This window comes from Hymenobacter sp. HDW8, from assembly GCF_011305775.1.
GTDB classification, from domain to species: Bacteria; Bacteroidota; Bacteroidia; order Cytophagales; family Hymenobacteraceae; genus Hymenobacter; species Hymenobacter radiodurans.
This window is the reverse complement of the sequence record NZ_CP049907.1, coordinates 519,043-749,728: the sequence shown is the minus strand read 5'-3', so window position 1 is coordinate 749,728 and position 230,686 is coordinate 519,043. Positions and strand designations below refer to the sequence as shown.

The 230,686-nt window shown below is 56.0% G+C and carries 193 protein-coding genes, 1 tRNA gene and 5 pseudogenes (1 of these 199 cut by a window edge); 82 read left to right on the top strand and 117 right to left on the bottom strand.

From position 1 onward, the window contains the following. Positions 1-1,331 carry the 3' portion of a hypothetical protein gene (locus tag G7064_RS03215; protein WP_166072428.1) on the top strand. The gene continues 55 nt to the left of window position 1, outside the view, so 1,331 of the gene's 1,386 nt are visible here — the last part of the coding sequence; its start codon lies off the left edge, out of view; it ends in the stop codon at positions 1,329-1,331. Positions 1,332-1,525: 194 nt separating this feature from the next. Continuing rightward, entirely contained in the window at positions 1,526-2,680 is a 1,155-nt protein-coding gene (locus tag G7064_RS03210; RefSeq protein WP_205711167.1) for a PKD domain-containing protein, read from the top strand. A gap of 43 nt (positions 2,681-2,723) precedes the next feature. On the opposite strand, the gene G7064_RS03205 is transcribed toward G7064_RS03210, so the two are convergent. Next, on the bottom strand, positions 2,724-3,146 hold the full coding sequence (locus tag G7064_RS03205; RefSeq protein ID WP_166072426.1) for a hypothetical protein: 423 nt from the start codon (positions 3,144-3,146) through the stop codon (positions 2,724-2,726). A gap of 71 nt (positions 3,147-3,217) precedes the next feature. Then, the gene (locus tag G7064_RS03200; protein ID WP_166072425.1) at positions 3,218-4,579 is read right to left on the bottom strand and encodes a glycoside hydrolase family 105 protein; all 1,362 of its coding nucleotides are present in this window, start codon (positions 4,577-4,579) and stop codon (positions 3,218-3,220) included. Between the two features lie 339 nt (positions 4,580-4,918). Between G7064_RS03200 and G7064_RS03195 the strand changes: the two genes are divergently transcribed. Beyond that, entirely contained in the window at positions 4,919-5,443 is a 525-nt protein-coding gene (locus G7064_RS03195; protein ID WP_166072424.1) for a GAF domain-containing protein, read from the top strand. Positions 5,444-5,450: 7 nt separating this feature from the next. Here G7064_RS03195 and G7064_RS03190 read toward each other — a convergent pair whose 3' ends face one another. Continuing rightward, positions 5,451-8,081 (bottom strand): MGH1-like glycoside hydrolase domain-containing protein, encoded by a 2,631-nt coding sequence (locus G7064_RS03190; protein ID WP_166072423.1) that lies wholly within the window; start codon positions 8,079-8,081, stop codon positions 5,451-5,453. A gap of 260 nt (positions 8,082-8,341) precedes the next feature. Between G7064_RS03190 and G7064_RS03185 the strand changes: the two genes are divergently transcribed. Further along, complete coding sequence (locus tag G7064_RS03185; RefSeq protein ID WP_166072422.1) at positions 8,342-9,016, top strand: MCP four helix bundle domain-containing protein; 675 nt, start codon at positions 8,342-8,344, stop codon at positions 9,014-9,016. Positions 9,017-9,048: 32 nt separating this feature from the next. Here G7064_RS03185 and phoU read toward each other — a convergent pair whose 3' ends face one another. Both phoU and pstB read right to left on the bottom strand, forming a co-directional pair. Further along, positions 9,049-9,735, bottom strand: coding sequence for a phosphate signaling complex protein PhoU (gene phoU, locus G7064_RS03180; RefSeq protein WP_166072421.1), 687 nt, complete (start codon positions 9,733-9,735; stop codon positions 9,049-9,051). A gap of 57 nt (positions 9,736-9,792) precedes the next feature. Then, positions 9,793-10,544: pseudogene (gene pstB, locus G7064_RS03175) on the bottom strand (phosphate ABC transporter ATP-binding protein PstB). A 31-nt stretch (positions 10,545-10,575) separates the two neighbouring features. Between pstB and G7064_RS22145 the strand changes: the two are divergent. Then, positions 10,576-10,737, top strand: coding sequence for a hypothetical protein (locus G7064_RS22145; RefSeq protein WP_240935700.1), 162 nt, complete (start codon positions 10,576-10,578; stop codon positions 10,735-10,737). Here G7064_RS22145 and pstA read toward each other — a convergent pair. Genes pstA through G7064_RS03160 form a run of 3 tightly spaced genes read right to left on the bottom strand, consistent with a single transcriptional unit; the run spans position 10,734 to position 13,290 of the window. Further along, entirely contained in the window at positions 10,734-11,420 is a 687-nt protein-coding gene (gene pstA, locus G7064_RS03170; protein WP_240935699.1) for a phosphate ABC transporter permease PstA, read from the bottom strand. The genes G7064_RS22145 and pstA overlap by 4 nt on opposite strands. Further along, the gene (gene pstC / locus G7064_RS03165) at positions 11,413-12,288 is read right to left on the bottom strand and encodes a phosphate ABC transporter permease subunit PstC (RefSeq protein WP_166072420.1); all 876 of its coding nucleotides are present in this window, start codon (positions 12,286-12,288) and stop codon (positions 11,413-11,415) included. The genes pstA and pstC overlap by 8 nt, the downstream gene beginning before the upstream one ends. A 33-nt stretch (positions 12,289-12,321) precedes the next feature. Next, entirely contained in the window at positions 12,322-13,290 is a 969-nt protein-coding gene (locus G7064_RS03160) for a PstS family phosphate ABC transporter substrate-binding protein (protein ID WP_166072419.1), read from the bottom strand. A gap of 302 nt (positions 13,291-13,592) precedes the next feature. On the opposite strand from G7064_RS03160, the gene G7064_RS21870 reads away from it, so the two are divergent. Together G7064_RS21870 and G7064_RS03155 are read left to right on the top strand one after the other, a co-directional pair. After that, positions 13,593-13,979 carry a hypothetical protein gene (locus G7064_RS21870; protein WP_205711166.1) on the top strand — a complete coding sequence of 129 codons (387 nt, stop codon included), beginning with the start codon at positions 13,593-13,595 and terminating at the stop codon, positions 13,977-13,979. Between the two features lie 17 nt (positions 13,980-13,996). Next, a complete protein-coding gene (locus tag G7064_RS03155; protein ID WP_205711165.1) occupies positions 13,997-15,481 on the top strand; it encodes a pyruvate kinase in 1,485 nt (494 codons plus the stop codon). Positions 15,482-15,578: 97 nt separating this feature from the next. Here G7064_RS03155 and G7064_RS03150 read toward each other — a convergent pair whose 3' ends face one another. Then, positions 15,579-16,145, bottom strand: a complete 567-nt coding sequence (locus G7064_RS03150; RefSeq protein ID WP_166072418.1) for an NADPH-dependent FMN reductase — start codon at positions 16,143-16,145, stop codon at positions 15,579-15,581. A gap of 131 nt (positions 16,146-16,276) precedes the next feature. After that, positions 16,277-17,194 carry a DUF5996 family protein gene (locus G7064_RS03145; protein WP_166072417.1) on the bottom strand — a complete coding sequence of 306 codons (918 nt, stop codon included), beginning with the start codon at positions 17,192-17,194 and terminating at the stop codon, positions 16,277-16,279. A gap of 165 nt (positions 17,195-17,359) precedes the next feature. On the opposite strand from G7064_RS03145, the gene G7064_RS03140 reads away from it, so the two are divergent. Then, positions 17,360-18,427, top strand: a complete 1,068-nt coding sequence (locus G7064_RS03140) for an SDR family oxidoreductase (RefSeq protein WP_166072416.1) — start codon at positions 17,360-17,362, stop codon at positions 18,425-18,427. A gap of 193 nt (positions 18,428-18,620) precedes the next feature. Here the strand turns inward: G7064_RS03140 and G7064_RS03135 are convergent, their stop codons facing one another. From G7064_RS03135 to G7064_RS03125, 3 genes are all read right to left on the bottom strand, one after another. Continuing rightward, positions 18,621-19,055 (bottom strand): STAS/SEC14 domain-containing protein, encoded by a 435-nt coding sequence (locus G7064_RS03135; RefSeq protein ID WP_166072415.1) that lies wholly within the window; start codon positions 19,053-19,055, stop codon positions 18,621-18,623. 188 nt (positions 19,056-19,243) lie between these two features. Further along, positions 19,244-19,786, bottom strand: a complete 543-nt coding sequence (locus tag G7064_RS03130; protein WP_133272633.1) for a hypothetical protein — start codon at positions 19,784-19,786, stop codon at positions 19,244-19,246. Between the two features lie 289 nt (positions 19,787-20,075). After that, the gene (locus G7064_RS03125) at positions 20,076-20,582 is read right to left on the bottom strand and encodes a hypothetical protein (RefSeq protein WP_166072414.1); all 507 of its coding nucleotides are present in this window, start codon (positions 20,580-20,582) and stop codon (positions 20,076-20,078) included. 199 nt (positions 20,583-20,781) lie between these two features. On the opposite strand from G7064_RS03125, the gene G7064_RS03120 reads away from it, so the two are divergent. Next, positions 20,782-21,774: an NAD(P)H-quinone oxidoreductase gene (locus tag G7064_RS03120; RefSeq protein WP_166075023.1), complete on the top strand. Its 993-nt coding sequence runs from the start codon at positions 20,782-20,784 to the stop codon at positions 21,772-21,774. Between the two features lie 8 nt (positions 21,775-21,782). Here G7064_RS03120 and G7064_RS03115 read toward each other — a convergent pair whose 3' ends face one another. Continuing rightward, positions 21,783-22,997 carry a lactonase family protein gene (locus G7064_RS03115; protein ID WP_166072412.1) on the bottom strand — a complete coding sequence of 405 codons (1,215 nt, stop codon included), beginning with the start codon at positions 22,995-22,997 and terminating at the stop codon, positions 21,783-21,785. A 244-nt stretch (positions 22,998-23,241) separates the two neighbouring features. Here G7064_RS03115 and ispG point away from each other — a divergent pair, with 244 nt between their 5' ends. The 6 genes from ispG (at position 23,242) to G7064_RS03085 (ending at position 28,203) form a co-directional block, all read left to right on the top strand. Then, on the top strand, positions 23,242-25,230 hold the full coding sequence (gene ispG, locus G7064_RS03110; protein WP_205711164.1) for a (E)-4-hydroxy-3-methylbut-2-enyl-diphosphate synthase: 1,989 nt from the start codon (positions 23,242-23,244) through the stop codon (positions 25,228-25,230). Between the two features lie 23 nt (positions 25,231-25,253). Beyond that, the gene (locus G7064_RS03105) at positions 25,254-25,628 is read left to right on the top strand and encodes a hypothetical protein (protein WP_166072411.1); all 375 of its coding nucleotides are present in this window, start codon (positions 25,254-25,256) and stop codon (positions 25,626-25,628) included. 204 nt (positions 25,629-25,832) lie between these two features. Further along, on the top strand, positions 25,833-26,258 hold the full coding sequence (locus tag G7064_RS03100; RefSeq protein ID WP_133272636.1) for a hypothetical protein: 426 nt from the start codon (positions 25,833-25,835) through the stop codon (positions 26,256-26,258). A gap of 169 nt (positions 26,259-26,427) precedes the next feature. Further along, a complete protein-coding gene (locus G7064_RS03095) occupies positions 26,428-27,102 on the top strand; it encodes an NAD-dependent epimerase/dehydratase family protein (protein ID WP_133272637.1) in 675 nt (224 codons plus the stop codon). 64 nt (positions 27,103-27,166) lie between these two features. Then, entirely contained in the window at positions 27,167-27,850 is a 684-nt protein-coding gene (locus G7064_RS03090; RefSeq protein WP_166072410.1) for an HAD family hydrolase, read from the top strand. 32 nt (positions 27,851-27,882) lie between these two features. Next, complete coding sequence (locus tag G7064_RS03085) at positions 27,883-28,203, top strand: DUF6984 family protein (protein WP_133272638.1); 321 nt, start codon at positions 27,883-27,885, stop codon at positions 28,201-28,203. Positions 28,204-28,329: 126 nt separating this feature from the next. Here the strand turns inward: G7064_RS03085 and G7064_RS03080 are convergent, their stop codons facing one another. After that, a complete protein-coding gene (locus G7064_RS03080; protein WP_166072409.1) occupies positions 28,330-28,788 on the bottom strand; it encodes a nuclear transport factor 2 family protein in 459 nt (152 codons plus the stop codon). Between the two features lie 189 nt (positions 28,789-28,977). Then, complete coding sequence (locus tag G7064_RS03075) at positions 28,978-30,330, bottom strand: hypothetical protein (RefSeq protein WP_166072408.1); 1,353 nt, start codon at positions 30,328-30,330, stop codon at positions 28,978-28,980. 450 nt (positions 30,331-30,780) lie between these two features. On the opposite strand from G7064_RS03075, the gene G7064_RS03070 reads away from it, so the two are divergent. The 4 genes from G7064_RS03070 (at position 30,781) to G7064_RS03055 (ending at position 33,460) form a co-directional block, all read left to right on the top strand. Next, positions 30,781-30,954: a DUF6728 family protein gene (locus tag G7064_RS03070; RefSeq protein ID WP_165963537.1), complete on the top strand. Its 174-nt coding sequence runs from the start codon at positions 30,781-30,783 to the stop codon at positions 30,952-30,954. 7 nt (positions 30,955-30,961) lie between these two features. Further along, a complete protein-coding gene (locus tag G7064_RS03065) occupies positions 30,962-31,318 on the top strand; it encodes an MmcQ/YjbR family DNA-binding protein (protein ID WP_166072407.1) in 357 nt (118 codons plus the stop codon). 208 nt (positions 31,319-31,526) lie between these two features. Continuing rightward, positions 31,527-31,850, top strand: coding sequence for a hypothetical protein (locus G7064_RS03060; protein WP_166072406.1), 324 nt, complete (start codon positions 31,527-31,529; stop codon positions 31,848-31,850). Next, on the top strand, positions 31,847-33,460 hold the full coding sequence (locus G7064_RS03055) for an FAD-binding protein (protein WP_166072405.1): 1,614 nt from the start codon (positions 31,847-31,849) through the stop codon (positions 33,458-33,460). The genes G7064_RS03060 and G7064_RS03055 overlap by 4 nt, the downstream gene beginning before the upstream one ends. A 261-nt stretch (positions 33,461-33,721) precedes the next feature. Here the strand turns inward: G7064_RS03055 and leuS are convergent, their stop codons facing one another. The 4 genes from leuS to G7064_RS03035 all read right to left on the bottom strand — a co-directional run bounded on the left by leuS (position 33,722) and on the right by G7064_RS03035 (position 39,452). Next, positions 33,722-36,505, bottom strand: coding sequence for a leucine--tRNA ligase (gene leuS, locus G7064_RS03050; RefSeq protein ID WP_166072404.1), 2,784 nt, complete (start codon positions 36,503-36,505; stop codon positions 33,722-33,724). Between the two features lie 131 nt (positions 36,506-36,636). Next, on the bottom strand, positions 36,637-37,842 hold the full coding sequence (locus tag G7064_RS03045; RefSeq protein ID WP_205711163.1) for a porin: 1,206 nt from the start codon (positions 37,840-37,842) through the stop codon (positions 36,637-36,639). Positions 37,843-37,899: 57 nt separating this feature from the next. Continuing rightward, the gene (locus G7064_RS03040) at positions 37,900-38,613 is read right to left on the bottom strand and encodes a spheroidene monooxygenase (protein ID WP_240935698.1); all 714 of its coding nucleotides are present in this window, start codon (positions 38,611-38,613) and stop codon (positions 37,900-37,902) included. Between the two features lie 239 nt (positions 38,614-38,852). Next, positions 38,853-39,452, bottom strand: coding sequence for a pyridoxamine 5'-phosphate oxidase family protein (locus tag G7064_RS03035; protein WP_240935696.1), 600 nt, complete (start codon positions 39,450-39,452; stop codon positions 38,853-38,855). 18 nt (positions 39,453-39,470) lie between these two features. Between G7064_RS03035 and G7064_RS03030 the strand changes: the two genes are divergently transcribed. Then, the gene (locus tag G7064_RS03030) at positions 39,471-40,091 is read left to right on the top strand and encodes an ACP phosphodiesterase (protein WP_166072403.1); all 621 of its coding nucleotides are present in this window, start codon (positions 39,471-39,473) and stop codon (positions 40,089-40,091) included. Between the two features lie 193 nt (positions 40,092-40,284). Here G7064_RS03030 and G7064_RS03025 read toward each other — a convergent pair whose 3' ends face one another. From G7064_RS03025 to G7064_RS22690, 3 genes are read right to left on the bottom strand one after another with little or no spacing between them, the layout of a single operon-like run. Further along, entirely contained in the window at positions 40,285-41,805 is a 1,521-nt protein-coding gene (locus G7064_RS03025; RefSeq protein ID WP_166072402.1) for a SusD/RagB family nutrient-binding outer membrane lipoprotein, read from the bottom strand. Between the two features lie 30 nt (positions 41,806-41,835). Continuing rightward, positions 41,836-44,430: a SusC/RagA family TonB-linked outer membrane protein gene (locus G7064_RS03020; protein ID WP_262888649.1), complete on the bottom strand. Its 2,595-nt coding sequence runs from the start codon at positions 44,428-44,430 to the stop codon at positions 41,836-41,838. Then, positions 44,400-44,939: a carboxypeptidase-like regulatory domain-containing protein gene (locus G7064_RS22690; protein ID WP_166072400.1), complete on the bottom strand. Its 540-nt coding sequence runs from the start codon at positions 44,937-44,939 to the stop codon at positions 44,400-44,402. The genes G7064_RS03020 and G7064_RS22690 overlap by 31 nt, the downstream gene beginning before the upstream one ends. A gap of 617 nt (positions 44,940-45,556) precedes the next feature. Here G7064_RS22690 and G7064_RS03010 point away from each other — a divergent pair. Further along, on the top strand, positions 45,557-46,342 hold the full coding sequence (locus G7064_RS03010) for an MBL fold metallo-hydrolase (protein WP_166072399.1): 786 nt from the start codon (positions 45,557-45,559) through the stop codon (positions 46,340-46,342). A gap of 1,020 nt (positions 46,343-47,362) precedes the next feature. On the opposite strand, the gene G7064_RS03005 is transcribed toward G7064_RS03010, so the two are convergent. Next, positions 47,363-47,878, bottom strand: coding sequence for a peptidylprolyl isomerase (locus G7064_RS03005; RefSeq protein WP_133272653.1), 516 nt, complete (start codon positions 47,876-47,878; stop codon positions 47,363-47,365). A 227-nt stretch (positions 47,879-48,105) separates the two neighbouring features. Here G7064_RS03005 and G7064_RS03000 point away from each other — a divergent pair, with 227 nt between their 5' ends. After that, the gene (locus G7064_RS03000) at positions 48,106-49,215 is read left to right on the top strand and encodes a hypothetical protein (RefSeq protein ID WP_166072398.1); all 1,110 of its coding nucleotides are present in this window, start codon (positions 48,106-48,108) and stop codon (positions 49,213-49,215) included. A gap of 288 nt (positions 49,216-49,503) precedes the next feature. Here G7064_RS03000 and G7064_RS02995 read toward each other — a convergent pair whose 3' ends face one another. The 9 genes from G7064_RS02995 to G7064_RS22135 form a co-directional block, all read right to left on the bottom strand. Continuing rightward, the gene (locus G7064_RS02995; protein ID WP_166072397.1) at positions 49,504-51,486 is read right to left on the bottom strand and encodes an AAA domain-containing protein; all 1,983 of its coding nucleotides are present in this window, start codon (positions 51,484-51,486) and stop codon (positions 49,504-49,506) included. Between the two features lie 267 nt (positions 51,487-51,753). After that, positions 51,754-51,957: a hypothetical protein gene (locus G7064_RS02990; protein ID WP_166072396.1), complete on the bottom strand. Its 204-nt coding sequence runs from the start codon at positions 51,955-51,957 to the stop codon at positions 51,754-51,756. Between the two features lie 149 nt (positions 51,958-52,106). Next, positions 52,107-54,518, bottom strand: coding sequence for a glycoside hydrolase family 2 TIM barrel-domain containing protein (locus tag G7064_RS02985; RefSeq protein WP_166072395.1), 2,412 nt, complete (start codon positions 54,516-54,518; stop codon positions 52,107-52,109). Between the two features lie 68 nt (positions 54,519-54,586). Beyond that, positions 54,587-54,937 (bottom strand): hypothetical protein, encoded by a 351-nt coding sequence (locus G7064_RS02980; protein ID WP_166072394.1) that lies wholly within the window; start codon positions 54,935-54,937, stop codon positions 54,587-54,589. Positions 54,938-54,958: 21 nt separating this feature from the next. Next, on the bottom strand, positions 54,959-55,543 hold the full coding sequence (locus tag G7064_RS02975; protein WP_166072393.1) for a hypothetical protein: 585 nt from the start codon (positions 55,541-55,543) through the stop codon (positions 54,959-54,961). Between the two features lie 25 nt (positions 55,544-55,568). Beyond that, positions 55,569-56,153 carry a hypothetical protein gene (locus G7064_RS02970; protein ID WP_166072392.1) on the bottom strand — a complete coding sequence of 195 codons (585 nt, stop codon included), beginning with the start codon at positions 56,151-56,153 and terminating at the stop codon, positions 55,569-55,571. Positions 56,154-56,175: 22 nt separating this feature from the next. Continuing rightward, positions 56,176-56,388, bottom strand: coding sequence for a hypothetical protein (locus G7064_RS22140; RefSeq protein ID WP_240935694.1), 213 nt, complete (start codon positions 56,386-56,388; stop codon positions 56,176-56,178). 29 nt (positions 56,389-56,417) lie between these two features. Next, a complete protein-coding gene (locus G7064_RS02965) occupies positions 56,418-58,037 on the bottom strand; it encodes an efflux RND transporter permease subunit (RefSeq protein WP_240935692.1) in 1,620 nt (539 codons plus the stop codon). Then, the gene (locus tag G7064_RS22135; protein ID WP_240935690.1) at positions 58,037-58,552 is read right to left on the bottom strand and encodes a hypothetical protein; all 516 of its coding nucleotides are present in this window, start codon (positions 58,550-58,552) and stop codon (positions 58,037-58,039) included. The genes G7064_RS02965 and G7064_RS22135 overlap by 1 nt, the downstream gene beginning before the upstream one ends. A gap of 153 nt (positions 58,553-58,705) precedes the next feature. On the opposite strand from G7064_RS22135, the gene G7064_RS02960 reads away from it, so the two are divergent. From G7064_RS02960 to G7064_RS02935, 6 genes are all read left to right on the top strand, one after another. Beyond that, a complete protein-coding gene (locus G7064_RS02960; RefSeq protein WP_166072391.1) occupies positions 58,706-58,924 on the top strand; it encodes a hypothetical protein in 219 nt (72 codons plus the stop codon). A gap of 96 nt (positions 58,925-59,020) precedes the next feature. Next, positions 59,021-59,317: a TIGR03643 family protein gene (locus tag G7064_RS02955; RefSeq protein WP_166072390.1), complete on the top strand. Its 297-nt coding sequence runs from the start codon at positions 59,021-59,023 to the stop codon at positions 59,315-59,317. Positions 59,318-59,425: 108 nt separating this feature from the next. Further along, complete coding sequence (locus G7064_RS02950) at positions 59,426-60,541, top strand: type I restriction endonuclease (protein WP_166072389.1); 1,116 nt, start codon at positions 59,426-59,428, stop codon at positions 60,539-60,541. Between the two features lie 123 nt (positions 60,542-60,664). Then, a complete protein-coding gene (locus G7064_RS02945; RefSeq protein WP_166075019.1) occupies positions 60,665-61,459 on the top strand; it encodes a thymidylate synthase in 795 nt (264 codons plus the stop codon). 263 nt (positions 61,460-61,722) lie between these two features. Next, positions 61,723-62,316, top strand: coding sequence for a hypothetical protein (locus G7064_RS02940; protein WP_166072388.1), 594 nt, complete (start codon positions 61,723-61,725; stop codon positions 62,314-62,316). A gap of 159 nt (positions 62,317-62,475) precedes the next feature. After that, positions 62,476-62,697, top strand: coding sequence for a hypothetical protein (locus tag G7064_RS02935; protein ID WP_166072387.1), 222 nt, complete (start codon positions 62,476-62,478; stop codon positions 62,695-62,697). Here the strand turns inward: G7064_RS02935 and G7064_RS02930 are convergent. The 3 genes from G7064_RS02930 to G7064_RS02920 all read right to left on the bottom strand — a co-directional run bounded on the left by G7064_RS02930 (position 62,682) and on the right by G7064_RS02920 (position 65,281). Further along, on the bottom strand, positions 62,682-63,518 hold the full coding sequence (locus G7064_RS02930; protein ID WP_166072386.1) for an aminotransferase class IV: 837 nt from the start codon (positions 63,516-63,518) through the stop codon (positions 62,682-62,684). The two genes, G7064_RS02935 and G7064_RS02930, sit on opposite strands and share 16 nt — an antisense overlap. Positions 63,519-63,578: 60 nt before the next feature. Next, positions 63,579-64,700, bottom strand: coding sequence for a DNA-processing protein DprA (gene dprA, locus G7064_RS02925; protein ID WP_166072385.1), 1,122 nt, complete (start codon positions 64,698-64,700; stop codon positions 63,579-63,581). Positions 64,701-64,924: 224 nt separating this feature from the next. Next, complete coding sequence (locus tag G7064_RS02920) at positions 64,925-65,281, bottom strand: MerR family transcriptional regulator (protein WP_133272670.1); 357 nt, start codon at positions 65,279-65,281, stop codon at positions 64,925-64,927. Between the two features lie 260 nt (positions 65,282-65,541). Here G7064_RS02920 and alaS point away from each other — a divergent pair, with 260 nt between their 5' ends. The 4 genes from alaS (at position 65,542) to G7064_RS02900 (ending at position 72,150) form a co-directional block, all read left to right on the top strand. Next, complete coding sequence (gene alaS, locus G7064_RS02915; protein ID WP_166072384.1) at positions 65,542-68,229, top strand: alanine--tRNA ligase; 2,688 nt, start codon at positions 65,542-65,544, stop codon at positions 68,227-68,229. 15 nt (positions 68,230-68,244) lie between these two features. Continuing rightward, positions 68,245-68,994 (top strand): energy transducer TonB, encoded by a 750-nt coding sequence (locus G7064_RS02910; protein ID WP_166072383.1) that lies wholly within the window; start codon positions 68,245-68,247, stop codon positions 68,992-68,994. Positions 68,995-69,315: 321 nt separating this feature from the next. Continuing rightward, the gene (gatB, locus tag G7064_RS02905; protein ID WP_166072382.1) at positions 69,316-70,779 is read left to right on the top strand and encodes an Asp-tRNA(Asn)/Glu-tRNA(Gln) amidotransferase subunit GatB; all 1,464 of its coding nucleotides are present in this window, start codon (positions 69,316-69,318) and stop codon (positions 70,777-70,779) included. 207 nt (positions 70,780-70,986) lie between these two features. Further along, positions 70,987-72,150 (top strand): TlpA disulfide reductase family protein, encoded by a 1,164-nt coding sequence (locus tag G7064_RS02900; RefSeq protein ID WP_166072381.1) that lies wholly within the window; start codon positions 70,987-70,989, stop codon positions 72,148-72,150. 207 nt (positions 72,151-72,357) lie between these two features. Here G7064_RS02900 and G7064_RS02895 read toward each other — a convergent pair whose 3' ends face one another. The 3 genes from G7064_RS02895 to G7064_RS02885 all read right to left on the bottom strand — a co-directional run bounded on the left by G7064_RS02895 (position 72,358) and on the right by G7064_RS02885 (position 74,940). Next, the gene (locus tag G7064_RS02895; RefSeq protein WP_166072380.1) at positions 72,358-73,131 is read right to left on the bottom strand and encodes a hypothetical protein; all 774 of its coding nucleotides are present in this window, start codon (positions 73,129-73,131) and stop codon (positions 72,358-72,360) included. Between the two features lie 107 nt (positions 73,132-73,238). Further along, positions 73,239-73,757 carry an acyl-CoA thioesterase gene (locus G7064_RS02890; RefSeq protein WP_133272676.1) on the bottom strand — a complete coding sequence of 173 codons (519 nt, stop codon included), beginning with the start codon at positions 73,755-73,757 and terminating at the stop codon, positions 73,239-73,241. 526 nt (positions 73,758-74,283) lie between these two features. Beyond that, a complete protein-coding gene (locus tag G7064_RS02885; RefSeq protein ID WP_166072379.1) occupies positions 74,284-74,940 on the bottom strand; it encodes a protein-L-isoaspartate(D-aspartate) O-methyltransferase in 657 nt (218 codons plus the stop codon). A gap of 61 nt (positions 74,941-75,001) precedes the next feature. Here G7064_RS02885 and G7064_RS02880 point away from each other — a divergent pair, with 61 nt between their 5' ends. Continuing rightward, a complete protein-coding gene (locus G7064_RS02880; RefSeq protein WP_240935688.1) occupies positions 75,002-76,549 on the top strand; it encodes a sugar transferase in 1,548 nt (515 codons plus the stop codon). Positions 76,550-76,551: 2 nt separating this feature from the next. Here the strand turns inward: G7064_RS02880 and G7064_RS02875 are convergent, their stop codons facing one another. From G7064_RS02875 to G7064_RS02850, 6 genes are all read right to left on the bottom strand, one after another. Continuing rightward, on the bottom strand, positions 76,552-77,853 hold the full coding sequence (locus G7064_RS02875) for a cation:dicarboxylate symporter family transporter (RefSeq protein WP_166072378.1): 1,302 nt from the start codon (positions 77,851-77,853) through the stop codon (positions 76,552-76,554). Between the two features lie 93 nt (positions 77,854-77,946). After that, positions 77,947-78,498, bottom strand: coding sequence for an AEC family transporter (locus G7064_RS02870; protein WP_410505526.1), 552 nt, complete (start codon positions 78,496-78,498; stop codon positions 77,947-77,949). After that, on the bottom strand, positions 78,486-78,854 hold the full coding sequence (locus G7064_RS02865; RefSeq protein ID WP_166072375.1) for a hypothetical protein: 369 nt from the start codon (positions 78,852-78,854) through the stop codon (positions 78,486-78,488). Before G7064_RS02865 ends, G7064_RS02870 begins: the two co-directional genes overlap by 13 nt. A gap of 80 nt (positions 78,855-78,934) precedes the next feature. Next, positions 78,935-82,009, bottom strand: coding sequence for a TonB-dependent receptor domain-containing protein (locus G7064_RS02860; protein WP_166072374.1), 3,075 nt, complete (start codon positions 82,007-82,009; stop codon positions 78,935-78,937). A 107-nt stretch (positions 82,010-82,116) separates the two neighbouring features. After that, entirely contained in the window at positions 82,117-83,196 is a 1,080-nt protein-coding gene (locus tag G7064_RS02855; protein ID WP_166072373.1) for a FecR family protein, read from the bottom strand. 173 nt (positions 83,197-83,369) lie between these two features. Continuing rightward, positions 83,370-83,981, bottom strand: a complete 612-nt coding sequence (locus G7064_RS02850) for an RNA polymerase sigma factor (RefSeq protein WP_166072372.1) — start codon at positions 83,979-83,981, stop codon at positions 83,370-83,372. A 253-nt stretch (positions 83,982-84,234) separates the two neighbouring features. Between G7064_RS02850 and G7064_RS02845 the strand changes: the two genes are divergently transcribed. Both G7064_RS02845 and G7064_RS02840 read left to right on the top strand, forming a co-directional pair. Then, on the top strand, positions 84,235-84,825 hold the full coding sequence (locus G7064_RS02845) for a riboflavin synthase (RefSeq protein ID WP_166072371.1): 591 nt from the start codon (positions 84,235-84,237) through the stop codon (positions 84,823-84,825). Between the two features lie 193 nt (positions 84,826-85,018). Further along, a complete protein-coding gene (locus G7064_RS02840; protein WP_166072370.1) occupies positions 85,019-85,423 on the top strand; it encodes a hypothetical protein in 405 nt (134 codons plus the stop codon). A gap of 106 nt (positions 85,424-85,529) precedes the next feature. On the opposite strand, the gene G7064_RS02835 is transcribed toward G7064_RS02840, so the two are convergent. Further along, positions 85,530-88,202: a cation-translocating P-type ATPase gene (locus G7064_RS02835; RefSeq protein WP_166072369.1), complete on the bottom strand. Its 2,673-nt coding sequence runs from the start codon at positions 88,200-88,202 to the stop codon at positions 85,530-85,532. A gap of 164 nt (positions 88,203-88,366) precedes the next feature. Here G7064_RS02835 and G7064_RS02830 point away from each other — a divergent pair, with 164 nt between their 5' ends. Continuing rightward, on the top strand, positions 88,367-88,642 hold the full coding sequence (locus tag G7064_RS02830; RefSeq protein WP_166072368.1) for a hypothetical protein: 276 nt from the start codon (positions 88,367-88,369) through the stop codon (positions 88,640-88,642). A 137-nt stretch (positions 88,643-88,779) separates the two neighbouring features. On the opposite strand, the gene G7064_RS02825 is transcribed toward G7064_RS02830, so the two are convergent. Beyond that, entirely contained in the window at positions 88,780-89,361 is a 582-nt protein-coding gene (locus G7064_RS02825) for a phosphatase PAP2 family protein (RefSeq protein ID WP_166072367.1), read from the bottom strand. A gap of 25 nt (positions 89,362-89,386) precedes the next feature. Further along, entirely contained in the window at positions 89,387-90,268 is an 882-nt protein-coding gene (gene hemF, locus G7064_RS02820; RefSeq protein WP_240935854.1) for an oxygen-dependent coproporphyrinogen oxidase, read from the bottom strand. A 309-nt stretch (positions 90,269-90,577) separates the two neighbouring features. Between hemF and G7064_RS02815 the strand changes: the two genes are divergently transcribed. Next, positions 90,578-92,725 (top strand): thiamine pyrophosphate-dependent enzyme, encoded by a 2,148-nt coding sequence (locus G7064_RS02815; RefSeq protein WP_166072365.1) that lies wholly within the window; start codon positions 90,578-90,580, stop codon positions 92,723-92,725. 88 nt (positions 92,726-92,813) lie between these two features. On the opposite strand, the gene G7064_RS02810 is transcribed toward G7064_RS02815, so the two are convergent. Then, a complete protein-coding gene (locus G7064_RS02810) occupies positions 92,814-96,083 on the bottom strand; it encodes a T9SS type A sorting domain-containing protein (RefSeq protein ID WP_166072364.1) in 3,270 nt (1,089 codons plus the stop codon). Positions 96,084-96,418: 335 nt separating this feature from the next. After that, positions 96,419-98,908 carry a BamA/TamA family outer membrane protein gene (locus tag G7064_RS02805; protein WP_166072363.1) on the bottom strand — a complete coding sequence of 830 codons (2,490 nt, stop codon included), beginning with the start codon at positions 98,906-98,908 and terminating at the stop codon, positions 96,419-96,421. 416 nt (positions 98,909-99,324) lie between these two features. Here G7064_RS02805 and G7064_RS02800 point away from each other — a divergent pair, with 416 nt between their 5' ends. Further along, on the top strand, positions 99,325-99,834 hold the full coding sequence (locus G7064_RS02800; protein ID WP_166072362.1) for a gluconokinase: 510 nt from the start codon (positions 99,325-99,327) through the stop codon (positions 99,832-99,834). 41 nt (positions 99,835-99,875) lie between these two features. Here G7064_RS02800 and G7064_RS02795 read toward each other — a convergent pair whose 3' ends face one another. The 3 genes from G7064_RS02795 to G7064_RS02785 form a co-directional block, all read right to left on the bottom strand. Then, positions 99,876-100,976, bottom strand: a complete 1,101-nt coding sequence (locus G7064_RS02795) for a pepsin/retropepsin-like aspartic protease family protein (protein ID WP_133272696.1) — start codon at positions 100,974-100,976, stop codon at positions 99,876-99,878. Between the two features lie 501 nt (positions 100,977-101,477). Continuing rightward, positions 101,478-101,891 (bottom strand): LytR/AlgR family response regulator transcription factor, encoded by a 414-nt coding sequence (locus tag G7064_RS02790; protein ID WP_166072361.1) that lies wholly within the window; start codon positions 101,889-101,891, stop codon positions 101,478-101,480. Positions 101,892-102,686: 795 nt separating this feature from the next. After that, entirely contained in the window at positions 102,687-103,181 is a 495-nt protein-coding gene (locus G7064_RS02785) for a hypothetical protein (protein WP_166072360.1), read from the bottom strand. 243 nt (positions 103,182-103,424) lie between these two features. Here G7064_RS02785 and G7064_RS02780 point away from each other — a divergent pair, with 243 nt between their 5' ends. Beyond that, on the top strand, positions 103,425-103,847 hold the full coding sequence (locus G7064_RS02780; protein WP_166072359.1) for a hypothetical protein: 423 nt from the start codon (positions 103,425-103,427) through the stop codon (positions 103,845-103,847). A gap of 11 nt (positions 103,848-103,858) precedes the next feature. Here the strand turns inward: G7064_RS02780 and G7064_RS02775 are convergent, their stop codons facing one another. Together G7064_RS02775 and G7064_RS02770 are read right to left on the bottom strand one after the other, a co-directional pair. Continuing rightward, positions 103,859-106,000, bottom strand: a complete 2,142-nt coding sequence (locus tag G7064_RS02775) for an ATP-binding protein (protein ID WP_166072358.1) — start codon at positions 105,998-106,000, stop codon at positions 103,859-103,861. Between the two features lie 172 nt (positions 106,001-106,172). Then, the gene (locus G7064_RS02770) at positions 106,173-107,000 is read right to left on the bottom strand and encodes a hypothetical protein (protein ID WP_166072357.1); all 828 of its coding nucleotides are present in this window, start codon (positions 106,998-107,000) and stop codon (positions 106,173-106,175) included. A 66-nt stretch (positions 107,001-107,066) separates the two neighbouring features. Here G7064_RS02770 and G7064_RS02765 point away from each other — a divergent pair, with 66 nt between their 5' ends. From G7064_RS02765 to G7064_RS02755, 3 genes are all read left to right on the top strand, one after another. Next, on the top strand, positions 107,067-107,573 hold the full coding sequence (locus G7064_RS02765) for a BLUF domain-containing protein (RefSeq protein WP_166072355.1): 507 nt from the start codon (positions 107,067-107,069) through the stop codon (positions 107,571-107,573). 85 nt (positions 107,574-107,658) lie between these two features. After that, positions 107,659-108,801, top strand: coding sequence for an alpha/beta hydrolase (locus G7064_RS02760; protein WP_166072354.1), 1,143 nt, complete (start codon positions 107,659-107,661; stop codon positions 108,799-108,801). Positions 108,802-109,096: 295 nt separating this feature from the next. Beyond that, a complete protein-coding gene (locus G7064_RS02755; protein WP_166072353.1) occupies positions 109,097-109,840 on the top strand; it encodes an RNA methyltransferase in 744 nt (247 codons plus the stop codon). 131 nt (positions 109,841-109,971) lie between these two features. Here G7064_RS02755 and G7064_RS02750 read toward each other — a convergent pair whose 3' ends face one another. The 10 genes from G7064_RS02750 to G7064_RS02705 all read right to left on the bottom strand — a co-directional run bounded on the left by G7064_RS02750 (position 109,972) and on the right by G7064_RS02705 (position 121,914). Next, the gene (locus tag G7064_RS02750; protein ID WP_166072352.1) at positions 109,972-111,597 is read right to left on the bottom strand and encodes a DUF4394 domain-containing protein; all 1,626 of its coding nucleotides are present in this window, start codon (positions 111,595-111,597) and stop codon (positions 109,972-109,974) included. A 92-nt stretch (positions 111,598-111,689) separates the two neighbouring features. After that, the gene (locus G7064_RS22685; protein ID WP_262888648.1) at positions 111,690-112,094 is read right to left on the bottom strand and encodes a DUF4394 domain-containing protein; all 405 of its coding nucleotides are present in this window, start codon (positions 112,092-112,094) and stop codon (positions 111,690-111,692) included. Further along, a complete protein-coding gene (locus G7064_RS02740) occupies positions 112,091-113,335 on the bottom strand; it encodes a DUF4394 domain-containing protein (RefSeq protein WP_166072350.1) in 1,245 nt (414 codons plus the stop codon). The genes G7064_RS22685 and G7064_RS02740 overlap by 4 nt, the downstream gene beginning before the upstream one ends. A gap of 125 nt (positions 113,336-113,460) precedes the next feature. Continuing rightward, the gene (locus tag G7064_RS02735) at positions 113,461-115,071 is read right to left on the bottom strand and encodes a DUF4394 domain-containing protein (RefSeq protein WP_166072349.1); all 1,611 of its coding nucleotides are present in this window, start codon (positions 115,069-115,071) and stop codon (positions 113,461-113,463) included. A gap of 395 nt (positions 115,072-115,466) precedes the next feature. Then, a complete protein-coding gene (locus G7064_RS02730; protein WP_166072348.1) occupies positions 115,467-116,285 on the bottom strand; it encodes a universal stress protein in 819 nt (272 codons plus the stop codon). 39 nt (positions 116,286-116,324) lie between these two features. Continuing rightward, positions 116,325-117,149 (bottom strand): universal stress protein, encoded by an 825-nt coding sequence (locus G7064_RS02725; protein WP_166072347.1) that lies wholly within the window; start codon positions 117,147-117,149, stop codon positions 116,325-116,327. A gap of 89 nt (positions 117,150-117,238) precedes the next feature. Beyond that, positions 117,239-117,658 carry a hypothetical protein gene (locus G7064_RS02720; RefSeq protein ID WP_166072346.1) on the bottom strand — a complete coding sequence of 140 codons (420 nt, stop codon included), beginning with the start codon at positions 117,656-117,658 and terminating at the stop codon, positions 117,239-117,241. A 308-nt stretch (positions 117,659-117,966) separates the two neighbouring features. After that, positions 117,967-119,571: an MBL fold metallo-hydrolase RNA specificity domain-containing protein gene (locus tag G7064_RS02715; protein ID WP_240935686.1), complete on the bottom strand. Its 1,605-nt coding sequence runs from the start codon at positions 119,569-119,571 to the stop codon at positions 117,967-117,969. Between the two features lie 251 nt (positions 119,572-119,822). Further along, positions 119,823-120,677, bottom strand: coding sequence for a universal stress protein (locus tag G7064_RS02710; RefSeq protein WP_166072345.1), 855 nt, complete (start codon positions 120,675-120,677; stop codon positions 119,823-119,825). A 397-nt stretch (positions 120,678-121,074) separates the two neighbouring features. Further along, positions 121,075-121,914 carry a DUF6544 family protein gene (locus G7064_RS02705; protein WP_166072344.1) on the bottom strand — a complete coding sequence of 280 codons (840 nt, stop codon included), beginning with the start codon at positions 121,912-121,914 and terminating at the stop codon, positions 121,075-121,077. A gap of 96 nt (positions 121,915-122,010) precedes the next feature. On the opposite strand from G7064_RS02705, the gene G7064_RS02700 reads away from it, so the two are divergent. Continuing rightward, positions 122,011-122,949, top strand: coding sequence for a universal stress protein (locus tag G7064_RS02700; protein ID WP_166072343.1), 939 nt, complete (start codon positions 122,011-122,013; stop codon positions 122,947-122,949). Positions 122,950-123,239: 290 nt separating this feature from the next. Continuing rightward, positions 123,240-125,647, top strand: a pseudogene (ppsA, locus tag G7064_RS02695) (phosphoenolpyruvate synthase). A gap of 116 nt (positions 125,648-125,763) precedes the next feature. Here the strand turns inward: ppsA and G7064_RS02690 are convergent. Next, the gene (locus G7064_RS02690; RefSeq protein ID WP_166072342.1) at positions 125,764-126,588 is read right to left on the bottom strand and encodes a universal stress protein; all 825 of its coding nucleotides are present in this window, start codon (positions 126,586-126,588) and stop codon (positions 125,764-125,766) included. A 107-nt stretch (positions 126,589-126,695) separates the two neighbouring features. After that, the gene (locus tag G7064_RS02685) at positions 126,696-126,905 is read right to left on the bottom strand and encodes a DUF2892 domain-containing protein (protein ID WP_166072341.1); all 210 of its coding nucleotides are present in this window, start codon (positions 126,903-126,905) and stop codon (positions 126,696-126,698) included. Between the two features lie 571 nt (positions 126,906-127,476). Between G7064_RS02685 and G7064_RS22915 the strand changes: the two genes are divergently transcribed. From G7064_RS22915 to G7064_RS22905, 3 genes are read left to right on the top strand one after another with little or no spacing between them, the layout of a single operon-like run. Next, the gene (locus tag G7064_RS22915) at positions 127,477-127,887 is read left to right on the top strand and encodes a hypothetical protein (protein WP_317172808.1); all 411 of its coding nucleotides are present in this window, start codon (positions 127,477-127,479) and stop codon (positions 127,885-127,887) included. Continuing rightward, positions 127,854-128,594, top strand: a complete 741-nt coding sequence (locus tag G7064_RS22910) for a Gfo/Idh/MocA family oxidoreductase (RefSeq protein ID WP_317172807.1) — start codon at positions 127,854-127,856, stop codon at positions 128,592-128,594. The genes G7064_RS22915 and G7064_RS22910 overlap by 34 nt, the downstream gene beginning before the upstream one ends. Next, positions 128,540-128,917 (top strand): Gfo/Idh/MocA family oxidoreductase, encoded by a 378-nt coding sequence (locus tag G7064_RS22905; RefSeq protein ID WP_317172806.1) that lies wholly within the window; start codon positions 128,540-128,542, stop codon positions 128,915-128,917. Before G7064_RS22910 ends, G7064_RS22905 begins: the two co-directional genes overlap by 55 nt. A 127-nt stretch (positions 128,918-129,044) precedes the next feature. Here the strand turns inward: G7064_RS22905 and G7064_RS02675 are convergent, their stop codons facing one another. The 7 genes from G7064_RS02675 to G7064_RS02645 form a co-directional block, all read right to left on the bottom strand. After that, positions 129,045-130,670 carry a DUF4394 domain-containing protein gene (locus G7064_RS02675; protein ID WP_166072340.1) on the bottom strand — a complete coding sequence of 542 codons (1,626 nt, stop codon included), beginning with the start codon at positions 130,668-130,670 and terminating at the stop codon, positions 129,045-129,047. Positions 130,671-130,977: 307 nt separating this feature from the next. Further along, positions 130,978-131,340 carry a DUF4394 domain-containing protein gene (locus G7064_RS22680; RefSeq protein WP_166072339.1) on the bottom strand — a complete coding sequence of 121 codons (363 nt, stop codon included), beginning with the start codon at positions 131,338-131,340 and terminating at the stop codon, positions 130,978-130,980. Continuing rightward, a complete protein-coding gene (locus G7064_RS22675; RefSeq protein ID WP_166072338.1) occupies positions 131,328-131,906 on the bottom strand; it encodes a DUF4394 domain-containing protein in 579 nt (192 codons plus the stop codon). Before G7064_RS22675 ends, G7064_RS22680 begins: the two co-directional genes overlap by 13 nt. Before the next feature lie 349 nt (positions 131,907-132,255). Continuing rightward, positions 132,256-133,890, bottom strand: a complete 1,635-nt coding sequence (locus G7064_RS02660) for a DUF4394 domain-containing protein (RefSeq protein WP_166072337.1) — start codon at positions 133,888-133,890, stop codon at positions 132,256-132,258. A 311-nt stretch (positions 133,891-134,201) separates the two neighbouring features. After that, positions 134,202-135,335 carry an outer membrane beta-barrel protein gene (locus G7064_RS02655; RefSeq protein ID WP_166072336.1) on the bottom strand — a complete coding sequence of 378 codons (1,134 nt, stop codon included), beginning with the start codon at positions 135,333-135,335 and terminating at the stop codon, positions 134,202-134,204. 13 nt (positions 135,336-135,348) lie between these two features. Next, complete coding sequence (locus G7064_RS02650; RefSeq protein WP_166072335.1) at positions 135,349-136,182, bottom strand: hypothetical protein; 834 nt, start codon at positions 136,180-136,182, stop codon at positions 135,349-135,351. Further along, a complete protein-coding gene (locus tag G7064_RS02645; protein WP_166072334.1) occupies positions 136,163-136,741 on the bottom strand; it encodes an RNA polymerase sigma factor in 579 nt (192 codons plus the stop codon). Before G7064_RS02645 ends, G7064_RS02650 begins: the two co-directional genes overlap by 20 nt. Positions 136,742-136,790: 49 nt before the next feature. On the opposite strand from G7064_RS02645, the gene G7064_RS02640 reads away from it, so the two are divergent. Beyond that, positions 136,791-137,447, top strand: a complete 657-nt coding sequence (locus tag G7064_RS02640; protein ID WP_166072333.1) for a hypothetical protein — start codon at positions 136,791-136,793, stop codon at positions 137,445-137,447. Between the two features lie 148 nt (positions 137,448-137,595). Here G7064_RS02640 and G7064_RS02635 read toward each other — a convergent pair whose 3' ends face one another. The 6 genes and pseudogenes from G7064_RS02635 to mgrA form a co-directional block, all read right to left on the bottom strand. Then, positions 137,596-140,889: an alpha/beta fold hydrolase gene (locus G7064_RS02635; RefSeq protein ID WP_166072332.1), complete on the bottom strand. Its 3,294-nt coding sequence runs from the start codon at positions 140,887-140,889 to the stop codon at positions 137,596-137,598. Positions 140,890-141,177: 288 nt separating this feature from the next. Next, the gene (locus G7064_RS02630) at positions 141,178-143,997 is read right to left on the bottom strand and encodes a caspase family protein (protein ID WP_166072331.1); all 2,820 of its coding nucleotides are present in this window, start codon (positions 143,995-143,997) and stop codon (positions 141,178-141,180) included. 188 nt (positions 143,998-144,185) lie between these two features. Further along, complete coding sequence (locus tag G7064_RS02625) at positions 144,186-144,545, bottom strand: CoA-binding protein (protein ID WP_166072330.1); 360 nt, start codon at positions 144,543-144,545, stop codon at positions 144,186-144,188. 102 nt (positions 144,546-144,647) lie between these two features. Beyond that, positions 144,648-145,948: pseudogene (locus G7064_RS02620) on the bottom strand (NAD(P)/FAD-dependent oxidoreductase). 420 nt (positions 145,949-146,368) lie between these two features. After that, positions 146,369-147,367, bottom strand: coding sequence for an NADH:flavin oxidoreductase/NADH oxidase (locus tag G7064_RS02615; RefSeq protein WP_240935853.1), 999 nt, complete (start codon positions 147,365-147,367; stop codon positions 146,369-146,371). 178 nt (positions 147,368-147,545) lie between these two features. Next, positions 147,546-148,538: an L-glyceraldehyde 3-phosphate reductase gene (gene mgrA, locus G7064_RS02610; RefSeq protein ID WP_166072328.1), complete on the bottom strand. Its 993-nt coding sequence runs from the start codon at positions 148,536-148,538 to the stop codon at positions 147,546-147,548. Between the two features lie 307 nt (positions 148,539-148,845). On the opposite strand from mgrA, the gene G7064_RS02605 reads away from it, so the two are divergent. After that, a complete protein-coding gene (locus G7064_RS02605) occupies positions 148,846-149,400 on the top strand; it encodes a DUF2911 domain-containing protein (RefSeq protein WP_166072327.1) in 555 nt (184 codons plus the stop codon). Positions 149,401-149,538: 138 nt separating this feature from the next. Here G7064_RS02605 and G7064_RS02600 read toward each other — a convergent pair whose 3' ends face one another. Then, entirely contained in the window at positions 149,539-150,000 is a 462-nt protein-coding gene (locus G7064_RS02600; protein ID WP_166072326.1) for a hypothetical protein, read from the bottom strand. A 28-nt stretch (positions 150,001-150,028) separates the two neighbouring features. Next, the gene (locus tag G7064_RS02595) at positions 150,029-151,006 is read right to left on the bottom strand and encodes a tryptophan 2,3-dioxygenase family protein (RefSeq protein WP_166072325.1); all 978 of its coding nucleotides are present in this window, start codon (positions 151,004-151,006) and stop codon (positions 150,029-150,031) included. 194 nt (positions 151,007-151,200) lie between these two features. Between G7064_RS02595 and sdaAB the strand changes: the two genes are divergently transcribed. The 8 genes from sdaAB to G7064_RS02560 all read left to right on the top strand — a co-directional run bounded on the left by sdaAB (position 151,201) and on the right by G7064_RS02560 (position 157,782). Then, positions 151,201-151,881, top strand: a complete 681-nt coding sequence (sdaAB, locus tag G7064_RS02590; RefSeq protein WP_133272739.1) for an L-serine ammonia-lyase, iron-sulfur-dependent subunit beta — start codon at positions 151,201-151,203, stop codon at positions 151,879-151,881. A 188-nt stretch (positions 151,882-152,069) separates the two neighbouring features. After that, positions 152,070-153,614 carry a TolC family protein gene (locus G7064_RS02585; protein WP_166072324.1) on the top strand — a complete coding sequence of 515 codons (1,545 nt, stop codon included), beginning with the start codon at positions 152,070-152,072 and terminating at the stop codon, positions 153,612-153,614. Between the two features lie 217 nt (positions 153,615-153,831). Then, a complete protein-coding gene (locus G7064_RS02580) occupies positions 153,832-154,947 on the top strand; it encodes an efflux RND transporter periplasmic adaptor subunit (protein WP_317172805.1) in 1,116 nt (371 codons plus the stop codon). After that, positions 154,938-155,240 carry a hypothetical protein gene (locus G7064_RS22900; protein ID WP_317172804.1) on the top strand — a complete coding sequence of 101 codons (303 nt, stop codon included), beginning with the start codon at positions 154,938-154,940 and terminating at the stop codon, positions 155,238-155,240. The genes G7064_RS02580 and G7064_RS22900 overlap by 10 nt, the downstream gene beginning before the upstream one ends. A 192-nt stretch (positions 155,241-155,432) precedes the next feature. Beyond that, positions 155,433-156,422: an NAD(P)H-dependent glycerol-3-phosphate dehydrogenase gene (locus G7064_RS02575; RefSeq protein ID WP_240731707.1), complete on the top strand. Its 990-nt coding sequence runs from the start codon at positions 155,433-155,435 to the stop codon at positions 156,420-156,422. Positions 156,423-156,431: 9 nt separating this feature from the next. Further along, positions 156,432-156,866 carry a hypothetical protein gene (locus G7064_RS02570; protein WP_166072323.1) on the top strand — a complete coding sequence of 145 codons (435 nt, stop codon included), beginning with the start codon at positions 156,432-156,434 and terminating at the stop codon, positions 156,864-156,866. Positions 156,867-156,947: 81 nt separating this feature from the next. Beyond that, a complete protein-coding gene (locus G7064_RS02565; RefSeq protein WP_166072322.1) occupies positions 156,948-157,343 on the top strand; it encodes a DUF4259 domain-containing protein in 396 nt (131 codons plus the stop codon). Positions 157,344-157,353: 10 nt separating this feature from the next. Next, a complete protein-coding gene (locus tag G7064_RS02560; RefSeq protein WP_166072321.1) occupies positions 157,354-157,782 on the top strand; it encodes an EamA family transporter in 429 nt (142 codons plus the stop codon). Positions 157,783-158,014: 232 nt separating this feature from the next. Here G7064_RS02560 and G7064_RS02555 read toward each other — a convergent pair whose 3' ends face one another. From G7064_RS02555 to G7064_RS02525, 7 genes are all read right to left on the bottom strand, one after another. Then, complete coding sequence (locus G7064_RS02555; RefSeq protein WP_240935681.1) at positions 158,015-159,055, bottom strand: pectinesterase family protein; 1,041 nt, start codon at positions 159,053-159,055, stop codon at positions 158,015-158,017. 91 nt (positions 159,056-159,146) lie between these two features. Then, on the bottom strand, positions 159,147-160,151 hold the full coding sequence (locus tag G7064_RS02550; protein WP_240935679.1) for an alpha/beta hydrolase: 1,005 nt from the start codon (positions 160,149-160,151) through the stop codon (positions 159,147-159,149). 194 nt (positions 160,152-160,345) lie between these two features. Beyond that, positions 160,346-161,320, bottom strand: coding sequence for a type IX secretion system membrane protein PorP/SprF (locus tag G7064_RS02545; protein ID WP_166072320.1), 975 nt, complete (start codon positions 161,318-161,320; stop codon positions 160,346-160,348). Between the two features lie 72 nt (positions 161,321-161,392). After that, complete coding sequence (locus tag G7064_RS02540) at positions 161,393-165,976, bottom strand: gliding motility-associated C-terminal domain-containing protein (RefSeq protein WP_166072318.1); 4,584 nt, start codon at positions 165,974-165,976, stop codon at positions 161,393-161,395. Positions 165,977-166,428: 452 nt separating this feature from the next. Further along, positions 166,429-170,037: an ABC transporter permease/M1 family aminopeptidase gene (locus G7064_RS02535; protein ID WP_166072317.1), complete on the bottom strand. Its 3,609-nt coding sequence runs from the start codon at positions 170,035-170,037 to the stop codon at positions 166,429-166,431. Further along, complete coding sequence (locus G7064_RS02530; protein ID WP_166072316.1) at positions 170,034-170,945, bottom strand: ABC transporter ATP-binding protein; 912 nt, start codon at positions 170,943-170,945, stop codon at positions 170,034-170,036. Before G7064_RS02530 ends, G7064_RS02535 begins: the two co-directional genes overlap by 4 nt. Before the next feature lie 188 nt (positions 170,946-171,133). Next, the gene (locus tag G7064_RS02525; protein ID WP_166072315.1) at positions 171,134-171,991 is read right to left on the bottom strand and encodes an AraC family transcriptional regulator; all 858 of its coding nucleotides are present in this window, start codon (positions 171,989-171,991) and stop codon (positions 171,134-171,136) included. A gap of 528 nt (positions 171,992-172,519) precedes the next feature. On the opposite strand from G7064_RS02525, the gene G7064_RS02520 reads away from it, so the two are divergent. Next, on the top strand, positions 172,520-172,705 hold the full coding sequence (locus G7064_RS02520; RefSeq protein ID WP_166072314.1) for a hypothetical protein: 186 nt from the start codon (positions 172,520-172,522) through the stop codon (positions 172,703-172,705). 86 nt (positions 172,706-172,791) lie between these two features. On the opposite strand, the gene G7064_RS02515 is transcribed toward G7064_RS02520, so the two are convergent. Further along, positions 172,792-173,919, bottom strand: coding sequence for a glycoside hydrolase family 105 protein (locus G7064_RS02515; protein ID WP_166072313.1), 1,128 nt, complete (start codon positions 173,917-173,919; stop codon positions 172,792-172,794). Positions 173,920-174,297: 378 nt separating this feature from the next. On the opposite strand from G7064_RS02515, the gene G7064_RS02510 reads away from it, so the two are divergent. After that, positions 174,298-175,917, top strand: a complete 1,620-nt coding sequence (locus G7064_RS02510; RefSeq protein ID WP_166072312.1) for a glycerol-3-phosphate dehydrogenase/oxidase — start codon at positions 174,298-174,300, stop codon at positions 175,915-175,917. 179 nt (positions 175,918-176,096) lie between these two features. Further along, a complete protein-coding gene (locus tag G7064_RS02505; RefSeq protein WP_133272757.1) occupies positions 176,097-176,711 on the top strand; it encodes a trimeric intracellular cation channel family protein in 615 nt (204 codons plus the stop codon). A gap of 177 nt (positions 176,712-176,888) precedes the next feature. Here G7064_RS02505 and G7064_RS02500 read toward each other — a convergent pair whose 3' ends face one another. The 3 genes from G7064_RS02500 to G7064_RS02490 form a co-directional block, all read right to left on the bottom strand. Then, on the bottom strand, positions 176,889-177,674 hold the full coding sequence (locus tag G7064_RS02500; RefSeq protein ID WP_166072311.1) for an SDR family oxidoreductase: 786 nt from the start codon (positions 177,672-177,674) through the stop codon (positions 176,889-176,891). Between the two features lie 175 nt (positions 177,675-177,849). Continuing rightward, positions 177,850-178,854 (bottom strand): LLM class flavin-dependent oxidoreductase, encoded by a 1,005-nt coding sequence (locus G7064_RS02495; protein WP_317172803.1) that lies wholly within the window; start codon positions 178,852-178,854, stop codon positions 177,850-177,852. 118 nt (positions 178,855-178,972) lie between these two features. Then, positions 178,973-179,422 (bottom strand): YceI family protein, encoded by a 450-nt coding sequence (locus tag G7064_RS02490; RefSeq protein WP_166072310.1) that lies wholly within the window; start codon positions 179,420-179,422, stop codon positions 178,973-178,975. 132 nt (positions 179,423-179,554) lie between these two features. On the opposite strand from G7064_RS02490, the gene G7064_RS02485 reads away from it, so the two are divergent. After that, positions 179,555-180,187, top strand: a complete 633-nt coding sequence (locus G7064_RS02485; protein ID WP_166072309.1) for a flavin reductase family protein — start codon at positions 179,555-179,557, stop codon at positions 180,185-180,187. 18 nt (positions 180,188-180,205) lie between these two features. Here G7064_RS02485 and G7064_RS02480 read toward each other — a convergent pair whose 3' ends face one another. From G7064_RS02480 to G7064_RS02465, 5 genes and pseudogenes are all read right to left on the bottom strand, one after another. Next, the gene (locus tag G7064_RS02480) at positions 180,206-180,793 is read right to left on the bottom strand and encodes a Maf family nucleotide pyrophosphatase (protein WP_166072308.1); all 588 of its coding nucleotides are present in this window, start codon (positions 180,791-180,793) and stop codon (positions 180,206-180,208) included. Beyond that, positions 180,790-182,094 carry a DUF1015 domain-containing protein gene (locus G7064_RS02475; RefSeq protein WP_166072307.1) on the bottom strand — a complete coding sequence of 435 codons (1,305 nt, stop codon included), beginning with the start codon at positions 182,092-182,094 and terminating at the stop codon, positions 180,790-180,792. The genes G7064_RS02480 and G7064_RS02475 overlap by 4 nt, the downstream gene beginning before the upstream one ends. 73 nt (positions 182,095-182,167) lie before the next feature. Next, on the bottom strand, positions 182,168-182,263 hold the full coding sequence (locus G7064_RS23180) for a pyridoxine 5'-phosphate oxidase C-terminal domain-containing protein (protein WP_410505524.1): 96 nt from the start codon (positions 182,261-182,263) through the stop codon (positions 182,168-182,170). A 77-nt stretch (positions 182,264-182,340) separates the two neighbouring features. Further along, a pseudogene (gene pdxH / locus G7064_RS02470) lies at positions 182,341-182,817 on the bottom strand (pyridoxamine 5'-phosphate oxidase); the annotation flags it as partial. 21 nt (positions 182,818-182,838) lie between these two features. After that, entirely contained in the window at positions 182,839-184,722 is a 1,884-nt protein-coding gene (locus tag G7064_RS02465) for a hypothetical protein (RefSeq protein ID WP_166072306.1), read from the bottom strand. Between the two features lie 283 nt (positions 184,723-185,005). Here G7064_RS02465 and G7064_RS02460 point away from each other — a divergent pair, with 283 nt between their 5' ends. From G7064_RS02460 to G7064_RS02420, 9 genes are all read left to right on the top strand, one after another. Further along, positions 185,006-185,563, top strand: a complete 558-nt coding sequence (locus tag G7064_RS02460; protein ID WP_166072305.1) for a YqgE/AlgH family protein — start codon at positions 185,006-185,008, stop codon at positions 185,561-185,563. A 52-nt stretch (positions 185,564-185,615) separates the two neighbouring features. Beyond that, a complete protein-coding gene (locus G7064_RS02455) occupies positions 185,616-187,355 on the top strand; it encodes a DUF349 domain-containing protein (RefSeq protein WP_166072304.1) in 1,740 nt (579 codons plus the stop codon). Further along, entirely contained in the window at positions 187,277-188,053 is a 777-nt protein-coding gene (locus tag G7064_RS02450) for a DUF349 domain-containing protein (RefSeq protein WP_166072303.1), read from the top strand. Before G7064_RS02455 ends, G7064_RS02450 begins: the two co-directional genes overlap by 79 nt. Before the next feature lie 43 nt (positions 188,054-188,096). Further along, positions 188,097-188,169 (top strand) — tRNA-Thr (locus G7064_RS02445). 785 nt (positions 188,170-188,954) lie between these two features. Beyond that, positions 188,955-189,461, top strand: coding sequence for a hypothetical protein (locus G7064_RS02440; protein ID WP_166072302.1), 507 nt, complete (start codon positions 188,955-188,957; stop codon positions 189,459-189,461). A 457-nt stretch (positions 189,462-189,918) separates the two neighbouring features. Continuing rightward, a complete protein-coding gene (kaiC, locus tag G7064_RS02435) occupies positions 189,919-191,664 on the top strand; it encodes a circadian clock protein KaiC (RefSeq protein ID WP_133272774.1) in 1,746 nt (581 codons plus the stop codon). A gap of 15 nt (positions 191,665-191,679) precedes the next feature. Next, positions 191,680-192,012 carry a circadian clock KaiB family protein gene (locus tag G7064_RS02430; RefSeq protein WP_133272775.1) on the top strand — a complete coding sequence of 111 codons (333 nt, stop codon included), beginning with the start codon at positions 191,680-191,682 and terminating at the stop codon, positions 192,010-192,012. Position 192,013: 1 nt separating this feature from the next. After that, positions 192,014-192,349 (top strand): circadian clock KaiB family protein, encoded by a 336-nt coding sequence (locus G7064_RS02425; protein ID WP_166072301.1) that lies wholly within the window; start codon positions 192,014-192,016, stop codon positions 192,347-192,349. Next, complete coding sequence (locus G7064_RS02420; RefSeq protein ID WP_166072300.1) at positions 192,342-194,066, top strand: sensor histidine kinase; 1,725 nt, start codon at positions 192,342-192,344, stop codon at positions 194,064-194,066. The genes G7064_RS02425 and G7064_RS02420 overlap by 8 nt, the downstream gene beginning before the upstream one ends. A gap of 115 nt (positions 194,067-194,181) precedes the next feature. On the opposite strand, the gene G7064_RS02415 is transcribed toward G7064_RS02420, so the two are convergent. Further along, the gene (locus G7064_RS02415; RefSeq protein ID WP_166072299.1) at positions 194,182-194,757 is read right to left on the bottom strand and encodes a fasciclin domain-containing protein; all 576 of its coding nucleotides are present in this window, start codon (positions 194,755-194,757) and stop codon (positions 194,182-194,184) included. A gap of 198 nt (positions 194,758-194,955) precedes the next feature. Further along, a complete protein-coding gene (locus G7064_RS02410) occupies positions 194,956-196,068 on the bottom strand; it encodes a porin (protein WP_166072298.1) in 1,113 nt (370 codons plus the stop codon). A gap of 208 nt (positions 196,069-196,276) precedes the next feature. On the opposite strand from G7064_RS02410, the gene G7064_RS02405 reads away from it, so the two are divergent. Next, positions 196,277-197,458, top strand: coding sequence for a hypothetical protein (locus tag G7064_RS02405; protein WP_166072297.1), 1,182 nt, complete (start codon positions 196,277-196,279; stop codon positions 197,456-197,458). 81 nt (positions 197,459-197,539) lie between these two features. Here the strand turns inward: G7064_RS02405 and G7064_RS02400 are convergent, their stop codons facing one another. Further along, the gene (locus tag G7064_RS02400; protein ID WP_166072296.1) at positions 197,540-200,488 is read right to left on the bottom strand and encodes a TonB-dependent receptor; all 2,949 of its coding nucleotides are present in this window, start codon (positions 200,486-200,488) and stop codon (positions 197,540-197,542) included. Positions 200,489-200,822: 334 nt separating this feature from the next. Between G7064_RS02400 and G7064_RS02395 the strand changes: the two genes are divergently transcribed. Both G7064_RS02395 and G7064_RS02390 read left to right on the top strand, forming a co-directional pair. Then, positions 200,823-201,623, top strand: coding sequence for a DUF547 domain-containing protein (locus tag G7064_RS02395; RefSeq protein WP_166072294.1), 801 nt, complete (start codon positions 200,823-200,825; stop codon positions 201,621-201,623). Between the two features lie 223 nt (positions 201,624-201,846). Beyond that, entirely contained in the window at positions 201,847-204,261 is a 2,415-nt protein-coding gene (locus G7064_RS02390) for an endonuclease MutS2 (protein WP_166072293.1), read from the top strand. Between the two features lie 238 nt (positions 204,262-204,499). Here the strand turns inward: G7064_RS02390 and murB are convergent, their stop codons facing one another. Then, positions 204,500-205,534 (bottom strand): UDP-N-acetylmuramate dehydrogenase, encoded by a 1,035-nt coding sequence (gene murB, locus G7064_RS02385; protein WP_166072292.1) that lies wholly within the window; start codon positions 205,532-205,534, stop codon positions 204,500-204,502. Between the two features lie 86 nt (positions 205,535-205,620). Further along, the gene (locus tag G7064_RS02380; protein WP_166072291.1) at positions 205,621-207,027 is read right to left on the bottom strand and encodes a sugar MFS transporter; all 1,407 of its coding nucleotides are present in this window, start codon (positions 207,025-207,027) and stop codon (positions 205,621-205,623) included. A 132-nt stretch (positions 207,028-207,159) separates the two neighbouring features. Here G7064_RS02380 and G7064_RS02375 point away from each other — a divergent pair, with 132 nt between their 5' ends. Beyond that, positions 207,160-208,344: a class I SAM-dependent RNA methyltransferase gene (locus G7064_RS02375; RefSeq protein WP_133272788.1), complete on the top strand. Its 1,185-nt coding sequence runs from the start codon at positions 207,160-207,162 to the stop codon at positions 208,342-208,344. Positions 208,345-208,551: 207 nt separating this feature from the next. Continuing rightward, a complete protein-coding gene (locus G7064_RS02370; RefSeq protein WP_166072290.1) occupies positions 208,552-210,420 on the top strand; it encodes an alpha-amylase family glycosyl hydrolase in 1,869 nt (622 codons plus the stop codon). Positions 210,421-210,529: 109 nt separating this feature from the next. Here G7064_RS02370 and G7064_RS02365 read toward each other — a convergent pair whose 3' ends face one another. Continuing rightward, positions 210,530-210,883, bottom strand: coding sequence for a four-helix bundle copper-binding protein (locus tag G7064_RS02365; RefSeq protein WP_166072289.1), 354 nt, complete (start codon positions 210,881-210,883; stop codon positions 210,530-210,532). A 486-nt stretch (positions 210,884-211,369) separates the two neighbouring features. Between G7064_RS02365 and recQ the strand changes: the two genes are divergently transcribed. Together recQ and G7064_RS02355 are read left to right on the top strand one after the other, a co-directional pair. Next, entirely contained in the window at positions 211,370-213,160 is a 1,791-nt protein-coding gene (gene recQ / locus G7064_RS02360) for a DNA helicase RecQ (protein ID WP_240935677.1), read from the top strand. A gap of 2 nt (positions 213,161-213,162) precedes the next feature. Further along, entirely contained in the window at positions 213,163-213,423 is a 261-nt protein-coding gene (locus tag G7064_RS02355) for a helix-turn-helix domain-containing protein (RefSeq protein WP_240935676.1), read from the top strand. A gap of 72 nt (positions 213,424-213,495) precedes the next feature. Here the strand turns inward: G7064_RS02355 and G7064_RS02350 are convergent, their stop codons facing one another. Further along, a complete protein-coding gene (locus G7064_RS02350) occupies positions 213,496-214,590 on the bottom strand; it encodes a PA14 domain-containing protein (RefSeq protein WP_166072287.1) in 1,095 nt (364 codons plus the stop codon). A 372-nt stretch (positions 214,591-214,962) separates the two neighbouring features. Here G7064_RS02350 and G7064_RS02345 point away from each other — a divergent pair, with 372 nt between their 5' ends. Then, positions 214,963-215,766 carry a LexA family transcriptional regulator gene (locus tag G7064_RS02345; protein WP_166072286.1) on the top strand — a complete coding sequence of 268 codons (804 nt, stop codon included), beginning with the start codon at positions 214,963-214,965 and terminating at the stop codon, positions 215,764-215,766. Between the two features lie 89 nt (positions 215,767-215,855). On the opposite strand, the gene G7064_RS02340 is transcribed toward G7064_RS02345, so the two are convergent. After that, positions 215,856-216,380, bottom strand: coding sequence for a peptide deformylase (locus G7064_RS02340; protein WP_166072285.1), 525 nt, complete (start codon positions 216,378-216,380; stop codon positions 215,856-215,858). Positions 216,381-216,547: 167 nt separating this feature from the next. On the opposite strand from G7064_RS02340, the gene G7064_RS02335 reads away from it, so the two are divergent. Then, the gene (locus tag G7064_RS02335) at positions 216,548-217,267 is read left to right on the top strand and encodes a pirin family protein (protein ID WP_133272795.1); all 720 of its coding nucleotides are present in this window, start codon (positions 216,548-216,550) and stop codon (positions 217,265-217,267) included. Between the two features lie 150 nt (positions 217,268-217,417). On the opposite strand, the pseudogene G7064_RS02330 reads toward G7064_RS02335, so the two are convergent. From G7064_RS02330 to G7064_RS02310, 5 genes and pseudogenes are all read right to left on the bottom strand, one after another. Then, positions 217,418-219,255: pseudogene (locus tag G7064_RS02330) on the bottom strand (M2 family metallopeptidase). A gap of 136 nt (positions 219,256-219,391) precedes the next feature. Continuing rightward, positions 219,392-220,339 (bottom strand): zinc-dependent peptidase, encoded by a 948-nt coding sequence (locus G7064_RS02325; protein WP_166072284.1) that lies wholly within the window; start codon positions 220,337-220,339, stop codon positions 219,392-219,394. Positions 220,340-220,474: 135 nt separating this feature from the next. Further along, the gene (locus tag G7064_RS02320) at positions 220,475-221,110 is read right to left on the bottom strand and encodes an NUDIX hydrolase (protein ID WP_166072283.1); all 636 of its coding nucleotides are present in this window, start codon (positions 221,108-221,110) and stop codon (positions 220,475-220,477) included. A 54-nt stretch (positions 221,111-221,164) separates the two neighbouring features. After that, a complete protein-coding gene (locus G7064_RS02315) occupies positions 221,165-221,497 on the bottom strand; it encodes a low molecular weight protein tyrosine phosphatase family protein (RefSeq protein WP_166072282.1) in 333 nt (110 codons plus the stop codon). Between the two features lie 29 nt (positions 221,498-221,526). Continuing rightward, the gene (locus G7064_RS02310; protein ID WP_166072281.1) at positions 221,527-222,909 is read right to left on the bottom strand and encodes a DEAD/DEAH box helicase; all 1,383 of its coding nucleotides are present in this window, start codon (positions 222,907-222,909) and stop codon (positions 221,527-221,529) included. A 189-nt stretch (positions 222,910-223,098) separates the two neighbouring features. On the opposite strand from G7064_RS02310, the gene G7064_RS02305 reads away from it, so the two are divergent. Continuing rightward, positions 223,099-224,328: an MFS transporter gene (locus G7064_RS02305; RefSeq protein ID WP_240935674.1), complete on the top strand. Its 1,230-nt coding sequence runs from the start codon at positions 223,099-223,101 to the stop codon at positions 224,326-224,328. Between the two features lie 9 nt (positions 224,329-224,337). On the opposite strand, the gene G7064_RS02300 is transcribed toward G7064_RS02305, so the two are convergent. Continuing rightward, positions 224,338-225,297 (bottom strand): YihY/virulence factor BrkB family protein, encoded by a 960-nt coding sequence (locus G7064_RS02300; protein ID WP_166072280.1) that lies wholly within the window; start codon positions 225,295-225,297, stop codon positions 224,338-224,340. A 216-nt stretch (positions 225,298-225,513) separates the two neighbouring features. Between G7064_RS02300 and G7064_RS02295 the strand changes: the two genes are divergently transcribed. Then, on the top strand, positions 225,514-226,038 hold the full coding sequence (locus G7064_RS02295; protein ID WP_166072279.1) for a DUF2062 domain-containing protein: 525 nt from the start codon (positions 225,514-225,516) through the stop codon (positions 226,036-226,038). A 10-nt stretch (positions 226,039-226,048) separates the two neighbouring features. Here the strand turns inward: G7064_RS02295 and G7064_RS02290 are convergent, their stop codons facing one another. The 5 genes from G7064_RS02290 to G7064_RS02270 all read right to left on the bottom strand — a co-directional run bounded on the left by G7064_RS02290 (position 226,049) and on the right by G7064_RS02270 (position 229,295). Next, a complete protein-coding gene (locus tag G7064_RS02290) occupies positions 226,049-226,981 on the bottom strand; it encodes an enhanced serine sensitivity protein SseB C-terminal domain-containing protein (RefSeq protein WP_166072278.1) in 933 nt (310 codons plus the stop codon). A 171-nt stretch (positions 226,982-227,152) separates the two neighbouring features. Next, complete coding sequence (locus G7064_RS02285) at positions 227,153-227,578, bottom strand: c-type cytochrome (RefSeq protein ID WP_240935673.1); 426 nt, start codon at positions 227,576-227,578, stop codon at positions 227,153-227,155. Further along, positions 227,575-228,273: an SCO family protein gene (locus G7064_RS02280; RefSeq protein ID WP_166072277.1), complete on the bottom strand. Its 699-nt coding sequence runs from the start codon at positions 228,271-228,273 to the stop codon at positions 227,575-227,577. The genes G7064_RS02285 and G7064_RS02280 overlap by 4 nt, the downstream gene beginning before the upstream one ends. Next, positions 228,270-228,707 (bottom strand): hypothetical protein, encoded by a 438-nt coding sequence (locus G7064_RS02275; protein ID WP_166072276.1) that lies wholly within the window; start codon positions 228,705-228,707, stop codon positions 228,270-228,272. Before G7064_RS02275 ends, G7064_RS02280 begins: the two co-directional genes overlap by 4 nt. Positions 228,708-228,785: 78 nt before the next feature. After that, positions 228,786-229,295: a DUF4112 domain-containing protein gene (locus G7064_RS02270; protein WP_240935672.1), complete on the bottom strand. Its 510-nt coding sequence runs from the start codon at positions 229,293-229,295 to the stop codon at positions 228,786-228,788. Between the two features lie 190 nt (positions 229,296-229,485). On the opposite strand from G7064_RS02270, the gene G7064_RS02265 reads away from it, so the two are divergent. Next, a complete protein-coding gene (locus tag G7064_RS02265) occupies positions 229,486-230,475 on the top strand; it encodes an aldo/keto reductase (protein WP_166072275.1) in 990 nt (329 codons plus the stop codon). The last annotated feature ends 211 nt before the right edge of the window (positions 230,476-230,686 follow it).

Here is a 230,686-nt window from a genome sequence, read left to right as displayed (position 1 = left end):
CCGCCCAAGCCCAGATTGGCCGGCGCTTTCCCTCGGAGCGAAAAGTGGTGAAAGACCCGGTCACGGGCACCATGCTCACCTTCCTGACCAGCACCCCGGCCGGCGACTCCAAGATTTACCCCACTCACAACCAATGGACTTCAGATGGGCAGTGGCTGATTTTTCGCTCGGGTAGGGTAGAAGGGGAAGCCATGGCGGTGAACGAGAAAACCGGCGACATGGTGCAAGTCACGGAGGGCGGCTATACGGGCATGCTCAACGTGGCCCGCAACACCATGAAGCTCTACTTTATGCGTCGCCCGCCCGGCAAGTCGGCTCCCGCCAAAGAGGCCGCAACGGGCCCGCCCGCGCCCACCTCCCTGCAAATTGTGGAGGTCGACCTAGCCAAGCTCTTTGCTGATAGCCAAGCGGGCAAAGTAAAGTCGGCCAAAACCTACCAGCGGGTGTGCGGCACCACGCCGGCCGCCATTCAGGCCGGTGGCGACATGGCCCTCGACGGTGACGAAGCCTGGGCCTACTTTCGCGTGGGCAAGGAGGAAGCCGCCCGACATTTGCCCCCCGACACCAAGCTGGAGCCCAACTTTGGCCCCCGCAACATGGGTGCCGGCCCCTCGGGCATTGCCGGCATGAATATCAAAACCGGCGCCATCAAGCATGTGGTGTCGGTACCGTTCCAAATTGGGCATATACAGACTAATCCGTGGGTGCCCGGTGAGCTGGTTTTCTGCTGGGAAACCGGCGGCAAGTCGCCCCAGCGCACCTGGACGGTGCTGGCCGACGGCACCGGGCTGCGGCCCCTGTACCCGGAGGCGGAATACGAATGGGTGACGCACGAGGCCATCATCTCCAAAGATGAGACGGCCATGGCCATTATGGGTCACCGCAAAATACCAGCTGCCGCCACCGAAGCCGCCGCGGGCACGCCCGTGAGCGGGGCCAACCCCGGTCAGGAAGCCGCCTGGGGTCCGTCGGGCACCCGCGAAAAACCCACGGGGCTGGCCATCGTCAACTTTCGCACCCGCGAGGTAATGATTGCCGGTCAAACGCCCAGCGGCAGTGGCCTTTGGCACGTGAGCGGCTCCCCCGACGGCCGCTGGGCCGTGGGCGACGACTTCGCCCGTAACGTCTACCTCATCGACCGCCACACCCGCGAAATGCTGCTGCTCTCCGCCGGCCACAAGCAAACCGCCGCCGACCACCCGCACCCCACCATGAGCCCCGACGGCACCAAGATCCAAATACAATCCGCCATGCTTTCGGAAGATAATCGCAGCATGAACATCTGCATCATCCCCGTACCAGAGGAATGGCTGAAACGGCGATACAAATAAGCCTGGGGGGCTTTTTCCAAGTAAGAACGTCATGCAGAGCGACGCGAAGCATCTCGCTCGCTTCGTTGGATTAGTAATCCTGCTAAACACGCGAGATGCTTCGCTCCCGCTCTGCATAACGGTTAATCAAAGTGCGCTTTATGTTGGATCTCAGCTTTCGGAAAAGTGTCTTAGAAACGATATTTGGCACTCTAGTGCTTCTCCTACTAACTATTGTCTCGGCTCTGGTACGAGCCAAAAAGCCCTTGTTTCCAAGAAACGAGCTAGGTCACAGTTCCTCGGCTAAAAAAGTAGGTCTGGTGCTATTGCTCTGCGGGTTGAGTACCACAGCCTTTGCGCAGGAAGACCGCGGCTACAACATCTATCAGTTTCCGGCCAACATGATTCCTCGCATTGATGGCAAAACCGATGACTGGGACAGCTTTCCTAGCGAGTATATCGTGGGTACCGACCAGCTGTGGGACGACTCCAAGCGCTACCCCAAACCCGACGCCACCAACCTCGACGTGAGGGTGCGCGTGGCCTGGGTAAAGGGCCTGAATCGCCTCTACTTCTTGTACGAAGCCTACGATGACTACTGGGATTTCACCCAGCCCGGTCTGCACAACGACACGTTTGAGATTGTGGTCGATGGCGACTTATCGGGCGGGCCGCTCATTGCCGAACAGCACCCCAATCAGGATTTGCCGCTGATGGAGCGCTACTTCGCCTTCCACGGCGTGCACGCCCAGAACTACCACATTTTCACGCCCGCCGTGGGCAAAGACTGGGCCCTGGCCTGGGGCAGCCAGCCCTGGATTAAAGAGCTACCCTACGCCAACATCGCCTACTCCTACGATTTTAAGCCCGGCCAACCCGGCAAGTTGGTTGCCGAGTTCTGGATTACGCCCTTCGATTACGCCGGGGCCGAAGGCCCCGCGCGGGCCGTCGAGTCGGTGCTCACCGATAACAAGAAAATTGGTCTCACCTGGGCCGTGATTGACTACGACGTAAACGACGAGCGCAAGAAAGGCTTCTGGAACCTGTCGAAAAACCATAAAATGTACGGTAATTCCAGCCTGGGGACCATTTTTACGCTCCTGCCGCTGGCTGAAAAATACCAGCCGAAGCTAGAAGCCCAGTGGTCGTTCAGCATAACCGATATGGCCCAGCGGCAGGTAACCTTCACGGACGAAAGCCGCGGCAGCATCAAGCGCTGGCACTGGGATTTTGGCGACGGCACTACGTCCAAGGAGCGAAGCCCGGTACACCGCTATAAGGAAGCCGGCAAGTACATCGTCGTGCTGAACGTGGAAGGGCCCGATGGTAAATCCCGCATGGCGAAGGTGTGGGATGTGGCGGTGAAGTGAGTACGCTTATATGAGTGAGTCAAAGCATAGATCCATTCAGCCGCTAATTATAGTTGATGGTAATGCCGCTGCTTGCGCTTTTTAGGTCATAATCTGCCGTGACCTTTCCCCAGGGAAAGCGTCCTTCGCTCCCTACCTCTTCCTGGATCCACTGCTTTAGCTCAACTAAGCGGCTCATTTCGGCTTGTTCAGACCAGTTATCCCAAGTAGCTAGTAAATCAAACCGCTCCTGCGATACGCCCATAATAACCGTCTTCAAACTATTATTGAAAAAGCCAAAGCGCAAAATATAGTAGCGCATTTCTACATAGACGTTTCGAGCGAATAACCATTTCCACCCAGTCTGCACATCGTGCATCTCATTCGACTCTCCTAAGGCTAGTGCGGCTACCGTTTCTAAGGAATCGCCGGCTTGGACACGCACTGTCGGTGCTAAAATTAAATTGCCGGTTTGTTGGTCAATCATGTGCACACATCATAAACTCAAATAAAGGTTAATCTTACTGAGTATTTTATTGATTAAATAGATTCCCCTATCTACTTCAACGTCTGCACCGAGCTGTCGTTGATGCCATACGGGTGCTGCTTGAGTAGCTGAATAGTTTCGGCACCGGCAAGCAGTACGGGGCCGTAGCCGTGGGCGGCGTACAGATTCACGGGGCGGTAGTAGTAGAAAGCCGGATCGAAGCCCATGCCGGTGCCGACGCAGGTGCCTTCCACCTGACCCTGAGCATTTACTTTAGTGCTGACCGCGTTCCAGGCCAGCAGGGCCATGGGACCGTAGGCTTTGGCATCGAGCCAGCCCTGGTTGATGGCGTGGGCAATGGCGTAGGCGTAGATGGCAGTAGCGGAGGTTTCGAGATAGGAATCGGGGCGGTCAAGGAGCTGGTGCCAGAAGCCGCTGCCGGCCTGCTGAGCGGCAAGGCCGCGGGCGTGGGCGCGCAACAGCTCTAGCACCGCCGGGCGGCCGGGGTGGTCGTCGGGCAATACGTCGAGCAATTCTACTTTAGTCAGCAAAGCCCAGCCATTAGCGCGGGCCCAGTGAAACTCGGGGTGCACCGTCATCTCCTGCACCCAGCCGTGCATGTACAAGCCCTTCGACTTGTTGAACATGCGGGGGGCAAATTGGGTCACCTGCTTCACGGCTTCGTCGTAGTAGCGCCGCTCGCTAGTGAGCTTGCCCATCTGGGCCAGAGCCGGCACGCTCATGTATAAGTCGTCGAGCCACAGCGTATTCGGCTGGGGTCGATTACGGGCCAAGGTGCCATCGGCCAAGCGGAACTCCTTGGTGATGATGAAGTCTATTAAGTTGTTGATCATGGGGCGTAGGTCGGCTGAGGCGTTGGCGCGCTGGGTTTTAATCATAGCCGCACACAGCGAGCCGGCGTCGTCCAGAGCCTTGGGGTACAGCACCGAGCGCATGGGGGTGGCCGCCTCCGGGTTGGCTTTTTGGTAGGCGCTAAAGTAGGGCCCTAACTCGCTCAAAAACTTCAGGCGACTTACGGTATAGGCAGCGTATTTGGGGTCGCCGGTGGTTTCACTGGCCCGCAGCATGCCCGCGTACGTGACGCCCCACTCGTAGCTGGTGAGGCGGAAGTCGCCGGGCCGGATGATGGCGTCGGGCGAGAACTTGCGCCGGTCGGTAATGGGCGCGTTCGTCTTTTTATCGACTAGCTCGGCGGGCGTAGCGGTGTTCAAATAGGTGTACACGCGGTCCAGCACCTGCTTTACTTCCTCGGCTTTCACTTGGCCATAGGGAATTGGATAATCCGGCTTGAGCAGGTGCAGGGGCGTAGTGGTGTCGTTGGTCTTGGGCGGCGCGGTTTGCGCCACTACCAGGCTAGGGGTCACCACGATGGCCAGTAAGGGTAATTTTTTTGCTATGGAAAGTAGGTGCATAGACAGCGGAAAAGAAGATGACATAGTCACACGATTGAGGCACTGTTAGGCAACTTCTTGCCAGCTCAAATCTCGTCGCGGTATACCTGGATATAGCAGATAACACGCTGTTTTGAAGTAGCAGAAAGAAGCAACTACTGCAGGATAGACAAGAAATTCCGGCCAACATACCTGCACCGTACTGTCGATACAGATTGCATCTATCCAGCGAGCACATAGTAAGTGTGCTTTAGAAAAAGTAGAGGAAAAAAAGGCCTCCTTATATTGAGACGCAATCTTCAAATAGACCTACTATTCCACCCTTTCAAGCTTCCCGCCAGCTGTCTTACTCCCATGACTATGCTTCCCCTGAATGAACTAGCGGTGGTGCTAGCCGCCAAGAATCTGCCGGCTGAGTGCCTACAGTGTGCTCTCGATATAATAGGCCCGCACCTGGGCGTAGACCGCTGCTTTCTATATGTGCGCGACCCTGTGCAGGGACGAGGCCGTATTGCGTTTGTCTGGCGCAAGAGGACAACTGTGCCCGATCCGCGCCACGACTGGCAAGACGACACGGGCGACTTGCCCCAAGAAGATCCGCTGTTTCGGGCGGCGCTGGCAACCCAGCCGTCGGTATATGTCGAGGACGTAACACAGGCAGGCCCGGAGGTACTCAACCAGGATTTTGAGCGGCGCACCTTCGGCCACCGGGCACTGGTGCATGCGCATATCACGGCTGGGGGCCAGCTGTGGGGCATTCTACAACCCTGCGTATTTGACGCCCCGCGACCCTGGACGCCGGCTGATCGGGAATATATTGAAGGCGTCATTCTCCTGATTCTGCCTAGCATTCAGGCATATATGCATACGCTGGGAAAGGTGTAGTAATAATTTAGGTACGTGGTTGTAAGAGTTTCGCGATGAGACCCGTCCAGCCGGTTTGGTGGCTGGCGCCTAAGCCCTGACCGGTGTCGCCGTGGAAGTACTCATGGAAGAGAAGGTAGTCGCGGAAGTGTGGGTCCTGCTGCAGGTGGGCATTCGAGCCCAGGGCGGGACGAATGCCCGCTTCGTTGCGCAAAAAGAGCTGGGTAAGTCGTGCACTCAGCGCATCGGCAATCTGGAGTAGCGTACAATACTTGCCCGACCCGGTGGGATATTCTACCTGAAAATCGTCGCCGTAATAGTGGTGGAAACGTTGCAACGACTCAATGATCAGGAAGTTGGTCGGCATCCAAATTGGCCCCCGCCAGTTAGAGTTGCCCCCGTACATATCCTCCGTCGACTCACCCGCCTCATAGCGTACGGTTAGGTCCTGACCGGCGCAGTGAAACTGGTAGGGATGATCCAGATGGTAGCGCGACAGCGAGCGAATGCCGTAGTCTGACAGAAACTCCGCCTCATCCAAGGCCCGAGCCAGCAGGCGCTTCATTCGGTGGCCACGCAGCAGGGAAAGCAAGTGCGTGGCCTGCTGCCCCGGCTCCTGCCAGCGCGAGACCAGACTGGCCAATTGAGGACGGTTTTCTAAGAACCAGCGGAGCCGGGCCCCAAACTGGGGTACTGATTGCAGCAGCTCGTCGTCCAGCACTTCTACCGCAAACAACGGAATCAGGCCGACCAGGGAGCGGGTTTTTAGCAGCTGCAGGCCATTGCCAGGGGTGTGAAGGGCATCGTAGTAAAACTCGTCCTCATCGTCCCAGAGGTCCTGGTGGGCCTGGTCCATGTTGGTCATGGCCCCGGCGATGTAAAGGAAGTGCTCGAAAAACTTGCTGGCCAGATCCTGGTAAATTGGGTTGGTGCGGGCTAGCTCCAAGGCCATGCGCATCATGTTCAGGGCGTACATGGCCATCCAGCTGGTAGCATCGGCCTGCTCGAGGCTGCTGCCCGCCGCCAGCGGAGCCGAGCGGTCGAACAAGCCGATGTTATCCAGCCCCAAAAAGCCCCCCTCAAAGATGTTGCGGCCGCTCCGGTCCTTGCGGTTCACCCACCAGGTAAAGTTGAGCAGGAGGCGGTGAAACACCGTCGCCAGAAAGTCGGTGTCGCCGGGGCCACCGCTGTGCTTCTGACACATCTTGTACACGCGCCAGGTGGCCCAGGCGTGCACGGGTGGGTTCACGTCGCTCAGGTTCCACTCGTAGGCCGGCAGCTGACCATTGGGGTGCATGTACCAGTCTTGGCAAAGCAAGCGCAGCTGATGCTTGGCAAACTCGGGGTCCAGCTGGGCCAGGGGCAGGCAGTGAAAAGCGAGGTCCCAGGCCGCGTACCACGGGTACTCCCACTTGTCGGGCATCGAGATAATGTCGGCATTGTTGAGGTGTGGCCATCCCGCGTTACGGCCGTGTTGGCGCTGGGCTGGAGGGGGCGGGGTGGCCGGGTCGCCGGAAAGCCACTGCGGCACGTCGTAGTAGTAGAACTGCTTGCTCCAGAGCATGCCAGCAAAAGCCTGCCGCTGCACACGGCGGGCATCGGCATTCGATAGCGCGGCCTGCACGGCGGCGTAGTATTGGTCGGCCTCCTGGTGTCGCTGCTTCAGGAGCTGATCGAAGTCGGCGAAGGGATGCGTTTGACCAGCGGGCCCCAACCGTACGCGCACCGACTTTGAGGCGCCGGCCGGAATGGATAGCAGGTAGTGAGCGGCGGCCTTGGTACCTGCCTGGGCTGGGTTAATGGTGGCCGCTCCGTGTACCAGGTAATCGTTGATACCATCCTTAAAATAGGCTGTTGGCGCGGTGGGGGGCGTTTTGTATAAGCGCTGGGTGTTCGTTTCGTTGTCGCAGAACAGCAGCGTCGGGTCCTGGTCGCAGTACAGGCACAGCTCGCCCAACTTTTGGTGATGCACCGCAATGGTGCCACCCGCCGGGTCGGCAGCTAGCTGGGGGCGGTAGTCATCGAGGCCCCAGGCCCAGGTATTCCGAAACCAAAGCTGCGGCAGCACATGCACGGTTGCCGCCACCGGACCCCGGTTGTGCACTGTTATCTGAAGCAGAATGTCGTCGGGGGCAGCCTTGGCGTACTCAATAGATACGTCGAAGTAACGATCATCGTGAAAGGCACCTGTGTCGAGTAGCTCAAACTCGGGCTGTTGGCGGCCCCGGCGGGCGTTTTCCTGCACCAGCCACTCGTAGGGAAAGGCGTGCTGCGGATACTTGTACAGCTGGTGCATGTAAGAGTGCGTGGGCACGTTGTCGAGGTAGTAATACACCTCCTTCACGTCCTCGCCGTGGTTGCCCTCCGGACCGCTCAGCCCAAACAGGCGCTCTTTCAGGATGGGGTCGTGCCCGTTCCAGAGGCCCACCGCGAGGCAGAGCAGTTGCTGGTCATCGGAAATGCCCCCCAGCCCGTCTTCGCCCCAGCGGTAGGCGTAGGAGCGGGCCATATCGTGGGTGCAGTGCTGCCAGGCTTGGCCGTCGGCCGAATAATCCTCGCGCACGGTGCCCCACTGGCGCTCCGAGAGATAAGGTCCCCACCGGCGCCAGGGAGCGCGAGGCGCCTGGGCCGCTGCTAATCGTTCGTGTTCGGCCGTCATGCTGATAAAAGAAGCGTGCTGAAGGAAAGAAAAACGGACCGGATGGGCACTCCGGGCTGGGGTGAATGTAGGGAAAAGGCCTTATTTCCGCGCCAGCCATTAGGCAACTCCTGACTTTCGGACTGAGCGCACTCCTGTTTAGGAGCATCTTTAGTGGGCCGCGCTCGGCGGACGGGTTGGGCAGGCTTGTACTGCTGATTTGCCTTATTTTTCGTATTTTAAGCTGATTTTAATTTCCTCGGTTTCTCAATCCCTGTCTCATGAATCTACTTTCAGGAATTCACCATAAAGTCAAGCTGGCGTTTCTGTTTTTGGGTATCGTATTGACCATGCTGGGCAGTAGTTTATGGGAAACCCGCCAGCTGCACGATATGAACACTGCTGTTGCCTCCCTCTACCAAGACCGGCTTCAGCCCGCCGCGGGCCTTTTTGCCCTCAACGACCATATGTACGCCAAGCGGCGACTGCTGGAAAGCTATCTGGCCGCGCCGACCCAGATACATTTCCACAATACCCAGGTTCAGCTAGTAGCCCAAAACAAGGCCATAGATTCCCTGCTCAAGAGCTATCAGGCGACGTATATGGTGGCCGAGGAAAACAAAGTGTTCCAGTCGGTTATGGCCCACCTCACTCGCTATAACTACTTGGAAGCGGAACTGCTGTACGTTGGCGCGCCGACTTCCGGCGCGTCTGCCCAGGAACTTGCTCAGCAGTTTGACCGCATTCATGCGGATGTGAGCCGCCTCACCCAGATTCAACTCCAGGTGGGCCAGCAACTGTCGCGCGGCTCGGAGGTGGCCGATGGACACGCTACGCTGCTGAGCCAAGTGAAAATAGCCCTGCTGGTGGTTCTGACCGTGGCCATTCTGCAAGCGTTAGCGGTGGATAAACACCCCCTGCTACCCAAAAACCTGAAAAACTTCCGTCTTAACTAAGGCCGCTCGCGCGTTGGATGGGCGCTGAACAGCTACTGGCCCCGGTGCTTGCCCGACTGGTGGCGCAACACCTGTGCTTCCAAGTAGAAGATGATTTCCTCCGCAATGTTCTTGGCCTCATCGCCGATGCGGTCGAGCTTACGCACGAGCAGCAAAATTTGCAGGGCTTGCTGCACCCGCCCCGGATGGTCCTGGATATAGGCCGCCAGGGCCGCGTGCGCCTGTACATTGTTGTCGGCCAAGGCTTTCACTTCCTTGAACATGCGACGGGCCAGCGTGCTGTCTTCCTGCTCAAAGGCGCCCCGGACCATTTCCAGCAGGGTAATTGCCTCCCGGCACATCTCATCCAGGCGGCTGATGGCCAGCAAATGAGGATCAAATTTTTCCTCGCCCTTCAGCACAAAGCGCCGGACAAATTGGGCCATAGCCTTGGCCGCATCGCCTACGCGCTCCAGACTGGTATTAATTTTTAGCACGGCCAACACGAAACGCAGATCAATGGCGACCGGCGTGTGCAGCGCGATGATGCTTTCGCAGTGCCGCTCAATTTTCAGCTCCCGGGTATTGATGCGCTTTTCCTGCCGCGACACCTCTTTTACCAGCGCTGAATCAGGGGTGTGCAGTGCCCGCTGGCTGCGCTGTAATTGCTCCAGCACCAGCCCCCACATGGCGTACACCTCCTGCTTAAGCTGTTGGATTTCAAGTACTAAATGAGCCATGTCTGTAGTGAAAAATGGAAGCCGTGCTGACTGCGGCAGCTGGTGCCTGCTGAGAAATCAACCGAAGCGGCCCGTGATGTAGTTCTGCGTTTGCTCGTGGCGGGGCTGGGTGAAGAGGCGGCCCGTATCGTCATACTCTATCAGGTGGCCATAGTTGAAGAAGGCCGTTTTATCGCTTACACGGCCCGCCTGCTGCATATTGTGCGTCACAATCAGAATAGTGTATTGCTGTTTTAGGTCATAAATAAGCTCCTCAATCTTGGCCGTGGAAATCGGGTCTAGTGCCGAGGCCGGCTCGTCCATGAGCAGAATGCGGGGCTCGACGGCCAACACCCGCGCAATACAGAGGCGCTGCTGCTGCCCCCCCGACAAGGCCAGGGCCGACTTGCGTAGATCGTTTTTCACTTCTTCCCAGAGCGCGGCCTGGCGCAGCGATTTTTCGACTACCTCATCGAGCACGGCCTTACTGCGGACACCTTGCAGTACCAGCCCATAGGTGACGTTGTCGTAGATACTTTTCGGGAACGGATTCGGCCGCTGAAACACCATGCCCACACGCTTGCGCAACTCCTCTACGGGCTGGTGGGGGCATATATATCCTGTCCCTGAATCCGGATGCTGCCCTCGTGGCGAAAGTCGCTGATGAAATCATTCATGCGGTTAAACAGCCGCAGAAACGTGGATTTGCCGCAGCCCGAGGGGCCAATCAAGGCCGTCACCGTGTGGGCCTCAATGGTCATGGAGATATCCTGCAGCATGTGGTTCGTGCCGTAGTATACATTCACATGCTCAACCTCCAGTTCGGGCATCGGGCAAGGCAGATTAGGAGAGCTACGGCAGGTGCCGTCGCCAACGGGTACGCAGAAAGATGGCGAGGCCGTTCAACCCGAAAGTGATGAGCAGCAGCACAATAATAGCGGCGGCGGCGTTGAGGCTGAAGGCCTGCTGCGGGCGCGAAATCCAGTTGAATATTTGGACGGGCAGCGCCGAGAACTCGTCTAGGGGCTTTTTGGGGCAAACGGCACGTAGGCCAGCACCCCTAGCACGAGCAGCGGAGCCGTTTCGCCTACGGCCCGCGACAAGGCCAGGATAATACCCGTCAGAATGCCGCCCATGGAGGCGGGCAGTACCTGGTACCAGATAGTTTGCCAGCGCGTAGCGCCCAACGCATACGAGGCTTCCCGCAAGGTTTTGGGCACGGCCCGAATGGCCTCGCGGGTGGCCACAATGAGAATGGGCAAGATGAGCAGGGCCAGCGTGCAGCTGGCGGCCAGCACGCTGCTGCCCATGCGCAGCAGACGGACAAAAATATGGAGCCCTAGCAAGCCATAAATCACGGACGGGACCCCCGCCAGGTTGGTGATATTGATTTCGAGCAGCGCCGACCAGCGGCTTTTGCGGCCGTATTCCTCCAGGTAGACGCCCGCCGCTAGGCCCACCGGCACAGCAATAAAAGCAGTCAGTACCATAATCCAGACGGTGCCTAGCAGGGCCGTGTAAATGCCGGCCCGAGCGGGGAAACGCGAAGGAAGCGCACTCAAAAACTGCCAGTTCAGGCGGCCCAGGCCCGTGCGCAGAATATCGAGCAGAAACAGGGCCAGCAGCAGCAGACCGAGTAGCGTAGCCAACAGGCCCACCAGGCGGAAGGCGCGGTCGAGCAGGCGGTTGCGGGTCATGTTACTCATACTGCTCCCGGAATTTCTGGCGGAACCAATACCCCAAGTTGTTCAACACCAGGGTCAGGACGAAAAGGGTGATGCCGGCGGCAAAGATGGTGTCGTACTCCAAGGTGCCGTAGGCCACGTCGCCGGAGCTGACCTGCACGATATAGGTGGTGATGGTTTCGACCGGCACCAGCGGATTGGCCGTCAGGCGGGGCTCCTGCCCGGCGGCAATGGCTACAATCATGGTTTCGCCTACGGCCCGCGAAATGGCCAGGATGACCGATACGGTGATGCCCGACGAAGCGGCCGGAACCACCACCCGCAGGGCGGTTTGCAGACGCGTAGCGCCCAGCGCGTAGGAAGCTTCGCGCAAGGAGCGGGGCACGGCCGTCAGCGCGTCTTCGCTCAGCGACGAAACCAGGGGCAAGATCATGATGCCCATTACGCTCCCGGCCGACAAAGCATTAAACCCCGCCATGCCGGGTAGCAGTCGTTGCAAAAAAGGTGTGACTACGGTTAAAGCAAAAAAGCCATAAACCACGGTGGGCACCGCCGCCAGAATTTCGAGCAGGGGCTTCAGGGCGTTGCGAAAGCCCACCGTTGCGTACTCATTGAGGTAGATGGCAATGATGAGGCCCAGCGGTAGGGCCACGGCGATGGCCACGCCCGTGGTAAGAAAAGTGCCCGCCACCAAGGGTAGGATACCGAAATGCTTGTCAGCAAAAAGCGGCGTCCACTGCGTATCGGTCAAAAAATCGCCCAGCGGCACCTCCCGAAAAAAATGAGCGGCCTCCACGGCCAGCATCACAATAATGCCCCCCGTGGTGAGTACGCTGATGCCCGCGCTCAGTGCCAGCAGGGCTTCAATGAGGCGTTCGGGTTGTTTCATGGCCAGTCAGCAGAAGCTAATGGGGTGATACGGTTACCGCAGTTGGGCCACAAACTCGTCGAAGCGGGTCTGCTGGCGGTGGTATTCGGTGGCGGGCAGCGGAATGTAGCCCACCTCGCGCGCTAAGTGCGGGGCCTGAGCCAGGTAAAAGCGAATGAAGGCCTGCACCTCGGGGCGGCGCGCGGCCACGCTGCTCACGTACAGCAGCAAGGGGCGAGAAAGGGGCGCATACGTATTATTTTTGACGGTTTCGACGGTGGGCGTTACCGGCCCGGCCCCGTTGCTGGGCTGCTCGTCGTCGATGGGCACGAGCCGGAGAGCAGCACGGTTGGCCTCATAATAAGCGAAGCCAAAAAAGCCCAGGGCCAACGGGTCGGTGGAAACGCCCTGTACCAGCACGTTGTCGTCTTCGCTGGCCGTATAATCGCCCCGACTGGCGTGGCGCCGCCCCACAATGGCCTGGGTGAAATAGTCATAGGTACCGGAGGCGGTGCCAGCTCCAAACAGGTGAATTTCGGCCGCTGGCCAATCCGGCCGAATCTGGTTCCAGCGCAGGATGCGGTGCTGGGCCGCCGGCTCCCATAATTTCTTCAGCTCACTTACTTTCAGGCTGTTGACCCACGTGTTGCTGGGGTGCACCACCACGACCAGTCCATCAAAGGCCACCGTCAGGGGCAAATAAGCAATGTGCTGCGTTTCGCAATCCTGGCCTTCGCGGTCGGTGATAGGTCGCGAGGCGTTGGTCAGGTCAATCTCCCGTCGACAGAACTTTTGAAAGCCGCCTCCAGTGCCCGATATGCCCACGGTGATACGCGCCGCGGGCTGTTGCCGTGCGTATTCCTCCACTACCGCCTCGGTAATCGGAAATACGGTGCTGGAGCCGTCAATGCTGATTTTTTGGTTGGTCGCTACCTCGCCGCACGCTCCAGTCAGCAGTGCAAGCAGGAGAGATGCTCCCCGAAGGAAACCAGACCTGAGCGAATGGGTTGCAGCGGATCCCATGGTCAACGAAGCAGCAGCTAACAGATTTGCCCCCCAAGCCGCTTCGCCGGCCTTCCCAGGGGTAACGTGGAGAAAGCGAATCAAATACAGCGGCTGTAACTCGCGCTCTTTCAGCCAAATGCGTAAGAGATAGAGAAGGCAGAAAGGATACCAGCGCTGAAAGCTAAGCTAGTCACAAAATTAAACTAATAAAATAATAACTTGTGTTTTAAGGCTATTGGTGCTGGCTTCATCTCTTCGCCTGGTTGCTCGCCGCGACGTAATTGTGCGTCTGAGGTTGGGGGGCTTTTTTGCTACTGGCTATGACCGACCAATCCGCATCTTCGCTTTTTGCCGACCGCAATGGCGCCGAAATAGCCCAGCTGCTGGCTGAACTGACCACCTTGCGTCAGGATATGGTAAGCGGAATCGGGCTGGCCGGGAGCAGGCTGACGCGGGTACATCCCAATTTTGTGGTTAGCGCCCACAACCTATTGCATTATCTGGCGCTGCGACGCCCCGATTTGCGGCCCCTGCAACAGCGGCTGGCGGTGCTGGGCCTATCATCTTTAGGGCGTGCCGAGGCCCATGCTCTGGCCAGCGTAGACGCCGTACTGGCCGTATTGCACGAGCTGGCCCAACCTGGTATACCTCATCCGCCGCCACCCGGCGCTATTGCGCCCGACTTTACGAGTGGGGGCTTTTATTAGCAGAGCACAGTGAGGCCGTGCTGGGGCCAGTACCTGCCGCCCGCGACGTGCGCATTATGGTCACCTTGCCCACCGAAGCAGCCACTGATTATCCACTCGTGCGGGATCTGTTGCGTCAGGGTATGGACTGCGCGCGCATCAACTGCGCGCACGATAATCGGGCTGCCTGGCAGCAAATGATTGACCACCTGCGCCAAGCGGAGCAGGAGGTGGGCAGAACCTGCAAGATTAGTATGGACTTAGGCGGCGCAAAGCTGCGCACAACCGGCTTGCCACCCGCACCGGCCGTGCTGCGGGTCAGCCCCATGCGCGACGATTTTGGCCGCGTGCTGACGCCGGTCCGCCTCTGGCTTACCAGTCGGGATTTGCCGCAAACGGCGCAGGCAACTGGAACGGTGCGCCTGTTCTTCCCCAGCAAGTGGCTACAGCAGTTAAGCCCCGGCGACGTCATTCGGTTTCGCGATTCTCGGGGCACCAAGCGCAAGCTGCGCGTGCGCAGCAGAAGTGCGGAAGGTTGCTGGGCGGAGTTGCGCAAAACGGCGTATCTGGTGCCGAGTACCCGCTTTCGGGGGCCGAAGGCGAAAGCTATGCTCCAGGAGATGCCCCGCTCAGAGTCTTTCTTACTGCTTCGCCCCGGCGACCAGCTGCAGCTTACCCGCCGCCCGTTGCCCACTGCCGTGGCTGACGGGATGCCAGGCGCCGATCTGCCACCGGCCGTAATTGGCTGCGCGCTGCCAGAAGTGCTCGACTATGTGAATCCGGGCGAGCGAATTTGGTTTGACGATGGCAAAATTGGGGGCGTGGTGGACCGCGTGGAGCCCGACACCGTGCACGTGCGCATCACCCAGGCCCGGGCCAAAGGCGAAAAGCTGCGCAATGATAAAGGCATCAATCTGCCCGACAGCAACTTGCCTCTTCCTTCCCTAACGGCGAAAGACCTGGAAGATTTGGCTTTTGTTGCTCAGCACGCTGATATGGTCGGCCTCTCGTTTGTGAGCAAGGCCGCCGAAGTGGAGCAGCTACAGCAGCACCTGGCCCGCCTGAGTGAGCGCGCGGTCGCGATTATTCTCAAAATCGAAACCCAGCGCGGCTTCGAGCAGCTACCCGCTTTGCTGCTCAGCGCCATGCAGGCTGGCAGCTGTGGCGTGATGATAGCGCGCGGCGACCTGGCCGTAGAGTGTGGTTTTGAGCGGCTGGCCGAGGTGCAGGAAGAAATACTGTGGCTTTGCGAAGCAGCACATGTGCCTGTTATCTGGGCGACGCAGGTGCTAGAAAGTCTAGCCAGTGGCGGACTGCCTTCGCGGGCCGAAGTGACGGACGCTGCCATGAGCGACCGGGCTGAGTGCGTAATGCTCAACAAAGGACCCCGCGTAATGCAGGCAGTACAAACCCTCGACAGCATTTTGCGACGCATGCAGGCGCACCAGCGTAAGAAAAGCTCCATGCTGCGCAGCCTCCACGTGGCCCATACCACCTGGCATCTGGAGCCCGCTAGCCCATAAATGGGCGAGCGGCCGCCTACCCTGATGCGTGACGTTCAGAAGCTACATCAACCAGGAAGTCCCGCAAAAAAGCCCCCTAAAGCAGCCGGGAGGCGGGTTAGTTGTTCTCCCGAATGCTTTTCAGCCCTTTTGTCCAGCGAGTTAATTCGCGGAGCATCGCGTCAAGTGCTTTTTCCGAAATGTCGTTTGGCAACAAATGGTCATTCTGAATGAATTCGGTGAAAAAGGGAATGTTTACGGCCTCTACCAGCGGCACGATGCGGTAGGACGAGAGGTCATTTTTGAGCGCATTCCAAGCCCGCGTACCCGCCGATACTCCGCCGTAGCTCACGATGCCAGCCGCCTTGTAGCCCCATTCCTTAACCAGATATTCCAGCGCATTCTGCAAGGGTGCGGGGTAGCTGAAGTTGTATTCGGCTGTCACAAAGATAAAGGCATCGGCGGCCGCAATCTGGGCGCTCCATTGCTTCGTGTGCTCGTGCTCATACTTCTGCTGGGCCGGGTGGTGAGGCTCGTTCATCAGGGGCAGGTTAATGGCTTGCAGATCCAAGACCTCCACATTGAACTCACCGTGCTGCCGCGCCTTCTGCGCAACCCATTCGGTAACGATAGGCCCTTTGCGGCTTGGGCGGACGGTGGCGGTAATGATTTTCAGGTTGTACATAGTGGGGTGTTTGGTTGGTAAGGCCCGTGAGAATAGAAATTATTTGCCTAAGCACAAGCGTGGGGGGCAAATTTGCCCAATAAGCTGCAGGCTGCCGTGGCTGGAAGTACTGCATCAGCAAAATGTGTAGGCTACGTTCTGTCCAGCACGGCGCGGTCCCAATGGGCGAGGGTTGCGGCCGCTTCGTAGGTGCTTTGTAAAAAGCTGAGTACCGCTTGCTGCGGATCGTGCGCCGTGCGCGCGACTTCGTAAGGCAGCAAAAACTCTCCCATCTCTCGACTAAAAAAGCCCCCCGCAGGCTGTATCGTCGCGTTGGCCAGTTCTGGCAGGCTAGGATAGGCATAGCTATAAAATGCCGCTTCCTGCCCATTGCCACCGGGCCACCAGCCGGCGGCAATCTGCTCCTGAGAATATGACTCGCGGGTCACCCAGTCGGCTAAGTTGGGGATGCCGCCCGGATGAGGAGGTGCGGGCCGGCCCGAAAAGCGCGTGACGGCCAAATCGAAGCTTCCCCAGAAAAAGTGCACCGGGCTACATTTGCCCTGGAAGCGGCTGCGAAACTCCTGCAATACCTGATCGGCGCGCAGCAGGATATCCCAGAATGTTTCCACGGCAGGGGCGTCGTAGGCGCGATGGGCCTGATCTTGGGTAAATGGGGTGGTGTCTTCTATCTCCACCGGCACCGGCCACATCTTCACCCCAATACCAGCTTCGCTCAGCATGCTGCGATAGGCTTGGTAGAAATCGGCAACAGATTGTGGCTCCAGCGCCAGTTCGCGGGCACGGCCGTCGGAAGTATGGATTCGCAGCTGATGCACCCGAAAATCGAACACGACCTCACAGCTGCCTGCCGGGTAAGGCATGGGTCCGGTTGAGAGGCCCCGGGGCGTGACGTAGAGCGGCACCTGCCACCAATGATTAAGCATCGGACTTAGCGCCAGGCGAGTTTTGCCCACAATTTGCGTCCACCGATGCAGCGTTGCGTGCGTGTCAGACCAGCTGTCGGCCGGCAAGGCGGGCCAGCGGGTGGCGAAGGTGTTGTCTGTCATGAAGAAAAGATAAGCGGAACCAACAACAAATCCTTCCGGCCTCGGCGCAGTAGCTTAGCCTGAAAACACCGAAGTCGTGTGGAGTTCAACACGCGCAAACTGCTTCTTTCTCTGGTCCCTGCCGGTTGTTACGTACCCTAAGTCATCTTTCCCGTACGTACCCCTATGACTAAAATAGCCTTAATTGTTGGTGCCAGCGGCATTATCGGCAGCAACCTGGCCCGCGAGCTGCTCGCGCAGGGCTGGACTACCTATGGCCTGGCTCGTACTCCCAAAGATGATGTGACCGGGCTGCGGCCCGTAGCCGCCGACTTGCTGCGGCCCGAAAGCCTGGATATCGCCCTGGCCGACATAGCCCCTACGCACGTTTTTCTTACCAGCTGGATGCGTCAGGACACCGAAGCCGAAAACATTCGTGTGAACGGAGCTATGGTGCGCAATCTGCTGAATGCCCTCAGCCCGAAGCACTCAGTGCAGCATGTAGCGCTGGTCACTGGCCTCAAGCATTACCTCGGCCCCTTCGATTCCTACGCCCGGGCTGGCTCGCTGCCACCTACTCCCTTGCGGGAAGAGCAGCCCCGGCTGCCCATCGAGAATTTCTATTATGCTCAGGAAGATGAGGTGTACGCTGCCGCCGCGCGCGACGGCTTTAGCTGGAGCATTCACCGCCCGCACACTATCATTGGTCAGGCCGTGGGCAACCTGATGAACATGGGTACCACGCTGGCTGTGTACGCCAGTATTTGCAAGGAAACGGGGCGGCCATTCCGCTGGCCCGGCTCAGAAGCCCAATGGAACGGCCTCTCCGACGTAACCGATGCCCGCGTAATTGCCAAGCAGCTGGTGTGGGCTGCCACGACGGAGGCCGCAAAGAATCAGGCTTTTAACATTACCAATGGCGACTACTTTCGCTGGAGCTGGCTCTGGCCTCGGCTGGCTGCCTGGTTTGGCGTTGAAGCGGCTGGCTTTGACGGCACGGTGCACCCTTTGGAAGCGGAAATGGCCAATGATGCGTCGCTGTGGCGCGATATGGCGGCCCGACACCAGCTCAAAGTGTCTGAACTCAGCCAACTGGCTTCGCCCTGGCACACCGACCTGGACCTTGGCCGGCCGATTGAAGTAATGACCGATATGTCGAAAAGTCGGCAGTTGGGCTTCACGGTGTATCAGCGCTCCGACGAATCGTTCTTTGACCTGTTTGCGCAGCTTCGCACCGACCGACTCATTCCGTAGGCGGGCTTTTGGATGATAAACACAGGTGGGGGCAGCCTGTCGCCATTGTTACCAAAGCTACATGGGTAGCCGGAGAAAGTAAGTATTACTAAAACAGCCGTTTTCTTATGAGAACGGCTGTTTTAGTGGTATTCGCTGGCTTACAGTTGGGTACTAAGGCTTTTTCTCCGCACTGAAAACGGAACCTAACTGGCTACGCTTGCTTCATTCTGGCCTCCTGCTCTTGCACTTGCCTTAGCCAGGCTCGTGCTTCCTGAATATCACCGAACATGCGCATTTGCAGACGCTCACCAATGCCGATGTGCATCGCCTCCGCCGAAAGGGCCGCCATCGACTCGGGGCTCACAACTTGGGCGAAATGGGTGAGGCCTTGCGCAATGGCACGAGGTGCCCAGTTAGTGACGATCCACTCCACGGCGTGGTCCCAGGGGCCGATTACCTGCCGGTTGTCATTGAGCAAATAAGCACAGGCATGGGCCCGAAGAGGGTGCAGGCAGGCATCGGCACCGGCCATTACGTCGATGTACGTCTGGTAGCCGATCCAATTATTGTAGACCCAGCGGTTGACGGCATCGTACTCAATGGTGAGATAAACTTTACCGAATCCGTTAACTATTTCTGTGGGCATAGGACGATACGTAAAAGGCCAGTCTTGGTGGAAAGGCTAAGTAGTCAGTAAAAGCCCAGCTATCGGCAAGCTGATTGGAATAACGCGATTTAAAGAGTGCCACAACTCTCGGCCCGGCAAGGCAGAGAAATTTGCCCCCCACGAGGCAAGTGGAAGTGTTACGGCAAGTACACTAAAGTGAAGCTAACTTAAACGGCTGGCGAAGCAACAGCTTTGCGCTGAGCCAGGCGCTGACCTGCGAGTTGGTTACTGCCTAACACGATGGTTGCGTAGCCCACGGGGGCTTCGGTGTAGCGCAGTGTTACCTGTTGGCCGAGCCACCAGGAGGTTTGTGCCTGGCCAGGACTATTGGAAGGGCCATATTGCGAGCTGAGCAGCTCCCGAATGCCACGGCAGTTGGCTTCACCCATCATACGCAGCTCGATATAATAGAGCTTGTCTTTGTAAAAGCCGTAAGTGATGCCGGTGAGCCGGTGAGGACCAACTTTGAGATTGTCGGTGAGGTAGTTGTAAAACTGGGTCTGGGTGGCGGGGTCGGTCCTGACCAGCTCCAGGTCGCGGAACTTGCTGATATCGTCTCCGAAAGTGGCTTTGCCGAACCCATTCTGACTATCGAGGGCGCGCAACGAAGGTGAGGCAACGCGCGTCGCTTTCTTGGCTCTAACGCTTTGAGCTTGGCTACTTTGTCCAGACCAAGCTAGCAATCCCAGGAAAATAACCAGCTTTTTCATAGACAGCCCAGTGTGCGAAATGGCAAAAGATCCACGGAGCGGTAAATCTACTATATTCTAGCAGTAGATATATGTTTTGGGAGGCTTTTTTCAAGCCTAATTTTGTTTTTTTAACAGGCTTTCGGGTGTTGGTTTGGGTTTTTACCGGAGGATATAAATTCCCTTAAATGCTATCTTGTGTTTTTATAAATAACTGATATATAAACCTATAAGAATATATTCTAGCGTGTTTCCGATACATGCCGTTGTTAAAGCAGTGAAGCATTTCGCTTCTCAGCTGTCACGCTTGCTATGGCTTGGGTGTCGGCAAAGCAGGAGGCATAGGGGCATCGTCGGGGAGAAGCTCGGCGCTGCTGCCGGCATCGGGCGCAATAATTTTCCAGACGGCACGCTTGAGCTCGTCTAGGCGATGCAGAGCATCCGTAACGGTATCGTGGTTTTTTACTTTCTCAAAAAAGCCGGTTTTGACGCCTACTTGAATCATTTTTTCCAGCACAAACGGCAGAATCCAGCCTACGACGCTGCTGGCCAGGGCGCCGCGCAAGCCAATGCGCATGAGCAAACGAGTTGTCATGCGCTTGAGCAGGAGAGCTTTGGCGGCAGGCAGGGCTTTATCGGCCAGAAAGTCGGCGACCAGCTGCGCGTTTCCTTTTTTTATTTCTGCTCGCAGTACATCCTGAATGGTATCGAGGGCTGTGCGAGCTACTTTTTGGAAGAGCAAACCAGTTTGCCAGGCGCGAAGACCGGTGGCGCGGGCGGCGCTGAAGATGGTCGGAAACAGGTTTATTTTTTTCATAACAAAGCAAAAAAAGCCCCCAGATGAGGCGTAGGCGCAAGGCAGCCAAAAGATACGGTGGTTTTGGGTCGGGCAGGAAAAGTTTGAGCAGCGTTTGGTAATTAAAGTGCGTTTATGTGGTAGAAACGCGACCTGACGTCTTTATAACGCACTTACTGAGTCTTGACGAACACCGAAAACGCACATGGAATCAGAACACATGAAAGCCATCATCGTCGCGCAGGCGGGTGGGCCGGAAGTATTGCATAGTGGGCAGCGACTGCGGCCTCTGCCCGCCGACCACGAGGTGCTAGTGCGCGTGCACGCGGCGGGCGTAAATCGGCCGGATGTGTTGCTGCGCCAGGGTAAATACGCGGGTAGCGGCAGTGTGGAAGGCCTGATTCCGGGGTTGGAAGTGGCCGGCACGGTGGCAGCCTGCGGCACGGCCGTAACGCGCTGGCACGAAGGCGACGCGGTGTGTGCGTTGGTGGCGGTGGGTGGCTATGCCGAGTATGTAGCAGTAGATGCCCGCCACTGCCTGCCCGTACCGGCGGGTTGGAGCTTTGTGGAGGCAGCGTCATTGCCCGAAACCGTATTTACCGTGTGGCACAACGTATTTCAGCGTGGTCAGCTGCAGCCTGGCGAAACCCTGCTGGTGCACGGCGGCAGTAGTGGCATCGGCATCACGGCCATTCAACTGGCGCACGCGCTGGGCTCCCGCGTAGTTGCGACGGCCGGCTCCGATGAAAAGTGCGAGGCTTGCCACGCTCTGGGCGCCGAGCGCTGCATTAACTACAAAACCGCCGATTTTGAAGCCGATTTACAAGCCGAAGGCGGCGTTGATGTGATTCTGGATATGGTGGGCGGCGACTATATTCCCAAAAACCTGCGCCTGCTCCGCGACGATGGCCGCCTTGTATTCATCAACGCTATGCAGGGCGCTAAAGCCGAGTTCAACGCTCTGGAAATCATGCGTCGCCGCCTCACTATTACTGGCAGCACCCTGCGGCCCCGCAGCGCCGATTTCAAGGCTGCGCTGGCGGCTGCGGTGGAAGAAAATGTGTGGCCACTACTCGCTGGGGGGCTTTTTAAGCCAGTTATCTACAAAGTGTTTGAGCTTGAGGAAGCCGCGGCCGCGCACCAGTTGATGGAGAGCAGCGCACATATCGGCAAGATTATGCTGCGGGTAAGCGAAACTGATAAGCAAGTCTAGATGCTGCCTTACGCGTTGCCGCGGGTAAAATCTTCTACCACTTGCAGGCACACAGGCGCGGGCACCTGCACCGACTTACCAGTGGGCGTAAGCTTACCAGTCTCTCTGTCAACGCGAAAGGTAACGATGTTGTTGGTGGCCTGATTGGCCACTAACACGAGCTGGCCCGTCGGATCGATGGTGAAGTTGCGAGGCTTCTGACCCTGTGTGGGCACGTGCTGCACCAGTGTGAGGCGTCCGCTCGGAATGTCAATGGCATACACAACTAGGCTGTCGTGGCCACGGTTGGAGCCGTACAGAAATTCGCCGTTGGGCGATACGTGAATGTCGGCGCAGGAATTTTCTCCCTTAAAGTCGGCAGGAAGCGTAGTGAGCGTCTGAATTTCCTGGAATGTTCCGGCGCCTTCATCGTAGCGCAGGGCTGTTATGGTCGAGTTTAGTTCGTTGATGAGGTACGCCAACTGGCCGCCGGGATGAAATGTGAGGTGGCGCGGGCCCGCGCCCGGCGCGGCCGTAAAGGCCGGCGTTGCGCTCGGTTCCAAGGCGTCTTCTTTCGCATCGAGCCGGTAGCCGTATACTTTATCGGTGCCTAAGTCTACCGCAAAAACGAAGCGGTTGGCCGGGTCGGGCAGGATGCAGTGGGCGTGGGGGGCTTTTTGGTTTTTGTGAACGCTGGAGCCCGTGTGCTGCCTCGTGTCGGCGATTGGGGCCAGCTCGCCGTTGGGCTCAATAGGCAGCATGCCCACATTGCCCCCCAGGTAGCTGGCCACCAAGGCGTAGCGGTTCATTTTGTCGAGGCTGATGTAGCATGGTGCCGACCCCAGCGCCGACTGCTGATTCAGAAATGCGAGACGTCCACTTTTTTGATCAATTGCAAAGGCACTGACGGCCCCGCTGGCTTTACCCTGAAAATCAGTGGTTTCGTTGACGGCATACAGATGCTCATGCCGCGAATCAAGAGTCAGGTAGGAGGGATTGGCGCCACCTTTAGTAGCGCCCAAACGGGTAAGGGTGCCCGTGCTCACGTTAAGCTTATACAGAAAAATGCTGTCCTCCTCCGGTTTGGCATACGTCCCAACGTACACTAAGTACTCCTCTTGGCTCTGGGGGCCTTTTTCGGCCGTTATAACCGACGCACAACCGGACAGTACCAAGGGTAATCCGGCCAGCCCTAAACCAGCAACTTGTAGAAAATGACGACGGGAGTAAGGGGTGGAGGCCATAGGAGCAGTAGGTGGGAGTAAGGGAGAGCAAGGTAAGCGGTAGTTGACGATAGCTTATAAGTTGAAGCACACTATTTTGCGGCAGTACGATTGCGTGAAGTGCTACAGAAGGATAGCGCAATAATTGCTTACACCTTCTTTCAGACTGCAAACCCTCCCGGAAGCCGCCCACAGCTTGTACCTTTGTGGCGCCGCAACTTTCCCTTCGCTCTGCTGGTTTTCTACCCAGAAAATTGCCCTCCAAATGATAAATAAGACGTATTGCCCCAGCCTCACTGAGTACCAGCGCCGCCTTTCGCGGGAAGTCAAGATTGGCGATGTGCCGCTGGGGGGCAAAAACCCGATCCGCGTGCAGAGCATGACCACCGTGGATACCATGGACACGCTCGGCTCGGTGGAGCAAACCTTGCGCATGGTAGAGGCGGGTTGCGAGTATGTGCGCATCACGGCGCCCAGCATGAAGGAGGCCCAGAACTTGCTGGAAATCAAGAAGGAACTACGTAAGCGCGGCTGCACCGTGCCGCTTATAGCAGACATTCACTTCACGCCAAACGCCGCCGAGCTGGCCGCCCGCATCGTGGAGAAAGTGCGCGTAAACCCCGGTAACTACGCCGACAAGAAGAAATTCGACTTCATTGAGTACACCGACGCTACCTACCAAGACGAGGTAAACCGCATCCGCGAGCGGTTCCGCCCACTCGTGCAGATCTGCAAGCAGTACGGCACTGCTATGCGCATCGGGACTAACCACGGCTCTTTATCCGACCGTATTTTGTCGCGTTACGGCGATACGCCGCTGGGTATGGTAGAGTCGGCGCTGGAGTTTCTGCGGCTGTGCGAGGAGGAGAATTACTACGATGTGGTGCTCAGCATGAAGGCCTCCAACACCCAGGTGATGGTGCAAGCCTACCGCTTGCTGGTGCAAAAGTTGGACGAGGAAGGACTGCAACCGTACCCGCTGCACCTAGGCGTAACCGAAGCCGGCGAAGCCGAAGACGGACGCATCAAGTCAGCCGTGGGTATCGGGACGTTGCTGGAAGACGGCATTGGCGACACCGTGCGCGTGTCGCTCACCGAAGCGCCCGAAGCCGAAGCGCCGGTTGCCAAAGCCCTGATTGACCGCTACACCACCCGCGCCGCCGACGCCAAGCCCATTGCGCCCGTGACGGAAGTACCCATCGACCCGTTCCAGTACCACCGCCGCACCACGCGCGAAGTGCTGAACGTTGGGGGGCAAAATGTGCCGCGGGTCATGGCCGATATCTCGCGGCTGTCGTCGGTGGAGTATGCCGATTTGCGCGCCGTGGGGCAGATGTATTCCGTGTTTCTGGACAAGTTTCAAATGAATGACTTGGGCGCCGACTACATCTACAGCGGCCAGCGCCCGGTGCCGTTCATGCTGCCCAATGGCCTGAAGGAAGTAGTTGACTATCAAGCCTGGCTCGACGCTGGCCGCCGCACCGACCATTTCCCGGTGCTCACCCAAGCTGAATATGCCACCGCTGGCCCGGCTCACCCGGAGCTGAATTTCGTGTTCCAGAACCTGGAGTCGCTCACGCCGCCAACGCTTGATCAGCTCCGCGCCGACGCCACAGCTGTCATCATCCTCTACACCGATAACGCCCATGCTATGCCGGAGCTGCGGCGGGCGTTTTTCCGGCTGATCAATCAGGGCGTGACCAACCCGGTGATTATCAATCGCCAGTATCCGGTGCTCACGCCCGAGCAAACCCAACTCTACGCCGCCACCGACGTTGGCGGCTTGCTCTTGGACGGCCTTGGCGACGGCGTGGTGCTCAGCACCGAATTACTGCCTGAGCGCGCCAAAGAGAAGTGGCTGCCCACCATCGACCAGCTCAACCAGCTTTCCTTCGGCATCCTGCAAGCGGCACGGACCCGCATGTCCAAGACGGAGTACATCAGCTGCCCCAGCTGCGGCCGCACCCTGTTCGACCTCCAGGAAACCACCGCCATGATCCGCAAGCGCACCGACCACCTCAAGGGCGTCAAAATCGGCATCATGGGCTGCATCGTGAACGGCCCCGGCGAAATGGCCGACGCCGACTATGGCTACGTGGGCGTAGGTAAAGGCAAAATTGCCCTCTACCGCGGCCAGGATGTCATTAAGAAAGCCGTGCCCGAAGAGCTAGCCGTGGATGAGCTAATTGAGCTCATGCGCGAAGACGGCCGCTGGATTGAGCCCGTGCGGTTGGAAGCGCCGGTAGGGGTGTAAGTATTTTAAAATAATAAGAGCATATGCTTAAAGATTTAATTAAGACTTATAAGTACGTTGATAGATTAACGCTCCGAATAATGATAGTAGGTATTATTATTTTACTCACTGTTGTTTCGATAATTTTACTCAAAGCTTATTCTGAAATTCCCGATTTTATGTTCGCTATTAAAAATGAGATGATTGAAAACAAATCATTTATAGATAGTATAGGAGTTAATAATGGGTACGCGATTTGGTTTGATAAAGACAAATTAGAAAGAAAAGATACAATTCCTTTTTCAGTTTCTATAATAAATAATGATAGTGTGTACGTTAAAGTAATTGGTCAATATTACTGGCAGAATGGTGGGAATATAATTTATATTAAACAAGATACATTATATAAGTCGATTTAATTGGGAGTAACCAAAAGTTGGAGCGGAATATTGTCATGCTGAGCTTGTCGAAGCATCTCTACCGCTTCGTTGAGAATACTAACCGGTAGAGATGCTTCGACAAGCTCAGCATGACAGTTTTATTGACTCAAATGGATGCTGAGAGAATCAACGCTTTTACAAAAGGTCCGTTATTTGCTTTCTGGTTCGGCTCGACTAGAAACCATGAAGAACCTATTTGCATTGATCCTGGTGTGCCTCATGTGCGCTACCGCTGCGCAGGCCCAGGATATTCAGTCCATCGGCAAGGATAGAAAGGCCATCAAGAAGGACGTGCGCAAGCGCGACAGGAAATACAAAAAGCTGCGCGTGGACATGGCCGCCGATGGCAGTGACATAGAATGGTATCAGGCCGGCGATAAGAACCCGGAGAATGCCACGATTGGCTTTGGGTATCGCAATGATGTTTGTGTGACTACGCTGACGGCCTTGGCAGACTCGGTTAGCCTCTTGAAAATGCAAACCAAACTGAATGCCCGCAACGAGCAAACCGATGAAGCCGTCTGGGATTCAAAAGATGGGAAGTACCGCACAAACATCACCACGAGCCCCGGTCAGTACTACGTGATTACACGGCGGCGTAAAGAGTAACAATGCTGGTCTTCTGAGCAGAACAGACGACCTACTCTACGTACAAGTTAGAAGAAGGACCCGGAAGGCAGTAGTTGTCATTCGGGTCCTTTTGGTTTCGGTGGGGGGCATTTTTAGTTAACCGCCTTGTTGCTTAAAACATCTTGCGTGGCTGAACGTCTACCGCTGCATGAAGATCAGAGCAATACTAACTGGGGCGACGGGCATGGTGGGGGAAGGTGTGTTACACGAGTGCCTCAACGACCCCGACGTGGAGCAGGTGCTGTCCATCAGCCGCAAGCCCTACGGCCTAAACCACCCTAAGCTGCGCGAAATCTTGCACCGCGACTTCCACGACTTATCGGCCATACAAGACCAGCTGACGGGCTACAATGCTTGCTTTTTCTGTTTGGGCGTGTCGTCGGTGGGCATGAAGGAACCGGAGTATCGTCGCATCACCTTCGATTTGACCATGCACTTCGCGCAAACGGTGTTGCAGCGCAATCCGGACCTCACGTTCTGCTTTGTGTCGGGCACGGGGACGGATGGCACCGGCAAAGGAAAGCTGATGTGGGCGCGGGTAAAAGGCCAGACCGAAAACGCCCTGTTGCAGTTGCCTTTCAAGCAAGCGTACATGTTTCGCCCCGGCTTTATGCAGCCTACGAAAGGTCTGAAAAACACACTCTCTGCTTACGCTTACTTATCCTGGCTGTATCCGGTGTTTCGGCCTTTGTTCCCCAAGTACGTTTCCACCTTGCAGGAAATGGGCCAGGCAATGATCAATGCCGTGCGCCACGGATATCCCAAACGCGTGCTGGAAGTGCTGGATATTGTGGCGCTGGCGAAGGCCAATGGTTCGGCGTAGGCTGGCTGTGGGGGGCAAATTCTCGTAGAAAGCGTACTACATCTGTCCGATAATTACCTTCTACATGATTCAAACCGTCATTTTCGACATGGACGGCGTGCTGGTTGACACCGAGCCGCTGCACCGCGATGCCTTTTTTCAGCACTTCGCCGAGCTGGGCGTAACGCTAACGGACGAGAAATACGCCACCTTTCTGGGCTCCTCTACCCGCAATATGTACCAGCAGTTCAAGCAGGAATTTGGGCTGAGGCAGGATGTAGAAACGCTCATGAGCCGCAAGCGCGAGTTCTTCGGCAAAGCCTTTGACGAGTCGACCGACTTGGAATTGCTGCCCGGCGCCCGCGAACTAGTGGAGGATTTGCACCACGCGGGCGTCCCGCTACAGCTGGCCTCGTCGGCTTCCAAAGAGACGATTCATCGGGTATTTGAGCGCTTTGGGCTGTATCCATACTTCGATAACATAGTCAGCGGGGAAGATTTCCCCCAGTCGAAGCCCAACCCGGCGCTTTTCCTGCACGCCGCCAAACTGTCCGGTAAGCCCCCGCATGAGTGCTTGGTAATTGAGGATTCGGCCAACGGCGTGACGGCGGCCAAAGCCGCCGGTATGTACTGTATCGGCTACAGCAGCCCACATTCGGGCGGACAGGACTTAAGCCACGCCGACCAAGTTGTGTCGGATTTGCGACAACTTAATGCGGAAATGATTCTGCGCCTTTCAACGCCCATAAGTTCGCCCGCAACCACATAAGCCTCTGCTAACCTTCGTAGTAGCTCGAAGAAATGGAGAAGCGTCTGTTAACTCTGCCCGAACTAGGCTTGCTGATCTATATGCTGCGCGGCAAAGCGCAGGTGGAGCGGATTCTGGCTCTGTTGCCTACCGCCGAAGTAGAAGAGCTAAACGATGGCGGCATGGGTAGTTTGCGTTTCGTCAGCAATAAGCAGAACCGACGTTTGGGGAAAGTACTAGCCGAGCTTTGGTATAAAGATGTGGATGAGGTGCCCGTACTGGCCTCACTTTATCTGGACACCGAAGGCGACTTGTATGAGCTGGACAGTTGGAAAGCCGATTCTACACCATTGAAGCGCATTCCCGCTTTTTAGAGGTGTGTAAGGGTATTGTCATGCTGAGCTTGCCGAAGCATCTCTACTGCGATGGTAACTCGATTGATGCTGAACGAAGCGGTAGAGATGCTTCGGCAAGCTCAGCATGACAGTTCCCAAGCCAGCCTACTTGCACTTCTCCTTGCGGCGCGTGTCGATGATATGCACGATTTTCCAGCCTTCGGCCAGCTTCACCAGCTGAAACGAATTGTAGCCGCAGTGGCTGAAAGTGGTGCCCACATAAAACTGATACGGCGTCCAGACGCTGGCTAAGTTGGCGTCGATAAGCACTTGCTCGAAGGTGATGCGCTCATCGTACACTTCCTTGTGCGGCGTGCCCACGCTTTTCAGAAAACCCGCCACTTTCTCCACCTGCACCTGCGTTTTGCCCTCGCGGTTGGCAATGACCTGAAACACGGCGCCCGGCGCCAACGTGCTTCGCACCATCGTGCTGTCGCCGCGCCGCATGCCATCGAAGAACGTGTTAATGGTTTGCTTGACGGCGGCGGTTTCAGCGGCGCTCGTTTGGGCGAAGGCAGCAAAATTGCCCCCCAGAAGGCAGGCAGCGAGGAGAAGTCTTTTCATGAAATAGGGGTGGAGAGTTATCAACTGAATTACAACAGCAAGGACGTTACAAATTACCAGAAAGCTGCGCTGTAGAATTTCCGTGCTGAAAAAGCCCCCAAGCCAATTTTTGTACGCCCATAAAAAAAGGTGCTTGCCCTTGTGTGAAGAGCAAACACCTTGTTCTGCTAAGCGTACGCTTCTGATTTGTTAATTGGGCGTCAGGTTCAGATCAGCAATTCTATTGCCTAGTTCTATGCCCATTTGCATGGAAGCCAACTGCGTAAATCGGTAGTGAATGCCAGCATAAATTCTGGAGAATGCAGCCTCTTCCCTAAGGGCCGAAATAGAAGGATACTGCCGGGCTGGCAAACCTCGCCACGCATAGGCGTTATCGGTTACCGGAATGTCGCCGAATTCTCTGATTAAAACCTGCATAATGGGAGCATTCAGCCCAACCAATCCGGAGGGATAGTCGGGGTAGGGGGGCGAGGGCAAGAGCGATTGCCAATTCGGATCAATATGCCGGTGGATATACGTAATCGGCCGCAGCAGATTATACTGGTATTTGCCTCTGAAAGTGTTGATTGGCCCATCTTTCATCGCAATACCCGTTTTGGCGTACACTTCTGCGGCCCGCCCCAGCCTGGCATTATGACTTTTCAATAGCCCGTTTATGATAGAAAGAGCATGGTAGGGTGCCGGCACTCCTACGCCTACGCCGCCCGCATCAGCCCACCAGTTCACGGTTGCTCTTTGCTCTGGGGTCAACGCTCTTCCCAGATCATACACTTCTTTTGCCTCTCTGTAAAAGGCAGAGGCTGGATCTTCGGAATAAGCAACGGGTAGTGGAGGCGCAGTAGCCGTTAGGCTGTATGCCAGAAAAGGCCTCGAATTCTGTAAAAAAGGTCCTTGCGGGGCAGGGAAATTCGGTGGGGTAAGGACGTAGGAACCTGGGAAAACGGGTAGCATGTAGCCCTGACTCCCCAGATTAAAGTTGTCGGTGGTCGACCAAGTGTAGATAGCACTCGCAACGGCCCGCCCATACGCTTGCGAACGACTGATAACGGCATCGGCGGTGCTTAAGCGGTAACGATTGTTGTAGGCATTTTCCAACGAATCAATTCGGGCTCTGTCGGCGTCGGTTAACCCAACCAACAACTGCTTGTACAAGCTGGCTAAGGCAGCATTGGCACTTGCGCCCCACAAATACTCACGGCCCGGCTCCGGGGTCGGCATAGGGGGCATTTGGTACAGTTTGGTGGATAAACTTACGGCTCCTTTTATACCCGGCCGAACGGCTTCGTACAGGCCTACACCTATGTACCCAAAGTTTCGGTTGTTTAAGATCGTAACTGGTTGTGGGGTTCTACGCAGTTCGGTTTTCCCTGCCAAATCATACCAATCGTACACGACGTTAGCACTTTCCTCTTGGGCGGTTTTTGACGGCCGGCGTACTATTTCCTCATATAGCTCATCGCAGCTGTAGAAGAGCATAGCGGACATAAGAAGCACGAACAGTTGAGCCACTTTTAGGTGGCTGTTTAATAAAGGCAGTTTCATAGCGAAATTGGTTTGGTGGGAGAAGGCCGGTGGGGGAATCGCAGGAGACTCAGGCTCGGATTGTCCACCGAGTGGATATCCTAGTTTCTAAGTGAGACAAGCGAGGGAACGGCTTCTATTGCCTTATATGCGCATAGAATAGCTCAAAGCCGTTGGCGCGGGGCTGCAAGTCCGAAGGGTTCTTGTTCGGACGTATCCAGATTGACTGAGTAGATGCCATCTACTTAGTCAATTTAAACAAATAACAATATAAGTCAAAATATTATTTGATTAATTATAATAAAAGTAATTGTTTATAATGCGCGTTATGGGTGTAAAAATACGCGTTTGAGCGCCTTTAGGCCAGTTTTGGACCCCTGCAAGGAGCAATCAATTTGTGTATTTATTTTAACTTGCAGCAAATCATTCTTGCCAGTCAGGTGTTATGATAGCGAACCAAAAACCACTGTAATGAAAGGTCGCAACCTGTTTAATTTCGGTCCTGCCCTCGGTTATTTCTTCCGCAAGAATGACCCGAACCGGCATACCAATTTCAACCTGCGTACCATGCATTTTATCAATAAGCTATCCATGGCCATGTTCTTGGTCTGCTTGCTGGTGATGCTGTTCCGCTACGTGCTTTAGTCTCAAAATGAATATCGAAGATTATCGCGACTACTGCCTCTTGAAGCCCGGCGTAACGGAGGAAACTCCCTTCGGCGACGATACGCTGGTATTTAAAGTGGGGGGCAAAATTTTCGCCCTCACTAGCATCAGCCAGTACGGCAGCGTTAATCTGAAGTGTGACCCTGAGCGTGCCGTGCAGCTCCGCGAGGAGTTCGACTATGTGCTGCCGGGGTACCATATGAATAAGAAACACTGGAACACCGTGGTTATTGGCAGCGGTGTTTCTAACGCTCAGCTTCGCGAATGGACTGATCATTCGTACGATTTAGTACGAGCGTCGTTGCCACGCGGAGTACGCGAAGAACTCGCTAAGGACTGTTAGAGCTTCTGTGTAAAGCTGCTGCATCAGCTAGCCGTGCTGCTTGAACCACTTTAGGTTTGGGCGACACGGCTTCTTTTATTTTGAATGCTTGTGTTTAGAATATTTTATATATAAATTATGAATATACATACTATTCGAGCCTGCTATGAGTCGATATTTACCTGCTATAGTGGTATTGGGAATAGTGAGCGGGGGCCTATCAGGGTGCATGACGACCCGCGTTGCCACCATATACGATTGTGACACCGTCGTAAATGACCCAAATAGTACCAAAGTAGTTACCTCCTATTTCTGGGGGCTACGGCAGCCGGCCGATATCAAACCGCCCTGCGATTCGCGCTCCAATCATCTGAACAGCGTTACGGTAAACACCAATTTCGGCTACTTTCTGCTGTCCCTCGTCACGGTAGGCGTAGTAACGAAGCAGCGTGTAACCTGGTGCTGTGCGCCTTACACGCCTGCCGTCGATACCCTAGGACTTGGGCCTACCACTAGGCCCGAAAGCAAACTCAGCTTATCCGCCCGCCCATGAGCCTGCCCAACGGAATTGAGGCGCTCCCCATGGCGGAGTGGACCAACCGCCATGAGAACTTTACGCAGCGCCTGCAAGCCAGCGCCTGCTTCAAGCTGCGCATTCCCAACCTGCCCACCAGTCAGCAGCAGTACCAGCAGACGACGTCCAACTTTCAGTGGCTGATCCGCTACGGGATAGAGCACAACGTGCGCATGCGGGCCGTTGGCAAGGGCTGGTCGTTTTCGGAAGTGCCTGTGACCGATGGCGGTTTGGTTGATACCATGGCGTTGCGGCAGTCCTTTGCCCTCCAGCCGAGCATGGTCGCGCCCGCGTATCAAACTGCGGGGCGCCGGGCCGACAACCTGTTTTTTACGGAATGCGGCATGAGCATAATCGGTCTGGAACAGCAACTGGAGTCCCGGCAAAAGTCGGTGCGAGCCTCGGGGGCCAGCAATGGGCAGAGCATAGCAGGTGCTTTCTCGACGGGGACGCACGGGGGGGCTTTTCGCTTCGGCTCCGTTCAGGAAACGGTGGTAGGCTTGCACATCGTCACGGGCTCCGACCGGCACGTGTGGCTGGAACGAGCATCATACCCGGTGGCGGCACCCAAATTCACGGACTGGCTGGGCGTCACGGACGTGTTTCGCGACGACGACCTGTTTAATGCGGCCTTGGTGAGCTTTGGTAGTTTCGGCTTTATCCATGGGGTGCTGCTGGAAACGGAGCCCTTATTTTTGCTGGAAGAATCCAGCTCGCCGCGCGTGCCCTACCGCGAGGGCGTAAAACGGCTCATGACCCACCTCGACCTAACGGGCCTAAAACCGTGGCTCCAACTCCCGCTCAACGACCCCACGCGCCAGCCCTACCACCTCACCATCATCATCAATCCTCACCAGTTCGACCCCACGGGCGCTGACCCGAACCGGGGCGTGTTTGTGCAACTGCTGTTTAAGGCGCCGTATCGGGCGGTGTATCCGCGGCGGCCGGCCCCGGCTTCGGGCTTTATCTACGGAGATAGTTCGCTGGGCCTGATTTCGACGGTGCTCGACCATTTGGGTAATGCAGGCGTGGCCTTGGTGCCTACGCTCGTGAATCGGCTGTACCCGCTGGCCTTGGAGCGCAACAATGGCACGGCTGGCACCATGAGCGAGACCTTCGACAACACCAACATCCGAGGCAAAGCGGCCAGCGCCGCCATCGGCATCGACAACGGCGACGTGCTCCGTGTGCTGGCCGAAGTTCACGCTCTCAACCAACAAACGCCCTTTCCCGGTGTACTGGGCTTGCGGTTTGTAAAAGGCACCAAAGCTACCCTAGGTTTCACGCGCTTCCCGGTTACGGCCGTGCTGGAATTCGACGGCGTAGAGGCCCGCATTACGCGCCGGTTTCTGGAGATGATCTGGGCCCGGTTGGAAATCCTGAACATCGCGTACACGCTGCATTGGGGCAAAATCAACTTTAACCTGACCGAGCCACGTCTCCGCAAAATGTACGGAGACACCGCCGTAAACCAGTGGCTTGCCAGCCGCCACCGTCTGCTTGACGCCCCCACACGCCGGGTATTTACAAACCCCTTCATGGAGCGTTGCGGCTTGGATAAAGCGCCTGCACAGGTGCCAGTAGTGTAGGCCTCACCCCCGGCCCCCTCTCCCAAAAAGAGGTGGAGCCTGACGCTAAGTGTTCTTCGTCGCACCTTCGGCGCTCGCCTCAGGCACGACTACCGAGGCTTATCGATAAAAAAGCCCCCCAGAACTACTTCTGGGGGGCTTTTTTACTCTGCCACTGTGAATGTCAAGCTGGTAGCGGTTGCGGAGGCGTGAGCCGACGCAGCCGCGTCGGCCGGGCGTCAGGCTCCCCCTCTTTTTGGGAGAGGGGGCCGGGGGTGAGGCCTACACTACCACATTCACCATCCGGCCGGGCACCACGATTACCTTTTTAGCTGCTTTGCCTTCGCTGAACTTCTCGAAAATCTCGGAGGCCAATACTTCCCGCTCAATATCAGCGGCAACGGCGGCGGCGGCGAAGGTCATTTTGCCGCGCATTTTGCCGTTGAAGGAAATGGGGTAATCGATGCTGGCTTCTTCGAGGTATTTCTCCTCGAACACCGGGAATTGGGCGTTGGTAATGCTGCCGGGCTCGTGGCCCAGCTCAGCCCACAGCTCCTCGGCCAAGTGCGGCGCGTAGGGAGAAATAATCACCGTAAGCGGCTCCAGAATGGCGCGTTTGTGGCAATTCAAGGCCGTTAGCTCGTTCACGGCAATCATAAAGGTGCTGACGGAAGTGTTGAACGAGAACCGCTCAATGTCTTCCTGCGCCTTTTTGATGGCTTTGTGCAGCGCCTTCAACTCGGCGGGCGTCGCGGCCTCGTCGGTGACGGCCAGCTGGCCATCTTCGGGGTGGAAGAGACGCCAGAGTTTCTTGAGGAAGCTGCTCACGCCGCTCATGCCGCTCGTATTCCACGGCTTAAACTGCTCTAGCGGCCCCAGGAACATTTCGTAGAGGCGCAAAGTATCGGCGCCGTAACGACTAATTAACTCATCGGGATTAGCTACGTTGAAGCGGTTTTTCGACATCTTCTCAACTTCCCAACCGCAGAGGTAGCGTCCATCATCTTCGGTGATAAATTCTGCATCAGCGAAGTCAGGACGCCACCGACGGAATGCTTCCATGTTCATGAAATCATTCTCCACAATGCTAATATCCACGTGCAAAGCAGTGGTTTCGTACTGATCTTTTTTGCCAAGCGAGACGAATTTATTGGTGCCATTGATGCGGTACACAAAATTCGACCGCCCCAAAATCATCCCCTGATTAATCAGTTTCTGGAAAGGCTCGTTGCCGCTGACGAGGCCCAGATCCTTTAGAAACAGATACCAGAAGCGGGAGTACAACAAGTGGCCGGTGGCGTGCTCGGCCCCGCCCATGTAGAGGTCCACGGTTTGCCAGTACTGCTCGGCCTCCTCGCTCACAAACCGCTCGTCGTTGTGCGGGTCCATGTAGCGCAGGTAGTACCAGCTAGAGCCAGCCCAACCAGGCATGGTGCTTAGCTCGAAGTCGAACTTGCCACGATACTTCCAATCCTGCGCACGGCCCAGGGGCGGCTCGCCGGTTTCGGTGGGCTTATACTCATCGATTTCGGGCAGCACAATGGGCAGATCGGCTTCGGCAACACCATAGGCCAAGCCTTCCTTGTAATAGATCGGCAACGGCTCGCCCCAGTAGCGCTGACGGCCAAAAATGGCGTCGCGCAGGCGGAAGTTTACTTTGCCTTTACCCAGATTATGTTCTTCGAGCCAAGCAATAAGCTTGTCGGTAGCCTCTTTGTAGGTGAGGCCGTTGATAAGCTCAGAGTTGATGTAGCGGCCTTCCTTGGTGGAGTCGGCTTGCTGATCAAGGTTCTGCTGGGCGTCGGTGACGGCGATGATGGGCAGGTCGAAGTGCTTGGCGAAGAGGTAGTCGCGCTGGTCACCGCTGGGCACGGCCATCACGGCGCCGGTGCCGTAGCCGGCCAGCACGTAATCGGCCAACCATACGGGCACGGGTTCGCCACTCACTGGATTGATGGCGTAGCTGCCGGTAAATACACCCGACACGGTCTTGGTGTCGGCCATTCGGTCGCGCTCCGAGCGGCGCTTGCTGGCCAGCACGTAGGCTTCCACGGCTTCTTTTTGCTCGAGCGTCGTGAGCTGGGCGGCCAGCTCGTGCTCGGGCGCCAGCACCATAAAGGTGGCGCCATAAATCGTGTCAACGCGGGTGGTGTACACCTTGATGCCTTGCTGGGGGGCATTTTGGAGCGGAAACGTAACCTCGGCGCCCACTGAGCGGCCAATCCAGTTGCGCTGCATTTCCTTCACCGGCTCGGGCCAGTCGATGGTGTCGAGGCCCTGAAGCAGGCGGTCGGCGTAAGCGGTGATGCGCAGGTTCCACTGGGGCATGAGGCGGCGCTCGACGGGGTAGCCGCCGCGCTCCGAAAGGCCATCTTTCACCTCATCATTGCTCAGCACCGTGCCCAGCGCCGCGCACCAGTTCACGTACGTATCCGACTGATACGCCAGACGATAGGGGTGAACCGCGTCGATACGCTGCTTCTCGGTCATCATTTGCCACTGCCCGGCCGTGAAGTCGTGGCGCTCGTCGGCATCGCCGGCGGCGCGCACGCCGGCGCTACCTTTCTCGCCAAAAATATCCTGCAAGGTGCGGATGTTCTCGGCGCGGTTGGTTTCCAGGTTATACCAGGAGTTGAACAGCTTGAGGAAAATCCACTGCGTCCACTTGTAGTAGCTAGAATCGGAGGTGCGGATTTCACGGCTCCAGTCATAGCTAAAGCCCAGCGACGACAGCTGCTCGATGTAGCGCTGAATGTTCTCGCGGGTCGTTTTTTCGGGGTGCTGACCCGTTTGGATAGCGTACTGCTCAGCGGGCAAGCCAAACGAGTCGAAGCCCATGGGATGCAGCACGTTGAAGCCCTGCAACCGCTTAAAGCGCGACACAATATCGGAGGCAATATAGCCCAGCGGGTGGCCTACGTGCAGGCCCGCGCCGCTGGGGTACGGGAACATGTCGAGCACATAGTACTTGGGCTTGTCGGAGCTGTTGCTGACCTCAAACGTTTTATGCGTTTTCCAGTGGGCTTGCCACTTTTTTTCAATTTCCTCGGGACGATACGCGGGCATTAGCAGGAGTTTAGGCTGTTCTGAACAGGCGAAATTACGCAAAAAGCCGCGCGGCGCCTTGATAAATAGCCTGTGTTGGCTACAAGGCACGCTTCGCCGGCTCTGGGGGGCTTTTTTACGACTGTCCCGATTTATATTCCCAGCTCAAACTGAAACACGCCGCCCCAGCGGTTGCCGGGGGCATCGAGGTCCCAGTTGCCGCGGGCGGGCTGGTAGCTGGCATTGAGTTGGGCTTTTACCCGGTGCTTGCGCAGGTATTTGGTCAAGCCTACCTCAAGTACTTCCTGCTGGTTAGCTTGCTCCCTGAGTACACGGTCGGGCCGCAGCCAGGAGTAGCGCAAAGCCGGCTCCCAGCCCGAAGGGAAATAGTAGGAAAGCTGCTGGTTGAGGCCCCGGCCCACATACGCATAGCGTAGCTCGTCAGTAGAGTCAAAGGTCAATGGATCGGGGCTGTGGCGTTGCATATACTCGCCCAGGTAGGCCCAGCCGCGGTACTTGACCATGGCATCGCTGATGAAGGTGCCCAGGTCGACGGGGCTATATAAGTCAAGGCCGAGCTGCCCGCCGGTGCGGGTGGTTTGCCGGTTGTAGCTGTAGCCCGCCGCCACCGATACTTTGGGTGTCGGCTCACGGGCCAGGTCGCCCTCCGAGTAGTCGCCACCATCCTGGAAAGCGCCAAAGGGCAGCCATTCCACGCGGCCGGTATACGCCAAGCCAGGGCTTGAGCCGTTGGCACTGCGCCCTTCGCCAGTAGTTATAGCGCCTTTCAGCGAGTACAGCGCCACCGGCCCAATGGGGTGAGTGAAGTAAACTTTTACTCCAAAGTCGCGGTCAATGGTCAGGGCCGAATTCACAATGGAACGCTCCGCAAACTGCAACTGCCCCGACGACGTGACGCGCTGCCGGTTGCCGGGCAGTTTGTTGAGCCCAAAGGCCACGTAGAAGTTGGGGTTGAAGTTGTAGAAAATGACCGCGTCGCGCACAATGTTGGCAATGCCGGAGGCCTCAAAATCCTGGTCGGCGCGCGAGAATGCAAGTTGAAGAGTATAGCCCAGCCGTTCGCGCAGCACATAGCCATCGGCCCGCAAGCGTAAGCGGCGCACTCGGGCATCGTACTCCCTCACGCCCAGATCGGTGCCCGAACGGGTGACGAATCCCATGCGGTTTTGCATCCGAAAGCGGAAGTTGATGAAGAAGAGAGAGTCAGGAGAGCGGAACTCCATGCCATTGAAGCGCACTGGTCGTTCATCGGCCTCACCCTGCGCGTACACCTGCTGATTCAGGCCCAATAAAAGCCCCCCGCTCAAGCCAGCGGCCACTAATAAACGTCGCATCATAAGGCCGCAAAGTAAGCAAAGCAAACGCGGCCGATCAGTACATCCCGCGTCACAATATTATGGCAAGTAGAATTGAAGCGGATTTTTGCCCCCCCAAGTGCCTTCGCTGTTCAATACCCGAAACCGCGCAAACAGCTCTTCTCCGTACCATTTCTCCTGCCGCGTCAGCCGAATAACCTCCTTGTGTTTCTCGTCTCGATATGCGTACTGCTGCATGGCCTGCGCCGATTCCCACACGCTAAATGTAGCCTGCCGCACCACCGGCAACTCGCCCAAACCTACAGCCGCCAATACGCCCTGCGCGCCCGCAATGGCAGCACTGGTAGGAGCGACGTACTTCCAGAAGCGCGGCGTTTTCCACCAGCGAATAGAAGCGCGGGTCAGCACGGCTATCGGACCGTCGCTGGGGGGCATTTCTGCGGCGTAGTCAAACGGATTCGACCCGTCCCAAAGCCCATGCGCTTTGATAGGCGCCAGGCGCGCCGTCCAGATTTCCCGGCTGCGACGTTGGTACTCTGCCCATAATGGGTGCGTCGCAAAAAATGCCTCGGCCGCCGCCGCTGAGTCCCACACCGCCATCATCCCATATAAGTGCAGGTTCGGCCGCAGTCCAAATCCATTGTCCGCCCCACTGCCTAAGAGCTTAAAAAACCGCAGTCCTGCCACCTTGCGTAGCGGCCCCTGCGAAGTGCCCATCTGGGCTAATCCCCAGCGAGCCTGCCCAGGCAATAAACCGAATAACGAAATAGTAGTGAGCGGGGTAGGAGCCAAGGAATCAGTGTTCAGAATCGAAAGTAAAAAGGTATTACAACATTACTATAGGCGGTCATGCAGAGCGCAGCGAAGCATCTTGCGTGTTTAGCTGGATTACTAATCAGACATCAGCACGCGAGATGCTTCGCTGCGCTCTGCATGACGGTCAAAGAAAGTATGTAGCCGTAAAACTAGTAACCAACAAAAAAGGGCCGGAATTGCTTCCGACCCTCTTCTTATAGCTCAGAAAAGTAGCTTTAGGGGTTTACTTTGGCATGCTCGTCGCCGGTGGGCTGGTAGCGCTCGCCGGTGGTTACGGCCTTCACGTAGCCAAAAGCACGCACCAGCACATTGCTGGGCTGATCCCAATACTCGCCGCGCTCAATGTCCACTTTCAGCAAGGAAATATTCGGGTCATCGGAGCCTTTAGGAAACCAGGCGCGCAAGCCTTCGCTCCATAAGTCTTTGATTTTCTGACGGTCGTTTACCACGCTGGCCGTGCCCGAAATAGACACGTACAGATTATCATCGGGCTTAGAGTATCCCAAATTGATGTGTCGATCTTTCTGCACTTCGTCAATTTTGGCAGAGTCGCGCTCCGTGAAAAACCACAGCGTGCCATTATCTTCCGGTTCTTGGGTGTACATCGGACGACTGTGCAGCGTGCCGTTGGGCTCGGCTGTGGTCATCATTGCTATTTTGATGTCTTTAATACGCTCAATCAGCTTTGTTACGTCGTTACTTACGGCTACTTGCTCGGCCATGATTTCTAGGGTTTTGGTGGTACGTAGATCAGTGCTTAGAAATACGGCCGGTGCTCTCGAAGGTTCAGAGCGGTCGAGCTTTTCCCTGTTCATGGCGTACTTTAGCCCCCTGTGAACTTTCTCGCCCACTTACTGCTGTCCGGCTCGCCTGCCGCCCCCGATTACGCCGATATTGTAGTTGGTAACTTCGCCGCCGAAGCTGTGCGCGGACAGGCCGGCGTGCTGGCTTATCCGCCCGCCGTGCAGCGCGGCATCCGCCTGCACCGCTTCATCGACTCCTTTACCGATGCGCACCCACTCGTGCGTCGCACCACCGCCCGTCTGCGCGAAGCTGGCTTAGGCAAGTGGGCGGGGGTCGTTTCCGATATGGGCTTCGACCACCTGCTGGCCCGCGACTTCGCTCACTATCACCTCGACGACCCCAAGGAGCCACTGCCCGCCTTCGCGCAGCGTCACTACGCTCTGCTGCACGACCGCCGCAAAGAGCTGCCCGAGCGCCTCCAGCATCTGCTTCACTACATGCGCCGCGACGACTGGCTCACCGGCTACGCCCGTCCTCAAGGGTTAGAGCGGGCCCTACTTGGCCTGAGCCGCCGGGTACCCAGCGCCGAAATCCTCGCTACTGGAGCTGCCGCATTTCTGGCGGAGCTGCCTGCGTATGAAGCCGATTTCCGGAAGTTCTGGCCGGAACTGCGGGCTGCTTCTCAATCCTTGCGGAGCACCGAAATATGATGGGAACTCCCAAACTGGCACAAGCTTGTAGCTCGTGTCTATAATGCCGAGAGGCTGCGCCGCCGCCGTAAGGCAAGATTATTACGATGAGTTTTGTAATAGTTTAGCGCAGCGTAACTCGCGAACAGCTACATAGTAATCTTGAATTTAGATTTAAATAAGAGGTTCCTCTCCGGAGAGGGCGGATGTAATGCTAAGGCCGCGTGTCCCAGAATACTCTTTCCAGCAAGGTCGCTTTCTGCTTGATATTGGGGTTGCTGCTTATTTCGTTGAAGGGGTAGAACAGCGACCGTGGCACACCATTCCACACGGCAATGGGAGTCGGGATGGGCTTGATGTTGGGGTAACCGGTTCTGCGCCAGTCCGTCCAGTTTTCCATCACCACGCCGAAATTAGCGATGTATTTCTGGTTGATGATCTGTTCGAGCTTGGCCGCCGCCGTGCCGGTTAGGGTACCATGCGCTGCCAGATAAGTGGTAATGGCGGCTGGGGTGGCATTGGCGTTACTCAGGGAGGCCCGGATACCTTCGCGGAAGAAGGTTTCGGCATCGCCGGGGGCCCCGAATCGTAACGCAGCTTCGGCGCGGATAAAGTTATACTCGGAGTACAGCAGCAGCCGGGAGGGTGCGTCGCCGCCGTAGGTGATGGCCGTGCCCTGTATGCTGCCGTTCGCGAGCACGCCCGCGGGGTTTACGGCCGAGGCGGTGCCCTTGAGATAGCTATGCAGCCGTGAATACAGCGCCGACGGCGTGGGGTCCAGAATGGACGAGCCCTTATACGAGGTGGAGTTGAACGGGAAGGGAATAAAGTAGGCCGTCCGCCGGGGGTCTTCCTTGCTGTTCATCAAATCCACCAGAAAGCGGTTGGGAAAAAACTGATCCCTAAATTGCCCCCCTTCGATGCTGGCTAGCGGGTTTTGCCGCTGCGCCTGGTTCAGGAACATCATCTGGAAGTTGTCGTCGTTGGCCTTCATGAACTCCGCGCCACTGCTGATCAGGGCCCTTATCTGCTGGGACGCAAAGGCCGGATCCGACTCACTGTAGTGCAAAAACATCCGCAGCTTCAGCGTATTGGCCAGCCGTTCCCATTTTACTTTGGATGCCGCCCAGGTTGGAGCGGCATAAATGGTGGTAAAGCTGTTGGGCTCCAGCAGCGAGGTAGGCGCATTCAGATCCGCGATGCCTTCGTCCAGCAGGGCAATCAGCTGGGGGTAAATGACGGCGTCATCATCGTACTTTGGGTATTGAACCTCCCCGAATTTAAGCCCTTCGGTGTACGGCACATCGCCCCATGCATCCACAGTTACTTGGTAGGTATAGGCCTTCAGGATTTTAGCCACCCCGGTGTAATGGGGGCTGCCATTCTCCGTGGATACTTTAATCAGCTGCTCCAGATCGGCGAGAATACCCGCAAAAATAGAGTTCCACGTATTGTTGACGTCCGAGTCGCTGATGGAGTAGCGCTCGTAGTTGGTAAAGGTGTTATTTAATACCGGCCCTTGCGCAGAAAACTGCTGCATGATCAGGTTGCTGTAGCGCATCAGATCGCTTACCCCCATGAAGCCAAGATTGGTAGTGGCGGCCGGCAGAATCTCGGTAGCGCGGGCTACGGTGATGTTGTTCGGGTCATCGTTTACATCGAAAAAGCTGTCACACGAGGGGAAAATCAACCCGGCCGACACCAGCGCGATGGATAGGAGTTTAGGGTATTTCATGAGGGTGCGGTAACTGCAGGAAAGGAAAAGTTAGAAGGTAGCCCGTAAGCTGGCCCCGACTGTCCGGGCTACAGGCTGAATACCAAACTCCAGCCCGCGGGAGTTGCTCACCCCTTGCAGGTTCTGCTCCGGATCAAGGTGCGGGTAGTTCGGTGCGTGCACGAACAGGTTGCGGCCGTACAGCGAAACCTGGAGCGCATCGATAAAGCCTACTTTGGCCAGCAGCGGCTGGGGCAGGCTATAGCTCAGGTTCGCCTCGCGCAGCTTCACAAATGAGGCATCGTGGACGTAGCCGGCCCAAGCGACATACTTGCCACGCAAGCCCCAATAGTCCTGGGCTGTTACATACACATCGTTAGGTCGGCCATCAGCCAAAACCCCTTCGAACAGGTACGGTTTGTTTGGGGTACCATCGGCGTTAAAACGTGCAAACTCAGCCGTTTCAGCCGCTACTCCCTGAATTCTTAAATCACCCACTGTGCGGGAGAGAATATCCCCTTTGTACTTCCAGTCTAGCAGGAAGGACAGGCTCAAGCCTTTGTAGGTGAAAGTATTGGTAAGGCCCATAGTAAACCGCGGATTAGGGTTACCAATGGCCGATACGCCGGGCGCCGTCAGCGGCAGCCCGTTGGCCCCAATCCGGAGCCTGCCCTGCTCGTCCTTGAGGTAGTCGGTCGAGTAGATCAGGCCGTACTGCTGGCCGGCCACGGCCTGGGTGTTTGGGGAAGTAAAGCCCCCAATGGTCAGTCTTTCGACGCCCGGGGCCAGCTCCTCGACCACGGTGCGGAAGGTGGTGAAGTTGAGAATGGACTCCCAACGGAAATTTGCGGTTTTAATAGGGCTGCCCGACAGCAGCACCTCCAGCCCCTTGGTCGAGAGCTTGCCAGCATTGGTGATGGAGCTAGTAAAGCCCGAGGTCGCCGGCACCGGCACTGCGAAGATCAGGTTGCGGGTATCTCGCTTATAGACCGAGGCGTCGAGGTAGAGGCGGTTCTGGAAGAAGCTGAGTTCGGTGCCCAGCTCTATCTCCCGCGTAAACTCGGGCTTGAGGTTGGGATTGCCGGCGGAGTTGTTGTAGGTGAAGCCCGCTAAGCCATTAAAGGGAAAGTTTACCGTGGTGGAGCCCCAGCCATCGGCAGCACTCGCCTGGCCCCAGTAAGTGCTGGTGCTGTACACGGCGGCTCCCTTGCCTACTTCTCCCACGTTGGCCCGAATCTTCGCCGAAGAGAGGATATTTCCTTTCAACTGGGGAAAAGCATCGGTCGGCACAAAGCTCACCGCTACCGCCGGATAGAAGATGGATCGGTTATCCTTGGTCAGGGTCGAGGAAAAGTCGTTTCGGCCCTTGATGTTCAGGGTGAGGAAGTTTTTGTAATCCAGAATAAAGTCGCCGAAGAATCCCATTAGCCGGCGCTCCGTGATGCTGCCGGAAGGGTTGTAAGAGAGGAAGTTCTTCAGGTTATCAAATCCCGGCACCACGATACCCAGGCCAACGGCGTTTATCGTACTGCTGTAGTTGGAGATTACCTCGTTGCCCAAGGTGGCCGTGAGGCGGAAGTCGGTTCCGAGGTTGCGGTTGCCCGTTACCGTGAGGTAGGAGTTTATGTCGCGGGAAAAGAGCTCGGCGTCCCGTAAGCCGCCGGCGCCGGCCGAGTTGGTGTTGCCGTTGCTGCGGATACCTTTGTCGTCAAAGCCTTTGCTGCGCGTAGAAAACACGTCACCCCCAATGCGGAAGTCGGCCCGCAGCCAGTCGGTAAAGTCATAGGCGAGGTTTAGGTTACCAAACACCCGGTTCGTCTCGTCCGAGTAGGTCACGTGCTCGATGGCCCAGTAGGGCTGGTCCTCGGCGGCAAACCAGCGTTGGTTACCCAGCTCATCTTGGTAAGGCACCCCCGACAGGTTATAGCTTCGGGGCGTATAGATTCCTCGCCAGAGCGGATTGGAGCCTTGGTTGCCGGCCTGGGTGCGCTCCGAGCGGTTGTTAATGTAGTTGATGGAGGTGTTGACGGTCAGCTTGTCCGTTAAGCTCGTGCCCAGATTGATGTTGAAAGAGTTACGCTTCAGCTCATTGCCCGGTACCAGTCCCGTTTCATAGGTGTTGCCGTAGGAGATGCGGTAGTTGCTTTTATCGTTCGCTCCGGAGAAGCTCAGGTTATTCTGGAGAAAGGTCGAGGTCTGCAGAATGTCGCGCACATTATCCGGATAGGCTTGCAGCACCTCTTCCTCCCCAAACCAGTTGGTGACGGTCTGCCCGGTGATGCGCGGCCCCCACGAGCCGGGGACATTGTTGGCGTACGTGCCATTGTTGCCCTGTGCGTACTCATTCTGAAAGTCAGGAAACCGGTTTATTCGCCCAGCACCGTAGTTGGAGGAGAAGGTAATCAGGTTTTTAGTCCCCGCTTTGCCTTTTTTAGTGGTGATGAGGATAACGCCGGACGCCGCCCGCGACCCGTAGAGTACGGTGGCCGCAGCGCCTTTCAGCACGCTGATGCTTTCGATATCGTCCGGATTGATATCTGCCGCCCGGTTGGAGGTGGCTACCCCGGAGTTCACACTGTTGGCGCCCCCGCTGTTGTCAATGGGCACGCCATCGATCACGAACAAGGGCTGATTGCTGCCCGTGATACTGGAAAATCCCCGGATGGTGATGTTGGAGCTGGCGAGCCCCCCCCGGTACCGGAGATCTGCACCCCGGCCACTTTGCCCGCCAGCGCATTGGTTACATCGGCTACGGGGGCTTTGGTGATCTGCTCGGCGCTGACCCCACTTACCCCGTACCCCAGCGATTTCTTGTCCCGTTCAATGCCGAAGGAAGTAACTACTACTTCGTTGAGCAGCTTCGAGTCCTGGGCAATGGAGATGTTGTACACGCTTTGCTTCGTGACGGGTATTTTCTGCGTCAGGAAGCCAATGAAGGAAACAACCAGCGTGGCACCCTCGGGGGCCTGTAAGCTAAATTTGCCCCCCACGTCCGTTTGAGTACCTCGGGTGGTGCCTTCGAGCACCAGCGTGACGCCCGGCATAGGGGAGTTGTCTTCCTTGGAAACAACGGTACCTGAAATTTCTTTGTCCTGGGCGAGGGCCATTTGGCAGAGGCCGAAGAACACAAAGACGGAGAGTAGTTTTCTCATCATACAATTCAGGTTAGGTTCTTGGAGGGAAGATATAAGAATAAGGTATATAAATAAGAAAATACGCTATATAAATAAGATTTATGGAGGCATATTGTACCCTTAATTCCATATTAGTATGAGGAAGAGCTAGATGATCAGCCCGGAAACGAGGACAAGTCCGAGCCAGACAAAGACAATCAAGGGGGCGCCCGGGTGTATTACCCCGATGAGGACGACGACCTGCGCGCCCCCAAGCCCAGTAGAATTCTAAGCCTAGGGGCGCGCAGTATAAAGCTCCGTAAGTTCGGTTTGCTGGCCGTAAGGCGCACGACGAGCACCTGGTCGGGAAAGGAACTGAACAATGAAGTAGTAGTTATCGCTTGACAACGCTAGTGGCCGCCGGGCTATAGCCGAACGGGAACCACGTTTTCGGGCATGGAAGTCTGCCTTAGCGAAAAGAAAGTTAGGCGCAAGTCGAGGGAGAAGGAAATTACCCCCCTACGCTGAGGAGAATTGCGAATTTGAACTTGCGGTGCGCGTCCCGGTTATGATTACAGCGTTTCCTAGCGACTACTTTGAGGTAATCCTCTTACTGGAAAAAGCCGCTAATTTCACCCTACTCAACTTACAGGTAACGAATGAAATCTCTTCTACTCACGAGCGCGCTGGTAGCGTTAGCGCTGCCCGCGCCGGCCCAACCCACTTCCCCCGCTGCCGCGCCGCGCGTACCCGCCGACCAAATTGCCACCAGCAAAGGTCCTCTTACGGTGCAGCCCATCACCCACGGCAGCGTAGTCTTTACCTGGAACAAGAAAACGGTGTACGTGGATCCCTATGGGGGCGCGGCAACCTATGCCGGCCTGGCCCCGCCCGATGTGATCCTTATCACAGATATCCATGGAGACCACCTAGACCCGAAGACGCTAGCAGGCCTCTCAGTGGGGAAAGCTCTGCTGATCGTTCCCCCGGCGGTTGCTGAGCGGTTGCCGGCGGGGTACAAGGCACAGGTGCGCATTTTGCGCAACGGCCAGCGGCTCGATACACTAGGCCTGAGGGTATCAGCATTGGCTATGTATAACCTGCCCGAAGCGGCGGACTCGCGTCACCCTAAAGGCCGGGGTAATGGCTACGTGCTGACGTTGGGGGGCAAAAACGTCTACTTGTCCGGCGACACAGAAGACATTGCCGAGATGCGTGCCCTGCAGGGCATCGACGTGGCTTTTGTGTGCATGAACCTGCCCTACACCATGGATATAACCCAAGCTGCGCAGGCCGTGTTGGCCTTCCGTCCGGGCGTCGTGTATCCCTACCATTACCGGGGAGAGAACGGCCTGAGCGACGTAAAGGGCTTTAAGCAAGCAGTCAACGCAGCCAACCCCAAAATTGACGTGCGGCTGCGCGACTGGTATCCGGCGGCCCCGTAAGGCCCCGTCGCTCGAAAATTCTATTGCCGGGCGTCGGCCCTAATCGCCAAGGGCACTTACGCTGCCCTTAGCTCACCTGACTAGTTGTCGATACTGAGGGGGCAGAATGCAGCGGGAGAATTAACGACGCGCTGACGCTGTCACCAAGCCCGGCTTGCATACCCAACGTCGGAATTCTAGCCACTGGAGCCGCCGCGTTTCTGGCGGAGCTAACGGCGTATGAAGCGAATTTCCGGGAATTCTGGCCGGAGTTGAGAGAGGCAACTCAACTCTTCATCAGTACCGAATCGGGGAAGTAGTTTCGGAACTGGCGCGAGCTTGTAGCTCGTGTCTATCATTTTGGGAGGCTGCGCCTCCTCCATTAGAACAAAACGGTCTCGATAGAGACGATTTATTTTGGTCCCGACTTGCCGCTTTGCGGCAGTGGAGGTACAACCTGCACATATGATTAAGCACGAGTTGCGAGTCGCTAAACTCGCGCTAGCAATATTGTATTTTTAAAGATTATTTTTAATTAATACGGTCAAAGCAAAAGAACCTAGAAATGCGAAGAGAGTTAAAACGACGTCCTTCCAGTTTCTTTCTTTAGGTATTTTATCCCAGCGAGTAGCGATAATTATATGCCTATCATTTACATGAATCGATATAATGTCTACAACTTTAAATAGAATTAAATAAATGCACGGCATAAAGAAGATACTATAAATGATTCTTTGCTCCTTCAATACATTATAGATTGGAATTAGGCATAATAAAAAACTGCTTGACAGTATCAGTATATAGATATTCGTGTTGAAAAGTTTTCTATAAAATTTATTTTTAGGGTCTCTGCTCCACCCAAATGTTAGTTCGCCGAAAATTAGCGCAAATAGAAATATCGCAAACACCTCAATTGCTATCATTATCCACCAATCTATAATCTACTGGCAACTTAAGCAATCAAATAACTTAAGTAGAATAATATCATAAAAAATGGGGCTGCGCGGCCCCATTTTTTATTCAAACCAAAAAGCAATTCTATTAATGATGATGTCCGCCCTCGCCGTGCACGTGGCCGTGGGCTAGCTCTTCCTGTGTTGCGTCGCGGACGGCGGCTACTTGGCCGTCGAAGTGCATGACCATGCCGGCCAGGGGGTGGTTGAAGTCCATTTGTACTTCCGTGTCGCCAATAGACACGATTTTACCTTGCATCTGGTGGCCTTCGTTGTCGGACATGGGCAGGAAGTTGCCTTCCTGGAGCATCTCCTCATCTATCTGACCATCGATTTCGAATACTTGCTTGGGAATGGCTACCACGGCTTGCTGGTCGTAGTCGCCGTAGGCCTGGTCGGGGGTGAGGGAGAAGTTGAACGAGTCGCCGGCCTGTTTGCCATCGAGCTGATTTTCAAACTCCTCGGGCAGGCCGCTGTGGCCAAACAGAAACACCATAGGGCTGTCCGCCTCGGCAGATTCGACTAATACTTTTTCGTTGTTTTCGTCCGTCACGCTTAGATCGTAGGTGATGGTAACGACTTTGTTTTCGCTGATTTGAGCCATACTGCAGGGGGACTGCAAAGTCCTGGAATGTGGGTTGGAAATGGGTTTCGAGCGGCTAGTTACGGAAATGGTATCGAATGCCAGCGCTACCTTCTGTGATACTGCAACCTAGGCGGAGAGGTTTTGGGGAAGTAAAAATTTGCCCCCCACACAAACGAGTTTGATGGCAGGCCGTTAACCTAAATCATAGAATTACCAGAAACCAATCACCTGCTCCTACAACTGCTATGAAAACCAACCTCATTACCTTATTACTTGCTAGTGGAGGACTGCTGGCCAACTGCCAAACAAACACCACCAAGACGGAGACGGCAGACACGGCCGCCGCTGCTCCGGATACGATAGCGCAGATTGGTCGCCCTAAGCTGCTGCACACCCTCGACGAGGCCCACAACACTCCCGATGGGATGGCGTTGGCGCCGAATGGTACCATTATCCTCTCGGTACCCAACTTGGCCAATAACTCGTACCCGGCCGTGCTGATGGAAATGACCGACACCAGTATCCAGCCTTACTTGACAACTTTGCCCCCCGAGCCAACTACCAGGAAGGCAGCGCCCATGGACCTCGCCTTCGGACCCGATGGCCACCTGTATTACGCCGAAAACCAGTACGAAAACGACAAGAACTTCAAATCGCGGCTGATGCGGGTGCGGGTAGAAAATGGGAAGCCCGGCACCGTGGAAACGGTGGTCGACAACTTCGCCCTGGCCAATGCGGTGGTCTGGAAAGAAAATAAGATTTATGTGACCGACAGCCAGTGGGATATGCCCAACAACGATAAAGGCAGCGCCGTGCTGGTCTTTACGCTGGATGAGCTAAACAAAGACGTGGTGCACCTGAAACCCAAAACCATGGACCCGCACGTGCTGGCCACCTTCACTACCCAAGTCAACGAAACCAATGTGGACAACGGCGCCGACGGCCTCGACTACGACAGCCGCGGCGACTTCTACACCGGCTCCTTCGGCGATGGCACTTTCTATAAATTAACCATGAAGCCTAACGGCACGTTGGCCAAGAAGGAGGCCCTGAAGCTTACCGGCGACAAAATTACCTGCGTCGATGGCCTAGTCATTGACCGCGCTACGGATAAAGTGTACGTCTGCAACTCCCGCGACAACGCCATTCAGGTCATTAATCTGAAGAACAACTCCGTAACAACTTTGGCCAAAAACGGCGATACCAACGGCGCTAACGGCCTCCTTGATCAGCCCGCGGAAGTGCTACTCAATGGCAAGCGCCTATACGTTACCAACTTCGATAAGCCGGAGAAGAACTTTGTGAATAAGAAGTCCGACGCACCGCATACTATGTCGGTTATTGATTTGCAGTAAGGGCCCATTCCGGCCGTTCGACGAGGCCTCACCCCCCGGCCCCCTCTCCCAAAAAGAGGGGGAGCCTGACGTCCGGCCTACGCGGCTGCGTCGGCTCACGCCTCCGCAACCGCTACCAGCTTGACATTCACAGTGTCAAAGTAAAAAAGCCCCCAGAACTATTTCTGGGGGCTTTTTTATAAATAAGGTTCGGTAGTCGTGCCTGAGGCGAGCGCCGAAAGTGCGACGAAGAACACCTAGCGTCAGGCTCCCCCTCTTTTTGGGAGAGGGGGCCGGGGGGTGAGGCCCCTACTGCATTTCCCAAGCCGTCCGATACGCGCCAATGCTTTCCACATAATCCAGAAAGTCCCGGTAGAACGGGTGGCGGCCCAACGTACTGGAGTCGCCGACGATGAGGAGCTTGCGGCGCGCGCGGGTCATGCCGACGTTCATGCGGCGGATATCGGAGAGAAAGCCAATGTCGCCGGCCGAGTTGGAGCGCGTCATCGATACGCAGATAATATCGCGCTCCTGACCTTGGAAAGCATCCACAGTGCCCACGGTGAGCAGGCGGTGAGTAGTCATTTCGGCTAGCTCCGGCGTTTCCTCTACTTTGTCCTTCAGGTAGTTGATCTGAGAGCGGTAGGGGGCAATGACGCCCACTGTTAGCAAGTCTTCCAGATGATCTTCGGGCACGTAGGCGGCCAGTAGCTCGGTGAGGCGACGCAGGAGCAGGTCGGCCTCTTCGGGGTTGGCCACGGAGCGGCTTTCGGCGATGCCCATTTCCTGAAAGCCAAAGCCGGCGGTATCCAGGAACTCCACGGCCAGGTCGGGGGCGAAGCGAAGGTCGTAGTCGGGCAGGTCGGCGTGGCGGACGGTGGGGTGGGCGATGAGCTTGTTGTCGTAGAACTGGGCTGAGCTGAAGGCCATAATCTGCTCGTGCATACGGTATTGCACTTCCAGCATGCGAGCTACGTCGGGTTGGCGCTGAATGCACTTCTCAAACAGCGTTTCGCGTAACCCGTCGCGGGCGGCTTGCTCGCTTTTTACCGTGGGGGGCAATTGGCAGTGGTCGCCGGCCAGCACCACGCGGTTGGCGCGGGTAATCGGAATCCAGCAGCCGGGCTCCAGGGCCTGGGCGGCTTCGTCAATAAAGACCGTTTCGTAAGTGAGGTGACGGATGGCGCGGTTGCCAGCGCCCACCAGCGTACAAGTAATCACCTGCACTTTTTCCAGCAAATCCTCGGTGATGTATCGTTCCAGTTGATCTGACTCCTGCAACAACTGGTGAGCCTGCTCTTTTAGCATGCGGCGCTGCTCACGCTCTTCCCAGCCGAAATGACGCTTGAATTTGCCGGCCATCTCGCGGTACTGCTCGGCCGTTTGCCGCATGGATTTCAGCTCCGAATAGCTCTTGTGACTCATAATCTGAGCGTCGAGCGTGTGCTCCAGCAGCAAGTCGGACACGCGCGAGGGGTTGCCCATGCGAATGACGTTCACGCCGCGCTCGGCCAGCTTTTCGGTGAGCAAGTCTACGGCCGTGTTGGAAGGCGCGCACACCAGCACCCGCCGCTCGCGCCGGATGGTTTCGATGATGGCCTGCACCAGCGTGGTGGTTTTGCCCGTGCCGGGAGGACCATGAATAATGGCCACATCCTGCGCCGCCAGCACGTGGCGCACGGCGGCCAGCTGCGACTCGTTCAATGGACTTGGGTAGTACAAATTAGCCTCTGCATCAGGCTTGAAGCGCGCCAATTTGCCCCCCAGCAGCACGTCGCGCAGCTCCGCCAGGCGGTTTTCGTAGGCGCCCATGACTTTGCCCAAGGCGTAGTCCATTTCGCGGTAGCTGACCTCGTCGAAGGTCAGATCCACGCCCAGCTTGCCTTCATCGACCCAGTCGGGGAGGTCTTCCTTATTAGTAGCGAGCAGGATTTTGTTGCGCCGCACGGCCGTAATCACGCCGTTAAGCGTGGGGCGGTCGGAGCCGGCGCGGTTGGGAATATTGCCAAAGAGGGCGGCGTTGCGACCCACTTGAAATAAGTGCAGACTGTTCTGGCTGGCCGGACGCTCTAGCTCAAGCACCAGCTTGCCGCCAAAGCCAATTTCTTCCTTGATAATCTTAACCGGATACCACGTGAGGCCACGGTGCTGGCGCTCAGCGATGGTGGTTTTGGCACTCTTGATTTTGAATTGCTCCAGGTCTTCCTGCTGCTCCAGCTTCAGCAGGGCCTGCACCTTACGCAGCTCTTTTTCCAGCGCGTAAGGGTCGGTGAGGATATGTTGTTCAGACAAAGGAATCGGGATTGGATAGATCGTTGGTAACAACGAAAACGGAGAAATGGTGGCCGAAGGCTGGGAAGAAGTTTTCCAGACCTCTCAATGTTCCATTACCTAGCAATTACGCGTCGCACATACTGCTCCAAATATTCTAGGTTCCGATAAACTGGACAAACGAAAGATATAAACTTCTCAAGAGCAGAATCACTATCTACATGCATATCCAATTGATAACTTTCTTCATCGAAATCCATGTGATCTAACAAAGTGGGATCAGTGTCTTTAATTATCAGTGTCTTTAATTATTAGTGCTGTTACATCGACTAGAGAGATTTCACCTTTGAGTGCTCCATATCGATCAAACAGGGCTTTATAATCTGTGAAGTTTGGTGCAGAAAAGTCTACCTTAATTTGGTGCATCTGTTCGGGAGATCCATGTAATGCACCATTTATGAAGCTTACAGTAAAAGGAAAAAAGTTTGACATACAGTAATTTATGCTGAAGCATGTTCATTATTTGCCAACGAGAACGTCATGCTGAGCTTGCCGAAGCATCTTTCTCGCAATGGTAATCTCAACGAAGCGGCAGAGATGCTTCGGCAAGCTCAGCATGACAGTCAAATAAAAAACATCAACTACTCTGCTACTACCGCTACTTCCGCAACTGGCAATCCGTCTGCACTAGCCCGCAGCGTAATTTTCCCGGCTTGCTCACTCGATTTAACAATAACCAGAGCCCGCCCTTGCCAGGCGTTACGCTGGGGGCGCTGGTAGCTCTCGGTGCTGCGTGGGTTGGCGTTCCCGACTCCGACAATAGTGCCAGGGCCAGTCAATTCAAACCTCAAGGCATTTTCGACCTTCGGGTTGCGTACCCCTTTACTGTCGACAAGCTCTACGGTGATGTAGCTAAGGTCCTGGCCGTTGGCCTTAATCGTTTGGCGGTCGGGGGTGAGGGAAAGCCGAATAGGTTTGTCAGCCGATTTTAGCGTGGCAGTGCTGACCTCTTTGTTGCTGGTACGGCCAATGGCTTTTAGCTCGCCGGGCTGATACGGCACGCTCCAGGTGGCCATAAACTTGGTGGCGCGGGTGGTGGGTTTTACGCCGAGGCTCTTGCCATTGAGGAACAGCTCGACCTGCTCGCAGGATGAATACACCTCCACAGTCAGGGGCTTATTTTCCTGACCCGGCCAGGTCCAATCGGCCACCACGTCGTGCCATTCCCACTTGCTCCACTCTTCTTTTTGGTTCGGATTTAAGGGGAAAGAAGGCGTGGGGGGCTTTACGAAGAGCGACACCTGGTTTTCTTTCCACAGCGCGTCGCGGTAATACGACTGCGGGCGCTTCCATCCGCAAATGTCGATGTCGCCGCAGAAGGCCAGGTTCCAGGGGTAAAATTGCTGGTATTGCCAATAGCCCAGCCAGCCGATGCTGGCCTCGCCGATGTAGTCCACGGCGGTCCAGACGAAGTCGCCTACCACATACGGGTGGTCTAGCACGCCCATCCAACTCCCGAAAGCTTCCAGCGGATACGACTCGGCGCCGTACATAATGCGTTTGGGCAGGCGGGCGTGGTCCTTTGCGTAGATATCGGCTTGGTGATGGTCGCCGCCGGCCGCGTAGTTATAGCCCGCCACATCGAGCACGGCAAAGTAGGGGTCTTTGTCGGGACCGAGGCCGTTGACGGCGGCGGTAATAGCTCGCGTCGAATCCAATGTGCGAATGTAATCGGCCAGCTGGCGGGCAGTTTTTACGCCCTCTGGCGTGCCGCGTTCCGGTATCTCATTGCCAAGACTCCACAGAATGATAGACGGGTGGTTGCGGTCGCGCTGTACCATGCTGGCCACGTCCTGTTGCCACCACTTATCAAAGTACAGATGGTAATCGTGAGGATTTTTGCCGTGGCGCCACATATCAAATGCTTCGTCGATGACGAGCATCCCGAGCCGATCGCAGGCGGCAAGCAGGGCGGGTGAAGGTGGATTGTGGGAGCAGCGAATGGCATTGTAGCCGCTGGCTTTCAATAGCTCAATTTTGCGCTCCTCGGCCCGGTCGTAGGCGCGGGTGCCCAGCGGGCCGTTGTCGTGGTGAATACAGCCGCCTTTCAGCTTTACGGTTTGGCCATTCAGGCGAAAGCCATGTTGCGCATCAAACGAGATGGAGCGAATCCCGAAAGGTGTTTCTACCTGGTCGAGCAACTGCTGACCCTGGTAAACTTCCGTGAAGGCGGTATACAGGGCGGGCTTCTCCACCGACCACCGCTCCGGCGACTTTACGACCAGCGTCTGCACGAGCGTAGCCGAGGCACCGGCAGTCACTGTTTGCTTCGATTCAGTGCGAGCTACCTCGCGTCCCTGGGGGTTGCGCAGGTAGGTAACGAGCCTTATTTGGGCCGACTGACTGCTCGCATTGGCTACTTTGGTCTGGGCTTTTACCTGGGCTTCTGTCGGGGTTATTTTCGGCGTAGTGAAAAAAGCCCCCCAGGGCTCCACGTGCACGGGGTGCAGCACCGTAAGCCAGACGTGCCGATAAATGCCAGAGCCGGAGTACCAGCGGCTGTTTTCGCCCTCGTTTCTGACTTGTACGGCCACCACATTATCGGTCCCGAATTGTACCTTATCGGTGATGTCATACCAAAAGCTGGTGTAGCCGTAGGGGTGCGCGCCCAACAGTTTGCCATTCAGCCACACCTGGGAGTTCATGTACACGCCATCAAACTGAAGCTGAATGCGTTGCCCTTTCTGAGCGGCAGGCAGCACAAAGGTTTTGCGATACCAGCCGGTGCCACCAGTAGTAAAACCACCATTGGCCTGACTGATGGCGTCCGGGTTGAAGGGCGAGGCAGTACCGGGCATATCTTCGGTGCTCCAGTCGTGGGGCAGGTCGAGGGGGCGCCACTGCTTATCGTCGAACGTGGGCTTCTCGGCTCCTTGCGCACCGCCGCGGTGAAATCGCCAGCCAGCATCAAACAGAGTGGTTTTGGCAGGGTGGGTTTGGGCGTGCAACGTCATAGCAAGCAGCAGCGAGAGCAAAGTCAGGGTTAACTTCATAAAGCAGGCAAAATGGATTGGCCTTCCGACAATACTCGGGTATTTTTCGGAGCCGGCCAGCATTTATCTTATCCCGCAAACTCCTTTCCGCACTGTTGGCACGAGTAGAGGGTGGTGCCCGCATAATACAGCCATTTCCACCACGCCAGTCGGTGCACCGGCGTAGTATGGAGGGAGCCGCAGCGCGAACACCGATGGAATGCCGGTGCCGCGCGCCGCAGCTCGAAGGCAGCCACAATCTGGTGAGCGGCGGGGGCATCCTCCTCCTCAATCAGAAGTTGATAATACAATCCTTCCCCAAAAGGCAAAGAAGGCGGCCCGCAGGTTTTGACGAGCGCCGCTATTTCAGCCTCCCGGAGCTGATTATAGAGGTCCACGGCTTCGGCGTACGTCAGGTATTGCGCGGCCGGAACTAACATATGGGCTTCTGGGGGGCAAATCTAGCGGCGGGCGCGGCGGGCGGGAATGCGTTGCCGTAGGCGAAAAATGTAGAAGAGAAGGCCGGCACTCAGCAGCGCTAGCGCTACGGCCAGCATCTCGCGACTGGTGCGGTCCTGCTCGGCTTCTTTGGCGGCGGCTTGCGCATCAAGGAGCTTTTTCTCGCGCTGCTTGTCGCGCATCTCCAGGTTTTGGATCTGGTTTTCTAGGTCGTAGAAGCGCTGCTGGGTGCTCGACTGATCGGTCTTGGCAACGGTGATTTGCTGCTGGGCCTGCTGTTTTTCGGCCACGATATTGGCGGTGCGGCGCAGGGCATCATTTTTCACGGCCTGCACAATTTCCGTGTCCTTGCGGATGATGCCTTTGAGTGCCTCTACTACTTCCTGCAGGTCTTTTTTAGAGGGCTGATTCCCGAAAAGACTGTTGCGGCGCGAATTGGCTTCTTCGTATTGCCGCACCAGCAGTTCCCGCTCCTGAATCAGGCGGGTAACGGGGCTGGGCTCCGCAACCGTAACGGATTCAGGAGTTTGAGCGGCGGCAAAGAAGGATATCAGCAGGAAAAGTGCGGGAAGCAAGCGTTGTTTCATACAGCAAATTAACAACAGCTTCTTGTTACTCAACCAGCGGTCGGCTGCGGTGCTGCATAGGAACGGGCCGGCGATAGTCTTTGCTCTTGCTTCGCCGTTGCCACAGAATATAGCCAAGCAGGCCGGCACTCAGCAGCGCTAAGCCTATGGCTATCATTTCGTGCCGGGTGCGCACCTGCTCGGCTTCGGCGGCCGCGGCCTGGGCTATCAGCAAGCGGGTTTCGCGCTCTACTTCCAGCTTTTCGCGCTCCATCTCTCTGATCTGCATTTCCTCAATCTGGTTTTCCAGGGCTGCGTATTTGTCATTCGTGGCCTCGTCCGCTTTTGTTTCTGCCTTCACGCGGGCGGCTTCTACCTGCGCTAAGTTGGGCAGCGTGCGCTGCCGCACGGCCTGCAGAATTTCGGTGTCTTTGCGAATGATGCGCCGCAGGGCGGCATTCACTTGGTTGAGGTCTTTTTTGGAAGCCTTTTTCCCAAATAGCCCGTTGCGCTGGGCGCTGGTTTGCTCGTAAGCCCGCATCAGCTGCTCCCGCTCCCGGATCTCGCGCAGCAACGGGTCATTCGCGGCTGCCTGGGCCAGCGCGCCTCCGACGCCGACGACCAGCAACATGATTAGGGAAAATAAATACCTCTTACACCTCATACGGCACTTTAACGGCGAATTGCGCGGTGTAGTTTGTAAGGCTCGGGGCTTCGGGTAAAATGCTCAAATTAGCCCCCAGCACCGGCACTGGCTGGCGGATCTCCTTGGGCCGATGCTTATAGAAATACAGAATCAGCAGGGGCAGCAGCGTTAGCTCGGCTACTACGCCGAACAGCAGCGTCAGGCCAATGAGCAGACCCACGTAAAACGTGCCGTCGAAGGAGGAGAAAATTAAGGTAGAAAAGCCCCCACCAGGATGGTGGATGTGACAATTACTGCTTTACCGGCCATCAGATAGGTGCGGCGCACGGCCCGAAATAAGTTGGGCTCCTTCAGTAACGTTAGCTTTAACTTGCTGATAAAGTGAATGGTATCGTCGACGGCAATGCCGAAGGCGATGGTGAAAATGATGCTGGTACTCACCTTCATATTTACCCCGGCCAGGCCCATTACGCCGGCCACGACGATGATGGGCACCAGATTAGGCACCAGCACCACCGCCGTCATGCGCAGGCTGCGGAAAAGTGCCAGCACAATCAGCGTGACCATCACGATATCGATACTCATGCCCACAATCATGTCGCGGGTGAGGTTTTCGTTGTTTTTGTCAATGAGGTTGGCCGAGCCGGTGAGGCGAGTTTGGAGAATGCCGGAGTCGATATTCTGGGCCAGAAAAGTGCGCAGCTTGGCGTTGGCCGCGTCGGCGCGAATGCTGCCGATGTCCGACATGCGGCCCGTGAGGCGGCCTTCGCTAGCATCGGGCTGCACCAGGGAACGGAACTCCGGTTTCTTCCGAAATAGCTTCACCTTAGCCACAATGCGCCGCAGCTCCGCTTCTGATTCGGGCAAACGGTACTCCGCTACATCGCCGCCATTGAGAGCCTTGCGCACCGATTTTACGATGGTAACCGGCGAAGCCACGAAGTTCAAGCCGTAGTCTTGGCGCAGATAGGTTTCGACGCGCTCGATCTGGCGCAGCACGGCTAAGTCGTAGATAGTGCCGCCATTTGCTGGCTTCAAATCCAGCTCGAAAGGTCGCACGCCGGCGAAGTTTTGCTCAAAAAAACCGAAATCCTGGCGCACCGGGTCGCCTTCCGACAAATCATCGAGCAATGCCGAATTGATGCGCACCTGCATGGCTGAGGCGATAGAGCCGGCAATAATTAGCCCCCCAAGCGACAATACCAGCCGCCGCCGCACCAGCACCCAGCGAAACAGGTGGCCCAGCACACCATCCCAATCGTGGCCGTGCTCGCGAGGTACGCGCAACTGCGGCTTGCGCAAGAGCAGCAGTAGGGCCGGCAACAGCGTGAACGTCAATACAAAAGCCAGCAATACCGAGATGCCCGTAAACAGCCCGAAGTTGTGAATGGGCCGAATGGAGCTGGTCATCAGCGTAAAAAAGCCAATGCTTGTCGTCAGCGCCGAGAGGCCCGAGCCAAAGCCCGACTCGCGGATGGTGGTGCGCAGGGCGTTGTTTTTGGTGGCCCCGTAACCCAACTCCGTCACGTAGCGCGTGATGAAGTGAATAGTATCGGACATGCCCACCGTGAACATGATAACCGGCAGCAAAGCCGTCATCAAATCGATGCTCACCCCGCAGGCCGACATCAGCCCCAATCCCCATAAAATGGCCCCCAGCACCACCACCAGCGGCAGCACCACGCCCCACCACGTCCGAAACGTGAACCACAGCAGCCCCGTAACCAGCAGCACCGACAGGCTCATGAACAGAATCATTTCCCGCTGCAAACGGTCTACAAAAACCGACTGCGCCACCAGCTTGCCCGCCAGGTGGTAGTCGGCTTCTGCGAAGCCCAGTTGGGCAAGCCGGGTGGTCAGGCTGGTCATCAGGGAGTCACCGGGGGCTTTTTCAGGTCGGGCGCGGTCTGGAGCATCACCGTGACGGCCTTGCCATTGGTAGCAAACAGGTTGCCTACTAGGCCCGGTGTTTTATAAATAGTGGCCGAGTCGGCGGGCAGGCGCGTGGGCTCATCGAGGTGTAGATACGGGATGTTGAACACGCCCAAGCCTTCCACCACAGGGTTAGTGAGGGTAGTGGGGGAGGTGACTTGCTCCACGTAGCGCTGGCGCTGGGCAAAGCGCGTAAACGAATCGACGCGGGCTAGGAACGGCGCATTGAACACGGACCCGTTGGCCGGCGCTTCCAGCCCGATAAGCACGTAGTCGTTGTCGTTGCCGAAGCGCTTGGAGTACTGCTCGTAGTAATCCAGGTCGGGGTCGCCGGCGGGGTAGAAGTCGTTGAAATTGTAATTGAAGCGCAGCTGGGCCACGTAATACACCCCCAGGGCCGATAGGAGGGCCAGCACCAGCAGCGTGAGGTAACTTAATTTGCGAAGGGGCATTCGAGGGGAATAGTCTAAACGGCTCAGCGACTCGCTTGCCGCTTTCAGCCGCTGTGCGTACATTCGGAGCGGCGAGCAATGAAGTGGAAGGCGTAGCCAAGCCAACCACGCCCCGCCAGGTTTTGTTTCCTCACTTTTGCTTCTTCCCCAATTATGAAAAACGCCCTGCTGGCCCTCGCCCTGTTTGCTTTCGTTGGAACCGCCACTGCCCACGAGGGCAAGGACGAGAAGAAGTCCAAGAAAAGCGCCGCCAAAACCTGCAACATGCCCGAGAAAGGCACTGCCGCCTGCTGCATGAAGAAAGACACCAAAACCGCTGCCGTAAAAGCTGCCCCAGCTCCGGCCGCCGCGCCAGTTACGAAGTCGCTATAGAAAGTAGATTAAATCAAAAAAGCCTCGCCCACAAGCGAGGCTTTTTTGTTGTTAGAGGGCTTAGCTACCTGAATCTAAAGGAGCGAAGTATTCTACATGAAAAACGAAGAAAAAGCCCCCCAAGCCCTCACCGCCGCCGACGTAGACCGCATTATCGAAATGGGCTGGGAAGACCGAACCCCTTTTGAAGCTATTGAAGCGCAGTTTGGCTTAGCGGAGAAAGATGTAATTGCCCTAATGCGCAAGACGATGAAGCTCTCATCATTCAAAATGTGGCGCAAGCGCATGGCTGGCCGCAGCACCAAGCATCTGGCGCTTCGGGCCGATGGGATGGATGGGTTTAAGAGCAACCAGCAACGCGCTATTTCGATGAATAAGATTAGTAAGCGGTAGGCCAAAAGCCTAGCCAAGCAAAATACAAAAGTGTTTAGCTAAAACAGTCTTGTAATACTATATATAGAACCTACATTGAGGGAGTTTTATAACAATTTACTCTCATGTATGGAGCTTATAGATCAACTTACTAATCTGGCGTCACGGGCGCAAAAACAAATCAGTCATATTCAAACCGAGGAAGCAACGAAAAACGCGCTCATTATGCCGTTTATCAATGCTCTTGGTTACAATGTCTTCGATCCCACGGAAGTAGTGCCGGAGTTTGTGTGCGACATAGGTACTAAGAAGGGCGAGAAGATTGATTATGCCATTATGCGCGATGGCAAGCCTATTATTCTATTTGAGTGCAAACATGCTGGTGGCGATTTAAGCATCAATCACGCAAGCCAGCTATTTCGGTATTTCCATGTTACAGAAGCACGTATCGCGGTGCTCACGAATGGAATTACGTATCGACTGTTCACTGATTTAGAGCAGGCCAATAAGATGGATGAGCGCCCCTTCATGGAATTTGATTTGTTCAACTTTCAGGAAAATGATGTTGCTGAACTCAAGAAGCTGAGCAAATCATCGTTCAACCTTGAAGACATGCTTTTTGCCGCCTACAATCTCAAGTACATGCGGGCTTTCAAAAAGTATTTTGACGAGCAGTTCACTCAGCCTTCTAACGACTTTATTCACTTTGTATCGAAGCAAGTGTACGATGGTGTATTAACGCCTAAGCTCAAGGAGCAATTCGCGGCGCTAGTGCATCGTTCTTTTCATCAGTTCTTGAACGATAAAATCACGATGCGACTGCGCTCAGCTATGGTCGATACTAGCGGCCAGAGCTTGTTGACGCCAGAAGTACCAGCTGCACCGTTGCCACCAGCTGCAGATTTAGTGGGTGTTGAGCCTGCCGATAAAGGCATTGATACCACAATGGAGGAGGCAGAAGGCTTCATGATTGTACGGGCCATTCTACGCAAAACGATACCTGTGAATCGGGTGATAATGCGGGACGTACAATCTTACTGCGGTATTTTGTTAGACGATAATAACAGGAAGCCAATTTGTCGCTTGCATTTTAACGGTAGTAAAAAATACGTCACGCTTTTCGATATAGAAGGAGGGGAGCGCGTCGATATTAGTTCGCTCGATGATTTATACGGTTTGGCATCTCGCATTCGAGTTGCCGTTCAACGGTATGAGACGAAGCCTCAAGAAGCATCTGCAGTTTAATAAGGCATATTCGCGATTATGAAATAGAAAAAGCCGCCCCAAACCGGGCGGCTTTTTCTATTTTTGACAACTCGACCTATCCGCACCTCTTTCAAGCCAGCTTCGGCGGGCGCTATTCTTCTCATGCAGCAGTACCTCGACCTCGTTCGCCATATTCTCGACCACGGCACTACCAAAACTGACCGCACCGGCACCGGCACGCTTTCGGTATTTGGCTACCAGATGCGGTTCGATTTGGCCCAAGGCTTCCCACTTGTTACCACCAAAAAAGTCCACCTCAAGAGCATCATCCACGAGCTGCTCTGGTTTCTGCGCGGCGACACCAGCAACAAATCGCTGGAGGAAGTGGGCGTGAGCATCTGGCGAGAGTGGGCCGATGCCAACGGCGACCTGGGGCCCATCTACGGCAAGCAGTGGCGCAGCTGGACGGCCCCCGACGGCCAGAGCATTGACCAGATAGCCGAGATGGTGCGTCTGCTACGTACGCAGCCCGATTCGCGCCGCATGGTGGTATCGGCTTGGAACGTAGCCGACCTGCCGCTGATGCGCCTGACGCCCTGCCACGCTCTGTTTCAATTTTACGTGGCCGACGGCAAGCTTTCCTGCCAACTCTACCAGCGCTCCGCCGACGTGTTTCTGGGCGTGCCCTTCAATATTGCCTCCTACGCCATGCTCACGCTGATGATGGCCCAGGTAACCGGTCTGCAGCCCGGTGAATTTATCTGGACCGGCGGCGACACGCATCTGTACTCCAACCACTTGGAGCAGGCACATTTGCAACTCACGCGGGCTCCGCGCCCGCTGCCGCAGCTTCGTCTGAACCCAGAGGTGACCGATATATTCGGCTTTCAGTATGAGGATTTTACCCTCGAAAATTACGAGCCGCACCCAGCCATCAAGGCGCCCGTAGCCGTATAGTTGGGCGGTCGGGCGTTTGGCTGATTACTGGTTGTAAAAGTCGCTTGGGCAGTACGCCACGAAGCAGCCCGCGGATAGATGTTGTGTTTGTAAGCGTAGCCTGGTCTGTGGGGTGTTTTGCAACCATTTACTTGGCGACTCGCCTCAAACAGGAGATTACCTGACGTTTAGCAACGGGAATTTATTTGCCGGGCCCGACGTAGCATAGCAAGCCAAAACAAATTTGCCCCCCGGCATCCGTTAACTCACAAGTAGGTAGTACTATGAAGCCTAGCGCCGCAACTCCCGCAAGCCTGAAGCACCAAGGATTATTGCTGCTCATTGGGGGCTTGCTGCTGGCCCTGATGGCGGCACCCGCTGCCCGTGCGCAGGGCAGCTACAACCGCTGGAACGCCCAGCCTCCCGCTGCTATTGAGCGCATACAAAAGAAGGAAAGAGCACCCAAGCCGCAGCCCCCCGCGGTGGTGCCAGATACTACGGAGCAGCCCCGGGTGGCCCAATCTAAGCTGCTGAAACGCGGCTTGGGCAGCCGTATGCGCCAAGGGCAGTCGTTGCCCGAAGACAGCATCTCGATGGTGTTCTTCTCCCAAAATAGCCGCTACCCATCCGCCGCAGTCCAGGCGCGGGCCGAAGCCAAGGTAGTTATCCGGCTGCAAGTAGCGCCCAATGGGCGGGTGAGCCGGACTTCTGTAGTCACCCTGACGCCGGCGCCCAATCCGTACCGCGACGGGCCAGTGCCAGCGCCCGCTCTGCAAGCGCTAGCTGAAGAGGCGCAGCGCGTGTTTCGAATGTTGCGTTTTGAGCCCGGTCCCCAAACCTCTGAGGAGGATTTGAGCGCAAACTTCTCTATTCAATAAGAGCTAGATGGTGAGTTTCCTCTATTGCATTTAATACGCTAAAACCAGCAATATAAGGCTTAATAAACTAGGTAGGCATTATTCAATATAATTATTTGTATAACGACAAAATTGTTTAAAGCGTAAATCCGAACCGTTTCGTTTTTCGTAGCTGCCCGCGTGATACTTCGCGACTACTTTTCAATTTACGTTACCGAATCCGAGCAAACGGTGCTCACGCGCCAGCACCGTGCATGGGTAGCACTGTATGCGCTGGACGCCGGGCAAGGTCCCCGCGCGAGCGTACTGCGCGCAAATGAGGTAACCGAGGCCGATTTGCTGGAATTTGAAGACAGCTGGCGCAAGCTCCGCCGCCGCAATCCTGCTCAGCTGAATAAATAGTCGGCTTCCCAACGCTGAAGCTGGGTGTATAACGCAGACGGCTCGGTGGAGAATGTAGTGTCGCCTATTTGAGTAATTGGGCGTATTGTCGCGACGTTGGCGGTAAATACACAAGTGGCATCCAGCAACTCTTCAGGTAAGTATAGGCCTTCAGAAATGGCTAACCCATGCGCCTGCGCGGTGCGCAGAAGATGAGCCCGGCGCACTCCGGCCACGCAGCCAGTGCGTAGCGCCGGCGTATAAAGGCAATCGTTCTTAATCCAGAAGATAGCGGCTGCTCCGGCTTCGGCAACGTAGCCGGCATTGTCTAGCAGCAGTATTTCGTCGAGGCCACGGTCAACTCGTTCGCGGGCGGCCAGTACGTAAGTAAGGGCATGGGGGCCTTTGCAGAAGCTCAGCGGCGAGATATGGGTGCGCACTTGCTGGCTAACATCGGCGCGGGCGCCGGTAGTCGGGGCCGGCTCATAGGCCGTAGCCGTAAGCAGGTAGTCGACGGATGTCGTAACCGGTGTGTATAAGCCGGCGCCCGCCCGCCACATCTGCAGACGCAGGCGAGCCACTGTCAATCCTTGAGCAGCAGTTAATTGCTTAAAAATGCCCCCCAAGCCCTGCAGCGTGTGTAATTCGTTCGGTAAGGTCAGGTGTAGTGCCGCTGCTGCGGCCTGCATCCGGGCTAGGTGAAAAGACAGGAGACGTACACCGCCATCAGTCCAGATCAGCGTTTCAAAAAAGCCGTCGTTGTAAAATAAGCCCCGATTGGGCAAGGGAAAGGAGAACGTGCTTTCCTCAAGCAGCTGGCCGTTGTAGATGAGGTAGGACACAGTAAGCGATACGAAAATGTGGTTGCCGAGGAGCCGTGTGGCACCACCCGGCTCCGGTTATTATACCAGCGAAAAGCGCTTGCCGGGCAGGGCCTTCACCACGCCCCGAAATTCCAGTCCCAGCAATAAGCTGGCCGCCTGATTAACGGGCAACTGTGCTTTCCAGCTCAAATTATCCAACAATTCTTCCTGTGAAGCTAACACCTGAATTAATTGAAACTCTTCCGGGGAAAAATCATCCGAGTCGTAGGCGGCTGGGGGGCGTTTTTTGCCGGTTTGGTGCAGGGCCGCATCCCAATTCAGCACTTCCTCCAAATCGCGAGGCTCGGCGTACATCGCGGCTTTATTGCTTTTAATCAGATGATTGCAACCTTCGGAAGTATCGGTGCCTAGGTTACCGGGTACGGCCAGCACGTCGCGATTATAGCTGAGCGCAATTTCGGCCGTGATAAGGGCGCCACCTTTGCGGGCCGCCTCCACGACTACGGTACCATCGGAAAGGCCAGCAATGATGCGGTTGCGGGCCGGGAAATTGTAGCGGTCGGGTGGGGTGCCGAAGGGAAACTCGGTGAGTAAGCCGCCTTGGGTGAGCATTTTCTCGGCCGTTTTGCGGTGCGCGGCGGGGTAAATAATATCCAAGCCCGTAGCCATTACGCCAATGGTTTCCAGTCCTTCTTGCAAAGCGGCACGATGAGCTGTAATGTCGATCCCATACGCTAGGCCGCTTACAACGAGCGGGTTGTGCGTTACTAATCCCTGCACGATTCGCTCCGTTTGCTCACGGCCGTAGTCGGTGGCTTTGCGCGTGCCCACTAAGGCTACGGTCTTGGGATGATTGAGGTCGGCGGTGCCTTGGTAGTAGAGCAGCGCCGGCGCGTCCGGAATTTGCTTGAGGCGGGTGGGGTAGCGTTTGCTAGTATAAAACAGCAACTGCACGCCATCTTTTTCGGCCCGTCGCAGGGACGTTTCGGCTTGCTGTAAGGCTTTGGCCCGCTCCCCGCCGGTTAGGGTAGCCACCGTCGTGTTACCCACGCCCGGAATCTTACGGAGCTTGCCGGGGGGCAAATGCAGGACGTTTTTGGCCGAGCCGCCGTAGCTCATCAGCTGGCGGGTGAGCTGGGGGCCAATACCAGGGAAAAGGGTAAGCGCAACTTCGTAGAGTAACGTATCGTCGGCGGACATGAAATAGAAAGCGGAGTAACAGGGGATAGAAAGCTAGGCTTTCCGGCCAGTCAAATAGTACGCCACGACTAAAACCGATTCACCATTTCCTTATTCCACAAGGTGGTCATGCAGAGCGGGAGCGAAGCATCTCGCGTGTTTGGTTGAGTTACTACTCTTACTAAACACGCGAGATGCTTCGCTCCCGCTCTGCATGACGTTTTAGTTGGATAGTTATTAAAGCATTACTGCGCCTTGCTGATAGCATCCAGCTCTTTCTTCATGGTTACCATGAATTTACGCACTTTTTCCAGGCTCTGAATCACATCGATTTTCTCCTTAAGCTGGGGGCCTTTTTGCTTCATCAAATCCCGTGCGCCGGGGATGGTGTAGCCGCGCTCCTTCACCAAGTGATAGATGGTGCGGAAGATATCTATGTCCTGGGGCGTGTAGAGGCGGTTGCCTTTTTTGCTTTTGCGGGGGCGCAATTCTTCAAATTCGGTTTCCCAGAAGCGAATAAGCGAGGGCGCTACGTTGAACTGCGCGGCTACCTCGCCGATGGTGAAGTACTGCTTTTCAATGTCGCGTTCTTTGTAAGGCATAATGGGGCGCGATGTAGCGCGAATTTTCGGTTCGCGTATCGTTGAACGATGAGTTGCGAGGGCTTTTTTGCAACGACTGCGACGAAACGCGAACGGAAAGTTCGTGCTACTATCAAAGTCGGCTAACTTTGTCGGAAGCTAATCTCGTCTTAAAAGCGAAAAGTAGCCAAAATCCTGGCCGCTGCCAACTTTCCGGCGGCGTGGCCAGCTTCGTTCCACGATTTCAACGATTCCCTGAGCTTCCGCTTGGGCTACCTGCCATGTCACTTCCTTCGGCCCACCACGTCCGCCAGCAATTCCTCGATTTTTTCGCTTCCAAAGGTCACCACATCGTGCCCTCAGCGCCTATTGTGGTAAAAGACGACCCGACGCTGCTGTTCATCAACTCGGGCATGGCCCCGTTCAAGGATTATTTCCTGGGCAACAAGCCTGCCCCCTTCAAGCGCATCGCCGATACGCAGAAGTGTCTGCGCGTATCGGGTAAGCACAATGACCTGGAAGAGGTAGGCTACGACACCTACCACCATACCATGTTTGAGATGCTCGGCAACTGGTCGTTTGGCGATTATTTCAAGAAAGACGCCATTGCCTGGGCCTGGGAGCTGCTCACGGAAGTATATAAGCTGCCGAAAGACCGCCTCTACGTCACCTACTTCGAAGGTGACCAAGGCGACGGTCTCGGCGCCGATACGGAAACTCAGGAACTATGGCGCCAATACGTGGCCGAGGAGCGTATTATGCCCGGCAACAAGAAGGATAACTTCTGGGAAATGGGTGACACCGGCCCTTGCGGCCCTTGCACCGAAATCCACATCGACCTGCGCGACGAGGCCGAAGTAACCCAGAAATCGGGGCGGGAATTGGTGAACAACGACCACCCGCAAGTAGTCGAAATCTGGAACAACGTGTTCATGGAATTCCAGCGCCTGGCCGACAAGAGTTTGGTAAAACTGCCGGCTCAGCACGTCGATACGGGCATGGGCTTCGAGCGTCTGATGATGGCCGTTTCGGGCGTAAAGTCGAATTACGACACCGATGTTTTTCAGCCGCTGATTCAGTTTATTGCCTCCGAAGTGGGTCTGGAATATCACGGCACGGCTCCGGCCACCGTGAACGACCAACCCACCACCGAAAACGAGAAAACGGATATTGCCATTCGTGTCATTGCCGATCACATTCGCACCATCAGCTTCACTATTGCCGATGGGCAGCTGCCAAGCAATGTGAAGGCCGGCTACGTAATTCGCCGCATTCTGCGTCGGGCCGTGCGCTACGCTTTCTCATCGCTGAATCAGAAACAGCCTTTCCTTTATAAGCTGGTGCCCGTGCTGGCCGACCAGATGCGCAGCATTTTCCCCGAGCTGAAGCAGCAGCAGCAGTTCGTACAGCGCGTAATTGAGGAGGAAGAAATTGCCTTCCTGAAAACGCTAGAAAACGGCCTGCGCCGCCTGGATGCCTTGGAAGCAACGGCCAAAGCCAACGGCAACCGTATCGACGGCGCCACCGCATTTGAGCTATCGGATACCTTTGGTTTCCCGCTCGATCTTACTGCTCTAATTGCCCGCGAGAAAGGTCTGACGGTTGATGAAGAAGGCTTCAAAAAAGAACTGGAACAGCAGAAAAGTCGCTCGCGCAACGCCCAGGAGGCCGAACAGAGCGACTGGACCATCGTAACTGAATCGGAAGAGCAGCCCGCGTTTGTCGGCTACGACCTAGAGGAAGCGCCGGCCCGCATCCTGCGCTACCGCCGCACCGACCGCAAAGGCAAAACCGAGTATCAGGTGGTGCTGGACCAAACGCCGTTCTATGCTGAGTCTGGGGGGCAAATTGGCGACACGGGCTACCTGGAGTCGGACTTGTCGAAGGTGCGAGTGATTGACACGAAGAAGGAGAACGACCTGATCGTGCACACCGTCCTGGATTTGCCCGAAGATCTGGAAGCCAGCTTCATCAGCCGCATCGACCACGCCCGCCGCGACCAAATCCGGCGCAACCACACGGCTACGCACTTGCTGCAAGCCGCGCTGCGTGAAATAGTGGGGACGCATGTGGCGCAGAAAGGCTCTTTGGTAAACGAAAAGCTGCTGCGCTTCGACTTCAGCCATTTCACCAAAGTAACTGACGACCAGTTACGTCAAGTAGAAACGCTGGTGAATGAGCGTATCCGCCAGCAAATTCCGCTGGATGAGCGTCGTAACGTGCCTATTGCTGAAGCTAAAGAGCTTGGCGCTACGGCCTTATTCGGTGAGAAATACGGCGACTTCGTGCGCGTCATCACCTTCGACAAAGACTTTTCGGTAGAGCTCTGCGGTGGCACCCACGTGCGCACCACCGGCGACATCGGCTTCTTCAAAATAACTTCCGAATCGGCCGTTGGGGCCGGCGTGCGCCGTATCGAAGCCGTAACGGCTGAGGCCGCCGAAGCCTACGTGAATCAGCAATTCGACTTGCTTCAGCAGGTGCGCGAGGCCCTGGGCAACCCCCAGCATCTGCTGACCAGCATTGAGAAGCAAACCGAAGAAATTGCCGGCCTGCGCAAGCAGATCGAGCAGTTTGCACAGCAAAGTCTCAACCAGCAGAAGGACCAGCTTGCCGCACAAGTAAAGCCCTTGAACGGCGTAAACTTCCTAGCTGCCCAAGTGCAGGCCAATTCGGCCGACGGTCTCAAAACGCTGGCGTTCAACCTGCGCCAAGCTGTACCCAACCTTGTGCTGGTGCTCGGTGCTGAAATCGACGGTAAGCCACAACTGGCCGTGATGCTGGCCGATGAACTGGCTGCGGGGGGCAAATTGAACGCTTCTACGCTGGTGCGCGAGTTGGCCAAGGAAATTCAGGGCGGCGGCGGCGGTCAGCCGTTCTTCGCTACGGCGGGGGGCAAAAATGTGGCTGGGCTGGGAGCAGCTATTGGCAAGGCGGCGGAGTTGGTGGGGAAGAATTTGTCCAACTAGTAGTCACGTAAATACATGAGATACGGCATCGCCACACTAATATTCTTAGGTGTTTTCTGGTCGGAGCTACTTATGGCTCAACAGATAATCCCGCCACTTAAGACGGAATTTTTAGATTCAACCTTCTTTACGCTTCCTTCCGCCGAAGGTGCGCGCTACCGGCGTGAAATACAGTATAAAGATAGTGTAGGCGGTATAGTTCGTAACTACTTCCTTAAAGGTAAGCTTCAAGCTGTTTGTGAGTATGAACACATCCGCAAAGACAGTATCCACGGTACTTATGAAAGCTGGTTTGAAAATGGGCAGCTAGAATGGCATAAGGAATTTGAGCACTGTAAGCCAAAAGGGGAGTGGCTACTATATTATGCTGACGGTAAGCGCAAACGCCGCGAAATTTACGCGGCTGGTGAGCGTACAACTGGCGAGTGTTATGATACTCAAGGTCAATTGATTCCTTTTTTTGAGTACCAAATTATGCCAACCTACCCAGGTGGGCCACAAGCATTTTTGCAATTCATTGGTGCCAATATTCACTATGCCAAAAAAGCCAGACGCGATAATGTAGAAGGTCTGGTACATATAGGTTTTATAGTTGACGCTACGGGTCAGGTGCGAAATGCAAGAGTGGTGAAGAGTGTACACCCGTTAGTAGATGCCGAGGCTCTACGAGTGGTGCAGCTAGCGTCGCGTTGGACACCTGGTCAGCAGGATGGCAAACCTGTTTCAGTGTCTTTTGTAGTGCCTATTACATTCAGACTTCAATAGTCAGAATGAGATTTTACGAATCTGACAAGTAATTATTCAAAAGCTCATTATACACTTCTCTAGACTTCTCCTCATTACAACTGAGCACCTTATGTATTCATTGAGTATGGGAATCACCTTCCGAGTACTCGGCAGCCGCGCTGACTTTATGTTGCAATGTGGCCTCACCGACCGACCAACGCTGAACACCTCAGGCAGCCGATTGAGCAACTGCGGCGGGGGGAGGCATTATTATTACTGAGAATAAAAAGTAGCTTGTCACCTTACCTTCACACCTAAATCAGCGCAATCAGCTGTTAGGTCAGCAAAAATCTGCGATTCATGGACGAAGCAATAAAATCAAAATACCAGCCTGTTATTGGCTTAGAAGTGCACGCGCAGCTGCTCACGCACAGCAAAATGTACTCGTCGGACGAGAATGAGTACGGCGCGTTGCCGAATCATAACCTTTCGGTAATTACGCTGGGCCACCCCGGCACGCTACCACGGGTGAATTATTCGGCTGTGGAGTTTGCCATGAAAATGGGCCTGGCCACCAACTGCCACATTACCCGCGACAACCTGTTTGCGCGCAAAAACTACTTCTATCCCGACCTTCCCAAGGGCTACCAGATCACGCAGGATAAAACCCCGATCTGCACCCAGGGCCACGTCCCGATTCGGCTGAGCGACGGCACCACGCGGGAAATCGGCGTGACGCGTATTCATATGGAGGAGGACGCGGGCAAATCCATGCACTTGGCGGGCGAGGTGGAAACGCTGGTGGATTTGAACCGCGCCGGTGTGCCGCTAATTGAGATTGTATCGGAGCCCGACATTCGCAACGCGGAGGAAGCCTACGCTTACCTGGCCGAAATCAAGAAGTTGGTCGTGTATCTGGGCATCTGCGACGGCAACATGGAGGAAGGCTCCCTGCGCTGCGACGCCAATATTTCGGTGATGCTCAAAGGTGCCGATAAGTTTGGTACCAAGGTGGAGGTGAAGAATATGAACTCCTTCCGCAACGTGCAGCGCGCCATTGAGCATGAGATTGAGCGGCAAATTGCCATCCTGGAAGCGGGCGAAACCATCGATAGCGAAACGCGCGGCTTCGATGCGGCCTCGGGCACGACCAGCGGGCAGCGCAGCAAGGAAACGATGAACGACTACCGTTACTTCCCGGAGCCCGATTTGCCCCCCGTGGTCATTGATGATGCGTGGCTGCACCGCGTACAGGCCGAATTGCCGGCGCTGCCCCAGCAGCTTTACGCCCGTTTCACCGGCGAGCTGGGCCTATCGGACTACGACGCCTCGGTGCTCACCGACCAGAAGGAGGTGGCTTTGTATTTCGACGAGCTTACGCGCCTGACGACCAATGCCAAAGCCGCCGCCAACTGGGTGATGGGCCCGGTGAAATCGTACCTGAATGAGCGCGCCCTGCCGATGGCTGAGTTTCCGCTCACTACGCAGCACTTGGCCGACATCATTCAGCTTATCGACGAGAATAAAATCAGCCACTCGGTCGCTTCCAAGCAGCTGTTTCCGTATTTGCTCGAAAACCCTAGCAAAAATGCCCCCCAGGCCGCCCAGGAGCAGAACTTGCTGCAAGAGTCGGACGAGGCGGGCTTGCTGGCGATGGTGGAGCAGGTATTAGCTGCGAACCCCGGCAAAGTGGCGGAGTACCGCGCCGGCAAAAAGGCCCTAACCGGCATGTTTATGGGCGAGCTGATGAAGCTGACGGGCGGCAAAGCCGACCCGAAAGCTGCTAATCAATTGCTGCGTCAGAAGCTGGACGCCAGCGCGTAATTCAACCCCGGCGGCAAGCTTTGTTACGCTTGCCGCCGGGGTTATAAGTTTTGACCGACGCACGTTGTGGAACCTGAGACGTCAAATGCGGTTTAGGTAACAAAGTCCCTATATGGCTGCCGATTTAATCTATAATTGGCAACTTGCGACCCCAAATCGGTTCAGTACTGAACGCTTATCTGTCCCCGACTTGGCATATCAACCGAGATGATGAAGAAAATGAAGAGCATTCTGCTATTTGCCGCCGTGCTAGGCATGGCTAATGCCTGTAGCCGGGCTACGGCTCCTACGTCGGATGCGCCTGATACGGCTGCGACCGGCGAAGGCTATCAGATTACGGGTCAGTTGACCAACGCTCCGGCCGGAACGAAGGTGTATCTGGCTGAACTGGGCGAAACCCAATTTATTTCCCGCGATACTGCCACCATTGACGAGAAAGGCGGTTTTACCCTGAAAGGCAACGTACCGGAAGCTGGCTTATATCAGCTCAAAACCGACGATGCCAACCAGGTACTGCTGGCGCTCAACAGTGGCAGCCAGATACAATTAAATGGCGACGCCTCCCAACTTGGCACCAGCTACACGGTGAAGGGCTCACCCGATTCGGAGCTGATGCAGCGCCTGATGCGTGAGATGGACAAAACCAAAAAGACAGTGGAAGGCCTGGGCGAGCGCTACAACCAGGCGGCGCAGGCGGGCCGCGAGGACACCATGCGCGCCATCAGGGAGCGTTTCACAACAGTGCAGGCCCGCAATATTGCCAGCATCAAGAGCCTTGTGCGGCAGAATCCCAATTCGGTCGTGTCGGCTTTCGTGGTGGGCAACGTCCTGAATCCGGATGAGCAGTTTGCATTTGCTGATTCCATGGCCACGCAGTTCAAGAAAACCTTGCCCGACTCGCGCTACACCCAGTCGCTGGTGACGCGGCTGGATGTGCTGCGCCCCACGGCGGTGGGCGTGGTTGCTCCCGAGATTCAACTGGCCTCGCCGGCCGGGGCGCCCGTGGCGCTGAGCAGCCTCCGGGGTAAGTATGTGCTCATCGACTTCTGGGCTTCGTGGTGCGGCCCCTGCCGTCAGGAAAACCCGAATGTGGTGCGTATGTACAATAAGTACAAGAGCAAAGGCTTCGAGATTTATGGCGTTTCCTTCGACCAGGATAAAACTAAGTGGGAGAAAGCCATTGCTAAAGACGGCCTTACTTGGACCCACGTTTCGGACCTGAAAGGGTGGGAGAGTGCCGCCGGTCAAACGTATGGCGTTAAGTCCATTCCTCAGACAATTCTGCTGGATCCACAGGGTCGCATCATCGCTAAAAACCTGCGTGGTGAAGAGTTGGAGGAAAAGCTGAAGTCAGTGCTGGCAGTGAATTAAGCGTTTAAACATAAGAGCATAAAAAGCCCCCCAGTCATTCACTGGGGGCTTTTTATTTGACAGGAAAGACGGTCATGCAGAGGCGGAGCCGAAGCATCTCGCGTGCAGTCGTGAGGTAAGTAATCCAGCATCAGCACGCGAGATGCTTCGGCTCCGCCTCTGCATGACGTTCTATTGTACTTATGCTACCGTGTTCTGTGTTTTCACTTAACTCAAAAACATGCGCTGCATGGCTTGCCAAAGCAGCTTTTTGCGACTATTGTCTTCCTCCAGTAGCTCGATTTCGGCGGCCGGCAGGTAGGCTACATCGTTGACCAGAAGCACGGGCTCATATAACTGCGTTTTGTACACGGCTACATCAAGTAGGTTTTTGCCGAAGCCAATGATTTGTTTGGCAGCCAGTTTTTGCCGCAACGTGCTCAAGGCTACCGGCAAATGCGATTCCACATTGATGAGCACTACATCCTCCACAATCAAGCGGATAGCCTTGAGCAGGTTGTTTAGGAAGACATTTTTGGGCAGCCGTCGGAATCGCTCGGGGTCCATGCGCACGATGATAACGAGGCCCTTCGCATTGCTGCCAAGCGTGGAGTACGGGGTTTCGGTCAGGGGCGGGGCCGTCCGTTCCGGCCTGTCTGACATAGGCGGAGCAGGGGCTGGGCTTACCGGTGGCGGAACAGCCTGCGTGAGGGGCAAATTAAGTCCTGCTAAGGAAGGTAGCTTCGCGGGTGCAACCGGCTTTACCCCCACGGGTGGGGCAGGAACCGTTGGTGCCGGAACTGCGACTGGCGCCGACGGCTGGGGAGGCGCAACGGGTGCGACAACCGCCACAACAGAGTCAGCCACTACCCCAGCAGGCGCCGCAGGGGTGGGCGCCGCTGCTACTGGCAACGGGGGGGCATTTTCAACTCCATCCGGTACCACGTACAGCGATACATTGGTGTAGAAGTTTTGAAAAAAAGCCAGCGACGCCTCGTGCATGAAGTATAAGTGAGTAGACGGGTGATGGATTTGCAGCCGCTAAGCTTAGCCGCGAAGTAGAAAGTTAAGTAGTAGATTGTGGACTTGCAATCGTGCTTCCGTCGCCCTTAGTCCAAATCGAAAAGTGCTTTTAGCTCCGAGGCTTCCTCAGGCTTCATGCGCCCACCGAGTACCAAGCGTAGCTGCCGCCGCCGCAAAGCACCATCGTACAGCTTAATTTCCTCTTCTGTTTCGGCTACCGCTTCTGGCACATCAATCGGGCGCCCCGACTGATCGACGGCCACAAAGGTGAAGAAAGCTTCGTTGGACTTTACTTTGGTTCCCGTCGGGATGTCCTCGGCCCACACGTCGATGTGCACTTCCATCGACGAGCTAAAGGAGCGCGTCACCTGGGCCTGCAGCGTCACCACATTGCCAAGGCGAATGCCGGCGCTGAACGATACATTATCGACGGAGGCCGTCACGACGATGCGGTTGGAGTGTTTTTGGGCCGAAATAGCGGCGGCAATGTCCATCAGGTGCATCATGCGGCCGCCCATCAGGTTGTTGAGCGTGTTGGTATCGTTGGGCAGCACCAACTCGGTCATGTTCACGAACGAGTCTTTGACGGGCTTCTGTTTGCGCATTGGGTAGAAGGTTGGAATCAATAAAAGTCGAGCAAAGGTAGGGTAGCTGAAGATATTGAGTTCAGCTAAGTAGAAATGTTCTACTAATGATCGAAGCCCGTCTCTGCCCATTGATAAAAACCAATAATCCAAAAGCCCAGCACAAGTATCGCGAATAGACCACTGCTAAAGCGGAGTATATTATTTGACTTTCTCCTATATGAGAGTACAATGAGACACAGCCCTAGTAACCCTACTAGAAACATTAAACAAGGTGCCTTCAGATATTGCCATTGCCAATAGGGTTGACTGGTATCTAAGTGATGAACTAGAATGTAATCGCTAGGGTCATCCAGGAATTGGTAGGCATCAACTGGCGCACTAAGTACGATAAGCAAACATAGTACTCCCACAATCGGCGTGGCAACCCGGTCACTGAGGGTTGAAACAAGTTTTATTAGAATGGCCATGATAGTAAAGCGAGGAATAGCAATACGCTGAGTAGGCTTTATGGGAAATCCAGTTAGAGAGATGTTGCCCGAACCACTCAGGGCGTACCCCAGCCAGCCCGTCCCAGCAACGGAACAAACCGAAATTCCTCAAAAATCTCCCGCGAAAACTCGTCTTCGCTCTCCCGCACCACGCGCATCATGCGCTGCACCTGCGCATCCCCGACCGGAATAACCAGCGCGCCGCCGATGCGCAGCTGGCGCAGCAGTGGCCGCGGAATATTCGGCGAGCCGGCCGTCACCAGAATCTTGTCGAAAGGTGCCTGCTCGGGTAAGCCCAACGAACCGTCGCCGCAAACCAGGTGCGCCTGCTGATGTAAGGCTGCCAAACGCTTGCGGGTGCCTTCAAAGAGCACTGGGTTATACTCAATGCTGTAGACGTGAGGCGTAAGCTGGAGCAGCACGCAGCACTGATACCCCGAGCCCGTACCAATTTCCAATACTTTGTCGTGGGGCGTTAGGCGGAGCAGTTCGGTTTGGTAGGCTACCGTGTAGGGTTGCGAGATGGTTTGGCCTTCTCCAATCGGGAAGGCTTTGTCCTGATAAGCGTGGGCCTGAAAAGCGGGCGCGAAGAAAAGGTGACGCGGCACCGTGCCTACGGCCGCGAGCACCCGCTCGTCGCGAATACCCTTACGGCGAAGCTCTTCCACAAGGGCGCGGCGGAGGCCGCGGTGTCGGTAGCTATTAGCGTCCATGAGATGAATACGGAGATGGTAGGGGCAGGAGGCCGGAAAATTCCGCTTTAATGCTCTACCTTTGACTACTCCGGAAGGAAGCAAAATTGCCCCCCAACGTAGTTCTGACGGCGAAATTACGCTTTCGTTGTCATTGCCACCCTACCACCTATTGTTGCCGGTCCGAAAGGCCCGGCTTGTTTGTCCGCCCTTGATCCGTACCATCCAAAAGCTGAAGCTGATAGGCGCCGACTTCGGTGCGGCCCTTTTGGCATGGATATGTTTTTTTCTGCTGCGTAAGTACCTGCTCAGCGAAATCAATGAAGGCTACGTTTTTACCGAAAGCGTGATGTTCTCGCTTACGGGCTCGGCCATTGTCATTGCGTCTTTCTGGCTGGTACTGTACGCCCTGATTGGGGAATACCGCGATATTTTTCGCAAATCCCGGCTAGCCGAAATCATTGGACTGGCGCGGGTATCGTTTATTGGGGCGATTGTGATTTTCTTCGCTTTTCTGCTTGATGACGAAGGCGTAAGCAGCTACCAGCTTTATTACAAAACGATTTCGGCCTACTTCCTGCTCCACTTCTTTATCACGGCGGTGCTGCGCACGTGGGCCGTGAGCAGCATACAGAAGCTGGTGCGAAGCGGGGTAATTTCTTTTAACACGCTACTTGTTGGCTCCAATTCCCTGGCTCACGACACGTATCACGAGTTGGCGCGCACCAGTCGCCACCTGGGGCTTAAACTCGTTGGGTTTACGCCCGTGGGCGACACCGTGGATGAGGCCTTGGCCGAAGCCCTGCCGCAGCACGACAACTACCAGCGCCTGCCGGCCCTCATCCGCACGCTGGGTATCGAGCAAGTCGTAATTGCCATTGAGCCCAGCGAGCACCGCGTGATTCAGGAACTGCTAGCCCTGCTGGAAGGTACTACGGCCCGCGTAAGTGTGCTGCCCGACCTCTACCAGATGCTGCTGGGCTCTGTGAAGGTAAACCACCTGTTTGGCACGCCGCTCATTGAGATAAAGCAAGACTTGCTGCCGCTGTGGCAAAAGATTCTGAAGCGGCTAATTGACGTGGTGGGCTCCGGCTCGTTTCTGCTGCTGGGCTGGCCGGTATATGCCTTTACGGCCGTCATGGTCAAGATGTCCTCGCCGGGGCCGATATTTTACGCGCAGGAGCGCATCGGGCGCCACGGAGTGCCATTTCGGATCTATAAGTTTCGCTCGATGTACCTGAATGCGGAGGACTGCGGCCCCGCCCTCAGCTCCGACCGCGACCCCCGCATTACGCCCTGGGGCCGCTTTATGCGCAAGGTGCGCCTCGACGAATTGCCCCAGTTCTGGAACGTGATAAAGGGCGATATGAGCATTGTGGGCCCACGCCCCGAGCGGCAGTTTTTTATCAACCAGATCACCAAAATTGCCCCCCACTACCGCCATCTGCACCGCGTGCGCCCCGGTCTGACGTCGTTGGGGCAAGTGAAGTATGGCTACGCCGAAACCGTTCCGCAGATGGTCGAGCGCCTCAAATTCGACATTCTTTACATCGAGAATATGAGCTTAGCCATGGACTTTCGGGTACTCCTCTACACGCTCAAGATTATTATCGAAGGGCGCGGAAAGTAAGGTTATAGCACCTTTTTCTGCGGTGCAGCCGGCTCTACTGGCAAATTAGGCAGGGAAGGATTGTACTGCTCAATTGCTTCGTCTACAGTCGATACGGAAGTGTGACCGCTTAGCATGCGCTCAGCCTGTGCATGGTCGAGGGCACCTTCGTTATGGGCCAGGAAAATGGTGGCCACGCCGTTGCCGATGAAGTTGGTGATGGAGCGAGCCTCCGACATAAAGCGGTCGACGCCCAGCAGCAAAGCCAGGCCCTCCACCGGAATTACTTTGATGGCCGTGAGCGTGCTGGCCAGCACTACAAACCCTGAGCCCGTCACGCCGGCCGCGCCCTTGCTGGTTACCATCAGGATACCGATTACGGTCAGAATTTGCCCCCCGGTCAGCGTCACGTTGTACACTTGCGCCAAAAACAGGGTGGCCAATGACAGGTAAATTGTAGTGCCATCGAGGTTAAAGGAATAGCCCGCCGGCACCACAAGTCCGACCACGGGCTTGGCGCAGCCCATGCGCTCCAGCTTTTCCATCAAGCCCGGCAAGCCAGCCTCTGAGGAAGAAGTGCCCAGCACAATGAGCAGTTCCTCTTTGATGTAGCCTAGAAACGACAATAGCTTCAGGCGGCAGTAGCGCAAAATGGCCCCCAGCACCAAAAAAACGAACAGCGCCATCGTGATGTAAACCGTCACCATGAGTTTGCCCAGCGGAATAAGGGTCTCGACGCCGTACTTGCCGATGGTGAAGGCCATGCCGCCAAATGCCCCGATGGGCGCAAAACGCATCACCCAGTGCAGTCCTAGAAACACGTAGCGCGAGGCCCAAGTAAGCCGGTCGATGATGGGCTGGCGTCGGGCGTAGCGGCTCAAAAAAATGCCCCCCACAATAGATACGAGCAACACTTGCAGCGTCAGGTTGTCGGCCAGAAACTGTAGCCAGGAGAATTCGCCGGCTTTCTGGGTGTACTGACTGATACTGGAGCCATCGGCGCTTTGCGGCACCACGCCCGCGCCTGGTTGAATAACGTAGGCTACTCCAATCCCGATAAGGAGGGCCAGCGTAGTCACTACTTCAAAATAAATCAGGGCCTTGCCGCCAATCCGCCCTACCTTCTTCAAGTCGCCCATGCTGCTGATGCCCAGGGTGATAGTAAGGAAGATGATAGGGTTGATGAAGAGCTTCACCACGTTGATAAAAGCCTTGCCCAGCACGTCCATCTTCACGGCGGTAGCTGGCGCAAAGTGCCCCAGCAATGCCCCAGCTATAATGGCGGTGAGTACCCAGAAGGTAAGGTTGGTGACGATTTTTTTCATGAAATCAACCTGTAATAGAAGTAAGTACAGAAGGCGGAAATTAATGCGTTACGCAGATTGTGGGGAGCTTTTTGGCAAGCTAATCGGTCTGATTTACCGCGTAAACCACCACCCCAACAAGGCCAGCAACGGCAAAGAAAGCGGAATCCCAAGTCCCACCATTTGGGCGGCCAGCGGTGGGTCGAGGCCGTAGCGCTCCGCCACCACGGCCGCTGTATTCATGGGACCAATAGCCGCTCCTAATATGCAAAGATCCACCACCTGGTCGTGTTGCTGGACGGCTGCCTGGTAAATGCTATAGATAAGCAGCGGGGCCAATAGCAGCTTGTACGTCAAGCCCAACACTATGGGGCGGGTCTGCGTCGGCGGCACTCTTAAATTCATCTGCAAGCCCACCGAAAGCAGCGCAATAACCGGAAAAGGACCGCTCATTTTTTCCAGCACCCCGCGCACCAGTTCGGGGTGTTGATAATCAGCCGCGTTGGCTATCATGGCCAGCACGAAGGCCAGAAACGGCGGAAACCGCAGCACATTGCGCACCATTGACCCCCATGTCGGCTCGGCAGACCCATACCAGGAAGCGACTGCTACCCCCAGCGTGACCACGACCAGAAAGGACCCGGCCTGACTCATCATAATGCCCAACTCCAGCCCTTCGCGCCCATATAGCAGCTCAAAAATCGGAAAGCCAACAAACGAAGTACTGCTAATGCCCCTGTCAGGATGAGCGCTCCAATGGTTGCCCGCGAAAGCCGCATGCGTCGCCCCATCAATTCAAAAAACACAAAGGCCGCCCCAAAAATCAACCACGGCGCCAGCACCGGCAGCAGAAAGTGACTATCGAGCCGGGCCACGGCCAGATGCATGAAGGTAAGGGCCGGCATGAACACCATCACCAGCAGCTGATTGAGCACCGCAGGCGCATTAGACGGCACCAAGCTCCACCGCCGCAACACCGCACCCACACCCAAGCACAGCAGCAGTACGGTTAGGTTGGTCATTACTTGTAGAAGAGAGTTGAAGCGTAACCAAGACGGTCATGCTTCGGCTCCACCTTAGCATGACCGTCTTGGTTACGCCCCTAAAAAGTCAGCGTGATATTGGAGTAGTAATAAGCACCGTTGAAGCCGAACTGCGCGACGTTTCGCGAATACGGAATTTCACCGTAGGAATAGCTGGCGAAACGGGCGGCATCCACTTTGTCGGGGTAAACGTTAGTGATGTTATTGGCCCCCACCGTCACCGAAACCGCTTTTACCGGATTGTACACCAAAGCCAAATCAAGCAGAGTTTTGCCTTCGAACTCCTGGCTGATATGGGGCACGTAGCGGGGCGCGGGCGTGGTGATGTTGGCTGGCTTTTCATAGGCCGTCACCGGGCCGAAGTAGGAGGCGCGGGGCGTGATACTGAATTTGCCCACCTGATAGGTAAGCGAGAACAGTACTTTCTGGCGCGGCTGGGCCCGCTCTATCAGCCCGATGCTGACAGTATCGATGAGCAGAATGCGGTTGGTGGTACCTGCTTGTAGGGCTGCAGGCGTATCGCCGGTACGCACAATTTCGGTGGCGTTAAACGTCAGTGCTAGGCTGGCGCTCAGGCGACTACGCTCACTGAAATCGTACTTATAAGTTGTCACTAGGTCGATGCCGCGGGTGCGGGTATCGATGGCGTTGGTGAAAAAGCGGATTTCACTAATGTTGGCGAAATCCGCAGTTTGCAAGGCCCGAATGTCACTTTTGACCAATCGCTCACTGTTGATGATGCGGTCCTCAATATCAATCTGGTAGGCATCGACGGTGAAGAGCAGGTCTTCGGTGAGTTTGGCAGCAACCCCCAAGCTATAATTCCAGGAAGTTTCGGCCTTGGGGTCGGTTACGCCCAGCGGCACGAGGCGGGGGTCGTTGTTGCGCAACTGCTTGGTTTGCACAATTGCGCCGGCCTGTACCGTAGAGGTTGATACGCTATTGAAAGTCTGCTGAAGGGAAGGTGCCCGGAAGCCGCGGTTGATAGAGCCACGAAGTGCAATGCCGTCGGTAACTTTAAACCGCGAGGCCAGCTTGCCCGAAATGTTGGAGCCAAAGTCGGAGTAGTTCTCGTAGCGCAGAGCCGTCGTGACCAGCAGCCGCTCCGTGATGTCGCTTTCCACATCTACGTATACGCCTACGTTGCGGCGGGTCTCGTCGGTTTCGTCGTCGGGCGCGATGCCGGGCCGACCGCTAGAGCCCGGAGCCTTGGCCGTGCGAGCGGGTGAGGTAGGAGTAGCGGCCGCGGCCAGCGCCAGCGGGCCCACGAAATACGACTCAGGACTGCCTTTTTCCAGCTGGAAGCGGTCTATCCGAAACTGGCTGCCTAAAGCCAGGTTGAACGACTTCGTACCTAACAGGCCCACATAATTGCGCGACACGTTGACTTCGCTCGTGCTCTGCCCGAAGGCGCTACGACCCACGTAGAAATCGGTGGGGGAGTCGGCACCCATCGACGGGTTAGCGGTTTTGTTGGCGTTGAGATCGAGGTAATTATAGCCGTAGCCCGTGCTAAAATCGAGGTTCCAGCCCCCGGCCAACTTGCGGTTCAACCCTATAACGGCCGAGTAGTCGTCGCTGCGGCCCGGCAACTCAGGCAGGTAACCATCAGGGTGTACGGGGCTGTAGTTCACATTGTTAGGCTGGGCATTCCGGAAGAAGCCGTACGCCAGAATGTCCTTGCGCGAGTACCCGCCGAAGCTGTACACCGACCACCCGGAGCCGCCTATCGGCACGCCTAAGTTGTAGAAGCCTTGATAAATGTCGGCTTGGTTGCTACCATACACGCCCACCTTAAAAGGCTCGCCCACTGGCGGATACACGCCACGCTCGGCCCGGATGCGATTCTCATTGGTAATCTGTGCGGCAGTGGGCGTGGGGTTTGCGGCGGTCAGGGCCGGGAATACGGTATAAATGCCCCCCAGATAGTCGTCGGAGCGGTCAGTTTGGTTTTGGCGCTGGTATTGCAGCGTTAAGTTGAGGTAGCCCGGATTGGTTTTGCCCAGCTTGATACCGTAGTTAGCCCCGGCCAGATACTGCGCGCCATCGCCTTCCTGCGTCACCCCAAATTGGGTTCTGACGGTGGCCACGCCCGTGCTTTTATTGAGGCCGAGGTTAATAACGCCGGCAATGGCGTCGGAGCCGTACTGGGCCGCCGCGCCATCGCGCAGCACTTCAATACGCTCGATAGCCAGTGACGGCACCGCGTTCAGGTCTGTAACAACCGTGCCGCTACCCACGGTCACGTTCAGGTTGAGAGCCGAGAACTGGTGGCGGCGCTTGCCATCCACGAGCACCAGTACTTGGTCGGGGGAGAGGCCGCGCAGAGTGGCGGGGTCGGCGTAGTTAGCCACGCCATTGACGCCGGTTTTGGCTGAGTTAAAGGACGGAGAATTGAACTGCACCTGCTGGCCTAGATCAACCTGGCCAGTGGCTTGCAATTCCTTGGCATTGAGCACATCGACGGGGGCAGGGCGCTCTACGTCGGTGCGGGGCAGGCCGCGCGAACCCACTACCGTTACCTGACCTAGCTCGGTGGTGCTGGTTTGCAGGCGCACGTCTAGCGTGGTCCGCTCGCCCACAGCAATCTGCTGGCTTTTAAAGCCTATAGCCGACACAACCAACGTAGCTCCCGGCTTGACGGTGATAGAAAAGCGCCCGTCGCCGTCGGTGCTGATGCCGTTTGTGGTGCCCATCTCCAGGACGGTAGCGCCCGGAATTGCCTCCCCGCCTTCGCCAGTGACCCGGCCGGTGATGGTGGCATCCACCGCTGTTTTGGGCAAAGCTACCGGGGCTAGCAGAATACCGCTGTTCACTACTTCATATGTAATTTGTAGGGGCCCAAATAATGACTGAAGCACGCCACTCAAGGGCGTATCTACTGCCTGCACCGTCACCTTGCGGTTGGCGCCAATAAGCTGCGGACTGTACAGAAAGCGCGTGTGCACTTGGTTTTCGAGGCTGGCCAGGGCCGTGAGTACCGGCTGCTCTTCCAGCAGCAAAGTCACATGCTGTTCCAGTACGCTCTGTTCGGTCCGGTCGGTTGCCGCCGCTGGCGAGGCCAGCCCGAGAAACGGCACCACGGCGAGCAACAATAGCCGGCAGCGGTGAGCGAAGGGTAGAAGTAATTTCATGGGGCGGGAACGGGTTTGGTGGGATTAGTAGGAGGAATGGGAGAGAAGTCAGGGAAGAAAATGCGGAATAAAAGCCCCCAATCGTAGGATGGGGGGCTTTTTTGAGGTTAGCCGGCGGGGAGCGTGTCAGTTGGCCGGGGTTTGTTGCCGCAGCCTTTGCTGTGAAAAATGACTTTCGTGCCGGCCCGCTCATAGGAAGCACCCAGCGCTTTGCACAGCAAATCCAACTTTTCAAACATGGGCTCATTCCGGAAAATCAGGCGCACGGTGCAGCCGCTCAGCGCCGCCTCGTCGTAGACGATGGGTACCCCGTAGGCATGTTCCAGAGCTTGAATGACTTCCGTTACTGGCCGGTCGTCGAAGGCGAACGGGCGGGGAATGAGCAGGGCCGGCCGCTCCACCAGCTCCTTGCGCATCTCTAGTACTTCGGGCGAGTACGCAACCTGCTGATTTGGAATAAGCTCAAGCGGTGCCGCCACCCGGCCGGCTGGGCTACCCGCACCGGGCGGGCGTGGACTTACCCGCACCTTACCAGTGCGCACCATTACTAGGGCCTGAGGCTGCTCAGGGTAGGCGCGCACGGTGAAGCTCGTACCCAATACAGTCGTAACTACCTTATCAGTAACCACCATAAAGGGCTTGACCGGATTGCGCGCTATGTTAAAAAACGCTTCGCCTTGCAGAAATACTTCCCGCTTAGCGTCCGTAAACTGCTGGGGGTAGCGCAGGGTGCTGCGGGGCTGCAAAAGCACCGTGCTGCTGTCGGCCAGCGCGAGGCGAGCAACTTGGGAGGTAACGTTCGTATGCGTAATCCATTGATTGGCGCTAAACGATGGCGCGGCCCTCAGAACAGACAATCGGGCAGCCGTTACCGGGGACTTTTGGGGTGATAACAAGCGCAACGCGCCGAATCCTAACCCAAATACCAGTAGCGCCGCTACGGCCCACCGAAGCGGTATTGAGCGCCACATCGGAACGGCTTCGCGGGCTAAAGTCGAAGCGTGAATCTGGTGCTCAATCCGGCGCCACAGGGTGGCTTTCAAACGGGCATTTTCGGCGGGGCTTAACTCAGGAATAGAGGCCGAATCGAGTGCCTCGTACCACTGCTCCACTAGCTTCGCCTCGTCTGGGGGGCTTTCTCCGCGCAGGTAGCGCTGCAATATGGCCTCGTGGGTTTCTGGCTTCATACTCGACGGTGATAAGTAGGGCTTCCTTATCAGGTCGGGCTCGGAGGGCGTATCCCTGGCCAAAGCATGAAATATTTTTTGACAGAAGATGCCGAAGCATAAAACAGTCCGCTTCGCAACAAAAGAAAATAAGACGACAATGGTCGCTGCTGCCTCGTACGTAGTGTTTCGGGTTAAAAAAGCAGCTGAGAAGCTAGGAGAGTAAGCACCAGAAAATCTTTCAAACGTGCTCGTAGAAACCGTAGTGATTGGGTAAGATGATACTCCACCGTTTTGGGGGCTATATTCAGCTGCCCCGCAATTTCCGGCACCGACTGGTATTGCTCCCGACTCAGGCGAAAAACGGCCTGGGTATTGGCCGGTAAACTGCCCACGCTGGCCGCAAGGGCCGCCGAAAGATCGGCGGTGCCGAGCGTTTCCTCCGTCGCCCGGTCGGCAGTGTGTAAATGGGGCGTAGCAAAGGCCACATAACCTTCGTGCGTCGCGCGGCTGCGGATGCAGTCGATAATTTTGTATTTAGCGGCCACAAATAGATAGACATCCAGTTTGTGAATACGAGCGGTAGCCCGCTTTTGCCAGAAGGCCACAAATAGATCCTGCACTACCTCTTCGGCATCGGCTGCGGAGCCGAGTTTGCGGTAGGCCAGCTCATAGAGCCGTTGCCAGTAGCGCTCATATATTTCGGTGAAAGCTTTTTCATCTCCGGCCTCCAATGCCGCTACCAATGCATCGTCGTTCCAGGCGGAATAGGGCCGCTGGGTTTTGGAGGCAACGGGAGAATCCACTCTCATAAAGACATGAAAACCAGCTTACAATGGTCTCTCCAATTTATAATAAATTATCAATTAAAGTACATTTATATACAGGAGCTCTACGCCTGACCAGCGCTATTTATCAGCAGGTTGGCTTCAGCGCTGGTTGACGCTACTTAATACGCTGCAGTAAATCATTTCTTCGCCCTACGTGTTTACAGCGCTACTACCTGCGGTTCACGGCCGCAGTCTTACATTCGTATCTCAAAAATCAGCGCAGCAACACGTGTTTACTGGAATAATAGAATCACTCGGCACCATTACGGATGTGCAAACGGAAGGCACCAATCGCCATTTTACGGTGGCCACGCCGTTTGCCCACGAATTACAGATTGACCAAAGCGTCGCCCACGACGGCGTCTGCCTGACGGTTGTGGCCGTGGATGCGGGCGCTGGTACGCACACCGTAACGGCCATTGACGAAACCCTGCAAAAAACCAATCTGGGGAAGTGGCAGCCCGGCCGCCGCGTAAACCTGGAGCGCTGCCTGTCGGCTAATGGGCGCTTCGATGGCCACATCGTGCAGGGCCACGTCGACCTGACGGCTACCTGCGAGAGCGTAACCGACCAGAACGGCTCCTGGGTTTACCGCTTTCACCATGCGCCTGGCCCCGGCCGCGTGACCGTGGAAAAAGGCTCTATCAGCATCAATGGCACCAGCCTCACCTGCTTCGATAGCACCGACGACGGTTTCAGCGTGGCCATCATTCCCTACACCTACGAGCACACCACTTTTCAGGACCTACGCCCCGGCGACCTGGTAAATCTGGAATTTGATATCGTAGGAAAGTACGTAGCCAAGCTCCTAGGCAAGTAGTTAGCTCAAAAAAAGCCCCCCAGCCAAGTGTTTTACTGGTTGGGGGCTTTTTTATGACGCTGATCTATTGGTCGATAAGCTATAATCGGGTCGATAGCAGGCGCCTTATAGTAACTCGTCTTCTTGTCTGTCGGGGCGGTATACAGCGGCTTCCATCCGCTTTGCTAACTTTACACCATAACGGCTTTGCTAGGTGGAAAACAGCAGCTTAACCCTATTGGGCGCAACAAGTGCAGTTCAGGTCTGGCATGACGCCGAGGCCCACTGGCTCTACGTCCGGTGGCGAGGCAACTACGCGATACAGACGGCGGAGGAAGGATGGGAGTTGTTGCTACGGTGCTTGCATCAGCAACCCTGCGCCATGCTGCTCAACGATGCTCGGCATGCGGCCACCGGCTGGTCGGGACAGGAGCAATGGGCAGGAGAGGCGCTGTTTCCCAAGCTGGCTCAGTGGGGCGTGCGCTACGTAGCCTGCGTCTATCCTGAAGCCCTGGCCGCTCGCTTTTCCCTAGATACCACTTTGGGCTACACGCCCCAGCCCTTCGTAGCCGCTTTCGATGACCTAGCCACAGCCTGCACCTGGTTGCAGCAACGCTAAACTCTTAGCTCCTTCGATAAAAAGTAGCGAAGAAGAAAGCAGCAATTAGGATTCAATAAACCGGTGCAAAGCAGTTCGGGAGCTCCAACCCAAGCAGGTTACCGACTTAGGGGTTGCTGACGGCTGGCACTACCGCCCGCCAGCGTTTGATGGCCTTCACTAGCTCCGTGATGATCAGTGGCACGATACCCAGCCCGATAGCCACCAGCCAGCCGCGCGCATCTAGGGGCCGGAGTTTAAAGGCTTGTTGTAAAAATGGGACCGTAAGGGCTAGCAGTTGCAACAGCATCCCCAGCACCACGGCCCCCGCCAGATACTTATTGGAGAATAGGCCGACCTGGAAGATCGATTTGGTGGCGCTCCGGAAGCTAAGCGCATACAGCAGCTGACAGCAGATGATGGTCATAAAGGCCATGGTATGCGCGTATTCCAGCACCATCTCGGGTATAGCCGCATCGTAGGGCTGGTAGCCATGCTCGTAGAAACCGTACCAGAAAGCAGTCATCGTGAGCAGACCGATGAGGGTGCCGCCCAGTACCACCCGTAGCCCCGCCCCGCCCGCGAAAAAGCTTTCGTTTGGCTTGCGGGGAAGCTCGCGCATCACGTCCGGGTCGCTAGGGTCCATGCCCAGGGCTATGGCTGGTAGCGAATCGGTGAGTAGGTTTATCCAGAGCAGCTGGGTAGCAATGAGGGGAGCGGGCCAGCCAATAACGATGCTGAAGACCATGGCGACGACTTCGCCCATGTTGCTGGCCAGCAGGAAAATTACCGACTTCTTAATGTTGTTGTAAATATTGCGGCCCTGCTCAATGGCGGCAATAATAGTGGCGAAATTGTCGTCGGTCAGAATCATGGCGGCCGCGCTCTTAGCCACGTCGGTGCCGGTAATGCCCATCGCCACCCCAATATCGGCCGCGTTGAGTGAGGGCGCGTCATTTACTCCGTCGCCCGTCATCGACACAATATTGCCCTGAGCTTGGAAGGCCTTCACGATTTTTACCTTGTGCTCCGGCGACACCCGGGCAAACACCCGGTACTGGGCCGCGCGGCCCGCAAACTCCTCGTCCGAATACTGATTCAGCTCTTCTCCGGTCACGGCCTGACTCAGGTCGTCGGCCAGCCCGAGCTCCCGGGCAATGGCAAAGGCCGTTTTTTTGTGGTCGCCGGTAATCATAATGGTGGTAATGCCGGCCTGCGCCGCCTGCCTGATTGCCTGCTTGGCCTCCTCCCGCGGCGGGTCTATCATACCCACCATGCCTAGCAGTATCAAGTCCTGCTCCATTTCCTCGGGTGGCACTACTTGGTCGACGGGCTTGTAGGCCACTGCCAGCGTGCGCAGCGCCTGCCCCGACATGCCGTCTGTGACGTGTGCTACCTGCTCGCAGTGGTCATTCGTAAGGGGCACCACCTGGCCGTTTTCGCGAATGTGGGTGCAGCGGCTGATGAGGCTGTCGATAGCGCCTTTGGTGAACACCCGCAGCCGGCCGTGGTCGTCGGTAAGGGTCGACATGAGCTTACGGTCCGATTCAAACGCTAGCTCGCCTACGCGCTTGTCACTGGCCTTCAAAGCCTTGCGGTCAAGACCAAGTTGGTCGCCAAACACGAGCAGGGCAATTTCGGTGGGGTCGCCGGTACCCTCACCGTTCTCGTAGGTGGCATCCGAACACAGAATTAAGGCCTTAGCCAGCAAGCCGGCTTCTTCCAGGGAGGCCTGCCCGTTCTCTCCCAAGGTAACTTCGCCCACGCCCGGCAGGAAGTAGCGCGTTACGGTCATTTTATTCTGGGTGAGCGTACCGGTTTTGTCGGAGCACACAATGTTCACCGAGCCTAGGGTTTCCACGGCGGGCAGCTTCTTGATGATGGCATTGCGGCGGGCCATGGCCGTGACGCCGATAGAAAGCACCACGGCTACGATGGCCGCCAAGCCCTCGGGAATAGATGCCACCGCCAGCGACACCGCCAGCAGAAACGTACTGGCCAGATCCCGGCCCTGGAAATAGGCCAGCACGAACATAGCCGCGCAGATGCCGATGGCTACCTTGCCCAGCGTTTTGCCCAGCTCGTCGAGCTTCTTTTGCAGGGGTGTCTTGCTTTCTTCTTCCTCGTTGATGAGGGTGGCGATTTTGCCCACCTCCGTTTTCATGCCGGTGCCGACCACGACTCCCACGCCCCGGCCATAAGTGACCAGCGTAGACATAAACGCCGCGTTGGCTTGGTCGCCGAGTGGGGTTTGCGGGTCGTCGAAGGTGGCCTGCGCATCCTTAGTTGTGGGGACCGATTCGCCCGTTAGGGCTGACTCCTCAATTTGCAGATTAGCCGATTCCAGCAACCGCAGGTCGGCTGCCACGAACCGGCCGGCGTCGAGCAGCACAATATCGCCCGGCACCAGTTCCTCAGAGTCTATTTCTCTTACTTCCCCGTTGCGGCGCACCAGCGCGTGCGGAGCGGACATTTTTTTGAGCGCTTCAATGGCATTGCCGGCTTTCACTTCTTGCGCTACGCCCAGGGCCGCGTTTATCAGGATAACGCACAGGATAATAACGGCGTCCACGTACTCGCCTAGGAAGAGGGTGATGGCCACGGCTCCTAACAGTACGTAAATAAGGGCGTCGTTGAGCTGCGCCAGCGCCAGCTGCAGGATGGTTTTTTTCACCTGAGCCTGCAAGCGGTTGGGACCGTGCTTGGTTCGGCGGGAAGCTACTTCCGCATCGGAAAGGCCGGTGGCGGGGTTCGCGGCCAACTCCTTCAGTACAGTTTCTACGGAGGTTGAGATTTGCATATTGCTGGCAAGAATAGCAAGAAGTAGAAGGCTGGGGCTCAGCTAAACAGAGCGTACGAACCAAGGTAAAAAAGATCTTCAGGATGCACCGGCCGAACCAGGCTGCTACCACAGCACAATAGGAACAGCTCAGCAAGCCCGGTCTGCATATCTATGCCCACAATATGAAGGGCCACGCAGGTGGCGTGACGCTGCTCATCATCAATAATAGCCGCACGGCTACTACCTCGCTGGAGTTGCCCAAAGCGGCTCAGCGCTACACCCTCAGCTCCCCGAAGCTGGAAAGTAGCACGGTGCAGCTCAACGGGCAGGAGTTGAAGCTGGGGGCCGACGACGCCCTGCCGACCATGACCGGCGAAGCAGTGGCGGCCGGGAAAATAACTTTTGCGCCTACCACCATCACCTTTCTCACCATTGCCGACGCGGGCAACAAGAATTAAACCTCAGCGCGGTAAATAGAATGTCCTGCCTTTCTCGATAGTTGGCAATCAGACTCTAGCTCCGGTGTATCATCTATTTAGGTCGCTAATGGCTCTAATTGTCGGATTCAGCTGACGTGATCTGTAGACAATAATAGCTACACCGCAGGCTCGTGCTGCCACCACCGCTTCGCGCCAAACAGATACAGCTCAGCGCATCCCCAGGCGGTGAGGCAGCCCAGCAATGTGCCGGCCAGTACATCGGAAGGGTAATGAGCGCCCAGATAAATGCGGCTATAGGAGACAATTACGGCCCAGACCAGCACCACAATCTTGACTAGCCAGAAGCGGCGAGGCAACACCAGAATCAGAAAGACGGCCAGCGAAAAGGCGTTGGCCGCGTGCGATGACAGAAACCCAAATTGCCCCCCACAGCCGTGCACCAGGTTCAGCGACTCCGATAAGTCGGGGTCGTGGCAGGGGCGAAGACGTGCAAAATACGGTTTGAAGAGCCGACTGGAAATCGAGTCGGTGAGCAGTACGCTCAGGCCCAGCATGGGCAGCAGGAGCAGGGCGCGGCGCTTAAATAAGTAGCCCAGCACGAGGGCCATCACAAAGTAGGCGGGGAACCAGACGAAGCGGTCAGTGAAAAAGACCATCCACTTGTCCATTCGAGGCGAGTGGCTATCGTTTGCGGCTATCAGCAGCCAGCGGTCCAGGGCTTGAAGTCGTTCGATCAATGAGAGGGCGAGTAAGCGGGCGGGGTCAGGACTTGGGGGGCATTTCGGCCCATAATACACCTTTGCGGAGCCAGGCCAGGGTTGCTGCCTCGGGCGAATGAGGCTCGGGTTGCTGGTCGTAATGCCACTCGCAGCGGGGCGGCAGGCTCATCAAAATGCTTTCGGTGCGCCCGCCCGTTTCAAGCCCAAATCGTGTGCCACGGTCGAAGGCCAAGTTGAATTCCGCGTAGCGCGATCGGCGCAGCATCTGCCAGCTTTCCTCGCGCGGCCCGTACGGCTGGGGGGCATTTTGGCGCATTAGCTCAGTATAAGTTGGGCCAAAAACGTCGCCTACTTCCTGCACGAAAGCAAAAAGCTGGTCGGCCGAGCCATGCGTCCCCACGGTGAGGCGGTCGAAAAAAATGCCCCCCACACCGCGGGTTTCCTGACGATGGGGCAGATAAAAGTAATCGTCGGCCGTTTCCCGAAAGCGCGGATAATAGGTGGCGTCGTGCCGGTCGCAGGCGGTTTTCAGGGTTTGATGAAACCAGCGGGCCTGGGCTTCATCCACGTAAATCGGGGTCAGATCGATGCCGCCGCCAAACCAAGCCTCGCCGTTGCCCGCCTCAAAGTAGCGCACGTTCATATGGATGATAGGCACGCGCGGACTGCGCGGATGCATCACCACCGACACGCCAGTGGCAAAAAAGCGCGGATCGGGCATGAGCAGCACCTTGGCCGCCTGGGCGCTCATTTCGCCGTGCACCGCTGAAAAGCCAACTCCGCCTTTCTCTAGAATGGCTCCATTCTCCAACACCCGCGATACCCCACCGCCACCACCAGGCCTCTCCCAGGTGTCGGTGCGAAAAGCGGCACCCCCGTCGGCCGCTTCCAGCTGCCCGCACAGGCGCGTTTGAAAGGCTCGCATCCAGTCTTCGACTGCGGCCCGCAGCGGGGCAGTTGGTGTGGGGGCTGCGGTTGTTTCTTCTAGATTCTGGCTGTACGGGGTAGAACTCATAGCGGATAATCTAGCTAAAAAGGTGGTCATGCAGAGCAGAGCGCAGCATCTCGCGGGCTGATGTTAGGTTACTAATCTAACGGCGAGGGCGAGATGCTGCGCTCTGCTCTGCATGACCGTCTGATTAAGGTTAGCAGGTCAAAATTACGCAGAAAACCCGCCGCCTCACCAACTCTGCCCCCGAAGCTGTAATTTCGCCTTCCCACTTTCCCGCCGTTCATGCTGAACTCGACCGCCCCTGCGCCTGACGCTGAATTTACTGCCTCTGCACCCACTGCTGCTGCCCCCAATCCTACCCGCGAAACGCTGTTGCGCGCCTACCGCCTCATGCGCACGGCCGACGAAATGGCGCGTCTTTACGAAGAAAATAAGGCCGTAACGGCCAAATACGTGCACGCCACGGCGCGCGGCCACGAAGCCATTCAGCTGGCCGCAGCCTTTCACCTGCTGCCCACTGACTATGCGGCGCCTTATTACCGCGACGATGCTATGCTGCTCGGCATGGGCATTACGCCCTATGAGTTGATGCTGCAGCTGATGGCTAAGCGGGACGACCCGTTCAGCGGCGGACGCACGTATTATTGCCATCCGTCGTTGCGCCGCGCAGGCTTTCCTACAATTCCGCACCAAAGCTCCGCCACCGGTATGCAGGCCATTCCGGCTACAGGTATGGCGCACGGAATCAAGTATTTGGAAAGCCAGCGGAACGAAGAATCGAAGGCTGATTACTCTTCATCTTCGGCTGATTCGGCGCCGGTTGTGCTGTGCTCCATCGGGGATGGGGCCATGACGGAGGGTGAAGTGTCGGAAGCGCTGCAAATGGCCGTTCTGCATCAGTTGCCCATTATTTATCTGGTGCAGGACAACGATTGGGGAATCTCGGCTACCGGGCGGGAAATGCGGGCCATGGACGCCTACGAATTTGCAGCGGGCTTCAAAGGCCTGCACCGTCTGCGCGTGGATGGGGCCGATTTTTCGGCTTCGTATTCGGCTATGAGTGACGCATTTGCTTATGTGCGCCGCACCCGCGGTCCGGTATTAGTACACGCTAAGTGTCCGCTGCTTGGCCACCACACCAGCGGCGTGCGCCGCGAGTGGTACCGTGGCGACAACCTGGCTCAGCACACTCCGCAGGACCCCTTGCCCCGCCTGCACCAGCAGCTGCTTCTGCGCAGCTTTGCTAAACGAGAACTGGAGCAAGCCGCCACTGAAGCTGCCGCCCTCGTGCGCGCCGATTACGAGCGTGCCCTGCTCGCGCCCGCCCCCGACCCCGCCACCTTTGCCGACCACGAATTTGCCCCCCAGGCCGTGACGGAAGAGGCCGGGGAACGCACCCCCGCCGGCGCCGACAAAGTGCTGATGGTAGATGCTGCGCTGCATGCCGTTGATGAAATACTGCGCGAGTTTCCCGAAGCGCTGTTTTATGGGCAGGATGTAGGCGGCGAGCTGGGGGGCGTTTTTCGTGAAGCGGCGCTGCTAGCCAAGAAATACGGCGATGCGCGTGTGTTCAATACTCCCATTCAGGAAGCTTACATTGTGGGCAGCACGGCCGGCATGAGCGCCGTAGGGGCAAAGGCCATTGTGGAGATTCAGTTTGCCGACTATATCTGGCCGGCCCTCAACCAATTAGTTGAGGAATTATCGAAGTCGTGCTACCTGTCGAATGGGCAGTTTCCGGTGCAGGCGCTGATTCGGGTGCCCATTGGCGCGTACGGTGGGGGCGGACCATATCATTCGGGCTCCATCGAAAGTACTTTGCTCACTATACGGGGTATTAAAGTCGTGTATCCCAGCAATGCCGCCGACATGAAGGGCTTGCTTCGCGCTGCTTTTCTGGACCCCAATCCGGTAGTTCTGCTGGAGCACAAAGGCCTCTACTGGAGTAAAGTGCCCGGTACGGAAGACGCTAAAACCATCGAGCCGGCGGCTGGGTACGTGCTGCCCTTAGGCAAAGCGGCCATTGCTCAGGCTGCTGATGCTGAGCAGCTTCGCCGGGGCAATACCTGCGTAGTTGTGACCTACGGCATGGGCGTGCATTGGGCCAAAACCGCTAGCCGGCAGTTCCCTGGGCAGGTGGAAGTGCTGGACCTGCGCACCCTGAACCCGCTGGATTTTGAAGCGGTGCAGGCTGCCGCAATGCGCCATAGTAAAGTGCTGGTGCTTACCGAAGAACCCTTGATGAACTCATTTGCCGAGTCGTTGGCTGGGCGCATCCAGCGCACTTGCTTCCAGCAGCTCGATGCGCCCGTGTTCACCTTAGGCGCTGCTAATTTGCCCGCCATTGCGTTGAACGTCGACTTAGAGCGGCAGATGTTGCCTAGTGCTGCAAAGGTCGCCGCCGCCCTGCAGGAACTACTGGAGTACTAAGCGCACGCTTTCTATACTTAGCTTATTAAAGAGCATAAAAAAGCCCCCCAGATGATATCTGGGGGGCTTTTTTGCGGATTGCTAAAGGCTAGTTTTTAATCAGCTTCAGCAACTGGTGAAAATTACTATTCACCACCCGAATCATGTACGTGCCCACCGGGTAAGTGGCTGTTGCTAAGCGTAATGGAGCGCCACCAGCGGCCTCAAAGCGAGTGAGCATTCGTCCGTCGGCCCCGTGAATCTCGATGGAATAGCTTGCCTGTGGCAGTCCCGACAGATCAAGGATAGCATAATCGGTAGCTGGATTGGGGTGAAGCGTAAGCAGCGCGGCAGGTTGGGCAATGAAGGTCACGGGCTTGACCTCGCTTAGCATTACTTTGCCATCTGTATCTACTTGGCGCAGACGATAATATACCGTGCCGGGCGTGGCTCCAACGTTTTTGTCGCGGAAATCATATGCTTGGCGCTGAGTAGTAGAGCCGCTTCCCAGGCGCTGGCCGATGACTACAAATTCCAGCCCATCGAGGGAGCGCTCTATGTCAAAGCGCGCATTCGTTTGCTCCTGTGCCGTGGCCCAGGAAAGGAGGGCATCGCGCCCGGCGGGGTGGGCCTGAAAGTCGATGAGTACCACGGGCAGCGGGACTACCGGCATCGGGCCTTTCTCGGGCGCTGCAATTTTCACTGGCTGAGGTACGAAGCGGAAATCGGCATCGGTTTGAGTTGCGTCGCGGCGGGGAGCAGTTGAGGGCGTTCCTCCGTATGCAGCGTCGAAAAGATCAATCAAGCCATTGGCATTATCATCGTGGTAGTGCACGTTGCCCGGATCGAGGAAATTAGGTATTGCATCGCCATCCGCATCTTCCAGCCAGGCCGGAATGCTGTTAGCGGCGGCGTAATACGCGGCTTTGCTTGGGTTGGCGGTAGCAAACTTGACCGCGCGGGCCACCAAATCGTCCATGCCACTGCTGTTGCGGTTGTCATCGAAGCCTTCCTGCCAATCTGCTAAAGCATCATTATCAGAGTTCGAATCGAGTATATCAGCTACCTCATCGAGGTCGGTATTCGCGAGGGTAGCGGCGCCTATTGCTGTGCCCGCTACGGCTGCCCGACCCGTAGCCGGATCGAGACCGGGGACTAAATCATAGGCGTTATCCAGGCCATCATGGTCAAAGTCCAGGCCCGAGGGCGCGAGGTAAGCGGCCGTGGTTTGAGCTTCGCGATTATCCAGAATTCCATCGTTGTCGGAGTCCAGATCAAACATGTTGCGCACACCGTCGTTGTCAGCGTCGGCATTGGCCAAAATTGTTTGGCGGCTACCCGCGCCAAGCTGCGCGGCCAGGGGCATTCCAAGAGCGTCGACAGCTCCGCCAATGCGGCCCGATGCCAACTGAAATTGGGCAGGCTGGGCATAATTATTAGCTTCCAGCGCATCAGCAATGCCGTCACCGTCAGAATCGGCGTCCTGATGATTGGGCGTGCCGTCCAGATCCAGATCAAAAAGGTCATTGATGCCATCTCCATTTACATCGCGAAAGCCCCCCACGCTAGGTACCACAAAGGAGCCAGCCAAATAGCGCGGCGTGCCATTCACCAACATATCAGGGTCGATACCAAAGCTTTCCGATAAGTCCGTGATGCCGTCGTTGTCATCATCAATATCGGCCAGATCATCTACGCCATCCTGGTCAAAATCGCAGCTGTAAGCGTAGGTGTAAATCGTTTCGCTGGGGGCCGAAATAAAGCCGTAGGTCCAGGTGTTAATCGTGTAGTCGTTGCCGGCTTCGTTGCTGTCGTCGCCCCAGCGGTGTACTCCCTGGTAGGCGGCCGTGCTGGAAATAACGCCATCGGTTCGCACGCTGGCCATGTCAGGGGCGGGGCGAGTTTGGGGGAAGAACTGAGGCTTGGCAGCCGTGAGTTGCGAGTCGTCCCAGTACAGGCGGTCGTAGTACGTATTGCCCCCCACCGACGGCCGGATATTCTGCACCCGCAGCCCGCTGGAATTGCCCTCTACGTCATATACGGGAAAGTTTACGGGCGCGCCCTGGCTCGTGAAAGAGAGCTTAATAGGCAAGCCGGCTGCTACTAGCTTGCCCGCGCGGTCCAGGCCATTCCAGACCAGTGTATTAGCACCCGGCACCACCGATTGCTCTAACAGCACGTCGTCGTTGTCCTGCACGCCATTGCTATTCAGATCAATCAGAATAGCGACGGTGCCCGTTTCATCAGACACGGTAGTGAAAGCTACCTTACCGAGGCCACCTTCGCAGAAACCACGCTGGGAAGTAGCAAAGCGCGGGGCAGGCGCGCTGGGCCATAGTTCTTTGTCGGGGTTGTTTACGAAGTTTGGATATTCAGGGTAGCCTGTATTGCCCGCCTGACTGCGCCGCCGCTCCGCGAAAGTAGAGCCCGTGGCCGCGCTGGCGCGGGAGCCATTGGCGTTTGACACAAAATAAAATACGAGCGGCCGAATCCCGGCCAGCTCGATCTGCTTGACGTAGTACTGGCCCCGGTGTTGGAGGCTTTCTATTAAAGGGAAGAGCGCAAAGTTGGCCGAAAGCCGATTTTCGTAGCCAGTACCGCCCGAGGTGGTGGTAGTGAAGGACCATAGCTTGCTAAACAGGCGTCCCGGCTTTTCCTGACCAGCGGCGTCACGCACGGTGAAGTCCCAAAAGTCGTACTCCGAGCGCACGGCGCTCATAAAATTGAGGTTGCGGGCGCCTAAGTCGTTGAAGCCCGGCTGGGTGCCTTTGTTGGTAAACTCGCCCTCTTGGGTGAACTCAACGTAAAAATCGTGGGTAGCACCGGTATTGTTGGTGTAGGTTAAGGGCTCGTATCCGCCGTCGCCGGCGGTTAGGGAAGGCCCGATCTGGTGCTGAGAGGTGTTGGCAATTACACCCGCCTGATCGGTCAGCAAGCCCGCCTGGCTTGGGGTGGCCGGGTCGCGCAGGAGCTTATTTTGGCTGACGATTGTGCCCGCACTAGCGCCGTAGCGGAGGGTTAGGAGTAGGTTGGCGTGCGTGCCACCCCCAATTCGCGCTACCCGATGTACTCCGTAGTGAAGGGTTTCACCGGCCTTGAGCCGAATGTGAAGACGGTAGTCTTCCAGAAACGGAACGTCGCTGGTGCCCCAGGCTTGGGGTTTCAGAAAGCCTAAAGACAAATTTAGCCCCCCAGTGGCCGCGTTAACATCGTGGGTCAGAAATCCTGCACGGTCGTTTCGCGGATCGGTGAGCGGGTAGGGCAGGTTGGTGGCAGGGTTAACGGCCCGGTTTGGCGTAAGCTGGCGGGAGCCTTCGGCCAGCAGCAGGGAGGGGGCAAGTGCTAAAACTGATACTATAGCGCGTAAGAGTATTCTCATACAATAGAACTAGGCGATAGGAGAAGCAGACCATAGCCTACCCAGCGCGGCCCGGATGAGGAAGCCTGCGCTGCCCCACGCCCAGACCCAGGCAGGAGAAACACAATTAGCAAGAAGAATAGAAGCTAAATTAATTTGCTCCTAAAGTAGAAATATATCTACCGCTCACAGCTAGTTGCGTGAGCTCTCGAATAGCAAAATTATAGCCATAAAGCGCTGATATAGACATTTTACGCGCTGAATATTGGTAAAAGCCTAAACAGTTGTAAATCCTAGAATACGGAATTTTATAATTTAAATAATAAAAGCTTTAATAAATTTGGCTTGGTTAAATCCTAGAAGGGGTAACCGATACCCAAGTTGAAGGCAGTTTGATCCTCGCTTTTGCCCAGGAATTTGAAATTGCGAATAGCCCATTTGTCCCCATTTGCCGCGGTAGGGTCGTAAACTTTAGTGGCAATGTCGAAGCGCAGAATCAGGAAGGAAAAGTCGAGGCGGATGCCCACGCCGGAGCCCACCGCAAACTGTTTTAAGAACTGATCGGGCTTAAATTGAGCGCCCGGGCGGGGGTCGCTTTGCAACGTCCAGACGTTGCCAGCATCTGTGAAAACGGCTCCGTTGATAAAGCTGTAGATCGGAAAACGGTATTCCACGTTGGCTTCCAGCAATACTTCGCCGGGCTGCTCCAGGTTAAAATCGCGCACTATTGTGCCATCATCATCAAGTCGGGTGGTGGTATAAGCGCCGGGACCGAGGCGGCGCGGCTTCCAAGCTCTGACGCTGGAACTGCCCCCGGCAAATAAATACTTGTCGTAGGGGATAATTAGCTGACTCGTAACGTTGCCGGCCGAGTCCTGCACGTCGGTGCGGGTGAGGGCGCGGGCGATGCCGCCATTGAAACGGTATACGAAGAAGGTTTTGGGCCCCAGCTTATGGTAGCGGCGATAGTCGGCGGTAAACTTAGCGAAGTCATATACATTCAGGCTGATACGATCCTGATACAGCTTGCGTGTGAGGCCACCAACCTCTGCAAACAGGCGCAGAAAGGTAGCATCACGCGTCTGGTTGAAGTCGTTGGAATTAAACAGCGACGTGGCATTGATACTAGGCACATACAGCTGCGTGAAGCTGCGAAATAACGGTGACCCTTCGCTCGATAACCGATCTAAACGCTCCCGGAACTGTGGGCTGATATTCGTCGCATTGATAATGCTGACGTCGATGGGCGTGAGCACCCATTGGTGGTACAAGGAGCGTTGCCAGATGTAGTCGAAAGTACCCTCCAGATTGGTGCGCGTGTACTCGGGGCGCTGTACGTAGGTGTAGGTAAGATTGAGCCGGGTGCGGGGATTATAGCGCGACAGAATCCGCCCCGAGCGCCAGGGCAGAATAAACTGCGGAATAACCAGATTAATATTGCCCCCCAGTTGAGTTGTAAGTACGGTTTCGGGAATGTCGCTGCCCGTAACGCGGTTGTACTGGCCCTCAAAACCTGCCCGCACACCGAACTCTAGCACCTCGGCCCCACCAAACACATTCCGGACTTTAATGCGGGCGTTGACAAAGGGCCCTACCTGCTCCGCGACATAGGTGGCTCCATATTCAATTAGCTCCTGAAAGCGTTTGTGCGGCGAGGCGTTTACCACCGCGTCGAGCTGGTAGGTGGTATCGGTGCCAATAGCGGGCTCTACCTTGACGTAGTTGACGTTGTTGAAGCGAAACACGTCCAAGTCAGCCAGTTGACGCTGGGTAAGTTGGGTGTTTGCCAAGCTGTAGCGCTGCTCGGGGCGAACCGTTAGTTTGCGGTCGAGTACGCGGGTGCTGAAGCGGTGACGAAAAGCCAGATAATACACCGAGTCGCGCACGATGGTGTCGCGCTTCACCCCAAAGCGTATGGCTCCGGCGTCGGTCAGAAAATTTACGTGGCGAATCGTGTACACGCGGTGCTCGGCGCCCGATGCGGGATTGGCAATGATGGTGCGCAGCCGCACCGTGGTGGGAGTAAAGCTGGTATCAGCCTCGAGAGTGATGTACTGCTGGCGAAAATCGTAGTAACCCGCATTTTTGAGCAGCGTTTCCAGACGCGCCCGTTCCTGCCCGATCAAGGCTTCATTGTAGCGCTGACCGACTTGCAGCAACGATGCTTTCTGGCTGGCTTGCACCACGCGCGCCACGCCCGAGTCGGGAATAGCGTATTCGAGTTGGGCATAGGTGAAGGGCGTATTTTCGGTGATGTGATACGTCACCGTCACCATGCGCTTGCGCACCGTATCGGTGGCCGTAACGCGACTGCGAAAAAAGCCCTGCGACTTCAGATAAATGCCGAGCTGCTCCACCGTTTTCTGAGTTAGGGTAGAGTCGTACACCACGGGCGCTTCGCCCAGGCGCATGACGGCATTGCCTTTATCCAGGGCTAGTTGGTGGCGGCGCAGGTGCTGGTCGCGCTTTACGAGTAGCTTGCCCACCTTCACGGAGTCGGGGCGGGCGGCCTGAATGCGCTTGCGGTAGTCGAGGCGCTCATCTTCGAGGCGCTTCTGCACCTTGGCGCGGTTGTAGAAAGTGCTGCCCAGCTGGTAAATAGCCAGCTTTGGCAACGGAAAGCGAGAGTTGGGCTGCTGCTGATATAATGCTTCCAGGCTAACGGCGTCGGCCTGCTCTACGCCCTTGAGCTTGTTAGTGCGCAGCAGACTGCGGCCAGGTGGCAGCAGGCGCGTAGGCGTGCAGCTGTCCAGTAGCCCGATGAGCAGAAATGCCAGCCAGACAATGCGAACTTTATCCTTAAAAAAGCCCCCCAGCGGGCCCGGCAACGGCGAGTATGGTTTCAAAAGCGGTAGCTAAGTACATGCACGTATGGCACCTGAAAAAGCGTCGACTCCGGCTTGTTGTCCTTCTACGGGAAGAAAGCAAAACGGTGTTGGAGCCGCTAAATTCCATCTTTTTACTGGAATACGTTCGAATCGGTTAGCTCAACCAGACAGGATACTGTGTTCAGGTACAAAGCGGGTGATGCAGCCCAAGCTAATTTAAGCTATTTCACTCGTAGAAGGTAGGGCAAAAAGCTGCTTTATACATGTGGCGTCCGCAGGGGAATAGCTGCACATTCTTTACTTTGTGGCCGATCCTCCAATCTCAAATAGTCGGCGCAGTCGTAAATAAAGCTAGAGATTGCGGACGTAAACATAGCGTACGCCTTGGGTTCGCAATCTCCCCAGGGGCTTTCTTCCTTACCTACCACCAGCGTATGATTTGTATCGTTATGGGCGTTTCGGGCAGTGGCAAAACCACCGTCGGCCGCGAGTTGGCCCACGCGCTGGGCGTGCCGTTTTATGACGCCGACGATTTTCATTCGAAAGCCAATGTGGAGAAGATGAGCCACGGCACCCCGCTGACCGATGATGATCGGCGGGACTGGCTGGCTGCGATGGCTGCTGGTATCACGCAGTGGGAAAAGTCAGGGGGTGCGGTGCTGGCGTGCTCGGCGCTAAAGGAGAAATACCGCACGGTATTGCAGCAGGCCGCCGCACACTCAATTATTTGGGTGGTGCTGGAAGGGAGTAAGGAATTGCTGGTGTCTCGGCTGCGGGGGCGGTCGGGTCACTACATGAAGGAGCAAATGCTCCATTCGCAACTAGCTGATTATGAATCGCCGGCTTACGGTCTGCACCTGAGTATAGAGGCGTCGCCCGAGGAACTGGTGCGGCAGGTCCTGCAGTATCTGGAAGAGGAGAAGGGCGGAAGGACCAGCGGCTGACTCTAATCGGATTGCCTAGGCGCAAAAGAGGGCTTGATGAGCTATAAGGCGGCTTGCTCGAATTGGTGGCGGTGCTCACTAGTGGGCCGTAGCAGCAGCCGGTTGTGCGGATAGTCGATGATAAAATCAAAGCGCCGCAATACATCGAAGCCGAGCGTGCCGCTGCGGGCTACCGTAACCCGGTCAACCAGATTATGAGGGTCGGGGAAAGCCGTTTGCAAGGAGCGGAGCTGATAGGAGCCCAGCTGCAACAGCGCAATAGGACCCAGATAGCCCTGAATCAGCCCGCTGAAGCCGTAGCCCAAGTCAGCACGCTGGCGCTCTACTGGCAAAGTCAGCCGCGAATCCGAACCCATTTCCAGCGAGAGGGCGTGTCCGGCACCCGTATCCAGCATCAGGCGCAGCGGTATTGCCTGGGAGCCTGTTACGGCAATGTTGGTTGTGATATACGGCCTAGAGTCATCCAGCTCGATAGGCAAGCTGCTCCAGCTTTCGTCAGTAGCGGGGCGGGGCGCAGTGGGATCAGTAAACGTGATTTGGCCCTGCGTGGGGTGAATGGATACGATAAAGCTGCGAAACAGGTCGAAGCCCAAAATGCCATGAATTTGTATCCCCATCAGCGCCTCGAACGCAACGACCTGCTTTGAAACGACAATAAAATGCATGGAAGGCGCTTCAATGCCTGCAAACTCCACCCGTACGGAGTTTGTCCGATGAGCCAGTACGGGCGCTTTCTTGCCCACCCCGGATACGCTGTAGGATTTGGTAGTCTGCACGCCCAAGTGTCGCCCCAGTTTGGGGTTGGTGATGACGGAAGTAGCAATGCCGGTATCAAGCAGGAAGTTATACGGGCCTTTGCCGTTGAGATAAACCGGAATGACGAGTAGGTTGCCCTGGGACTTATACTCCATGGAAACCCGTTTCTGGTTGGCCTGCTTGAAGCGAAACGGCGAATCGAGAAATACTTCCGTATCCGGGGGCGCCGCACTGGCAAAGGCGGGGCAACCAACCAGCAAAAAAAGCCCCCCAAGCAGCCCGCAGATACTACGGCGCGCCCCTAGGCAAAGGAAAGAGAAAACAACTTGCCGGAAAGTGGCTACGGGAGCTTCGAACAAGCGCAGCCAGAGCGAGATAGTGGCCATAGAAGCAAGTGGCCCGGCGCCGCCGACACCCCCGTGGTGCCTTTTAGCCGAAAGCCGCCCCTATACACTCACTTTCAGGCGCCTGCTTCAATGCTTATTCTTTAAGGTGCCCGATTCTGCTCATAAGATGCCCGTTTTGCCGCCAGAAAGAAGGACCAGATAAGCACTAGTGAGCAGCTTCCACACCACGCAAAAACGGCCTTACCGTAATGGTAAGGCCGTTTTTGCGGGTAATACTACGACTGGTAAAGACACAGAAAAGCAGCCGGTACACGGCAAGGCTTCCAGCGTTCTGCTGGGGCGGGCTTGGAAATTCACTCACCATTTTTCCAAGCTCGCCGGGGAGTTGCAGCTCCCTGCCTCGCCGTGTACTTTTCGGCTACTGCCCTGGGGCAGCTAGTATGTGCCGGTACATTCTTACCAGCTGATTAACTCTGTAATAATGGCCTCAGCAAAACCTGTTTTTAGGCGCTGGGGGGCTTTTTTTACTAGGCACTAGGGTTATTTGCTGCGGGTGATGAACGCCTTCACATTATCCCGGTAGAAACGAGTCCATTTGAGCGTGTGGCCGCCCGTGAGCTTGACTAAGTATTCCCCATTAAAATAGCCCTCCAACTCTTCTACATAATTCAGATTGATCAGATAGGAGCGGTGGATGCGCGCAAAGTCCGTCGGATCGAGGCGCTGGGCCAGCTGGGTAAGGCTCTCATATAGCACGTAGGAGCGCTGCAGCGTGTGCAGCGTAATGTAGCTGCCGTCGGCATCGAAGTAGAGAATATCGTCGACCTTAATAAAAAACAGTTTATGCTGTTCTTTCACCAGCAGCCGCTTCAATAGGGGGCGCGGCCCTGGCAACTCGTCACCGGAGCTGCTCCCCGCTGACGAGTGCTGGGATGGAGTTACGTTGGCTTTCATAGAACAAAGCAGTTAACAATTCAGAGCTTACTTTTTGAGGTGAAATCAGGCGTTCTGAAAAGGATTCCCAGCATCGCGACGGCTATCAAGTGGCCGCTGACTTTTTCATACCAACACCCGCCCGATCAGGGCGACGCGCCATTCCACTTTTCAGGCGACCATCTATTGCGGCACTGCCCGACAAGACCGTGTTCCTGCTTTATTCCTGCGCACGAGGAGTAAATGCTTGCTGTCGTGGTTCGTTAGTAACTAAAAGACAGGCAGTCCGAAAAGAGGCTGCATCTCGGTACGAATAAATTCGTACCATCTGTTCAGCTTCTCACTTTGCCCCCCGCCAGCCTTCCAATCGATTGTTGGCTGGTTGAATAATCATGAAATGAGCTTGGTAGTAGCCGCGCTTGCCCTACTAAGGCGGAGGCAGAGCAAGCGCGTCTGCCGGGGATACCGCCCGAAGTGGCAAACGTTACAGAAAATCTCGTTTTTATTTGCTGACGCCTTCTTGCGGGCAGTCCTGCGGCACAAATCCAGATCAAGCGCATGGTTACTTCGTTGGTTGCAGGGAAATGCAAGCCGCTGGAGCGCTTAGCAATTCACTTGTTAGACGTATGCTAAGAAAGATGATGCCATCTGTGTAACTATCTTATAATCAGTGATATATTAGATTGAATTCGTTCTCGCTAACCCGATATGTGCGATTTTGATACACCCGCTGTCCGGTTCTGATACGCCTGGCGGACTACAAAAAAAGCCACTTCGGTGAGGAAGCGGCTTTCTGAGGTTTGGTGGGAGAGAGGCTTATTGGGCCGTGAAGGTGGTGCGGGTCACGGTAGCTAATCCATTCACCGTTTCCGTGTCCACGAGAATGAGTTGAGTTGCGCTTAACTCTTCAATTGTGCCAGTCAATTCTATTTCGGAGCTGAAGCCCGGAGCAATGGTGAAGGTAATAGTGCCCGAGAGCGTCTGGTCGTTGTTGGATAGGCTCCATTGGCCGGTGGTGGTTTGCGGGCTGGTGCCGAGGCACTTGGTTTTGCCCTCGTCTAGTGTGAGGACATTGCCGGCCTGAAACTTATACAGGTTGTCTTTCAGACAAGCATTTTCACTGGTGTAGATATCAACGGCCGCGTTGTTGCCTTTCTTTTCGGTGGCGGCAGTTATCATCCAGGGCTTCGCCATGAGCTTCTCGCTGGCCGTCTGGTTTGCGGGTTGCGGATCGTTGTTGTTGTCGTCGCCGCAGCTAACGAGTGCTCCGGCCAAAACCAGAGATAAAGCATAAGAGGAGAGCTTATTCATAAAAGGCAAACGAGAAAAGAAGAATAAAATTACAGGCCAAAAACTAACTCTACTACGCCTTCAGGCTGCACTACTTTGTCCCCCGGAGACAAACCAAATACCAGCAGCCTTATACATAAGTTGAAATATAGCGTGGCCAAAATACGGAGTTCTTAGAAAGTACGTTATCCTGCCAACCCCTACGCTCAATTACCCGGCTGGGGGGCTTTTTTACTGGCTATCACCTCAGTCCTATTCTGCGCTATGAAAAAGTTGCTGCTGCCCCTCGCATTATTGTCCACTGAGTGGGCTAGCGCCCAGACTGCCTGCCCGGTTCCCCAGCTGAAAGTTTTTCATAACGAGCAGGAAATTAGTGCGACGGGTAGTCCAATGGTACCCACTGTTACTTTGAAACTCACCAATGATCCGGCCTGCGCTACGCCTGTAAGCTATCAAATCAAAAAGGCGGAAATGGCCCTTATAAGAGGCCGCCGACCGGTGCTGCCCGCCAGATTGATTCAAGGTTCGGAAGTTGATATGACCAGCTTTGCAAAATACGCGCAACCGGGCGACCGCATCTATATTGAGGTGCTCGATATGGTGGCTACCACCGCTGGCAGCCAAGCAAAGCCCTATCAAATGGTCCCTGAGCAAAATATTCACCTTAACTGGGTGCTCACTAAATAAACCGGCGCAACTTATACTATGCCCGCACCTTTCTTCGCCGCGCCACGCACCTTTGCTTGGTTGAGAGGCAAGGTGATTAAAACCTCAGTGCCTTCCCCTTCCCGCGATTCAAAGGTGAGGGTGCCGCCGTGGCCTTTGGTGATGATGTCATAGCTCAATGACAGGCCCAGCCCGGTGCCTTCACCGGGTGGCTTCGTGGTGAAAAATGGTTGGAATACCTTCTTTGCTACCTCCGCCGGCATGCCCAACCCATTGTCGCGCACGCGTAATTCTACCTGCCCATTGTTTTGGCGCGTACTCACCTGTACCTGGGGCTGATAATGGGTGGTAGCGGCCGCGGCTTTCTGCTGCACGGCGTAGAAAGCATTGGTGTATAGGTTCAGGAGTACTCGCCCAATATCTGGTGGTACCAGTGCCACGGGCTCCAGGCCAGCTTCAAAATCCCTGATAAGCTCGACTTCAAAGGACGGCGCTTTGTTGCGCAGACTCTCATAAGCCAAGTTCAGGTGCTCGGCGGCCAGGGCATTCAGGTCGGTGGGTTTGCGCTCACTGGTGCTGGGCCGCGCGTGCTCCAGCATACCCTTCACGATAGCGGAAGCCCGTCGCCCGTGCTGCGTGATCTTGTGAAGATTCTGCTCTAGCTCGTTGGCCAGCTCTTCTACCTCCTGATAATTTCCCGCGCGGGCTTCGGTTTGCAGCTCGTGGCTGATGTCGGCTGATACGTCGGCAAAATTGGTGACGAAATTCAACGGGTTCTGAATTTCGTGAGCAATGCCGGCCGTTAGCTCGCCGAGTGCAGCCAGCTTTTCTGCCTGCACCAGCTGTGCCTGCGTGGCTTGCAGCTCTTCTTGCTGGCGCTGAAGCTGCGCATTGGACCGCTGATTCTGCCGATTATTGCGCCAGAGCAGCACACTCAGCCCGGCTACTATTACCAGAACTGCCAACGACCCCAGCAGGAGCAGGCGCTGCTGACGATTCTGCTGGCGAATTAGCTGTTGGTTGTGTGTCAGCAGCTGTATCTGCGACTGTTTTTTGTCCAGAGCATACTGGTACTGGAGAGCGGCCGTTCGGCGGGTCACTTCCTGATTGTCGAGGCTGTCGCGGTACGCCACAAACAAGGCCAGGTAGCGATAGGCATCGTCGAAGCGGCGGCGGTCCACGCTGGTCTGGGCGAGCACATCACTGGCATCGCGAATTGTGCTTTTATTGCCAGTGCGCTGGCCCGCCAGCAGCGCCGCACGTCCGTATGCCCAGGCGCTGTCGGGTTGCTCCGTATCGAGGTAGGCGCGGGCTAGGATAAGCTGAACCAGCGGAATTCGGCCCACGTCATCCAGTTGCTTCATGCGTTGCAGGGCCCGGAAGGCCGCCGAAAAAGCTGCCTGGTAGTTGCCCAAGCGCTCGTCCATATCGGCTATACTATACATGCTCATGGTCACGCCGCCTTGGTTATTGAGCTCCTTGGCCAGCACGGCGCCCTGCTCAAAATAGCTTCGAGCCTGTGCCCACTGGCCTTGAATGCGGCACAACTCGCCCAGGCCCGATACGCAATGGGCGATGCCGTCCTGATCGCCTACGCCCCGCGCCAACTTAAGGCCCCGCACGAAGTACTGCCGGGCCTTTTGGTATTCGCCCAAGGCGATGCTTGTATTTCCTAGCTGAGTATTAAGCAGCGTCAGCCACTTCTGACTGGGAATTGTATCAGCCAGCTTTAAGCCTTGGAAGCTGTAAGCCATGGCCTGCGCGTAGTTGCCCTGCCCGGAAGCAGTGTAGGAAAGGTTATACAGACACGAAACTTCATGCAGGCGGTCATTGAGCCGGATAAACAGCTTACGAGCCTTATTCGTGTAGGCGAGAGAAAGCTCATACTGATTGCGGAAGCGGTAATAAAAGCCCAAACCCAGCAAAGCGCGGGCTTCGCCGAAGGTGTAGCCAATTTCACGAGATAGGTTTAAGGCTTCCTCGTAGGCCGCTTTGGTTTGCTGGGGGGCATTTGCGCGCTGCACAAAAGCCAGAGTGTTGAGGCGGTTCACGCGGCCCGTATCACGCTGCGGATGCGCCTCCACCGCGGCCTGCCAGTGTCGGCCCACTGAGTCTTGCGCCTTTGCCTGGAAAAACAGGAAGCCAAGCAAACACAGCAGCAGGAGCGTTTTCATACTAATTCACTTGTTCGGAAATAACCTGCTAATAAGGTATTGATTCAAACTGACTTAGCAAAGCCAGGGTCTATTGTGGGAAGTAAAATAGTCCTACTGATTCTTGATTTTGGACAGGCAAGGCAAGGTGAATTTTCATCACTTGCGACAAATCAGTTGATGGAAGCAAGGCCTACTGAGGCGGCCGCACACGGCGCACACGTAATTGGTTGGCCGTGTTGTATTCCAGCAGCCATAGATCACCATCGGGCGCTACCAGTCCGCTGGAGGCCGTCCACGGGGCACTCGATCTGGCTACCGTTGTGATATGTCCGCTGGGGCTTAGGCGCTGTACTTTTCGCAGATTGGTAACTGTGACGTAGATATTGCCTTGCCGGTCGGAGAAAATGCCCCCCAGGTTATGATTCACCTTTGCGGTGGAGGATAGGGCTTCATCGAGGTTCCTTTTCAGGCACCTGATCGTCCCATCAGCTGCTAGTACATACAGGGCATCATCATCGACAAAATAGAACTGGCCATCTGGCGTAACGTGCTGCCAGCGTACGTCTTTGAAACGACCCCTAGCCAGCACCATTACTTTTCCACCGGGCAGTTTTTTCATGATACGGTAGGGTGCCTCGCGCTCTGCCCAGTACATCGCACCCGAGTGGTCCCGGTTGAAACTGTAGTTGGTCAAAAAGCCGGGTGTTGCAGGAATTACTTTACTTAATTGCCCCCCAGAGCTCAGGCGCCACACGTAGTGCTTCCATTTGTTGGTAGCCTCGCCCTCGTACCAGAGGTGTTCGCCGTAGAGGTTGCCCTGCGGATCGAGGTAAAGCTCGTGGGTGTGCACGCGTGGTACCACAATGCGCTGCTGGCCATTGGGCGCACGTTTCCACACATTTTCCAGATCGGTGTAATACACATTGCCCTGCGCATCCTGCACAATGCCCACGCCCGGATGCGCTGTTGCTTTGGTGGCGAGTAGCAGCAGAATGCCAAGTAGCAATAGCTTCATCATAAGGGGAGCAGCAGGTTGCTAATCTTAAGATACAACGTATTGCGCTATGTTTTTGCCGGTCGGCCAATGAATCTCCAGGCTGTGGCCCTCGATAAAGTGGCGTTACTTTCGTATCTTCTCTTTCTCAGCGCAACCCTGCCGTGGTGGCAATTTTTTGGGGTGCTGGGGGCAAATATGCTGTACCAACTAAGTTACGTCAGTAGGGCCGTGACGCCGCTAAGCTACCCGGAACTGCGCACCCTGGTGGCGCAAGCCCGAGCTTACAATGTCGCCCACGACATCACCGGCATTCTGTTTTATGGCGAAGGGAATTTTGCTCAAGTGCTGGAAGGCGAGCAGGCAGCAGTAGAGCGCCTGTTTGAGCGGATTCAGCACGATGCGCGGCACTACGACGTGACGGTAATTACACGCGTAGCGCGGCTTCAGCGCACGTATCCGCAGTGGGGCATGGCGGGCCATCGGCTGGCCGAAGCGCAGTTTGCTGAACTGGTGAAATACCTGCCCGAGGAATCGAACAGGCAGCCGTTGGCGGCTCGTCTGGAAGCATTTGTGGTTGAGAGTGAGCGGTTGTGAGCTTTGCCTGGGTGCGTGAACTCAACTGTGAACTATGCGTATGGGTATGACCAACCTTTGTACCTACACCTTTCATCCCCCTCGTATGAATTATTCTTTCTTTCGCCCCGCCGCGATGGCTGGGCTGATGGCTCCTGCCTTGGCGAGCTGCCTGCTGTTAAGCAGCTGTGATACCAAGCCGAAAGCCACCGAAACCGACACCCAGGCCACAGCGGCCGATAGCACCGCTAGCGCTACGGCCGCCGGTGAAGTGAAGCCTACCGGCGCAAAACCCGCGTGGGGGCCAAATTTGAAGCCCGAGATGCAGGCCGTCATCGAGCAGCTGATGAGTTTCAACAATAAGCCCCTACCTGAACTGACCGCCGCCGAGGCCCGCAAACAGCCGAGCCCTGCCGATGCGGCCATGAAACAGATGCAGGCGAGCAACATCACGCCCCCGCCCATGCAAGTGGATACGGCCAGCCAAACCTTGATGACTGGGGTGAAAGCACGTATTTATACGCCCAAAGCGGGCACGGCTCCATTTCCGGTGATTGTGTACTACCACGGCGGTGGCTGGGTCATTGCCACCATCGATACGTATCACGCTTCTGCGCAGGCCCTGGCCGAGCAAACTGGAGCCGTGGTAGTGTCGGTGGAGTATCGTAAGGGACCGGAGCATAAGTTTCCAACGGCCCACGACGATGCGTTTGCCGCCTATCAGTGGGCGCTGAAAAATGCCGCCAGCATTAAAGGCGACCCGAAGCGGGTAGCGGTGGCGGGCGAAAGCGCCGGTGGGGGCTTGGCGTGCGCCGTGAGCATGCAGGCCCGCGACAAAGGCGTGGCGTTGCCCAAGCACCAGTTGTTGGTGTACCCGATTGCCGGCTCCGACACCACTACGCCTTCCTACCAAAAGAGCACGGAAACCGCGCCGCTCAATAAAGCAGGCATGGAGTGGTTCTTCAAGAATTATCTGCGCACGCCCGCCGACGGCAAAGACCCGCGCATCAACTTGGTGGCCGCAAATCTGAAAGGCTTGCCCCCGACGACCATTATCGCCGCCGAGTATGACCCGCTGACGAGCGAAGGCAAGACCCTCTCCGATAAGCTCACCGCGGCCGGCGTGAAAGTCAATTACAAACTGTACGAAGGCACCACCCACGAATTTTTCGGGATGGCGGCTGTTGTGCCCGAAGCCAAGCAGGCGCAGGGCGTTGCTGTCGCTGATCTGAAGGGTGCGCTGAAGTAAAGCTTATCGTTGCATCCTAAGAAAAAGCCCCCCGCTCGTTGGAGTGGGGGGCTTTTTTGGGTCGTGTATATTAAATCGGCTGGCTGATTCTTTCTGCCGCGGGGTACCTATCTACTCATTTACCGACTTTGCTAGTGGAGCAAGCCACAATGCAATGGTCAGGTTGCCTTCGTTAGCTTTGTAGCGCGGCTCAGCGGCAGATTGCCGGGTCGTAGTCGGGGCAGTATGTAGGGCTTGGCATGGAAAATCAGGCCGGCATAATATCCCAAAAGCAACAGGCTTTATCACAGCTCACATGGTCAGCAAAGCGTTAAAAACCCGCGTAGAACAGCTCAAACAAAAGAAATATCGCAAACGGTTGGGGCTGTTTCTGGTGGAGGGCGGCAAAAGTGTGCTGGAACTACTGGCCTCTGAGCTAGTAACAGAACGCGTGTTTTTGACGGCGGAGTTTGCTGCCAAAAATCCGCCGCTACCGGCTGCAGTGCCTTTCGATGTGATAACAGAGGATGAGCTGACCCGCCTCGGGACGCTGGCCACCAATACAACGGCCCTTGCTATTGCCCACCTGCCGGCCGAGCCGCCACTTTTGCCCCCCACGGCTAGCCTGCTACTTGCCCTGGACCAAGTGCGCGACCCCGGCAACATGGGCACGCTCATTCGTCTGGCCGACTGGTACGGCCTGCAAGGCGTGGTCTGCTCTGATACCTGCGCCGACCCGTGGGCCCCCAAAACCGTAGCCGCTACAATGGGTTCCTTCGCCCGCGTGCCCGTCTGGCAGCGCGATTTGCCCCAGTGGCTCGATAATTTGCCCCCCAGCGTGCCCCGCTACGGCGCCCACCTCGAAGGCGACAATGTACACCGCCTCACGCTGCGCCCCGCAGGTGTGCTCATCATGGGTAGCGAGTCACATGGCCCCCGGCCGGAGGTGCTGGAGCGCCTCACGCAACGATTGTATATTCCGGGAGCTGGCGGCGCGGAAAGCCTGAACGTAGCTATTTCAGCGGCGATATTGCTGGATAACTTTCATCGGGAACTGTAGAATTTACGTCCGCTATTTTTAAAGGCTCAAAGCTTCATGTTGGTTACGGTAGACTTTGCTTGAATAGCAATGAACTAAAAAGCCCTGGCGCATGCGCCAGGGCTTTTTAGTTTTAGGTTAAGTTTAGCTAATTAGAAACCTAGGCCCACCGTGAAGCCAACGGTATTGCCTTGAAACTCATAATTACTCACCGCATTCGCTTTTCCGGTGGCCAGATCAATCGTGTGCAGCTTCGTGACGTCCCTAGCACCAAAGAGGGTAATCAGCGCATACGGCGTATTGGTGGTACTGCTAATATCAAAGTCGGCTTTAACGACTTGGACGCCCAGGTTCCCCACCTTGGCTAAGGCCCCCATACCGGCAGGGCTTTGCATATAGAGATCGTTTCGATAGGTATCAATCAGATATAAGTTCGTCGCCTTCGCGCCGGCCAAGTTATGGTCGTGGGCCGCGCCCACGGTAGTCAAAAAATTATTGGCGGCCTGAGGCAGCGTTAAGCTGGGCTGCGCGGTAGTTGTAGCATCTGTAGGGTTCACTAATAGGACGGGATTCACGCCGCCCCCCCGCAACTCCTCACTGCCGATCACGCGAATCCGATCGAGGACTGGATCAAAGTCAAATCCTACTAGCCCAACTATTTTAAAATTAGTAGAACCTACAGCGGTAGCAGCACCTGTGGCAGCGTTAATGGTATAGAGGCGGTCGCTGGTAGTGAATATGCTTCTGGTGATGGCATAGAGCTGGCCATTAGCTGGGCGAAAGTCCAATCCTGAAACGCTTTCAGTGGCTGGTATTCCCGTAATAGGCTTTAATACAACGCCAGCTCCCAAGTTGGAAGGATCAAAAATTAACAGCTCAGGCCTTGTAGTTCTTTCCTCAAAATTGATGAGTGTGCTGCTAACAGCATAAGCTACAGGCTGCGTAGGAATAGCTAAGCCTGTATAGCCCAGACTAGGGTCATAGGTGGTGAGCGTACGGGCGGCACCAGTTTGCACGTCTAGCGTGAAAAGGGTAGGCTTGCCATCCACCTGAAACAGCCCTAGCCCTGAGTCACTTTTGGGATCGATGTCAAAGCCGCCCTCACCCGTAAAGTTGATTTTGAGGTCAGCTACTGTTTCTAAGGTGCCTTCATTAGGTGCGCTTAGCTTGTACAGCTTTTTAGTAACTGCATCCAGTGCAAAAAGCTCAGTAGCGGTGGCGCCCGCTATATTATTGGTGTAAGCTACAGCCGATACAGAAGCGCCAGCTACGCCTTTAAGTGAGCCATCAACAAGAACACCAGCTCCCGTTTCTGGATTAACCCGCAAGTTTTGACCTGTACTCGTGACAATGCGAATGCGGTCGACGGTAGGATTAAAGTCAAAGCCCACCAAGTCTCCTGCTACAGCAGGAGTAAAAGGACCTGCACCAATGGCGCGGGCCGCCCCAGTTGACTGATTGATTACGTAAATACGGCTAGTGCTGCCCAAACCATATAGTTGCCCCGTAGCCGGACGGAAGTCAATAGCTACGATCTTTTCTCCCGCCTGTAAACCAGTGATAGCAGCAGAGCTTGAGCGGCGTGTCGGGCTGTGAGTTGAGTACGCATCTAGCTTGTTGCCATTCGATAACGCGTAGAAAGGAATGTCAAGACCAAAGTTGGATGGCGGCGGGGCAGGCTTAGGAAAGTACTGCTCCAGGATGTCTTCGCAGCTCGTGAGCGACACCAGCAGCAAGGCCGCGGCGCCAAGTTTAGTAAAAGTTGAGGTTGTCTTCATATCGGGATGTGATTATGCCCTTACAGGCATTAGGAAGTTGTGAAAGCCCTGGCGTGTTGCGCCAGGGCTTCTACTATTTAAATGTGAGCTAGTTAAAAACCCAAGCCCAGGGTAAAGCCGCGTAATTGATATTCTCCTCGGTCTGAGAGGCTAATAAAGTCGATTTCCCCGATGGAAGTGGCGGCACCCGTCGCCAGATTAATTGTGTAGAGTTCGGTCGGGCCCGGCCGAGTAGCGGTTTGGGTTTCTGGATTAAACACCCCACTAGGAGTAGAAACAAAGTAGGCCGTGTTGCTAATGCTGCCTATATCCAGATGAATATCGCCGGATACGTTAATGCCGAGGCTGCCAATTTCAATCATGTTGCCCGTGTTAGGCGGATTAACTTGGTACAATTTGTCGGTACCATAGTCAACAACATACAACTTGGTTGTACTCGCGCCAGCGTAGTTATTATCATACGCCGCAGCTGAAATAAAGGTAGGGTCTGGATTCAGTATCCCGTCTCGGATGACGGCTGCGCTGACCGGGTTAATACGATAATTCTCACCCCCCCGGGCACAATGTGGCGCATAACATCCGTGACAGGATCGAAGTCGAATCCGATAGCGCCACCCGGTATAAATGTGGTGAAGGCGTTCATTAACGTGGCTGCTCCGGTGGTCAGGTTTATGGTATAAATTCCCCCAAAGTCTCCCTCCGCGTAAAGCTGCCCGGTGGCAGGCCGGAAATCGATGCTTCGAAACAGTTCGTTGTTGCGCAGGCCGGAAATAGGCTTGCTAACAAAGCCCGCGGCGGGATTAGTGGGGTTAAATGTGACTAGCTCTGTGACACAGCCTATAGCGCGGGAGCATAAAAGAACGGCCGCATACGCCACGGGCTGCGTTGGGATGGCAATTGCCGAGTAACCGGAGTTGCTAGTATACTGGGCTAACGGCCGCGCAGCTCCTGTTGCAAGGTTTACGGAGAAAAGAGTAGGATTGCCACTTACGGCATACAAACCCAAGGCCGTACCGGTCTTGGCATCAATGTCAAAGCCGCCCTCGCCGCTGATATTCAGGTTGAGCGCTCCTATGGCAGCTAAAGTGCCATCATTGGGTGGGTTGACTACATACAGCTGCTTGTCAACGGTGTTAATCCCATACAAAACGGTGGTTGTCGCGCCAGCCGTGTTATTGGTGTATGCCGCTCCCGTCAGGAGTGCGCCCCCTGCTGCTCCATTCACAGGGCCATCGGTGGCCGCTACGGTGCCGGTCTCGGGATTCAGCCGCAGATTCTGGCCCGTGCTGGTCACCAGCCTGATGCGGTCCACGGTCGGGTTGAAGTCAAAGCCCACCAATTCCCCGATTATAGCAGGCGTGAAAGCGCCACTACCCATGGCACGGGCCAAGCCCGTATTTTGGTTAATCACATACAGGCGGCTGCTACTGCCCACCCCATAGAGCTGGCCCGTAGCGGGCCGGAAGTCCATGGCCAGGATACGCTCGCCACTCTGCAGGCCCGTAATAGCTACGGAGCTTGTTCTGGTGGATGGATCCTTCGTCGAAAACCCATCAAGCCGGGTGCCGCCCGACAAAGCGTAGAAGGGAATATCGAGCCCCAGATTGGGGAAAGTAGGAATAGTAGGCGGCGGAGTAGGCTTAGGAAAGTACTGCTCCAGGATATCTTCGCAGCTCGTGAGCGACACCAGTAGTAAGGCAGCGACTCCAAGCTTGATAAAAGGAAAGCTTTTTTTCATACAAAGTGGATAAGTAAATAAGAAAGGAAGGATACAACTAATGAGAAAGGCAGGGCAAAAGCCCCGACTCAGGCGCCGGGACTTTTTTAGCGAATAAGTCAGATAGGCTTGGGAAGTGGTAATGTTTAAAAGCCGAGCCCCGCGGCTACCCCCACTATTTGCGGGTCAAAGATGCCCACCATACTCAGTTCCGTCGCTCTGCCCGTGGCTAAATCAATGGTGTATAAACTTTTGCTATTCCGGCCGTTATTCCCAATGGCATAGCCGGTATTGGTGGTGCCACTAATATCAAACTGATATATTCCATTCCTCTCATCCGTCGCAACCGTGCCGACCTCCGTGAGGGTACCCGCATTAGGGGAATTCAGCCGATAAAGCTTGTTGAGCGAGTTGATTGGCAAGGTGCTGCGATCAAGACCCAACGCATATAAGTCGGTCGTGGTCGCGCCGGTCGTGCTATTCGTATAGGCCACGCCATAAATAGCCTGGGTGCTGGGGTTGAGGCGCTCATCCTCCACCACTGTTCCATCCGTGGGATTTACCCGCAGGTTTTGGCCCGTGCTGCTGACGATACGCAGACGATCCGTCACCGGATCAAAGTCAATCGCATAGCCAAAGGAATCCATAGTGAACGGAATGGTAGCTACGAGCGTCGCCGTAAAGGTGCCCAGATCAATCGTGTAAAGTTGCATAGACTGGGTAAACCCATACAACTGGCCGGTAGCGGGCCGGAAGTCGACATCAACCAACTGTTCGCGCTCTAACCCAATAATACGCCTAGTTCCATAGGCAGAAGAGCTCGTAGGATCAACAATGAGTAAGTCATTAAATCGTTCACCTCGGATTCCCTGAATATATCTAGCTGCATACAGCACAGGTCGGGTGGGAATAGCAAGACCCGTATAAGCAGCGTTGGCCGCATATTGGGCTAAAGGACGAGCCGCGCCACTCGCGAGATCCACGGCAAACAGCGTCGGGTTGCCATTAACCGCATATAAACCGAGAGCTGTGCCGGTCCTCGCATCAATGTCAAATCCGCCACCGCCGTTGATGTTGAGGTTTAGATTACCGACGGGCACCGCGGCCCCAGCATTGGGTGGATTCACTAGGTAGAGTTGTTTAGCAGCGGCATCAATAGCGTAAAGTGCCGTACTCGCGGTGGCAGGCACATTATTGGTGTAGGCGGCCCCTGTCAGGGCGACATTCGTCGCCCCATTGATGATGCCATCCGTAGCGGCTACTGTGCCAGTTTCCGGGTTCAGGCGTAGGTTCAGGCCCGTGGAAGTTACGAGGCGGATGCGGTCCACGGTGGGGTTGAAGTCAAAGCCGACTAAATTGCCCCCCAAGGCCGGCGTAAATGCTCCTGAGCCAATGGCCCGCGCGGTGCCCGTATTCTGGTTAATCACATACAACCGGCTGGCGCTGCTAACCCCGTAGAGCTGGCCCGTGGCGGGGCGGAAGTCGATAGCTAAAATCGTTTCCCCACTCTGTAGGCCGGTGATGGCCACGGAGCTGGTGCGCGTGGCCGCATCCTTGGTAGAGTAAGCATCCAGCCTAGTTCCAGCTGACAGTGCGTAGAAGGCAATGTCCTGCCCTAGAGGTGGAAAGGTAGGGATAGTAGGCGGCGTAGGAGTGGGTTTGGGGAAGTACTGCTCCAAGATGTCTTCGCAGCTACTCAGCGAGGATAATAGGAGAACTGCCGCGCCCCAGGTGGCGAGGGAAGATGTTTTTAGCATAGAAACGAGAAGATAGGATGGAAAGAAGAATGAATATAATTCATGTAATTTCCCCTTACGCAACCCTATTACGTTTAGATGCTGGTATTTTACATTTTTTTACTAGTCTAGTATTTCAGCCTAAATCAATGACTTATAGCTTATAATTGGATTTAGTCTGTAGCCTGTTTGGTTGATACTTATAGGGACAGGAACACACCAGTAATTTGAGCTTGAAGATTAATAGACATGTAAAAAAGCCCCCCATGTGGCGGGTATGTAGCATATCAGCACGGTAAATGAAGATTATAATCTGTGTGGTTCCTGCCAGCAGTAATCAATAGCGGAGCTATTGATTACTGTACTTTACGGCCATAGAGCTTATACTTCCGGATAGCATGCCGGTACCGGCTAGTTTACTGGTACCACCAGCACCGGAACCGGGCTGCGTGCAATAACGTGCGCCGTGACGCTATGGTGAAAAAGCCCCCAAGGTAACTGCGCGAGCGCGACAGCACCACCACTAAGTCGGGGCTCGCTTGAGGGATGGCTTCGAGCACGCCCGCCGCCGGATCGGGGTGGAGAAAGCCGCGTAGGTCCACCGATTTAGTGCCATCTGTCAGGCCGCTTCCCTGCACGTGCCTCAGCGCTCGAGCGCAGGCGGCATCATCTTCCTGAACGGTTACGTGAACCACCGTTACCTCGGCTTTGATGTTTTGGAGCAGCTGGGTGACTGCCCCCGAGTTGACGAGCACAAAGCTCTCCTGATCCACGGCCACCATCACGCGGCGGGGCAGGGTGGAGGCCGGAGCAGAATCGGGCACCACCAGCACCGGAAATTGCGCGGCCCGCAGCAGGTCGAGAGTGGTGGCGCTCAGCTGCTCGGGCGATGCGTGCCCGGCCGCTGGCAATCCTATCACAAACAGGCCCTGCTGGTAGCGGGTCACCAGGTCCTTCGCCACTTCCGGCAGCAGGTCGGTGGCCAGCTCCACGGTGGCCGGGGTGTGCAGCTGCGTAGTCAGGCGTTCCAGCTGAGTTGCCGTATCGGCCTCCAGATCGAGCTCTTGGCGCCGCCAGCCTTCCCCGGCAAACATATAAAGGTCGTAGAGGGAAGAGCGGTTTACGTGCAGCAGCACCAAGCGTCCGCCCTGGGCGCAGGCCAAGTCATCGGCATAGTGCAGCGCTCGTAAGGCGGCCGGGTAGAAGTTGGTGAGCACAATCAGAGAAATGCCCATGGCGGTACCGATTGGTAGACAACGTGAAAGCGGGATAAGCTAGTCCATGGCCGGAATCAGCAGAACCGGAATGGGGCTTTCTCCAATAATCTGGGCCGTGACGCTGCGATGAAACAGACCGCCGAGCAGACTATGGCGCCGCGCAATCACCACCAGCAGGTCGGCTTCCAGCTCGGCGGCCCCCTGCAAAATTCCCTCCGCCACGTTGGTGTGGTACACCACGCGAACGGGGTCAGATTCTTTCACGTTTACTAAGCCACTATTTCGCACACTGCGCAAAGCATCGTGCCCAGCCGCCGCGCCAGGGTCCTTTTGGTCCGTTACGTGTAGAATAGTAAGCGCGCCCTGCAACGACTGCATGAGGTGGGGCAGGATATCTTGGTTTTCGTACAGCATGAAATCGTCGCCATCAACGGCCAGCAGCAAGCGGCGCGGCGGAAAAGTGTCCCAGCCCACGGTGGGCACCGTGAGCAGGGGGTGCGGCACGTGGCGCAACAAATCCATTGCCGCGTTGACGATGCCTTCGGCCGGCATAACCGCGGTGCCCGGTCGCCCCAGCACCAGCAGCTGCGGATGATGGTGACGCACGGCCTCCGTCACGGCGTCGGGCAGGTAGCCTTCCGAGATTTCCACCTGCGTAGGCACGGGCTGGCTCCCGGCCAGCTTCGTCAGCGCTTCCAGGGTTTCGCGCTCATTATGATGGGCTCCGCGGTTGGTGTATTCCTCAGGCGAGAGAAGCCCGTCGTGGCGCACATGCAGCAACACCAGTTGGGCCTTCAAGGGTAATGCTAAGCCGGAGGCATACGATAGCGCGCGGTTGGAGACGGCAAAAAAATCGGTCAGAACAACAATGGGAGGTGTCATGGCGGAGGGTAAGGAGCTAGTAGAGAAAAATAGCTTTGCAGCGACGCCGGGGGGCTTTTCCAGGGACGAATTCGCTGTGTTCGGCGGATTTAGGCAGCGGCCAATTGCTTGGTCGCGTCGGTGTCAGGTGTAGAATAACTGTCCTGTTGAGCCAGCCGCCAATGCGAGAGCATGGTAGCCAGATTGAGCACATGGCCCTGAGCAGCCGTAGCTTCGGGTCCCTCAAAATTCCGGTCGAAGGTATTTTTTAGCAGTTGGCACCAGCGCTCATACAGCGGGCCAGTGTAGGGATGCACATGAGTTGCCCGCAGCGGCCGGCCCTGATAGCATTCACCAGCCAGCGCGGAATCCCACCACGCCTGATGCTCCGCTGGGGCCGCGCTGCCGTCGGCATTTATCGAGTTGCCAAAAACCGAGCTTAGCAATTCATCATTGGCGAGCCGATCCATAAACTGGCTGACCAGCTGCTGGCGCCGGGCCGGCGTATCCAGATCGGGGAGAGAGTGCATACCCATAGTGCAAATCCTGAAAAGCAGGCGACTAGCCCGTGGTGGAAGAATGGTGCGAGCCCTGCCGCTGGTGCCAGAGTAGGCCGGTCAGGGTGAGGAAAAGGAGCCAAAACCAAAAAGCGGGCGTGATCATAGCGTTAAATGAAAAGCAGTGAATACTTCGCTGTCAGGAGGCGTTTACCATGATAAAAGTCGTGATTAGCAGCGCTCCAGGGAATGGCTTTCGTCACCTGAAGCCTTGACTTTGGTCATGCTTTGCTTGCGTTTGCAAGGCGCTTTTTACGCCGATTTTTGTCTGAGCACCACGCCTAAATCCCGGTGAATAGCTTAGCCGATTCTCGATATTCCGGCACGATTACCGACGGCCAGCCTAGGTCATGATGCAGGGTCTGGGCCAGCTTGGTGGCAGCCTCGGGCTCGCCATGAACCACGAATGTGCGCTTGGGGGGCTTTTTGAAGTTGCTTAGCCAGCGCAGCAGTTCCGAGCGGTCGGCGTGGGCCGAGAAGCCATCAAGCTCCGATACGTGGCAGTGCACAGGCACCACTTCTCCAAACATCTTGATCTGCTGCGCGCCGTCCTGCAGGTCGCGGCCCCTGGTTCCTTCGGCCTGGTAGCCCACCAGCAACAGCGTGTCCTGGGGCCGGGGCAGCCGATGATACAGATGGTGGATGATGCGCCCGCCCGTGAGCATTCCGCTCGACGAGATGATGATAGCCGGACCCGCCAGCTGATTCAGGGCTTTGGATTGCTGCTGCTCGCTTACAAACGTCAAGTTCTCGAAGTAAAACGGGTTGCTCTCGCCCAGCCGGTGCGCCGCGGTGTGGTGCTGAAAGAGCGAGGTGACGCGGATGCCCATGGGGCTGTCGACGTACACGGGTACCTTGGGTATGCGGCCTTCCTGCCGAAGTTTTTTCAGGTAGTAAAGCAGGGTTTGGGTGCGCCCCACGGCAAAGGCGGCGATGAGCAGCACGCCGCCGTGCGCCAGCGCCTCATTGACCAGCCGCACTAGTTCCTGCTCGGGGTCCTGAATACGCGTATCCCGGTCGCCGTAGGTAGACTCCACCAGCAGCACGTCGGCCGTTTCGATGGGCGTTGGGTCGTATAATACCGGGTTGTCGTAGCGGCCCAGATCACCGGAAAAAACCAGCTTTTTCGATTGTTGACTGCCTTTTACGGTCAGCTCGGCAATTGCGGAGCCCAGAATATGGCCCGCGTCGCGGAATACGACGTGCACCTGATCGGTGACCTGCACGGGCGTGTCGTAGGGCACCGAACGCAGGAGGGTAAGCACTTGCCTGGCGTCGGCAATGGTATACAGGGGCTCGGCAGGGTGGTGCTTGGAGTAGCCTTTAGCGTTGGCGTAGGCGGCCTCTTCTTCCTGTAGCTTGGCCGAGTCGAGCAGCATGATTTCGAGCAGATCGGCCGTAGCATCGGTGCAGAAAATTGCCCCCCGGAACCCATCGCGCACGAGCTTAGGCAGGTAGCCGCTATGATCGATGTGGGCGTGCGTCAGCACCACGGCCTCTAGGTCGGGAACGGGCAGCGGCAGCGGCTCACGGTTGCGCAGGCGCAGCTCCTTCAAGCCCTGAAACAGCCCGCAATCGATCATCAGCTGCCGCCGCTGGCGCCCCTGATCGAGCGTCAACAGGTATTTGGAGCCCGTCACGCACTGCGCGGCGCCCAGAAAAGTTAGGCTTACATCGAGCAGCAAATCATCCTCGGAAATCCACGGTTCCCCAATCGGCTTGGCTGAGGGCGCCGCTGCAAGCGGCCTTGGAGTACTGGGGTGGGCTAGCTGCGCCGCGCCGCTAAGTGCCGACTGTATCAGTAAGGGCTCGACGGACGAAATGGGGCTGATTGGACATACCTGGTGCATGGCGTCAAAACAAAGAGTGGCAGCGGCCGGAAGCATATGGTAAGCTATCAGGCTCCCGAAAGCATTACTAGTACAATATATAGGAGGATGAAAACAGAGTCTATGACTTACATCATCTCCTCTCATAATCATTCGTGCATGGTTACCGCTTCCGCCTGGGTAAAGCCTCTGGCCCGCACAATAACTTCAAAAAGCCTTCATTACCATAACTGGGGGGCTTTTTTAACTCGCTATGCGCTTTTCTGATCGGGCTAGATAAAAGGCCCACGAGCAGAAAGCCAACGTGTTCAGGTGAGGCGTGCCAGCCACCTCGGAGTACTCTGGTCCTGCGCGGGGAGCAGCAGTACTGGTATCCGGCTTTCGCGCAGCACCTGGGCCGTGATGCTGCGGTGGAACAGCTGCCCTACGAAGCTATGCGGCCGAACAATGAGCACTAGCAAATCGGCCTGTACATCCTTCACTGCCTGCACAATGCCTTCAGCGGGCGGCAGATTTACCTCCTCGTACAGCTCCAATGCCGTATCGGGCGGAAGCAGCTGGCTCAGGCGAACAGTGGCCAGGGCCCGCTGGCCCGGAAATGCCTGTTGCTCATGTGGCGCTTCGGCATGTATCACGATGTACGTTGCCTGCCAGGAAGCTAGTAGGGGCGCCAAGGCCTTACTGGCTTCGTTCAGGGTAAATGAATTAGCATCGACTGCCAAGGCTATGCGGCGCGGAATGCGGGGGGCGGGGGCGGCTTCCGGGATGGCCAATATGGGCCAATGCGTATCGCGCAGCGCCTGGTTTTGCCACAGCAGGTCCAGCAGGCTACTCTCGGTGCTCGCGCCCATCGCCAGCAGGAGCGGGTGGTAGCGCTCCACGGCCTCCGCTACCAGCTCTACCTCCGCCCGGGTGGAGGCCAGCACCTGCGTAGAAGCCGGCAGCTGCTGGGTCAGGCTCTGCAAAGCGGCGTCCATCTCCGCCTGACTGCGGTAGGTAGTGGTTGCGGTCATGGTCACCAGCTCGGGGTCAGGGGCCACCTCGCTGTAATGATGCAGCAAAATGAGGCGCGCCTGAAGCGGCTCACCCAGCACGGCGGCATACCGAGCGGCGTGCGCCGCCGTCGCTGTCAGGTTAGCTAACACAACGATTGACGGGCTCATAAGGGGATGGTTAAGTGGCGCGAAGCTATACTCAGCAGCGGTCAGGGCTGCCTTAGTTTTGGGGGCATTTCGGTAACGCTACTTAACGTTAGCAGCTTTATGACTAGCGCGCAGGTAGGAGCTTGTCAGGGCCAGTACGGCAAGGAGAAAAATGGGCAGGATAAGGCTGAAAGCGTTCATAGTGGTAGCAAAAGTGAGGCACAGCACGCTGGTCCCGGGTGAAAGAAATCATGCTATAAACATCCGTTTTCAGAAAGAACAAAGCCATGATATAGGTTAGCAAAGTGTCTGATCTATATCATGTTTGCCTCTACTCCGGTTCGCACGCCACGAGCGAGACGCAGAGCAGCATCACCGTGGTCGGGCGCTGCTAGCTTTATGGAGCCGTTGGAGATATTTAATACGCGTTCAGCTCATTGTAATCCAGCTCCTGAAGCCGGAATCTGGCGTAGGGCCGCCGCTGGCCATCTACTACCCAGCTCGCTTCGGCTACTGTAGGTACCCGCACCCCGTGAAAAGTGCGATACTCGGAGAAATGCCCCACCCAGGGCAAAACAGCAGTGTCGCTCTGGTAGCGCTCCGCTTCGAATCGGGTTAGCTCATTTTGCTCATTAAAGCGCACCAGATACGACAACACTTGACCCTGATACGTGAGGGTAAGCGTAGCAGAGTGTTCATCCACGGGTGTCCAGTTTACTCGCTCGCTGGGCAGCAGGGCAGTGGGCAACCAGGCAATTTCGCCCAGCCAGCGCAGTAGCTCGGCCTGGTCGTAGCGCGGCCCGCGGCCGTGCACCACGGGGGCCAAACCAAATAGGCGCACCAGCAACTTGCCCCGCCCGGCTACATATTCATCGCGGGCGATAAAACGGGCGGTGGTACCCTGCCAAATGAAGGCCGGCGGATCGGCGATAATGTATTCTTCGCCGGAAATTGCCCCCCAGTCACCATCCAGGGAGGTTTTAAACTGGCCCGTATGCCGAAGCCGCGCCGTGCGCAGATAGGGCTGACCATCGGGTAGCACCTGACGGAAGTAGCGCTGCACCGGCGCCGGCAAATCGGCCAGCTGGGTTTCGTGGTAGATGCGTGCGGTGACGTCGGTAGACTGGCGCAGGAGTCGCTGCGCATCCCGGCGCAACTGGCGACCTACCAGGGCGCGCCCAACTACAAACCCGGTGGCGGCCGCCGCTGCAATTCCCGCCGCCAGCAGCCACGGCTCCTTATTGTTCTGGATCTTCATCGCTTCGGATTGTTGGGTATAGGCTTTTAGGAAGCAGTTGCTAAAAATTAGTCAAGAATATGTCCGTAAAATTATATATATTACTATCTCAGGTACATGACGAATACGGGGTCATTGCTTGATAAAAATCAAGCGCACGGGCACATGGTGCGCACCTTGATGCTGCCTGTCTGCTGGTTTTCTGTCAGTAGCTTCACTCTTTCGCTGCTCCTGCTCATGGTACCTTCCCTGCTCATTCTGACCGATTTCTTTCAGGGTGCCAACCAGGCGCTCGACTATGCCTCCAATCTGGCCGATCCGCTCGGAGCCCGGCTGGTGCTGCTGCACGTGCGCCGCAACTCGGTGCTAGATCCGGAGATGCAAAGGGGAGTTTTATCAAACCTTAGTCGGGAAGCCATCAATCTGGTTATGAATGATATAGCCAGACAGCTGGCCGTGCCGGTAGTGGCGGAGGTCGGATACGGAGGCATGGCCGCTGCCGTAGCGGATGCCGTCAGTCGGCACCATCCTGAGCTAATCGTGCTGGGCCGGCCCGAGTACTCCACTACCCCCGCTGAAATGGTGGAAACCACGTCTTTGGATATTCTACGGGCCGCTCCTTACCCCATGCTGCTGGTGCCGCACAATGTAGTGAGCAGCTCGCCGCCCACGCGCCTGCTGCTGGCGGTTGATGGTCAGCCGTTTGATTTGGGTGAACACGCGGGGGTGGTACACCGGCTGCTGACCGAATTGCGGGCTTCGCTCACGGTACTGTACGTAACAGCCAACGCCGATTTCGGCAAAAAGCCCCCCGAGGCCCTGGAAGCGGTGGTGCGCGCCGGCCTGCTGCTGGAAGCGGCGCCGGTTGAGATGCGCACTATCAGCAACCGTAGCACGGAAGCGGGCATTTTGCAGGAAGCCAAGCAGCCGGAGTATGACATGCTGGTGGTCATCTCTCGGCGGCGCAGCTTTCTGGGGCAGCTATTCCACCGCAGCGTCACAGCGCAACTGCTGATGCACAGTGAGTTGCCGGTGCTCGTGCTGCCTGCTCTCTGATATAGTGCTCGCAACCCGTACGTCGAAAGCTTGAGTGAAGCCAGTAGTGATGAAGATCATGAATGGCTATGTTATTTCTCATTTTTATAGAGTGCCAAACCCCGCACTTTTAGGCTAGAAGCACTGCCCGCAAGCGCCGGCTTAATCACCCAAAAAGCCCCCAGACGGGCTGATTGGCCTCTGAATATCTGACCGATTCCGGAAGCAAAAGCTTACGATTTTGGAGGGGACAGCCTGCTTTGCCTGCATAAAACTCGGCGCGGTTTTACTCATTTAGCACTTCTATAGTTATGGCACAGGAAGCATACACTCGGTTCTTCCGCGAGCTGACCAACCAGCAGGTCGCGTTGGTAGGAGGGAAGAACGCCTCTCTAGGGGAGCTTTTCAACCAGTTGATTCCTAAAGGAATTAACGTGCCCGATGGGTTTGCTACAGCCGCCGCCGCCTATTGGCAGTTTCTGGATGAAAACCAGTTGCGGCAGCCCCTCACCACGCTACTGGCAAGCCTTGACGAGAAGGAGCTGACGAATCTTTCGGCCGTAGGCACCCAGGCGCGGGCCTTGCTAACGCAGGCCAAAATGCCCCCAGCGTGACGGAGGCTGTTCGGCAGGCGTACCGGGAGCTTTCAGCTGGTCACTCCGACGGGGGCCTACCGGTAGCTGTGCGCAGTAGTGCCACGGCCGAAGATCTGCCCACGGCCAGCTTTGCCGGACAGCACGATTCGTTCCTGAATGTGCAGGGCGAGGAGGCCGTGGTGCAGGCCTGTCAGCGGTGCTTTGTGTCTTTGTTCAACGACCGGGCTATTAAGTACCGGCTGCAAAATGGCTTTGATCATCTGCGCGTGGCCTTATCAGTGGGCGTGCAGATGATGGTGCGCTCCGATGTGGGCTCGGCGGGCGTGGCTTTTACCATCGAGCCCGAAACCGGTCACGCCAACCTTATCTACCTCACCGGCAGCTGGGGCCTGGGCGAAAACGTGGTGCAGGGCGCCGTCAATCCCGACGAATTTTATCTGTTCAAACCCTCTTTGCGGAGCGGATACCGGGCCTTGGTAACCCGCAAGCTTGGCGACAAAGCCAAGACCATGCGCTATGCCCAAACCGGCATCGAAAACTCCGACACCCCGCCTGAGAAGCGCGCTATGTTCGTGCTGTCCGATGCGGAGGCGGAGGAACTGGGGAGCTGGTGCTTGCTTATCGAAGATCACTACGGTATGCCCATGGATATTGAGTGGGCAAAAGATGGCCTGACCAGCAAGCTCTACATTGTGCAGGCCCGCCCCGAAACCATTCACCATGGAAGCAAAGCCCTGCGTTTGCACGAGTACCACCTGACCCAAAAAGGCCCGGTGCTGGCCACGGGTAAAGCAGTCGGTAATCAGATTGCCACGGGCGTGGCGCGCATCATCGCCTCGCCAGCCGACGGGCACCGTCTGCAGCCGGGCGAAATCCTGATTACTGACATTACCAGCCCCGATTGGAATGCGGTGTTGCGCAAGGCGGCCGTCATCGTTACCAATAAAGGCGGGCGCACCAGCCACGCGGCCATTGTGGCGCGGGAGCTGGGCCTCTCGGCCGTGGTGGGCACACTCAACGCCACGGAAAAAGTGCAGGATGGGCAGCTCATTACGGTTTCCTGCGCCGAGGGCGATGAGGGCCAGGTGTTCGCGGGCCAGTTGGCCTGGCAGGAAACTGACATCGATTTGGAGCACGTGGAGATGCCCCGCACCAAGCCCCTGCTCATTCTGGCTGATCCCGACCGCGCTCTGCAGCTCGCTCGTTATCCTAGCCAGGGCGTGGGGCTGATGCGGATGGAATTCGTGATCAATAGCGCCATCCGCATCCATCCGATGGCGCTGGTCGATTTTGACAAGCTACAGGACGCGTCTGCCCGCCAGGAAATTGCGCAGCTCACCGCTCATTATGCTAGCAAGCCGGAGTATTTCGTGGATAAGCTGGCGCAGGCCATCGGGTTTGTAGCGGCCGCTTTTTACCCACGCCAAGTGATTGTGCGCCTGAGCGATTTCAAGACCAACGAGTACGCCAACCTGGTCGGCGGCCGGCAGTTTGAGCCGGACGAGGAAAACCCTATGCTGGGCTTCCGGGGTGCCTCACGCTACTACAGTCCGCAGTACCGCGAAGGGTTCCGGCTGGAGTGCGAAGCGCTGCGGCGCGTGCGCCTCGACTGGGGCCTCACCAATGTGAAGGTGATGGTGCCTTTCTGCCGCACCGTGGCCGAAGGAAAGCAGGTGGTGGCCCTCATGGCGGAGTTCGGATTGAAGCGGGGCGAGCAGGGGCTGGAGGTGTACGTGATGGCCGAAATTCCCAGCAATGTTATACTGGCCGAAGATTTTGCTGCTGTCTTCGATGGGTTCTCTATCGGCTCCAACGACCTCACCCAGCTTACCCTAGGCATCGACCGCGACTCGGCAATCGTGAGCCATTTGTTTGACGAAAACAACGAGGCCGTGACCCGGATGCTCGCCCAAGTGATTCGTACGGCCAAAGCCTGCGGCCGACCCATCGGGCTGTGCGGGCAGGCCCCCAGCGACTACCCGGCGTTTGCCCAATTTCTGGTGGAGCAAGGTATTGATAGTATCTCCTTTACCCCCGATGCCCTGCTAAAAGGAATGAACAATATGGTGCAGGCCGAGCACGCCCTGCAACCCCGCCAATCGGCCCCGGAAGTAGGAGCTTAAAGATTGGCTTAACCCAGTCCGGGGGGCTTTTTTAGTGCCAAATGCAAAGAAGCGAGTCGATGGATACAGTTTGAGTACTGTATCCATCGACTCGCTTCTTTGCTCTGAATCTTGCCTTAAGCCGTGGTGGGCAGCACCAGCACCGGCACCGGACTACGACGCAGAATATCGGCCGTGACGCTATGGTGAAAAAGCCCCCCAAGGAAGGAGTGCGGCCGGGCCAGCAGCACAAGAAGCTGGGCGTGCAGCTCCGCGGCCGCGTGCAGAATGCCGTCGGCCGGAGCTTCTTCGCACACTTCGTACAGGCTGTTCTCCGTTAAATGCCCAAATAGACCCGTACGCTGCGCTGATGCCAGCCCCACGTCGGCGCGCGAAGGACCCGTAGCCTCCGCCACGTGCACGACGGTCGTGGTGAGTTTCAGGCTGGTCAATAGCTCCGTGAGGGCAAGGGAAGGCGCACTCAGCCAGAACGCTTTATCATCGGTGGCTACCACCGCGCGCCGGGGCAGCTCGGTACTCTGCCAAACTTCGGGAACCACCAGCAGCGGTTGATGCGCCTGTTGTAGAATGGGCAGGACCCAATTGCCGATCATCCTGTCCAGCAAATTGATGGGTTGTTCCCGCCCGCAAGCCAGCAGGAGCGGCCTGTGGCGCTGCACCACGTCGGCCAGAGCCGGGCTGAGCATATCCACCACTATTTCGGCCTCGGCCGGAACCGGAAGCTCCTGTGCTCGCTCCACCAGATAGGCTATAATCTCCTTGCGGCTGGTCACCAGAATGGGCGAGGCCATTACGGCCGCATCCGGCGCCAGCATTGGGTCGAGGTACACGTGGAGCAGCACCAGCCGCCCATCCAAGCGTTGGGCCAGGCGGCTAGTGTAGGTCAGGGCTACCTCGGTGGCAGCTGACATATCCGTTAAGACAACAAAGGCAGGTTGCATAGGCGAAGGGTAGCCAGCTAACGTAGGATATGGGCCGTCTCTGGCCTTATATTGTGGCTTCGGTAGCTACAATACAAGGCCTACAAGTGAGGGCTTAACCCGTGAAGTTAGCTCCGAGATTGGTGGTGCGTGGCAATGCCCAGCAGCGAATAAAAGGGGCAATAGCCGGCAATGCCCGTCAGCAGCAGCGTGAGCGGAATGAGCAGCCAGGCAAGAAGTAGGGGAGTGCTGAAGCCTTGCCGCACCAGATAGCCGGTGAGGAAGGTGGCCAGGAGAATGCGAATCACCCGGTCGTACGAACTTAGATTCTGACGCATGATGAAGTTGCTGATGAGTGAAAAAAGGAGAATGACAGCAGGGACTGGCAGCTTGCCCAACACAGCCTTGAAAGCAGCCGGCAGCCCCTTTTCAAAAAAGCCTTTTAGGCGACCAGCTTCTCCCGGCTTGCTTCTCCAGCTGGCCTGAGAAAAGCAGCTAAGCAGGCAATCCACCGCAGCAGAATACTTTCTGCATCACGAGATGGGTACAAGCCTCGTTTGGTGGCGGCTATCATTAGCCGCGTCGTCTAATATGTATGTTCAGCGAGGCTTGAGAATGTGTTAAATATCGCCCTAATACAATGGCTGTAATATGATGATAGTCAATTAGCTAATTGATTTGCGTCATGCTCCTTCCCCCGGCTAACATTTAGTTGCCAAGTTACTTTCAGGCGCTACCACAGCAGCTTCTGGTGGCGGGCGACCTCAGGCTGATTCAGGCGTTAATAGGAGGCGAAAAAGACGAATAGTGGGGTCGAGAGCTGGCTATGTAGGCCCAAATGACCGTAGAGCTTTTTTATACTTCTTTTCACGTTCTATTCTACTGTTCCATTCTCACAACCAGTGCGCTATGTCACTTACTAACAGCTTACTAAATACAGTGCTTCGGCAGGCCAGCCAGGAGGTATCACGCAAAGAGTTTCTGACCATGGCCGGGCGGGGCCTGGCCGTAGGAGTGGCCGCCAGCACGTTTGCCGGCTGCCAGGAGAAGCCGGGCGGCGAGGCGGCCAAAACAGCTACCCCTACTACCGGCACGCCCGCCTCGGAAGTCACTGCTTCCACCGTATATGCGGCCCCTGGCGGCCAGCAAGTGCCTTCGTCGGAAGCCGTGTCGCCGCCCGCGAAAGTGCCATCGGGCGTAGATAAGCCCATTGAGCTTGAAGCCTGGAAGTCAGAAGTAGACCCCAAGTCGGGCCCCACGCCCACACCTTTGCCCCCGACCAGCGGGTGGGATATGCGTTGGTGGGCCTGGGCCACCTGACGCTGGAAGAACTTCTGCCCGCTTTTGGTGAGTGCAAAAAATCCAAGCCCGTGGCCCTAGTTAGCGGCTCACCTGAGAAGCTAAAGAAAGTCGCCCAGCAATACGGCATTAAGCCCGAAAGCTGCTACAGCTACGAAGACTACGATAAGCTGAAGGACAATGCCGAGGTGAAGGTTATTTACATTGTACTGCCCAACTCCATGCACGCCGAGTACACTATCCGGGGGGCGCAGGCTGGCAAGCACATTCTCTGCGAAAAACCCATGGCCAACTCCGCCGCCGAGTGTGAGGCCATGATTGCGGCCTGCAAAAAAGCCAATCGCAAGCTGATGATTGCCTACCGCATTCAATACGAGCCCTACAACCGCTTGGTACGCAAGATGGTGCGCGAAAACAAGTGGGGCAAGACCAAGTACATTCAGGCCCAGAATAGCCAAAGCTCCGCCAACCCCGACCACTGGCGCCACAAGAAAGCCCTGGCCGGTGGCGGCGCCCTGCCCGATATCGGCCTGTATTGCCTGAACACCTCGCGCTTCCTGCTGGGCACTGAGCCCACGGAGGTATTTGGCTACTCCTACAGCACGCCCGGCAATCCGCTGTTTAAAGAGGTAGAGGAAGTAATGTCGTGGCAGATGCGCTTCCCGGGGGCATTTTGGTCGACAGCATCACCCACTACAACACCCACGACTCGCGCTTCTACCGCGTGAATGGGGAGAAAGGGTGGATGCACCTGAACAATGCCTACGCCTATCAGGGCCAGCAGCTGCAAACCTCCCACGCCGAGGGCCCGGCCAAAATGCAGAACCAGATTACCATCAGCCCAGTAAATCAGTTTGCGGCCGAAATGGACCACTTTTCCACCTGCGTGCTGGAAGACAAGCCGCCCCACACGCCCGGCGAGGAAGGCTTGCAGGACCAGCGCATTATGGAGGCCATCTACCAGTCGGCCCGCGAAGGCCGGCCGGTAAAATTGCCCCCCATGTCAGGTACGGATGTATTTCGCGGGCCGGAGCCGAAAGAGAATGCTTGAGCGAGCTTATAAATAGTGAACATGAAAGCCCAGCATTAGCCGAGCCCAACAAGTGGAATAATGAAAAAAGCCCTTGCTAATTAGCAAGGGCTTTTTGTTAAACTATGTAAAGCGAAAACAGGGCACCTTAGAAACCCAAGCCTAGAGCGAAGCCACCAGGTGCACCACTTATCCCGTTGAGACCGGAAATAGTAAGCGACCGAGCGAAGGTGCGCTCTCCAGTTGCAAGGTTCAGCGTATTAAGCTGAAACACATTATTGGTGCTGTTAACAACGTTAACAAGAATATAGGCGGTGTTGCTAGTGCCTCCAATATCCATGTGGCGTACGTCAGCGGCTACGTTACCAATCTCCTTTAAATTACCAGGAACAAGGGGCGTAACTTGATATAGTTTACTAACAAGATTAATCGAGACATCAGTACCATACAGGTTAGTTGTTGTCGCACCAACAAAGTTATTATCGTGGGCAAGTGTATTTACACCGGGTCGATTGATGCCTACAGCAATACCAATGGGGGAACCTTCGGTGGTAATGCCATTCGTTGGGTTCACAGTCAGGTTCTGGCCAGCTTTACTTACTACGCGAATCATATCTGTAACGGGATCAAAGTCAAAGCTTCCATCGAATATCACAGGTATATTCGTTTGAGCCACAAATGTAGCGGCGCCGGTGCCTAGGTCAATAGTGTACAGATACGCCCCACTTGAAAAGCCTCCTGATAGAATTGTATACAGCTGACCTGTTGCCGGCCTAAAGTCTAGGCCAATAGCCCTTCCACCTCCTCTGATACCAGTAACGTTCTTTGTCGAGACACTGTTTGAGTCTGTTGGATCAACAATAGACAATGTCGTGAAGCTTCCGTCTACATTAGTGGCAATGTAAGCGACAGGCTTTGTAGGGATGGCTAAACCAGTGTAGTTCTGACTTGGGCCGTACTCCGCCAAAGGACGAGCCGCGCCCGTGCTCAAGTTCACGGTAAAGAGTGTAGGCTTGCCTTGTACGGTATACAACCCCAAGGCAGTACCTGTTTTGGCATCAATATCAAAGCCGCCATCACCGCTCACGGGCAGGTTCAGGTTGCCCACGGATACGAGCGTACCGTTGTTCGGTGGGTTAACCAAGTAGAGCTGCTGGTTTTGGGTGTTAATGGCATAAAGCGCAGTCGCGGTAGCACCAGCTACGTTATTGGTGTAGGCCACGCCCGTTAGGGTAGCGCCCGCTGCCCCGTTGATAGTACCATCGGTAGCGGCCACCGTTGCTGTTTCGGGATGTAGACGCAGGTTCTGTCCCGTACTCGTTACCAACCGAATGCGGTCAACCGTCGGGTTAAAGTCAAAGCTCACTACATTGCCCCCCAGCGCGGGGGTGAAGGCCCCCGTCCCAATAACGTGAGCCCTGCCGGTGTTTTGATTGATTACATAAATACGGCTGCCGCTGCTGACCCCATAGAGCTGCCCAGTGCCTGGCCGGAAGTCCATAGCTAAGATTTGTTCACCGCTCTGTAAGCCGGTAATGGCAACCGAGGCGGTCCGGGTGGCTGGATCTTTGGTGGAATACGCATCAAGCCGATTACCCCCTGATAAAGCATAAAAGGCGATATCCTGACCTAAGGGCGGGAAGGTGGGAGTAGTAGGGGGCGGAGTAGGATTGGGTTTGGGGAAGTACTGCTCCAAAATGTCTTCGCAACTCGTGAGCGAGGCCAGCAACAGAGCAGCCGCTCCCCACTTGGAGAGGGTTATGGATTTTAGCATAGGAACGAGAAGATAGGATGAAAGGAAGGATAAATTGAATGATTAGCTTTAGCCACTACGATATGCTAAGGTTATAAGATGCAGTGCCATCAAAATAAAATACAAGTGCGCATTCTCTTTCTCTTGTTAGCTTCTCTCTCCCCTCAACTCATCACAAGGGACGCATAAAAAAGCTGCGAAGTACAATGGTTACTATGTGCGAATACTCCGCAAGCACTTACTCCTCTACTGAATTTGAGCTCCCGATTAAGAAAAAGCCCCCTGTTTAAGAGCGGGGGGCTTTTTTTGCTATCTGAAGAAAAGGAAATTACAGGGCTAACCCGAGCGTAAACCCTGTGATGAACGGCGCGAAGACGAAGCCTGGCGTGGGCGCCGGTCTTATAGCTGGAAAGCCGAAGTCTCCCAATTCTGTGGCCGCGCCAGTTGTTAAATTGATCGAATATAAACGCCCGACATTAGGGCCGCTCATAACCGCATACGCCTTCTTGCTAGTGGCGCCAATATCGAAACTGCCGTCGGAGAGGAAGTTGATACTTAAGGGACCAATTTCTGTGATCGTCCCGGCATTGGGCGGGTTTACTAAGTAAAGCTTATCCTCCGTGAAATCTAGCGCGTACAAGTTCGTGGAGGTAGCACCAGCCACGTTATTATCGTAGGCTAAGCCCACCACTCTATTGGCGTTGCCCCATTAATACGCCCATCTTCAATTGCTACGCCGTCAACCGGATTCACCCGGAGGTTCTGACCTGAGTTAGTCACAATCCGAATCCGATCCACTACGGGGTTAAAATCGAACCCCAAGGTAAGGGACCCACTGAGGGGAATGCTGACGGCTGCGACCAACGTAGCAGCTCCGGTGGCGGGATTAATAGTATACAGGCGGCCATCGGTCGCGCTGGTCGTGGCAACCAGCGCATAGAGTTGGCCGGTGGCGGGGCGTATGTCGAGCCCATAGAGGCGGTCGGTGACGGCGCTCAAACCCGTAATTGGCATTTCCTGGATTTTGGCCAGCGTAATAGGATTGAAAATAATCAATCCATTCTGCCATGCCCCATCGCCGGACCCTGGTGTAACAGCGTCAGCGTAGGTTGTGTATGCTACCGTCTGGGTAGGAATCGTAGGCGGGGTAGGCGTGGGCTTGGGGAAATACTGCTCCAAGATGTCCTCGCAACTCGTAAGCGACGACAATAACAGCACAGCCGCGCCCCAAGTGGCGAGGGAAGAGAATTTTAGCATAGAACCGAGAAGATAGGATGTAAATAAGAATCAATATGATTCATACAATTTTCCATACGTAGCTCGACAATTCGTAGCTGATTGTAGCACTATAATTATTCAAATAGCTGAATACTGCTTACCACGCGTCTGCGGTTGGCGACGGGAACACCTGTCATGGCGCTTGCGGCCGGATCCGTAAGGTCGATAATTTGGAACCGGCCGCATTGTATCCATAGCAGAAATGCGTGGGTAGATTTAGAAGAATACGAAACCTGTTATCGTGTGCCAGACAGCCTAGAGCGTCACACGTAGCGCCTCATCTTATGCAGCAACGTGGTATGGAAACCCTGAAGGTAGCTGAAGCCAGCTAGAAGCCGGGCCCAATTGCCAAGCCCCAGCCGAGATTGGTAGGATAATGCGCCACAAACGTGGTAGATGGGCCAGTGCGCGGATTCAGATTAATGGTGTAGAGATCAGGGCCACTGCCTGCGAATTTGATGAGCAGGGCATAGGCTGTATTGGTGGTTCCGCCAATATCCATGCTGCCCCCAATTATTTGATCTAGTCCCAGTCCTCGCAGTTCCACAGGTCGATTCTCACTGGGCGTAGTCAACTGAGTAAGCCAGCTTCTGGATTCATTCTTATTAAATAGCTCATAGTTGAGGCCGTATAAAGTTGTACTCGTTGCCCCGGCGAAGCTGTTGCTGTAGGCCCAGGTAAAGGGAATAGCCGCAGGGGGCGTAATTGGAGTGTCCTCTACCACCTCACCAGTGGTGGGGTTAATCAGCAGGTTCCGTGCTGAGATAGTGCCTCCTCTCCCCATAAAAATGCGGATACGGTCGGTAACGGGATTAAATTCCAAATCCGAAACGCTTTGATAGAACCCTGAAAGGCTAAGTGGAGCCACGAGCGTAGCAACTCCCGTAGCTGGATTGATGGTGTATAACCGGGCCCCTGGGTTCTGAGAAAAAGACGAAACTGCGAGCCCATAGAGCTGACCGGTGGCAGGACGAAAATCCAGCGCGCTCACGCCTTCATCCTGGGCTAACCCTGTTATGGGCTTGACAACGAGCGGGGCCGGATTCGCGGTAGAAGATGGCGTAGTAGGATTAAAAATCACGAGGCTGCTCCCGGCACTAATATAGGCGACCGGTTGAGTAGGAATAGCAAGGCCCCTGTAGCTCAGGCTAACAGCGTAATGGGCCAGCGGGCGGGCCGCCCCCGTCGTCAGATCCACGGCGAAGAGGGTAGGAATGCCGTTGATCGGGTAGAGGCCTAAGGCCGTGCCAGTGGTAGCATCAATATCAAAACCGCCATTACCACTGACGTTTAGATTTAGCTTGCCTACGGGTACCACCGTGCCCTCATTAGGTGGGTTGACTAAATAGAGCTGCTGATTCTGAGTATTAATCGCATAAAGAGCAGTGGTAGCTACCCCATTCGTGTTGTTCGTATACGCGGCCCCGGTGATGGTAGTCCCTGTTGCCCAATTAATGACGCCATCAGTAGCGGCTACGGTGCCCGTTTCGGGATTCAGCCGCAAGTTCTGGCCCGTAGACGTGACGAGGCGAATGCGGTCGACGGTGGGGTTAAAATCAAAGCCCACTAAATTGCCCCCCAGCGCCGGGGTAAAGGCACCCGCACCGATGGCCCGCGCCACGCCCGTATTCTGGTTGATCACGTAGAGGCGGCTGGCACTGCTCACCCCGTAGAGTTGGCCGGTAGCTGGGCGAAAATCAATTGCTAAAATATGTTCGCCACTTGCCAAGCCTGTGAGGGCCACCGAGGCGGTACGCGTCGCAGGATCCTTTGTGGAGTAAGCATCGAGCTGGGTACCACCCGATAAAGCGTAGAAGGGGATGTCCTGCCCTAAGGATGGAAAGGTCGGAGGGGTGGGGTTACGTGTAGGGAAGTATTGCTCCAGAATATCCTCGCAGCTGCTGAGCAACGAAACCAATAGCACTGCCGCACTCCATTTTGACAAGCGTAAGAAAATATTCATATCATCATTACATGAAAAATTGTGATCATTATAATTTTGATATACTGAAAATACGAAGATCAACCCAGAAAAGTGTCAGATCGAGTAATGAATAAATGGATTGTAAGATAATGATGAGCTGTGGTCTATATATTCGAATAGTAGGCTGAACCGTCGTTTATGGCGTGCCAGAAAAGGAATCGATGCGACTGGTAGTGGTGGCCAATGACTCCTATTACCTAGGTAATTGAGTAAATGCAACGTGCAATACACAAAAAAGCCCCCCAGATATGTCTGGGGGGCTTTTTTGTGTGTTAAAGCTACAGGGAATCTTAGATTCCTCCGAGGGTTATGCCAAAGCTGAGCGTCTGGGCTTGGGGACCGCGACCGTCTTTGAAGAGCTCGTTGAGATTGTATTTGACGAACAAGTCCAAGCCACCGATTCCGACTAAGCCTTGCAGGCCGTAATTGAAATCTTCAAGGTTGAAGCTACCGCGGTCCTTGTCTTTGCGGTCGCGGTCGTCGTTGTCATACTTGATCTTGGTGCGGCTGCCCAAGCGGTAGCCCGCGAAGCCACCGGCACCCAACCGGAATCCATCGTCGTTGCCTTTCTTGTTTTTAGTGTTGAGCACTAGCATAAGCGGCAGATTGATAGTGGTGGTAGCTAGCTTGCTTTTATCCAGATCAAGGCTGGGCTCGTTCTGAATGACCGTACCGGTGGGCGTCGTGAACAGGCGGGCGTTGTTATCAAACATATAATTGTTGAAGGACAGCTCGGGGCCAGTGAGCAAGCGCACGGGGCTGCCCTGAGGACCTAGGCGATACAAGTAGTGCCAGTTGAGACTGATGTAGCGGGAACCAAAGGGGCGCAGATCAAAGTCTTCAGCCGTAGTTGCCGTACGATTTACCAAGGCATTCAGGCCAATGTCGATGCCGAAGTCGCTGTGGCCGGGGCGGGCGGCGCGCTCTTTCTGCTTGGCTTCGCGCTGGGCGTTGCGGGTGGAGTCGTCGATGGCAGAGGTCCCTACTTTGATAGAAACGTGGTCATCGTCGCCATTCTCCACCACCGATACCCCGAAGGCGCGGCCCAGCACTACATCTACCCGTTCGGTGTCGCTCTTTTTGCCTTCGTCGGTGCGCACCGTCACCCGAATTTGCTCAGGCACTTGCTTGCCAGGCTGGTCTTTGGCGGGATAAAACTCCATTGTCACCGTCTCGGTTTTGGAGGTTTTGCCGGCGGCTTCGGCCTGGGAGATGTAGGTGTCCAGCAGGATCATCAGCGAGTCGAGCTTGTAGTTGCGAAGCTCGCGCAGCTGGGCTTTGTTCTTGACAAACAACGTCATAGTGGCCTGGTTGGGCAGTTTCACCACAATGGTGTCGTCGGGAGCAGGAGCGGCGGCGAGGGTGCGGCAAGGCGCGGCCAGGGCCAGCAGAAGCACTGCCAGCAGGGTGTAGAAGCGGTTCATGAGGTAGGGAAAATTAGAGTTGAATAACTAGGGCGTGATTAACGCCTGGAGGCCGAACGGTCACGGTTACGTCCTCAGGTAAGCGGGGTAAAGTCACTGGTTCGCCGCGCAGGGCATTGCTCACCTGGCGCATCACTTGCCCACCTAAGCGGCCCCGGCGAGGAGCCTCCTGGGTAGCCGCCAAGGCTGTCGCCGACGACTGGCGCACTTCCACTTCTATCGGACCCGTAGGTACCGATGGGGTAGTAGAGGCAGTAGCAACGGTTGGGAGCTGCTGGGGGGCATTTGGCTGCGTTTCCTCCGTCACGGGGCGCTCCGGTTGCGCTTTGGTGGGAGTGAGAGTAGCTACCATAGTGTTCTGCGCGGGTGGGGTACTTAGCTTTTTAGATGATGATGAACGGGGTATTCCTGTAGCGCGAGCCAGTTGGCGAGTAGTGGCTGGCTTGGAGCGAAGCGGCTGCATCGGTTGCGCTTCCGAGGGTAGCTGCTTCGTAGGAGCCGTTGCTACGGCGGCTTCTATTGGGGTAGATGGCTGTGCGGCAGGAAGGGTTGCCTGATAAGATGAATTTTTCGAAGAAACTGCTTCGGTCTTTTTAGGCGCAGACTGCGTAGTTACTTTCGCTAGCGTGCCCACGGCGGGGGCCAGATTTGCCCCCCGCCACAGCCAGGCAGCGCCGGCCAGCATGAGCAGCGTAATGACGGCTGCCGAGGCGTAGAGCCACATAACAGGGCGCTTGCGAGCAGGCTGCAACTCGGCTTCGAGCTGAGCCCAGAGGTAGTCGGGTGGCGGGGGCGCGTGGCGCTCCAGTTTCTCCCGAAACAGCTTATCAATATCTTCCGGTTGCATAATATTCTTTGGGTGAGGAGGTGGAGGCTGAAGCACTGCTGGCCCCGCCTAAGCGGCGCTGGAGCATGGCCCGAGCCTTACTCAGCTGCGATTTACTGGTGCCCTCCGTAATGCCCAGCAGCTCGGCAATTTCGGGGTGAGTGTAGCCCTCTACGGCGTAGAGGTTAAATACGGTACGATACCCGGCGGGCAATTGGGTAAGCATCTGCATCAAATCGGCCGCGTTCAGATCACTTTCCGCATCGGCCGCCGTGATGGCTACGTCTACGGGGTAATCGTCGATGGCTAGGTGGAGCGGTTCTTTGCGGCGGAGTTGGCCCAGGGCCTCGTTCACCATAATCTTCCGAATCCAACCTTCAAAACTGCCCTCGTGGCGGTATTGATCCAAGGCTCTAAATACTTTTACAAATCCCATCAGCATCACTTCTTCGGCGTCTTCGCGGTGGCGCAGGTAGCGCGAGCACACCGACAGCATTAGGCCCGCGAACCGCTCGTAGAGCAGCTTCTGGGCGCGGCTGTTGCCTTGGCGGCAAGCAGCAATGAGGTCGGCGTCAGTCACGAGAAAGAAAGAGTAGAAAGGGACAATTGCAGAGCGTTTGATGGGGTAGATGCAACCTTTGCGGAAGGGGTTGCCTCTGGGGGCTTTTTTATTGAAAATAGTTGAGGAGACAAGCCGTTTACTGAACAGCACTTATGTTATTGCTGTCGAAATCATATCCTGGCATTACCAACTGCTAGCTGAATTTTGGATTCCTCAGTTTGGACAAGCGACATTCAGAAAAATGAAGTCGATTAAAATAATAGCTGTCAGGTTAGCCTTGTTACTTGTTCTACTAAGCTGTGGAATACTGTATAACCCGATAGATGTAGACATACCACCTACTTACCAAGGCTGGATTTTTCTCATTCCAGTAAAGGATACAACCAACTTTCAATTCAATATAAAGAATGGCAGTTATCAAGCTAATAGCTACGGAGTAGCTTACATTCCTTATTCGTTGATAAAAACGGATTTTAAAGTCAATCTCTATCAGAATGGTAGTGATATCCAGTCTAAAACCAAATACGGTGGCTTAGTCCAAGATTATCTAAATACAGATAGCATAGTACACACGTATGTTGAGTTCTATCTGCCGCCATTAAAAGAACAAGATATTCCGGCATCCGACGAGTATTGGCGACTGGGAAGAGGAGTGCTGCATCGCGAAGTAGGAAGAAAAAGATTTAAAGATTTGATAAGATCCGGACAGATTTCCTTTAAATAACTTATTGCGTGCACAGCCTAAAAAAAGCCCCCAGAATCACTTTTGGGGGGCTTTTCCGCAGATGAACGGAATCCTAATAGTTACCAACTTAGAGCGGCAGCAATGCGCAGGCTTTTTCAGTTTCACAATGGCTAATCACCGCCGATTACTAAGGAGCAAAATCCTCACTTTGCTGTGCTACCAGCAAGTCATTGGCTTGCCCATAGTGCTGATAAGCGCCCCAAGTAGAACCCTGGTGCGCAATCAGGGTGCGGGCAGCAGCCAGGGCCCGGCCAAGCGTTTGGGGGCGGCCTTTACCCTGCTTACTGTCCTGCGAATATTGCTTCAGCTTGGTGCTATCGAGGCCCAGTAGTGCTTGCGCGTAGAATTCCTGCGCAAATGTCACCGCCAGCACATCGTTGACTGGCCAGCCGGTACCGATGTAGTTGCGCACGCCCCGCTCAAAGAATGCCTCGGCTACACCCGCCAGGTTGCGGTTCATTTCCTCAGCCGTAAACGCTGAATGGCCCGATGAAACCGTGGCCGAAAAACAGGCATTCGCAAATACCAAACGCGGCACCCGGCGGGCCTGAAAGATTTCGCGGGCCGACAACGTTCGGTTTTCGCCAAACACCCAGCCTCCATACCCAGGCCGTTGTGTGTTGAATACACCGTGGCCAGCAAAATGCACTACGTCGAAGTTGCCGTTCAGAATGAGGGCCAGAATTTCCAGTGGGTCGCATTCGGCATCGCCTATGCGCTCTACCACATCAATATCGAGGCCGGAGTACTGCTTGATGCGGCTCAGAGCCTGCACTACGGCGCGGCCTTCCCGGCGCGCGCCGGGTAATTGATATTTGGGTTCCGGAGCGGGATCGGCAACCACCAGCACCCTCAGATCATGATTGCGCGGTGGCGGCAAGCCAGGCTTGGGCGACAGCATGGTGCGAAACTGCCGCGTGAGCTGTAGCTGGGGGCCAAAATATTGCGTATCCCGACGGCGGTCGTGCGAGAAACACGCCATTTCCCAGGGCATCCCAGCCGTGTCACGATCCAGAATAAAAGTTAAGGGCTCAGCCAGCAGCTCCTGAAAATCGACGGGAAAGAGCGCTGTGGTTAGCAGATGCCCATACGTTTCCTGCTCTTCCCGGGTGGCAGAGTCCATGAGCCGGTCGGAAATACTGTTGGGAAAGAAGTCCTGCACGTCTACTTCACGCACCGGAATCACGGCCCCATTTACAAGCGCCGAAAAGCGAAACCGGGAGCCGTCCCGCTCAATGGTGATGCGGGGACCTGCCTCGGAAGCGGGCAAGTCATCGGGGCGGTTGGGCGTCGATTCGCGGGTGGTAGACTCTGGTACATGCAAAGCAGCAGGGTCCGGAGGGATTTGCTCAAAACGAATGTGCAGGCCATCCAATGGCTGGTCGTCCTTAATGCGTTCCAACGTGAGGGCCAAAGAGTTGAACTGCACTTCGTCACGCGCCACAATGGTAATGCGCTCCAGCGGCACCCCACTACGCCGCCGACTGTCGCTGTTCAGTTTGGCAGTCGGTTGCAGCGCATCACACACTCCTTGCAGAAAGCTAAGCACCGCTCGTTCTTCGCTCATGGTGCCAGCCTGGGTGCCCACGACCACCGCCGCAAATTCGGTGTATTCCAGCGACGTCAAGGCATACGTGACGTTGGTCATGAGGTAGCGCAGGTCGTGGTGCGTAAAGCGGCCTTCTTCGCCCATGCCGGCCACCAGCACAGCTTTAGCGGCGAGGTTGGGCTTATTGCGGCCCGGAATAAATGCTACCTGGCCTAGCTCGCTGCCCAGCATCGCATGGTCGCTGGCCTGGCTGATCCAGTAGTCCAGCGCTTCATCTACCTGGGCCAAGCGCTTGGTGAGCGGGGCACCCTTGTAGCGGCCCAACACCAGAACTTTTGCCTTGACTGTAGTGATGGGCTGGCAAATTAAGGCAACCGTAATCGGGTAGCGTGAGGCCGCCGTAACGGGCATGGTACGTAGCTGATCGAGGCGGCGGGTAGGGCGCTCTTCGCCTGCCGCGGCGCGCATCAACGCATCCTCGGCAGCCAAGACTTCCGCGTTTTCTTCCGCCGTAAACTTGCTGCCCGCCGCCGCGCGCCGCGCCAGTTGTTCGAGCTTCGTACCCATCAGGTCTTCGCCAATGGGGCGGTGCCAGTAGCCGTCGCGAGCGGTACCGCCCCGCGTGATAATGGGCTTCTGGGGCAGGGCCGACGTATGGCCGTAGTTAAGAAGCTCGGTTATGGCTTTCAACACCAACTCGTTGCGGGGTAAGCTGCCGTGGTCCTCATCGACGTAGTACGTAGGCATCTCGGGCAGCAGGCCCAACTCAAACGGAACACGCCCGTCGCCTTGCAGCGTTTCGTGGTATCGAAACTCGCCGGGGCCCACCACATCCAGCCCCGCGAGGGTGCGGCGGTTGCAGCCGGCTATGTAAATCATGCGCTTGGGGTCGATGGTAGCGGCGGATTTGGCCAGCAGGGTATGCAGCGCGTGCGCACTAGCCAGATATTGTTCCGAAACGGGGTGGTCGCCCCAGGTGCCGCGCTGGTAGAGCACGCCGGTTTCGGTGCTGAGCTTAGCAGGCGCCGGCAGCAGCTGGTAAGTGGCTTCAAACGTATTCAGAATCTTTAGTACCTCCGGCAGGCTGTTGCGCAAATCCAGCTTCGCCAGCCAGCGCACCAGTTTTTCGGCCCCCGATAGCACCTGCACCATTGCATACGAGCCATAGTTGGGCGTCCCCAGCATAATCAGACGGCCTCCCTTGCTGTCGGAACCGCGCATGCTTTGCCACAAGTCGGGGTGGCGGGCAATAAATAAGCGCGCCACCAAGCCGCCCATAGAGTGAGCTACCAGATGCACCGGGCGCTGGGGTAATTTAGTCCGGATAAAGTCGGCGAGCCGGTCGGCGGCCTGCCCTAGGTCTTGGCGCCAGTCGTAAGCCAGCGGATGCATTCGCCAGTGCTGCCCCAGGCTGAGGAGGGTGCGGGCGTAGATTCGCGTATCGGTTTCACCCACGCCAATGCCGCCCTCCTGCCCAGGCACCAGCTTTAAGGCGCCAATTCCCTCCGTCGCGATGCGCAGCAGATTAACCCACAGAGGACGATTTTGCCCCCCAGGTCTGCCCGTAAGCAACCCCGACCCCATAATACCCGGCAGCAGCACTACATCTACCAAATCGACGTCCCGCGCGCCCATGGGCTGCCCGCTGCGGTAGGGGTGAGCCAGCAGCATTTGTTGTAGTACGCCAAATTCCTCGTCGCCAAAGTAAGTGCGCAGGCTATCCTCCAGGGCGGGTTGGGCTGGAGTAGCTTGCAGTTTTTTCAGCAGCAAAGGCCAGCTTAGGTCGGCCAGCGCCTCAGACTCCCGGGCAGGTAAAGGCTTCGCCGGAGCAACCGTGTGGCGCTCCGGCGAAGCCTTTTTCGCGTTTAACAAATCGGAGAGGGCGGGCCCCGCCGGCCGGGCCGCAGGTGCTTCTTTGCTGTCACTCGGGGGAAGGGCGCCGGGTTTATTTTTGAGCGTAGCGCGGTTGGGTTTAGGTCTCGATGGGACTGGGGGGCTTTTTCGCGCGCCCGCAACCTCCCGGTGCGGCTTGGGGGCGGTTCCATTACTTTTCGTCGACATACCCTTCCCTCTAAATTACATGACGAGAAGCCTGACGGCTAAACTCTTATTTCCCCGTTTGCTGCTAAGCGACAGGTTGGCACAGCCCCTCGAAGGACGTTAGCTTACTGCTTTTTTCCGGGTGGCCTTGGCTTTCGTTTTTGCTTTTGCTACAACCTGGAGCGGCCGCAGCAGCGGCAATTGCAGGGCTTCATCGGTGCAGTCCAGCGTTGGGTGCTGGCGGGGTATTCCTTTTTTTCCAAAAGCCTGCACCACCTTCTCCAAGAACGTTGAGTGCGTGGTATCGGTGGTGGCTTTGGTCAGCAGCGGCAGGGCCCGTACCGTGAAGTCGCCGCTGCCATCCGACTCGTACGCCACTTCCCACGGCTGACAAGCCGTGAAGTTGACGACGCGCATTTCCTCCCGACTGCCGGCCTTGAGAGCTGCTCCGTCCTGCGCCAGCTTCTTGCGGAAGCGGCTGTGGGCTTGCTTTATTGCTTCGGTGGCGCGCATAAAGCGGGGCCGCGAGTCATGAGCGGGGTTGGCGGGTGGAACCAGCGTCAGCAGGCGGGTATTGCTGCCCGAATGACAGCAGTCCATAAAGCACGTAACATTTACTCCAACCGGTATGCGCTGGAATACGACCCTTAAATCATCATCAACCACGAAAGCCCCGGTGGCATAGTCGTGGGGGCAGAGGGCCTCGTCGTGGCTGTCGTCTTCGTCGCGGTCCAGGTCGGGCAAGGTGGTGCCATGGCCCGAGTATTGAATCACGACCACGTCGCCGGGCTTGCTACTGGTCACCAGCTTGGTGATGGTGTCGAGAATAGCCGACCGAGTAGCGGCTTCGTTAAGGAGTAAGGCGGTTTCAAAACCCTTTTTTCTCAGGGCATGGGCCCAGTTTTTGGCATCGGCCACGCAGCCCGCCAACGGAGCCGCCGGGTAGTCATCTATCCCAATGCACAGGGCCCGTTGATGGTGCCGCCCATTCCCGTTGACGGTAGGCACGCTCGATACCCGACTGGGGCGCGCTGATTTGCGCGGGGGTGCCGAACTGGCGGCCGCTTGCGCCTGGGCCAGTAGCACCATCTCCTCGGGGAGCTCTACTGGCTCGTGCCAGGGGTCGGTGAGGTCGCGCGTCTTTGGAAAGGGAGTAATCTTATCCGTGTTCAGAATTCGGCGCAGCACGCTTTCCATGGTCGCTGCGTCGTCGTCGAAGCCACTGTGGGAGGTGCTGGTACTGGAGCTGCGACCCGTTGCTTCGGTCGTCTTGGACCATACCACTTCGGCGTTTGATTGGGGCGCGCCTTTCAGTCCTAAAAGCGTACGTAGCTGCTCATCGGCCGACAAGCAGGAATCCAGCCCCAGAATGGGAGTTTCGCGGGCTGCTTCCAGCGCATAATACACCAGATACAGCAGCGACTTGCGGTAGATAAGCGAGCAGGTATCGGCCAGCTCCAGCTTGTCGCGCATGGTATAGAGCGTTAGGTGCTGCACGCCCGTGCCCACCAACCGCGCCAACCGATTCTTAAACTCATCTACTCGAATGGCTGGCGCCAGCAGATGCAAGGTCCGAAATGCTGGCACCCCTAGTTGCTGCGTCAGGGGCAGGAAGTGGGCGTGAAATATAGAGCCGGCGCTGTGCCCGGCGGCGTGCAGCTGCAGCGCACCCGTGCGTACGTCGGCGGCGTGCTTATGGCAAAAACGCTGAAGTCGGCGGGCCACGTAGTAGGCACCGCCATCGGGGGCGGAGGCCCCCTCGGCGCTATCCTTCATGTTTCGCCAGAGCAGCCCCCCAATTTTGCCCACCGATTTTTCTACCAGTCGGTCGGTCAGGTCGGTGACGCCACGGGCAAGCTCGCGAGAGCCGGTTCCGCGAATAATGGCGCCCAGCGTACCACACAGGCCGGTTTCCCACACAAAATAAAGGGGGTAAACGTGGTTGGCGAGCCACCAGGGTACGTAGCGTGCGGCGCTGCTGAGCCCGCTTTTTTCCGAAACAAGCCCCCCATGAGCGTACAGCAGCACGTGCAAGGGGCGTTTGGCGGTTTTAGATGCTGCGAGTGCTTGTTCTAGGTGCTTGTCGAAAATGGCGTCTACATCGGCGGGACTAGTGCTACATATGCCGCCGGGCGAGAAGTGGCCCTGATCCAGATTCACGACGTGCGGCCGTAGGCTCCGTAGCTCCGCAGGGCTGAGCTCCTCGGCTCCTAGAAGACCGCGTGTCGCACTGGGGTCGGCTTCGCCCACGTAGTGCATCTCCTGGCGACTCATGCCTTCCTCAGCTGGTTCGGCCAATGCTTCGGTGGCCAGGTTGCGGGTGCGGCTGGCAATGGGAACGTAGCGCAGGGCAGCCAAGGCTTCTGCTACCTGGTTTTCGTCGATGCTTTCGTTGGCAGTCGGCATGGAGCGCGAGCCCAATCCGTCCATTATTCGCCGCGCTTCCCCAACCGTTTGGGCATAGTTGATGCTGCTGCCGGGGCAGGTTTTCACCGACATCTGGTTGTGAAAGTGCAGGGCCTCGGCTGGCAGCTTGAAGCGGTGCAGCACGTGCGCAACCACGTGCAGGGCGGTGTGGCGCTGGGCTCCATCAAATGGGTCGCGGCCTTTGTCAAAATCCCCGATCATCTCAAACATGAACGGCCCGGCCTGGGAGTTTCCATTATGGCCGCCCGAGCTGGCGGGCGCCAAGTTCCAGTTGCGGCCGGTCCAGATGGTGCCATCGGGCGCGATGGTGATGTGCTGCGCAATATCTGACCAGCCGTTGTGCTGGGTATGGTACTTCCACATGGCCGTTATAGAGGCCATGCCCTGGTATTGAGCCCGATTGGGGCGCCAGGTATGGTGCATGTGCACCGCGTTGATGCGCCGCGTAAATGGAAACTTGTTCAGCACCTGGATGAACTCGGCCAGGGTTAGTTGTTTGAAACGATCTGCCATGGCAAGTAAAAAGCTAGGGGTTAACTAATTACACTTTCATCAAACGATGCTTACTTAAAATTATAAACATATTGTGATATAAAAAATATGTATTTTACAATGCTTTTGAAGAATGCTAGGATCATTGTTTGGATAAAAAAAGACCCCAGAATCACTTCTGGGGGTCTTTTTCGTGGATGATCTTCCCTCTAATAATTACCAATCGAGAGCAATACCAAGGTGCAGGCTTCCTCCGTCCGGATACCGCGCTCCTGCGCCATACGCTCCAGTTCGGGGTTTTCGGTGCCGGGGTTGAAGATGATGCGCTTGGGTTTCAAATCCAGGATATAATCGTACCAGGTAGGCTGGTTTTGGGGCCCAACATAGAGCGTCACCGTGTCAATTTCGGGCTCGGTAGGACGGTCGGTGTGGATGTCGATGCCAGCGATCTGACCTTTGCGCAGACCTACCGGTACCACATCGTGGCCGTGGCGCTTCAGGGAGTGTACAGCTTTATAGGCGTAGCGCGCAGGGTTGTCGCTGGCACCGAGTACGAGGGTCTTTTTCATATAGTAGGGACCGCGCAGGGCGGCCGTTAAATGAGATAGGTAGAAGTAAACAGGGGAGCTGTTATTCTGATTTATACGGAAAAGGTCGGCTGGGGGGCATTTTTAAGCCAACACCGCTAGTACCGCCTCCGCGCACCGCTCCCCATCCATAGCCGCCGACACAATGCCACCCGCGAAGCCCGCGCCTTCTCCGCAGGGAAACAAGCCCGTAATCTCGGGGTGCTGCAACGTAGCCGGGTCGCGGGGGATGCGCACGGGGGCAGAGGTACGGCTTTCCACGCCCACAATCTGGGCTGCGTTGGTAGCGTAGCCGGGAATCTTCTGCCCAAAAGCCTTGAAACCCTGCCGCAACCGATCCGTGAGGCCCGCACCCAACACCTGGCTCATCGGCACCGATACCAAGCCGGGTTGGTAGGAAGTTTCCAGAAGTTCGGGCGAAAGCTTGTCTTTCAGAAAGTCACCGAGTCGCTGAGCCGGCGCCGCCTGAGAATTGCCCCCCAATGCACAAGCGCGTTGCTCAATTTCCTGCTGCAAGCGCAAACCGGCCAGGGCTCCGTGTCGCTTCACGTCCATTTCCTCCAACTCCACGGCCACCACAATGCCCGAGTTGGCAAAGCGCGAGTCGCGGCGGCTCGGCGACATGCCATTCACTACCACCTCGCCGGGCGCCGTGGCGGCCGGCACAATAAAGCCCCCGGACACATGCAAAACGAAAAAACGCCCCGCTGCTGTCCGCGCCACTGGGTTTGATGCACCAAGGAATACGAAGCCGCCGGCAGCGGCCCGCGGTCCTGCCGACGGTACTGGGCCTGGTCGATAAGAGCCTGCGGATGCTCCACGCGCACCCCAAGGGCGAAGGGCTTGGCTTCCACGCGCACGCCGCGGCGGTGTAGAAGCTCGTAAATGTCGCGGGCGGAATGGCCGGTGGCCAGAATAACCGCGTCGGCTTCCACTGCTTCGCCCGTGGCCGTAACGACGCCGCGCAGATGGTTTTTTTCTAGAATTAAATCTTCTACCCGCGTTTCAAAGCGAACCTCACCCCCGGCCTGAATGACGGAGTCGCGCAGGGCGGCCACTACCTGGGGCAGCTTGTTGGTGCCGATATGCGGATGGGCATCCACTAAAATATCAGGGGTGGCGCCGTGCTGCACCAGCAGCTTCAGAATGCGGCCCACGTCGCCGCGCTTGGTGGCGCGGGTATAGAGCTTGCCATCGGAATACGTGCCCGCGCCGCCTTCGCCGAAGCAATAATTGGAATCGGGATTAACTACGTGGTCTTTGTTCAGAGCAGCCAAGTCGCGGCGACGCGTACGGACATCTTTGCCGCGCTCCAGCACAATAGGCTTCATGCCCAGCTCAATTGCTCGCAACGCCGCAAATAATCCGGCTGGCCCAGCCCCCACAATTATTACCGTACGGCGGGACTGGCTAACATCAGAATAGTTAAACCAGGGACCAAAAATATCGGCGGGCGGAGGCTGAAACCACACGTCAGCGCGCAGTCGCACGAGGGGCTGGCGGCCCCGGGCATCAATGGAGCGTTTGCGCAAATGCACAAAATCGGCCTCGCCCGGCTGGACCCCGACGGCAGCGAGCAGGGCGCGGTAGCGGGCAAATTCGTCGTAAGCTACTTCGGGCGGAAGCAGTACTTCTATTTCTTTTTTATCGAACATGGGGTGAAAGGGAGCTAACCTTTAAACCGTGAGAAAACGTTGCTAGGAGCAAAGGTACGCACGCAACATTGCCCCATAGCGATTAGTGCACTGGCCAAAGAAAGGAATCCGGACTTTTGAACCGGAGCTTCTTACTAAATGGGGTAGCGTCTACTTACGCTTGGCCCGCTCGTACTGCACGGGCCAGGGCAAGTCAACGTGGAGGTCCTTGGCCGCGTGCAGGGGAAAGTAGGGGTCGCGCAGAAACTCCCGCGCTAGCAGCACCAGATCCGCCTGACCACTGGCCAGTATTTCCTCCGCCTGCTGAGCCGTGGTAATAATACCGACAGAACCCGTAGGCATTCCGGTTTCCTGACGAATGCGCTCGGCAAACTCTACCTGATAGCCAGGGCCAGCCGGGATCTTGGCATCGGGCACGTTACCCCCCGTAGACGCATCCACCAAATCCACACCGTGGTTTTTTAGCTCGAGAGCCAGGGCCACCGAATCATCGATTGTCCAGCCGCCCTCTACCCAATCGGTAGCCGAAATGCGCACAAATAGGGGATACTCCGCCGGCCAGATTTCGCGTACGGCAGCGGTCACCTCAAGCAATAACCGGATGCGATTTTCGAACGAGCCGCCGTACTCGTCGGCGCGCTGGTTGCTAAGCGGTGAGAAGAACTCGTGCAGCAAGTAGCCGTGGGCGCCGTGAATTTCGATGACTTTAAAACCAGCGGTGAGGGCCCGCCGGGTAGCGTCCCGAAAGTCATCCCTCACCTTCTGCAAACCGGCTGCGTCCAGCGCTATGGGAGAGGGGTCGGTGGGGCGGAAGGGGAGGGCGCTGGGTGCCACCGTCTGCCAGCCGCCTTCGGCAACGGGCACCGGATGGCCGCCTTTCCAAGGGCTGCTCATGCTGGCTTTGCGGCCGGCGTGGGCCAGTTGTACGCCCGGAACGGAGCCCTGCGCGGTTATAAATGAAGTAATGCGCTGTAAATTGGCTATGTGCTCGTCCTTCCAAATCCCCAGATCGTCGGGCGTGATGCGGCCCTCAGGCGAGACGGCAGTGGCTTCAAATAGGATCAAGCCTGCTCCGCCCACGGCTCGGCTGCCCAGGTGCACTAAGTGCCAGTCGTTGGCAAATCCATCCTCCGACGAATACTGACACATGGGCGACACCACAATGCGGTTTTTCAATTCAACTTCCCGCAGGCGCAGCGGGCTAAATAAGGTAGCAGACATAGAAAAATGGTCAAGTGAATTTGTAAAAAAAGCCCCCAGAACGTCATGCTTCAGCTCCGCCTCTGCATGACGTTCTAATGTGCCTTATGTACGTCGGGGGGCTTTTTTATCCTATAATCTCCTCAATCGTGCTCAATTGTTCCGCGCTAAACTCGGGGCTATGCAGGCATTGCAGCGAATCCTGGAGCTGCGCGGGACGACTGGCACCGATGAGCACCGACGTCACGCGCGGATCCTTCAGAATCCAAGCCAAGGCCATTTGGGCGAGGCTTTGGTTGCGCTCCTGCGCCAGCTGGTGCAAACGGCGGATCTGGTCGAGGCGCTCGGGGGTGAGTTGTTCTTCTGAAAGCGATGGGCCGCCGCGTCCCGCCCGCGAGTCGGCTGGAATGCCATGTAGATATTTATCCGTCAGCAGGCCTTGGGCTAGGGGCGAAAACGGGATGCAGCCCACACCTTCGGTTTCCAGCAAGTCGAGCAGGCCATCTTCCACCCAGCGCTCAAACATGGAATATTTGGGCTGATGAATGAGGCAGGGCGTGCCCAAATCGCGCAGCATCTTAATGGCCTGCTCCGCTTCGGCGGGTTGGTAGTTGGAAATGCCCACGTACAACGCTTTGCCCTGACGCACGATGAGATCAAGGGCGGCCATGGTTTCTTCCAGCGGCGTGTCGGGGTCGGGGCGGTGGTGGTAGAAAATGTCCACGTAGTCCAGCTTCATGCGCCGCAGACTTTGGTCGAGGCTGGAAACCAGATACTTCTTGGAGCCCCAGTCGCCGTAGGGGCCGTCCCACATGGTGTAGCCCGCTTTAGTAGAGATAATCAGCTCGTCGCGGTAGGCCCGGAAATCTTCTTTCAGAATGCGGCCAAAGTTGGTTTCGGCCGTGCCGGGCGGCGGACCGTAGTTGTTGGCCAAATCGAAGTGCGTCACGCCGTGATCGAAGGCCAGGCGCAGGGTTGCGCGGAAGTTTTCCAGCACATCTACATCGCCAAAGTTTTGCCACAGTCCCAGCGACACGGCCGGCAGCTTGAGCCCGCTGCGCCCGCAGCGTCGGTATTGCATGGTGGACGTGTAGCGGTCCGGTTTGGCGACGTAGGTCATACAGGAAAGTAGAGTAGGAAGTGAAGTGACAGCTTTAGCGTGATAAGGTAACTGGTTTGCGGTTTTTGAGAGAGTATGCTCAAGCCCCTAAAAAAGCCCCCAGCTTCCGGCGATACGCTGGGTTTCGCTTTTAGGCTACACCGCATGTTTCTGAGCAATAATTTAGTATCTTCTATTACAACCTGTTGACGAATAATACGTCCTTCCGTGTACTCATTAAACCCCTAACAATCAGGGTTTCGTTTAAAACAAATCCTACCGACTTGGTTGTGTAGGCACACTATTCACCCTTTCTACCTAAACCCGTATGAAAACCTCCTCTCCCAAATTCCTGCTCCTTTTCGTCTGGGTCATGTTGCTGTTTGCGGGCAGCGCTGTTGCCCAGACTACGACTAAAGCGCCTGAAGACAAAAGCAAGCGCCCAAGCCCCCCGGCCACCGTTACAGGCCCCAACTTCACCATCGAGTACAGCCGACCTTCGATGAAAGGCCGCAAGATCTTCGGCGAGCTGGAGCCCTACGGCAAGGTGTGGCGCACGGGCGCCAATGAGGCTACTACGTTCGAAGCCAAACAGGCCGTTACCATCAATGGGCAGGCGCTGCCCGCTGGCAAATACGCCCTGTTTACTATTCCCAACGAGCAGGAATGGACCATTATCTTCAACAAAACCGCCAATCAGTGGGGCGCTTTTAAGTACGATGAAAAGCAAGATGCCCTGCGTGTAAAAGTGAAGCCCACCAAGCCCGCCCAACCCGTGGAGCAGTTTACTATCAAAGCCGATAAAGCCGGCACCGTCACGATGGCCTGGGAAAACTCGCAGGTTGCTTTCAAAGTAGCTGGCGCTGCCAAGGCGCAACTGTAGTATTTCTTAGTAACTACATCGGCCGCCGTTCTTGCTTTGAAGCAGGGGCGGCGGCCGATGTGTTTTAAATCTTTATTGTGGCGATTTTAAAACCTCTGATTGCAATCATTTAATTACCTAATTATTATAGATAACATTTTAATGTGCGTCAGAATATAATCTACATAGATAACAGTGTAATTGAGGGCGCAAAATAATATGTTCTAATGCCACATCTATTATTTCATTGATGCTGTCATTGTTGCTGTGCAGCCGGCGGTAATTAAACCAAGTAGTGCTTCTTCCATAAATCACCCCTAAGCTATCCAATTCATAGAGTAGAGCGCCACTATCCATAGCGACATCACGGAAATCACTGGTGTACATATTAATGATGTGATTGGTATTGTTTACATTAAAATTTAAGTAAGATAATAATGAATCATTAGGGTCATGTCGCTTAATTTCTTTAGCTGTTATACTTACAATATTGTATTTGGGAATTTTAGATCCTGTGTAGTAAAAAGTTAATGGATCCTTCTTCTTTTTGCCAACTTTATCACAACTAATTAAACAACTTGTAACAAGTATATAAGTAAGAGCTTTACAAAAAGTATTCATAAGCTAAAGCTATTAATAAAAGTAGAACCTAAGCCGGCGCTTCCCCCAACACTTCCTCTACCCAAGCCTTACCCCATTCCTCCAACTCCTGCTCCGTCCACAGCTGCGGGTAAAAGATGCGGCGCTGGAACTTGGGGGGCAAATATTTCTTCCAGTTGGTGCCGCCCGTAGCGGCGATGGCGGTAGGGTCGCGCTCCAGGTAGCGCACGGCCGATTTGTAGTGCATGAGGGGCCAATTCACGTTCACGTTGGCGTCGAGCTGGCGCAGGGCGCGCACAAGGCGCGGGTGGCGCTGGTCTTCGGCGGGCAGGCGCTCTAGCACCGTCCAGACGTTGCGGGTGCGGTAGTGGGCGGCGTGGTCGTGGAGGGTTTGGGTGTATTTCTCCTCAAACTGAATCAGTGTCAGGGCTTTCGCGCCTGATTCTTCGATAGTAGCGCCGGCTTTCCAGTAGATGCAGCCCATCAGCTCGTCGTGGGCAGCGGCTTCGCCCAGCAGGCGGCGCTTCTCCTTATCCACTAAGTTATCGAGCGAAGTAGAGGCTAGCTCAATCATGCGATACTGCACTGATTGGAAGCCCGAGGCCGGCATCAGGGCCATACGAAACTGCAAGAACTGCTGCTTGTCCATGCCGTCCACCATCACGTCGAACGAGTCGATCAGGTTCTCGAAGTAGCGGTTGATGCGGTTGATGCGCAGCACCAGCTCGCCCACGGTGGGCTGCTGCAACTCGCCCATTTGCTCGTACTCACAGAGGCAGAGCTTGAAGTACAACTCCGTTATCTGGTGATACATGATGAAAATACGCTCATCCGGAATCTGGGTAAGCGGCCGCTGCAGACTCAGCAGCGTATCAAGCTCGATATAGTCCCAGTAGTTGACGTAATCGGCGTAGAAAAGGCCTTCGAGGTAGGAAGCAAGGTCTTGGCCGTCAGCAGCATATTTGGCTTGCAGGCGGCGGAGCTGTTCGAGCACCTGAGGCGTGAATTCGGATTGATTGGGGGGCATTTCCATAGGAGGGAGAGAAGCGGGTAAGCGCCGCAAAGAACGAAAATCCTATCAAAAGCGAGCGGGCAGGCAACTCTTCGGCTCCTACTGGTATCTATAGAAACAAGCCCTGAAAAGCCCCCCAGCCGCCTCCGCCATTGCAGGCCAAGTCAATCGTTGTTTTCCCGCCCGAAACATCTACTTTTACCGCTATTATGGCCGAGAAAAGCAGCATTTTTGATATGATTGGGCCGGTGATGATTGGGCCCAGCAGCTCGCACACGGCCGGAGTAGTGCGCATTGCGGGTGCCGCGATTCGCATTCTGGGTTCGTTGCCCACGCACGCCACCATTACCTTTTACAACTCCTTCGCCCGCACCTACGAGGGCCACGGCTCCGACCGCGCCATTGTGGCCGGTTTGCTGGGTTACGCCACCGACGACAAGCGCATCCGCGACGCCTTCGACTACGCTAAGGAAGCCGGCCTGCAATACACGTTTCAAAGTGTAGGTAATGCCTCCACCATGCACCCGAACACGATAAAGCTGCAGTTGCGCGATGAGCGCACGGGCCATTCGACGGAGGTTATTGGCCAAAGCAGGGGCGGGGGCGTGATTCGGATAGTCGAGGTCGATGGTTTTCCGGCCGACTTTTCCGCCTCTCTACATACGCTCATCGTGGACGCCGACGACCGGCAGGGCTCTATTGCCTTTATCGCGTCCGTTATTGCCCACGACGACTGCAACATCGCTACTATGTTCGTTTCGCGCAAAGGCCGCAACGATCTGGCCCGCCAGTTTATCGAAATGGACTCGGGCATCAAGCCGATTACGCTCGAATATCTGCGCCAGCTAAGCTGGGTTCATCAGGTCACATACATTCCTACTGTCGAATAAGCTGTATTTGAGGCGAAAAAAGCCCCCCAGATAGGTTCTAAAGGTGTTTTCATAGATAAAAACATCGGTACTTTGTGTTGCATAGTACCTTTTATTATATTTGAGCACAGATTGTTTATGCAATCCATCTTAAGCGAAGTCTAAATTTCTAGTTGCCAGCACTCTTACGTCATCAAGACCAAACACACATGAAACAAACTCGTACTCCGATCTTCCATCGGGTGACTGCCCTGGGGGCAAGCGCCTGGTTGTTGCTGGCCGTACCAGGGTTGGCTCAAACGACTACGCCTGCTCAGCCGCCCGCCGGCACCATTGCTGCTCCTGTTCCGGTGCCTAGCGGCCCCTGGACCCTGCAGCGGGCCGTAGATTATGCTGTGCAGAACAACCTGAACGTACGCCAAAGCACGCTTTCGGCGGAGCTCAGCGACGCAGATCTGCGGCAAAGCCGGGCGGCAATGTTGCCTACGGCCAGCGCCAACGGCACGCAGGCTTGGAACTATGGTACCGGCCTCGACCCGCTGACCAACGACTTCGTAAGTCAGACGATTCGCTCCAATAACTTCTCGGCGAATACCCAGCTGAATATCTTCTCGGGATTTCAGCTGCGCAATACCGTGAAGCGCAATGTGTTAGACTACAAGGCTAGCCTAGCTGACATTGAGCAGGCTCGCAATGATTTGTCTTTGAACGTTGCTGCGGCGTTTCTGCAATTAGTATTGAACCAGGAGTTGGTGCGCACCAATGAGCTGCGGGTAAACACTACCCAACAGCAGCTCGAGCGGACCAAGAAACTGCTCGCGGCCGGCAGCGTGGCCGAAAGCAACCTGCTTGATACACAAGCGCAGCTAGCTTCCGACGAGCTTAACTTAGTAACCGCGCAAAACCAGCGCGACATTTCCCGCCTGCAACTAGCGCAGCTGCTCAATTTGGACCCGGCCGGTGCCGCCGCCTTCCAGATTGAAGTGCCGAATCTGCCGGACCCCGACGAGCAAACGACCGTCAATTTTGACCCAAATGCTACCTACCAAACCGCGCAGGGCTTCTTGCCGCAGATTCAGGCGGCTGATTTGCGCGTGCAAAGTTCAATTCGGGGCGTTGAGGTAGCGCGGGGGGCTTATTATCCCCGTTTATTCTTCGGGGCCGGTGTTTTCACAGGTTTCTCCTCTGCCCGGCTGGCGCGGGTGCTCACCGGCGACTCTACTGCTGGCACTCCGCTGCCCGTCTTTCAGATTGACCCGATAGCTGGCCCGCGTCCCACCAACTTTGCGGTGCTCACGCCTCGACAACCCAATTTTGAGCTGCTTCCTACTGAATTTGGCTCTCAAATAAAGGATAACATTGGCCGTTCCCTGCAATTCACGCTGCAAATCCCCATTCTGAATGGTCTGCAGACCCGTACCAATGTGCAACGCTCCCAGATTGCGGTAAAACAGGCCGAGCTACGGGCCGCCCAAACCCGTCTGGAACTACAGCAGACTATTCAGCAGGCCTATGCCGACGCGATTGCGGCCCAGCGTCGCTTTGCCTCAGCCAGCCGTCAGGTGCAAGCCCTTACTACGGCCTACCGCAACGCCGAAATCCGGTTCAACAACGGCTTGCTGAACGGCACGGAGTTTAACATTGCAAAAAATAACCTCAATGGAGCCGAATCGAGCATGATTCAGGCGAAGTATGAGTTTATTTTTCGTCGGAAGGTGCTAGAGTTTTACCAAGGCAACCCACTGACCTTATAAGCAAGTAAGGGGCGACGCTCAGGACGCTGAACACCGCGGCAAAAAAAGCCCCCCAGTCGTTAGAAAGCCCTCAGCGAGGGTGAAATAGATGGAATAAAAGGCCGTGCGAAGCTCCAGCGTAAGCCGGCCATAGAAAACCAGCAGTAGCGTTGCCCTATCTTTAGTATTAATTGATTTATTTGCCTTCTCTTTCCCTACGCTGGATTTCTTTTCAAACATGAAAAACAACCGCTTACTATACATTCTGCTGGGAGTACTGGTTCTGTTGATAGCCGGGTACATGGTGGCCAAAAAGCAGGGGTGGATAGGTAAACCTGACGGAACCGAAGTTATCGTCGCCAAAGCCGGGCCAGCGACTATCGTGGAAAAGGTAAGCGCCTCGGGCAAAGTACAGCCGGAGACGGAAGTAAAAATCTCGCCCGACGTATCCGGTGAAATCACGGAGCTGTATGTAGCCGAGGGCGACTCCGTAAAAAAAGGGCAGCTGTTGCTCCGCATTCGCCCCGATAACTACCAGGCTATGGTAAACATGCAGTCGGCGAGCGTGAATACCCAGCGGGCCAACGTTGGCCAGACGCAGGCGCGCCTGCAGCAGCTGATGGCTAATGCCAAGCAGACCGAGCTGGCATACCGTCGGAATGCCTCGCTGTACAAGCAGAAAGTGATTTCCCAGGCCGATTACGAGGCTAGCAAAGCCGCCTACGACGCCAGCCAGGAAGAAATAAACAGCGCCCGCCAAAGCATTCGCGGTGCCCAGTCTGGAGTAGCCAGCGCGCAGGCGTCATTGGATGAGGCTCGCCGCAACCTGGAGAAAACGACCATTTACGCCCCCGTAAGCGGCACCGTCAGTAAGCTGAATGTGGAGCGCGGCGAGCGGGTAGTAGGTACTTCGCAGATGGCTGGTACCGAAATCATGCGCATTGCCGACCTCAACTCCATGGAGGTGCGGGTGAACGTGAACGAAAACCAGATCATTGACGTGAACCTGGGCGACTCGGTGAACGTGGATGTGGACTCCTACGCCAACAAGGACGAGAAATTCCGGGGCATCGTAACCAGCGTGGCCAATACCGCCAAAGATGCTCTGACTGCTGAAGCCGTTACCGAATTTGAGGTCCGCATCCGTTTGGTGCCCGAATCATATCAGCACCTGGTGCGCAATGTGGGTGGTCGTACCATCGTCCCATTCCGTCCTGGCATGACAGCTTCTGTTGATATTATCACCGACCGTAAGAGCAATGTGCTGAGCGTGCCGCTCAACGCCGTAACCACCAAAACGGATAGCTCGGCCATTGCCGGCCCGATAAAGGAAACGGTCCGAAGGTGCGCGTAGGGCGTGGTGGTGGTGGCAATTCAGAGGAGACTGCTCAAGCAGCGCCAACCGATGTGCAGGAAGTGGTATTCGTAATTCGTGATGGCAAGGCCGTAATGGTGCCAGTAAAAACCGGAATCAGCGACATCACAAATATTGAAATTCTCAGCGGCCTGAAAGCCGGCGACCAGGTAGCCAGCGGACCGTACGCAACTGTGCATAAGAAGCTGAAAGACGGCGCAGTAGTGGTAGTGAAAGACGAAAAGTCTATCAATAAAGCGGCTCTAAAAGAAGAAGTAGCTGATGCTGATTAAGCAACTTTAACTGGGCTTGTTAAGTAGCAAATGAGAGGCTGGGGGGCTTTTTTACCCCGGCCTCTCATTTTTTTTGTCTAAACTCGTCCTTGCGACAAAGTTGGTTGCCGTTGCGCTTATGTTTAAGGGCAGGGGCGGTTCAGGTCGTTTAACCAGAGAAGGTGCTTGCGCGCCTTCCAATACGTTTGTTTGGTGGAAAAAATAGCGATGATCGGCGGCGGCTCCTGGGCTACTGCTTTAACAAAAATATTATCCGAAAACGGGGCCCAGGTGGGCTGGTGGCTGCGTTCCAAAGACGATGTGCAGCACTTGCTGCGTACGCGCCACAACCCGCGCTACTTATCCTCGGTGGCCTTCGATCTGAGTCGCGTTTTTCCCTCCACCGACCTGAAGGAAGTGGTTGAAGATGCCGATTGGCTGGTGCTGGCCGTGCCCGCCGCCTTTGTGCAGGGTGCCCTCGACAAGCTCGACCGCGATTCTCTCCGCGACAAGCGCGTTATTTCCGCCATTAAGGGCATGATTCCGGGCAAAAATGTGCTCGTTACCGATTACGTAGCTGAGCGTTTTCGGCTCGATGTAGAGCAATTGGGCGTCGTGGCCGGCCCATGCCACGCCGAGGAAGTGGCCCTCGAAAAGCAAAGTTACCTCACCATCGGCGGCCCTGATCTGGAGCTGGCCGAGGATTTCTGCCAGCTCCTGCGCAACCGCTACGTGAAGGCGCACCCCGCCGCCGACCTCGACGGCATTGAATACTGCGCCGTGATGAAAAATATCATTGCCTTAACCTGCGGCATTGCCCACGGCCTGGGCTACGGCGACAATTTTCAGGCGGTATTAGTCAGTAACGCGGTGCAGGAAATCCGGCGCTTCCTCTACGCGCTCAGCCCCAACCAGCGCGACCTGAGCGCCAGCGCCTACCTCGGCGACCTGCTCGTAACGGCTTACTCCCAGTTCTCCCGCAACCGCACGTTTGGCAACATGGTAGGTCGCGGCTATTCCGTGAAATCGGCGCAGATGGAGATGAACATGGTGGCCGAGGGCTACTACGCCGTCAAGAGCATTTATGAGTTGAATAAGAAGCTGAAGGTGAGCATGCCGATTACCAACGCAGCTTACCACATCCTTTACGAGAAGATTTCGCCGGCCGTGGAGCTGGAGATTCTGAAGGAGAAGTTTAAGTAAGAGTTCTTAATGAAGCTTATTCTTCGCCTTGCTGCTACTAATTGGGTGAATTGCGCAGCCATTGCAGCTTGTACTTATAGCGTCGGACTTGTGGGATCTTTACTTGATTCGGGCTCTCTGTATGACCGATTGATGGTAGGTATTTTCGGATCAATTTTCCTTCTAATTTATTATGGATCAATTTTCTGGTTAGGTTTTGTCGCCTGTATGGTCGTTCTGGATATGGCAGGCCTTCTTTTTCTTGATATAGCAAATCGCTTGAATAGCCGAACTGGATTATCGTTTTTTCTGGGAATTGAGTCTATGCTAATTAGTGCACCATTTATTTATTGGGCAGTGAAGGAAAATTACTACTTGTGGTATGGACTAGTTACTGCTTTCTGGCTATCTCAATTTTTAATAAGACTGCCAAAAATGCATCACATTGTGCTGAAGGACAGTTAGTAAGAAAAGTGATTTGACTTACGTAAGTCGGCCTGCGTATGAGAAATTAGTTTTGACATCATCCACCAAACAACAACGCATATGGGAACCTGGGGCTACTACAACTTCGACAACGACGCGGCAGCCGACTTCGCCGAAGACTTCCGCGATAATCACAATGAGGCAAAGCTGCTCGAAGCGTTAGTTGCGGTGGCCGAGGAGGAAGACCATATTGACGGTGATGCAGCCAGCGAAGCGTTGGCGGCGGCTGAAATAGTAGCTGCCATTCTGGGAAAGCCGTCCCGCGATTTTCCCGCCGATCTGATACCCGTAATAGTGAAGCTGGATGCCAGCGAAAGCGAGGACCTGCGCGAGATGGCCCAGCAAGCCGTGGAGGCTGTAGTCAGCAAGTCGGAGCTACAGGAGATGTGGGCTAAAAACGAATCGGCCGAGGACTGGCAGCATACCCAGCAGGACCTATTACATCGCCTGACCTAGAGCCATTTGCATGAACTGGCTTTTGTTGGCTGTCATCACAGCCCTCTGCCTCGGGCTTTATAACTTCTTTATTAAGCTGGCCTCCGGTAACATTCACCAAGTAGCCGGGGCAGTACTGCTTCAGCTCGTGGCGGCGGCTGTGGGGGGCTTTTTGCTACTTTATATCAAGGCTACACGGCAGCCAGTGAGCATCTCTCAAACGGGCGTGCTGTATTCCTGTCTGGCGGGTTTGAGCGTGGGCATCGCTGAGATTTTGACATTCTACGTGTTCACGAAAGGCGCACCGGCCTCGGTGGGTACGCCCATTATCGTCGGCGGCTCGGTGGCGGTGGCCGCCGTGCTGGGTTGGTTGGTGCTACGAGAGCAGATTACGCTGGGCCAAGTGCTGGGCGTAGGGCTCATAGTGGCCGGCGTGGTATTACTCGCCAGAGGTCATTAACGGTTTCAGCGCCTAGCCAACGTTCGATTTCTAAACAGGCCACAGGTGAGCCAAAGTTAATAATACGCAAAGGCTCCGTTGCTTCATGAATAGCGTAGACGCTCCCCGAATGAGTTCATTCGAGGCGTATAATGTTTGAGGTAAACTACTCAGGATTGTGTTCCATTTTCGCGGCCTTTCATGCAACATCAAAAAAGCCCCCCAGCGCGAAAAAACGACCCGCAACGCTAGCTTACTCTGGTGTGGGTTGCCACGGTGTGGAGCCCGCAAAAATCCGGGCTAATGTATAGCGCCGGGCTTCGCGAGCCCGCAACTGCCGCGACCACGGCACGCGCCCAGTGGCCTGGGCTCCCGGCCCGGTAGACTGGTATTCGGCGTAGAAAGCGGTCTGCTCGTTTTGTGGGTTTCGCCAGTTGTCCCAGCCGGCGGCGGTGATGTGGGCACCCAATTCCGAGTGCAGAAATACGGTGCGCGCGTGGGGCCGCCAAGGTCGGCCTAGGTACACCTTCTGCGCTTCGGGCGCTGCCGTGAGACGACATTGGAGGAACACCAGCCCATAGGCCTGCCGGGGCGTAGTAGAGGCAGCCGTGATGTAGGAGTCGCGTTTGCTGTGGATGGTGCAACGGTCGAACACGGCCGTGCTGGCGCCAAAGATGAAGTCGGTGGTGCCCTCAATGTAACAATCTTGATAATACTGGCGGCTGTTTTCTACGGCCAGAAACAGCGTGTCCTGGTGACCTAGCATACGGCAGTGGCGAAACACGGCCCGGTCGCCTTCCACGTGCAGGGCCACAGCCTGCCCGACTGGCCCAGCCGCGTTTTCGAAGGTGATGTTCTCGGCCCAGAAGTCGTTGCCCTGGACGCGTACCGTGTGGGAGGTGTAGGTGGTATGCCCGGCCGCGTCGCCTGAGTAGTCGCTGAAGGTGATGACAACGCCGTCGCGGCTTTCGCCCAGCAGGGTAATATTGGTTTTCTGAGCCGGAATAACCAGCTTTTCGCGGTAGGTGCCGTTTTTGATATAGATGGTAGCCCGCACCTGCATGAAGTCGCGCACGGCCATCACCGCCTCCTGAATGCTGCGGTAGTCGCCCGAGCCATCCGGCGCTACGGTCAGGCGCACGGGTTGCGAAAAGGAAGGTACCGCGGCTTTGGCCGGAGCCGCCGGAGTATCTTGGGCTAGGGCGGCCGCTACACTCAACAGCAGGCAGCCTCCTAGTAGCAGAAACCGCAACGGCTGCAGGCGGCGTAGGGCAGGAGACGAAGGCTTCGGCACAGGCTATACAGTTTAGGATGACGCCGGCAGCGGGCTGCGGTCGTTGCGGGGTCTATAATTTTGCCCCCCAGCAGCTTCCTGGGGGGCAAAGTTATGGCCGCGTCGGGAAAACCTTAGCCAGGAACGCGACAGTATGTGCTAAGGTTAAGTCAAACCAAGGGTTGAACAGGGGAAACGTGTGCGGCGCCTTAGGAAAAACATGCGTCTCGTGGTAGATACCGAAGGCATCCAGTTTTTTGATCATGTCGTCGCGGCCCGCGTGCATACGGTCGACGGAACTGTTTAAGAACAGAATGGGTGGCGTCTGGGCCGTGATGTGGTTCAGGGCACCAGCCTGGTGCCACAGGGCAGGCTGGTCTGTTTTGGATGCGCCAAACCAGCGCGTAGCGGCGGAAAGCCCTCGGCTGTCATCGCCCTCCCCCGACTCAGGATGGATAAATGCCAACGTACCATCCACATCAATGATGGCCTGCACGTGACTGGAACGGCTCGTCTGACAGGCCGAACCCTCCAGCTGCGCGTCGCCGTTGGTGGTGCCCAGTAAAGCGGCCATTTGTCCTCCTGCCGAAAATCCCCAGACGGCAATTCGAGTAGTGTCGATGGGGTAGGTGCCCGCCTGAGTCCGCAGCCAGCGCACGGCGGCCTTTAGGTCGGTCACGGCGGCCGGGTACCGGGCTTCCGGCGATAAGCGGTACTCTACCGTGACCGTCACGTAGCCCTTGGCGGCGAGCTGCTGGGCCATCGGCGCGTGGTGAGAGCGGTCGCCGGAGCTCCAACCGCCCCCGTGGATAAGCAGCACGGCCGGGTAACCTTGGGAGCGCTTCGCCTTCGGATAAAAGATATCGAGCTGCAATGGCCGCCCGCCCACGGTACAGTAGGTCAGGTTCCGCCGCGCTTGAATGGTGGAGGGAAACGCGGGTTGGGCCAGAGTAATGGTTGGATTGTCCTTGCGGGCTTTTCGCAGGGCGCTAGCCACCGTAAAGGAAGTGTCGCGCGTAAGCGGCTGTTGGGCGGCTAGTGGCTGCACCCCCATGACCAGCAGTACGATGGCTACGACTAACCGAGGAAGTAATCTGAAATGGCGAAATAAAGTCATCAGCGCACGGGTAGAAGGCAGATCCAGCGACAAGATAAGCTGCGAGGCAAAAAGGTGTGCTCACACTCATGGATCCAACACCCAAGCCCATGCTTGGTCCGAGTAGCACCAGAACCCGCTGCGTGCTACGTGCCGCGAATGGCTTTAAAGTTGAATACGCCGCCTAGTATGCACAGCAGTGCACGTGTGGATGCCTACCAGAACCGGTTTGTGCATACCACCTGCGCTTTTTTCTTCAGCCTCAACCCTACGATCACCTCGTGGCTGCCGCCGTGGTAGCCATTAAGCTCCGAGAGACCCGCATCGTAGGAATAGCCTACGGTGAGCTGCTCATAGCTGAGGCCCACCATCCCCACGAACGAGTCAAAGGCGCGCCACGATACGCCGGCCCACAGCAGATCTTGGTACTTAAGCTTGGCGTTGATGTCGAGCGAGAGCGGAGCGGGGTTGACGGCCTTAAGCATCAATGAAGGTACCAGTGACCAATCTTTGTTGAGCGGCACCCGTACGCCGCCAGTAGCGAAGTAGTGACGCTTCAAGGTGTTGCCGGGCGCTCCTTCGCCCAACTGGTTTGGTCCGTAGGAGAAGTCGAGCTTATTGCCCAGCAGCTGCGAGCCCGCCACCCCAACGTAGAAATTAGAGCTATACACCCACAATCCCACCGAACCATCCAGCACCCGCGAGGCGGCACTGGGCGTAGCGGTTGTGGGGTCAAAAAAGCGCAGCTTCTGCCCATCAACGGCAAACTGCTGCATGCCTATCGACGCACCCAATGCCGCCCGAAGGTCAGGTCTTAAAACCAGGTTATAAGCGTAGGAAGCGTAGGCACCCGTACGGCTTGTGGGCCCGGTCTCGTCCCTGTACACAAAGCCCCCCAGTGCGTGAAACGGCCGGCGCCGGTCGCGGATGGTGCGCTTGGTGGTGGTGCGCCATTTGCCCAGCGAGGAATTAATGCTGGCATAGTACGTCTTCGGCGCTCCTTCCAGGCCCGTCCATTGGGTGCGGTAGCTGAACTTAACGTCGATGTAGTCCTCCACACCAGTAGCGCCAGGGTTCAGAATGTAGTTATTATTCATGTATTGGCTGTACTGCGCCTGCTGCTGGGCCAAAGCCGGCAGGGTTGCCAGCAGCAGCAGCGGGGGCAGCAGTAGAGTTAGAGCTCTTTTCATAACAGGTATTGCCTTAGCGTCTATCTAGGAGAAAAGTAGTCCTGCTTTGATCAGCGCCGCAGGACTTTTTGGTTAGTACAGAATCGTAATTGATCCGCTGTAGGACTTGCCCAGCGGGCCTTTCGTGACGACGACGTAATAGTAGGTGCCGACCGGAGCGGGCTGCCCATTGATGTCGCCCTTCCACTCATTGGCCCGGCTGTAGTTTTCGGCCGAGAAGATCCGGTTGCCCCAGCGGTTGAATATGCTCACCGTATTGTCTGGGAATTGCTCGATGAACTCAATCTGCCAGGTGTCGTCGCGGCCGTCGCCGTTCGGCGTAAAGGCATTGGGAATGCGGATGGGCGGGCGGACCGTCACCGTCACCTGGTCGCTGTCGGCGCAGCCGCCTTCCCCGGCCGAGATAGTGTAAGTAGTCGTAACAGTGGGCGAGGCGACGGGCCGCAACGGATCATTTTCTCTAAAAGTCAGCCCTGCCTGCGGCGTCCACGTCACGGGATAGGTACCATCGGCGCGGCCTTCCAATACTACGGAGGTGCCCGCCAGAATTTCCTTGTCGGGCCCGGCATCCACATCCACTGGGGGGCTAATTTGCACGGCTATGCCATTCGATATGGCCGTAACGGGCTGCCCGCATGCTGTGTTTGTGCGCAGGCGCAACGTCACGGTCTGGCCTGCGCGCAGCGTCGTGCTGGTGAAGGTTGGACTCGTAGCCCCTGCCACGTCGCTGCCATTTACCTGCCACTGGTATTCAGGGTTCGGGCCAGCCTCTGTCACACTCGCCAGATTGAAGGTAAGCGGTGCGCCTAGGCAAACCGGCCCGCCCGGTTGCACGGTAATGGCGAGCGTGGGCAGCGGCGTAGGCGTGCGCGTCACCGTGACTGTAGCCACAGCAGGAGCCGAACTGCACAGCCCCGCCGTGGGCGCCACTTCAACGCGTACCTGGTCGCCGGAAACCAACGTGCTACTGGTAAAGGTAGGTCCGCTAGCTACGGCCACATTGTTGACGAACCAAGCGAAAGTAGGTGAGGCCCCCGCATTAGTAACCACGGCCGTGAAGGTGAGGGGAGTACCGGGGCACTGCACGGGTGGGGCGGCCAGACTTACGGTAGGAGTTACGACGGGCTGCACCTGTATCGTGACTACGTTGGAAGTCGCCGTAGAGCAGGTACCGGTGCCCGATGTCACGCGGCGGCGGAAGAAAGTGGTAGCCGTAAGTGCGCCAGGCGCGAAAGTTGGGTTGGTGGCGCCACTTATCGCTGTCCAGGTGGCGTTATCTGTCGACGATTCCCACTGGTAAGCAAACGTGCCTGTGCCACCACCAGCCGCACTAGAACTGCTGAGCGGGGCCGGTGTAGCGCCCGCGCAAAGAGTCTGGTCAGCTGCAATGCTGCCCGCGCTCAGCACCGGCAGCACCGTCAGGACAACGGAAGGCGAGTACGCTGATCCGCACGTTCCTGACGTTACGCGCCGGCGGTAATAAGTGGTAGAAGCAAGCGGCCCAGGTGAGTAGCCAGCACCAGTAGCCCCGACGATGGGCACCCAATCCGCGTTGTTCCCCGATGATTCCCACTGGTACTCAAACGTGCCCGTGCCACCACCAGGACCCGCCGTGCTGGTGAGAGAAGCGGGAGTAGCGCCCGGACAAAGCGTCTGATCAGTGCCAATCGTGCCGGCCGTTAGGGCGGGCAAAACGGTGATGGTGACTACATTCGAAAATACAGGAGCGCAGGCAGGACTGGCATTAGCTTGGCGCCGGAAATAGGTCGTGGCGCTAAGTTGGCCCGGTGCATACGTGGGGCCAGTAGCTCCGCCCAAGGGCGTCCATGTCGAATTATCCGTGGAGGTTTCCCATTGGTAGGTAATATTCCCCGCCCCACCGGCCTCGCCGGTGCTGATAAGCGGAGCCGGGGTGGCGCCTGCGCAGAGGGTTTGGCTGGAGGCAATGCTGCCAGCCGTTAGGTTGGGCAGCACGATTATGGCTACGGAAGGCGAATACTGTGGGGCACAGGGCCCTGAGTTTACGCGCCGCCGGAAGTAGGTATCAGAAGCGAGTGGGCCCGGTGCATAGGTGGCACTGGTGGCCCCGACGATGGGCGCCCAATCGGCATTATTTCCGGAAGATTCCCACTGATACGCATACGTGCCGTTACCGCCCGTAGGGGGCGCCGTACTGGTCAGCGGCGCTACGGGGCTGCCCGCACATACCCTTTGGTCGGCGCCAATAGTGCCGGCCGTCAGCGCTGGCGTCACGGTGATGGTAATGACATTGGACAAGGCAGGTGCACAAGCAGTGCCTGAGCCCGCTTGGCGCCGGAAATAAGTGGTGGCGCTAAGTTGGCCCGGCGCATACGTGGGGCCAGTGGCTCCACCGATGGCCGACCAGGTTATATTATCCGCTGATGATTCCCACTGGTAAGCAATTTGGCCTGTGCCGCCCGTGCCTGGAGTTTCGCTGGTGAGAGGGGCTGGTGTAGAGCCCGCGCAGAGGGTTTGATCGGCCGCGATGCGACCGGCCGTGAGGGCCGGCACAACCGTCAGCGTTACCACGTTGGAAGGCGGTGTGGAGCAAGCGCCGGAGCGCACTTGGCGCCGGTAATACGTGGTAGCTGTGATGGACCCCGGCGCAAAAGTTTCGGCCGTGGCGCCCGGAATTGCCCCCCAGGTGATGTTATCAGCTGATGATTCCCACTGATAAGTAAACGTACCAGTGCCACCCGTGGCCGGGGCGGTGCTCGTCAGCGGCGCGGCGCTGCTGCCGGCACACACCGCTTGGTCGGCGCCAATAGTGCCAGCCGTCACGGCTGGGGTTACGGTAATGGCTACAGACGCGGTAAAGCTAGGTGTGCAGTAAGGGCCTGATCCGCTAGGCAACAGTAATTGCGCGCGCCGCCGGAAATAGGTAGTGCCGGGCGTCAGCGAAACTGGCGGCTGGAAGGTAGCGCCAGTAGCTCCGTTGATAGCCGTGAAAGTGGCATTATCCGTGGACGACTCCCATTGGTAAACCAGTGGCAGGCCGGCATCGCCCGAAGCATTGACAGTGCTGGTCAAAGGAGCCGGTGCTGTTCCAGCGCACACCGTCTGGGAGGTGCCAATGCTCCCAGGCTGGGGCAGGGCCGGCACTCGAATAATACCCCGAGTTTCGCGGCAAAAGCAGTCATTGGTAATGCGCAGCGTCACCGTGTAGTCGCCGGGCGTAGCGTATGTGTGGACGGGGTCTTTTAGAGTTGAAGTGGTGCCATCACCGAAGCTCCAGGCATACACCAGATCGGGAGTTTGAACGGCGAAGCTGGCCTGAAAGGATATTTCCCGACAAGCCGTGATTTGCGCGCCAATGCCGACTCGCAGCAAGGAGCTTTGGTTGAAATTGGGCAGTCCCAACCCACTGCGCCGACCGCCCAGCGCTATGCTGTCATCGGCGTAAGCTGCTTTCGCCCCTAGCGAGTCGGGGTAGGTGATGAACCCAACGGCGGGCCCGTTTTCGCGAGCCACGTAAATCTTGTCGTCGGGGGCGGCCTGCATGGAGCCCAGATTGACCGCGGGCGATTGGTTGAGCGGAATGACCTGCTTGCTGGCTGGTATGTTGGTGGCACTCAAATCGAATTGCAACAGCTGGGGTGGGCTTTGCACCGTGGCGTAGAGGTAGTTGCGACTGGGCGAAAACTCGACCCCGTAGTAACGGCCCGCGTTGCTGTCAATAATTTGGGGGTTGCTTACTACACCTGTTTCGGCATCGAAGTCAAACAGCTCGACGGTACCGCTGCTATCGGTGGCTTCGCTGAAGCGCGCCACGGCCAACTGCTCGCCGTCGGGCGACACTTTCATCTGGCCGCGGTAACCCTGGGCCGCTACACTCGGCGCATGTAGCGCCCCAACGGTCGAAATGATAGGTGGGAGCTGCACGCCGGCCGGCGTCACGCGGTACGCCAGAAAAGAGTCACCACGGTTCTCAGTGCCGGTGGTTGCCGCACCCCAGCCGTGCACGATTATCCAGACGTCACAGCCGTTCTTGTGCAGTACGCCTGTCATCTTTTCGGCCGTGCCGCGGGTGAGGAGCGTATTTTTGGTAGCTGCGACTACCTCGCCCTGCCCACCTACGGGAATCACGATTTCTGAGTAGCTCAGGCCCTTGGGGCCGCCTTGGGCATCTTGCGTAAATAGAAAGTAGCGCGTTGGGGCACCGGGAGGAACTATACCGGGCCGTTTGATAGCCAAAGGGCCGTCGGTGGTGAGGCGATTGCCCCCCATGCCTGTGCCGTTGAGCATGATGTTGTGGTCGCGGCTCCACACGGTGTCGCCGTTGGTGTAGAAGAGCAGGCTGCCATTCCTGTCCGACATCACACCGGAGCCGGCGGGCGCTACCATCCGCCCATCGGTCAGCACCGCGGGCGGAATAGTATCTCTGGCTTCGTTGAAGTCTAGCCCCGCCCGGTAGCCGAAATACCAGTTATTGATGAACTTCTCATCTTCGCTGCACTCGGGGGGCGCCGTTTGTGCGAGGGCAGTGTTGGCTACACCACTCAACAACAGCAGCAAGGTTAGTAGCCAGCTTACTAAGTACCGGCTGTAGGATATAGCTGGCTGGACAGGCTTAGAAATATGCAAGCGGGAAATACGAGTAGTAGATAAAGCAGGATGCGATAGCTCTGCGGGCATAGTGGGGTAGGTAAGTGGGCGGACAGACAAGTGGGTTCTCCGAACGAAAAGCACCTCTTGCTGCCTTGAAGGGACGGAGCTTGATGGCCAGTTACTGCTAAAAAGCGTTGCCAGCCAGTTCCACTAAAGTTACGCACTGCCAGCCAAGATTCTGCAACGCGATGTCCGAATAGTGATGAATGCGACCCTTGTTTGCCTATTTTCGACCAGTTTAGTTACGCCAACCGCATGAATGCCTGCCTAAACTCGCTGTTTTGACTTGATACCACCTACTAATCGCTACACCTTGTGCCGGCTTTACTTTGTCCGCGCCGCCTAGGCGAGCCATTGTTTGGGTGCTGCGCTAGTGGGAAACTTCAGCTGAATTTTGCTTTGAGGAGCTAGGCAAAAATTCCAATTATACATTTTACCCAGAACAAGAGGCTCTTTCTGAGAGCGTCAGTTCTGGATATTCATTTTACAATCTTTACCTCCTCGACGTTATCATCAGTCTTTAGATCAATCAGCAGCAGGTATGGGTCGATGCCGGCCCGCGCAGGCTGGCTAGGCACCGTTACAGTAATCGTTTGCTCACCAGAACGGATGCAGTGCTTCTGCCGGTAGAGCGGCTGTCCGTATTCCTCCTTACCGCGCGGTGCAATAACTCCAATCTCTACCCAGTCATTCAGGGGTAGCTCGCGCTCGGCGCCCACGCTGTCGACTACCAGCTTGCGCGCCCGCACATCAAGCGTTACCTGCCAAGTGCCAGCGGCAGTCCGTTTGGCTGTGGCTTGCCGGGTTTCCAAGTCCCAATAGGTGTTAGTCTCGAACAGGTCGCGGAGCAGGTAGTGGAGCGAATCCGGCGTGGCCGCCATGAGTTCACGATACAGATCGAGGGTAGTCGTTAGAGTAGAGGTGGCGGAGTCGGGTTTTGCAAGCACCCGGCGGAGCGCCCCGTTTACCTGCTCCTGACCGATGTACTGACTAAGCGCATACAGCGCAAGAGGGCCTTTGCGGTAGCCCAAAAATGCATTATTGGCCCGCAGCAAAGGTGCCATGGCGCGGGAGCGAGGTACCTCGTAGGACTGACGCAGGAAACTAAGGTAGCGGCGCAAATGCCCGTACCCGTATGCTTTTTCCAACACCTGCATACCAGAATATACCGCCAGGCCTTCCGCCAGCACCGGAGCTCCCTCAACGGAAGCATATCCGGCCCCAAACTGATGCGCCACCTCATGAGCCAGCACGTAGTAGGGCAAGTCGAACCCCCGGGGGCCATCATCTGGCTTCATCAGGGCGAATTGCTCCCCGTAATCAATGGTGCTGGCTTCGGCATTCAACTCCCCCTCGTTGCCGGCGCGCTCCACCACCGTGAGATGGCCGTAGGGGTAGGTGCCAAACTGAGCGCTGTAATGGTCTAAGGAGGCAAGCACGCTACGGACCATGCGTTCTACATTCGCTGCGTGCGCCGGATAGTAATAGAAACTGATAGAAATTTTCTTTCCGGAGTCATCTGAAGGGCTCTGCCACTGAGCTTTCCGCACCGCGTACGCTGCGGAGAAGAAAGCAGCCTGGTTCTGGATAGGGGCATCCGTCTTGTAGTGAAAGTAGCGTCGCCCGCCGACTGTCCAGGTCCGGTGTAATGCCCCCGGCGCTACGGCAGTTTGATCCAACGCCGTGCCCACCACTGCATCAAAAGCAGTCCAAGCGCCTCGGTGCGATTTCTGCCTTGCCTTTGCGTCGTATAGCGATGGGATTTCGGGGCGTGAGGGGAGGTTGTATTTTTTGCGGATGCTGGCCTCCCTATGCTCGCGAAGGGGCTGATAGCCGATGCTGGGCAACACGTCCTGACTCATTAAGTAGGTGCCGTTGGCTTCCACCAAAGCATGCACGCCGTTATTGCGAAAACCCTTCGGCTGTGCCTGTACCCGGAACCGTAGCTGCAGGGAGTCGCCGGGGCGGAGGGGGCTGGCCAAGCGGTAGATCTGGTGGCCCAACTTCTCGTCTGCCAGTACTTGCGCCGCCGGGCGGCTGAAGGACACATCGGCTGTTTTTACGCCCAGGGCAGTTGCTAGGTGAATGGAGTCGATGGTCTTGGCGGTGTAGTTCATCAGCTGGTAAGTGCCCCGAATCGAAACTGCCTGCCGTGCGGGATAAAGCTCCACATGCAGCTTGGTGCTGGTTGGCTGTGGCTGCGGGACGTGCGCATACCGTCCGTAGCGCCTCTCGTACTCGGCCAAGCGCTCCGCTACGTCAGGGGCGGTGGTGTACTCATTGAGTCCGTTCGTGTTGTAGAAAATAAAACCACCCAGCGTGAGTACCAGCCCTATTGCCACCGCGGCCATCACGGCGGTAGGAAACGTAACGCGGCGACGCGCCCGCTGAAGTCGCTGCCTGAGGCTGCTTTCCCTGCCGCGGGCCCAAAACAGACACGCTACCACCGCCAGGAGCAGCGCCCAGCCAGTCCAGTAACCCTTAAACCAGAACCACGGGCCAAGGGACGCCCCGAAGCCGCGTATATCGGTGTACGACCAGTCGGGAGCCGCACCGAAAACCAGCAGTTGATGGTGAATGCCCAATTTGGAGGCGAAGCCAATGAACCCCAAGGTGAGGAGCAGCGCCAAATGACCCACGTATTTCTGGTTGACCAGCACGTGCACCACCAAGGCCAGCAGGGCAAAGAGCAGATACTCGATTAGCTGCAGCCCAAAGAGGGTTTTAAGGTACAGCCCAACCTCGAAGTGCTGATACCCCAGAATTATTTGCAGCAGCATCCCTCCCAGCAGCAGGAGCGACATCCAGGTGACGATTAGCAGTCCGAGGCCCAGAAATTTGCCCCCCAGCAGGACCCATTCGGGCACCGGGGCCGTGTCGGTTATCTCACTCAAGCCCGCTTCCCGTTCGCGCCAGACTAACTCCCCAGCGAAGTACACAATCAGCAGCGGAATAATTATCCAGGGCGTTTTCACATCACCCACGGCATTGGTTAGAAAGTAAACTACCTGCTGGGTGGTGGGGAATAGTGGAATAGTATTCTGCTGCATAAACTCGGACCCGAGCAGCGCCGAGCCCAGCGCTATAGCCGCCACGAGTGGGAGCCCACCCCAGCTACGGGCCATTTTACCGTAGGATGACCACGCCACGGCGAGGGTTTGGTAGGCATAGGTGGCCCAGCCAAAGGGGCGGGCAACGGCCGGAACCATAATCGGGCGGCTTTCCCCAGTTGTCAGGGTGGGCGCGGTTGCCCGCCCCTTTGGCTGGCGGCGCCAGCTCCACCCACGGCGGATGGCCGGGGAAGTTAACTGAAAGCGGTGGTAGACGAAGGCCAAAAAGCCCCCCGCAAAGCCCAGCCACAGGAGGCGGTTCCAGAGAAATAAGCCTTGCAGCGCAATGAGGCGCGTGTTCTTTTCCGCTTCGGTCCAGGTTTCCAGTTCGCTGCCCACTACTCCGCCGAAGCCCACCAAATCCAGCAGCTTGACCAGGTCCCACCAACCCACGAGCTTAGCCACTATCATCAGGATGAAATGGGAAGCAAAGAACAGGAGCACGCTGCCGACGTAACTGGCGATGGCCCGGCCGCGCAGCACCGCCAGCCCAAATTGGACGGTTGTGCCGACCAAAGCCACAGGCAAGGCCAGCAAGCCAAATGCGGAAAGGTAGGCCTCCGGCCGAAACGGACCCAGCAATTGCGCCCTGCTACCCGGAGAATAGAAGCCTAGCAGCAGGCCGGCCGGTACGGCCAGCAGCAGCAATGTATTCAGTGTGAAAGCCGCCAGAAACCGGCCGCCTAAGTAGTTTGCCTTGCTCACGGGAACAGTGTACATGAGCGGGTGCATGCGTGTCTGCACATCGCGGGCCGCCGCGTCGCCGCTTATGGCCCCCGCCATTATGAGCCAGAGCAGGTTGCTGAAAACGGTGAAAAAAGCGATAGAGGAAGGAGAATTGTGGTAGCTCCCGTCGGCGGGGGTGCTGAGCTTAGTCAGCAGGAGCGGTAATACCAGCAACACCCCGAAAAACAGCCAGGTTGAGGCCTGATTCCACTGGTAGCGGAATTCATATCGAAAGATGGGCCCTACTTTCATGGCTGGACGTGCTTCGCTTCAGCTGCCACTTCCTGACCGTAGTGCCCGGCCATGGTGCTGAAATACACATCTTCCAGATCAGGCGCCACCGGGTCGAAGCCGGCGCCGGGCGTTTCCTCGCTGTAGATGTGTACGAGCGTGCGGCCGCTCAGGAGCTTGGTGGAGATGACGCGGTGTTCCTGCTCCAACTGGGGCAAGGCACTTTTCTCCACAATGCGACGCCAAATTCGTCCCTGTAACTCCTCCACGGCTCGTAGGGGCTCAGTCTCGAGCAAGATTTCGCCTTGGTTGATAATAGCCATGCGGGTACAAAGCTCCGCTACATCTTCCACGATGTGGGTGGACAGAATGACCACGCTGTTCTCACCCAACTCGCTGAGCAAATTCAGAAAGCGGACCCGCTCGGCCGGGTCGAGGCCCGCGGTGGGTTCATCTACAATCAGCAGCTTGGGTTTCCCTAACAAGGCTACGGCCACCCCGAAGCGCTGGCGCATACCCCCAGAAAAGCCCCCCAGCTTTTGCCGGCGCACCTCCCACAGGTTTGTTTGTCTGAGCAACGCCTCCACCACTTCCTGTCGCGCCCGGCGGTCGGTAATACCCTTTAGAATGGCAAAATAATCGAGCAGGTCTTCCGCCCGGGCTTTCGGATACACACCAAATTCCTGGGGCAGGTAGCCCAGGGTTTGGCGCACCTCGTCGGGCTGTTGGAGTACATCCAGGTTGCCGAGGTGAATAGTGCCGGCATCCGGCTCCTGTAGGGTAGCAATGGTGCGCATCAGCGTGGATTTGCCGGCGCCGTTCGGGCCGAGCAGGCCGTACATCCCCGCCGGAATGGTCAGGTTGATGTCCTTCAGCGCCTGTACGCCGTTAGCATAACTCTTGGAGACATGGCGAATCCGTAATTCCATAAGGGCTCAATAAGCAGGTAAGAAGGAGGGGTAACTAGTGCAAGAGGGGAGCGGGCAAGCAGCCGTGAATAGGGAGGAGCGTCAGAGATAAAGCACGAAATATATTTACGGGGTAAATGTATTTAAAAGAACTTTGTAATACAAAGTAAATGACGACGTTTATATGTTGCCCCCAAAGCCTGGGTTACTCAATTTATTTTCTGCTGCTGCTGACGATACGCCGTTGGGCTCTGGCCAATAAGTCGGCGAAAGGTTTTATTGAAATGCGACAGGTTATTGAAGCCGCTGGCAAAGCTCACTTCCGTAATAGGTCGGTCTTCGAGTAGGAGCAGGCAGGCTTGACTGATGCGGTAATCCTGCACAAACGCCGTGAGGGTTTGCCCCGTCATTTTCTTGAAGTAGCGACAAAAGGCGGGGACAGTCAAATGAGCCAATTCAGCTACTTCGCTTACTTCAATCGGCTCAGCATAGTGCTCCTGCACATAACGGTAGATGAAACTAAGCCGGTCCTTCTCCTTGCCCTGCTGACCCAGGCCCCCGCGGTCGGCGTGCAATACTTCCACATCGGGAGCCTGAGTCAGGTGCTGGAAGAGTTGCAGCACGGAAAGTAATCGTGGGAAGGCGGGTTGGGTAAGCATTTGTTGCAATAAAGGAGCAACGCGGGCCCGGGTCTGTGCACCAAACGAGAGCCCCTGCTGGGCGCGGTGGAACAATTGTTTGATGGGCTCAAGCTCCGGCAGCTGACCAAAGGCCGTCGCCAGCCAGTCGGCGGGCAGCTGCAGCACAATCTGCTCGTACGGGTTCTGGCGGCCGTAGCTAAAACTCAGGTGGGGCACATGGGGCCCGATAAAAACCAACTCGCCATCTTCATACTGGGAGTGGTGCTGACCAATATGCCGCCGGCCGCGCCCGTACGGAATATACACTAGCTCGTACTCGGGGTGGTAATGCCAGAGCACATGCTGGCTACCCTCCACATTAGTCGTGTGCAGCAGGGTAAAGGAACTGCCCGCCAGGGGCTGTATGGTCTCGAACTGCAGTTTCATGTACCCTAAATTAGCCGTTAGCGGGCGTGAATAATAGAGTTATGGATAATACAGCACCGATAGTAGACAATGTAGGCGTAGTACCTGCCTTCACTACTTCCTAGCTTTGTTCTTCTAAAAGAAGACCGATGAGGGGGTATAGCTACCTTTGCATCGCACTTTGACTTAACAACAACATAAATAGGAATATAGGGCTAGCGGCTTCATTCCGATATCGGACTAAGTATCGTGCTACCCAAGTGTAGTAAGCCCCGAACGAGGACGACAATTGCTTAGAGAGCATGCCGCCACGAGGGGATAGATTTCAAGCCGGAAATGGGTGGGAATTCATTCGGTTTTGATTCCGGAAAGAGGCGCTCTGGGTGGGGCGCCTTTTTTTATTGCCGTAAAAAAAGCCCCCCAAGCCACCTTCTTCCTAAAAGCAACGTACCACCACCCCAAGTAAGGATTCGGGGGCGATGAGCCGTATGGCGAGCAACCCCGCCGCCGCCTTGGCCGCCCCGAATTACTCCCTCAAACAACTTCAAGATGAACTATCATACTCTAAGTCAAAAGCTAAACTCTGACCTGCACCTGAGCGAGGAGGAGGCGTTAGCAGAAATTCAACGGGCCATTCAGCAGCAGAATTTAACTGAACTGCATGAGTTGGCAGGCACCTCGGTATCAGTGGCCGCGGAACGCCAAGCAGACCTGGAAAAATGCTCCCCAAGCTAGGCCCTGAGTCGAAACGTAGCCCACGAAACGCCAAAGAATCAATTCAACCCGCAATTTGCCCTCACTAGCTAAGCAAGAATAAGCGCCTACCGGAGTTTTAGCTGAATGACTTCCGAGCCAGCCAGCAGGAAAGCGCCGGTGCCGTACACTTCCCAACTGTTGGCCGAAAAGTCGCGGCGCGGGTCGGCGCCAATGGGCTGCACCCAGCCCACGCGGCCGTCGGCCGAGACGCACTTATTGAGCGCAACCCACGCTTTTTGCACAGCCGGCAGGTACTGGGCCCGGTCGAGAATCCCCTGGTTGATACCCCAAGCCAAGGCGTAGCAGTCGAAGCCGGAACCGGACGCCTCCCCGCCGGGATAGGCCTGCGGATCGAGCAGACTAGAGCGCCACAGCCCATCGGGCTGCTGGAGCTGCACCAAGCGGGCACTCATTTCTTTGAATACATTCAGGTAGAAGCCTCGGCTGGGGTGGTTCGGGGGCAACTCTTGGAGCAGCTGCACCAGCCCACCCATCACCCAGCCGTTGCCCCTCGACCAGAAAATGCGCTGGCCGTTGCTTTCCTTTTTGCCTTCTCCAGCCTCGCTCCACAGGTAGCTGGCATCGCGGGCAAACAGGTGCTCCTGGTGGTTGTACAGGCGGCGGTAGGTTTGGTGGTATAGGGTATCCGTAAGAGTCAGGTACTGGGGTTGGTTTTCAATCGCGGCCAGCTTTGCCAGCACCGGCGGCCCCATAAATAGGGCGTCGCACCACCACCAGGCAATGCCGTGAGCCTGCACCTCGGGGCCCGGCACCGTCCGCAGTTTCTCAACCACGTCAAGGGTGGGCTGAATCATGCGCCGCTCCTTTTTCAGGCGATACAGATTCAGGTAGGTCTGGCAGATGACGATGTCGTCGGCGTGGTCGTAGCGCGGGCCGGGCCGCCATTGGTTGCGCTCGCCCATAGCCATCAGAGAGTCTAGCAGCAGGGACGACTTAGTGGTCTGATAGGCGGCAAACACGCCTGAGTAGAAGGCGCCGTTGGTCCAGTCGGTCAGCGTATGCTTGGGATGCGCCAGCTGCCACTTCGACGCCCGTAGCAGCTGCTTCCTGATGAATTTAGGCTTAAAAAAAGCTTTATCAGAAGCAGAAACCGACTGTGCTTGGCCAGTATGCACCAGCGCCAGCAGCGCGCAACAAGTAAGCAGATGAGTAAGGCGTAGTTTGTGTATCATACAGCAGGGAGGAAGGAATAGACCCGAAAAAAGCCCCCCGCCCGAGCCCAGGAGGCTAGAACAAACCTAGCAAAATAGTCCCGCAATGCTGGGGGGCTTTTTTTAAGATAGACCAGGAGCCGTACTAGTTGCGGGCATGCCAGATATTGCGGAATTGCGCGACATTGGCGACGGAAACGCTTTCTATCACAATCCCCGCTGTTGTTCTGGGTCGCCACGTTCGGGCCGCTCAATTCCTCTTTTCCTGATAAGTCGACATTGGTCTGATTCGCTATAACACGCTTCATTTCGGCTTCATAATCAGTCCTGAACCTTGAAGTGAACCGGAGTTAGATTTCTTTGCCCCAATATCCCTGTCCGAGCGAATAACTGCCAGCTATGCCCATTCCCCTTACTGCAGCACCCTTTCACCGTGCCACACTCCTTACCCAGCTGGAGAGCCAGGCCAGTTGGGATTTAATTGTTATTGGGGGCGGAGCTACGGGCTTGGGCGTGGCCCTGGATGGACTCAGCCGGGGCTACCGGACCTTGTTGCTTGAGCAAGTTGACTTTGCCAAGGGTACGAGCAGTCGCAGTACCAAACTGGTGCATGGCGGCGTGCGCTACCTGGCCCAAGGCGACGTGGGGCTGGTACGCGAGGCGCTCATCGAGCGGGGCCTGCTGCTCCAAAATGCCCCCCACCTTGTAACCGACCAGGCTTTCCTCATTCCAGTTTACTCCTGGGCCGACACGGCCTTCTACACCATCGGCCTGAAGCTCTACGACCGGCTGGCTGGCCGTCGCAGCCTGGGTTCCTCCGTGTTTCTTGGCCGCGCCGAAACGCTGCGTAGACTAAGCAACCTTCGTCCTGAGGGCCTGAAAGGTGGCGTACTCTACCACGACGGGCAGTTTGATGACGCCCGCCTGGCCGTGAACCTGGCCCAAACGATTATCGAGCACGGTGGCACGGTGCTGAATCATTTTCCCGTGCGGGAGCTGCTGAAGAATGAGCAGGGCATCGTGTGCGGCGTGCGGGCCACCGATGAAGAAACCGGCCGCCACTACGAGCTGCGAGGCACCGTTGTGGTCAACGCCACCGGCATCTTCGTTGACGAGATTCGGAAGCTGGACACGCCCGGCGCCCGGCCGCTGGTACGCCCCAGCCAGGGCGTACACTTGGTGCTGGATAAGACATTTCTGCCCGGCGACGACGCGCTCCTTATTCCCCGCACCGACGACGGCCGCGTATTATTTGCCGTGCCCTGGCAGGGCCGAGTAGTGCTGGGCACCACCGATACAGCCATCCCCGAGCCGAGTCTGGAGCCCCAGGCGCTGGAGGAAGAGGTAGCGTTTATCCTCCGCACCGCCGGCCGCTACCTCCGTCGGGCGCCCCAGCGCCACGATGTGCTCAGCATCTTCGCTGGTCTGCGCCCCCTAGCGGCAAAGGCGGCCGGCACTGGTCATACCAAGGAACTATCGCGCCGCCACAAGCTAGTGGTCTCCGACACGGGCCTGATAACCATCACGGGGGGCAAATGGACCACTTACCGTCGCATGGGCCAGGATACGGTAGACAAGGCCATTAAGCTGGGAAAACTTCCCAATGTCCCAAGCCGGACTGCTCACCTTGCTATTCACGGAGCCCAGCCCACCCCCGACCGTCAGAGCCATTTCTACGTGTACGGCTCCGACCAGCCCGGCTTGCAGCAGCTAATGATGGAGCGGCCGGAGTTGGGGGAAAAACTGGATGCCGCGCTCGAATTCCGAAAGGCGGAGGTAGTGTGGGCCGCTCGCTACGAGCTGGCCCGCACGGTAGAAGATATACTGGCCCGCCGCGTGCGCATACTGTTCCTCGACGCTGCCGCGGCTGTGCGCTGCGCCCCCGTAGTGGCGGCGTTGCTGGCCGAAGAACTTGGGTACGATGCCCAGTGGCAGCAACGGCAGGTTACGGAATTTACCAGTCTAGCCCAGCATTACCAACTGCACCACTCACTGGTTAATCAAACCGCCGAGCTGTAAGGGATCTGGAGCTAATTAGGTATACTTTCGGCGATTGGCATCAAACCTATTGTCCTAACCGCGGCCCACAAGTTGCGAGGCTCCGCGCTATCTTGCTTATCGGTTACTTTATGGGCTGGGGGCGGCCAGGAAGTGATTATGTAGCGTCTTTACCAAGCCATCATTTAGGCCAGACTTCCATGGATGTAATTTATGTGACGGATTTAATCGGGACCGGCGTTTTTGCCATATCGGGGACGTTGGCCGCGTTACACAAGAAGAAAGATCACGACGTGCTCACGCTGTTTATCTTCGCTTTTGTCACCGCGGTTGGGGGCGGAACGCTACGCGATGTCATCATCCAGGCGTACCCGGTGGTCTGGATCAGCGACGTCAACTATCTATTCGTTATTACGGCCAGCGTCCTGATTGCCGTTGCCTGCCGTCGGTGGTGGCTGGGCATTTTGCAGCGCCCTTTACTGGTATTTGACACGCTGGGTATCGGTATTTTCACCATTCTGGGTCTGGAAAAAGCGCTGAATGTGGGCGTCAATCCATGGGCTGCGGTCCTGCTGGGCATCGTCTCTGCGCTATTTGGTGGCGTCATTCGCGATACGCTGGCCAACGAGATGCCGCTAGTCTTTGAGCGGCAGCTATACGCCACCCCATGCCTGACCGGTGCTGTACTGTATATTCTGGCCCTACGCCTACATCTGGACCCAACCCTTACTTTTTTATTGTCGGTGGGGGTGATTACGGGCTTTCGACTACTAGCTATGAAGAAAGGCTGGTCGTTGCCACCTATTAGGGTTTAAAAAGCCCCCCAAGGTGCTTATCGCCAGTAATTACGGCCCATTCGATGGCAAATCCCTACTGCTCCAGCGTAGCTACTGTGCGGCCACCAAGGGCGCCAGAATGTGGGCAGCATCGTGTTTGAGCCAAGTGCTTCGCGGCCTAGCCTACAGCGAAGTTGTAAGGTATGCCGCCCTTGATCAAATACTGCCTGTGCGCCCGCCGTCAACGGGTAGGCTGGTGCCCGTGATGTAGCCTGCCGCCGGTGAGGCAAGAAAGGTTACCACCGCGGCCAACTCGCTGGCTTGGCCAAAACGGTGGGCTGGAATCTGCTGGAGCATGGCGGCCTCCACTTGTTCTTTTGTTTGGCCCGTATTGCTCATTCTCTGTGCAATGAGCGACTCGTGGCGTTGCGTCACAATTGCGCCGGGCAGGACATTGTTCACCGTAATGCCTTGCCCGGCTACCTCATTCGCCAAGGTTTTGGCCCAACTGGCCACGGCACCCCGAATGGTGTTGCTTACCCCTAATCCCGCTAGGGGTATCTTAACCGACGTGCTGATAATATTGATGATTCGCCCGTAGCCGCCTGCCACCATGCCTGGCACCAGTGCCTGCGCCAAGAACTGATTGCAGAGTACGTGCTGGGCAAAGGCTGCTTCAAATTCTGAGGGAGTGGCCGCCAGCAGTGGCCCGGCCGGTGGCCCACCGGTATTGTTGACCAGAATCTGGAAGCCATGCGGGTGCGTGGCTAGGAAGCCCGCCACGACTGCGGCTACTTGGGCTGGCTGGGCAAAGTCGGCCACCAAAAAATTGTGCTGCTGCTGGGCCGGAGTGGGAAGAGCGGCGGCTACTGTCCGCAGTCGGGCCTCGTCGCGGGCGAAGAGCGTAACGGTGGCACCAGCCTCGGCCAGTGCCTCAGCGGTGGCTCGGCCGATGCCCTGCGTGCTGCCGCCTACCAGGGCGTGGTATGGACGTAGAGTCATAGAAAGAGTACGAATGGCATAAAACAGGCCCTTATCGGCCTGGTCAGATACTACGTAACCAGAACCGATAAGGGCCTATAAAGCGCCCACCAATAGGTAAATTCATTTAACCAGAGCGCCGCAAATACCAGTTATCAAGCCTGAGCTGCCAGTTCAGCTTTCCGCAGCAAGGGCGCTACCCGGGTGCCAAGCAACTCAATGGACTGTAATACTTTGTCATGAGTTTGAGCGGCAACATCCTGCTGGAAGGTGACCCGCGAAATGCCCCCAGCGCCTCGCTGTGGCGAAGAATCTTGGCGGCTACTTCCTCGGGGCTACCCACCAGCAGCGCCCCCTGCGGACCCGCCTGGGCATCAAACTGGCCCCGTGTCACTGGGGAGCCGCCGCGCTCCCGGGCGCGCGCCGTGAAGGTGCGGGCGTAGCCGGGAAAGAATTCCTCGTGCGCCTGCTCGGTGGTTTCGGCCACGTAGCCGAGCGAGTGCAGGCCCACTTTTAACGTTTCGGGCGAGTGCCCAGCCCGGCGCCCGGCTTCCCGATACAGGTCCACCAGGGGCCGGAAGCGGTGCGTATCGCCGCCGATGATTGCCACCATCAGCGGTAGTCCCAACTGACCGGCCCGCACGAACGAGGCCGGGGTACCGCCCACGCCCAGCCAGATGGGCAACTGGGGCTGCGCGGGTCGCGGGTAAATTCCCTGGCCCGTGAGGGCCGGCCGGAACTTGCCTGACCACGTCACGCGCTGTTGGTCGCGTACCTGAAGCAGGAGATCCAGCTTTTCAGCAAACAATGCATCGTAATCGTCTAGGTCAAAGCCAAATAAGGGGAACGCTTCAATAGAGGAGCCGCGACCCACTACCAACTCCGCCCGGCCTTGGGAAATTAAATCTAGGGTGGCGTATTCCTGAAATACGCGCACTGGATCGGCCGCACTGAGTACTGTCACAGCGCTGGTCAGGCGGATGCGCTTGGTGCGAGCAGCCGCAGCGGCCAGAATAACGGCGGGGGCAGAGTCCAAATATTCGGAGCGGTGGTGCTCGCCCATACCAAATACATCGAGGCCTACCTGATCGGCGTATGCAATACGGTCGAGCAATTGGCCCATGGCTTCCACGCCAGTCGGTGTTTTGCCGGTGCTGTTGCTGAGCAGTAGTGCCGCGAAACTATCAATGCCAATTTCCATAGAGGAGGTTCTTTATTGGGGTATTTCCCCGTAGTAAGAGTGCAAGTGAACAGAAAGAACACTAACGGCTCTCCCTGGATTGGGGAGAGCCGTTGGCCTAAGCTAGAGGTTTGAAGCCTTAACGGGTGGCTACACCTTTGGCTTTGGCGATTATGTTAAAGCTCAGCGTAAACGTATCATCAATAGCTTTGTCGGCCGCAGTGCCAAATAGGGTAGATCCGAATTTGACATCGTACTTGGTGCGGTCTACCGTGGCTACGCCCGAAGCGGCAGCCACACCGTTTTTCACGCCTACTTTGGCTGGAAAGCTAATGAGGTTGGTTTTGCCTTTAATGGTCAAATTACCCGTAACAGTGGCGTTGTTACCGTCGGAGTTACCCTTCAGCGGCTTGACACTGGTGATGACGAGGGTAGCCGTAGAGTATTTTTCCACACCAAAGAAGTCATCCGACTTGAGGTGACCAACTAGTTTGGCGTTGTAATCGGCATCAGTGAGGTCTGTGTTCTTTAGGGAGGTAATATCCACAACGAACGTACCGCCCACCAACTGGGTACCCTTTACTTGCACAGTGCCTTCTAGTTTATTGTCTGCTCAAACAATTTAAATAGATAAGCATGCCGAATGCGGCTTTTAGCGGTTATGTATCTAATTGTTTTTGGAATTATTTCATCACTGAGATTACACGCCAACCAGCATTACATGAAGCGCATTCAAGCCCAGGATATTGAGACGATGGAAAAGATTTTCCGTCTTAATCTGATTAATTCTATTACGGGCTACAAGCCCGCTAACCTCGTCGGGACGGCGGCGCCTGATGGGCGCACCAATTTGGCGATGTACAGTTCCGTAGTGCATTTAGGCTCCAATCCGCCCTACATCGGTATTTTTACCCGCCCTACCAGCGTGGCGCGCCACACCTACGACAATATCAAGGCCAGCGGCTGCTACACCATCAACCACGTACACGCCGACTTCACGGCGGCCGCCCACTATACGTCGGCGCCTTTCCCGGAGGACGAATCGGAGTTTGAGAAATGTGGATTGGGAGCTGAATTTCTGGACAACTTTCCGGCGCCATACGTCCGCGAAAGTCAGATAAAAATGGGGCTGCAACTGGTTGAGGAAATACCCATAAAGGCCACCGGAACTACCTTGCTCGTGGGCAAAATAGAAGAAATCTACCTACCCGGCGACTTGCTGGCTGCCGATGGTTCTCTCAACTTGAATGGTGCTGGCAGCGCCTGCGTTTCTGGCCTCGATACCTATCACACCGCTCAGGAAATTGGCGCTTACGCCTATGCTCGGGTAGGACAGGGGCCTCAGCCAAAGTAAGTCCGCGTGCTAGGAAAATTAAACGGATACTACCCCCAGTTTCGCTAGTTCTTCCCATACCCGATGTACGGGTAGGCCCATTACGTTAAAGTAGGAGCCTTCCAGCCGCGTGACGCCTACCATGCCTACCCAATCCTGGGCGCCGTAAGCCCCGGCTTTGTCTAGGGGGCTAAAGTTGCGCACGTAAAACTCGATTTCGGCAGGGGAGAGAGCACGGAAATGAACGCGGGTCTGGTCGGAGAAAATAGTGCGCTGGCCATCACCGGTGAGCAAACAAACGCCCGTAAATACATCGTGGGCGCGGCCCTGCAGGCGTGTGAGCATCTGTTTGGCTTCGGCCTCGTCCGCGGGCTTGTTCAGCACATCATCCTCCAGACAGACGATGGTGTCGGCGGTCAGTACCACCTCGTGGGGGGCTAAATCGGGGGCGTAAGCGGCGGCTTTGTGTGCAGCTAGATATTCAGCAACCTCGGCACGATGCAGATGCGAGGGGTAGGTTTCGTCTACTTTCCGCAGGCGAATTTCGTAGTTCAGCCCCAGATCGGTGAGCAGCTGGCGACGGCGCGGCGAGTTAGACGCCAGGACTAGTTTGGTGACTACACTCATACCTGAAACGGGTGGTCTGACTCCTCGTCGTGAATAGAAGTGAACAGGAAACCACCGATGGTTTTGGGATAAAAGAAAGTGGACTTGGGAGGCATTACGGCCCCGCTATGGCACACGCGCTCTACCTCGGCCATGGTTACTTCGTTGGTTATGAAGGCGGCACGCGCCTCACCGCGGTCGACGCGGGTAAGGCACTCGGTAAAGTTGCGCACGTACGCAATTCCCGCCCACGAACGCTGCGCATCGGGCCCCACAATGCCCAGCACGCGCTCCAGTACGAAGTAATGTAATACAGTGAGATCCAGAGCTTTTACTTCGGGCGTAGTATCCCACGTGAGTTGCGCATGTACCTCGGGCCGCAGCCGAATTTTATAAGAATTGCCCCCCAGATACAGGCCAAAGGCCCACGGTTTGCCGGCAATGATTTCGGGCAAATCGTAAGCGTCATCCTTGGGTAGAATGGTGAAATAGAGTTCTAGGCGGATCATAAAATCCTCATCGCTCAGACCATTGGGCATCTCCAGCAGCAAGCGGTGGGTAGGCAGAATGCGCAGGTCGTTGGCCGCCGAGTTGGTCAGGTACATCAGATGATAATTCCACGGTTCTTTGCCCGTGGCCTGCGGGTCGGCTGCCAGGCGGGCCTGCCGGTAAGCCAGGCTGCCTTCGTAGCGGTGGTGACCATCGGCCAGAATCACCTGCCGGGTTTCCAGTATTTCCTGAAATCGTCGAATAATAGCCGCATCTTGAATGACCGCCAGTACATCGCGGGCACCTTGGTAGTCTTCTTCGGTTTGATAAAGCGGGTCGTGCATGGCCTCGTCGAGGTAGTGCTCCAACTCAAAATCTTCATCCCGGTAGAGGCCGTGAGTGGCACTGGTCTGGAACTCGGTGCGGGCCAGCAGCTCGGCGCGGTCATTTACGGCCGCGGGTAAGGTGTTTTCGTGACGCAGCACTACCTCATCGCTCCAATCATACGCTCGGATGTGGCACATGAAGCCTTTGCGGCAATATTCCTGACTACTACCCGGCAACCGGAAATACTGATAATACGCATAAATACCCGGCAACTCATCCTGGCGCAGCACGCCCTTTGCCTGCCATTCCGCCAGCCGCCGCTCTGCCTCGGCGGCGGCGTCCTCGCCTCGTGGCACCGATAAATGAATGCTATTTAACGGGTTACGGTACAGCGCCTCCCGCTGCTTCGCCGACACTACATCAAACAGCGGCGACACGTAATCATCAATATGCTGACTTAACTGCGGATTGTAGCGCCAGCCGCGCACGGGTTGAATTTCAGCCACTCGAAAAAGGTAGAAATGAGGCAGTAAAGGTAGTAGGCGCCGTTTGACTGTATGATTTTAGTTGATTTGATGCTCAAGGAGCTAAGCGGCTACGCTTCCACTCATCGCCAACCTTCTCGTACACAATGCGGTCGTGGAGGCGACTGGGGCGACCCTGCCAGAACTCCACACGGTGCGGACGCAAAATAAAGCCCCCCAATGCGGTGGGCGCGGCAGCGGATTTTCATTCGCAAAGCGTTGCTCTATCTCTTGCTCTCGCTGCTCCAGCTCTTCCCGGCTCCCGATTACCTGACTTTGCGGCGAGGCCCAGGCGCCTACCTGGCTAGCGCGCGGGCGACTCTGGAAATACTGGTCCGACAACTCCTGGGGGGCTTTTTCTACGCTTCCTTCCACCCGTACTTGGCGCTCTAAGCCGGGCCAGAAGAAGTTAAGGGCTGCCTGTGGATGCGTGGCTAATTCGTGCCCTTTGCGACTATCGTAATTGGTGTAAAACAGAAAACCAGCATCGTCGGGGAGGCCCTTGAGGAGCACCACGCGCGTGGTGGGCTGGCCATCGGCGCCGACGGTGGCCAGCGTCATAGCCGTAGGCTCATCGAGATGGGCAGCGATAGCCTCATCTAGCCACGCCCGAAACTGACGCACGGCGTCGGGGAGCACATCGGCTTCGGTGAGGGTGCGTTGCGCGTAGGTTTTGCGCAGGTCGGCCAGTTGCTGGTCAGTCATTGAATGAGGATTTAGAGAGCGTTAACGGCCCTTGGGATACCAAGCATAAAGCAACCAATTGCCCTGCCGGTGCAGTAATTGTAGATGTTGCTCGCGAATAAAGTCAGCACTACGCTCGAAGATGGCCAGCTTTTCGGGCTTGGTTGCCAGCGTCTCGCGGTAAAAGTTGTTCTGCCCATTATAGTAAGCGGTGTCCAGAAATACGAGCACAGGGCGGCGGTCCATGAGCGCCAGCACCTCCGGGTCAGGACCGCCGGGACTCACTACCGAATACAGCTTTTGGGCTAGATGAGCGGGCAGGCGGGCAGTCTTGTTCGACATCAACGGCAGCCTTGTAACCATGGAAAGCTGGTAGGTGTTATTATTCTGGACCTCATCGGGGTCGATGGTCAAGCGATAACCTTCTTCTTCTGAACCTGAGTTGAAGTAAGGAAGAGGCAGAATCGCCTGATAATTTTTAAGATCGAGCCAGCCAGTAAGCTGCTGCATGGGCAGTGTAGGGGCGTTGGCCGTTAGAAAATTAGGCAACTGGGTATTAGTTCGGTAGAAACGCATTGCATCGCGGGTGTCCAGCACCAGAAGCAGGGAGAGTGCTACCAGCACCCAACGCAGCGTACGATGCTGCCACCATCGCGCTACATAATAGCTGAAGCCCAGCACGAAGGCCCACCAGAAAGGCCAGACAAAACGGCCCAAGGCTCGAAACTGAGTAACCCGATCGGTGAGCTTGTGCAGCCAGAAAAACGGATTTAAGTAGTTGTTGAATACGTAGGCGCCGTTATCCAAATCATAGGTTTCGCCCAGGGCAATAAAGGCCATTGGGATGCTAGCCAGTAAAAACAAGCGTAGGAAGCGGCCGTGATCAGTGTCAATAAGCTGCACCGACGGGAGGCGCCGCAATGCAGCCAGCACCAGCGTAACCAACAGTCCGTACAGTACAAAGCCGCCGAGATAAGCCACCGACTCATACGGAATATCGGCCGTGCGCTCCAGCGGAAACCGCAGCTGGTTGAAGGAATATCCCCGGAAGAAAGCTCCAAACTGGAATTTCCATTCTAGCACACCATAGCCACTGCTAGACACAGGTCGCTCGTGGTAGCGGGGGTCCAGTAGCATAAGCGAGCCGGCTGTAATGAGTAGCGCGGCTCCTAGGGTCAGGCCGCCATATAGTGCCAGCCGAAACCAAGGCTTACCGGCTAAGGCATTCTCTACTATCCAAAACAAGAAGAAAAAGCCCCCCAGTACTCCCAGAATGCCCAGGTAATAAAAGTGAAAATACGAGGTCACAATAATGCCCCCCAGCAATATGATAAACCATTTTCGCACCGGCCTATTCTGCACCCAAGCGTAGTAGAGTTGTTGCAACACCCAGATGGTGAACAGGATGGCCGGGGTGTAAGATAAGCTAGTGTGGCCCACGCGCAGGCGCATCGTTTGGGGCCCCAGCCAGGGCAATGCCACGCTCAGCAGCACCAACAACCAGACAGGCAGCCCCAAGGGACGCATAATGCGGTACAGCAGCAACGTGCTGAGCGCCAAGCCCCCCAGGATAAACAGATCATACAAATACAGGCCGTAGGGCTCCAGCGCCGGAAAAGCCTGCACGAGTACATGCAGACTTTGAGTGAGCACAGGCGTACAATCTGTATAGTACATGTACTCGCCAAATGGGTAGTTGTGACCCATTACCAGCATGCCATCGCTCAGCGGCTGCCGCAAAAAGGAAGCAATGGAAAAGTAGCTCTTGATACCGTCGTAGTGCGTAACAATCAGATATTCACCAGGATTAAAGATAAGCGAGCGAAATACGATGAGTAGCAACAGAACCTGAAGCAGAACGCTGCCCACGAACCAGGGATCAAAGGAACGGTCGCGCGGAAGGGGTGAAGCGGGGAGGGGGGGCATTAGCAGATTAATACGCACTTGATACAGGGCGCAAATTATTCAGAAATTTGTTGGGGCACCTTTACCATTTATCGAGCTGCGCACCGTTCTACTGTTCACCGGCGGCATTCACTATTTTGCGCGGCCGTATTATTTCCGGGAACCTAAGCCTATTCTCCCGACGTACCATTACCATACATTAGAGAGCTGGTGCAGCCTGCAGAATCGTAGCGTACGCTGGATTTTAGCGGTCTGCAAGGTTAGGCTGATTAACCTGAATGCATGCTACAATGAAGCTTGATCTATGAAAGCTGGAAGCCTATTAATTTCGCAGCCCTTCCTGGGCGATCCTAATTTCGAGCGCAGCGTGGTACTGCTGTGCCGCCATACCGACGATGAAGGCTCGTTCGGTTTAGTGCTCAACCGAGGCACCAACCTGCTGCTGGGCGATGTACTGGAGCTGCCCGGTGGCGATGTACTGCCCGCTGCCCGCCTGCCCTTGGGCCTAGGCGGGCCCGTGCAGCCCGATACGCTCCACTATCTGCACCGCCGCGCCGATGTACCAAATGCGGTATCGCTGGGGCATGATGTGTATTGGGGAGGCGACTTTGAGGTGCTGCTGGGCTTATTGCTGAGCGGCGAGATTGGTGAGGATGATGTGCGTCTGTATGCTGGCTATTCGGGCTGGACGGCCGACCAGTTGGCGGAGGAAGTGCGCGAAAATGTTTGGATCGTGCACCCCAATGCTGCCGAGAAAGTCTTTACTTTGACTACTGATGCCTTTTGGCAGTCTATTCTGCGCGAAAAAGGCGGTCGGTACCGGATTTTATCTAACTATCCCACAGATCCACGCCTGAATTAGCCCCCCACTGCCGCGTTATCGTTCTTTCAACGTCGGCCTTTTTCTTCGAACTATGCTACCTGATAATCCCAACACCGACCCCCTGCACTCCGACGAATCGTCGGAGTCACCGATGAGCATCCTGGAGCGCCGTCTGGCCGAGATTCGTGCCAAAGAAGACCCTGCTGCGCAGCCCGTGCCACCCACAGATGTGCCTGCCCCAGCGGCGAACATCCTGGCCGAAACAACTGCTGCGGCTCCTTCCACGTCTACCGATGAAATTACGGAACGCCCAGCCTTAGGTACTCCACCCATCGAAAATGCCCCCCAGGGAGCTGGTACCGCTGAAGCATCCGCCGCCGTGGTTGAGGCCGAGGCTCCGAGTCCGGCAATCCCTAACGCTGCTTTAACTCAGGAGCCAATATCTGAGCCGCTGGCTCGGGCCGAGGCTCATTACGGACTTCAGAACCCGGGCGTAGAATCCGCTACGCAAGCTGCCGCGCCCATTACACCCGACCCGGAGGCCATGCCGGCTAGTGTAACAAGCGCAGCCGATGACTCAGCAAGTCAAAATGCCCCCCAAGCCGATAGTACGCCCGAGCCGGAAGCCTTAACCGGACAAGCCACGGACCCACAGGAGCCGGAGATAGAAGCTGCCCCTACCATTGCCCTTCACTCCGCTGAAGATCTGGAAAATGCTCCTGATATGGTTGCTTCGCTGCCTACTTCCGCTACGGCATCGGCAGCAGTAGCGCACGAGGCCGCAACGGCCCACGAAGGCGAAGACGAAGAGGAATTGGTTGTCGAAACCCATGGCCCTGACTTTAGTCAGCTTGACTTGGCGGCGCAAGCAGCATTCTTGCTTAATATGGTGCATCGACCTGATGCCCAGCGTAATCGCAAGCAGATTACTGATTTTTATCGCCAATACGAAACTGCGTTGGCCGCTGACCGTCAGCGGGTGGAAGCGGCTGCCGCACCCGATGCGGAAGCAACGTATCATGGGCCGGCTGGTCACGCCGAATTGGTGAAGGCCATGCAGGAATTCCGCGAAAGCCGCGCCCGCGACGCCCGTGCCGAAGATGAACAGCGTGCTAAAAACCTGGCGCACAAGCAGGAGTTGCTGGCTCAGTTACGGCTGCTAGTAGAGTCGGCCGAAACTAAGGATAGCTCAGCCAAGATCAAGGCTCTGCAAAACGACTGGAAGTCAACTGGTCCGGTGCCGCAGAAGGATGCCCAGGAACTCTGGAACAGCTACCACGCGCTGCTGGACATTTATTATAACAACCGCGGCCTCTTCTTTGAAATGAAGGAGCTAGACCGCCGCCGAAACCTGGAGGCGAAGGAAGCGCTTTTGCGCCGTGCCGAAGCCCTTAGTGAGCAGCCTAGTATTAATAAGGCCTTGCAGGAGCTACGGCAGCTGCACGAAGAATGGAAGCACATTGGTCCGGTGCCTAATGAGCAGCGCGACGCCATCTGGCAGCGGTTTCTGCAAGCCTCTGAGCAGGTACACGACCGCAAAAAAAGCTTCCTCGACACGCGCTCAACTCAGGAAAACGAGAATCTGACCCGTAAAACGGCCCTGCTAGAGCAAATCAAATCTTTCGGTGAGTTTCAGACGGAGCGGGTAAACGAGTGGCGCAGCAAAACCGATGAGCTACAAAAGCTGAAAGAAGAATGGGATGCCGCTGGCCTTGTGCCGCGCGAAAAAGCTGACCAGCTTAACAAACAGTTTTGGGGGCTTATAAGGGCTTTTTCCAACGTAAGAATCAGTTTTTCAAAGCCCTCGACGAAGAGAAAGGCCAGAACCTGAAGCGTAAGCTGGAACTCTGCGACCAAGCCGAGGCAGCGCTTGAAAATCCTAATTGGGAGGAAGGCCGTGAAATTGTTATTCGTCTGCAAAAGGAGTGGAAGCTGATTGGCCGCGTGCCTGAAAAGCAGTCCGATAAAGTATGGAACCGTTTCCGCACCGCTTGCGACGCCTTCTTTGACCGTAAAAATCAGGAAGCTAAGCAGCGTGAAGTTAAAGCTCAGCTTGTGTCGCAGGAGCAGGCCGCTCATCTAGACCGTTTTGCCGATACTGTAGCGGCTCTCACGCCCGATAACCCCGGAACCATTGAGGGCTTTCGGGAACTCGTAGCAGAATGGCGTGCTTACGGTGCCTCGGGCGGGCCACGAGCAGAGGAGAAGTTCCAGACGCTTATGGGCAAATACCTCGACACGGTGCCGGGACTTCCCTATGCCGAGCGGGCGGATTTACTCTTTCAGCTTCAGGTGGAGCGCCTCAAAGCTGGCCCCGATGCGCAGCAGGCGCTTTATAAAAAAGAGCAAGGATTGCGTCGTGACATCAACGAGCTGGAAAACGACATCGCCACGTTACAGACTAATCTTGAGTTCTTTGCGCGTTCCAAAAATGCCAATCAGCTCCGCGAAGAGTACCAAGGCCGCATCGACGAAGCCAAATTGCGCATCGATGCTTTGAAGAAACAATTAAAAATTATTCGCTCATAGTTTGCAAAATGGACGCAGAGCACTAGTTTTGCGCCACCATTTCGCCTCCTTAGCTCAGCTGGTAGAGCAACTGACTTGTAATCAGTAGGTCGCTGGTTCGATCCCGGCAGGAGGCTCAAATGTTGCTTAAGCCCCTTCTACAGCATGTAGAAGGGGCTTTTGTTTTGAGGTATTAATCAGTTAAAAGTGAAGATCTTGGCGTTTTACGGACTGCTGCACTCTTCGCATCCTAGGTAATGTTACTCTTCTTCAAGGCAAAAACGCGGCTAACAAATCACCTGATTTGCATAAAAGCCAGTTTTCCTCCACTGAGGAGAAGTAGGGCCTAATAGGTGCCACACGCTTTATTCACCAAGATTGCCAGCTACATCCAAGCCTGCGGCTCATATGACAGGTGCCAGGTTCTTTGACGGATATCATTTGGTACTAGTACAATGGGTCGCAGGACTCGCTGATGGGCCCGAGTAGCCCCAAGCATATACGCTCTGGCCTCATAGGTGGGAGTCGAAGCTTGGCGAATCATCCAACCAATTGATAAAAGCAGTGGGCAGATAACCAATGCGTAGGGTAAATACTCGTGCATAAAGAGGGGCGTATTTTATAAATGACAAAGTAGATAAGTGCAAATTTACTGCCATAAAATGGCGCTTAGTCATCAATGCTACGACATTAACTTTATTTGAATGCCCTTAAGTGCAATACTTATGGAGGTAGACATAGCCCTAGGGGACATTCAAAACTTGGTGAATCAAAACTATGATCAAGCTTGTACCTAGTTAGCTGCGGATCACAACCGCCTTTTGCTTAATACGTTTCCGTTTAGGCTTATTCATACATGACGCTACTTGCAACCTTTCAGGCTCTCTTCGAATCTTAATCCTGTATTCTTATCGCAGCAAGCATGAAACGTATTTTATATGGCGCAGTAGCCAGTCTGATTCTTCTAAGTGGAGTAGGAGCATGCACAGCCGAATCAGTGGAGCCGCAGCCTGAGTTCTATGTGAAGGCTACTAAGGACGGAAACCCGTGGGTCGTGCCTGGCTCTGGTATTTACGCTAAATCACAAAACGAGTTTTTTGTGTTTGGGGAGCAAAGAGACGGTACGGTTACGCAGGCATCCCTGCGGCTGGGCTTTGCGGTGCCCACAGAGCAGCCCCTCCCAACGGTTACCAAGGCACCAACCCTACTACCAACCACTTGGACAGTGCTCGTTGGGGGTGATGTGATAGTCGACGGCTACACGGCCGATTCTCTGTCAGAAACGCAGCTGCTGATCACGCGGCTTGATACCGTTCAAAAGGTGATAGAGGGCACCTTTGACGCGACTCTGCGCCGTGATGAGCGCTGGTCAAAGCAAGAAGAAACAATCCGTTTTGAGCAGGGCTCTTTTCGGGTGCGTTACCAGTAACCCTTACAGTAAATAAGTACATCTACGGTAACCCAGGATGACTAAAAAAGCCCCCCACTATACGAGTGGGGGGCTTTTTTAGTCATCCTGGGTTACCTTGGAAGATGTTCTGACAACTACTTATTCTTCAGAATATTGACTTCTGACTTGACCCTGACTATAGAAAGGAAAGGCTCTTAATGCTTGGGTTTATTCCCATCGCATTCATGTTCAAAGCAACGTCATCGGCTGCTTGCCGATGGCTCATTAAATTTAATGCTTCATCTTTGGGTTTGGGCTGCACTATTTGTAGCCTCTGGTTCAACTATTATGGACTTAGCCAGTAAAAAGAAATTCTGCTAAGTTCAGCAGTATAGTCTGGTTATCTGAGTCATACCACGTATTTGATACTTATGCAGCCTTCAGATGCGTAAGTAACCTGCGCAAATCTGCCTGCTTCTGCTAAATATTTGATTTCATGCAAGACAAAAAAACTGCTTCCGCTCCTAAGTTACCCACCTTGCCCAAAGCGCCGACGGGCATTGAGGGGTTAGATGAAATTACGGAAGGTGGCTTTCCTAAAGGTCGCCCGACGCTGATTTGTGGCAGCGCCGGCTGTGGCAAAACCCTGATGGGTATTGAGTTCTTGGTGAGAGGAGCACTGGAGTACGGGGAGCCTGGCGTACTGATGGCTTTCGAGGAGACAGCCGAAGAACTCACTGCAAATGTTACTTCCCTAGGCTTCGACTTGCCGGCCCTACAGAGCCAGAAGCTGCTGCGGGTTGACCACGTGCACGTAGACCGCTCAGAGATCGAGGAAACCGGCGAGTACGATCTGGAGGGCTTATTTATCCGGTTGGGATACGCCATCGATTCAATCGGGGCCAAGCGCGTCGTGCTAGATACCATTGAATCGTTGTTTGGTGGATTCCCAAATGAGGCTGTGTTGCGGTCCGAAATACGGCGGTTGTTTCGCTGGCTTAAGGATAAGGGTGTAACCACCGTCATTACGGCTGAGCGCGGCGATGGCACGCTCACCCGGCAGGGGCTGGAAGAGTATGTATCGGACTGCGTAATTCTACTGGATAACCGCGTTATTGACCAGATTACAACCCGGCGACTACGTGTAGTGAAATACCGTGGCAGTACCCACGGCACAAATGAGTATCCGTATCTGATCAGTGAAGAAGGCATTTCCGTGCTGCCCGTTACTTCCCTCAAGCTGGAGCATGAAGTATCGGACCAGATTGTTTCCTCTGGTGTTCCGGCCCTCGATGAAATGTTTGGTCGAGGAGGCTTCTATCAAGGGAGCAGCATCCTACTGACGGGTACTGCTGGCACGGCTAAAACGACGCTGGCGGCCGGTTTTGCCAACCAAATCGCCAGCAAGGGTAACCGCTGTCTTTACTTTGCCTTTGAGGAGTCGCCGCAGCAGTTGGTGCGCAATATGCGCTCTGTCGGCATCGATTTAACTCCTTGGATCGAGCAAGGCTTGCTGCACATCGAAGCGTCGCGGCCCACGCTGAATGGCTTGGAGCGGCATTTGGTTATAATTCACAAGCTGGTGAAGGACTTTAAGCCCGATGCAGTCGTAATTGACCCGATTAGTAATTTGATCAACGTCGGTAATTTAAATGAGGTACGCAGCATGCTCACGCGCCTCATCGATTTCTTGAAAGTCAATAACATCACGGCTTTATTCACGGCGCTTATCAGCGGCCGAACCAACCAGATGGACATGACCGAAGAGGGTGTATCCTCGTTAGTGGATACGTGGATTAGTGTGCGGGACCTGGAAGGGGTAGGAGAGCGCAACCGCGGCCTCAGCATACTAAAATCACGGGGCATGTCACATTCCAATCAGGTGCGCGAGTTTGTGGTTACCGACCACGGTATTCAGCTGTTGGATGTAGTAATCGGGCCATCGGGCATTGTAACGGGGGCCAGCCGCCTTACCCAACAGCTGCAGATGCAGGCACAAGAGCTGGCCATTCAGCAGGAGCTGGAGCGCAAAGACCGGGAGTTGGAGCGTCGGCGGCGTGTGCTGGAGGCTACCATTGCGAATTTGCGCACGGAGTTTGAGTCGGTCGAAGAAGAGTTGCGGCAAATCAATAGTGAGGAGCTCAGCCGCCAGCAGACGTTTACGGAAGGCCGAGCTGCCGCCGTCAGTGAAATGTCGGGCCGGGGCTACTCTGCTCAGGACACCAAATCAAATCAACATTAAGCCCCTTATCCTGCTATGGAAACGAACCCGGATATAACGACAGAGGGGATGGACCAGGAATACTGGGAGTTGCGGCTATACGTGGCCGGGCAAACCCCCAAATCGGTAGCCGCCATAGCCAACCTGAAAAAATACTGTGAACAGCATTTGTTGGGGCGCTATAAGCTTGAAGTAATTGACCTGCTGCAACATCCTCAGCTTGCGGAGGGCGACCAGATACTGGCTATTCCTACTTTGGTACGGAAGGTGCCGGTGCCTATTCGCAAAATTATTGGTGACCTTTCTAACGAAGAGCGCGTGTTGGTAGGCCTTGACATCCGGCCTATTGAAAGCAACCTAACCCGATAGAATGGAGGCAGAAGGAAGTTTGGATCGTGAGCCGGAACAGGCTGAGTATGTACTTCATCTCTACATTACCGGAGCTACTCCTAATTCGACGCGGGCAGTACGGAATATCAAGGACATCTGTGAACTGTATCTGAAAGGCCGGTACGAATTGATTATCGTGGATATATACCAGCAGCCCGAGTTAGCTCAGCAAGAGCAGCTTATTGGCGTACCCACTTTAGTTAAAAAACGCCCCGGCCTGATCCGCCGGCTGGTAGGTGACCTCTCGAATCGGGAACGAGTATTGGCCGCGCTAGGGCTGACCTCGCCGTCCGACAGCAACAGCATCGATGGCTGAACGCTTGCCGCCCACATCTACTGACCTAGCTCGTGAAAACGAGGAACTACGTTATCAGCTACAGGAAGCTGAGGAACTCATCTCGGCTATCCGGTCGGGGTCGGTAGATGCGCTGGCGGTACAGGGGACCGATGGCCCTCGGATTTATACCCTGCAAGGCGCCGATCAGGTGTACCGCACCTTGATTGAGCAAATGAGTGAAGGGGCGCTGCTGCTTAGCCAAGACGCCATGATTCTCTATTGCAACGCCAGTCTGGCCCGTTTGCTCGACTGCGCACTGGAGGAGTTGATGGGGGGCTTTTTTAACGACTTTGTACCTGCAGACTTTCGCGCCTACTGGAATGAGTTGCTGGTAGCGGGTTGGGCGGGTAAAAGTAAGGGTGAACTGCCCCTGCAAACCCAGACTGGAGTGCTCGTGCCTTTCTCATTGTCGATGAACGTGCTGGAATTCAATGATGCGCCCGCCCTAGCCATGATTGTAACCAACCTGTCGGCCCAACGGGAAATCAAGGCCATTAAGGCGCGGGTGGCCGAGCAGAACGAGGTAATTGACCGCAAAAACGAAGAGCTAAAACGGCAGGAAGCCGCTCGCCTGGTGATGGAGCAGGCTGCCGCCGAAGCAAACCGCATGCTGGAAGGCATTCCGCAAATTGCCTGGACGGCTAATATTGAGGGCAAGAACACGTACCTCAACCGTCGCTGGTTTGATTTTATCAATCAACCTATCCGCCCGAGTTTTAATGAGGGGTTTGAAAGTCGTCTGCACCCGGATGATGTTAGCTTGGCCAGAGCCCGCTGGCAGCACAGCTTGCGCACCGGCGAAGCGTTCGAGATTGAATACCGCTTTCGCGACGGTGCCGATAATTACCGCTGGATGCTAGGGCGGGCATTGCCTTCTTATAATGATCAGGGGGTAATTATGCAGTGGATTGGCACCTTCACCGATATTCACGAGCACAAGCTGGCACTGGAACGCATCGATCAGGCCCAGCGCCAACTGCACGAAAACAACGACCAGCTTACGCGTGCCAATGTGGATCTGGACAACTTCATTTACACGGCTTCCCACGACTTAAAAGCTCCTATCAGCAATATTGAAGGGCTGTTGCAGGCATTGTTGGTAGAAATGCCTTTCGACTCTGAAAGGCACCAGGATGACCAAGTGCAACCCATCATGGCCATGATGCAAGACTCAGTGGAGCGGTTTAAGCGCACCATTGAGCATCTGACTGAGGTAACCAAGCTGCAAAAAGAACAGATTCAGCCCACGGAACTAGTGCGGCTGGAGCCGGTTATCGAAGACGTACGTTTGGATTTAGAGGCGCTATTGCGCGAGGCGGGGGGCATTTTGGAGGTAAATGTGGCCGATTGTCCGGCGGTATCATTTGCCGAGAAAAACTTGCGGAGTGTCATCTACAACCTGCTCAGCAATGCTATTAAATATCGTTCGCCCGAACGTCTGCTAGTGGTGCGACTACAGTGCCGCGAAGCGGATGACTACGCGGTGCTGACCGTGCAGGACAATGGTTTGGGCATCAACCTAGCTAATAATGAAAAGCGGCTCTTCGGCATGTTTCAGCGCCTCCACGACCACGTGGATGGTAGCGGTATTGGCCTGTACATGGTCAAGAAGATGGTAGAGAATGTGGGGGGCAAAATTGAGGTGGAAAGCGAGGTGGGCGTCGGCTCTACCTTCACCGTGTACTTTAAACGATAGGCTGAGTCCATGAAGCTAAGCGTTAGTAGACAGAAACTTTAGCAAACAAAAAGGGCCTTCCCCGTACGGGAAGGCCCTTTTTGTTTGCTGTACATCAGCGAATTAGGGACAATGCTTACTTTGGCAGCATCACTTTGTCGATGACGTGAATTACGCCATTGCTTTGCATCACGTCGTAGGTAGAAATGGTGGACGTATTGCCCGATTCATCCATTAGAACTACGTTTTTAGGACCATTCATGGTAGCTTTTAGAGTGCCGCCGCTTACCGTTTTGAGCGTAGCGGTGCCTTTGCCTGCCTTGATGGCTGCCATAATTTTGTCGGCGGTCATGTTGCCGGCTACTACATGGTACGTCAGTACTTTCGTCAGCTGCGCTTTGTTCTCGGGCTTCAGAAGCGTTTCAACCGTTCCGGCGGGCAGGTTTTCGAAAGCATCATTCACAGGAGCAAATACGGTGAAAGGTCCTTTACCCTGCAGCGTTTCAACCAAGCCAGCAGCTTTAACTGCGGCTACGAGCGTAGTGTGGTCGGCAGAATTAAGCGCATTGGCTACGATAGTTTTGCTGGGTAGCATAGCCTGGCCGCCGACCATTACGTTGGTCATAGCCATCTGCGCCTGCGCATGAGCTGATTGTACAGTTGTGGCGCCCAATAGGCATACAAGAGCGATTGAAAGCGTTTTGCTTTTCATTATTTAGGATGAATTGAAGGTGGGTTGTTGAAGTTGAAAGCATTTACGCCCCAGCTATAGCAACCGGATTTACCCGAAGCAGAAATATTTTCCCTTGTCTATCTAGTTTCTGCCAATTCAATCCTGATAAGCCTTTTTGGGGTTGTATAAACCTTGAACAACGTCGTGTCTAAAGCCACATTTTTGGCCCCCGGCTACCTAAAAGGAGATAGCAATGGAGGAGGTAAGATTCGCGTACCCGCTGACCAAGCGTTTCGAAGCGCGTGAAAAGGTTGGCTCGTCGGCGTGGAGCGTGCGGCCTTCCAACCGAACCAACACCTGAGGACTGGGCGCAAAATCCAGATTGAGCGAGCCTCCCGCTACCAAAACATCAGAATCGGTGGGAGCAGGGGCGCTGGAAGCAATAATAACCCCGTGCCCGGCAGCATAGTATTCCGCCCGAGCGCCCACGGCCCAAGCTTCGCTGAGTTGGTAGCGGGCCAGTAGTGCCGCCGTGTGCCAAGTGTCGTGGCCGGTGCGCTGGGGGGCTTTTTCTTGTTTGCCTACGTCAAAAACGAGTGCTAAGCTGACCTCGGAGGTAGGAGTGTAGCGTAGGTAAAAGTCATGAAAGAACCGGTGACGCCGCACAGAGTCGGTGGGCTGCTCATTGCCGAAAAACGCGCTTGAATTGAGCAGCAGCTTGTCGGTGATTTGCCACTGGACCTGCGTTCCCAATGCCTTGCTGCGGTTGTTTTCACGGATATTTTGCCATCCATTAAGGACCAAACCAGTGAGCGTAAGCTGGGGGGCAAATTCGTAGGTGATGCGCACGCCGGCTTCGTAATACGGCGAGTTCTCAGCCATCAGCGAGCGGCTGAGCGTCCAGTTATCCTTGCTCAGCGCCGATTCAAAGCCTAAGTGTGACGTGAAAATGCCGGCGTCAATCCAGGTGCGGGCGAATGGGCGGAACCCGGCGTACGCTTCGTATATATGCTTAAGAACAGGGTCCTCGGCAGCATAATTGGCCGCTACATACGTGCCCGCGTGCAGGCCAAAAGCCCCCCGGACCCGAACATTTTGATAGCGCACACCCAGCAACGCATTATTGACTGCAAACTCATTCTGACGGTCGTGGGAGTAAAGAAAGGTGGGACGGTCGGGGGTAGGAGGCGGGGGGAAATCGAAGCCGTAATATGCGTCCAGGAAGCCGTAGAAGGTGAGCGGCTTAGGCACAGCTTGAACTGAATCAGGAACAGGTATTTCTGTTTGGGCCTGCGCCGGCCCGGTGGACAGCAAACTTAACAAACCAAGGAGTAGAGGCCAGAATTTCATAGCGAAGAAAAGACGCAGGATAAGTCGGGATGCATACAATTGAGATATAGAAGTAAGAATATCTTTACGGAGGAATGACTTTTACGCCGTCCTTCGGACAATAATCAGCTTCTAATTGTACCTCACCCGAAACATTGTTGACTGGAGGAGCTAAATTTGACACCTTCGTGCCACTCCAAAATAGCCGCTCACCTCAATTTCTAACTCCTTGACTGCTCCGCTACACCTCATAGAAGTTACGTCGCCCGAGCACGCCCGCGAGTTTCGGGAGTTTCCGGTGCGTCTCTACCGCTCCGACCCCAATTACATCCGCCCTCTCGACAAGGATATTGATCAGGTATTTGATACCAAGAAAAACAAGTACTTCCGCGCTGGTGAGCTCACACGCTGGCTGTTACAGGATGCTCAGGGCCAGACAATAGGACGCGTAGCGGCTTTCATCAATAAGCGCACCGCCAAAACATTCGAACAACCCACCGGTGGTATGGGCTTTTTTGAGTGCATCGATGACCAGACGGCCGCCAATACACTGTTCGACGCCTGCCGCACCTGGCTGGCCGAGCGCGGCATGGAGGCCATGGACGGCCCTATTAACTTCGGTGACCGGGACCAATGGTGGGGCCTGCTCATTGATAATTTTGGCGCGCCGCTCTACGGGCAGAACTACAATCCGCCGTATTATCGCCGCCTGCTGGAAACGTACGGCTTTCAGGTGTATTTCGAGCAGTTTACCTATTTCCGCAAGGTGGGCGATCCGCTCACGCCGGAATATCAGGAAAAGGCCCAGCGGATGCTGCTACATAACTCAAAGTATAGCTTTGAGCATCTGCGGTTAAAAGAGCTAGAGAAGTACGCTGAGGACTTTCGAATCGTGTACAACCAGGCGTGGGTGAAGCACGACGGAGTGAAGGAAATGCGGCCCGAGCAGTCGCACAGTATTATGAAAAAGCTGCGCCCTGTTATTGACGAAAAAGGCTGTTGGTTCGCTTATTACGAAGGTGAGCCAGTGGGCTTTTTTATTGCGTTGCCTGAATTGAATGAGCTGTTTCGGCACGTAAACGGCAACTTAAACTGGTGGGGCAAGCTCAAATTTGCCTACCACCGCTGGCGCGGTTCGGTGCACACGCTCACCGGCATCGCCTTTGGTATTGCCCCCGCGCACCAACGCCGCGGCGTAGAAGCTGCCATGGTGCTGGCCGTTGCCAAAGTAGTGCAAGACCGCAGCAAAGTGCAGTACGAGGACTTTGTGATGAACTGGATTGGTGATTTCAATCCCCGAATGATGGCCGTAGCCGAGCAAATCGGCGGCCGAATCTGGCGCACGCACGCCACGTTTCGTTACCTATTTGATCGGGAAAAGGAGTTTAAGCGAGCCCCAATTATTAGGTAAGGTTGAGTAAAACTATAGACATAAAAAAGCCTCCCCAGATTATTCTGGGGGGGGGGGTTTATGGTGAGGTAGCCGCCTTATTTAAAACACATACCCAACGCTAGCCGTGATATTTCGGGGCAAAATGGGGCGAACCAGATTGTAGCTGTTTTCGGCACGGGTGCGGCCGTTGGCATCTACTGTGTCCAGAATCTCCTGTGATAGGTTCTCGCCGTTGCGGGCCGCCGCGTCGCCGAAGCCTAAGGTGTTGAACAAGTTAGAAGCTTGCATACGCAGCTGCACGCCTTGCAAGTTGCCGCCGAAGTTGTAGCCTACACCCGCAAATACGACTCCGTAGGAGGGTAGCTCAATGGTGTTGCGCTTGTTGGCGTAGCGCTCCCCAAACCAACGGTAATTGGCAAATACATCAAAACCTTTGAAGCTATACTCAGCGCCACCCTCCAGCAGCAGATCGGGCGTGTCTTCGAGGCGGTTACCTTCAAAATCGATTACCTCGTCGTCGCTGGCATTGGTGCTGGTGCCTTTATTATCAACAAAGTTAAAGTCGACGAAGCGGGGACGCTGCACCGTACCGATGCCGCGTAGGGTTAGGCCGGCTAGGGGCGAGTAGGTGCCTTCCAACTCCACGCCCAAGTTGTCTACCTTGCCGCGCTCCTGAGTTAGGGTGAAGCCGCCGTTGGGGTTGGAAAGCTGGATGGTGAAGGGAATATTGTTGTTTTCGCTGTAGAAGGGTACCACCGACAAGCTCACTTTATCGGCAGCAACTTTCACGCCTGCCTCGGCCTGAATGACGCGCTGCACACCGCCGCGCAAGGTGCTGTTGCCGGTGGCATCGGTGGGATCGTTGCCATAGGCAAATTGGTCGTTGGAGGGAGCCACGCCGGAGTTGCTGTAGCGGGCAAACACGGCCAACTTGTCGGAGAACTTATAATTGCCCCCCAGCGAGTAGTTCACGGTGTGAAAGCGGAAACTCCAGGTGCGCAGCTCGTTGGTGTTCTGTAAAAAGCGGTTATCGTAGAAGGTGCGGTACTGTCCGTCTAAGCCGCCGTTGGAACCCGCAAAACGATTAGCCGCCGACGGAGCGCCCAAGAATGGCGTAAAGCGTGCATCCGGATTGTTTAGAAGAGCCGTTTTGGGCGAGCTGCCTTCAGCGTGCGTCGTTTCCAGCCGCAGGCCGCCATCTAGCCGTAGCTTGTCCGTGATTTTCCACTCGTCGCCGGCATAATAGCTTAGTACCTGCGTGGTGTTAGTCGAGTTGAAAAGAATACCGTCGCCGAAGCTATAGTACAGGAAACCGTTGTTGGTCACCTCAATGGGCTGACCGCCAAACAGCGGCCCAGCGGTTGGAAAACTTAGATTGAGTAAGCGGGGACGGTCGGCTACTTCCTGTACTACCAAGTTGTAGCTCAGGCGCTCCTTAATGGTGTAACGGCTGGCGTAGAAACCAGCAGTGAGCTGGTGCTGGCCAGCGGTTTTCTGCAAGCGCAAATTATTAATGGCATTGGTAGCCGGCTTGTCGTCGGGGAAGATACCGGCAATGTTCACCAGCCCGTTGCCATTGAGCGTAGCAATATCGATGGGCGTATTCGTGGGGTCATCGGCGTAGGAGAAGCGGGGCGAATTTACCTGCACACCAAATGGAGCCAGGGCGCGAAACTGGGCCGCGAATGACGTACCTAATACGGGCGGCTGAATGTCATACACGCCGTCGGTACTCAGGTTGGCGTCGAGCAGGCGGGCGTTATCGGTGAGGGTAAAGCCGTTGCCCAGATCAAAGAACACCTCGGAGCTAATGGCCTTGTAGCGGGTATGCTGTCCGTTAGCCAAGTCTCGGTCCAGGCGGCCTTGGCCATTATTAAACGGGTTGGGAATGCTGGTGCGGCGCTGATATTCCGAATACATCGTACCCCGACGCAGATCAGGCCCGCCGGGAATGCGCTGTGGGTCGTTGAGGTTCTGGTAAGGAATGCTGGTGTAGTAGGCTACTTTGTCATTCAAATACTTGCCGTAGAGACGCACGTAGCCGTTTTTCAAGTTGTAGGTCACGTTGGCCTTCACGCCCCCGCCCACGTTGGCCGGGAAGCCTGCGTACTTCACGCCCACGTCGTAGCGGTAGAAGCCGCCGATGTTGAACTTGAGCGGCGTGCCAGCAATAGGGCCGCCCACGTTGGCATCGAGGCGTTGCAAGCCGCCGAGCTGGGCCAAGCCTGAGCGGTCGGAGTAGAAGCCCTGGTCGCCACCGGTGAGGCGCACGATGCCGCCAATTTTGTCGCCGCTACCGGTTTTGCTCAAAAAGTTGACGATGCCGCCGGGGGCATTATTGGCAAAAATGCCCGCCGAGCCACCCCGCACCACTTCCAGCCGGTCAATTGTTTCATCGACGCGGAAGTGAATGTCGGTTTTAGCAAACGTCAGGGAGCCTGCTTCCAGAATGGGCAGTCCATCCTCCATCAGTTGCAAAAAGCCAAAGCCAGCTTCCGCATTTGAGGGTAGACCCCGCGGTGACACGCTGTTGGCCGCCTCGCCGCCATCGGAGTTTACCCGAAAGCCGGGCACGGCCATGAGCAGGTCGGCGGTGCCGCGTGAAACGCGGTTCTGAATCTGCCGATTAGATAGCGTGGTCACAGCCACCGAGCTTTCCAGCTTGGTCTGCGGGTTGAAAGTGCCCGTCACGACTACGTCGTTGAGGTTGAGCGCATCGGAGGCCAGCGTGGCATTCACTACCACGGTCTGGGTACTATCCAGGGTAACGGTTTGGGTGGCGGCGCGGTAGCCCAGAGAGCGGGCGGTGAGGGTGTAAGTGCCCGCCGGTACGCCCGTCAGCTCAAACTGGCCTTGGGCATCGGTGGCCGTGTTTTTACCCGACGGCTGAAGTACAACAGTAGCGCCGGGAAGTGGCTGGCCGCTGGCATCGTGAATCTGGCCGCTCACGCGGCCAGCCGTGTCCTGCGCCAGGGTAGGCGCCACGGCTAGGCATACCAAAGCGGCACCCGGAAGCAAACGCTGGTAGAAGGTAGAGATTAGGTGCATAAAAGGGAAGGAGGAAATGTGCTTGGAAAGCAACAGATGGGCGAAATACGCAGTGCAAACTCGAATGGATTGACTAGGGTAGACTGTGTGCCACAGCCATAGACTTACGGTAGAGCTATATTGTTATTTGGCGCTACTGCTTTCTGTACAAACCAGCAGAGAAACAATGAAGTAGGAGTGTAGTTAGTGAGGACCTGCGTTTTGCTTAGCTCAGCCGTACTCTATTCGCTGTTCCCTTGAATTTGTAGATTACTTTGCCCCCCTCAACCCAACAAAGGGGTATTTCGCGTAGATCTTGTCCAACCTTGAATATGTCTTTTTCCTTTCCTCCTTCATGAGAATTCTCTTTCGCGCGGCCGTATTCGGCCTGCTTCTTTTTACCTCAGCCTGCCAGAGCGGCTGCGCCTATGTGCGCTATTTTACTCCGCTCAATCCTACTTCTAAAGACAGCCGCCCCGTGAGCCACGAGCCGTGGGACGCGCTGCTGAAAAAGCACGTAAACGAGCAGGGTATGGTTGACTATACTGGCTTTCAAGCTGATAGTACCACACTTAATACTTATCTGACGGCGCTCAGTGACAATCTGCCCAATGACAACTGGAGCGAGTCGGAGCGCTTGGCGTACTGGCTGAATGCCTATAATGCCTTCACTATTCAGCGCGTCATTCGGGCCTATCCGCTTAAAAGCATTCGGGATTTGGGCGGCGACAAAACGCTAGTGAATACTGTTTGGGATCAGCCTTTTATCCGCCTCGGCGACGACAAACACACGCTCAACGACATTGAGCAGCGCATCATCCGCAAGAAGTTCGATGAGCCCCGCATTCACTTCGCGTTGGTGTGCGCCGCTATGTCGTGCCCCAGGCTGCGCAACGAGGCTTACGTAGCAGCTCGCCTCAATGAGCAGCTTGATGATCAAGCCACTACCTTCATCAATGATCCGACGAAGAACAAGCTCACGCCCGCCGATAAGCCCGAACTATCGAGCATATTCAACTTCTATCCCGGAGATTTCGCCAACGGCGACAATTCCATTCAAAAAACCATAAACCGTTACGCAACTCAGAAAATTAACCCTGATGCCACGCTCACTTATATGACCTACGACTGGTCGGTGAATGAGCAGAAGAAGTAAGCCGCGACTGTCTGTTGTATTCTGTAAAAAGCCCCCCAGCAATGTGCTGGGGGCTTTTTTTGTTCTATGCCTTGCTGCTTAAAGCGCACAGTATGAGTAAGTAATCGAAATAGCAGCTTACATTTTAATCTCTATACTACAGTGCACGAATCTTTCTGCCGTCTGCTGATGTTTATCTTCGCAACCTACTTTTACCTTATAAACAGCAACCGCTGCTTTTTCTTTGCTATTACCTTCCAATTTCGAACATAAAATAGGTTTCGCGCAACTTCGCGACATGTTGGATTCCTTGTGTTTGAGCGCATTAGGCCGGCATTTTGTCGCCAAGATGCAGTTTCAAACCAAACACGACCAACTGCAGAAGCTGCTGCTCCAGACCGACGAGTTCCGCGTCCTGCTCCAGTCGGGCGCCGACTTCCCCAGCCAGCATTACCACGATGTGCACCCGCACTTGGTGCGGGCCAGCATTCCCGGCGCGTACCTGGAGGTGACGGCTTTTTTTGCCGTTAAAATGAGTCTGCGTACCATCCGGCAAGCTCTGACTTTCTTCACCCAGGCCGAAGAAACCCTTTATCCCACCCTGCGCCTGCTTGGCATTGGGGTTCAGGTAGACCGAAATCTGCTTCTGGCGATGGACAAAGTGGTGGACGACGAAGGCCAGGTGCGCGACAACGCCTCGCCGCTGCTCATGCAGCTAAAGCAGGAGCTGATTGCCCGCCAGGCCCAGCTACGCAAGCAAATTTCTGGCATCCTGCGCCACGCCAAAACTGAGGGCTGGATACCCGGCGACGCCGAGCCGACCATTCGGGGAGGGCGTTTGGTGCTGCCCGTTATTGCCGAGCACAAGCGGCGCGTGAAAGGTCTGATTCACGATGAGTCGGCCTCGGGCCAGACGGTATTCATTGAGCCAGAGGCGGTTTTTGAGTTGAATAACGACATCAAAGACCTCGAAAACGCTTATCAGCGCGAGCTTATCCGCATCCTAACCCAACTCACCGACCAGTTGCGGCCCCACATTCCGGATTTGCGCAAAGCGTATCAGTATCTGGGCCTGCTGGATTTTATTCGGGCTAAAGCGTTGCTGGCTAGTCGTCTGGAAGCGTCCTTGCCAACCCTGCATCCACGTCCGCTGATCAAGTGGCAGAAGGTGCGCCACCCGCTGCTGTATCTCACGTTTCGGGAGCAACCCAAGGAGACCCGCCGCGAGGTGGTGCCTTTGACCATCGATCTGAATCCTGATCAGCGCATTCTGCTGATTTCGGGACCGAACGCGGGGGGCAAATCCGTGGCCATGAAAACCGTGGGGCTGGTGCAGTATATGCTGCAATGCGGCCTGCTCATTCCGGCTGGCGACGGCTCGGAAGCGGGCGTGTTCGAGGATATTTTCCTGGATATCGGCGACGAGCAAAGCTTGGAGAATGACTTGAGCACCTACTCGTCGCACCTGCTGAACATGAAGCAGTTTCTACTCTTCGCGGGCAAGAAAAGCCTAGTGCTCATCGACGAATTTGGCACCGGTACGGAGCCCGCGCTAGGCGGTGCCATTGCCGAAGCCGTGCTCGATCAGCTCAACCGCGCCCGCAGCTTCGGCGTGATTACGACCCATTACACCAATTTGAAAAACTACGCCGAACGCTCGCCCGGCATCGTGAACGGCGCCATGCGCTACGACCCCGAGCGTTTGCAGCCGCTGTATCGTCTGGAAATCGGTAAGCCGGGCTCGTCGTTTGCGATTGAAATTGCGCGTAAGATTGGCTTGCCAGCTCAACTTGTAGAGCGGGCTACCCAGCTTGTGGGCAAGGACAAAATTCGCTACGACCGTCTGTTAGAAGGTCTGGAAAAGGAAAAAGCCGACCTTGAACAGCGCTCTGCCGAAGCGGAAAAGCAGGAGCGGCGCCTCAAAAAAGCTGCCCAGGAATACCAGGACCTCAAGCGCCATCTGGAGGAGACCCGCCTCGATGTACTGCGCGACGCGAAGGCCAAAGCCAAGCTGCTGCTCAAGGATACAAACCAGCAAATCGAGGCCACTATCCAGGAAATACGCACGGCCCAGGCCGATAAGGAACAAACCAAGCAGGCGCGCCAGAAGCTGGATGACTACGTGAAAAAGGAGCTGCAAATCGAGCCGCCCAAAGCCCGCGCGACCCGCGAAACCGCCGATGCAGCTACCCTCAAGCCCGGCGATAAAGTGGCTCTCATCGGGCAAGATGGCTACGGCGAAATCATGAGCCTGAAGGGCAAAACGGCCGAAGTGTCGTTTGGTGGCATGAAAACCATTGTCAAGATCGCTCAACTCGAAAAGCTGGGCCGCGCCGAAATAAAGGAGCGGGAGAAGAAAGCCGAACGAAATGCCCCCCAGGGCTCTGGCATGGACATGACCGGTCGCATAGCCAACTTCAGTCCTAATCTTGATTTGCGAGGCGAGCGGGCCGAAGACGCCCTGCAAAAAGTTATGGCCTTCGTTGACGATGCGGTGATGCTCGGCATACCTGAAATCAAGTTCGTGCACGGCCGCGGCAATGGCGTACTGCGTCAAATCACCCGCGACTACCTGCGCTCCGTGCGCTCCGTAGCCAGCGTCGCCGACGAACACGCCGAACGTGGCGGAGATGGGGCAACGGTGGCCGTGCTGAAGTAGCCACCTCTTTCTGTAAGAACGACCAGCTCCCCTCCTCAGACGAGGAGGGGATGCTTTGGCGAAGCCAAAGCGGGGGTGGTTGAGGACGTTGTTTAGTTGTTTAAAAGAACGATGCTCATGACCGCTTTTTGAAGGCTTGGTGTTTCGTTCACCTAAACAACATCAGCACCGAGCCAACCACCCCAGCCGGGCCTGCGGCCCAGCGTCCCCTCCTCAGCTGAGGAGGGGAATTTCGTTCTTACATAATATTCACTTCCGGGTGCAGCTCCACACCGAATTTCTCTCGCACCGAAGCAATAATTTCGTGGGCCAGATCCCGGATATTTGCCCCCTGCGCGCCGCCGTGGTTCACTAACACTAACGCTTGGTTTTCGTGGACGCCGTGGGGGCCAAAGCGGCGACCTTTCCAGCCGCACTGCTCGATAAGCCAGGCGGCGGGTACTTTTACGCCGCCTGGAACGGGGTAGCCCGGCAGGTCGGGGTATTGGGTTTTTAGCTCGTCGAAGCGGCGCTGAGAGATTTCCGGATTTTTGAAAAAGCTGCCTGCGTTGCCGATCTGAGCGGGGTCGGGGAGCTTGCTGCGACGGATGCGGATGACTGCCTCGCTTACATCCTGAGGTGTCGGGTCAGCCTCAATACCCATATCGGCGAGAGTTGTACGCAGGGCGCCATAGCTGATATTGAGCCGGTGCTGGCGCTGGAGCCGCAGCACCACGCTGGTCACAATAAATTGGTTTTTGAGTGGGCCTTTAAATACACTTTCGCGGTAGCCAAAACCACACTCCTCACGCGTAAATGTGCGCAAGCGCCCCGTACTGATTTCCAGTGCTTCTAGGTGGTCAAACGTGTCCTGTAGCTCCGCCCCGTAGGCGCCGATGTTCTGCAAGGGCGCGGCACCTACCGTACCTGGAATTAAGGACAGATTCTCGATGCCACTCAGGTTCTGCTGCAGCGCATACTGCACCATGCCGTGCCACGATTCGCCTGCGCCCGCGCGTACCAGCGCGGTGTCTGTGTCTTCGTCCTGATCAATTATCTCAAGGCCGGCTATCTCATTTTTGAGTACTACACCATTGAAATCCTGCGTGAAAAGCAGGTTGCTGCCGCCGCCAAGTACTAGCTTTTCCGCCTGCTGCACCTCGGGCAAAGCCAGCAAAGCGCGCAGCTCGTCTACATTGCGGAAGCGGGCAAACAGACGCGCCTTGACGTCGATGCCGAAGGTATTGTAGGGGCGGAGAGAAACGTCGTGTTCGAGAAGGAAGGCCGAAGACATAGAGAAAGCAAAAGGTAATGCTGCGGTAAAAGTAACGCCGCGGCTGCTAAAAAGCCCCCCAGCAGCCGAGTGCTAAATTTGATTTGTTACCGCACCCGGTAGCCGCTCACGGCGTAATACAGCAGATACGCATAGCAAAGCGCAGGTACCACAAAGGCCACACGCAGCCCACCGCCGTCGGTGGCCAGCCAGCCCATCAGGGGTGGAATGATGGCGCCCCCCACAATGGCCATAATGAGATAGGACGAGCCTTGCTTGGTGAATTGACCCAAACCATTGATAGCCAATGGGAAAATAACCGGCCACATGATGGAGTTGCAAAGGCCGCACAGCACAATCAGCCACAACGCTGCCTCACCCGTGGTCAGAATGGAAGCCACTACCAGCGCTACGCCGGCGGCGCACACGCCAATCAGCATACCGCGGTTGTGGAAGCGCAGCAGCAGCGGAATGCCCACCAGCCGACCCACCAACGAGCCAAACCAATAAGACGATACCAGTACTGCGCCCACAGCTTTGGTAAATCCCCCCGATGTGTCGATAGGAGCAGGCTCTTGGCCGAAGAACATTAGAGCATAGTTGGTCGCAACATTCAGTCCTTGCACCAGATTCTGGGTGAAGTTGCTCAGCTGCTGAATCCCCTGCGACTCGCCGTAGCGGATGAGAAACGAACCTAGCCCAACCTCAACGCCCACGTACACGAAAATGGCCACGACGCCCAGCACCAGATGCGGAAAGCTCAGCGCACTAGTGCGGGTGGTGGCTTGGCCGTCAGCGCTTTGCGCCGACTCTTCAGCAGGCAGACTTTCAATTTCAGGGAGTTTTAACAAGAAGAAAACTCCTGCCAATACGACCAGAAAAGCGGCCAAGCCCAAGTACGGTCCTTTTACTAACTGAGCCTCTTGGTCAAGGCGTTGAGCCACTGGCAAGGCCGCTAGCTGAGCCTTTAGGGCCACCGAACCACCAAATAAGATGAGGCCGCCGACTAGGGGTGATAAAGCGCCACCAAAGTTGTTGGCTACACCCACGATACTCACTCGCGCTGCCGCATTGCGCGCCGGGCCCAATACCGAAACGTACGGATTGGCCGCCACTTGTAGCAGCGTAATTCCGGCCCCTAGCAGTCCTAAAGCAGTGAGAAACAAGGCAAAAGTGCGGGAGTTGGCGGCGGGCACAAACAGCAGCGCGCCGCAGGCCATTACTAGCAAACCCAGCACAATCCCATTCTTATAACCGAGGCGCTTCAGCACAAAGCCTGCCGGCAGCGACATCAGAAAATAAGCCCCAAAAAAGGCCGACTGTACCAACGACGACTGCAAGTCTGTGAGCTGGCACACGTCCTTCAGGTAGGGCATGAGCACGTCGTTGAAATTGGTGACGGCCCCGAAGAGGAAAAATAGGGCCGTCATAGCCATCATGGGCACGACGAAGCTGCGGGTAGTGGCGGGCGCGCCGGTGGCAGCGGGAGAGGAGGTAGACGTTGGGACAGCCATTGCGGGCAGGAAGGGGAAAGTTGTGGGCCTTAAAGATAGAAATAGTGGGCGAAGCACGATGCAACGCCAAGAGTTGTCGTTCTGACGGTGCTTTTCTCGACCTTTGCCCCTACACCCTTAAAAACTCCGACTATGGCCGACAACCGCCGCGACGAACCCTTTTTCATGACGGCTACCACGCAGTTTGGCCTCGAAGATGTGCTGACCCAAGAGCTAGAGCAACTGGGGGCCAAAATTGAGCAGGTGCACAGCCGCGCCATCGAGTTTATGGGCAACAAGCAGCTGCTCTACGAGGCAAACTTGTGGTGCCGCACGGCCATGCGAATCCTCAAACCCTTCGCCGCCTTCTATGCTCCCGACGAAAAAGCCCTCTACCGCGAGGTAGGCCGCGTTGATTGGAGTCGCTATATCCGCCCCGACCAAACCTTCGCCATTACGGCGGTAGTGAATAAATCCACGTTTGAGCACTCCCTATTCGTGGCCCAGTTGACAAAGGATGCCATCGTGGATCAGTTTCGCGACCGCACCGGCTCACGGCCCAGCGTAGACGTAAACAAGCCCGATATCCGGCTGCATTTGCACATGCTGGACAACGAAGTAACCTTGTCGCTCGACGCTTCGGGCGAGTCGTTGCACCGGCGCGGGTACCGCCAGCAAACCAACGCGGCCCCGCTGAACGAGGTGCTAGCCGCTGGTCTGTTGCTGCTCACTGGCTGGGATGGCAAAAAGACGCTCATTGACCCCATGTGTGGTTCGGGTACCATCTTGACGGAAGCGGCGCTCATTGCCCAGCGCATCGCGCCCGGCCTGTATCACCAGGGCAAGTTCGGCTTCGAAAACTGGCCTGACTTTGACCGCGCCCTCTGGGAGTCGGTGCAGCTCGACGCCCGCAATGCTCAGATTGAAGAACCACAAGCCTATATCGGCGGCTCCGATATCTCTCCTGAGTTCTTGGAGCTAGCTCGTCAGAACGTGGAAGCTGCTGGTTTGGAAGATTACATCCGGCTCGCCGTGCGCGATGTTCGCGAGGCGAAAGCGCCGAAAGGGGATCCTGGTCTTGTAATTATGAACCCGCCATACGGGGAGCGTATTGGCGAAGAAGAGCAGATGGCCGAACTCTATAAAATGATCGGCGACACGCTTAAAACGAACTTCCAAGGCTACGACGCCTATATCTTTACGGGAAACTTGGATGCAGCTAAGCGCGTGGGCTTGAAAGCATCCCGCCGCATCCCCCTCTTCAACGGCCCCATTGACTGCCGTTTGCTGAAGTACGAACTCTATCAAGGCTCGCGCCGCGTAGCTCGCCCAGAGTAGTAAACCAACTCATAAAATCTTCACCAAAACGTCATGCAGAACGCAGTGAAGCATCTCGCGTGCTTGTTTAGGAATACTAATCCTGATTAACACGCGAGATGCTTCACTGCGTTCTGCATGACGTTCTGATGTTTTCTTACATTGACTGTTAGTAGACGTCACCACATGCTGCCAATTACTTTTCTGCCAAAAAACCCACCGCTCAACATGAAAAAACTCTATTCAAACCTGCTCTTGCTCTTACTGGTGCTACTGGTTCCCCTGTGGGCGGCTGCCCAAACGCCGTCCATTCAACGAGTGAACCCAACCAACTGGTGGGTGGGCATGAAGGAGCCGAAACTCCAGCTGCTGGTGCACGGCCCTAATGCAGGTACGCTTACCTACAGCATCGCCTACCCAGGCGTGAAGCTGGTGAAAACGAACACCGTCGAGAATCCGAACTATGCATTTCTGGACCTAACCATTGCGAGTTCAGCCAAGCCTGGTACAGTGCAAATCATTGGCAAAAAAGGCTCCCAGACAATAACCCAAGCCTGGGAACTGAAAGCCCGTGACAACGCACCAAAAGGGCAGGGTGTCACGCAGGCAGACTTTATCTACTTGGCGATGCCCGACCGCTTCGCCAACGGTGACCCGAGCAACGACAAGTTTGCCGATATGCGCGACCCCAACCATGACCGGAGCAATGGATTCCTGCGCCACGGTGGCGACTTGGCGGGCGCCACGCAGCGCCTCCCGTATCTTAAAGATCTGGGTATCACGGCCGTGTGGTTTACACCTGTCATCGAAAATAACCAGCCTCTAACCAATGAAGGCGGCACCATGCGGGCTTCTTACCACGGCTACGGTTTCACAGATCATTATAACGTAGACCGCCGTCTGGGGGGCAATTCTGCCTACAAAGCCTTTGTCGAAAAAGCCCACGCGGCCGGTATGAAGGTGGTGCAAGATGCTGTGTATAACCACATTGGCAACACACATTGGTTTATCCAGGATCTGCCGATGAAAAGCTGGCTGCACCAGTGGCCTTCTTACACCAATACGTCCTACCGGCAGCAGCCCATCACCGACCCGTACTCTTCTCAGATAGACAAGAAGATTACCCTCGATGGCTGGTTTGTACCCTTTCTGCCCGACCTCAATCAGGAGAACCCCTACGTGGCCAATTTCCTGATTCAGCACGCTATCTGGTCGGTGGAGAACTTTGGGGTAGATGCCTGGCGCATTGATACCTACATGTATAATGATCAGCCGTTTATGAACCGCTGCAACCAAGCGCTGCTCACCGAATATCCGCGCATTCACATCTTCGGAGAGTCATCGGTGAATAATGTGGTCGATCAGGCGTACTACGTGCGCAACAACATCGATTTCAAGTTTAAGTCGAACCAGCCGGGCGGGCTAGACTTCGTGTTGGAAGGCGCCATGGTGGACGGCCTGAAGCACGATGGTAGCCCTCAGCGTATGTACGAAGCGTTGGCCCAAGACGCAGTGTATCAGGATCCAACCAAGTTTGTGACCTTCCTCGACAACCACGACCACGACCGGTTTCTATCGGTAGTAGGTGAAGACTACAACAAGTATAAATTGGGGCTGACCTGGCTGCTTACCACCCGCGGCATTCCATCGATGTACTATGGCACCGAGATTCTGATGAAGAATCTTAAAAACCCTACCGACGCTGAAGTGCGCAAAGATTTTCCTGGGGGCTGGCCCGGCGACAAGGAGGATAAGTTTACGGCCGCAGGCCGCACCCAGAAAGAAAACGAAGCTTTCCAGTTCGTGCGCACCCTGGCCACCTACCGCCGCGATCATCCCGTGCTGCACTCCGGCAAACTCATGCAGTATCTGCCTCAAGATGGCCTCTACGTTTACTTTCGCTACGACGACAAGGGCACGGTAATGGTCGCCACCAATGCCACTGATAAGCCTACCGCAATGCCTACGGCCCGCTTCTCCGAGCGTATGAATGGCTTTACCAAAGCCCGCAATGTTCTCACTAATGAGTCGCTGAATAGTGTCACGACTATTCAGGTGCCAGCCAAAACCGCGATGGTGTTGGAGCTGATGCGGTAGAAACCAGTTGTCATCCTGACGCAGAAGGACCTTATCTCGCTTGAACATATTGCTACAATGTTCAGGTGTGATAAGGTCCTTCCTGCGTCAGGATGACAATACTATAAAATTACTGTTGATAGCTACGGCAGGCTTCCACGCAAGAGCGGCAAGCCTCAGCGCACTGCTGGCAATGGTCGTGGCTGTGGCGGCCGCACTCCTCGGCACACTTCTGGCAAATCTCGATGCACTCGCGTAGGACATGCTGAGCATGATCGGAGCCGCGGGCAATGAAAGCGGCAGTAAGTCGGCAGATATCGGCGCAGTCGCGGTCGAGACGGATACAGGGAACCATCATTTGGGTGTCCTCTTCGCTTAAGCAGGCGTCGGCGCACATTTCACAGGCAGCAACGCAGCGGCTGAGGGCGTCGAGCACGGCTTGAGCTTCTTGGTTCTGGGTGGCGTAGGTACGGGACTGGCTCATTGTCAATTGGTTTAGGTACGGGATGAGATGACCCTTTCTACGCAGATTATGGATCAAGCGGTAATACAGGATTGAGTTTGCGGCGAATACAATTTGGGCTTACGCTTCTAAAAAAAGCCCCCCGCCAGCCCGATGCGAATCCTATGTTGCTCATCGGAACTGCGCTTAGGAGCGTGGTCGTTACATGACTCGCGCAGCAATAGCCACTCACAAACCAATGCTGAATGGCGCGGCGCTTTAGTCTGTTTATCCGATCCGGCGCCTTTCAACTCCCGCCTAGCTGGCGTATTTTTACCAAATGTTATTTGCCCCCCAAACCTATTCGCCGACCTTAGAATCTGCTCGGCAAGTCTTAAAGAAATACTACGGATACGATTCATTTCGGCCTATGCAAGAGGAGATTATATCTTCTATCTTAGGTGGACGCGATACGGTAGTGCTCATGCCCACGGGGGCGGTAAGTCGGTTTGCTTCCAAGTGCCAGCCGTGGTGAGCGAGGGTGTGTGCGTGGTGGTGTCGCCACTGATTGCCTTGATGAAAGATCAGGTGGAGGCGCTCAAGGCTAACGGTATTGCGGCGGCGGGCATTAACAGTAGCATCGGACAGAGCGAGCAAAACAACATTGGGGCGGCTTGCATGAGTGGCCATCTGAAGCTACTATATGTGAGTCCCGAAAAGCTACTCTCGCCCGGCTTCTTACAATTCTTGCAACGCCTCAAGATCAGCATGTTTGCGATTGATGAGGCCCACTGCATTTCATCCTGGGGCCATGATTTTCGGCCGGAGTACACTCAGCTACGATTACTGCGTGAACAGTTTCCGCAGGTGCCAATTATTGCCCTCACCGCTACCGCCGACCGCCTTACCCAGCGCGATATACAGCAGCAACTGCGCCTGCAGGATCCGCAGGTATTCGTGGCCAGCTTCGACCGGCCCAACCTCAACCTCATCGTGCGCCCTGGCCAAGACCGCGTGGGGGGCATTTTGGAGTTTCTAGACCGTCACCCCGACCAGCCGGGCATCATTTACTGCCTTTCGCGCAAACAGTGCGAAACCCTTTCGCAAAAGCTGATTGCCAAGGGCTACCGCGCCGGTCACTATCACGCCGGCATGACGCCCAACCAGCGCTCAGCGGTGCAAGAAGGCTTTTTGAAGGATGATTTGCAGGTGATTATTGCCACCATCGCCTTCGGGATGGGCATTGATAAGAGCAACGTGCGTTGGGTGATTCACTACAATCTGCCCAAAAATATCGAGGGCTATTACCAGGAAATTGGTCGGGCCGGCCGCGACGGGACGGATGCCACAGCGCTGCTTTTTTATAGCTTCAGCGACGTGATGAGCCTGCGGGAAATGCTGACTAAAGACAATCCCAATCTTACCCAGCTAAACCTGACGAAGCTGGAGCGCATGCAGCAATTTGCCGAAGCCGCCAGCTGCCGCCGCAAAATCCTGCTGAATTACTTTGGCGAAATCCTGCCCACCGACTGCGGCAACTGCGACATTTGTCGCAACCCACCAACCACTTTCGACGGCACGCTTATCGCCCAGAAAGCACTGTCGGCGGTAGTGCGGATGCGGGAGCGGGCCAGCATCGGTCTGCTCATCGACGTACTGCGCGGTATGCGCAATCAAGCCGTGCTCAGCGGCGGCTACGACCAGATAAAAACCTACGGCGCCGGCTCTGATTTGCCTTATCTGGATTGGTACAGCTACGTGCATCAGATGCTGAATGACGGCCTGCTTTACATTGCCTACGAAGAGGGCTACGCGCTTAAAATCACAGAGTTAGGCAAAGAGGTGCTGCAAGGCCAGCGTCAGCTGCCACTTAAGCAGTTTAAACCCGCCGAAAAGGCCGAAAAACCCACTCGTGCCAGTCGCAAAGCAGCGCAAGCCGCCACGAAGCCTGCCGATGCGACAGCCAAGCTGTACGAGCGGTTGCGGCAGCTGCGCAAGCGCATCGCCGACGAGCAAAACGTGCCGCCTTATGTGGTGTTTTCGGATGCCACGCTGGAGGAAATGGCTGCGGAGAAACCCGTGTCGCGGGTGGCCATGCTAGCGATTTCGGGCGTGGGTATGAAAAAGTTTGAAACCTATGGCGAGGCGTTCATCAAGGAAATATTGGAGCATCGGGGTGGCGGCGCACCGGACTCCAGCACCACCACGTACGCCGACATTGCCGACAACTTGGAAGAAATGCCCCCACGCCCGCTCCGCGCAAGCGTGAGGTCGGCGATACGCACGAAACCACGTTTCAGCTGCACCGGGTGGGGTTGAGTGTGGAGGCCATTGCCGAGCAGCGAAGTCTGAGTACTGGCACGGTGCGCGCCCATATCGAAACGCTGTATGCCAAAGGCTACCAGATTCGATTGGAGGAGTTTCTGACGATGGATGAGTTTGCCGAAATCCAAACTGCCCGCGACCAGCTCGGCGGCGAGCCACTGCTGCGCGATTTATTTGACCACCTGCGCGAAAAACACGATTACTTTAAATTACGGCTGGCCGTGCATTACCAGAAGCGACTGCGTGGAGATGGCTAAATAAGGCTGTTCTCAAGAAAAAGAATCGTCAAGCTTGCCCCGACCGTAAGTGGCTTATTCCAGCTTGCTACGTTACCGCCGCACTACTTCTACCCGCCGGTTTCGCGGACGCTGATTGGGGTCTTGGTTATCGGCAACGGGACGAGTACCGCCGTAGCCCTGGGTAGTGAGGCGAAGTGAATCAATCCCGCGCTGCACAAGGTAGGCCCGCACGACGCGCGCACGCTGCACTGAGAGTCGGCGGTTAAGGATGGAGTCACCCACATTGTCGGTATGGCCTCGGATTTCCAGATTCAGCTTGGGCTGCGCCTGAAGCGCCCGAACCAAACGAGTCAGCTCGGGCCGGGAAGAGGGCAGTAAGTTGGCGGTGCCGCGGGTGAAGTACAATTGGTGCAAGGGCACGATGGTGCCAACCGGCAACGCAGCCAGCGTAAGCAGCGAATCGGAGGGCAGAGTGGGCGCAGGCACAGAAACTAATGGCGGGGCAGGAGTAGGTCGCGGCAAGACTGGTATCGGCTTCACAACACGCCGCACAGGCCGTTGGGGTGGTGGCTTTGGCGTGGCTACAACGGCTTTGGATACAGTTACTTTCGTCTTCTCAACCTTCTCAGGTTCCGGCAATTTAGATTTTGCAGGCTTCGCCACCAGCGGGCGTACCACAGAAGGCACAGGAGTAAATAAGAATCGCCGCTGTACTGGCACTAGCGTTGCGACAGGCTTACCAAAAAAACCGGTTCGGCTGCGGCCTTCTCTCGTAAGATCATCGGGCGAGAAAGCGGCTTCTTGCCCCGGCAAATCCCAACCCAAGAAAGCCCGTGTTTCTATTCCCTCTTGGTAATAATCTACCCGTATAGAGTAATATTTGCCCCCCGTAAGGCGCACACGTGCGGTTGCTACAAATGCTTGTTGGGGTCGCCATTCCTCCATCAACTGCCGCCCTCCAACCCATACCCGCATCCCATCATCGGCAATAATACGGAAGGTATACACGCCTGTGGCTGGTGCGTAAATCCTGCCCGTCCAGCGAACCGAGAAATGATCTGCCGGGACACCAGGCGCGGGTGATTCCTCCTTCCAATCGAAATCAATAACGGGGTCTATGCGTGTGTGAATTGGCTCTTCGAAGTTTTCACCACGATAATAAACCGCCTTCAGCCCATTACCCACCGGAACAGATTGCGCTTGTGCTGCGCTTATTTGTACGATCCCTACCAATCCTGCCCAGCACAATAACCACTTAAACCGCATATATAGAATAAGTTGGAATGGGATAAACTAAAAACTAAAAACTCTATCCGATAATATTTTGGTATATCGATTTAAAGAAAAAATATTGTTTGTCACAGATAGCCCTAGCACAAAGAGCGCTCCCACTTGCTATACTTATCTATGCACAATACGATCATGGTCAACGGCCTAGCTTACTGTCTTTATTCAAAAAAATAATAGCTAATTGAATTAGTAAAGCTCCTTGCTTGTTACTAATTTCACGAGCCGGTAATGTTTTGATGTCGAAGCCTTTCCCGCCTCTCTTTAGCGATGATCAACACGAACTTAAAATTCTGGCGCCGTGAGCTGGGCCTCACCCAGGCGCAAATGGCCGAGAAGCTAACTATAAAACGCTCTTTGGTGGGCGCCTACGAGGAAGGTCGCGCAGAGCCTAAGCTCACGACCCTCGTGAACATGGCTCGCTTGTTTGGCATTACGCTGGACGCGCTCGTAACCACTGACTTTAGCAAAAAGAGCGTCGCGAAAGCGGCGATGCGTCACCTCGATCCGGCGCTGCAAGTGCCCGAGCCGCCCCGGCCCGCTGACCGTCTGCGCGTACTGGCCCTGACTGTTGATAAAGACCAGAATGAGAATATTGAGCTGGTGCCGTTGAAGGCCAGCGCTGGTTATCTCAACGGCTACGCCGACGCTGAATTCATTGAGGAGCTGCCCAAGTTTCGCTTGCCGATGCTGGGCACAGGTGGTACGTACCGTGCATTCGAAATTGAGGGCGACTCGATGCTGCCAATTGCTTCGGGTACCGTTATCGTGGGGCGCTATGTCGACGACTGGTTAACTATTAAGGACGGCACGCCCTGCGTGGTGGTAAGCGGCAAGGAAGGCATTGTGTTTAAGCGCATCTTTAATCGTCTTAAGCAGGGTGCAATGCTGTCGTTGCACTCCGATAACCCAGTGTACTCGCCCTATGAGATTGACGTAGAGGATGTTCTCGAAATCTGGGAAGCCAAAGCTTACATCAGCAGCACGTTCCCTATTGCCGACCTCTCACTCAACCGTTTGGCCAGCATCGTGCTGGACTTGCAGCAACAGATGACAACGTTAAAGAAAGCATAAGCGCTTCTTCATCCGTAATTGGTATAAGAAAGGCACGAACCAATCTTGGTTCGTGCCTTTTTATTTTATCATAAGTGGTTATTAATCAGTTAGCCCATACGTAAATTGCTTTCGGCAGGAGCAGGGGTGGGGCGCCAGCGGAATGACAGCGGATCGAGGGCGCGCATGGTGCAGAGGATACCGTCGAGGTGGTCGCACTCATGCTGGAGCAGCTCAGAGATACCATCCTGCACAGTCCAGGTTTGCGGCTGCCACTGTTCATCGCGGTAGCGTACGGTTACCTGCTGGTGGCGTTGGACGCGCACCAGCAGATTAGGAAAGCTCATACAATCGTCCCACAGCTCGAACATGGTAGGACTTAGCTCTACCAGCTCCGGATTCAGCAGCACGCGAGGCTGCCCATCGAGGTGCAGGTACACCAAGCGCTTCATCACACCAATTTGCGGCGCGGCGATGCCACGCCCAAAATGGTAAGTAGCCCGAATATCTTCCATCACCGCGTGCAGGTCGGCCACCCAGCCGGCGACCAGTGGTAATTCTTCTTCCACCACGGGAGCGCACTGCTCATAAAGGCGCGGGTCACCCAGTAAGACGATGTCAGCTATGGTTTTCATACCTCTAAGAAAGGAATAATTGCCTTCTTGTGATGAATGCTCTATTACAGCAGATGGAGGCTTTTATGCCTAAAAAAGCCCCCCAGTGTTTCTCGAAGCCCTGAAGTTAACTTACCAACGCTGGGTCGCGTATGCGCAAGCATCGCCATCAACCCAACGTTGCCCCTATGCTTAAGTATATCCCCGCCACCGAGCGCCACCACGCCGCACCCGTACAGTGGCTCAGCAGTTACTTCCTGCTTTCCTTCGCTGATTATCACGACAAGGACAACATGCATTTTGGTCCTCTGCGCGTGTTCAACGACGATACTATCGCACCTAATTCCGGCTTTCCGCAGCACCCACACTCCGATATGGAAATTGTGACTCTGGTGCTTAGCGGCGAGGTAACGCACGAGGATACCATGGGTAATCGGGCCGTGATTAAGAAGGGTGAAGTGCAGCGTATGACGGCCGGTACGGGCCTTGCGCACGGGGAGCGCAACGAAACGGACGAGGAGCTACGCATTTATCAGCTCTGGTTTATCCCAAATCAAAAAGGCCTGAGTCCCAGCTACGAGCAAAAAGACCTCGACTTTCTGGATAGCAAGAATGAGCTAGTGCCGCTGGTATCGGGGCAGAAAGTACTGGAAGATGTGGTGTACATGAACTCCAACTCGACGGTATATTGGGCGAACCTGAACGCCGAAAAAACGATTACTTTCAAGACCTTTCCCATCCGTAATACTTTTATCTACGTGCGCCAGGGTACTATTTACGTCAACGGCTCCGAAATCGGCCCCAGCGACCAAGCCCGCCTGACCGATGAGCACGTAATAGAAATTCGGGCTGAGAAGGACGCCCAGTTTATTTTGATCGACTTGCCCGCCAAAGAGGCGAATTATTAGATGAAGTACGCATCAAAAAAGGCCTGAGCGTTTAGCTCAGGCTTTTTTGATGCCTTTAGCGAGGCGAGTGAGAAGTAAAATCTCTGCGAATACCAGAAAAAGCCCCCCAATAGAATTGCAAAGGCATTTTTAGGGCTGATTTAGGCAGCGTTACATCGTGTATTTGCGCCCCTTGTTCTGCTCTTTCAAATACGCCATCAAGGGCTGGAAATAATCGACCATAGCACGGGCGGATAAGTCTTCGCCGGTCTTCTCTTTCAGCACGGTACGCCAGTCTTTGCTGGCACCAGGCGCCATGATATCGCGCAGAAAAGTGCCCACCTCCTTGCTACCGTAGTAGTTGGTAGCGTGCGGGTCTTGCTTCAGGATTTTCTTGGCAATGTGGTCGTGAAGCTGGAACAGAATGACGTAGGAGAGGGCATAATCGTAGTACTGCGCGGGATCGTCGTTGATGTGGGTTTTGGTGGCTGGGTCGAGGAAGTTTTCGCCGCGAGCAGTAGGCGGCGTAATGCCCTGATACTTCTTCACCAGCTCCCACCACTTCGCGTTGAGCTGGTCGGGGGCAAATTCTCGGCATAGAAGCTGTTTTCCCATTCGCTCATCACCCCCGAAGCAAACGGCAGAAACGTCACGTAATTCAGGGCTTCTTTTAGCAAGGTCTGCGTCTGATCGGTTTTGGCCGAAGCAGGCACTAGGTCCAGACCAACCAGGAAAGGCTTTTGCGTTGCCGCTAGGCCCATCAGGCTGCCCATTGCCTCGTGGTAGGCGCGGTTGGCTCCGCTGCGCAGCAGCACCGGCACTTCGGGGTTCGTATAGCTCATATAGTAGTAGATGTGGCCCAGCTCGTGGTGGGTCGTTTCATACCACTCCGTGTTTGGCTCCACACTCATCAAACTGCGCACATCGTTCTCCAGGTCCATGTGCCAGGCCGAAGCGTGGTTATTCTTTTTGTAGTTGGCCCCGGCGGGCAAGGGGTACAGGCTGCTCTTTTCGTAGAAGCTGGGGGGCAAAGCGGCGAACCCCAAGCTTTGGTAGAAGCGCTCAGCTTGCTTGACTTGCCACTCAGCGCCCTTTTTTGCCAATACAGCATCCAGATTCAAGCCTTTCACATCGACCATCGAACTCCAGTCCTGACCCCAGCGGTTGGGTACCCAGTGAGCAGGCAGATAATCGGGCACCTGCTTTTGGCCGTATTTCTTGGCCAATTCGTAGCGGGCGTAGGTGTGCAGCTCGCGGTAGAGGGGCCGTAGCTCCTCATTAATCTGACGCACCAACTGCATCATTTCCTCCCGCGTAAGGCCGTAATCCGAAGCCTGATAAGTGAAATAATCGGGGTAGCCGAGGGCCTTTACCGTTTCGTTGCGTAGGCCGCGCAGGTTCAGCAAGCCTTCTTTTAGCGTAGGCCCGATGGCTTTGCTGGCTTCCCATGCAGCTTGGCGCTTGGCCGGGTTTTTCTCTTTGCGCAGTACCTCATCAATATCATTGGTGGTCACCGACTTACCCTGATACTTGTAATCGAAGCCATACAGCTTTTCCACCTGCGCCGTCTCAGCTTTGATGCGGCGCGTAACTACGTCCGCAATGGTTTGGGGCGAGTTGGCGGCGTTATATAGGGCCGCTTTCAACTGCTTGACCTGCAACTCACTCAGGTCCGCTAGGTGCTCGAGCAGTTCCCGCAAACGGGTGATATTCTCGGTACTGCCGGTGAAGGCGGCCATTGCCTGATTGGCGCGGGCCGTAGCGGCTGCGTTCGTCGTGTCGCCGGGTACAATGTGGGTATTCGAGCGCCACTCTGCTTCAGATGACTGCGTGTAAAGGCGCTGGTATTGAGTGGAATACTGCTGTAAAAAAGCATCAGCCTGAGCACGCCAGTCGGGCGCAGCTGGCTGCGCTACTGCGGGTGTTTCGGTGGTAGCGCTGGCTGTGGGGGGCGTTTTGGCCGTAGGCGCACACGACCATAAGGCACTGCCGAGGGCAACGCCGGCCATTCCGGTGAAGAGCGTTTTTTTCATAAATGCTGGAATAGGGACAGAGGTGGGTGGAGTAATGCCCCTAAAGTAATAACTAGCCGACAAGTGCCCGCAGCGGCTTCACGTTAAACCCAACCTATTGCCAGATAAAGGCTTATGCGGCTGTCGCCTGTTCCTGCAGCAGATGACAATCCTTGTACTTCTTGCCACTACCGCACGGGCACGGAGAGTTACGACCAAACTTGCGCCGACTGCGCAGCGTTTTCAGCCATTCGCGCGGGTCGATGGCGGACCGCAGAAAACGCTTCTTGGGGTTTTGGCGCAACGCTCGGCTAAGCAGCTGATACAACTCCGGGTGATTTTCCTGAAGCTTCTCGGGCTTCTCGAAAAAGTATTCCGTCACAACCGCAAAAAACTCTGCTTCGTTGGTGCCCGCGTACGAGTTGATGTCGGACTTCCCATCCCGGATTGCCTCAATTTCACGCTGCATAACTTCGGCCCAGGGCTGGAGCAGTTCGGGGGGCAAAGCCATCGAAGGCACGCCATCAATCACGCCATCGGCCTGGTCAAGGAGGTGAGCAAACTCGTGGATACCAACGTTTTGTTTGTCCAATGAATCTTTAAAGCCTTGCTCTAAGGAAGACTTGGAAAGGTGCATGTAATGAGACGTTTGGAAATTGCGTACGCTACCCAGTAACTGACCTTGCAATGGTGTCATTTCCTTGTTTGGGTCGCGGGCTTCGCGCCAGGCATCCGGTACAATTAGCACCTCACTTAGATTGCCGTATTCCCAATCGGGAAACCCAAAAACTGGAATAATAGCCGAAGCGGCCACCAGCACCCGAGTGGTGTCATCTACCTCGGTTTGAACGCCGGTGATGAGCGTTTGGGCCAGAAAAACCTGCACCGATCTCTCAAACCGTAGCTTCTCATTTTTGGTGAGCGACAGATAAAAGGCCACGCGCTCCATCAGTATGCGCCGCCATTCCACGGGGAACTCTTCGGCCAATGCCTCCGTCCGCACGCGTGAGTTGCGGGTGATGTAGCGGTAAAATAGAAAGAGAAGGCCGCCGATAATGGCCAAAAAAATAGCGTAGCTCATGAGGGTTCAGGTAAATAAACAGGCCTCGTGTACGCACGTGTGGCGTTTGTAGCTGAACTGGGGGGCTTTTTTATTCTAGGCTATATAAAAAGACCAACTCGACAGCATTCTCGCTGCTCACTCCATCCCCACTTGTTAGTCGCAGAGGGTAGGCAGATTGGGATTTTGGGCAAAGTCCAGCATCTGTTCCAGCTGAGACAGGGTGACCCGGTCGGTGGACAAGGGAAGGTGGCGCAATTCCGTGCGATGTACCCACCGCCCACCCGACGTTTCGGGCGTTTCGGCTAGGAGGTTGCCGCCTACTATCTCACACAGCACGAACACTTTGTATACGTACCAGGGCTGCGGTGGGTGCGGATGCTGCTTCTTATCGAATAGGGCCAGTAAGCGTACCGCCTGGGTCTCGAGGCCCGTTTCTTCCCAAGCTTCCTTTACGGCTACCTCAAATGGTGTGTAGCCCACATCGGCCCAGCCGCCGGGCAGCGACCACCGGTTTTCGTCAATCTTTTCTTGCACGAGCAAGATTTCGTCGGTGCCGCGAAACAGCACCGCCCGCACATCAACTTTGGGAGTAGGGTAGCCTGCTTCGTTGGCAAACAGCGCATTAAGCTTCGCTACTGGTTCGTCGGCCAAACTGGCCATCAGCTGGAGGCTCAACGCGTGTACTTCTTGGTAACGCTCGGTGTCGAAGGCATTGGGCGCATAAGCTAAGCCTGCCTGGGCAAGCGCCTGCAAGCGTTGCGCAACGGTCAGCCAGTCGGTAGGAGTCATCTGATGGGTTTTCTAGCTCTAACTTAACTAAGGTTTGCCTTCAAAGAATGCCCATCAAAGATCCGCCAAGAAAGGCTGCAGTCGCTCCCGCAGCAACTGCTGAAGCGCTGGATCTTGAAATTGATAATCATCAGGAATGCGCAGGCAGATGATGGGCTTGCCGTCCAGCTGGGGGGCAAATTTGGCGCGCAGCCGATCGGTATGGCGGCGCTCCATCACAAAAATGATGTCGGCCCACCCTAAATGTCCAGCCGTGACACGCACCCGCGCGCCTGGCTCCGTACCTGCGGAGCGTGCCTCGTAATGAGCATGATCGTCGAAGAGACGCTCAGCCGTGAGACTACGCCAGCGGTTTTGGCTACAGATGAAGAGGAGTTGGCGCGCCATTCAAGATAAAACCAAGCTGTCGCCAAGCGCTACAGCACCACGGAGACCCGAATTTTGCGTCCTTTTACTTTGGCGCCGGTTACGCGCTGCGCTACATCTTGGGCAAACTGGCGAGGTACAGCCACGTAACTGTAGTGATCGAATACTTCGATGTGGCCTACTGCGTCGCGCTCCAAGCCGCCGTGCGCCACAAAGGTGCCTACCAAATCGTGGGCGCTCACCTTGTCTTTGCGGCCCGCTGATACGTGGAGCGTAACATTTTCGGGGCGCGGTGCTTTGGGCGCAGCGGGGGGCAAAGCTGGCGCGTGCATCGTTTTCCACTTGATACTTTCAGCCACGGGCCACTTTTGCACGTGATTTTGCTCGTGGGGAGTAGCCAGAATATGAGCCGTACCCACGGCGCCCGCGCGAGCCGTACGACCGGCGCGGTGCTGGAAAGAATCGGCCTTATCGGGGGCGTCGTATTGGATAACGGTGTCGAGGGCGGTTACGTCGAGGCCGCGAGCGGCTACATCAGTGGCTACCAAGGCCTGCGCCGAGCCATTGCGCAGCTTCATAAGCGCTTTGTCGCGCTCGGGCTGGGGCATTTTACCGTGTAATACTTCAGCAGCCACGCCCCGGCCCACGAGGAAGCGGGACAGCTCGACGCACCGGTCGCGGGTGTTGCAGAAAATGAGGGCGCGGCCAGTTTCGGGCTGATGCAGTAGGTGCAGCAATGCGGCCGGCTTTTTCTCAATAGGACCAACCTGGCCCAGCAACGTCAGGTTTTCGGGCAGCTCATCGCTATCCTCGCCGGCATTTACCACGCGCGGCCGGGTCAGGTTAGCCCGAATCAGATTCAGTACTTTATCCGACATCGTGGCCGAAAACAGCATTGTCTGGCGACGGCGAGGCAGACGTTTAATAATTTCGACCAACTCATCTTGAAAACCTAGTTCGAGAAGCTTATCGGCTTCGTCCAGAATCAAGGTTTTAAGTTGATTGGGAATAATAGTGCGGCGCTCTAAGTGGTCGAGCAAGCGGCCGGGCGTGGCTACTACCACATGGGGCGTTTGCTTCAACGACTGCGTTTCTTCGCGCATAGCGTGACCGCCATAAAAGGCCGTAACGCGCAGGTTTGGAATGTATTTGCCTAGCTTCTTGAGCGCGTCGCGCACCTGCAAGGCCAGTTCGCGGGCAGGCACCAGCACCAGAATCTGCATGGTATCCTGGGTGACATCGATGTGCTGGAGCACGGAAAGGCCATAGGCGGCCGTTTTGCCCGAGCCGGTGGGCGCTTGGCCCGCTACATCCTGGCCGGCCAGGGCCATCGGAATTACCTCCGTCTGCACGGGCGTAGGAGCGGTAAAATTTAGCTCTTCGAGGGCTTGGAGCAGCGAGGGCGCGAGGCCGAGGTCGGAAAAAGAAGTCATAGAAAGCACAAAAGGATACCACAAAGGTAGGCAGCCCAACGGCAGCAGCCGCAACCCTTTATGCGCTACCCCGTACCTGCGCTCCGTACCTTTGCACTGGTAGAAACAAAAGCTGCCAACAAAAAAGCCCCCCAGCCGCTTTAAAGGTCTGTTGAATAGACGCAGTGTGCTTGGATTTACCCGCGTAGCGTGAAGAATGAAGTTGTGATTACTCAAAATAGAACCCAATACCCCACCCCCGTATTACCCCCAACTCAGGCTCCGCTCACAAGCGGACTCGTGTGGCTGATGGCCATTACCTGCGGCTTGGTGGTAGCCAATATTTACTACAACCAACCGCTGCTGGTCGAGATTGGCCGCACCTTTCAGGTATCGGATAGCCGGGTGAGCTGGGTTGCCACCATCACGCAGGTGGGCTACACGCTAGGGCTGCTGTTTGCCGTGCCGCTCGGTGATAAAGTAGAGCGCAAAGGGCTAATTCTGCTGCTGCTGCTGTGCGCAGCGGCTTGTTTGGCTGGCGCCGCCTTGGCTCCTTCCTTCGTGGTGCTGGTGGCTGCTAGCCTCCTGATTGGTATTTTTTCGGCGGTGCCTCAGCTGCTGGTGCCCATGGCTGCCTCACTGGCCACCGACGCCGAGCGGGGCAAGGTAGTAGGCAAAGTGATGAGCGGTTTGTTGATTGGCATCCTGCTTTCGCGCACTTTGAGTGGTTACGTAGGAGCACATTTTGGCTGGCGCACTATGTTTGGAGGCGGCGCCTTGATGATGCTGGTGCTGGTGGCTATTCTGGCACTGCGGCTGCCTCGCAACCAACCATCCTTCAAAGGGACATACGGCAGCCTCATGAAGTCTTTGCTGACGCTGACCCGCGATTTGCCTACGCTGCGACGCTCCTCCCTGGTTGGCGCTTGTATGTTTGGCGGCCTCACCGTTTTCTGGACGACGCTGGTGTTTTTCTTGGAGGGTGAACCCTATTTTTATAAGAGTGATGTAGTCGGGTTTTTCGGGGTAATTGGCGCTTGTGGCGCCTTGGCGGCCCCTTTAGCAGGTAAGCTGGCTGATAAGCGCGGCTCCGATTATGCGCTGAGTATGGGGATTCTGCTGGCGCTGGGTGCTTACCTGCTGTTGGGCCTGACTGGGGTGTATTTAATAGGTCTGATCTTGGGAGTGATAATCCTGGATGTGGGCCAGCAGGTAACGCACATCTCCAATCAGTCCCGGATTTTCTCCCTGATACCCGAGGCCCGCAGCCGCCTGAATACGGTGTACATGACTAGCTCGTTTATTGGCGGGTCGTTGGGGTCGCTGGCGGGTGGCTTTGCGTGGGCGCATTGGCAGTGGTCGGGCGTGTGTGCTACGGGCCTGCTTTTCGTGGTAGCGGCCTTTCTGATTAACCGGTTTTATGGTCGCACAGAAAGCTAGGGGGCTTTTTTAGCCTTTAATCCGCCGCACGCCGTCGTCGCTGATATCAACTAAACGGTAGCGCACTGCCGATTTCTTGGGCCGAATATCCATACCCACATAATGGGCATACACCTTTGTGAAGCAGGCGCCGAAATAGAAGATCATCGCCGAATAAAACACAAACAGCAGCACAAGCACAATGCTAGAGGCGGGCCCATAGATGGGACCTAAGTTGCGGGGTACTAGCAGATAGCCAAGGATTAGCTCCCCGATATCAATACAAACAGCCGTCAGAATTGCCCCCCGCAGCACGGCCCGCCAGGGAACATACGCACTGCTCAGGTTGCGGAACGTGACAGCAAACCAAGTGGACAGGATTAGCAATGAAGTCAGCAGGCTCAAGCCCTGAAATAAGTAGTAGCCGAATGTAGCGTCGAAATCGCGGGTGTAGTCGGCTAGGAAGGCCAGCACGGCATCGGTCAGAAAGGCTAGCAGCGTAAGCAACGCCGTGGCCAGCAGCACGCCCAACGAGCGGACTCGCTCGTGCAGCACTTTGTGAAACTGACCCTCCGTACGCTGAGGGCGAACCTTCCAAAGCTGGTTGAGAGAGTGCTGAATAACGACGAAAAGGGTAGTAGCGATAAAAACCAAAAACGCTGACCCTAACCACGTCATCAGGCGGCTGCGCTCAATGTTGCTTACGTTTTGCAGAATCTGCTCTACCAAACCGGCCGCCGGATAGCCCAGCAGATTCGATATCTTTTGTAGCAGCAGCCCGCGCACCGTGGAGGCCGAATAAATGCTCCCCAGCACCTGAATTAGAATAATGAGGATGGGCGGGAGGGCAAACGTGGTGAAAAAAGCCGTAGCCGCGCCCAAGCGCAACGGGTCGTTGGCGCCCAACTCGCGGGCAGCACGCCGGAGCAGGACAAAAAAATCAGTCCAAACTTTGCGCCGGGGCTGACCCGGCTCGCGTACTTTTGCCAAGTGCCTCATCTCATCCTTGTGCGGCCATGCTATTTACGCTCTCTACGGCGCCCATTGAGAATGCTAGCGATTTAGATAATAAACGAATTCACCTAGGCTACTCCCAGCTTTGAAAATGAAGTAAGCGGAAACAATGCTTAAAGCAACTTTCAAGGGCTTCTTTTCTAGTAAATAAGCGTAGCTACCCAAGTCTTTCATCGTTAGTTGTAGTGCTGTATGAGTGAGCAAATAATTCCGCAGGCATCACCACCTACCACCGCTGCGCCGCGCCGAATGAGTTGGCTGCGCCGCAGGGTGCTGATGCCGTTGCTAGGCTTATTGCAGCAAGGACTTTCCCCTACGCAACTTGCCCTCACCGTTGCCTTGGGAGTTGTATTCGGGCTTATACCGGTTTTGGGAGTAACTACGCTGTTCAGCACCTTTGCGGCGGTAAGGCTGCGCCTGAATGTAGCGGCCTTGCTGCTAATCAGCCACCTGATGAGCCCTTTGCAACTGCTATTGCTCATTCCCCTGCTCCAACTTGGAGCCCGCGTGGTTGGCGACGGAACGGATACGGAGCTAACCCTGACCCAGTTGCAGCACCTACTTAGTACAGACTGGATGGAAGCAGCTCGTTTGCTCTGGCGCGCGACGCTGGGGGGCTTTTTACTGTGGCTGCTAGGCTCGGTGGTGTTAGTGCCAAGTCTGTTTTATGGGTTGCGGCCCGTGTTCGACCGGATAGCGCGCCAGAAGGCAAAATAGCCCTTTCGGGCTACTCACTACGCTTATAGATGGGCTCATTCTGGTAGAAATAATGGCTCAGCGGTTCTTCCGACTCGGGGCTAATGATCACAATATCAACGAACTGATGGCCGGCGTCGAGGTGGTGCTGAATGACGGCGCCTATCTCTTGCAGAAACGAAGTATCATCGCCTTCCACTTCAAAGCCCAGCAGCAAACGAGCCGGCTCTGGGCTGTCAGGAAGCTGCATTTGGGCCAGATATATAGCGCGAATAAGCGGCTGATCGGCGGCATACGTGCTCAACGATTCTATCAGGGCCGTGGGCATATCGGCAGGCTGCCCCAGGAGAACCTGCGTATCGGGTGGAATTTGGTGGGCGGGGGCCTCAAACAAATGGCCAGCCAATAAATCCTCTAGCTCGTTGGCCATCAACAGCTTGCCTAAGCTGGAAAATGGGTTTAGGGCACAATCGGCCCCTTTTACCATTTGAAACAAATCGAAGCCCGACAACCGCAGGTAAGGTACTTCCTCCTTTACAACGCTGCTATCGAAAATGCGTCCTGGTGACGTAAAAACCGGAATTTTGCCATCGTGCAATACCTGCAGCTGCACTTCCATATTCTCCGTTACGGGAATTTCGCCCCCCGGCTCGCCTTCCTTGGGCTGGGTAAGCACCAGTACATCTTCCTGCAACAAAGCCTGGTAGAAACCGGGGCGCGCATCGGGGTCGGCGGCGGCATGCAAAAGCATCTCTTCGAGGCGATTGACGGGCTCGAAGGAAGGCATAGGGGGCGGTGGGGGCGGCAGTACCGGAGCCGGCGGTGGGGGTGCTACGGGCGAGGTAAAATTCGAGCCTTTATAGCGGGGGCCAGCGGCTGGCGTGGTGCTGGCAGGAGTAGCATCGGCAGGCGCCTGGGGTTGAACAGGTTGTTTTTTGGATTTCAGAAAGTCGAACAGACCCATAGCACTAAAAGAATTTGAGATGGCAAGCTAAGGAGGAAAGCTGAGGATAAACGGGAAAAATAGGGGTAATCAGCGGCTCGAAGAATACAGTATTGGGTATCAAACTTATAGATCAATACAACGGAGCGGTTTTGCCCCAACACTGCTCCACTTATTGAATGCAGACGGCAGCTACTGCCCGTCGCTGCCAGCGCAGGCCTGGAGTTGGTTTGATACTTCCCGAATGGTAAATGGCTTCCCTTTATTACCCCAGGACGACTGCACAAAGTTCAGTAAGTTGGTGATTTCGGAATCCGTGAGGTCTTGATGGCCAGGCATTACTTGGTTGAAGGCAATACCATTGACCACCATGGGGCCATTCACTCCACGGCGCACCAAGCAGGCCAGAAAGTTGCGGTTTTCAGCCACGTAGTCGGCGCCGGCTACGGGCGGAATAAGGCGTTTCAGTCCTTGACCTTCATCGCCGTGGCAGTGAGAGCAGTGTGTAGCGTAGAGGCGGGCACCGGCATTCTGACGATCAGTGAAGCAGCCCGCAGCCATTGTCCCGGCCGCCAAAAAGCCCCCCAGCCGCAACAAATTTGCCGCGCGCCATCTCATAGAGCAGCTTGGGAAGCATTTTCGGCTTCTTCTTTCAAGAGTACGGGCAAGTCCTCCATGAGGCGAGCGACCTCAGCGGGATTCATGCCATCATAGAGGCCCCGCACGCGGCGCTTGGAGTCAACGAGGGTAAAGGCTCCGCTGTGTGCAAAGCCCCCAGCTACCTTATCGTCTTTTTCGGCCGGCACATAATAGGCCCGGGCGAGGCTGAAAATGGTATCGTGGGAGGCGGTAGCGAAGTGCCAGCGGCTAGCATCCTTAATACCCAGGCGTTGAGCATAATCGCGTAGCACGGCTACTGAATCGTGGGCCGGATCGATGGTGTGGGACAGGAAAAGCACCCGCGGATCATCCTTGAACTTCTCGTACACGCGTAGCATTTCGCTCTGCATTTTGGGGCAGATGCTCGGGCAGGTAGCGAAGAAGAAATCGGCCACATACACCTTGTTTTTGAAGGTGTCATTGGTGATGGTGGCGCTGTCTTGGTTGGTGAGCGTAAAGCTGGGAATGGTAGCGTAGAGCGTGTCAGCCGGGCCGCCGTTGGTGCTGGGTACTACCTCACGCTCACCCAGATACGGCAGACGGTCAACAGCAGCAGTGTCAGGTTGGCTTTGGCAGGCTGCGAGCAGAAGCAGCGCGGCACTGCCCGCTAATATAGTGCCCCGACGTGCGCGGGCTATGAGGGAAGATATCATTTGGTGGATGAATTAGACGAGTTACCAGCCTTTGTACCAAGCACCAGGCGAGCCGAATCGATACTGTTGCGCATGAGGCGACCTACAGAATCGATTTTGTGCTCCTGAGCGGCAAAATAAGCCATTACCTGCTCGTACGCCACCGTGTCGGCGGGGCGGCGGTACTGGTGCATCCAGCCCATCATAGCAGCATCGGCACGGAGCAGGGCGCGGCGCCGCCGACCAGCTTCGGTGGTATCGGGCAGCGTGGCTCGCTGAAGCTGCTGGCGTAGCGTATAGAGCTGATCCATTTGGGCCATAAACTCATCGTGCTTGGCCATTACGGCTTTTTCAGCGGCTTCAGCCTGCTGCTCCTCGCTTTGCAGCGACAAGCAGGACGAAAGCAGCAAAGTGCCCAGTAGGGAGCCAAAAGAGGTTGATTGGAGGAATTTCACGAGGCAAAAGTACGGCACGAATGCTTGCGCTGTGCCTATTTACCCTACTAACAAGTCAACCACCAAAAACTCTCCCGACTACCACCAGTTTTGCCCCCCATACGTCCACAGCCAGTCTACCGCCACCCACAGGCCCCACGCCATTAGGCCAAAAATGATGAGCATCCCCACCAGCACCACCGCCAGCAGCCCCTTGCCACTGCCTTGGTATTTGCCCTCGGCATAATGGCGGCGTAGCAGGCGTACGTTGCGGTCGTTGGCTTTATAGGCGAAGTCAAAAATGTTGCCCAGCACCGGAATGGCCCCAATAATGGTATCGAGCAGGATATTGAGTACCATGCGAATAACCAAGCTGCCGCTGGCCCCGTGGCGCATCATGGTCAGCACCAGTGCCCCCGATACGGCCATACTCGTTAGGTTGCCAACCACGGGCAGCAGACTCAAAATGGGGTCTAGGCCGAAGCGAAAGCGCGTGCCGGGCAGCGTAAACTGGCTGTCCATGAGGTGAGCAATGCCCTGCACCCAGCGCAGGCGCTCGTCCGTCTCAAAAGGTTGATCTACTGTTCTGGGGGGCATTTTGGGTTGCATAGGGAGAGAGATTTAATCGTTAAACGAAAGAACGACGCGAGTGGGTGCTTTCAGGAAACCAGTGTCGGTGGGCAGGCTCGCTGGTGGTGAGAAAGCCAAATTTTATCCTCGCTAAACTTAGCCTCGGCGGCCTTTCTCTGCGTTAGGCTTTTCATCTATTCACACCACTTTTTACCTAACAATAAACGCTATGCAAACGCGCACATTAGGCCGCTCTGGTCTGGCAGTTTCAGCCCTGGGTTTGGGCTGCATGGGTATGTCCGATTTTTACGGAAAGCGCGATAATGAGCAGAGTATGCGCACTATTCATCGTGCTCTGGATCTGGGCGTTACCTTCTTTGATACGGCCGATATGTACGGGCCGTACACCAATGAAGAATTGGTAGGCCGTGCTTTACGCGACCGGCGCGAGCAGGCCATCATTGCCACCAAATTCGGTATCCAGCGCGACCCGAACGACCCAACCAAACGAGGCATAAATGGCAGCCCCGAATACGTGCGCCAAGCTTGTGAAGGCAGCCTACGCCGCCTTGGTACCGACTACGTAGACCTCTACTACCAGCACCGTGTCGACCCAAATACGCCCATTGAAGAGACGGTCGGGGCGATGAGCCGGTTGGTGGAAGAAGGCAAGGTGCGCTACCTGGGGCTTTCCGAAGCCGCCGCTGATACCGTGCGCCGAGCTAATACTGTGCACCCCATTGCGGCTCTGCAAAGCGAATACTCACTCTGGAGTCGTGACCCCGAAGATGGGGTATTAGCTGCGTGTCGCGAATTAGGCGTCAGCTTGGTAGCATACAGCCCGTTGGGCCGGGGTTTTCTGACGGGACAGATTCAGCGCTTTGAGGATTTGGACGCAGATGATTACCGCCGAAACACGCCCCGTTTTCAGGGCGAAAACTTCCAGCGCAATCTCGATGTAGTTGTGAGAATTAAGGAAATGGCGGCGCAGAAAAATTGCACTCCAGGCCAGCTAGCACTCGCGTGGGTTCTGGCTCAGGGCGACGACATCGTACCGATTCCCGGCACCAAGCGCATCGAATATTTGGAGGAAAACCTGGGTGCGCTGGAGGTCCATCTATCCGCGTCCGAACTAGCCCAGATAAATGAAATTGCCCCCCAGAGTGCTATTGCCGGACTGCGTTATCCGGAGGCTATGATGGGAAGTGTAAATGGCTGATTAACATCTAGCAGAATATCAGCGTATGAACCTAGACTTTAGATTAATTTATGCGTGACTTATCTTCTCGTAAGTACTTCCTCGAAGCGCGAATTATTAGGTAAAGTACATAGACTCCTAAGAAGAACATGCCTAGCATAAAGAGTTGCCAGATCCTCATGAACTGCATTACATCAAAAAGGAGAAGAGTAAATTTTTGCATAAGAATTAG

Bases quoted from the DNA above. Each gene is read 5' to 3' on its own strand.
- G7064_RS03205 (WP_166072426.1), bottom strand. From the start codon at position 3,146: ATGATTGACCAACAAACCGGCAATTTAATTTTAGCACCGACAGTGCGT.
- G7064_RS03200 (WP_166072425.1), bottom strand. From the start codon at position 4,579: ATGCACCTACTTTCCATAGCAAAAAAATTACCCTTACTGGCCATCGTG.
- G7064_RS03195 (WP_166072424.1), top strand. From the start codon at position 4,919: ATGCTTCCCCTGAATGAACTAGCGGTGGTGCTAGCCGCCAAGAATCTG.
- G7064_RS03190 (WP_166072423.1), bottom strand. From the start codon at position 8,081: ATGACGGCCGAACACGAACGATTAGCAGCGGCCCAGGCGCCTCGCGCT.
- G7064_RS03185 (WP_166072422.1), top strand. From the start codon at position 8,342: ATGAATCTACTTTCAGGAATTCACCATAAAGTCAAGCTGGCGTTTCTG.
- phoU (WP_166072421.1), bottom strand. From the start codon at position 9,735: ATGGCTCATTTAGTACTTGAAATCCAACAGCTTAAGCAGGAGGTGTAC.
- pstA (WP_240935699.1), bottom strand. From the start codon at position 11,420: ATGAGTAACATGACCCGCAACCGCCTGCTCGACCGCGCCTTCCGCCTG.
- pstC (WP_166072420.1), bottom strand. From the start codon at position 12,288: ATGAAACAACCCGAACGCCTCATTGAAGCCCTGCTGGCACTGAGCGCG.
- G7064_RS03160 (WP_166072419.1), bottom strand. From the start codon at position 13,290: ATGGGATCCGCTGCAACCCATTCGCTCAGGTCTGGTTTCCTTCGGGGA.
- G7064_RS21870 (WP_205711166.1), top strand. From the start codon at position 13,593: ATGACCGACCAATCCGCATCTTCGCTTTTTGCCGACCGCAATGGCGCC.
- G7064_RS03150 (WP_166072418.1), bottom strand. From the start codon at position 16,145: ATGTACAACCTGAAAATCATTACCGCCACCGTCCGCCCAAGCCGCAAA.
- G7064_RS03145 (WP_166072417.1), bottom strand. From the start codon at position 17,194: ATGACAGACAACACCTTCGCCACCCGCTGGCCCGCCTTGCCGGCCGAC.
- G7064_RS03140 (WP_166072416.1), top strand. From the start codon at position 17,360: ATGACTAAAATAGCCTTAATTGTTGGTGCCAGCGGCATTATCGGCAGC.
- G7064_RS03135 (WP_166072415.1), bottom strand. From the start codon at position 19,055: ATGCCCACAGAAATAGTTAACGGATTCGGTAAAGTTTATCTCACCATT.
- G7064_RS03130 (WP_133272633.1), bottom strand. From the start codon at position 19,786: ATGAAAAAGCTGGTTATTTTCCTGGGATTGCTAGCTTGGTCTGGACAA.
- G7064_RS03125 (WP_166072414.1), bottom strand. From the start codon at position 20,582: ATGAAAAAAATAAACCTGTTTCCGACCATCTTCAGCGCCGCCCGCGCC.
- G7064_RS03120 (WP_166075023.1), top strand. From the start codon at position 20,782: ATGAAAGCCATCATCGTCGCGCAGGCGGGTGGGCCGGAAGTATTGCAT.
- G7064_RS03115 (WP_166072412.1), bottom strand. From the start codon at position 22,997: ATGGCCTCCACCCCTTACTCCCGTCGTCATTTTCTACAAGTTGCTGGT.
- ispG (WP_205711164.1), top strand. From the start codon at position 23,242: ATGATAAATAAGACGTATTGCCCCAGCCTCACTGAGTACCAGCGCCGC.
- G7064_RS03105 (WP_166072411.1), top strand. From the start codon at position 25,254: ATGCTTAAAGATTTAATTAAGACTTATAAGTACGTTGATAGATTAACG.
- G7064_RS03100 (WP_133272636.1), top strand. From the start codon at position 25,833: ATGAAGAACCTATTTGCATTGATCCTGGTGTGCCTCATGTGCGCTACC.
- G7064_RS03095 (WP_133272637.1), top strand. From the start codon at position 26,428: ATGAAGATCAGAGCAATACTAACTGGGGCGACGGGCATGGTGGGGGAA.
- G7064_RS03090 (WP_166072410.1), top strand. From the start codon at position 27,167: ATGATTCAAACCGTCATTTTCGACATGGACGGCGTGCTGGTTGACACC.
- G7064_RS03085 (WP_133272638.1), top strand. From the start codon at position 27,883: ATGGAGAAGCGTCTGTTAACTCTGCCCGAACTAGGCTTGCTGATCTAT.
- G7064_RS03080 (WP_166072409.1), bottom strand. From the start codon at position 28,788: ATGAAAAGACTTCTCCTCGCTGCCTGCCTTCTGGGGGGCAATTTTGCT.
- G7064_RS03075 (WP_166072408.1), bottom strand. From the start codon at position 30,330: ATGAAACTGCCTTTATTAAACAGCCACCTAAAAGTGGCTCAACTGTTC.
- G7064_RS03070 (WP_165963537.1), top strand. From the start codon at position 30,781: ATGAAAGGTCGCAACCTGTTTAATTTCGGTCCTGCCCTCGGTTATTTC.
- G7064_RS03065 (WP_166072407.1), top strand. From the start codon at position 30,962: ATGAATATCGAAGATTATCGCGACTACTGCCTCTTGAAGCCCGGCGTA.
- G7064_RS03060 (WP_166072406.1), top strand. From the start codon at position 31,527: ATGACGACCCGCGTTGCCACCATATACGATTGTGACACCGTCGTAAAT.
- G7064_RS03055 (WP_166072405.1), top strand. From the start codon at position 31,847: ATGAGCCTGCCCAACGGAATTGAGGCGCTCCCCATGGCGGAGTGGACC.
- leuS (WP_166072404.1), bottom strand. From the start codon at position 36,505: ATGCCCGCGTATCGTCCCGAGGAAATTGAAAAAAAGTGGCAAGCCCAC.
- G7064_RS03045 (WP_205711163.1), bottom strand. From the start codon at position 37,842: ATGATGCGACGTTTATTAGTGGCCGCTGGCTTGAGCGGGGGGCTTTTA.
- G7064_RS03035 (WP_240935696.1), bottom strand. From the start codon at position 39,452: ATGAACAGGGAAAAGCTCGACCGCTCTGAACCTTCGAGAGCACCGGCC.
- G7064_RS03025 (WP_166072402.1), bottom strand. From the start codon at position 41,805: ATGAAATACCCTAAACTCCTATCCATCGCGCTGGTGTCGGCCGGGTTG.
- G7064_RS22690 (WP_166072400.1), bottom strand. From the start codon at position 44,939: ATGATGAGAAAACTACTCTCCGTCTTTGTGTTCTTCGGCCTCTGCCAA.
- G7064_RS03010 (WP_166072399.1), top strand. From the start codon at position 45,557: ATGAAATCTCTTCTACTCACGAGCGCGCTGGTAGCGTTAGCGCTGCCC.
- G7064_RS03005 (WP_133272653.1), bottom strand. From the start codon at position 47,878: ATGGCTCAAATCAGCGAAAACAAAGTCGTTACCATCACCTACGATCTA.
- G7064_RS03000 (WP_166072398.1), top strand. From the start codon at position 48,106: ATGAAAACCAACCTCATTACCTTATTACTTGCTAGTGGAGGACTGCTG.
- G7064_RS02990 (WP_166072396.1), bottom strand. From the start codon at position 51,957: ATGTCAAACTTTTTTCCTTTTACTGTAAGCTTCATAAATGGTGCATTA.
- G7064_RS02985 (WP_166072395.1), bottom strand. From the start codon at position 54,518: ATGAAGTTAACCCTGACTTTGCTCTCGCTGCTGCTTGCTATGACGTTG.
- G7064_RS02980 (WP_166072394.1), bottom strand. From the start codon at position 54,937: ATGTTAGTTCCGGCCGCGCAATACCTGACGTACGCCGAAGCCGTGGAC.
- G7064_RS02975 (WP_166072393.1), bottom strand. From the start codon at position 55,543: ATGAAACAACGCTTGCTTCCCGCACTTTTCCTGCTGATATCCTTCTTT.
- G7064_RS02970 (WP_166072392.1), bottom strand. From the start codon at position 56,153: ATGTTGCTGGTCGTCGGCGTCGGAGGCGCGCTGGCCCAGGCAGCCGCG.
- G7064_RS02965 (WP_240935692.1), bottom strand. From the start codon at position 58,037: ATGACCAGCCTGACCACCCGGCTTGCCCAACTGGGCTTCGCAGAAGCC.
- G7064_RS22135 (WP_240935690.1), bottom strand. From the start codon at position 58,552: ATGCCCCTTCGCAAATTAAGTTACCTCACGCTGCTGGTGCTGGCCCTC.
- G7064_RS02960 (WP_166072391.1), top strand. From the start codon at position 58,706: ATGAAAAACGCCCTGCTGGCCCTCGCCCTGTTTGCTTTCGTTGGAACC.
- G7064_RS02955 (WP_166072390.1), top strand. From the start codon at position 59,021: ATGAAAAACGAAGAAAAAGCCCCCCAAGCCCTCACCGCCGCCGACGTA.
- G7064_RS02950 (WP_166072389.1), top strand. From the start codon at position 59,426: ATGGAGCTTATAGATCAACTTACTAATCTGGCGTCACGGGCGCAAAAA.
- G7064_RS02945 (WP_166075019.1), top strand. From the start codon at position 60,665: ATGCAGCAGTACCTCGACCTCGTTCGCCATATTCTCGACCACGGCACT.
- G7064_RS02940 (WP_166072388.1), top strand. From the start codon at position 61,723: ATGAAGCCTAGCGCCGCAACTCCCGCAAGCCTGAAGCACCAAGGATTA.
- dprA (WP_166072385.1), bottom strand. From the start codon at position 64,700: ATGTCCGCCGACGATACGTTACTCTACGAAGTTGCGCTTACCCTTTTC.
- G7064_RS02920 (WP_133272670.1), bottom strand. From the start codon at position 65,281: ATGCCTTACAAAGAACGCGACATTGAAAAGCAGTACTTCACCATCGGC.
- alaS (WP_166072384.1), top strand. From the start codon at position 65,542: ATGTCACTTCCTTCGGCCCACCACGTCCGCCAGCAATTCCTCGATTTT.
- G7064_RS02910 (WP_166072383.1), top strand. From the start codon at position 68,245: ATGAGATACGGCATCGCCACACTAATATTCTTAGGTGTTTTCTGGTCG.
- gatB (WP_166072382.1), top strand. From the start codon at position 69,316: ATGGACGAAGCAATAAAATCAAAATACCAGCCTGTTATTGGCTTAGAA.
- G7064_RS02900 (WP_166072381.1), top strand. From the start codon at position 70,987: ATGATGAAGAAAATGAAGAGCATTCTGCTATTTGCCGCCGTGCTAGGC.
- G7064_RS02895 (WP_166072380.1), bottom strand. From the start codon at position 73,131: ATGCACGAGGCGTCGCTGGCTTTTTTTCAAAACTTCTACACCAATGTA.
- G7064_RS02890 (WP_133272676.1), bottom strand. From the start codon at position 73,757: ATGCGCAAACAGAAGCCCGTCAAAGACTCGTTCGTGAACATGACCGAG.
- G7064_RS02885 (WP_166072379.1), bottom strand. From the start codon at position 74,940: ATGGACGCTAATAGCTACCGACACCGCGGCCTCCGCCGCGCCCTTGTG.
- G7064_RS02875 (WP_166072378.1), bottom strand. From the start codon at position 77,853: ATGAAAAAAATCGTCACCAACCTTACCTTCTGGGTACTCACCGCCATT.
- G7064_RS02865 (WP_166072375.1), bottom strand. From the start codon at position 78,854: ATGACCAACCTAACCGTACTGCTGCTGTGCTTGGGTGTGGGTGCGGTG.
- G7064_RS02860 (WP_166072374.1), bottom strand. From the start codon at position 82,009: ATGAAATTACTTCTACCCTTCGCTCACCGCTGCCGGCTATTGTTGCTC.
- G7064_RS02855 (WP_166072373.1), bottom strand. From the start codon at position 83,196: ATGAAGCCAGAAACCCACGAGGCCATATTGCAGCGCTACCTGCGCGGA.
- G7064_RS02835 (WP_166072369.1), bottom strand. From the start codon at position 88,202: ATGCAAATCTCAACCTCCGTAGAAACTGTACTGAAGGAGTTGGCCGCG.
- G7064_RS02830 (WP_166072368.1), top strand. From the start codon at position 88,367: ATGAAGGGCCACGCAGGTGGCGTGACGCTGCTCATCATCAATAATAGC.
- hemF (WP_240935854.1), bottom strand. From the start codon at position 90,268: ATGCGAGCCTTTCAAACGCGCCTGTGCGGGCAGCTGGAAGCGGCCGAC.
- G7064_RS02815 (WP_166072365.1), top strand. From the start codon at position 90,578: ATGCTGAACTCGACCGCCCCTGCGCCTGACGCTGAATTTACTGCCTCT.
- G7064_RS02810 (WP_166072364.1), bottom strand. From the start codon at position 96,083: ATGAGAATACTCTTACGCGCTATAGTATCAGTTTTAGCACTTGCCCCC.
- G7064_RS02800 (WP_166072362.1), top strand. From the start codon at position 99,325: ATGATTTGTATCGTTATGGGCGTTTCGGGCAGTGGCAAAACCACCGTC.
- G7064_RS02795 (WP_133272696.1), bottom strand. From the start codon at position 100,976: ATGGCCACTATCTCGCTCTGGCTGCGCTTGTTCGAAGCTCCCGTAGCC.
- G7064_RS02790 (WP_166072361.1), bottom strand. From the start codon at position 101,891: ATGAAAGCCAACGTAACTCCATCCCAGCACTCGTCAGCGGGGAGCAGC.
- G7064_RS02785 (WP_166072360.1), bottom strand. From the start codon at position 103,181: ATGAATAAGCTCTCCTCTTATGCTTTATCTCTGGTTTTGGCCGGAGCA.
- G7064_RS02780 (WP_166072359.1), top strand. From the start codon at position 103,425: ATGAAAAAGTTGCTGCTGCCCCTCGCATTATTGTCCACTGAGTGGGCT.
- G7064_RS02775 (WP_166072358.1), bottom strand. From the start codon at position 106,000: ATGAAAACGCTCCTGCTGCTGTGTTTGCTTGGCTTCCTGTTTTTCCAG.
- G7064_RS02770 (WP_166072357.1), bottom strand. From the start codon at position 107,000: ATGATGAAGCTATTGCTACTTGGCATTCTGCTGCTACTCGCCACCAAA.
- G7064_RS02765 (WP_166072355.1), top strand. From the start codon at position 107,067: ATGAATCTCCAGGCTGTGGCCCTCGATAAAGTGGCGTTACTTTCGTAT.
- G7064_RS02760 (WP_166072354.1), top strand. From the start codon at position 107,659: ATGAATTATTCTTTCTTTCGCCCCGCCGCGATGGCTGGGCTGATGGCT.
- G7064_RS02755 (WP_166072353.1), top strand. From the start codon at position 109,097: ATGGTCAGCAAAGCGTTAAAAACCCGCGTAGAACAGCTCAAACAAAAG.
- G7064_RS02750 (WP_166072352.1), bottom strand. From the start codon at position 111,597: ATGAAGACAACCTCAACTTTTACTAAACTTGGCGCCGCGGCCTTGCTG.
- G7064_RS02740 (WP_166072350.1), bottom strand. From the start codon at position 113,335: ATGAAAAAAAGCTTTCCTTTTATCAAGCTTGGAGTCGCTGCCTTACTA.
- G7064_RS02735 (WP_166072349.1), bottom strand. From the start codon at position 115,071: ATGCTAAAAACATCTTCCCTCGCCACCTGGGGCGCGGCAGTTCTCCTA.
- G7064_RS02730 (WP_166072348.1), bottom strand. From the start codon at position 116,285: ATGGGCATTTCTCTGATTGTGCTCACCAACTTCTACCCGGCCGCCTTA.
- G7064_RS02725 (WP_166072347.1), bottom strand. From the start codon at position 117,149: ATGACACCTCCCATTGTTGTTCTGACCGATTTTTTTGCCGTCTCCAAC.
- G7064_RS02720 (WP_166072346.1), bottom strand. From the start codon at position 117,658: ATGCACTCTCTCCCCGATCTGGATACGCCGGCCCGGCGCCAGCAGCTG.
- G7064_RS02715 (WP_240935686.1), bottom strand. From the start codon at position 119,571: ATGCTTCCGGCCGCTGCCACTCTTTGTTTTGACGCCATGCACCAGGTA.
- G7064_RS02710 (WP_166072345.1), bottom strand. From the start codon at position 120,677: ATGAGCCCGTCAATCGTTGTGTTAGCTAACCTGACAGCGACGGCGGCG.
- G7064_RS02705 (WP_166072344.1), bottom strand. From the start codon at position 121,914: ATGAAGATCCAGAACAATAAGGAGCCGTGGCTGCTGGCGGCGGGAATT.
- G7064_RS02700 (WP_166072343.1), top strand. From the start codon at position 122,011: ATGACGAATACGGGGTCATTGCTTGATAAAAATCAAGCGCACGGGCAC.
- G7064_RS02690 (WP_166072342.1), bottom strand. From the start codon at position 126,588: ATGCAACCTGCCTTTGTTGTCTTAACGGATATGTCAGCTGCCACCGAG.
- G7064_RS02685 (WP_166072341.1), bottom strand. From the start codon at position 126,905: ATGCGTCAGAATCTAAGTTCGTACGACCGGGTGATTCGCATTCTCCTG.
- G7064_RS22915 (WP_317172808.1), top strand. From the start codon at position 127,477: ATGTCACTTACTAACAGCTTACTAAATACAGTGCTTCGGCAGGCCAGC.
- G7064_RS02675 (WP_166072340.1), bottom strand. From the start codon at position 130,670: ATGCTAAAATCCATAACCCTCTCCAAGTGGGGAGCGGCTGCTCTGTTG.
- G7064_RS22675 (WP_166072338.1), bottom strand. From the start codon at position 131,906: ATGCTAAAATTCTCTTCCCTCGCCACTTGGGGCGCGGCTGTGCTGTTA.
- G7064_RS02660 (WP_166072337.1), bottom strand. From the start codon at position 133,890: ATGAATATTTTCTTACGCTTGTCAAAATGGAGTGCGGCAGTGCTATTG.
- G7064_RS02655 (WP_166072336.1), bottom strand. From the start codon at position 135,335: ATGAACCGCTTCTACACCCTGCTGGCAGTGCTTCTGCTGGCCCTGGCC.
- G7064_RS02650 (WP_166072335.1), bottom strand. From the start codon at position 136,182: ATGCAACCGGAAGATATTGATAAGCTGTTTCGGGAGAAACTGGAGCGC.
- G7064_RS02640 (WP_166072333.1), top strand. From the start codon at position 136,791: ATGCAACCTTTGCGGAAGGGGTTGCCTCTGGGGGCTTTTTTATTGAAA.
- G7064_RS02630 (WP_166072331.1), bottom strand. From the start codon at position 143,997: ATGGCAGATCGTTTCAAACAACTAACCCTGGCCGAGTTCATCCAGGTG.
- G7064_RS02625 (WP_166072330.1), bottom strand. From the start codon at position 144,545: ATGAAAAAGACCCTCGTACTCGGTGCCAGCGACAACCCTGCGCGCTAC.
- G7064_RS02615 (WP_240935853.1), bottom strand. From the start codon at position 147,367: ATGTGTCAGTATTCGTCGGAGGATGGATTTGCCAACGACTGGCACTTA.
- mgrA (WP_166072328.1), bottom strand. From the start codon at position 148,538: ATGACCTACGTCGCCAAACCGGACCGCTACACGTCCACCATGCAATAC.
- G7064_RS02605 (WP_166072327.1), top strand. From the start codon at position 148,846: ATGAAAACCTCCTCTCCCAAATTCCTGCTCCTTTTCGTCTGGGTCATG.
- G7064_RS02600 (WP_166072326.1), bottom strand. From the start codon at position 150,000: ATGAATACTTTTTGTAAAGCTCTTACTTATATACTTGTTACAAGTTGT.
- G7064_RS02595 (WP_166072325.1), bottom strand. From the start codon at position 151,006: ATGCCCCCCAATCAATCCGAATTCACGCCTCAGGTGCTCGAACAGCTC.
- sdaAB (WP_133272739.1), top strand. From the start codon at position 151,201: ATGGCCGAGAAAAGCAGCATTTTTGATATGATTGGGCCGGTGATGATT.
- G7064_RS02585 (WP_166072324.1), top strand. From the start codon at position 152,070: ATGAAACAAACTCGTACTCCGATCTTCCATCGGGTGACTGCCCTGGGG.
- G7064_RS02580 (WP_317172805.1), top strand. From the start codon at position 153,832: ATGAAAAACAACCGCTTACTATACATTCTGCTGGGAGTACTGGTTCTG.
- G7064_RS02570 (WP_166072323.1), top strand. From the start codon at position 156,432: ATGAAGCTTATTCTTCGCCTTGCTGCTACTAATTGGGTGAATTGCGCA.
- G7064_RS02565 (WP_166072322.1), top strand. From the start codon at position 156,948: ATGGGAACCTGGGGCTACTACAACTTCGACAACGACGCGGCAGCCGAC.
- G7064_RS02560 (WP_166072321.1), top strand. From the start codon at position 157,354: ATGAACTGGCTTTTGTTGGCTGTCATCACAGCCCTCTGCCTCGGGCTT.
- G7064_RS02550 (WP_240935679.1), bottom strand. From the start codon at position 160,151: ATGACTTTATTTCGCCATTTCAGATTACTTCCTCGGTTAGTCGTAGCC.
- G7064_RS02545 (WP_166072320.1), bottom strand. From the start codon at position 161,320: ATGAAAAGAGCTCTAACTCTACTGCTGCCCCCGCTGCTGCTGCTGGCA.
- G7064_RS02540 (WP_166072318.1), bottom strand. From the start codon at position 165,976: ATGCCCGCAGAGCTATCGCATCCTGCTTTATCTACTACTCGTATTTCC.
- G7064_RS02535 (WP_166072317.1), bottom strand. From the start codon at position 170,037: ATGAAAGTAGGGCCCATCTTTCGATATGAATTCCGCTACCAGTGGAAT.
- G7064_RS02530 (WP_166072316.1), bottom strand. From the start codon at position 170,945: ATGGAATTACGGATTCGCCATGTCTCCAAGAGTTATGCTAACGGCGTA.
- G7064_RS02525 (WP_166072315.1), bottom strand. From the start codon at position 171,991: ATGAAACTGCAGTTCGAGACCATACAGCCCCTGGCGGGCAGTTCCTTT.
- G7064_RS02520 (WP_166072314.1), top strand. From the start codon at position 172,520: ATGAACTATCATACTCTAAGTCAAAAGCTAAACTCTGACCTGCACCTG.
- G7064_RS02515 (WP_166072313.1), bottom strand. From the start codon at position 173,919: ATGATACACAAACTACGCCTTACTCATCTGCTTACTTGTTGCGCGCTG.
- G7064_RS02510 (WP_166072312.1), top strand. From the start codon at position 174,298: ATGCCCATTCCCCTTACTGCAGCACCCTTTCACCGTGCCACACTCCTT.
- G7064_RS02505 (WP_133272757.1), top strand. From the start codon at position 176,097: ATGGATGTAATTTATGTGACGGATTTAATCGGGACCGGCGTTTTTGCC.
- G7064_RS02500 (WP_166072311.1), bottom strand. From the start codon at position 177,674: ATGACTCTACGTCCATACCACGCCCTGGTAGGCGGCAGCACGCAGGGC.
- G7064_RS02495 (WP_317172803.1), bottom strand. From the start codon at position 178,854: ATGGAAATTGGCATTGATAGTTTCGCGGCACTACTGCTCAGCAACAGC.
- G7064_RS02485 (WP_166072309.1), top strand. From the start codon at position 179,555: ATGAAGCGCATTCAAGCCCAGGATATTGAGACGATGGAAAAGATTTTC.
- G7064_RS02480 (WP_166072308.1), bottom strand. From the start codon at position 180,793: ATGAGTGTAGTCACCAAACTAGTCCTGGCGTCTAACTCGCCGCGCCGT.
- G7064_RS02465 (WP_166072306.1), bottom strand. From the start codon at position 184,722: ATGCCCCCCCTCCCCGCTTCACCCCTTCCGCGCGACCGTTCCTTTGAT.
- G7064_RS02460 (WP_166072305.1), top strand. From the start codon at position 185,006: ATGAAAGCTGGAAGCCTATTAATTTCGCAGCCCTTCCTGGGCGATCCT.
- G7064_RS02455 (WP_166072304.1), top strand. From the start codon at position 185,616: ATGCTACCTGATAATCCCAACACCGACCCCCTGCACTCCGACGAATCG.
- G7064_RS02440 (WP_166072302.1), top strand. From the start codon at position 188,955: ATGAAACGTATTTTATATGGCGCAGTAGCCAGTCTGATTCTTCTAAGT.
- kaiC (WP_133272774.1), top strand. From the start codon at position 189,919: ATGCAAGACAAAAAAACTGCTTCCGCTCCTAAGTTACCCACCTTGCCC.
- G7064_RS02430 (WP_133272775.1), top strand. From the start codon at position 191,680: ATGGAAACGAACCCGGATATAACGACAGAGGGGATGGACCAGGAATAC.
- G7064_RS02425 (WP_166072301.1), top strand. From the start codon at position 192,014: ATGGAGGCAGAAGGAAGTTTGGATCGTGAGCCGGAACAGGCTGAGTAT.
- G7064_RS02420 (WP_166072300.1), top strand. From the start codon at position 192,342: ATGGCTGAACGCTTGCCGCCCACATCTACTGACCTAGCTCGTGAAAAC.
- G7064_RS02415 (WP_166072299.1), bottom strand. From the start codon at position 194,757: ATGAAAAGCAAAACGCTTTCAATCGCTCTTGTATGCCTATTGGGCGCC.
- G7064_RS02410 (WP_166072298.1), bottom strand. From the start codon at position 196,068: ATGAAATTCTGGCCTCTACTCCTTGGTTTGTTAAGTTTGCTGTCCACC.
- G7064_RS02400 (WP_166072296.1), bottom strand. From the start codon at position 200,488: ATGCACCTAATCTCTACCTTCTACCAGCGTTTGCTTCCGGGTGCCGCT.
- G7064_RS02395 (WP_166072294.1), top strand. From the start codon at position 200,823: ATGAGAATTCTCTTTCGCGCGGCCGTATTCGGCCTGCTTCTTTTTACC.
- murB (WP_166072292.1), bottom strand. From the start codon at position 205,534: ATGTCTTCGGCCTTCCTTCTCGAACACGACGTTTCTCTCCGCCCCTAC.
- G7064_RS02380 (WP_166072291.1), bottom strand. From the start codon at position 207,027: ATGGCTGTCCCAACGTCTACCTCCTCTCCCGCTGCCACCGGCGCGCCC.
- G7064_RS02375 (WP_133272788.1), top strand. From the start codon at position 207,160: ATGGCCGACAACCGCCGCGACGAACCCTTTTTCATGACGGCTACCACG.
- G7064_RS02370 (WP_166072290.1), top strand. From the start codon at position 208,552: ATGAAAAAACTCTATTCAAACCTGCTCTTGCTCTTACTGGTGCTACTG.
- G7064_RS02365 (WP_166072289.1), bottom strand. From the start codon at position 210,883: ATGAGCCAGTCCCGTACCTACGCCACCCAGAACCAAGAAGCTCAAGCC.
- G7064_RS02345 (WP_166072286.1), top strand. From the start codon at position 214,963: ATGATCAACACGAACTTAAAATTCTGGCGCCGTGAGCTGGGCCTCACC.
- G7064_RS02340 (WP_166072285.1), bottom strand. From the start codon at position 216,380: ATGAAAACCATAGCTGACATCGTCTTACTGGGTGACCCGCGCCTTTAT.
- G7064_RS02335 (WP_133272795.1), top strand. From the start codon at position 216,548: ATGCTTAAGTATATCCCCGCCACCGAGCGCCACCACGCCGCACCCGTA.
- G7064_RS02325 (WP_166072284.1), bottom strand. From the start codon at position 220,339: ATGAGCTACGCTATTTTTTTGGCCATTATCGGCGGCCTTCTCTTTCTA.
- G7064_RS02320 (WP_166072283.1), bottom strand. From the start codon at position 221,110: ATGACTCCTACCGACTGGCTGACCGTTGCGCAACGCTTGCAGGCGCTT.
- G7064_RS02315 (WP_166072282.1), bottom strand. From the start codon at position 221,497: ATGGCGCGCCAACTCCTCTTCATCTGTAGCCAAAACCGCTGGCGTAGT.
- G7064_RS02310 (WP_166072281.1), bottom strand. From the start codon at position 222,909: ATGACTTCTTTTTCCGACCTCGGCCTCGCGCCCTCGCTGCTCCAAGCC.
- G7064_RS02295 (WP_166072279.1), top strand. From the start codon at position 225,514: ATGAGTGAGCAAATAATTCCGCAGGCATCACCACCTACCACCGCTGCG.
- G7064_RS02290 (WP_166072278.1), bottom strand. From the start codon at position 226,981: ATGGGTCTGTTCGACTTTCTGAAATCCAAAAAACAACCTGTTCAACCC.
- G7064_RS02285 (WP_240935673.1), bottom strand. From the start codon at position 227,578: ATGAGATGGCGCGCGGCAAATTTGTTGCGGCTGGGGGGCTTTTTGGCG.
- G7064_RS02280 (WP_166072277.1), bottom strand. From the start codon at position 228,273: ATGATATCTTCCCTCATAGCCCGCGCACGTCGGGGCACTATATTAGCG.
- G7064_RS02270 (WP_240935672.1), bottom strand. From the start codon at position 229,295: ATGCAACCCAAAATGCCCCCCAGAACAGTAGATCAACCTTTTGAGACG.
- G7064_RS02265 (WP_166072275.1), top strand. From the start codon at position 229,486: ATGCAAACGCGCACATTAGGCCGCTCTGGTCTGGCAGTTTCAGCCCTG.